This window comes from Williamsia herbipolensis (genome assembly GCF_000964005.1).
GTDB classification, from domain to species: domain Bacteria; phylum Actinomycetota; class Actinomycetes; order Mycobacteriales; family Mycobacteriaceae; genus Williamsia_A; species Williamsia_A herbipolensis.
The window spans coordinates 1-229556 of sequence record NZ_JXYP01000014.1 but is presented as its reverse complement, the minus strand read 5'-3'; the positions used below and the strand labels follow the sequence as shown (position 1 = coordinate 229556).

Below are 229556 nucleotides of genomic sequence, written 5' to 3'. Positions count from 1 at the left end.
GAAAACGGTTCCCGACATCCGTACAGTTTCGGCCTACGCCTATCGTCTGCCCGGTGACCGACCTCCGAATCCCCCGCGACGGTGCTGATCTCGCTGTCGACCGCCCGTCGGGGGCGCGACCGATCGCCGTCTACGCCCACGGCATGTCCTCCAGCCGCCGGTTCGACGACGAGAGCGGCATCTTCGACTGGACGCCCGTCGACGGCGACGACCGCGAGCTCGTGCGGTTCGACGCGCGCGGCCACGGCGAGTCGACCGGACGGCCGGTCCCGGCGGATTACATCTGGACCGCGCTCGCCGACGACCTGTTGGCCGTGATCGACGCGGTGTCGCCCGAGGAACCCGTCGACGCCATCGGCGCATCGATGGGCTCGGCGGCCATCCTCTGGGCCGTCCTGCGCGCTCCCCACCGCTTCCGACGACTCGTCCTGTCGCTCACTCCCACCGCCTGGGAGACACGCGCGGGCCACTCGAGCGGGTACCTGAGCACCGCGGCCCTCCTCGAGAACGAGGGTCTCGATGCCCTGTTCGCGATGGTGTCCGCCATGCCTCCGCCGCCGATCATCACCGCGGGCGGATGGTCGACCGAGCCGCGTCCTCCCGCCGTCGACGTCGGTCTGTTGCCCTCGGTGATGAGAGGCGCGGCGCAGTCCGACCTCCCCGACGTCGAGAGCGTCACGCAGATCACCCACCCCACGCTGCTGCTGCCCTGGGACACCGACGCCGGACACCCGGTCAGCACCGCACAACGGCTCGCCGAACTCCTCCCCGACGCGACGCTCGAGATCGCCACCGAACCCGACCACGTCCGACAGTGGGGAGCACGCGCCGCGCGGTTCCTCGGGGCCTGAGGTTCGTCGGGGTACTTTCGACCTCGATGCCAGCCCTGCGCCGATCGTCCCGAATCCTCGCCGCGTCGGTGTCGGCCGTCGCCGTGGTCGTCGCGTGCGCGACGTTCGGCGCCGCCGCGGTGTCGGCGGACCCCGTCGTCCCGACGCCGACGGCAGGGCCGCCGAGCACACCCGACACCGAGAGGTGCCCCTACCGCACATCCCCTGCGGCGGCCGTGGACACCTCGGAGGTACCGCCCTCGGGGCAGACGGCCCCGGCTCCGCTACCGGTGCCCGACCCGCCGGTCGGCGGCGAGAAGCTCGGCGCATGTGGCGTCGTCACCGCCGGCAACGCCGCGTCGATCCCCCGCGGCATCACCTCGGCCGGCTGGCTGGTCGCCGACGCGGGAACCGGCGCCGTCCTCGCCGCGAAGGACCCGCACGGCCGCTACCGTCCCGCCAGCACCATCAAGACGCTGCTGGCACTGGTCGCCCTCGACGAACTCGATCTCGACACCACCGTCACCGGTACCCGCGCCGACTACAGCATGGAGGGCGACTCGGCCGGGATCGGTCCCGACGGCCGCTACACCGTGCGACAACTGCTGCAGGGTCTGCTGATGGTGTCGGGCAACGACTGCGCCAACGCACTGGCCCGGGAACTCGGCGGCTACGAGGTCGCGGTCCGGAAGATGAACGAGATGGCCCACCGACTGGGCGCCGAGGACACCCGCGCGGCGTCACCCTCGGGCCTCGACGCCCCCGGGATGAGCACCTCCCCCTACGACCTGGCGCTGATCTTCCGCGCGGCCCTGAAGGACTCGACGTTCCGCGACCTCATCTCACACGTGAACGCGCCGTTCCCGGGCTACCCGCCGCTCGCCGACGTGCCGAACGACAAACCGCACCCAGGCTACATGATGCAGACCCAGAACCGACTGCTCCTCGACGACTACCCCGGCATCATCGGCGGGAAGACGGGGTACACCGACGACGCCCGCAAGACGTTCGTCGGCGCGGTCGAGCGGTCCGGACGCACGCTGATCGTGGTGCAGATGTATGGCCTCAACGAGGTCGACGACTCCTACTGGGACCAGGCGAAAGGGCTCCTCGAACTCGGATTCGGCATCCCGACGGGCGAGTCGGTGGGGCGGCTGGTCGACGAGACGACCTCCGACTCGTCGGCGTCGGACCCGTCGGCCGGCCGGGCGTCGTCGGGCGACGGCCACAGCGGTGCGGTCGCCTACCCCTCGTCCGAGGACGGCGCCTCCGGCTCGCCGTGGACCGACCGACTGCTGTTCGGCGGCATCGGGCTCGTCGTCATCCTCGGGCTGGTCTACGCGGCGTTGCGGGTCAACCGCCGATCACGCTGACGCGTTCAGCGTCGGTGACGGCGCGCGCGCAGTCGTGAGTACCCGAGTGCGGCCGCCGCGCCCGTGAGCGCGGTCGCCGCGAGGATGACCGCCGACGGCTCGGGCCGGATCGCGACCACGGGTGCGATCGTCACCGGATCGGGCACCGCAGCGGCCTGGTATTGCGCGTTCATCGGATCGGTCGCCGCCCATGCGGTCGCGAAAAGGATGATCCGCGTGGTGAAGAAGGCGAACACCATGATGCCGATGATGGGGCCGAAGGTGGCTCCGGCGGGACCGCTGGTGACGCCCTTCAGGTAGAAGGTCGCGATGAACTTGAAGATCTCGAAGACCACCGCGGTGAGCAGACCGGCCTTCGCGGCGTTGCGATACGGCAGCGGGATCCGCGGCAGCCGGGCGATGACCCAGGTGAACAGCAGCGTCGAGGCGACCAACGACACCACGATCGACAGCACGCGGACGACGATGAACACACCGGGCACGTGATCGAGCCCGACGAACTCGAGGATCGTCGTGGTCAGTCCGCTCCCCGCGATCGCCGACAGTCCGAACGACACCACCAGCGCGAGGAACAGCCCCAGCAGGGCACCCAGGTCACCGATCTTGGTCTTGACGAACGTCGACGCCGGGGGCTCGGCTCCCCACTGCACGGTCAGGGCGTTGCGCAGGTTGGCCATCCACCCCAGCCCGGAGTAGAGCGCGAGCACCAGACCGATCACGCCGATCGACGCACGGGAACTGATTGCCTGGTCCATGAGGTCCTGGAGCTGATTGCCCATGTCGCCCTGGACCGAGTCGGCGATCTTGTTCTTCGCGTCGTCGAGGAGGCCGGGGCTGGCGGCGAAGACGAATCCCGCTGCGGCGAAACCGATCATGAGGAGCGGGAACAGCGCCAGGATGCTGAAGTAGGTGGCACCGGCGGCGAAGAAGTCGCCCTTGGAATCCTGGTAGCGGCCGCCGGCCCGCACCAGGTGGTCGAGCCAGGGATACCGCGCCCGCAGCTGTTCGAGGCGCGACGGTCCCTTCTCGGTCGATGTCTCGTCGGTGTCGGCCATGGTCACTCCGCTCGTCGACTCCTCCTCATACGCGCGTCATCGCCGCGGCAGGAACCCCACCTTGTCATAGGCGCTCGCCAGCGTCTGCGCGGCGACCTCTCGGGCACGGTCGGCACCCCGGACGAGGATCGCGTCCAGTTCGGCGCGGTCGGACATCAGCTCGTCGACACGCCCACGCAGAGGTGCCACGAAGTCGGCCAGCACGGTGGCGGTGTCGACCTTGAGGTCGCCGTACCCCTTGCCCTCGTATCCCGACACCAGATCGTCGACAGGGGTGCCGGTCAGCGCGGACTGGATGCTCAACAGGTTGCTGACACCGGGCTTGTTCTCCCAGTCGAGTCGGATCTCGCGCTCGTTGTCGGTGACCGCCGAGCGGACCTTCTTCGCCGAACGCTTCGGGTCGTCGAGCAGGTTGATGAGGCCGGCGTCGGAGTCTGCCGACTTGCTCATCTTCGCCGTCGGGTTCTGCAGGTCGTAGATCTTCGCGGTCTCGGCCACGATGTGCGCCTCGGGCACCGTGAACGTCTCACCGAACCGGGAGTTGAAGCGCTGCGCCAGGTTTCGGGTGAGCTCGAGGTGTTGGCGCTGGTCCTCGCCGACGGGCACCCGGTCGACCTGGAACGCGAGGATGTCGGCGGCCATCAGGATGGGGTAGGTGAACAGGCCGACGCCCGCGGAATCGGCGCCCTGCTTGGCCGCCTTGTCCTTGAACTGCGTCATGCGGTTGGCCTCGCCGAAGCCGGTGATACACGACAGAACCCACGTCAGCTGCGCGATCTCGGGCACATGCGACTGGACATAGATCGTCGACCGGTCCGGATCGACGCCGACGGCCAGCATCTGCGCCACGCTGATCAGCGTGCGCTCGCGCAACGCCACGGGATCGTGGGGCGCGGTGATCGCGTGCATGTCCGGGATGAAGTAGTAGGCCTCGAAATCGTCCTGCAGCGCCACCCACTGCCGCACCGCACCCAGATAATTGCCCAGGTGGAAGGAGTCACTTGTCGGTTGGATACCGGAGAGGACGCGTGCGGTGTTGCTCATGAGGGGCATTGTTTCATCCGGCCTCAAGCGAATTCGACGGTGACCGGTGCGTGGTCGGACCACCGCCGGTCGTAGGCGTCGGCACGCTCGACGCGGGTGGCGCACGCCCGGCGCGCCATCACCGGATTGGCGAGGTGGTAGTCGATACGCCAGCCCGAGTCGTTGTCGAACGCCTTGCCGCGCCACGACCACCACGAATAGGGACCGGGCTCGTCTCCGACGAGCGCTCGCGTCACGTCGACCCAGGAGCGGTCGAGCAGCCCCCCGACCCACGCACGCTCCTCGGGGAGGAATCCCGGGCTGCGCTGATTGGTCTTCCACGCCTTGAGGTCCAGTTCGCTGTGCGCGATGTTCCAGTCGCCACCGACGACCACCCCGCGCCGTCGCCGGGACAACGTGTCGAGGTGGGCGCCGAACTCGTCGAGGAAGCGGAACTTCTCGTCCCGCTTGGGTCCGTCGGAGGCACCCTTGGGCAGGTAGACAGACCCCAGGGTCAGCGCGGGGACGTCACCGTCGGCGGCGACGTCGATCTCCAGGTAGCGGCCGGTGCCGTCGAACTCCTCGCTGCCGAAGCCGACGCGCACGGCATCGGGGGCGACGGTGCCGAGGACCCCGACGCCCGCATGGCCCTTCACCGACGATTCCGTCATCGACAGTGACCACCCCGCATCGAGGGCCGGTGCGAGCGCCTCGACGGCCTGATCACGGGACGCGCGGATCTCCTGCAGGAGCACGAACCGACGGCCCGTGGGCGCGCCCAGCCAGGGCAGGATCCCCGGGTTGTCGGGATTGCGCTCCTTCACCGCGGCGCGGATGCCGTTGACGTTGACCGAGGTGATGGTGAGGGACACGCGGCGAGTGTAGCGAGGGGTCCCGACATCAGTGGACGGCGGTGATCTCCTGCGCCGCAACCGCCTTCGTCTCGCCGAGGGCGCTCCCGCGATCGGCGTGGGTGTCGTGGGCCACCACCTCGTCGGAGCGACGGTGCGCCAGCAGCGTCACCCCGAGGACCACCAGCCCGGCCGCGGCGAGCGCCGCACCGAGCAGCGACGGGGCGCGGTAGCCGTACCCGGCGCTGATCACCAGGCCACCGAGCCACGCACCGGCGGCGTTGGCGATGTTGAGCGCCGAGTGGTTCAGTGCGGCCGCCAGTGTCTGTGCGTCGTCGGCCACATCCATCAGACGCGTCTGCAACGCCGGGACGAGCGCCGAGCCGGTCACCCCGACCGCGAACACCAACGGCAGCGCGGCCCACACGGTCCCCGCCACCACGGCGAACACCACCAGACTGACCAGGATGGCCACGAGTCCCGCCACCATGGTGCCGATCACCGATCGATCGGCGAGCGCACCGCCGACGATGTTGCCGACCACCATGCCGATGCCGAACAGCATCAGCGCGAACGGGACGAGACCGCCGGGCAGACCGGAGACGTCGGTCAGAGTGGTGTGGATGTAGGTGTAGAAGGCGAACATGCCACCGAATCCGACCACGCCGATGAGCAGCGTGAACCACACCTGCGGGCGCGCGAGGGCGCCGAGCTCGGTGACCGGGTTGCTCGCGGTCATGCCCGTCAGCGACGGGAGGTGCCGCAGCAGTGACGCGATGGTGGCGAGACCGATGACGACGACCACGCCGAACGCGGTGCGCCAGCCGAACGCCTCACCGAGCCACGTGGCGGCCGGGACACCGACGACGTTGGCGACGCTGAGTCCCAGCATCACCTGACCGACCGCCTTGGCGCGGCTGCCCGGCCCGGCGAGGTGCGCCGCCACCAGGGCCGCCACGCCGAAGTAGGCGCCGTGCGGGAGGCCCGCGACGAAGCGTGCGGCCATGAGGGTGCCGTAGGTCGGGGCGACGACGGTCGCGGCGTTGCCGACGGTGAACGCCACCATCAGGGTGATCAGCAGCGCACGTCGCGACATCCGCGCGGTGGCCGCGGCGATCAGGGGTGCCCCGACGACGACGCCGAGCGCGTAGGCGGAGATGACGTGGCCGGCGGTGGGCTCGGAGATCCGCAGCGAGTCGGCGATGCTCGGCAGGAGTCCCATCGACACGAACTCTGTCGTGCCGATACCGAAGCCACCCAGGGCCAGCGCGAGGATGGCGTTGCGGCGGGCGGTGGTGGACACGGGCATGCGGCAACCTCTCGCGACAGAACTCGGGAGGCGCACACCGGTGGGCGCCAGGGCATCGACGGCGATCGGTCGCCGCGCACAGAGAACCTCAACGTCATGAGGTCGAGAAAAGATTCCGCGCACACGGTACGCGAGGTCGATTCTTTCGAATCCGGCTGCGCGGGATCCTTTCGGGACGAAATCGGCGATGTTATATCCTTGACGCCAGGTCATGAGCATCAGCGCCAAGCCCCGGCTCGCTGATCGGCAACCCTCCAACCGCGGTGGGGTGCTCCGGGTGAAAGACCAGGTTGTGGGCGTTCGCCGAAGGCGACGCTCCGCAGCAAGCGCGGGTCCGATGGTCGGACCCACGGGGCACTGTCGCCCCACCGACCGAAAGAGAGCTGTTTCCGAAGATGTCTGAAGCAACCGTCGACGCCGTCGAGGTCGACCCCACCTCCCACTGGGCCTTCGAGACCAAGCAGGTCCATGCCGGGCAGACCGCCGACGCGGCGACCTCGGCCCGTGCACTGCCGATCTACCAGACCACCTCGTACACCTTCCGCGACACCCAGCACGCCGCCGACCTGTTCGGACTCGCCGAGCCCGGCAACATCTACACGCGCATCATGAACCCGACACAGGACACCGTCGAACAGCGTCTCGCCGCCCTCGAAGGTGGCGTCGCCGCGTTGCTGGTGTCGTCGGGTCAGGCCGCCGAGACCTACGCGATCCTCAACGCGGTCGAGACCGGCGGTCACGTGGTGTCGAGCCCCCGTCTCTACGGCGGCACGTACAACCTCTTCCACTACACCCTGCCGAAGCTGGGTATCGAGGTGTCGTTCGTCGAGCAGCCCGACGACATCGAGTCGTGGCGCGCGGCCATCCGCCCGAACACCCGCGCGTTCTACGGCGAGACCATCGCCAACCCGAACAACGAGATCCTCGACATCCCGGCCGTCTCGGCGCTCGCGCACGAGACCGGTGTGCCGCTGATCGTCGACAACACGGTGGCGACGCCGTACCTCATCCAGCCGCTGGCCCATGGTGCGGACATCGTGGTGCACTCGGCGACCAAGTACATCGGTGGCCACGGCACCGCGGTCGGCGGCGTGATCGTCGACGGCGGCACCTTCGACTGGCGGGTACAGCGCGACGGACAGGACCTCTTCCCCGGTTTCACCACCCCCGATGCGAGCTACCACGGTGCGGTGTTCGCCGATCTCGGCGCACCGGCGTTCGCACTCAAGGCGCGCGTGCAGTGGCTGCGTGACACCGGTGCGGCGATCGCTCCGTTCAACGCGTTCCTCATCGCGCAGGGCCTCGAGACCCTGAGCCTGCGCATCGAGCGCCACGTCGCCAACGCCCGCAAGGTGGCCGAGTTCCTCGAGGGTCACGCCCAGGTCGAGTCGGTCGCCTACGCGGGCCTGCCGTCGTCGCCGTGGTACGAGCGCGGACAGCAGCTCGCACCGCGTGGCCAGGGCGCGATCGTCGCCTTCGAGATCGTCGGCGGCGTCGACGCCGGCAAGCGTTTCGTCGACGCGCTCACCCTGCACAGCCACGTCGCCAACATCGGAGATGTGCGGTCGCTGGTGATCCACCCGGCCTCCACCACCCACTCGCAGCTGACGCCCGAGGAGCAGGTCTCCGCAGGCGTCACACCGGGATTGGTGCGTCTCGCGGTCGGCATCGAGGGGATCGACGACATCATCGCCGACCTCGAGACGGGATTCCGGGCGGCGAACTGATCGTGACCACCGAATCCCGAACGTCCACCGTCGCCGGTGGCGCCTCCACGCCGCCCGAATGGGAGAGTCTCCCCGACGGTGAGTTGACGTACGCGTCCGTGGGTTCGGTGGAACTCGACAACGGTGGCCGGATCGACGACGTGACCCTGGCGTTCCAGCGCTGGGGCACGTTGTCGCCGGCCCGCGACAACGTCGTGCTGACGCTCCATGCGCTCACCGGTGACTCACACGTCGTCGGCGCCCCGGGGCCCGGTCACCCGCTCCCCGGATGGTGGGAAGGGCTCATCGGACCCGGCTGCGCGGTCGACACCGACGAGTGGTGCGTGATCTCGGCGAACGTCCTGGGTGGCTGCGGAGGGTCGACGGGACCGGCGTCGCCGGGTCCCGACGGCCGGGCCTGGGGTTCCCGCTTCCCCCACATCACCGTGCTCGACCAGGTGCGCGCCGAGGTCGCCCTCATGGACGCGCTCGACATCGGCGCGGTCGCAGCGGTTCTCGGCGGTTCGATGGGTGGCGCCCGGTCACTCGAGTGGCTCATCGGCTACCCCGAGCGGGTCCGCAGCGGGCTCGTGCTGGCCGTGGGACCGCGGGCCACAGCCGATCAGATCGGCACCCAGACCACGCAGATCGCCGCCATCACCTCCGACCCGGATTGGCGGGGCGGCGACTACCACGGCACCGATGTGCGCCCCGTCGCCGGCCTGGGCATCGCCCGTCGCATCGCCCACCTGACCTATCGCTCGGAGATCGAACTCGACCAGCGGTTCGCCAATGATGCTCAGGGAGAAGAGGTCCCGCTCGCCGGCGGCCGCTACGCCGTGCAGAGCTACCTCGAACACCAGGCCGACAAGCTCGCCGGTCGCTTCGATCCCAGCAGCTATGTGGTCCTCAGCGAGGTGCTCAACCACCACGATGTCGGACGCAACCGCGGGGGCACCGAAGCCGCGCTGCGCAGCTGCGACGTCCCGGTGATCGTCGGCGGGATCTCGTCGGATCGGTTGTATCCCTTGCGAACCCAGGCCGAGCTGGCCGACCTCATGCCCGGCTGCGTCGGTGGACTGCACGTCATCCAGTCCGACAGCGGACACGACGGCTTCCTCACCGAGTTCGACGCGATCGCCGACCTGCTGAAGCGGACGATGGAACTCGCCCGCCGCTGACCCGTCGGACAGCGGGGTTCCCGGCGCGTCAGGGTGCGGGTGTCACCGTCGGCGTGACCGACGCCGGCGCCGGCGTCGACCGCGGTGCAGGTATCGCGACGAACGGGTACGGCGTGAGCGAGAGGGGATCCGACGGCACCACCGGCGACACCAGCGGTGGCGAGGTCTGCGGACCCGACCCCGACGATGGTCCGGGGGTCCCCGGCACATCCGGGGTCAGCGGCGGACTGGTGGGAGCGATGGTCGACGTCGGACCGGAGGTGTCCTCGGGGGTCGCCAGTTCGGTTGTCGCCCAGGGACGTTCCTCGCGTCGGTCCATCCCACCGTTCGGATAGCCCAGCGTCGGCGATGTCGTGGTGGTGGGCAGCTCGGCCGTCCCGGCCGGCGGTACGACGGTCGACCGCGGGGGCACCCGGTCGTTCGGCACCCCGACCCCGGCGGAGGTCGTCCGGACGACCGGCGTGGCGGTGTCGGGCCGGCCTCCGGTGGGCACGTCGGACGGCGCTGCCGTCGACGCGGTGATCTCGACGTCGCGCACCGGTGAGGACGATCCGTCGAGGGCGGCGGTGAAGGCGTAGACCGCGAGCATCGCGACCGCGAGGAAACATCCCACGATCGCCAGCGGTACCGCCGACCACCAGTCACGGTGTCCGCGGCCACCGATGAACGCCAGGCGCAGCGCCGAGGACCGGTTGGGGCGCGCGAGCAGCGCGGCCCCGACCGCGCCGAGGAGATCGGGCGTCGACGCGACGACGACCGCGCGCTCCGTCGCGCGCTCGAGAACCCGCCGCACCGCGGCGATGTTCGCGACACCACCGACCACCACCAGAGGCGTGCCCTCCGGGATCGACTGGGCACGAACGTAGTCCGTGACCTCGTCGGCGAGGAGCTCGGCCATCGGCTCGCTCACCGCCGAGACCATGTCCGCGGTGAGCTGTACCGATCGTCCCCGCACGAGAACGGTCGTCGCATCCTGTTCGGCGAGTTCTTCTTTCGCCGTACGGCAGGCGCCGATCAGCGCCCGGCGCGAGGCGCGTGTGGTCGAGGGCAGGGCGTCGCCGACCAGATCGGCGAGTGCTCCGTCGATGGCGTGTCCCGACATCACGGTCGAACGCGTTGTGGCGGTGAGCTTTCCCGTCGCCGGGTTCAGCCGCGAGATCGTCACACCGGTGTCGCCGCAGTCGAGCAGGATCGTCTCGTCGTGTGCGGCGATCTCGCCGGACTCGGCCAGCGCGTGGGCGACCGATTCGGCGTCGCCGAGGAGGTGGATCTGCCGTCGGGGACCCGAGCCGGGCGAGGAGAACCCCCCACGGCGACCCGAGTCACGGGAGGCGACGCCGATCGCGGCAACCGACAGACCCGCCGACGCGGCGCTGCCGAGCATCAGATCGATGCCCGCGTTCACCCTGCCCGCACGGTCGAGCCGGTCGGTGTCGTCGACCTCGATGACCCGCGAATCGACCACGAGGCGCTCGTGGTCATCGACGGTGACCAGGGCGAAGTGCGTCATGCCCCCGCCCGCCGACACCCCCAGAGTGGTGATCGGCGGCCGCGGATCGGTCGAAGAAGTGGCCGTCATCGCGACCCAGAATAGTCGGTGGGCCGATGCGAAAGCGACCGACTATTGATCGATACCGGTGCCCAGGGCGTCGATCGAGGCGGCCAACCAGATGATCGCGCCACCGGCGATCGCCATGGCCACCACATCCACGAAACGGCCCCTCACCTGCAGCAATCCCACGCGCGAACTCGGTAGCACCGCGCGCAGGAGGGCCGCCATCAGCGCTCCGCCGCCGAACACGAACGCTCCCCGTCGCCAGCGATCCAAGATGAGGAAGATCAGCGCCACGGCCACGAACGCCAGCACGATCACGAACGGGATCTGCACCAGGACCGAGCGTCGACGGCGCGCACGACGGACATCGTCGACCGAGCGGCCGGGGCCGCGGTTGCTCATCGCCGGCGACCGCTCACGACGTGCGTTGCCGCAGCAGGGCCTCGGCCCGCTCGACGACGTTGACGAGCAGGAACGCGCGGGTCAGCGGGCCCACACCGCCGGGATTCGGCGAGACGTGACCGGCGACGTCCCACACCTCGGGGGCGACGTCACCGACGAGACCGGCGTCGGTGCGACTCACCCCGACATCGAGCACGGCCGCACCGGGCTTGACCATGTCGGCGGTGATGAGGTGGGGTACTCCCGCCGCCGCGACGACGATGTCGGCGCGCGAGACCTCGGCGGCGAGATCGGTGGTACCGGTGTGGCACAGCGTGACCGTGGCGTTCTCGCTGCGGCGGGTGAGCAGCAGCCCGATCGGGCGACCGATCGTGACGCCGCGACCGACCACCACGACGCGCACGCCGGCGATGGGGATGTCGTAGCGGCGCAGCAGGTGCACGACACCGCGGGGGGTGCAGGGCAGCGCCGCGTCGGTGCCCAGCACGAGGCGGCCGAGGTTGATCGGATGCAGGCCGTCGGCGTCCTTGCCGGGATCGATGCGTTCGAGGGCGGCGTTGTCGTCGAGCTGCGGGGGCAGCGGCAACTGCACGATGTAGCCGGTGCAGGCCGGATCGGCGTTCAGCTCGTCGATGACGGCGTTGAGTTGTTCGGTGGTGGTGTCGGCGGGCAGATCGCGGCGCAGTGACGCGATGCCTACCTTCGCGCAGTCGGCGTGTTTGCCGCGGACATAGGCCTGCGATCCGGGGTCGTCACCCACGAGGACCGTGCCGAGGCCCGGGGTGACCCCGGCCTCACGAAGCGTCGCCACGCGTGCCGCGAGGTCGACGAAGATCTCGTCGCGGGTGGCCTTGCCGTCGAGTGCTGTCGCCGTCACGCCACCAGTGTCCCCGATCGGGGCCGTGGGCCTGCGTTCAGGCCAACCGCAATCCGTGGGCCAGCGCGTAGTCGACGGCGTGGTCGTGGTCGACGACGGTGGCGGTGACCCTCGCCGCGACCCAGAACGCCGGGTCGATCCGCGCCCCACGCAGGTCGGAGTCGGTGACCGTCGCACCGACGGCACGCGACCCGGTCAGGTCGACGCCCGCCAGAGTCGACGAGGTGACGGTCGTCGACGCCAGATTGGCCTCGCGCAGACGCGAGCCGGTCAGATCGACTCGGTGCAGGGTGAGACCGCCCAGCGACGTCAGGGACATGTCGCAGTCGGTCAGCGACACCCGACGCATCAGCGACTGCGTGATGGTCGACCCCAGGAGGCTGCAGTCGGTGAAGGTGGCGCCCGGCATCGGGCAACGGTCGAGGGTGCACGTACGGAACGCGGTCCGGCGGTGCTCGGAGTCGGCGAGACGACAGCCGACGAACGAGCACCGGGTGAACACGACCGCCTCGGTGGTCAGTTCGGAGAGGTCGCAGTCGAGGAAGGTGCAGTCGTCGAACGTGTCACCCGACCACGTCTGGCCCGACAGGTCCTCCTCGTCGAAGGTGTGGTCGTCGTAGGCGGTCATGGATGCCCATGATGCGCCGTCGCCGGGCCGGGGACGTGACCGCGGGTGCCGGCATGCGTTCGAGCAGGTGGGGCGACACCGGGGGCAGTGCGGGCTCGGTGGTCATGTGCTCGACCAGAAGCGGCGACACAGGCGGGAGGTCGCCGACGACCCGTGTCCGTCGTCGACCGATCCGGGTGATCGGGTAGCAGGCGAGCCCGACGATCGCGGCGCAGAGGTGGCCGATGTCGGTGAACGTGAAGTGTGTGCCGTGCACCAGAGGCCACACGATCGGGGTGAGACAGACGACGGCCAGGGCACCGCCGTAGAGCCAGCGCCATCGGCGCGCGATCCGGTAGACGAGGATCCCCGCCACACCGGCCAGCCCGTAGCTGACGCCGATGTCGATCACCGCGAGATCGCTCTGCGGTGCACGACCGCTGTCGATGGCCCACAGCAGGATGCCCTGGCTGATGTAGGTGGCTGTGACGTGGGCGATGACCACGACCGCCACCCAGCGCGCCGTCCCGAGCCAGCGTTCGACCGGTGCGTGGATGAGGGAGAACACGATCGCGTAGAGGAACCAACCGTTGCCGTCGATCCAGAAGGCGCTGCGGAACAGGCTCGGGAGCGGGTTGTGCAGCAGGTGGCGGAGGTTGGTGGAGCGGTTCTGGAGGATGTGCGTCAGCTGGTCGGGCGCGACGCGATGGGCGATCACGGTGGTGACGAACAGGACGACGAGCCAGAGATAGGTTCCCGGCGCCGACCGCACGTAGCGCCAGACGACCCCGGACGTGGTGCGCACCGTGTCCCGCATGTCCCACCCAGTTCGTTCCGTGACCACCGCCTGCGCCGGGTCTGCCCTGCCCCGTCGTGCTCGACAGGTGCTCAGGCACAGTAGACGCTTGTGTTCCGCATTTTGTTCCATGAACCTCGCATACCCCCCAATACCGGCAACGCCATCCGTCTGGCGGCCAACACGGGGTGTGAGCTGCATCTCGTGGAACCGCTCGGCTTCGATCTCGATGCGGCGAAGGTGAAGCGGGCGGGATTGGACTACCACGAGATGGCGTCGGTGACGGTGCACCGCGATCTCGACGCCGCCTGGGAGGCGCTCGCCCCCGAACGCGTCTACGCGTTCACCGCGCACGCCGAGAAGTTCCACACCGCGGTCGACTACCGGCCGGGTGACGTGCTGCTGTTCGGGCCCGAGCCGACCGGCCTGTCCGACGAGGTCCTCGCCGACCCGCACGTCACCGAACGACTGCGCATCCCGATGCTCGCCGGTCGTCGATCGCTCAACCTCGCCAACGCCGCGAGCATCGTGATGTACGAGGCCTGGCGTCAGAACGGCTTCGAGGGCGCGGTCTAGCGGATCGCGTTCGCGCGCTCTCTCACCGTTTGCACGCCTGCTCACTGGTCGCACGCCCCCGACGGCATGCGAACGACACGCAAGCGTGCGAGTCACCCCCGACACGCGAGATCGAGCCCATGACAGCGGGATCAGTCACTGCTCCAGTCCACCCGGGACGCCATCTCGAGAAGCTTCTGCCGCCGGGCGGGGCTCGTCGCCCCGACCCACGCGATCCGTCCGCGGACGTGGGCCTCGAAGTCCCCGACGTCGTCGCGATTCTGGGCCCGGGCCCCGGTCCGAATCGCGTTGTGCAACAACGCCCGCAGATCGTCGTATTCGGATCGGCACACGCGCGGACGATCGTTGATCACCAATCCGGTGAGGCGCTGCTGCTGGTGGGCGTACATGATGCGCGTCTTGTCGCCGTGGACGGTGAAACCCTCGTCGGCGACGATCTGCCGCACCACCCACACGACTGCCGACGGGTCGTCGATGGTTCCGCTCAGGGCCATGTCGTCGCCGTAGCGCGTGTAGACGAGTCCGTGTCGGTGGGCATAGCCGGTGATGCGGCGGTCGAGAGTGCGCATCACGAGGTTGGCCAGAGCGGGCGAGGTCGGCGCCCCCTGCGGCAGGTGGCGGGATCGCAGGATCGCCGCGTGCACGGGGTCCACGCCGACGAGGCGTTCCGCCGGTGTTGTCGTGGTGCACAGGTCGGCCAGCGCGCGGGCTACGGCGGGTGGGTATCCGACCGCGGCGAACACCGCACGGACGCGGGCGACGGTGATCGTCTCGAAGCACCGGCGGAGGTCGATGCGGATGACCACCGGCCGACCGGCGTGGGGGCTCGAGAACGTCGCCGGCGACGTCCCGGCGACGAATCCCTGTGCGGCAGGGTGAGGCGGCAGCCGGTCGAGGACACGGCGCAGGATGCGTCGCTGTGTCTCACGGAGTCGCGGTTTCGGGATCTCGAGGACGCGGGCACCTCGCCGTTTGGGGATGGGGGTCACGCGATAGTGCTGCAGCGGACCGGTTCTCGACCGCAACCAGGTTCCGCGGTCGGCCAGCCAGTCGAGCTCGGGCACGGTCATGTCGTAGGCCGCCGCGAGGGCGTAGTAGTCGGTGTAGCGCGGCAGACCGTCCCACAACTCGCGCAGCGCCGGGCGCTCACGCATGGGCGGCATCGCCAGTTCGACGATGCGCCCGGCGATCGCGTCACGCCGATCCGGAGGTTGGCGGGGAAACGCGACGAGGAGGTGACCTGCGACGGCGTCCGCCTGCGCGTCGTCGAGACCGCGGCGGTGTGCCGAGAGCGCGTCGGCGAGACCCTCTCGCGTCCATTCGGGATCGGCCGCATCGACGATGGCGGCGAGCATCTCGGCCGTCGAGCGCGGATACCGTCGCACGGCCTCGATCGTCACCGGATGCGTGGCGGGCGAGTCGACCGAATTCTCCTGTCCTCGGCGCCGCGATGCACGCGCAGCGTGCGGTCCGGCGTCGGACGCAGGGTCTCGCTGTGTGGTGTACCCAGGGGTTGCCCCTGAGACGGGTGTGTCACCCCGTTCTCGTCTCGCCCACCACGCATCCGATCATGTTGCCATGGCTCACTATCGCCAGTCGCGGGATCGGGTGCCGACCTTGAGGTCCATCTTCTCCAGGTGTTCGGCGACCACGGTGACCGCGCCCTCGGCGTTCTGCACCGTGCCGCGGATGACCAGCGCGGTGGCGTTCTGGGCGAGGCGGCGGTAGCGCTTCCACAAACCCACCGAACAGACGACGTTCACCATGCCGGTCTCGTCCTCGAGGTTGATGAAGGTGACGCCGGACGCGGTGGCCGGGCGTTGCCGATGGGTGACCGCCCCGGCGACGACGACCCGTGACCCGTCGGGCACGGCGAGCAGACCGTCGGCCGCGACGACACCCATCGCGGTCAGGCGGGGCCGCAGGAACTGGGTGGGATAGACGTTCGGCGTGACCCCGGTGGCCCACGCATCGGCGGCCGCGGTCTCCACATCGGTGAGACCGGGCAGTGTCGGCGCGGTCAGCGACGCCTCGAGCGCGAGCTGATCGGCTCGCTCGAACGCGGCCGCCCCGGCATCCCACAGCGCCTGCCGCCGACTGCCGCCGAAACAGTCGAACGCACCCGCGGTCGCCAGCGCCTCGAGTTGCCTCTCGCCGAGTTCGGCGCGACGGGCCAGGTCGGCGGGGGTGCGGTAGGGGCCGTCGGCGACACGGCGGTCGACGATGACCTGCGCCACCTCGTCGCCGATGTGACGCACCGATCCCAACCCCATCCGCACGTCGAGACCACTGTTCTCGAGATTCGCGTGGGCCAGTGAGATGTTGATGTCGGGGCCGTGGACGGCGACACCGTGCCTGCGCGCATCGGCCACCAGTGACTGCGGCGAGTAGAACCCCATCGGTTGCGCCCGCAGCAGCGCGGCGCAGAACGCCGCCGGATGGTGGTACTTGAACCACGAGGAGTAGAACACCAGCGCCGCGAAACTCTGCGAATGACTCTCGGGGAAGCCGAAGTTGGCGAACGCGGCCATCTTCTCGAACACTCGGTCGGCGATCTCGCCGGTGATCCCGTGGGTCTGTTCCATACCGGTGTAGAAGCGTTCCTTGAGCTTCTGCATCTTCTCCGGCGACCGCTTCGATCCCATCGCGCGTCGCAGCTGATCGGCCTCGGCGGCGTCGAATCCGGCGACGTCGACGGCGAGCTGCATCAGCTGCTCCTGGAACAGCGGGACCCCGAGGGTCCGTTCGAGCGCCGCCCGCATGGACGGGTGCTCGTATCCGGTCACCTCGAGTCCGTTGCGTCGCCGGATGTAGGGGTGGACGGACCCGCCCTGGATGGGGCCGGGACGGATGAGCGCCACCTCGACCACGAGGTCGTAGAACTCGCGGGGTTTCAGCCGGGGCAGGGTGGCCATCTGCGCGCGCGACTCCACCTGGAACACGCCGACCGAGTCGGCGGCACAGAGCATGTCGTAGACGGCCTTCTCCCCCAGGTCGATCCGCGCGAGATCGACGTGCAGCTCCTTGTGCTCGGCGACGAGATCGATCGCGTAGTGCAGCGCGGAGAGCATGCCGAGGCCGAGCAGGTCGAACTTGACCAGACCGATGGCCGCACAGTCATCTTTGTCCCACTGCAGCACGCTGCGGCCGGGCATCCGCGCCCACTCGGTGGGGCAGACGTCGGCGATGGGGCGGTCGCAGATCACCATGCCGCCGGAGTGGATGCCGAGATGTCGCGGCATCCCCGACACCTGACCGGCGAGATCGAGGACATCGGCGGGGATATCTGCTTCTGGGTTCTCGTCGCCTGGGTTCTCATCTTGGTCGACCGTGCGTCCCCATCGGCTGACCTGTTTGCTCCACGCGTCCTGCTGCCCGATCGAATACCCCAGTGCGCGAGCCATGTCCCGCACCGACGACCGCCCGCGGTAGGTGATGACGTTGGCGACCTGTGCGCTGTACTCGCGGCCGTACTTCGAGTAGACGTGCTGGATGGCCTCCTCGCGTCGATCGGATTCGATGTCGACGTCGATGTCGGGCGGACCGTCCCGCTCGGGCGATAGGAACCGTTCGAACAGCAGGCTGTTGCGCACCGGGTCGACGTTGGTGACACCGAGGGCGAAACACACCGCGGAGTTGGCGGCGCTGCCGCGACCCTGACAGAGGATGTCGGACCGTTTGCAGAAGTCGACGATGTCGTGCACCACCAGGAAGTACCCCGGGAAGTTCAGCGAATCGATCACCGCCAGTTCGTGTTCGATCTGTCGATAGGCCTTGGGGTGTGTCGCGGGTGTGCCGTAGCGGTCGGCGGCACCTCGCATGGTCAGCTCCCGCAGCCAGGTTTTCTCGGTGTGCCCGGCCGGCACGTCGAACGGCGGCAGTTCCGGTGCGATCAGACGGAGTTCGAAGGCACAGTCGATGCCGAACTGTGCGGAGTTGTCGATGGCCTCGGGGTGTGCGGCGAGCAGTGTCGCCATCTCGTCGCCGCTGCGCAGGTGCGCTCCCCCGAGCGGGCCGAGCCACCCGGCGATCTCGTCGAGACTCGACCGTGCGCGCACCGCGGCGAGTGCCATCGCCAGACGCCGCCGGTTCGGGGCGGCGAAGTGGGCTCCGGTGGTCGCCACCGCGTGCAGGCCGTGGGCGGCGGCGAGCGTGGCGAGCGCCGCGTTGCGTTCGTCGTCGGTGGGCAACCCGGCGGTGGACAGTTCGACGACGACGTTGTCGCGGCCGAACCGGTCGATCAGAGTCCGTAGCTCGGTCGCGGCGGCATCGGGACCACCGGTCGACAACGCCTGTCGCACCGCGCCTTTACGACACCCGGTGAGGATCAGCCAGGAATCATCGGCCGCCGCGGCGAGGGTGTCGAGATCGTGGCGCAGCAACCCCTTCTCACCCGCGGCCATGTGCGCGGCCGCCATCTGACGCGACAACCGGCGGTATCCGTCCTGCCCGCGCGCGAGAACCAACAGATGTGCGCCACCGGGATCGGCGACGCCGGTGCGCGCGGCGTCGTGCTGCAGCGACAGCTCCGCGCCGAAGACCGTCGGCATGCGCCACTCGCGGGCGGCCTCGGCGAATCGGACGACCCCGTAGAACCCGTCGTGATCGGTGACCGCGAGCGCCGACAGTCCGAGGCGGTGGGCCTCGGTGACCATCTCCTCGGGAGAACTCGCGCCGTCGAGGAAGCTGTAGGAGGTGTGGGCGTGCAACTCGGCGTACGGGGTGCTGGTGCGCCCGCGCTCGATGTCGTCGGCCCGGAACGGTTCGCGCTTGCGTGACCACGCGGGGCTGTCGCTGCCGTCGCCGGGGAACGTCTCACCCGGTCGACCGCCCTGGTTCGGGCGCCCGGACAGCACCCGCTCCATCTCCGCCCAGGTGGGCGGGCCCTCGTTCCAACCCACACCCGACTGTACCGAGAATCGAACACGTATTCGAGTCGAATGCGCGTGCCGGCCTCAGCGGTCGGCGAGGGCGGCGAGGTCGTCCCCGACCAGCCGCTGCGTGGTCCACTCGTCCATCGGGCGCGCACCGAGCGAGCGGTAGAACGCGATGCTCGGCGCGTTCCAGTCGAGGACCGTCCACTCCAGCCGCGCGTATCCGCGGTTCACACACACCGCGGCGAGCGACGCCAGCAGGGCCACGCCGTACCCGCGTCCCCGCTCGGATTCGTACACGAACAGGTCCTCGAGCCAGATGCCGTGACGCCCGGTCCACGTGGAGTAGGTGACGAACCAGATCGCGATCCCCACCACGGCGCCGTCGCGTTCGGCGACATGGGCGAACACCGCGGGGTCGTCGCCGAACAGTGCCGCGGTCAGCGCGGCGACGGAGTTGTCGACCGCGTCGGGCTCGCGCTCGTACTCCGCGAGCGCGGTGATCGCGGCCAGCAGGCCCGCCTCGTCACCGGGCTGCGCGGCGCGGATCACCGACCCGTCGGAGAGAACCCGCGGGTGCACCGGTTCCACGTCAGATGCGTGCGGCGACGCGACCGGCGGCGTTCACCGTGTCGCCGTTGACCGCGTAGAGCACGTGCAGACCGTTCGGCTGACCCAGGGGCGCGCCGTTGCAGATGGTGTCGCCGGCGATGCAGTAGCGGATCGTCTTGCCCCGGTAGAGCGGGCCGACCTCGATCGCAGGCGCCTGGGCGTCGCGGAGGAAACGGGCACTCGGCGGCGCGAACAGCACGACCGCGGCGACGTTGCGGGCCACCGACGCCGGCAGCGGAGTCGGCGCAGAGCCGCGGTACTGGGCGGGCAGCGTGACGCGAGGAGCGATCGCATAGCCCGCCACGACCGCGCCCTGGGAGTACCCGCCGAGGACGATGCGGGTCTGCGGGCAGGTGCGGGCGAGGAACGTGATGCGGTTCTGGGTGTCCTTCACGCCGTTGATCACCGTCTGCGCGAGGCCGATCCGGTCGCGGAAGTTCGCGCTCGCCGGGTAGTTCACCCCGCGCACCACGACCGACTTACCGGGCAACGCACCGCGAAGGGCCTGCCCGAACGACAGACCGGTCAGTCCGACCGGGGGCGCGGGCTCGGCGGTACCGCGGGCGAAGAGCACCTCGACGTTCGCGCACGACGGCGCGGCGGAGGCAGCGGTGACGGTGGTGGTCGCCGACAGGCCGACCGCGGCGATCACGCCGCACAGGATGGCCATGAAGGATCGTTTGAGCATGCGCACAGCGTAACCGCCGCGACCCGTCCCGGGTGATGCGCTTGCCCGAAGTCCGGTTCGTCGCTTGCACCGCCTCACACCTGGAGCAGCCGCACGATCGGGGTGAGGTATCCGTATGCCTCCGAGGACAGTCCGATGAGGGCCACGGTTCCCGGGACCTTGCCGTAGACGACGATCGCCACCGGACCGGTTCCCGTCCGCAGCAGGGCCGCCCGATCGAGCGTCGGGTACGAGGTCCAGGGCACCTTCCCCGGCAGCGTGCGGGAGAACGTCGAGACGCCCGACCGACCGTTGGCGAGGTTGACCCACCCCACGGTGAGCCGCGACGGCTGGTAGTCGAGCCAGCGCTGGATGACGGTGACGGTGCCGGCCCGGCGATCGATGACCGCGTCGAGCCCGACTCCGGGGAACCCACCCGAAGACAACGGAACGGTTGCGGTTGCCGCGGCGGGAGCCGCGAACCGGGCCAGCACCGCGACATCGACCGGGACGCCTGCGGCGATGAGTCGTGAGACGGGTTCCACCGGATCTGCGTGGGCTGAGCCGACCGCGGCGGCCGAGCCCAGGGCGGCGACCAGCAGAGCGGCGACCATCGTGCCGAGAACGCGGGGCAGACGCATGTCAGACCTCCGTGGTGGGCCGCGCCCTGTGCGCGGCCTGAAACCTTTACGGTACGCACACGTACCGAACACGAGAACAGGCGTACGGCAATCGTTACCGATCAGAAACAACTGGTCAGGTGTCCGCTCGGCGGCAGGATCGGGTCGTAGAGTCCTCGGTGATGCCGACCCGACCCCCTCTCGCCGACACCCCGTACGTCCGCGTCGACACCGGCGTGCTCGAGGCGAACATCGCGACCATGGCGACGCGGGTCGCCGCGCAGGGACTCGCGCTCCGGCCCCACGCCAAGACCCACAAGTGCGCCGACATCGCACGGCGCCAGATCGCCTCCGGCGCCGTCGGGTTGACCGTCGCGACGATCGGTGAGGCGCAGGCGTTCGCCGCTGCGGGCTTCGACGACCTCTTCATCGCCTATCCCCTGTGGCTCACCGCGTCGAAGGCCGAGCGGTTGCGGTCGGTGGCACACGACGCCTCGTTGCGGGTGGCGGTCGACTCGGTGGCCGGTGCGATCGCGATGGCGCAGGCACTCGGCGACGCCCGCGAATCGGTCGAGGTGCTCGTCGAGGTCGACAGTGGTCAGCATCGCACGGGTACCGCCCCGGCCGACGCCGGAATCGTTGCCGCACAGGCTGTTGCGCACGGTCTGAGGGTGGTGGGTGTGTTCACGTTCCCGGGCCACGGCTACTCCCCCGCCGGGCGCGAGTCCGCTGCGCATCAGGAGGCCCGGGCCATCTCCGACGCCGCCGATGCGTTGGCGTCGGTGGGGGTCGATCCGATCGTCCGCAGCGGCGGTTCCACGCCGACGGTCGAGTTCGCCCATCCCGATGTCCTGACGGAGGTCCGTCCGGGTGTGTACCCGTTCAACGACGCCCAGCAGGTGGCGTTGGGGCGCGCGGGACTCGACGACGTGTCGTTGTCGGTGGCCGCCACGGTCATCCGTCGTGAGCCGGGGCGCGCCGTTCTCGACTGCGGGAGCAAGATCCTGGGTTCCGAGAAGCCCGACTGGGTACCGGGTTTCGGACTGCTCCCCGACCTTCCCGACGCACGCATCGTCGCGCTGTCCGAGCACCACGCGACCGTGGTGAGCGAGGGTCGGCTCCCCGACGCCGGATCGGTGGTCCGGGTGGTGCCTAACCACGTGTGCATCACGGTCAATCTCGTCGACGACCTCGTCGCGGTGACCGATGCGGGCGAGGTCGGGCGATGGCCCCTCCTCGCTCGCGGAGCGAACTCGTGAGCTCCCCAGGATGCCGGAGCGAACTCGTGAGCTCCATCGCCTCTCGACGACGGACGGCCGTGTCGGTGGCCGTGGCTACGGTCCTGCTGTTCAGCGGGTGTGCCACCGATGCGGTGCCACCCGACACGGCACAACTGAGTAAGGCACCGAGCGTGACATTCGCACAGATCGGCATCGACACCGAGCGCGCGGCCACCGAGGCGTTGGTCGACGGGGTCCGGCGCGTCGGCGTCGCGATGGCGTCGGCATCGTCGTCGACGGGGTCGCCGAACACCGTCGTCTCCCCGTGGAGCGCGGTGACGGCGATCGGGATGGTGCGGGCCGGTGCCGACGACACCGCGGCCGCGGAGATCGACCGTGTGCTCGGCACGAGCCGTCCGGAGGCGATCGCGGCGCTGTTGGGTCAGCTCGGTGCGATCGGTGGCGATCCCGGCACGGTGGATGTGGACAACCCGCCCAGTCCCCCGGTGTATCAGCAGGGTGCGGGCGCGTTCATCGCGTACTCGCATCCGCCTCGTCGCGACTATCTCACTGCTCTCGCACGGTATTTCGACTCCGGTGTCTATCCACTGGACTTCGCGACACCGCAGGCACGGGAGGCGGTGAACGAGTGGGTGGCGGTCAACACCGGCGGGCAGATCACCCGTGCACCGGTGCCGATCGGCTCCGACACCGACCTCGCGCTGCTGACCACCGTCTATCTGGCGGCCGCCTGGGCGTCGCCGTTCAGTCCGGATGCGACGCGTGACGAGCCGTTCACCACGGCGACGGGTCGTACCGTGTCGGCGCCGCTGATGGGTGGGACCTTCTCGACCCGTCTGGCGAACGGGCCCGGGTGGACTGCCGCCGAACTCCCTTATGCCGGTGCCGGTCTGGCGATGCAGGTGATCATGCCGGCGTCCGGTGCCACGACGCGATCGGTGTTGTCCGACACCGTGTTGGCGTCGGTGTCGGGGGCCCTGCGCGCGGCGACACCGACACCGGGTGTGGAGGTGACGGTGCCGCGCTGGAAGACCGAGGCGTCGATCGATCTCGGCCCGGTGTTGCGCGCGCTCGGGATGGGGCGGATCTTCGCACCGGGGTCGCTCGACGGCATCGCACCCGGTGCGGTGGTCAGCGGCGCCGCGCAGGCCGGCGTCATCACCGTCGGCGAACGGGGCACCGTCGCCGCGGCGGCCACCGGCGTGCCGATCGTCACCGGTGTTCCGCAACCTCCGACGGTCACCTTCACCGCTGATCGGGCGTTCGTCTACCAGATCGTCGACACCGCAACGGGTCTGCCGGTGTTCCTCGGCACCATGAACGACCCGTCCGCCTCGTAGAAGTGCACACCGCGGCTCACTCGTAGACGCCTTCGACCGTCCATCCCTGCTGCTGGTATCGCAGCAGCAGGGCGCGCGAATCGTTCAGCAGCACCTGCGCTCTCGCGTGGGTGCCCACCTGTTCACCGGGGGCGGCCCACCAGCGTTCGTCGGCCGGCCACGGACCGGCCCACCAGAGCAGATCCCAGCTCCGCGATCCCCAGGTGACCGTGGTCGGTTCGGCGCTGAACATCCCGCGGCGGGTGACCTGCACGGGGTCGTCGTTGCAGTCGCGCACCGTCACCGGCGCGCTGAGCACCACCGCCGGCGCCGGTTCGGGGATCCGCCCCGGCCAGGGGGCGTCGGGGTCGGACGCCGGTGTCAGCTCGTCCCCCAGCGGGATGAGCGTGATCCGTTCGGCCACACCGCGTCCGCCGCTGCGCACCGGGACACGGACGGCCTCACCACCGAGGAGACCCTGCACGCGCACCAGTGCCCGACGGGCCCGATCGGCCACCTCGCCGTCGCCGCCGGGGATCCCCGCCCCACGGAAGCCGAACTGCAGGGCACCGGAGTCGACGAGTTCCACCGGCTCCAGCCGCAGACGGGAGATCGGTGAGTCCGGTCGGTTGCCGGAATCCTTCCCGCTGAGCCATCCGTCGAGCTGCCATCGGATGCGGTCGGCGGTGGCCTCCGGGGTCAACGGCTCGGCGCATCGCCAGGTGCGTGACGAGTGCTGTCCACCGGTGGTGGAGGCGTGGACGGTGAGTCGGGTGCAGGCCACCGACGCCGCCATCAGCGCACGGTGCAGTTCATCGGCCAGTCGGCGACCGACGAACGCCGCGGCGTCGACCCGGTCGATCGGCGGATCGCACTCGTGGTCGATGACGACGTCGGTGCTGGGCAGGCGACCCGACGCCGGCCGGCCGGCCTCGGCACGGGTGGCCCGGTGCGCGACGACGGCGTCGGCACCGAAGCGCGTCGCGACGTCGGTCACCGACAACGCCGCGAAGGCGCCCATCGTGCGCACACCCAACCGCCACAGCAGATCGATCAGGTGGTCCCGGTCGTCGCCGCACAGGCTGGGCTCGGCTCCGAGCTCGGCGATCGACAGCGGTGCGAGGAAATCGACGTCACCGCCGGCGGGCACGATCTGACCGTGCCGCGCGGCCACCACGGCGGTGAACAGCTCGTCGGCGATCCCGGTGAACGACTCCGTACCGCAGACGGATACGACGTCGATGAGTTTCTCCGCCGCCACCTCCTCGCCCCCGAAGTACCGTGCGGCGCCCGCGGCGGGGAGCAGCATGAGACCCGGTCGCAACACCTCCACGATGGGGATCACCTCGGCCACCGCAGCCACCAGCGGCTCGAAGAGTCGGCCGTCACGCCCGGGATCGGCGGTCATCACGTGCAGGGAGGGACAGCGTGCCTGCGATTCCCTCTTGCGCATCCCGCGGCGCACCCCGGCCGCCCGCGCGGTCGCCGAACAGGTGACCACGCGGTTGGCCGAGATCACCGCGACCGGTTCGTCCGGGGAGATGTCGGCGTCGGCCGCGGCGGCCACCGCGGGCCAGTCCGGACACCACAGCGCCAGGGTGCGTCGGGGCTTCCCCGCGGGTGCGGACGTCATCAGTTCGCCCCTGACATCAGTTCGCATGGGCGATCGTGAGTCCACCGGTGGCGGTGACCGGGGCGGCGACGGCACCGACCGCGCGCGGCGACCAACCGGACCCGATCGTCGGCGTGCACCACATCGATCCGGGTCTCGGTCACCCGTGTACCGCGACCACGCGCCTGCACCGACAACGACAACCCGGAGATCCGACCGTGCCCGGCCGCCCGGAACGGCAGGTGCCGATAATCGGCGACCTGGGCGCTGAGCGTCGCCTGCACACCCGACCACCGTCCGTCGGTCACCATCAGCGTCGACCCCTTGGCCCGCGCCCGGGCCATCACCGCCCGCGCCCGCGACGGCGGCACCGACACCCCGCCCAGACCGACCACCACCAGATCGAGCCCGTCGAGCAACACCGCGGCCACCTCCACGGGGTCGAACCGGACCGGGCTCCGCCCGGGATCAAAGACCCCCGGATCGCCCTGTCCGGACACCACCGCCACGTGCGCCAGGTCGCCACCCATCTCCTCCACCGCGTGCAGACTCAGGTGGGGCAGGCCGATCACCGCCACGTATCCGCCCGAGGCGGTGATCTCGGCGATGATCGAGACCAGCACCGACCGCGCGCCGTCGACCGCGACCACCGATCCCCGCGCGAGGCCCCCACCGGGCATGATCTGCGCGAGTGGGGCCGGGATCGGCAGCATCTCTTTGTCGACCTGCTCCGAGGCGGCGACCGTGACCGTTCTCTGGTTCTGCGGGACAACGGGTTTCGCCTTGGTCGACGAGACCGTGGCGAGCTTCTTGCGCAATTCCGCCAGCGTGTCCGCGACCCGCTTGTCGGCTTCCCTCACGTCTACAGACGTCATCGCACCATTCCTCAACACCTCGAGCCTCAACACCTCATGGGAGTCGCGGGGAAGGTGTGCGCAGGGAAGGTGCGAACACTCACGACCGTTCGAACAGGTTTTCGATTCCGATCGTAGGTGCGGGGTCCGACAACCGTCAATCGGCAGTGCGCCGATCGGGTACGACCTCTCAGACGGCCGCGCCGGACCGTTCCCGATGCGCGGCCAGCGCGCCGGCGATGTCGTCGGCCATGAGGCTCGCGTGCACGCCCATCGCGACGTTGACCCCAGCCGCGGCCGAGGCGATCACCGTCGCGCGGGCGTCGGCGACGTTGCCCGCGGCGAAGACGCCGGGAACGGTGGTCGCGCCCATCGGATTGACGTCGATCACCGTGGCCATCAGATGGTCGCCGAAGCGGACCTCCGACACCGCGAGACCGAGCGACTCCACCACCGCACCGAACACGCGACCCGTGGTCGCGACGACCGCAGCGTCGCAGCCGATCACCTCACCCGACGCCAGTCGCACCCCGACCAGCCGGTCGTCGACCACCACCACCTCCGCCACGGCCCCGTCGACGACGCCGATGCCGCGGGCCGTGAGCTGCTCGAGGGTCTCCGCGTCGAACTCGGGCGCGGTGTTGCGGGCGATCGTCACGTTCTCGCTCAACTGACGGAACATCTGCGCCTGATGCGCCGACGTCGACCCGGTCGCGATGATGACGATGGCCTGATCACGCACCTCCCACCCGTGACAGAACGGGCAGTGCAGGACGTCGCGCCCCCACCGCTCGCGCAGGCCCGGGATGTCGGGCAGATCGTCGGTGACGCCGGCGGCGATCACGATCCGCCGAGCGCGCACCGTGCGTCCGCCGTCGAGGACCACCGTGAAGTCCCCGATGCCGCCGTCGACGCGCACCGCGGTCCCGCTGACGACCACACCGCCGTAGTGCTCCACCTCGGCACGGCCGAGCGACCCCAACTCGGCGGGTGAGATCCCCTCGCGGGTGAGGACGTTGTGCGCCCCGGCGGCGGTGGCGTTGCGCGGCGACCCCGCGTCGATCACCACCACCGATCGACGTGACCGACTCGCGGTCACCCCCGTCGCCAAACCTGCCGCGCCGCCTCCGATCACGGCCACGTCCATCATCTCGTCCATCACGTTCTCCTCCGGTCATCGGTCGTGAGAACCACACTGCAACCCCACCGCAGATGCTGGCAAACATTCTTGCCGATATGGCAAAATGGGCCCATGGCCGACCCACTCACCGACACCGACTCCGTGCTCGCCGCCGTCGGACCGCGGCTGCGCACGCTCCGCACCCGCCGCGAGGCCACCCTCACCGAGGTCTCCGACGCGACCGGCATCTCGGTCAGCACCCTCTCGCGACTGGAATCCGGCCAGCGCAAGCCGACGCTCGAGCAACTGCTCCCCCTCGCTCGCGAGTACCGCGTCGCCCTCGACGATCTGGTGGGTGCACCCGAGACCGGGGATCCGCGGATCACGCTGCGGCCCATCGACCGACACGGCCGGACCTACCTCCCGCTGACCCGTCGCGCCGGCGGACTGCAGGCATACAAGGTGGTGATCCCGACCGCAAGCCCCGGCGACCGCGTGACCACCGGATCGCACGAGGGCTACGAGTGGCTCTATGTGCTCGACGGCCGTGTACGCCTCGTCCTCGGCGACCGCGACCTCGAACTCGCTCCCGGTGAGGCCGCCGAGTTCGACACCCACCTGCCGCACTGGATCGGTACCACCGATCGGGGCCCGGCCGAGGTGCTGATGCTGTTCGGCAAGCAGGGCGAGCGCGCGCACGTGCGCACCGATGACTGACTCCCCCGGCGATACGTACAGTCGTGGCGTGACCGAATCGGACATCACAGTCTCGAACCCACGGCTGCCCGACCTGATCCCCACCGAGATGTTCCCCGACGGTGTGGGACACGCCGACATGCGGCAGCTGCGAGATGACTTCGCGCGCTTCATGATGGAGTACAAGTTCGGCATCGACACCGTGCACACGAAGATCGCCATCCTGCGCGACGAGCTCACCCACCTGCACGACTACAACCCGATCGAGAACCTGTCGTCGCGACTGAAGTCACCCGACAGCATCCTTGACAAGATCGGTCGCAAGAAGTGCCCGCCGACCTTCGACGGCATCCGCGCGGCCATCACCGACATCGCCGGGGTCCGCGTCACCACCTCGTTCGTGTCCGATGTCTACCGCGTGCTCGACATGTTGACCCGCCAGGACGACGTGACGGTGATCGAGATCCGCGACTACATCGCCCGTCCCAAACCCAACGGCTACCGCAGCCTTCATGCGCTGCTGGCGATCCCGGTCAACATGAGCGACCGGGTGGTCACCGTGACCGTGGAACTCCAGATCCGCACCATTGCCATGGATTTCTGGGCCAGCCTCGAGCACAAGATCTATTACAAGTACGACACGGTGGTGCCCGCCGGTCTGCTCGACGAACTGGCCGAGGCGGCCGAGACCGCACACCGACTCGACGCCACGATGGAACACCTGCACGAGGAGATCCGCGGCTCCGACACCCGCTCCCCCGACGGGGACGTGGTGCCCACCGACGACGTGCTCCACCGCTGGGTGGCCGCGCGCAGCCGATTCGACAACACCCCGTAGACCGGCGCCTGTCACGTTCTCGGTCCGACCGGTGTCTGAAGGGGGTGACGACGCCGACAAGTGTCGCCACCGACCCGGCGAGAGGAAGACCATGACCGACCATCACGTGATCGTCATCGGGGCCGGCTATGCGGGATGCATGGCCGCCAACCGACTGCAGGCGACCGGTGCCGCGCGGGTGACCCTGATCGATCCGCATCCGCGGTTCGTCGAACGCATCCGGCTCCACCAGCTCGCCGCGGGCACCGGCGCCGCGACCCTCGACTTCGCGACCCTGCTGCATCCGGAGATCACCCGTGTCCAGGCCGCCGTCACGCGGATCGACGGACCCGCCCGCCGCGTCGTCCTCGATGGCAATGGCGATGGCGAACGATCACTGACCTACGACGCGATGATCTACGCCGTCGGCAGCGGGACCGGCTCGTCGTCGGTTCCCGGCGTCGCGGAGTTCGCGGACCGGTTGGGTGACGCCGACGAGGCGCAGCGGCTCGCCGACCGACTGGCCGGCGCACCCCGCGACGCCGCGATCGTGGTGGTCGGCGGCGGCCTGACCGGTGTGGAGGTGGCCGCCGAGATGGCACAGGTCCGACCGCACGGGTCGGTGACGCTGGTGGCCGGTGGCGGTCTGGTGCCCACGGCCGGGGCGAGCGGGGCACGATCGGTCGCGCGGCGCCTGCGACGTCTCGGGGTCGACGTCATCGACGGCACCACGGCGAGCGAGGTCTCCGACAGCAAGGTCACTCTCGCCGACGGTCGCACGCTGGCCGCCGACATCACCGTCTGGACAACGGGATTCGGTGTTCCCCCACTCGCCCGCGACAGCGGGTTGGCAACCGACGACTCCGGTCGACTGCGTGTCGACGACCACCTGGTGAGCGTGTCCGATCCGCGGATCGTCGGGGCCGGGGACGCCGTGGTGGTCGACGGCATCGACCTGCGGATGAGCTGCCAGGCGGCGTTGCCGCTGGGGGCGCAGGCCGCGGGCACGGTGACCGCGCTGCTCGACGGCACGCCACCCCGCCGCGTCGACCAGGGCTTCGCGGCGCAGTGCATCGGTCTGGGCCGCGACGGCGGCACCGTCGTGCTCACCGATCGATCCGACCGACCTCGGCGAGTGCACATCGGTGGGCGCGCCGGTGGGCTCGTGAAGGAACAGGTGTGCCGTATGACGGTGCGGTGGATCGCCGGCGAGGGCCGCAAGGGCGGCTCGTACTCCTGGACACGCGGACCCCGGCGGTGACCGGTCCGGTCCGGGATCACGCGCAGGTCTTCACCGCGCTGCGACCGCTGCTGTTCACGATCGCCTACGAGATCACCGGTTCGACCACCGACGCCGACGACGTCCTGCAGGAGAGTTACCTGCGGTGGGCCGACGTCGATCTCGACACGGTCGACGCCGACCGCTCGTATCTCGCGGCGATCGTCACGCGCCAGTCGTTGAACGCACTGCGTTCGGCATCCCGTCGACGCGAGGACTACGTCGGGCCGTGGCTTCCGGAGCCGCTGCGTCTCGACGACAGTGACCCCGAGGCCGATGTCGTGCTGAGCGAGTCGGTGTCGATGGCGATGATGGTCGTCCTCGAGACCCTCGGTCCCGACGAGCGGGCGGTGTTCGTGCTGCGGGAGGTCTTCGGGTTCTCCCACGCCGAGATCGCCGCCGCCGTGGGACGTTCGGTCGCCGCGGTCCGTCAGATGTCGCATCGTGCACGGTCGCACGTGCAGTCGCGCCGGCGACGGTTCGACGCCGACGGTGATGTCGCCGAGGTCACCACCGCCTTCCTCACCGCGGCGATGACCGGGGACGTCCAGGGGCTGATGGACATGTTGGCGCCCGATGCGGTGTTGATCTCCGACGGTGGCGGCAAGGTCAACGCGGCCCGTCGACCGATCCACGGCGCCGATGCCGTCAGCCGCTTCCTCGTCGGCATCGCCCGGCGGGGGATCCCGGAACCCGGTTTCGAACCCGCGCGCTACAACGGGTCACCCGCGGTGATCATCACCTCCGCCGGCGCCGTCGACTCGGTGTTCGTCCTCGAGAGCAGGGGTACGACCATCTCCGGGGTGTACGTCGTCCGCAACCCCGACAAACTCGCCGAGGTCACCGCCTCCCACGTGATCGCCCGCTGAGGACCGACGCCGCGGGTCGGTTGAGGTGTACATCCGCACGAGCACACAGTTCGTCCACTAACCTCGATTCCCGTGACCGCTCCACGTACACCCCGCGAGATCCGGGGCCCCGGCTCGCTCGTCGCCGGCCGGTACCGACTGCGGTCGAAGCTGGGTGGCGGCGGCATGGGTGCGGTGTGGCTGGCGCGTGATCAGCTGCTCGACCGCGAGGTGGCCGTCAAGCAGGTGGTGTCGACCGAGGGGCTCACCGAGGAGTCCGCGGACGACGTGCGTACCCGCGCCCTGCGGGAGGGACGGATGGCGGCGCGTCTGGCCCACCGCAACGCGATCGCCATGCACGACATCGCCGTCGACGGCGGCGAGCCCTGGCTGGTGATGGAGTACCTCCCCTCGCGCAGCGTCGCGCAGATCCTGCACACCACCGGCACGTTGTCGATGCGCCACGCGGCGCAGATCGGCGCCCAGGTCGCGTCGGCGATGGCGACCGCGCACCGCGAAGGCATCGTCCACCGCGACATCAAGCCCGGCAACATCCTGATCGCCAACACCGGCCGCGACGCCGGGACGGTGAAGATCTCCGACTTCGGCATCTCCCGCGCCAAGGACGAGGCGGCCGGACCCGACACCGGCGTGATCACCGGTACCCCGGCCTATTTCGCGCCCGAGGTGGCCCGCGGGGCGGAGCCCACCGAGGCCTCCGATGTGTACTCGCTGGGTGCGACAGTCTTCACCATGGTGGAGGGCGAACCGCCGTTCGGTGTCGACGAGGACTCCCTGAAACTGCTGCACCGCGTCGCGCGCGGAGAGATCAATCCGCCTGTGCGCGCCGGTGATCTGACGCCGGCACTGCTGGCGATGCTCGAGCCGAGCCCGGGCAACCGACCGACGATGGCCCGGGCTCGCGATCTGCTCGCCGCCGTGGCGGCCGGACCGGGCGGCAACCCGGCGGCGGTGCTCGCCTCTCCACTGCCGCGCACCGACAGCGCCATCCCGATCTGGGGTCTCGGAGGACGTTCGACGACACGGGGTTCACGAAGCGCGCCCCGCACCGAGACGGGACTGCCCGCGGCGCGCGTACACCCGACGACGTCGCATGCACCGTCATCGACGGGTCCGCGTCCGACCGGTCAGCCCACCGGTGCACCGATCCGTCCCCGCAGTGAGATCACCGGCGCGACCGTCTCCCCCGCACCACCGGCGGCCACACCTCCTCCGGTGACGCCACCGCCGCCGGTGGCACCCCCGACACCGGTCGCATCCCAGCCGCCGGTCGCACCCCGACCACCGGTGGCGCCCTCGCCGCCGACTCCCGAACCGGTCAGCCCGATCTCACCCGCCCTGATCGGCGTGGCCGTGGTGGTTCTCCTCGTGGTGTTGCTCGTCATCGTCGTCGTCGCCTTCTGATCGATGCGTCGCGTGACCCCGTCGCGCAGCTCGATCACCTCGTCGGCCATCGCCGCGAGGCGACGGTCGTGGGTGATGACGAGGGTGGCCCGCCCGGCCGCCTGTCGCCGGATCGGAGCGATGACCCTGTGCACCGACTCGGCGTCGAGGCCGGTCGTCGGCTCGTCGAGGACGAGGACCGGTGTGTCGCGGATGAGGGCGCGAGCCATGGCGATCCGCTGACGTTGACCACCGGACAACGACAAACCGCCGTCGGTCACCACCGTCTGATAGGCCTGCGGCATGGCTGAGATGAACCGGTGGGCGTCGGCCGCGCGCGCGGCGTCGGCGATCTGCTCGGGGGTCGCATCCGGTCGCCCGAAAGCGATGTTGTCGGCGATGGTGCCACTGCGGATCACGACCTGCTGCGGTAGCAGCGTGATGGCCTCGCGGACCGATTGCGCTGTGGCGCTAGTGATGTCGTTCCCGTCGACTCGGATCGTCCCGCGGTGGGGGCGTTCGAGGCGCGTGATCAGCGCCGCCAGAGTGGATTTCCCGGATCCGCTGGCCCCGACGAGCGCGACGATCGCTCCGGGACGCACCGACAGCGTCGCATCGGTGAGCAGCGGCCGATCGAAGCCGAAGGCGACGCCCGACAGCTCCAGGCGCGGACGGACGGTGGGCAGCGCATGGGCGGTGGGTTCGTCGACGGTCGACGCCGGCATGTCCAGGATCTCGGCGACGCGGTCGGCACTGACCACCGACGAGGCGATCGCGAGGCGGATCTCGGCGATCTCCTGGACCTTCGGATAGAGGTACCCGAGGTAACCGGTGAGAGCGACGAGACCACCGAGACTCAGTGCGCCCGCACGGATCTGCCAGGCACCGACGACGGCGACGGCCAACATCGTGAGCACCTGGCCGACGTTCATGACGGCACCGAAGCCCGCCTCCACGCGGGTCTGCGACATCCGGGCCGCCAGCCACGACCGACCGTGACGGGACAGGACGTGCTGCTCGCGGTCCTGCTGGTTGTACGCCACGGTCGTCTCGAGGCCGGCGAGGCTCTCGTGGACCGCGACACCGATGTCGGCGGTCGCGACCCGTTCGGCGCGCGTGGCCGCGGTCTGGGACCGACCGAACAGCGCCGACGACGCCGCCAGGACAACGATGGCCGCCACGGCGACGGTCGACACCTGCCAGCTCATGACGATCGCGACCACCAGCAGGCCCACGACATGGGCGAGCCCGATCGCGAGTTGCAACAGCCCCGACGCGGTCATGTGTTCGACGGCCTCGATGTCGCCGGTGTGGCGGGCGACGAGATCACCGATCCCGATGCGGCGATGCGTGCGGGGACTCAGCCGTTGCACGTGCGCATAGAGCTTCGTGCGCAGTGCCAGCACGAAGCGTTCCGATGTACCCACCGCGGTGAGCAGACCGAGGTAGCCGGCTGCGGCGGCGACAGCGGTGACGATCAACCAGATGACGGCCGACTCGACGAAGTCGGCGGTGGACTCCGCGCTCAGCGCGGAGTCGATCAGGTCGGAGAGGAAGAACACCGCGGCGATCTCGCACGCGGCGGCCACCGACAGGAGGAGTGCGGCCAGTCCGATCGTGGCGCGATCGGGACGCAACAGGGGCCCGAAGCGGCGTAGGGCGGCGGTGAAGGTCATGGGGTTCTCCGGTTGTCGAGGTGACGGCTGTGATCCGGGCGCACAACAGCTCTGGGGCCCGCGATGATCGCGGGCCCCAGAGAACGGTGTGACACCGGCGTGGCGAGGGACCGGGTCAGCGCCAGATCCAGGTCCACCGACGGGTGCGCGGATCCCACGTGCGCTGACGACGCTTCGGGGCGGTGCGGTTGGGGGTGGGGTTCTGCTGTGCGAATGCCATGTCGGACTCCTTCTCTCGTGTCGGCATCTCTTGCCGACACCCGTGAAGGTAGGAACCGAATCTGTGTGGTCACCGCGACGATTGCTGTGGGGTCGCTACGTGCCTGCCGTCACACCACGTCTGTTCCGTGTCAACGGATGTGGCGGTTCGCCGCCCATCGCGTCAGTGCGTTGCGGTTGGACTGCTGGGTCTTGCGCAACACGTTGGAGGCGTGGGTCTCCACCGTCTTGACCGAGATGAAGAGGTCCTCGGCGATCTCGCGATAGGTGTAGCCGCGGGCCAGCAGGCGCAGCACCTCGAGTTCCCGCGGGGTGAGGGAGTCCAGCTCGGGGTCGAGGTGCGGTTCGGGCATCGGTGAGCGTCCGGTGAACGAGTCGAGGACGAACCCGGCCAGGCGAGGGCTGAACACCGCGTCACCGTCGGCGACCCGGCGCACGGCGTCGGCGAGTTCGGTGCCGGCGATGGTCTTCGTGACGTACCCGCGGGCACCGGCGCGGATGGTGGCGATGACGTCCTCGGCGGCGTCGGACACGCTGAGCGCCAGGAACACCGGCGGTTGCGCGATACGCGAATCGGCGACACCGCGGACGACGGCGACGCCGCCCCCGTCGGGCATGTGGACGTCGAGGAGCACGACATCCGGTGTGGCCTCGACGATCCCGGCCACCGCGTCGGCCACCGTCCCCGCCTCCCCCACGATGCTGATGCCGCTCGCCGTCGCGAGTTCGGCGCGCACCCCGGAGCGGAACACGGCGTGGTCGTCGACCAGGAACACCCGGCACGTCGTGGTGACATCGGTCATCGGTTCTCCCCGCTCTCGGCGGGCACGGTGTGCACGCCGTCGGTCGCGTTCTCGGATGCGTGATGCTCACGCGGCATCGACAAGACGATCTCGGTGCCGCGGCCGATCGCGGTCTTCACGACCACCGAGCCCCCGTGGCGTTCGACGCGCCCGCGGATCGACTTCGCCAGACCCTGTCGGTCGTGGGGCACCGCGTCGGGATCGAAACCCCGCCCGCGGTCGCGCACGAAGGCCTCGACGCCGTCTGCGGTGACCTCGGCGAACACATCGACCTTGTGCTCACCGGAGTGCTTGGCCGCGTTGATCAATGCCTCGCGTATGGCTGCGACGAGCGCGGCCCACCGCTTGGTGTCGGGCACGTCGGACCGCGGCGATCCGTGCGGCCACGTGAGGTCGCCGACGGTCACCACGTCGACCTCGATGCCGTACGCGTCCTCGACGTCGCCGGCCATCAGCTTCACCGCCGCGGCGAGTGAACTGCCCGCCCGGTCGGTCTCGCCGAACAACCATCGCCGCAACTCGCGTTCCTGTCCGCGCGCGAGTCGGGTGACCTCCTCGGGGCGATGGGCCTGCTTCTGGATCAACGCGAGTGTCTGCAGCACCGAATCGTGGAGGTGGGTGGCGATCTCGTCGCGCTCGGCGGCGCGGATCCGCGCGGCGCGTTCGGCGTTCACGGTGCGCAGCATCCGCATCCACAGCGGGACGGTCAGCAGCACCACGCCGAGCAGGGTCGCGACCACGGCGAGCAGGGTGGTCCCGAGACCGCCGAACGATCGGTCGGTGGCGAGGACCGCGACGACGAGTCCACCGATCACCAGGACGCCTCCGCCGGCGACGCGGGTCCAGGTCATCACCCGGCTGCGGGTACCGCCGTGGCCGGTGTCGAACTCGCGCCACACGAGGCTCGCGCCGACCGCGACCACCACCAGCGGCACCAGGTACTCCGCCGGCGTCCCCGATGCCGCGAAGCCGACGACCACCACCGCGGCGAGACCGACGAGCGCCAGACCGTAGGCCTGGGCACGTTCGCCGCGCGGCGGTGGTCGCGTGTCGGTACCCGGTGGGCAGAAGAACCACAGCAGGCCGTACGCGCACACCCCGGCGCCGGCGAGGGCGCTGAGCACCACGAACACGATCCGCACGACCACCACGTCGACGCCGAGATGGTCGGCGACACCGCCGGCGACGCCACCGATGATCCGGCCGCCGTCGCGACGCAGGACACGGCCGGGCACCCCCGCGCGCACCGCGGCGTCGTGCGCGCGCCCCTCGTCCTGCCCGTTCACGCCTAGATGGTGACACGCACACCCCGCACCGCACATCAGGGACGACCCTGACCGGGCGCGCGGAATCGGCGCACCGATTCAGGGTGAACACCGATGGTGCGCGGCCCGTCGGCGCACCAGGATGGTCGGCATGGACACGGAGACACCGAACCGGAACCCGGGCACGCCGAATCCCGGCGCGATCAATTCCGAGACGCTGCACCGGATGTGGGACACGCGGCCCGTCCGCACCGGCGGCGACCGCACCGTCGCCGGTGTGTGCGGCGGTGTCGCACAGCGATACCGCATCGATCCGACGCTCGTGAAGGTCGCGTTCGTCGTCGCCACGTTGTTCGGCGGCAGCGGCATCGTGCTCTACATCGCCGCATGGGTCACCTTCCCTTCCGACGGCGTCTCCGACGGCGTGTCGCGACGCGATCAGCGCGACCGGTTCCGGGCCGCGCGTGGTCGTCGCGGGCGCCGGCGGCACGTTCACGGACACGACGGGCGGGGGCCGCACCTGTCGCCGCCGGTCGTGGTGCTGGTGATCCTCGTCGTCGCCGTCACCTCGTTCGGCCCGAACGTGGCCTGGGGATCGGGTGGCCTCCTCGGAGCAGCGCTGATGCTCCTCGCGTGGTGGCTGCTGTATCAACGGTGCCCCGATCCCGTGGCCGGCACCTCCGCCGACACCGTCGGCGCGGCCACCCTGGCGGCCACCGAGACCTTCACCCGCTGGACTCCCCGCGCCTGGACCGACCCGTCAGCTGCCGGCACCACGGCCTCCGGACCCGTCGACCTGACGAAGGAGCGCTCGGCAACCGCCGACACGGACTCCGACACCGGGCCGACGACCGAGATGCCGAGCACACCACCGGCGTGGGATCCCCTGGGTGTCGCCCCGTTCGCCTGGGATCTGCCCGAACCCTCCGATCCCGCCCCGACCTATCCGCCCGCCACACGGAGGCCACGCTCGGCTCTCACCCCGATCACCCTGGGTGTCGCCCTACTGGTCGCGGCCGCAGCGACGACCGCGGCATTCGCCGGCGTCTCCGCCCTCACACCGGTCCGCATCATGGCCTTGTCGCTGGCCGTCGTGTGTGTCGGTCTGCTCGTCGGGGTGGTGTCGCGGCGCGGTTCGGGCCTCGTCGGGCTCGCGGTGATCCTCGCGGTCGGCGTCGTCGGCGGGTCACTGCTGGCGGGTAGCGATCTGCTGCCCGGAGGCGGCGTGGGACAACGTGAATGGCGACCGCTGACCGAGGCCGACATCGCCGCGCAATACGACCACTCGGTGGGGCAGGCGACACTCGACCTACGATCGGTGACGCTCACCGCCGACCGGTCGGTGCGGGTACGCGGCGGCGTCGGCGAGATCCGGGTCATCGCTCCGAAGGGGATGAACCTCGACACCCGGTGCAGGGTGATCGTGGGTGACCAGACGTGCCCGAGCGGTGACGACGGTACCGCGGGTCCGGTTCTGCGCGTGGACATCTCGAACGTCCTCGGACAGGTGACGGTGGATCGTGGATGACGAACGGGGCCTGCGGCCCGCCCAGGCACTCGTCGGGGTCGCCGGTCTGGCGATCGCCCTCTGGGGACTCGCCGGATCACCGGAGGTCGCCGACACCGCTGTCCTGCGATGGGCCGCGGTCGGGGTGGCCGTGATCCTCGGGGTCGCGCTGATCGTCGCCGGTGGCGTCAGTCGCCGCAAACCCTGACCCCACCCCAGTTGGGCACGCAAATACCGCAGTTGGGCACGTAGATACCGCAGTTGGGCACCACACTGCACGGGGGCTGCACTACCCGCCCAACCGACGGCATTACGTGCCCAACCGACGGCATTACGTGCCCAACCGGCGTCGTTACGTGCCCAACTGGGGGGCTATTCCCACTCGATCGTGCCCGGGGGCTTGCTGGTGACGTCGAGGACCACGCGGTTGACCTCGGCGACCTCGTTGGTGATGCGGGTCGAGATGAGCTCGAGGGTCTCGTAGGGAACGCGGGTCCAGTCGGCGGTCATGGCGTCCTCGCTCGACACCGGCCGCAGGACGATCGGGTGTCCGTAGGTCCGCCCGTCACCCTGCACCCCGACACTGCGGACGTCGGCGAGCAGCACCACGGGGCACTGCCAGATGGTGTCGTCGAGTCCGGCCGCGGTGAGTTCCTCACGGGCGATCAGGTCGGCGGCGCGCAGGATGTCGAGCCGTTGCGCGGTGACCTCACCGACGATGCGGATCGCCAGGCCGGGACCCGGGAACGGTTGGCGCGCAACGATCTCCTCGGGCAGACCCAGCTCGCGACCGACCGCCCGCACCTCGTCCTTGAACAGCAGGCGCAGGGGTTCGACGAGGGCGAACTCGAGATCCTCGGGCAGTCCGCCGACGTTGTGGTGGCTCTTGATGTTCGCGGTGCCGCTGCCCCCGCCGGACTCGACGACGTCGGGATACAACGTCCCCTGCACCAGGAAATCGACACTCGAGTCGGCATCGCCGATCACGTCGGAGACCGCACCCTCGAACGACCGGATAAACTCGCGACCGATGATCTTGCGTTTGGTCTCGGGATCGCTGTGCCCGGCGAGCTCACGGAGGAAGGTCTCCTCGGCGTCGACGGTGATCAGGCGGGCCCCGGTCGCGGCGACGAAGTCCTTCTGGACCTGTTCGCGCTCGCCGGCACGCAGCAGACCGTGGTCGACGAAGACGCACGTGAGCCGATCCCCGATCGCCTTCTGCACCAGCGCCGCGGCGACCGCGGAGTCGACGCCGCCCGACAGACCGCACAGCGCGAGACCGGTCTCGCCGACCTGGGCGCGCACCTGCTCGACGAGGGCGTCGGCGATGTTGGCCGCCGTCCAGCTCGGTTCGAGCCCGGCGACCTCGTAGAGGAAGCGCGTGAGCACCTGCTGGCCGTGTGGGGTGTGCATGACCTCCGGGTGGTACTGCACTCCGGCCATCCGGCGTTCCAGGTTCTCGAACGCCGCGACCGGCGCACCCGGGGTCGACGCGGTGACGGTGAACCCGGCGGGGGGCTCCTGCACGGCGTCGTTGTGGCTCATCCACACCGGCTGGCTCTCGGGCAGACCGGAGTGCAGGACCGACTCCCCCGTCAGCGACAGGGTGGTGCGGCCGAACTCGCGGCCGCCGGTGTTGGCCACCACCCCGCCGAGCTCGTTGGCCATGGCCTGGTAGCCGTAGCAGATGCCGAACACGGGGATGTCGAGGTCGAGGACGGCGGGGTCGAGACCCGGTGCGTCCTCGGCGTAGACCGACGCCGGGCCGCCCGAGAGGACCAGCGCCACCGGGTTTTTGGCCTTGATCTCCTCGATGGAGGCCGAGTGGGCGATCACCTCGGAGTAGACACGCGCCTCGCGGACCCGCCGTGCGATGAGCTGCGCGTACTGCGCGCCGAAATCGACGACGAGGACGGGGCGGGGGGCGGCCGATTCGGCAGGCGACGAAGCGGCCGGGCTCGACTGTTCGGGTGCGGTCACGCCGCTCAGTCTAGGCGCTGACCCCGTCGCGGCTGACCTGCGCGGTGGGCAGCAGGGCGTCATCGGATCGCGGCGCCGTGCCACCCGAGGTGATCGCCACGATCGGCAGACGCAGGGCACCCGGTGCACTGTCGGGGACCACCGGCGCCTGCGGGGCGACGGCCTCGAGGCGACGGTACGGCTGAGCCTGCGACGGCCGCGTGTCGGCCTCGTTCTTGTTGGGCCAGAACGACATCGCACGTTCGGCCTGCGCGCTGATCGACAGCGACGGGTTCACGCCGAGGTTCGCGCTGATCGACGCACCGTCGGTGATGTGGAGCGTCGGGTAGTTCCACACCCGGTGGTACGGGTCGATCACGCCGTTCGACGGCGAGTCCGAGATGACGCACCCGCCGAGGTAGTGCGCGGTCATCGGCATGTTGAACACGTCGCCCCAGGTCCCGCCGGCCAGTCCCTCGAGCTTCGCCGCGACGCGCTGTGCCGCCTCGTTGCCCTTGGGGATCCACGTCGGGTTGGGTTCGCCGTGGCCCTGGCGGCTGTTGACGAACCGGAACGGCCCGAACCGCTGGACGAACGTCGACAGCGAGTTGTTCTTGTTCTGCATCACCAGCAGGATCACCGTGCGCTGCGACCAGTTGCGCACGTTGATGAGCTGCAGCAACGCGAACGGGTTTTTGCGTACCTCGTCGAGGAACTTGAGGAAGCGGTTCCGTCCGGGCTCACCGTCGGTGAGCATCGTCTGCAGCAGCCCCATCGCGTTGGAGCCCTTGCCGTATCGGCACGGCTCGATGTGGGTGTCCGACGCCGGGTGGATCGACGAGGTGATGGCGACGCCCTCGGAGAAGTCGTCGGTCGGGTCGACCTTGCTGCGCATGGCCCCCAGGATCGATTCGGAGTTGGTGCGGGTCAGCTGACCGAGGGCGTCGGACAGGGCGGGCAGCGACCCGTCGTCCTTGGCGAGGTGGAGCAGTTTCTGGGTGTTGTACGTGCCCGCGGCCACGATCACCTGGCCGGCGGTCAGCGTGCGCCGACGCGCGCCGAGACGGGTCCAGGTGCCGGTACGCTCGGTGTCGACCGACCACGAACCGTCGGCGTGCGGGTGCAACCCGGTGACGGTGGTGCGGTCGAGGATCTGCGCGCCGTTCCGCTCGGCGAGACCCAGGTAGTTCTTCAGCAGGGTGTTCTTGGCGCCCACCCGGCAGCCGGTCATGCACGACCCGCACTCGGTGCAGGCGGTGCGTTCCGGTCCGGCGCCCCCGAAGTAGGGGTCGGGCACCGTCTGCCCGGGCTTGCCCTCGCCACCGGTCTTCTCGCCGAAGAACACACCGACCGGGGTGGGGCCGAAGGTGTCGGCGACACCCATCTCCTCGGCGAGTTCCTTCATGACACGGTCGGAATTGGTGAAGGTGGGGTTGGTGACCACGCCGAGCATGCGACGCGCCTGGTCGTAGTGCGATTCGAGCTCGTCGTCCCAGTCGGTGATGTGTCCCCACTGCGGATCGGTGAAGAACGGCGTCGGGGGCTTGTAGAGGGTGTTGGCGTAGTTCAGCGAACCGCCGCCCACGCCGGCGCCCGCGAGCACCATCACGTCGCGCAGCATGTGGATCCGCTGGATCCCGAACAGCCCTAGCTTGGGCGCCCACACGAACTTGTTGAGACGCCAGCTGGTCTTGGCGAAATCCGGGTCCTCGAACCGACGGCCGGCCTCGATGACACCGACGCGATAGCCCTTCTCGACCAGCCGTAACGCGCTCACGCTGCCGCCGAAACCCGATCCGATGATCAGGACGTCGTAGTCGTGCGTACCGGGAGTGGGCATCGGGTCACCTCGCGACAGATCGTGTGATCGCGTCACCGGAGACGGACTGAACCGCTATGACGCAGACCTCATCGTACAACACCCATTGTCGGATTCGACGAACTGTCCACGTTCCCGCACAGCCCTCGTCACACCGGTCAGGAGTGCGCGGTGAGCCCGACCTTCTGGAACTCCTTCAGATCGGAGTAGCCCGCCTTCGCCATCGACCGGCGCAGACCTCCGACGACGTTGAGCTGCCCGAACGGCTCCGAGGACGGACCGTGCAGCACCACATCGAGGCCGGGACGGTCGTCGCCGAGGGCCACCTGCAGCAGGGCGCCGCGGGGAAGCGAGGGGTGAGCGGCCGCTGCGGTCCAGAACCAGCCCTGGCCCGGCGCCTGCGCGGCGGCGGCGAGCGGGGTACCCAGCATCGCGGCGTCGGCGCCACACGCGATCGCCTTGGCGAGGTGACCCGAGGTGTGGATGTCGCCGTCGGCGATCACGTGCACGTAGCGGCCACCGGTCTCGTCGAGGTACTCGCGGCGCGCGGCCGCGGCGTCGGCGATCGCCGTCGCCATCGGCACACCGATCCCCAGCACCTCACCGGTGGTGGTCGACCCCTCGGCCGAGCCGTATCCGACGATCACGCCCGCCGCGCCGGTCCGCATCAGGTGCAGCGCGGTGCGGTGGTCGTGGACGCCGCCGGCGACCACCGGGATGTCGAGCTCGCTGATGAAAGTCTTGAGGTTCAGCGGTTCACGGCCGTCGTGCGAGACGTGCTCGGCGGAGATGATCGTGCCGTGGATGACCAGCAGGTCGACCCCGGCGGCGACGAGTGTCGGCGTGATCTCCTGCGCGTGCTGCGGGCTGACGCGCACCGCGGTCGTCACCCCGGCCTCGCGGACGCGGGCGACGTTCTCCCCCAGCAGTCCCGTGTCGAGCGGGGCGGCGTGGAGTTCCTGCAGGCGTCGGATGGCCGCCGACGGATCGACCTCCTCGATCGCGATCGCGATCACCTCGGCGATCTTCGCCTCGACGTCGCGGTGTCGCGCCCACAGTCCCTCACCGTTGAGGACGCCGAGCGCCCCCTGTCGACCGAGTTCGATCGCCGACTCCGGTGAGACCAACGCGTCGGTCGGGTGGGTCAGGATCGGGGTGTCGAAGCGGTAGGCGTCGAGCTGCCACGCCGTTGACACCTCACTCGACGAGCGGGTCCGCCGCGACGGGACGATGTTGATGTCGTCGAGTTCGAAGGTCTGCCGGGCCGTTCTGCCCATGCCGATGTCCACCAGGTCACGCACCGGTGCACCTTTCCGTTGTGAGCCGCGCCCCCGCCGGTGCCGCCGAGAACCGGCGACACCCTGTGGTCAGGGCGATCAGCGCGAATAGTAGTTCGGTGCCTCGACCGTCATGGTGATGTCGTGCGGGTGGCTCTCCTTGAGCCCGGCCGCGGTGATCTGCACGAAGCGGGCCTCCTGCAGATGCTCGATGGTCGCCGAACCGGTGTAGCCCATCGCCGCGCGCAGCCCACCGCGGAGCTGGTGGATGACCTGGGTGAGCGGACCGCGGAACGGCACCCGACCCTCGATGCCCTCGGGGACCAGCTTCTCCTCGGCGAGCACGTCGTCCTGGAAGTAGCGGTCCTTGGAGAACGACTTCTTCTCGCCGCGGCCTTGCATCGCGCCGAGCGATCCCATGCCGCGGTAGCTCTTGAACTGCTTGCCGTTCACCAGGATCAGTTCACCGGGCGCCTCGGCGGTGCCCGCGAGGAGCGAGCCGAGCATCACCGTCGACGCACCGGCGGCCAGCGCCTTGGCGATGTCGCCGGAGAACTGCAGGCCGCCGTCGGCGATCACCGGGACCCCGGCGCGCTTGCACACCGCGACCGCCTCCATCACCGCGGTGATCTGCGGCGCCCCGACGCCGGCGACCACACGGGTGGTGCAGATGGATCCGGGCCCGACGCCGACCTTCACCGCGTCGGCGCCCGCGTCGACGAGTGCCTGGGCGGCCTCGCGCGTCGCGACGTTGCCGCCGACGATCTGCACACGGTCGCCGACCTCGGCCTTGAGCTTGGCCACCATCTCGAGGACGAGACGGTTGTGGGCGTGGGCGGTGTCGACGATGATCACGTCCGCGCCGGCGTCGGTGAGCGCCATCGCCCGGGCCCACTGCTGATCACCGGTGCCGATGGCGGCGCCGACGAGCAGGCGACCGTCGGAGTCCTTCGTGGCGTCGGGGTGCTGCTCGGTCTTCACGAAGTCCTTCACCGTGATCAGACCGGTGAGCTTGCCGTTGCCGTCGACGATGGGCAGCTTCTCGAGCTTGTTCCGCCGCAGCAGACCCAACGCGGCCTCGGCCGACACGCCCTCCTGGGCGGTGATCAGCGGCGCCTTGGTCATGACCTCCGAGACCGGGCGGTTCTGGTCGACCTCGAAGCGCATGTCGCGGTTGGTGATGATGCCCAGCAGGTTGTCGTCGGCGTCGGTGACCGGCAGCCCGGAGATACGGAACCGCGCACACATCGCGTCGACCTCGGCGAGGGTGTTCGTGGGGCTGCACGTGACCGGGTCGGTGACCATGCCGGCCTCGGACCGCTTGACGGTCTCGACCTGACCCGCCTGGTCGTCGATGGACAGGTTGCGGTGCAACACGCCCATGCCGCCGGCGCGCGCCATGGCGATCGCCATCCGCGACTCGGTGACGGTGTCCATGGCCGAGCTCACCAGCGGCACCTTGAGTCGGATCTCGCGGGTCACCTGCGAGGAGGTGTCGACCTCGCTGGGGATCACGTCCGACGCCGCCGGCAACAGCAGCACGTCGTCGAAGGTGAGACCCATCATCGCGACCTTGCCGGGGTCGTCGCCGCCGGTGCGCACGGCCGGTGTGCTGGGCGTGGTGTCGAGGGAGGCCTGGTGGTCGGTGGGTGGGGTCATCGTCAGATCAACCTCTCGATGGTGTCGTCGGATTCCGGGGTCAACCGTCCGCGCCGATCTCGACGGGCGTGGGTGGCGATCGCGCGACGTCCTCGGGATGGACGACGCTGCCGTGGGGTGCCGACGTGTCGTCCCATCGTATAAGCCCCGAGAAGACCGGGGTGACGAGGATCCGTCGGTGGCATTTGCGATCAGCGGGAGTACTGAGGTGGCGCCCGACGCGTGTCGCTGACTACGGTGGCCGTGTGCGCGACCACCTGCCGCCGGGGCTGCCCCCGGATCCCTTCGCCGATGATCCGAGCGACCCCTGCGCGGCCCTGGATTCGGTGGAACCGGCGCAGCCGCTCGACGCCGAGGAACGCCTCGCGGTCGAGGAGGATCTCGCCGATCTCGCGGTGTACGAGGCCCTCTTGGCCCGACGCGGTGTCCGGGGTCTCGTCGTCGTCTGCGACGACTGTCAGCTCGACCACTACCACGACTGGGACATGCTGCGCGCGAACCTGTTGCAGCTGTTGGTCGAGGGCACCGTCCGCCCGCACGAGCCCGCTGTCGACCCGGCGCCCGAGGCGTACGTGACGTGGGACTACTGCCGTGGTTACGCCGACGCGGTCATGCACACCGACGAGGACTGAGCTCGAGGTTTTCTCGTTCCCACCGTGCCGAACGCTGCTGGGACTAGCCTGCCGGCGTCGTGGTCGTCGTCGTGGTGTCCGACGGCGCCGCACTGGACGGGATCGGGGTCGTCGTGGTCGGCGCGGTCGACTTCGGGGGCATCGGACGCAGCAACAGCGTGCGCGGGTCCGGGACGTTCGACGGGATCTCGATCGAGGGAAGCGTGACGTCCGGCGGCAGCTGGATCGGCGGGATCCCGGAGATCGACGGCAGATTCGTGATGGACGTCAGCGGGTTGTTCGGGATCGGTCCGACCTGCTGGGCCAGACGCTGCGTCCAGTCCTGCATCCGCTGACGCGAGTCGTCGCCGGACATGCCGCCGACCTTTTTCTGCGCCTCCACCAACAGTTCCGCGGCGCGGCGCTTGTCGCCCGTCGACAGGGCCTGTTCGGCCTGTTCGAGGTTCGACTGCGCATCGGCCGAGGCCACGGTCGCGCTGGCCGCGGAACCGAACATCGCCTGCTTCACACCCCACAGCGGATCGCCGGGGTTGGAGTTCTGGGCCAGCACCGTGACCGCACCGAACGCCACCAGCGCGACCGAGGCCGCACCGGCGACGACCCGCAGGCGACGCATGGCCGTCCTGCGCGAGTCCATTCGGCCGCCACGGGCGATCTCCGCCTCGATCTCGTCGATCGTCGGCCCCGAGGGCATCGGGACGGCGTCGATCTCGTACCGCCAGCCCGCGAGGAGCGAGGCGAGCTGCTGATCGGACGCGTCGGTACCGAAGCCGCCGGGCATCTGGTTGCGGGCCAGCGCGTCGAGGAGGCGATCGTCGGCGCGGACGGCCTCCATGTCGACCGTCGCCGCGTCGACTCCGTCGGGTGCGTCTCCGCCGTGTGCGTTCACTGTTTCCCACCGACCAGAGCGGTCACGTCCGGACGGACCTCGACCGAAGGGCGACGTGCGATCGTCGTCGTTCATCGTCCCTCACCTGCTCTCGTCATCTCGTTCTTCAACTTGTTCAGGGCCCGGTGCTGTGCGACGCGCACCGCGCCGGGCGTGCTCCCGACCGCATCGGCGGTCTCCTCGGCCGACAGCCCCACCACCAGGCGCAACACGAGGATCTCGCGCTGCTTCTCCGGCAGCCTGCTCAGCAGGCGATCCATCCGCCTGCTCGCATCGGCGTTCAGAGCGGCCTGTTCGGGGCCGTCGTCGACGTCCATCGTCTCGGGGATGGTCTCGAACGGATCGGACTTGATCCGCGCGGCACCACGATGCGCGTCCGCCACCTTGTGTGCGGCGATGCCGTACACGAAGGCCATGAACGGCCGCCCCTGGTCGGTATACCTGGGCAGCGCGGTCATAACGGCCATACAGACCTCCTGCGCCACATCGTCGGCGGACAGCGTGTGCCGCTCGCCTGCCCCCACCCTCGCCCGGCAATACCGCACGACGAGGGGTCGAACACTCTCGAGTACATCGGAGAGAGCAGACCGACTACCCCGCCCTGCGGCGGCGACAGCGCGATCCAACTCGTCACCTGTGAGAATCATCGTCGAGTGAGGTCCCTGCGTTACATGCGTCGGAGTTCGGGTGGGCGGGGCGGTTCGGGGCGTCGGACCGGCGTGCGGCGGAGGAGAGTCGGCGGGGTGGGCCGTCGTGCGGCGCCAACTCGGTAGTCAGCTTAGCGAGCGGTCGCGGGTCACATCGGTGTCCTGGCATCCCACTGGACACCTCTGCACCTACCGAGCCGGCTGCAGGTGACCGCCGCGTGCGTTCACCGCCCGACGTGCCCGCGCCTCCTGCTCGTCCGCCCAGCGTGAAGTGGGCTGGTCCAGGTGCGGCGACAGACCCACGAGCAGCGCCGCCGCAGCCCATCGCAACGGGTCGAGCCCCAGACAATCGGCCCCCCGGACGCAGTCGGCGGCCAGATCGATCGCGCCGCCGATGTCGCCGCACGTCGCGCGCGTCGCCGCCTCGATGAGGTCGGTCTTGAGCACGTGCCGCACCGACGGGCACCCCTGCGCCGCGGCGATGGCGGTGTCCGCGCTGCGCCGGGCGCCCACGGGATCGCCGCGATACAGACACAGTTCGGTCCGCACCCAGGCTGCACGCAGCGCGAGTCGGCCGCCGTGCACCCATGTCCACAGATGCGCGTCGCCCTCGGACTCAGCCCGTCCGATCCCGTCGCGATCCGCCGACCCCGACACGGCGCGATCCAGGAGACGCTCCGCGACATCGAAGGCGGCGAGTCCGAGATGATCGGCGGCCAGCCCCACGAGGGCGTCCGCGGTCGCCGAGGTCGCCGTGGGTGACGGGGGCGCCGCCACCGCGAGCGCCAGGGCGTCCCCGTCGAGGCGACGCGCGTCGGCATGCCGGCCGCACTGGCGCAGATGCGACGCCTGCGTCGAGGCGACGAGGGACAGCAGCGCCGACGAGTGCGGCCCGGCGGCCGTCGCTGCGCGCGACCGCTGCAGTTCTGTTAGTGCGCGTGCGTAGTGACCGCTCGCGCCCAGAGCCACCGCGCGCAGCCATCTGTCGTGGCCGGTCACGCCGTCGTCGACCCCGGACGAGGCATCGACGACGGCGTCGGGACGGGCCCCGAAAGCGATGTCGATCACAGCTGTGGGCCTCCTTCAGGGCATCCGAGCCCCGATTTAGCGAAAAGTTAACCTGCTCGTGACCGACCGATTTCGGCCCGGGTGTCACCCCGAGGTCACCCGCGGATGTCCGCGACGTTAACCACTCGGACCCGATCGGACACCGACGGACATCCGGCCGCGTGTCGACACGATCGTCACGCACGGCGCGAAGTGCCCTGTGGCGTGGCGATTCACCTCTGTTCACGGCCCGCCGCGACGTCCGATGTGGCCTTCGATCAGACCGGGCACCGACGCAACATCTGCTTAACATCTGGTTCCCACCAAGGGTTTTGCTCAGCCGTGCGGGGTTGTTGACTGGTTTTCCGACCGTCGCCTACGTTGAGCGAGTCGGGCGGGGACAACGTCGTACTCGACTCCGGAGAACTGCTTCACCCAACCAGTTCACGCCGAAATCGGCACGTACAAGGAGCTCCACATTGCCTCAGCCAAACCACCTTCCCGGACCGAACGCCGACATCTGGGACTGGCAGATGAAGGGCCTGTGCCGCGGTGTCGACTCGTCGATGTTCTTCCATCCCGACGGTGAGCGCGGCCGGGCACGGGCACACCGCGAACGCCGCGCCAAGGAACTGTGCCACCAGTGCCCCGTGATCGCCCAGTGCCGCGAGCACGCGCTCGCCGTCGCCGAGCCCTACGGGATCTGGGGCGGCCTCTCCGAGAGCGAGCGCAGCATCCTCATGAAGCGCGGCGTCGGTCGCCGCATGGCGGGCTGATCGCGCCGCACACGATGTCCACGACGAAGGGCACCCGGGTTCTCCCGGGTGCCCTTCGTGTTCGCTCTGTCTCAGCCGATCATGTCGGACCGCTCAGTGGCTGTGTCCGTGACCGTGGCCGGCGTGCTCGTCGGAGCCGGCCTGCTTCTCGATGATGGCGCTCTCGGTGGTGAGCACCATGCGTGCCACCGATGCGGCGTTGACGATCGCCGACCGGGTCACCTTGACCGGGTCGACGATGCCCTCGGCCAGCAGATCGCCGTAGGTGAGGGTCGCGGCGTTGAAGCCGTGGCCCTTCTCGGCGGCGGCGACGGTGGCGGTGACCACCGAGCCGTCGACGCCGGCGTTGGTGGCGATCCAGTGCAGCGGGGCCCGCACGGCGGTACGGACCACCGAGACACCGAGGGCCTCGTCACCCGACAGGGTCGCCTGGAGATCGTCGAGGGCCGCCGAGGCCTGGACGATGGCCGAGCCACCGCCGGGGATGATGCCCTCCTCGACCGCGGCCTTGGCCGCGGCGACCGCATCCTCCACGCGGTGCTTGCGCTCCTTGAGCGCGGTCTCGGTGGCCGCACCGACGCGGATCACCGCGACGCCGCCGGAGAGCTTCGCCAGACGCTCGGAGAGCTTCTCGCGGTCCCAGTCCGAATCGCTCGCCTCGATCTCGCGTCGCAGCTGCGCCGACCGGTCGGCGATGGCCTGGCTGGTGCCCGCGCCGTCGACGATGGTCGTCGAGTCCTTGGTGACGACCACGCGGCGCACCGAGCCGAGCAGGTCCAGACCCGCCTCGGCCAGCGACAGCCCGATGTCGGAGCTGATCACGGTGCCGTCGGTGACGACCGCGAGATCCTCGAGAAAGGCCTTGCGACGGTCGCCGAAGAACGGCGCCTTGACCGCGACGGCGTGAATGGTCTTGCGGATCGAGTTCACGACCAGCGTCGACAGCGGCTCGCCCTCGATGTCCTCGGCGATGATCAGCAGCGGCTTGCCGGCCTCGGCGACCTTCTCCAGCAGCGGGAGGAAGTCGGGCAGCGAGGTGATCTTGTCGCGGAAGAGCAGCACGCGGGCGTCCTCCAGGACGGCCTCCTGGCTGTCGACGTCGGTGACGAAGTACGGCGAGAGGTAGCCCTTGTCGAACTGCACGCCCTCGGTGACCTCGAGGTCGGTGACCAGCCCCGAGCTCTCCTCGACGGTGACGACGCCGTCGACGCCGACCTCGGTCATGGCCTTGCCGACCATCTCGCCGATCTCGGGGTCACGCGAGGAGACCGTGGCGACCTGGCCGATGGCGGTGGCGCCCTCGACCGGGGTGGCCGCGGCGAGCAGTGCCTCGGAGATCGCGTCGGCGGCCTTCGAGATGCCCGAGCCGAGCTCGATGGGGTTGGCGCCGGCGGTGACGTTGCGCAGTCCGGCCTTGATGATGGCCTGTGCGAGCACGGTGGCCGTGGTGGTCCCGTCGCCGGCGACGTCGTTGGTCTTCGTGGCGACCGACTTCACCAGCTGCGCGCCGAGGTCCTCGAAGGGGTCGGAGAGGTCGATCTCGCGGGCGATGGTCACGCCGTCGTTGGTGACGGTGGGTCCACCGAAGGCCTTGGCGAGCACCACGTGGCGGCCGCGGGGCCCCAACGTGACCTTGACCGTGTCGGCGAGCTTGTCGACGCCGCGCTCGAGGGAGCGACGCGCCGCGTCACTGAATTCGATGTCTTTTGCCATGTGTGGCTGCACTCCTGAGAGGTGGTGGGTGGTGCGGGTGCTTCGGTGATGCGAGGTCGGGCGGGCGAACAGACGAGCCCGCCCCGGTCGCCCCCGTGAGGGAGCGCCCGGGGCGGGAACCGTCACCGATCCGTCACCGCAGGGCGGTGGCGGGTCGGTGGGTGATGACTACTTGGAGATGACCGCCAGCACGTCGCGTGCCGAGAGGATCAGGTACTCCTCGCCGGAGTACTTGATCTCGGTGCCGCCGTACTTGCTGTAGATGACGGTGTCGCCCTCCTTGACGTCGACCGGCACACGGTTGCCCTGCTCGGTCACGCGTCCCTCGCCCACGGCGATGACGGTGCCCTCCTGGGGCTTCTCCTTGGCCGTGTCGGGGATGACCAGACCGGAGGCGGTCGTCGTCTCGGCCTCGTTGGCCTGGACGAGGATCTTGTCCTCGAGGGGCTTGATGTTCACGCTCGCCACGATGTGAGCCCTCCACTTTCGGGGTACTGGGCCGGACTGGGACGTCCGTGCCCGTTTTCTGATGACAGATGATTACGGCGCCTTGCTCGGTTCCGTCGTCGCGGGAGCCGAAACCTCACTCGGTGCCACCTGGCACTCTATACATGCGAGTGCCAGCACTCAAGTACCCGGGAGTGCCAGCGGCGCGGCCGTGGCCCGCCGACGCCGCAGCGCGATGACGACCAGGCTCCCGAGGACCCCGAGCACCGACAACACCGAGATCAGGACGATCGCCGACGACATGCCCGCGGGGAGCCCCGAACCCTGCTCACCGCCGGCCTGCGCGCTGGTCACGATGGCCGTGACCACCGCGAGCATCACCGCACCGCCGACCTGGATGCTGGTGTTCACCAGCCCCGACGCCAGGCCCTGCTCGTCGTCGGACACGCCGGTGGTCGCCTGGGCGTTCACCGACGGGAAGCAGAGCGCGAAACCGATGCCCAGCAACACGATGGTGGGCAGCAGGAAGTCGACGTACCCCATGCCCGGCTGAGCACGCAGGAACAGCAGGTACCCACCGACGAACGCCGTGAGCCCGACCGCGATGAGGATCGGCGTGCCCACCCGGTCGAGCACCCGGTCCATCCGCAGGGCGCTGGCGACCACCAGCAGACCGGCGGGCAGGAATCCGAGCGCCATCGCGATCGGCGACCATCCCAACGTGTCCTGCAGGTACAAAGTGACGAGGAACTGGAAGGCCACGTAGCTGCCGAACATCACCGCCGCGGACACGTTCGCGTGCACCAGGGTCAACGACCGCAGGATGCCCAGTCGCAGGAGCGGGTTGCCGTGGCGCGCCTCGATCAGCACGAACGCGACGCCGAACGCCGCCGCGGCGACGAAGAGCCCGATCGTCGAGGGCGCGGCCCACCCCGCCTCCGGGGCGGCGACCACCGCGTAGACGAGGACGAGCAGCGCACCGGTGCTCGTGAGGGCTCCGCCGACATCGAGGTGCGACCAGGTGATCGCCGGGCGCCCGGTCCTCGGGATCACCTTCATGCCGGCGAGGAACAGCAGTGCGGCGACAGGTCCGGGGAACAGCAGCGTGGCCTGCCACGAGACCTCGGTGAGCAGACCACCGAACACGAGGCCGAGCGAGAACCCGCTGGCGCCGCACACGGTGTAGATGCTCAGCGCCCGGTTGCGGGCCGGGCCCTCGGCGAACGTCGTCGTGATGATCGACAGGCCCGCCGGGACGGTGAAGGCCGCGGCGACCCCCTTCACGAAACGCAGGGCAGTGATCGCCGCATCGACCTGGACGACCGCGCTGACGATCGACGCGACACCGAACACCGCGAGCGCCGCAAGGAAGACCTGCCGACGACCGAAGAGGTCACTCGCACGTCCTCCCAACAGCAGGAACCCGCCGTACCCGAGCACGTATCCGCTGACGATCCATTGCAGGTGCGATTGATCCATGCCGAGATCGGCGCCCATGGACGGCAGCGCCACGCCCACCATGGAGATGTCGAGACCGTCGAGGAATAGGGCGCCGGCCAGGACGACGAGCAGGATCCACGTCGCCGTCGCCCACCCTCGCGCCGATGTCACCTCGTGCGCGGCGCTCCCCTGCTGCACCGTCCCTGCCCGGGCTTCCCCCTCTGTTCGTGACCCGACGTCGGTCGGGTCGTCCGCTGGTGTGACCGGTGAATGAACTGTCATGCGGAGAACCATATGCAATTGCATTCAATGTGTCTACAAATAATTTGCCTGCAAATAATGCGATCACATCTGGTAACATCGGCCCATGTCCGACGCCGTGCACTCACCCACCTCGGGTGGCTCCTGTGACGAGGACGCCCTCGCGGCCGCGTGGCATCAGCTCACCGTCCGGTATCACCGGCTGCACTGCGAGATCGACCGGACCCTCGAGGCGAGTCACCAGATCAGCGGGAGCGAGTTCGAGGTCCTCGAGCTGCTCGCCGCGCAACCGGACTGTTCGCTGCGGATGAGTGAGCTCGCCGGCCAGGTGCACCTCAGTCAGAGCGCGTTGTCGCGACTGGTCGCGGGTCTGGAGAAGAACGGCCTCGCGCAGCGGACCATGTGCGAGAACGACCGTCGATCGGTGTTCACCGCGTTGACCACCGCCGGACGCGACCTCTACGAGCGCGCGCGCCCCGTACAGCGCGCGATCCTTCGTGCCGCCACGGTCGACGCCGACACCGGCTCGCTCTGCGGCGCGGACGATTTCGCGGCCGCCGCCGCCGCTGTGGACGACGGTTCGCGGGTCAGTACGCGCTGATCTGCACCGACATACCCGGATCGGTGGCCACCGTCAGCGGCGAGGCCTGTGCACCTCCGGCGATGACGTGGGCACCCAGCGTCGCGATCATCACCCCGTTGTCGGTACACAGGCGCGGACGCGGGACCCGCAGCGTCACACCGGCATCGGCGCATCGCTGCGCGGTCAACGACCGGATGCGGGAATTCGCGGTCGCGCCACCGCCGAGGACGAGCGTGTCGACGCCGGAGTCCTCACAGGCACGCATCGCCTTGAGGCTCAACACGTCGGCGACGGCCTCCTGGAACGACGCGGCCACATCGGCGAGCGGGATCGGATCGCCGGCCCGCTCGCACTTCTCGACGAATCGGGCGACCGCCGTCTTCAGTCCGCTGAACGAGAAGTCGTAGCGCGCGTCCCGCGGGCCGGTCATACCGCGCGGGAACCGGATCGCGGTGGGATCGCCCTGCTCGGCGGCGGCATCGAGCGCGGGGCCACCCGGGTATCCGAGCCCGAGCAGGCGGGCCACCTTGTCGAAGGCCTCGCCGGCCGCGTCGTCGACCGTGGTGCCCAACTCGACGATCGGCGCACCGAGATCGTCGACCTTCAGCAGGTGGGTGTGCCCACCCGACACCAGTAGCGCGACGCACTGCGGCATCGGACCGTGTTCGAGGGTGTCGACGGCCACATGCCCCCCGAGGTGGTTCACCGCGTAGAGGGGGATGTCCCACGCCGCCGCATAGGCTTTCGCCGCCGCGACCCCGACCAGCAGGGCACCCGCCAGACCCGGCCCGATCGTCACCGCGATCGCGTCGGGACGGTCGACGCCGGCGACGTCACGGGCGCGGGACATGGTCGGCACGATCGCCTCGAGATGGGCCCGCGAGGCGACCTCGGGCACCACGCCGCCGAAGCGCGCGTGTTCGGCGACGCTCGAGGCGACCTCGTCGGCGAGCAGGGTGGTCGTCGCGTCGTCGTTCCACCGCACGATGCCGACACCGGTCTCGTCGCACGAACTCTCGATCCCCATCACGATCACGAGTCACCGCCCCCCTGCCGCGACGACCCCTCGCCGCTGCTGCGCGGCGGTCGCCGCATCGTGTACGCATCGGCCCCACTGGGTTGGTAGTAGCGCTTGCGCAGCCCCATCTGTTCGAAGCCGTTGTGTCGGTACATGTCGATGGCGACGTCGTTGTCGGTGCGGACCTCGAGGAACACCTCGGCCCCATGGGAGTCGGCCACCTCGAGCATGGCCGCCATCAGCGCTGCGCCGTGTCCGGCGCCGCGGTGCGCGGGATCGACCGCGATGGTGTGGATCTCGCATTCGAACGTCCCGATCCGACCCAGCAGCGAGATCCCCGCGTACCCGATGAGCGTCTGCCCGTCGGCGTCACGGGCAGCGAAGTAACGGTTATGCGGGGAGGCGATCTCCGCGGTGAACGCCTCGACCGGCCACGGCGATTCGTCGGGGAAGATCATCGCCTCCAGCTCGGCGCAGCGCGCGGCATCGGCGGGGGCCAGTGGGCCGATCATCGGGCGCGATCCGCGGTGGCGACGGCGTCGGGGCGCCGCAGATACAGCGGGACAACGGGTTCGGGGGTGGCTCGCGACTCCACCGAGGAGCGCGCCGTCGCGACCAGACCCGCGGTGGTCGGGGACGTGGCCGCGTCGACGTGCTGCGCTCCGATGAGGCGGACGTGGTCGGGCGACCCGACCGTGACGTCCGGAGCCTGCTCGCCGCGCAACCACTCGATCAGGTCTGCGGGGGTGTCCACGGCGGGACCGGCCAGGCGGCCGTCGGGTCCGTAGAGCGCCCAGTAGACCTCACGACGACGGGCGTCGGTCACGACGAGGACCCGCCCTGCGCCGGTCGCGGCGGCGTCGGAGGCGATCGCGTCGAGCGAACACACCCCGTGCAGCGGCAACCCCAGCGCGTCGGCGAACGCCGCCGCCGTGGCCATCCCCACACGCAGCCCGGTGAACGGACCCGGCCCGCACCCCACCACGACGGCGTCGAGGACGGCGCGGGCCACGCCGGCCTCGGTGAGACAGTCGAGGATCAGGGTGGTGAGGATCTCCGCGTGGCCGCGCGGGGTGTCGACGGCACGCTCGGCGCGCACCACGATCCCGTCGCCCGGGGTCACCTCGGCGACCCCGGTGGTCACCGTGGGTGTCGAGGTGTCGATGGCCAGAACAAGCACGGTCGCCGAGCCTAGGTGAGGTCGGCCGACGCGCGCCAACCCCAGGTGACCGTGCGCTCGTCCGAGTCGGGATCGGATCCGTCGGGGTTGCGCTGCAGGCGTACGAGCAGATGCCGGTCGGTGAGTCGTTCGGCGACGCCGGCGCCCCATTCGACGACGACCACGGCGGTGTCGAGTTCGGTGTCGAGGTCGAGGGCGTCGAGGTCGGCGAGCACGTCCGACCCGGTGGTGCCGAGCCGGTAGGAGTCGACGTGCACCAGTCCGATCCCGCCGGGTGTGCCGGGCGGGTGCACACGGGCGATCACGAACGTCGGTGAGGTGATGCGTCCCTGCACGCGCAGTCCGGCGCCGATGCCCCGGGTCAGGGCGGTCTTGCCCGCACCCAGCGGCCCGTCGAGGATCACGAGGTCACCGGCGGAGAGCTCGGACGCCAGTCCCGCCCCGAAGGCCTCGGTGTCGTGAACCGTCGCCAGCGTCTGCGTCCGGTCGGTCGTCGTCACGGGGCCACGCTGCGTTGAACGAGTCTCTCGATCGCGTCGGTGACGACGGCGGGCCGTTCGAGGAGCACGAGGTGCCCGCAGTCGGGGACGCCGACGAGTTCGCTGCCGGGCAGCGCGGAGTGCAGGTCGACCGAGTTCGGCAGCGGGGTGAGTTTGTCCTCGTAACCACACGCCACCACCGTGGGCACCCGGGCCAGCACGGGCAGCGCGCCGGTCTCGTCGTGACTCTCGAGCGACCGGAGGAAGTTGACGACGGTGTCGATCGGGGTGCTCTGGATCATCGCCGAGACGAACGCACTCGTCGCCGGTGAGTGGAACGTCGAACCGAACGCCGCGGCGGTGAACATCGGCGACATGATCACCCGGGTCACCCCGCGTCCGGCCTGTACGGCGCGCGGCGCGGTGCGCACCGAGTACCGGAACGCGTCGATCAGCGGGTTCTGCAATCCCTGACCCAGGCCGGCCTCGGTGATACCCTTCGCGGCTGTCGCGATGAGCCCGACGCCGATGATCTTGTCGCCGAACAGTTCCGGACGACGCGTGGCGAGACCCATGATGGCCATGGCACCCATCGAGTGACCGACGAGGACGACGGGGCCGTCGGGGACCACGGCGCGGATGACCGTGGCGATGTCGGCGCCCAGCTGGGCGATGGTCGCGGTGTGCGCCGGTGCCGCACCGGACTTCCCGTGCCCGCGGTGGTCGAAGAACACCAGGCGCACACGGTCGCCCCACACCTCCTCGAGCCGCCGGCGCTGGAAGTGCCAGCTGGACAGTCGCATCGTGAACCCGTGGGAGAACACGACGGTCACCGGCGCATCGGGCGGTCCCACCTCGCGGACGGCGAGGGGTACCCCGTCGTCGGCGGTGACGATGCTGGCGCGGTCGGAGTAGATGGTGCGGAAGTTCTCCTCCGCGTTCGGGTCGGCACGGCCGGACGGGCGGCGCGTGAGGTTGCGGGCGACACCGCCGATGGTGACCGCGCCGAGCGCCGCGACGCCCGCGACACCGGCGAGGATCCCGAGTCGTTGTGGCCGTTGGTCTCCGCTCATCCTGGACTCCTCCCACGGTGGACGGTCATCGCGTCGAGCCGCTCTGCGGTCCGCCGCGATGGCGGCGGACCGTGCGCCCGCGGATGCCGCTGACGATCTCGTAGTCGATGGTGCCGATCGTGTCGGCCCACTCGGTGGCGGTCGGTCCGCCCTGCGTGCCGCGACCGAAGAGCTCGGCCCGATCGCCCTCGCGCACGGTGGTGTCCGCGCCGAGGTCGATCACCATCTGGTCCATGCACACCCGCCCGACGCCCGGGTAGACACGGTCACCGATGCGTACCCGCAATCGGTTCGACAGCAGGCGCGGGACACCGTCGGCGTATCCGGCCGGCACCAGCCCGAGCGTCGTGTCGTGCGGCGCGGTCCACGTGTGCGCGTACGACACACCCTGTCCTGCGGCAACCGCCTTCACCATCACCACCTCGGCCGTCAGCGTCATCGCGGGGATCAGCGGGAGGTCGTCGAAGCCGTGGGGCAGCGGGGAGAGCCCGTACACCGCGATACCGGGGCGGACGAGGTCGCGCGAGAGGTCCGGACGGGTCAGTGCGGCAGCGGAATTGGAGATGTGGACCGTCTGCGGTGTGACCCCGAGGCGGGCCATCTCGGCGACGCAGGCGTCGAGTCGCGCGGCCTGGGAGTCGTTGAGCGGGTGGTCGGGGGTGTCGCCGTGCGCGAGGTGGCACATCATGCCGCCGAGCACGATCGATCCCTCGGCCACGGCCGTCGCGACGGCGTCGCGCAGGTCGGGCCAGTCGGCCGGGCCGACCCCGTTGCGGGCGAGTCCGGTGTCGATCTTGATCGTCACCGTCGCCGTTCGTCCGAGCCCCCGTGCCGCGGCCACGACGGCGTCGAGGTGCGCGGTCGAGGAGACCGCGATGTCGATGTCGGCGGCGACGGCGGCCGCGAAATCGGTGGCCGAGGAGTGCAACCAGGCCAGAACGGGAGCGACGACACCGCCTGCGCGCAGGGCGAGGGCCTCGGCCACCGTGGCGACACCCAGTGCGCGGGCACCGGCGGCGAGCGCGGCGTGGCCGACCTCGACCGCGCCGTGACCGTAGCCGTCGGCCTTCACGACCGCCATCACGTCGGCGCCCGCGCGCGCACGCAGCACCCCCACGTTGTGGGCGATCGCGTCGAGGTCGACCACGGCTTCGAGGGCGGGCACCGAGAGCGCGGGCGCTGCGGTGATGTCGGCGGTCATCGCTGCCCGTCTCGGGCGCTGCGCAGGGCGCGAATGGCCGGGCGCACCGCAGCCAGCAGATCCGACGCCCCGATCGGCGCGCCCCGGCCGTCACCGTCGCCCTGTGCCGCCAGCGACGCCGCCCGGGCGTGGGCACGTGCGGCCGCCGCGGCGGCCGGTCGCGGGGCGAGGCCGGCCGCCAGCAACGCACCGGCAATGCCCGACAACACATCTCCCGCGCCCGCGGTCGCCGCCCAGGACGATCCGGCGTCGTTGACCAGTACCGGTCCCGCGCCGTCGGCGACGAGCGTCGCGCGGCCCTTGAGCAGCACGGTGGCGCCGAGCTCGACGGCGAGCTCGGTGACCGCGGCCACGCGATCGGCACCCACAGGGCGTCCGGCGAGTCGCGCGAACTCGCCCGCGTGCGGCGTCAGCAGCGTCGGCGCCGCGCGGTCGGCGACCCACGACCGGTGGTCGGAGACGACGGTGATGGCGTCGGCGTCGAGGAGGACGGGGAGATCGGTGTCGAGCACGGCAGCGACGAGATCGGCGGCGCGGCTGTCGGTCCCGGCCCCGGGACCGATGACCCACGCCTGGACCCGACCCACGTCGTCGAGATCGCCCGCCTCACGCACCATCGACGCGACGATCTCGGGATGACGCGACACCACCTGCGATGCGGCCGATCCCGCGTACCGGACCATTCCGGACGTGGCGGCGACGGCGGCTCCCGTGCACAGGACCGCAGCACCGGGAAAGCGATCAGACCCGGCGATGACCCCGGTCACGCCCTGGGTGTACTTGTCGTCGGCGGGGCCCGGGACCGGCCACAGGTCACCGATCTCGGCGTCGCCGAGGGCGACGAGATGCGCTGCGGGCGGATCGATACCGATGTCGATGCACTCGATGCGACCGCAGCGGTGCGCGGCCAGTGCGTGGGCTCGGCGACGGGTACCGAAGGTGACGGTCACCTCGGCGAGGACCGACGGATCGTGCACCTCTCCGGTGTCGGCGTCGACACCCGACGGGATGTCGACGGCGATGATCGGTGCGGTGACGTGCTCGAATGCCGCGGCCGCCGTCGGGCGTAGCGGACCCGATCCCCCGATACCCACGACTCCGTCCACGGCGAGGTCGTATGCCCCGGAGGCGACCGACACGACGCGACCACCCGCTCGCCGCAGCGCGGCCAGACCGCCGGGGTGCGCGCGGTCGGCTGCGGTGAGCACGGCGTCGACGACCACACCCCGGGCGCGCACGAGTGCACCGGCGTGGAGCGCATCGCCTCCGTTGTCACCGGCACCGACGATCAGCACCACCCGCGCCCCGTAGATCGCGCCCCGCCGGAGGCGGAGTTCGGCGAGGATCACGTGCGCGAGACCGGTTGCGGCGCGGCGCATCAGCACGCCCGAGGTCAACAGCTCACCCGTCGCCTGCTCGGCCGCCCGGATCTCGTCGGCGGTGTGATGGCCGATCACGCCGACTACTCGACCGTCACCGATTTGGCGAGGTTCCTCGGCTTGTCGACGTCGTAACCGCGCGCCTGCGCGACCGCCGCGGCGAACACCTGCAGTGGCACGGTGGAGACCAGCGGTTGCAGCAGGGTCGAGGTCACCGGGATCTCGATGAGGTGATCGGCGAACCCGGCCACGGCGACATCGCCCTCCTCGGCGATGACGATGGTGCGGGCGCCGCGCGCCTGGATCTCCCGGATGTTGCTGACCATCTTCGAGTGCAGCAGCGGTCGGCCACTCGGCGACGGCATCACGATGATCACCGGCAGGCCGTCCTCGATGAGCGCGATGGGGCCGTGCTTGAGCTCGCCCGCCGCGAAGCCCTCGGCGTGCATGTAGGCCAGTTCCTTGAGCTTGAGCGCGCCCTCGAGCGCCACCGGATAGCCGACGTGACGGCCCAGGAACAGCACGGTGCGCGCGTCGACGAGCGAACGGGCCAGGGCGCGAACGGGTTCGACGGTCTCGAGAACGCGCTCGACCGCGTGCGGCATCTGCTCGAGCTCACGGAACTCGCGCGCGACCTCGTCGGGGTATTTCGTACCCCGGGCCTGCGCGAGCGCCAGGCCGACGAGGTACGCCGCGGCGATCTGCGCGAGGAAACACTTGGTCGACGCGACACCGATCTCGGGTCCGGCGTGGGTGTAGAGCACCGCATCGGACTCCCGCGGGATCTGCGCACCGTTGGTGTTGCAGATCGCCAGCACGCGCGCCTTCTGTTCTTTGGCGTGCCGGACCGCCTCGAGGGTGTCGGCGGTCTCCCCCGATTGCGAGATGGCGACCACGAGGGTCGACCGGTCCAGCACGGGGTCGCGGTAGCGGAACTCGCTGGCCAACTCGACCTCGACCGGCAGCCGGGTCCAGTGCTCGATCGCGTACTTCGCCAACATGCCCGCGTGATAGGCGGTGCCACACGCGACGACGAAGATCTTGTCGATGTCGCGCAGGTCCTGATCGGTGATGCGTTGCTCGTCGAGGACGATGCGACCGTTCTCGAAGTGCCCCACGAGGGTGTCGGCGAGCGCCTGCGGCTGCTCGGCGATCTCCTTGAGCATGAAGAAATCGTGGCCACCCTTCTCGGCGGCGGCGAGATCCCAGTCGATGTGGAACGGCTTGCCCTCCTGCGGCGTGCCGTCGAAGTCGGTGATGGTGTAGCGCTCGGCGGTGATGACGACCACCTGGTCGTGTCCGAGCTCGACGGCGTCGCGCGTGTGCTCGATGAACGCGGCGACATCGGAGCCCACGAACATCTCGTTCACCCCGACGCCGACCACCAGCGGGGTCGACCGCCGGGCGGCGACGATGGTGCCCGGGTGATCGGAATGGGTGAACACCAGCGTGAACGCACCCTCGAGGCAACCGAGGACGGCGTACGCCGACGCGACGAAGTCACCCGCATTCGCACCGTTGGCGTACTCGAGGTCGAGCATGTGGACCGCGGTCTCGGTGTCGGTGTCGGAGCTGAACTCGACCCCGGCCGCCTCCACCTCGGCGCGCAGCGCAGCGTAGTTCTCGATGATCCCGTTGTGGACCACCGCGAACTTCCCGTCGCGGCTCACGTGGGGGTGGGCGTTGCGGTCGGTGGGACGCCCGTGGGTCGCCCACCGTGTGTGGCCCATCCCGCTGGTACCCGCGAACGCCTCGCGACCCACGGTCGCGAGCTGCTTGTCGAGGTTCTCGAGCCGACCAGCCTTCTTCTCGACGGCGGTGTGACCGGCTCCGTCGAGAATGGCGACGCCCGCGGAGTCGTACCCGCGGTACTCCATCCGGCGCAGGGCCTCCACGACGATCTCCAGGGCGTCCCGGTGACCCACGTATCCGACGATTCCGCACATTCGACACAGGTTACCGGGGGTCGGGCGGCACGTTCGGCACCCCGGGTGTCATAGGGTCGAGCCGTGACCTCGGTGAAGAAGTTGTTTGCGCAGCTGTCCCGTCGCGGACCGCACCGTGTGCTGCGGGGCGACATGGCCATCGTCGGACTCCCGGGCCTCGTCTACACCCCCGAATCGGGCAACGACCTGCCCGGGGTGGCGTTCGGCCACGGATGGCTCACCCACAGCAGGCAGTACCGCGACACCCTCGAGCACCTCGCCTCGTGGGGCATCGTCGTCGCCGTCCCCGACACCGAGCGGGGCCCGCTGGCGTCGGACCGCGCGCTCGCCGTCGATCTCGAGACCGCGCTGGCGATCATCTCGAGTGTCCGACTGGGCTCCGGCGCGATCACCGTGCATCCCGAACGGCTCGCGCTGGCCGGACACGGTCTGGGCGCCTCGGCGGCCGTTCTCGCCGCCGGGGACTCGCAGCGGGCGAAGGCGCTGGCCGCCCTGTTCCCCGCCCCGACCGGGCCGGCGGTACTGCCCGCCGCGCATCGCGCCCGGGTGCCGGCGCTGATCCTCGCGGCGCCGAAGGACCTCGACGGCATCACCTCCAACGCGCTGGCGCTGCGCAACGCTCTGCAGGGCGACCGGGTCGCGCTGCGCACGGTCCCGAAGTCGACCAACCGCGGACTCGCCGAGGGGTTCAGCGTGCGCAAGCGCCTGGGCGACGGCTCGGACCACTCGAAGACCCAGAAGGCCACGCGCGCCATGCTCACCGGATTCCTGCTCGCGCATCTCGGGGGCACGGCGGCACGCGGTAAGACCGCGATCGGCGACCCCACCTACTCCGACTTCGCCGACCCGTCGGTCGCCATCGGCAAGCTCGAGACCGTCGATCCCGCCGGTGTCGAGATCGACACCACCGATCCGATCACCCGCCTGCTGCGCAGCTGACCCGGCGGCTCCCGCCTCACCGGGCCCCGGTCATCGCGGTTCGGAGTCCAGGATCGGTCGTCGGCGCCGCACCTCCACGTTGTCATCACCCGGGTCGCGGTCGCGACCGTCGGAGTCGCGCTCGGTGCGATCGTCGTCCGGATCGTCATCAGAGGGCGTCGGGTCCCGCCACGCCTGCGCGGCCGTGATCGACGCGCGGTGGTGACGGTTGCGTGCACGTTCCAGCGTCTCGGTCGCCGTGCGCAGGATCTCCTCGATCTGATCGGCGGGTCTCACCGGTCACCGGCCAGCGCCAGACCGCCGTCGTCTCCGGGGTCGGGGCTCGCACGCGGTGGACGGCTCGTGTCGGCGGCGGGCTCCTCGACGCGATCGGGACGGACTCTCGGTTCGGCCGACGAACCGGGGCCGACGGTCGGCTCGGGACGTATCGGCGGATCGGGAGGCGTCGGTGCCTCCCGGCTCTCCTCGTCGACGAACGGCATTGCCGGCGCAGGCGTCGGCGGAGTCGGCGACACCGGAGAGGGTGACGGCGGGGCGGGTGGCGACACGGTCTCGGGCACGACCGGGCGCGGCGCCGATCTCGGTTGCGGGCCCTCGGGCGCGGTGTCGCGCGGGTGATCCGAGTCGCCGGCGTCGCGATCACGGCCCTGGTCGTGGTCGTGGCCGATGTCGAGGCCGAGGTCGAGGTTCAGCGACAGCGTCGGACCAGATCTCGTGGACGCGTCGGGCAGGAGGCCACCGCGGCCCTGATCCTGCGCGCCACCGAGTGCCTCGACGGCGAGGTTCAACACGGCGCCGAGTCCCCCGGCGGCCGCCATCCCCACCGCGGATGCCGACGCCACGGCGGCCTGGGCCAGGGCCGACGCCAGCGGTACCGGGTCGACTCCCCCGATCGTCGCCGAGTGCCCCACGCCGGCCGGCGCGACGTCGGGCTCGACGATGCGGGCCCCGTCACCGCGACCGCCGCCGGTTCGACCTGTCGGCGCGACCGCTCGCGACACCGCCCCGCCCGCGGGTGCCGCGAGCGCGATGTCGGTTCGCGTCCCGCCGGGAGGGGACGTCGGGCGGTGGGATCGGATGCCCTGCGCCACGACGGTGAGACCGTCCGGATACGGCGCGCGGGTCGCGAGTCCCTCGAACGACGCGGCGAGGACGGTGAGGATCTCACCGACGGCGGCGTCGGCGACCTCGACGGCGGCACCGAACAACGCTGTCTTGGCCGCGATGTCGGCCGCGATCGCATCGCGGTTCTCCTCGGCGTCGGCGACCGTGACCGACGTCATCGGACGACCCGCCACGAGGTCGGTCGCGAGGGCCGCGATCGAGAGGTACTTCGCGACCAGCACACGTGAGAGGGCCGCAGCCGTCGCCTCGACGGTGGTGGCGACGTCGCGGATCTGATCGAAAGCGTCGTCGGCCCGCACCACGTGTCGGTCGAGTGCCGCGCCCATGGCGTCGGAGGCCACGCCGGTCCACACCGCGGGGATCCGGTCACCGACGGCATCGACGCTCCGGGTGGCGTCGGTGGCGGCCGTGATGACCGATCGCAGGGCCGACGCGTCGTGGACGAGCGCGGACAGGTCGATCCCCTCGGTCACCTCGAACCGGGCGGCGAGGTCGGCGTCGGAGGGGATCGCCACCCCGATCGCGGTGGCGATGGGGCGCACGACCGCGAACCAGCGCAGCCCCGCCAGCGCGGCGGGACGCAGGGTGTCGACACGGTTGTCGATGGGCTGTGCGGTGGTCATCGCAGTCCCGATCCACCGATCCGGCCGGCCGATCCGGAGTCGGTGTCGGCGAGAACAGCTGCCGCCGTGCGCGATCCGTCGGCGAGCCGGTCGATCGACGAACGCATCGCCGCGATCTCTCGGTGCAGTGCGTGCATGCCCGCGACGTACGCCTCGGCGTGGCCGAGGTATGCGGCGCCGACCGATCGGGGGCCGAACACCGGCATGTCGACGGCGCGTGTGGCGGCGGCGAGCGACTCGCCGGCGCGATGCACCTCGTCAGCCAGTTCCCCGACGCCGCCGACGTCGATCCGCAACGACTCGTCCATGCGCGCCTACCCCCTGTCCCTGTGTCCGTCCCTGACCCGCCGATTCTCGGTTCGACGATGATAGGACGCCGACCGGGCCCGATGGGTTCCCCTGACAGGGCAGATCGCGGAGCAGGCGCCTCAGGCGATGTGCGCCGCGGACAGTGCGTCGAGGAGCGCGTGTGGGCGGTCGGGCACCGGGAGGGGTGCGACGAGGGCGAACGAGCAACCGATACCGCGTGCGCCGCCGTCGGCCTCCTCGCTGTCACCGATCATCAGCGTCCGGGAGGGATCGACGTCGAGGTGATCGGTCGCGAATCGGTAGATGCCCGCATCGGGCTTGGTGATCCCGACCTCGTGCGACAGCGCCCACACGTCGACGAGGTGGTCGATGCCGTGGCGGGCGAACACCGCCCGCAGGTCGAAGGCGATGTTGCTGACGATGCCGATGGCGATGCCGCGCTCGGCCAGCAGTGTCAGCGCCGACACCGTGTCGGGGTAGGCATCCCACGACTCGGCGGCGAGGACCCGCTCGTACAGGGATTCGGCGTGGCCGGGCACAGCGAGACCCGATGCGCGCAGCACCGCGAGATAGGACGCCCGGTGCAGAGCGGGATCGAGGTCGCGGCGCAGCCAGGCCGCGCGCATCTCGTCGTCGAGTTCCGCGGGTACACCGGTGGGGGCCGTCATCCGGCGGATCAACTCGGCCTGCAGGTGCCCGTCGATCGGGGCGCCATCCTCGTCGTGCAGCTCGGTGAACCACTCGGCCCGCTCGGTGAAGCGGAACAGGGTGCCCGAGAAATCGAAGAGGACCGCCGCGACGTTCCCGGTCGGAGACCGCCCGTCGTCTCCGGTCGGAGACCGCCCGTCGTCTCCGGTCGGAGACCGCCCGTCGTCTCCGGTCACTGCCCGACCGATCCGACGACGTCGGCGATCCGCCGGGCGATGCTGTCGGCTTCGTGCGCGGTGGTGGCCTCCACCATCACTCGTACGAGTTGCTCGGTTCCCGACGGGCGCAACAGAACTCGCCCGGAATCGCCGAGTTCGGCACCGGCGGTGACGACCGCCTCGCGCACCGATTCCGCACCGGCGACGGCGTCCTTGTCAGCGACGGGGACGTTGATGAGGATCTGCGGCAGCGTGGTGATGACCGACGCCAGGTCGGCCAGATCGCGTCCGGTCTGCGCCATGCGCGCCATCAGCATCAGCCCGGTCAGGATGCCGTCACCGGTGGTGGCGAACGACGGGAGCACCACGTGTCCGGATTGCTCCCCGCCGAGCGCGAACGCCCCGGAGCGGAGTTCTTCCAGCACGTACCGGTCGCCGACGGCGGTGGTGCGCAGGTCGATACCGGCCGACCGCATCGCGATGTGCAGCCCCAGGTTGCTCATGACGGTGGCGACGAGGGTGTTGTGGGTCAACGTGTTCGACTCTTTCATCGCCACCGCGAGCACCGCCAGGATGGCGTCGCCGTCGACGACATCACCGGCCGCGTCGACGGCGAGACAACGGTCGGCATCGCCGTCGTGGGCGAGCCCGATGTCGGCGCCGTGTTCGATGACCGCCTTGCGGATCACGTCGAGATGGGTCGAGCCGCACCCGTCGTTGATGTTGAGCCCGTCGGGCTCTGCGTTCAGGGAGATGACCGTGGCACCGGCCGCGCGGTAGGCGGTCGGGGCGGTGAGACTCGCCGCGCCGTGGGCACAGTCGACCACGACAGTGATGCCGTCGAGCGGTGCGGACACCACGGAGGCGAGGTGGTCGAGGTAGGGGCGCGCGGCGTCGGCGGCGTCGAGGACGCGACCGATTCCCGCACCCACCGGCCGTGCCGGGGCATCCGCGGGATCGGCGATCGCCGCCTCGATGCGTTCCTCGAGGTCGTCGGCGAGCTTGTGGCCGCCGGCGGCGAAGAGCTTGATCCCGTTGTCGGGCATGGGATTGTGCGAGGCCGAGATCATCACGCCGAAGGCGGCGCGGTGATGATCGGTGAGGAACGCGACGGCGGGCGTCGGCAGCACCCCGACGCGCAGAGCGTCGACGCCGGCGGCGGTGAGACCGGCGCACACGGCGGCCTCGAGCATCTCACCGGAGGCTCGGGGGTCGCGTCCGACGACCGCCACGGGCCGGACGCCGGGGTCGGCGGACGGTGCGGCGAGCACGTTCGCGGCCGCGCGGGCCACGCTCACGGCCAGCTCGGGTGTGAGATCGGCGTTGGCGAGACCACGTACGCCGTCGGTGCCGAAGAGTCGTCCCATTCCGGTGCCCCTGTTCGATCGGGAGAAAGGTGTCACAGAACGCACTCGAGCAGGTGTCCAGAGGATCCTGAACACCTGCTCGGTGCAGGCGGAGATCAGCGCACAGGCGCAGTGATCAACGCTTCGAGTACTGCGATGCCTTACGGGCCTTCTTGAGGCCGTACTTCTTGCGCTCGACCGCGCGCGGGTCGCGGGTGAGGAACCCGGCCTTCTTGAGCGCGGGACGATCGTCGGGGGCGACCTCGATGAGGGCGCGGGCGATCGCCAGACGCAGCGCGCCGGCCTGTCCCGACGGTCCGCCGCCGACGAGCTTGGCGTGGACGTCGAAGGACTCGGTGCGCTCGACGATGACCAGCGGGGCCTTGATCAGCTGCTGGTGCACCTTGTTCGGGAAGTACGCCTCGAGGGTGCGGCCGTTCAGCGTGAACTGACCCGAACCGGGGGCCATCCGCACGCGGACGACGGCCTCCTTGCGGCGACCGACGGTCTGGATCGGACGGTCGAGGTGGATCGGGGCCGGCGCCGGGGTGGCGTCGAGGGCCTCGGTGCCGGTGGCCTCGTCGACCACGTAGTCGTCACTGGCGACCTCGGCCGCGGCGACATCGACCGGGGTGTACTGACCCTCCACGGCGTCGCCGATGGTGTTCTCTGTCGACGGTGACACGTCGGACTGGGGCTCGGTCACTGGGACACCTGCTTGATCTCGAAGGGAGCGGGACGCTGTGCCGCATGGGGATGGTCGGGGCCGGCGTAGACCTTGAGCTTGCCGAACATCGCCCGGCCCAGCTTGGTCTTGGGGAGCATGCCGTTGACGGCCTTCTCGATCACGCGCTCGGGATGGGTCTCGAGCAGCTGTGCGGTGGTACGCGAGGTGAGACCACCCGGATGCCCGGAGTGCCGGTAGTTGAGCTTGCGCTCGGCCTTGTTGCTGGTGAGCACGATCTTCTCGGCGTTGATGATGACGACGAAGTCGCCGCCGTCCATGTGCGGGGCGTAGGTCGGCTTGTGCTTGCCGCGCAGCAGATGGGCGGTCTGCACGGCGAGCCGGCCGAGCACCACGTCGGTGGCGTCGATGACGTGCCACGCGTGCGTGATGTCACCGGCCTTCGGGGTGTAGGTGGACACAGGTGTTCCGTTCCGTTGGTGTGGAGCTGGTCGGATGCGACGGCGGGGTGATTCCCGGCGACCAGTGGGGACCCGGGGACCCGGTTCGCCCCGCATGACGGGGTGCCGCGCACCAGCAGTTCAGAGTACGGGGTCGCCCCGGGCCGGTCAAAACGCTCGGGTGGGCGCCTCACCTGGCCCGATGCTCCTCAGCGCAGCGGTGCGATCGTGACCGAGCCGACCGCGGCGGCGCAGGCGGCGTCGACGGACTCCCCGCGGGTGCCGGGCTGGCACCCGACGCTCACCTGCAGCGCCGAGGAGACCATCACGTACCACCGGATCGCCGCACCCGAGCCCGGTGTCTCCCGGTAGCTGATCACGTCGCGGTCGGCGTACCGGGTGACGGCCGAGAACTCCGACACCGTGTCGCCCCCGCTCTGCTGCAGCCGGTTGCGCAGGCTGGTCGCCACCGTGGTCGGGGTCGAATCGATCCGCACCGCGTTCTGCACGACGATGATCCGCCGGTCGTCGGTACGCGCGGCGAAGGTGGTGAAGGGGATGGCTCCGGTGTCGTCGGCGCTGTCGCTCGCGCGGCGCCAGTCGACGGGCACCACCATCGACACCCGACCCACATCGGCCCGAACTGACGTCGCCGGGGCCGCGGACGCGGAGGGAGGGTCGTCGTCGGACCCGCCGACGACGACGGTGCCCGCGACGGCGGCGGCGATCACGACAGCGACGGCGACCGCACCGACGACCAGGGTGCGACGGCTCGGCCGCCGGACGGCGGTGGTGTCGGGTGGTCGCGGGGGTGGGCTCGACGGGAGCACCTCTCCCCCGAAACGGTGGATCAGTGCCCGCTCGGCCGCGGCGACACGGCCGGTCGGGGTCGCGTCCTCGAACAGGCGGATCGTGGCGGCGAGGCGGTCACGGTTGTCACCGTCGACGAGGATCGCCTCGACCGTGTCGTCGACCAGTTCCCCCAGGACTGCGGGGTCGGCGGGATCGTCGAGGACGTCGGTCCGCGCCACCTGCCATCCGTCGTCGTCCCGGGCGACGCGATGCACGTCGAGGCGGCCGTCGTGACTCTCGGCGACCACGCAGACCCGCGCCGACGGTTCGAGGTGGGTCGCCGCCACCAGGACCGCGCGTGGGCCGGCGTGCACGGTGGTCGACGCTCCGGCGCGTGCGACGACGGTCCGCGCCGCGTCGATGACGATCCCCGCGCGACGACTACCCCACGTGGTGGGGTGGGCGATGGTGAGCGAGCGCGGCAGACGCGGCCCGAGGACGTCACCGATCGCCTGCGCCCAGCCATCGGCGATCTGACGCCGCGCGCCGTGGAGCTGGACGTGGTCGCTGTCGATCGACTCGATCAACGTGCCGACCCGCACACCAGGTCGGCCACCGACCTCGAGGCGCGCGTAGGCGACGTCGACGACCGTCGACCGCTCGACCGTGACGGTGTCGCGCTGCTCGGCGTCACCGGTTCGTTCGTGGGCGTCCCCCGACACCGGTGGTCCTCAGCCCGCGTTGCGGGCCGGTCGCAGTTCGCGCGGCAGGGCGAAGGTGAGCGTCTCGTTGGCGGTGGTCACGGTCTCGACCGACCCGAATCCGTGCTCGGCGAGCAGGTCGACGACACCGCGAACCAGGACCTCGGGCACCGAGGCGCCCGAGGTGACACCGACGGTCTGCGCGCGCTCGAACCAGCTGGTGTCGATGTCGCGGGCGTAGTCGACCAGGTACGAGGCCCGGGCGCCGGCCTGCAGCGCCACCTCGACCAGTCGCACCGAGTTCGAGGAGTTGGTCGACCCGACGACGATGAGGAGGTCGCAGTGCGGGGCCATCGCCTTCACCGCGACCTGACGGTTCTGGGTGGCGTAGCAGATGTCGTCGCTCGGCGGGTCCTGCAGCAGCGGGAACCGCTCGCGCAGCTTCGACACCGTCTCCATGGTCTCGTCGACCGACAGCGTCGTCTGCGACAGCCAGATCACCTTCGACTCGTCGCGGACGGTGACGCCGTCGACGCTCGCGGGTCCGTCGACGAGCTGGATGTGCTCGGGGGCCTCACCCGCGGTGCCCTCGACCTCCTCGTGGCCCTCGTGGCCGATGAGCAGGATGTCGAAGTCGTCGCGGGCGAAGCGCTTGGCCTCCTGGTGCACCTTGGTCACCAGGGGGCAGGTCGCGTCGATGGTGCGCAGGTTGCGCGACGCCGCCGTCTCGTGGACCGCGGGCGACACACCGTGGGCGGAGAACACGACGAGCTGGCCCTCGGGCACCTCGTCGGTCTCGTCGACGAAGACGACGCCCTTGCCGGTCAACGTCTCCACCACGTGGCGGTTGTGGACGATCTCCTTGCGGACGTAGACGGGCGCGCCGTGCTTCTCGAGGGCCTTCTCGACGGTCTCGATGGCGCGGTCCACGCCGGCGCAGTATCCGCGCGGCTCGGCCAACAGCACTCGCTTGGTGGGCTCGGCAGTGGTGGTCATGTCCCCCAGCCTACGGCCCCCATCCGATGGTGGGGATTCCGCCGGAACCGACACCGACGGTGTCGGCGACCACCCCGTCAGTGGTCACCGCCGCGCTGATGAGGCAGAGTTGAGCCATGTTTCGCCCACCGTTTGCGGCTCGAGTGGTCACCGGTCTGATAGTGACCGCGATCGAGGAGACGAAAAAGCTTCCGACCACCGCGGTCACCCTGCCCATGACCGCCGTGAGCTCCACGGTGCAGGCGGCGATGCGGTGGCAACAGAACATCGCCGAACTCGCCATCAAGGGCGACGAGGTGTTCGACACGCTCTTCCACCGCGCCGAGGAGAAGCCCGAGTGGGCCACCTTCGACGACGACGACGCGTTCATGGACCCGTCGCCGACACGCACCGACCGCTCCCCCGCTGCCGACCGCGACGGTGACCACGGCGACGGCGACTCGCCGGCGTCCGGCGACAACGGGACCGCTGAGTCCGACGGTGGCGCCACCGTCACCCCGATCTCGGCCGCACCCGGCGCCGCGGCGGCCACCCCCGCCGACATGCCCGAACACCAGGCCGAGACCGTCGAGCCCACCCCGCCCGTGAAGAAGGCCCCGGCGAAGAAGGCACCCGCCAAAAAGGCGGCGGCGAAGGCCCCGGCGAAGAAGGCCCCGGCCAGGGCGCCCGCGAAGAAGGCACCTGCGAAGGCAGCTGCCGCCAGCGCATCCGACGACGAGACGGGCGCGACGGGCAAGGGCCGTTTCGCGCTGTACAGCTCGGCACCGGAGACCGTCCTGCAGTCCGACGTCGAGTCGTCCCCCGCCGCCCCCGCGGCCGATGCCCCCGAGATCGTCGAGTTCCTCGACTACGACGCCCTCACCCTCGCCCAGCTGCGGGCGAAGATCCGTTCGGTCGATCTCGACGACCTGCGCGCGCTGGCCGACTACGAGCGCGGCCATCGCGGACGCGCCCCGTTCCAGACGATGCTCGACAACCGGATCACCGCCGCATCGGCGAAGTGATCGGCGTGGACACCGTCCCCGCCGACTCCCGAACCCGTTCCTCCACACGGTGACCGCGCCGGGCAAGTCCACACCGGAGGCGCCGTGGCCGGTGCGGACGCTCAACGCGAAGATCGGTGACTGGATCCACCGGCTCGGGCAGGTGTGGGTGGAGGGTCAGATCACCCAGATCAGCCGACGGCCGGGCACGAAGACGGCGTTCCTGCAGCTGCGGGACCCGTCGGCCGACATCTCGCTGACCATCACGTGCTCGCCGACGGTGATCGACCGCTGTGAGGTACCGCTGACCGAGGGTGCCCGCGTCATCATGGCCGGTCGACCCAGCTTCTACGCCGGGCGGGCGACGATCTCGTTGCGGGTCACCGAGATCCGGCCCGTCGGCATCGGGGAACTCCTCGCGCGCATCGAGCGTCTGCGCCGCCTCCTCGCCGCCGAGGGACTCTTCGACGACCGACTCAAACGACCACTGCCCTTCCTGCCGCACGGCGTCGGTGTGATCACCGGACGGGCCAGTGCGGCCGAGCGGGACGTGGTGAGCGTCGCGCAGGGCCGGTGGCCATCGGTGCGGATGATGGTGCGCAACACCCCCGTTCAGGGACCGACGGCGGTGCCGGCGATACTCAAGGCACTCGCCGATCTCGACGCGGATCCGTCGGTGTCGGTCATCGTGATCGCCCGTGGCGGTGGTTCGGTGGAGGATCTGTTGCCGTTCTCCGACGAGGCCCTGTGCCGCGCGGTGTCGCGGGCCCGCACGCCGATCGTCTCGGCGATCGGCCACGAGCCCGACCACCCGCTGTTGGACCTCGTCGCCGATCTGCGTGCCGCGACCCCGACCGACGCCGCCAAACGCGTGGTTCCCGATGTCGCCGCCGAACTGGCCCTGCTGGGTGAGCTGCGTGCGAGATGTGCCGGCGCGCTGCGGAACTGGGTGTCGCGCGAGCAGCACGGGCTCGCGGGCCTGCGTGCCCGGCCGGTACTCGCCGATCCCCTGCGCATGATCGACGAACGCGTGGCCGGCATCGAGCGCGCCCGCGGCGAGTTGCGCCGCGAGGTGGCGCGTTTCGTGGGCTACGAGGAGCAGCGCATCGAGAACCTGTCGTCGCGGGTGGCCACGCTGGGACCCGCACAGACCCTCGCCCGCGGTTACGCCGTGGTGCAACGCATCTCGGGCGACGAACCCCCACACGTGGTCGGTTCGGTCGACGACATGCCCATCGGGTCGCAGATCCGGGTCCGCGTGGCCGACGGCGCGATGCGCGCCGCGGTCATGCAGGCCGCCGAGAAACCCATCACCCGACGTGAGGACCGCTGATCATGGCCACCCGCAAGCCCGACGCCGCGACCGACGGAAGTACCGGGGGGTCGGACGCCGAGGAATCGATCGAGTCGCTGGGCTACGAACAGGCGCGCGACGAGTTGATCGGTGTGGTGCGGACCCTCGAGCAGGGCGGCCTCGATCTCGATGCGTCGCTGACGCTGTGGGAACGCGGCGAGGCGTTGGCGCGCCGATGTGAGGAACATCTCGAGGGTGCTCGCGAGCGGATCGAGACCGCGCTCGGTGACGTCGACGCGGACGACGCCGACGGCGATCTCGCCGATGACGACGACCTCGACGACTGAGCGCCCGCGCGCCGCGACCTATCCCGTCGGGACGGGCAGCGCGCTGCGCGGGATGACGGGGGCGGCCAGGACCGCCATGGCCATCGTGGTGAAGTCCCCGTCACCGCCCTTGCTGTAGAGCCCGATACGGACGTCGCCGAGGTTGGCGACCCAGATCGACCGGTCGTTGTCGGTGCGGTACTGCACCCACTGCTTCTCGCCGACCGTGATGGTCCCGCGGCCCAGGGACTCGCCCGGTGACAGATATCCGACCAGCGAGTCCTCGGGCGCGTTGGTCTGGCTGAGCTGCATGTACGCGCCGTCGGTGGTGAGGTATCCGGTGTTGCTCACCGAGGTGGCGTCGATGCCCGCGGTGCTGCCGGTGTTGGGCTTCCAGCCCCGCGGTGTCTCGGGCAGACGCACCGGGAACGGCAGCGACGCGGCGTTGGCGGTGAGCCCGGCCCGTACGTCGTAGGCGGGCGTCTTGTCGTCGCTCGCACCCCCGGTGAGACCCACCGAGCAGTTGCCCGAGACGACGGCGATGATGGCGCAGATCGCTATGAGCGGTATCAGCGACCAGATCATGTCCTTGTGATCGGTGAGGATCCGGGGTTTGGCAGCCACCAGACCAGTATCCACCCCGCTCGTGACAGGATTACCCCACCACACCAGACGACCCCAGGAGGCCGTAGATGTCCACCCCCACCCGTAACCCGCAGGCCCCGGACCGCAACCTGGCGATGGAGCTGGTGCGTGTGACCGAGGCCGCGGCGCTGGCCGCGGGCCGGTGGGTGGGTCGCGGAGACAAGAACGGTGGCGACAAGGCCGCTGTCGACGCGATGCGCGAACTGCTGTCGACGGTGTCGATGCGCGGCGTGGTGGTCATCGGTGAGGGCGAGAAGGACGAGGCGCCGATGCTCTACAACGGCGAGGAGGTCGGCAACGGCCAGGGGCCCGAGGTCGACGTCGCCGTCGACCCGATCGACGGCACCACCCTGATGGCCGAGGGCCGCCCCAATTCGATCGCCGTCATCGCGGTGTCCGAGCGCGGCACCATGTTCGACCCGTCGGCGGTGTTCTACATGGAGAAGATCGCCGTCGGTCCCGAGGCCGCCGGATCGATCGACATCACCAAGCCCGTCGAGTGGAACGTCCGCGCCGTCGCCGACGCCAAGGGCATCGAGGTCGGTGACGTGACCGTCGTCGTGCTCGACCGTCCGCGCCACGCCGATCTGATCGGTGAGATCCGCGCCGCCGGCGCGAAGGTGCGCCTCATCTCCGACGGCGACGTCGCCGGCGCCATCGCCGCGGCCGGCGAGTACAGCTCCGTCGACATGCTCATGGGCATCGGCGGTACGCCCGAGGGCATCATCACCGCGGTCTCGATGAAGTGCATGGGCGGAGAGATCCAGGCACGCCTGTGGCCGCGCGACGACGAGGAGAAGCAGAAGGCGATCGACGCCGGACACGATCTCGGACGGGTCCTCAAGACCGACGATCTCGTCAGCGGCGAGAACATGTTCTTCTGCGCCACCGGCGTCACCAACGGCGACATGCTGCGCGGGGTCACCTACCGCCGCAACGGCGCGACCACCCGGTCGCTGGTCATGCGGTCGAAGTCTGGCACCATCCGCCACATCGAGGGTGTGCACCAGTTGGCAAAGCTGCGCGAGTTCGCCTCGGTCGACCTCGGCCCCGGCGACTGACCGCCCCCGCGGCGACGAGGGCTGTCGCGGCGCGGTGCGCGGCGGCCCGTTAGGGTACCCAACATGAGCAACGACGCCACCGAATACCGCATCGAACACGACACGATGGGCGAGGTCCGCGTTCCTGCGGCCGCTTTGTGGCGGGCCCAGACCCAGCGCGCTGTCGAGAACTTCCCGATCTCGCACCGTCCGCTCGAGCGCACCCAGATCCGCGCGATGGGTCTGCTGAAGGCGGCCTGCGCACAGGTGAACAAAGATCTCGGGCTGCTCGATGCGGAGAAGGCCGATGCGATCATCGCCGCGGCGACCGAGATCGCCGACGGTGCACACGACGACCAGTTCCCGATCGACGTCTTCCAGACCGGTTCGGGCACCAGCTCCAACATGAACGCCAATGAGGTCATCGCGTCGATCGCGAAGTCGAACGGCGTCGAGGTCCACCCCAACGACCACGTCAACATGTCGCAGTCGTCGAACGACACCTTCCCCACCGCCACCCACGTCGCGGCCACCGAAGCCGCTGCCACCGACCTCATCCCGGCTCTCGCGCACCTTCACGAGGCGCTCGTCGGCAAGGCGACGCAGTGGCGCGAGGTCGTCAAGTCCGGTCGCACCCACCTGATGGATGCCGTGCCGGTCACCCTCGGCCAGGAGTTCGGCGGGTACGCCCGTCAGATCGAGGCCGGCATCGAGCGCGTCGAGGCATCGTTGGTGCGTGTCGGCGAGCTGCCCATCGGCGGCACCGCCGTCGGTACCGGGCTCAACGCACCCGCCCGTTTCGGCACGAAGGTCGTCGCAGATCTCGTGTCGCGCACCGGTGTCGAGCACCTCAGCCTCGCGAAGGACAACTTCGAGGCCCAGGCCGCACGCGACGGTCTCGTCGAGCTCTCCGGCGTCCTCAAGACCATCGCGGTGTCGCTCACCAAGATCGCCAACGACGTCCGCTGGATGGGGTCGGGTCCGCTGACCGGTCTCGGCGAGATCCGTCTGCCCGACCTGCAGCCCGGTAGCTCGATCATGCCCGGCAAGGTCAACCCCGTTCTGCCCGAGGCGGTCACGCAGGTCGCCGCGCAGGTCATCGGCAACGACGCCGCCGTCACCTGGGGTGGCGGCAACGGCGCCTTCGAGCTCAACGTGTACATCCCGATGATGGCGCGCAACGTCCTCGAGTCACTGAAGCTGTTGGCCAACGTGTCCCGCCTGTTCGCCGATCGCTGCATCAGTGGCCTCGAGGCGAACACCGATCACCTCAAGACCCTCGCCGAGAGCTCGCCATCGATCGTGACGCCGCTCAACTCGGCCATCGGCTACGAGGAGGCGGCTGCCGTCGCCAAGCAGGCCCTCAAGGAGGGCAAGACGATCCGCCAGACGGTGATCGATCGCGGACTGATCGGCGACACGCTCTCCGAAGCCGAACTCGACGCCCGCCTCGACGTGCTGAAGATGGCCAACCTCGACCACGAGCGGTAACAACACCCGGCGCGACCAAAACAGCCTCCCGCGACCATCAGGATGGTCGCGGGAGGCTGTTTTGGTCGCGGGTGACTACTTCTTGAGCAGGAAGTACGTCGGCTTGAGCTTGTAGTCCTGGGTCAGCAGGGCGCCGAACCGGGTCTCGCGATCGCCGAGAGTGCGGGGATCACTCGAGAAGTCACGGATGCTGTAGATGATCGCCGGCCCTGCGTAGGGCAGGCGCGCGATGAAGGCGAGGAGATCGCGGATCTGATCGCGCTGCTGCTCGGGTGTGTTGCCACCTCGGCCCGGACCGTTGCTGGGGGCGCCGATCTCGGTGAACCAGATCTTCTTGTTCGCGTCACCGTTGGCGACCATGAGTGCGCGCACCCGGGCGACGTCGGAGATGGCGTTGTCGGGGGCGTTCGCGATCCCGTTCGGGAACACGTACGGGTGCAGGGCGGCGGCATCGAAGAACGGGCGCGCGCCCGCCTTGTACATGTCGGCGATGAACTGCGGCGGTGAGTCGGTACCGGAGATGCGGCTCAGACCCGCGGCGATCACCGTCGACTGCGGCTGGATCCGCTTGATCACCGGGTAGCTCACGCGCAGCAGTTCGGTGTAGCGCTGCGGCTTGTTCGGCACCAGACCGAAGAAGGCCGGCAGGTTCGGTTCGTTCCAGATCTCCCACGTGTTCGAGCTGCCGCGGTAGCGCTGCACGGCCTTGCCGACGAAGTCGGAGAAATCGGTGGCACGCGCCGGCGGTGCGGTGCGCAGGATCCCGCCGCCCTGGAAGAACGGGGTGAAGGCGATGAGACCGATGATCCGCAGTCCGCGCGAACGGGCCGCGTTCACGACGCGGTCGGTGCCCGACCAGTCGTAGACGCCGGGGCTCTTCTCGATGGTGCTGCGGTCGATCAGCACCCGGAACCAACTCGCGTTGGTCTGCGCGACGGTGTTCATCTCACGATCGATGTCCTGCTGGGACAACGTGGTGATCAGGGCACCCTCGGTGAAGCCGTACCCGGCCGCGGGGACCAGCGGAGCGGCCGAGGCCGTCGGTACCGAGAAGAGCGCCAGAGCGATTGCGGAGACCACACCGACGATGAAGACTCGCAAAGAAGAGCGTTGCATGCGGTCATTCTTGCATTGGGTACGTGGATTCCGCGCATCGAGAACCTGTCGTCCGACCGTATGACCGGCCTTGTCCTCTTTGCGGTGTCGTCTACGCCGTCTGCGCTGCACCGACGACGCCGATGTCGATCACCGGGTCGCGTGCGGGATCGAGCCATTTGAGGACCGAGATCATCGTCGCCCTGTCGATCGCGACACATCCCTGCGTGGGGTTGCCGTCGGTGACGTGCAGGAAGATGCCCGAGGCGTATCCGGGACGGCGCTGCGGGTTGTGGGCGATGTTGACCGCGTAGTCGTAGACCGGGCCGCTGGTGTAGAGGTTCTCGCTGTCGCCGCCGGGGCTCGCGACCTGTCGAACGTGGGTGTTGTAGGTGGGTGACGAGGGAAACTCGTCCCACCAGTCCTGGGTGTCGGCCTGGAAGTACGGCATCTTCGTGCCCGGGTTCGCCTGGCGGCCGAAGGCCTGGTCGAAGGCGAAGGTGCCCTCGGGGGTACGCGGTACGTCGTCCTTGGGGACGCCGATGCCCATCGAGCCCACGAACGCCTTCACCGGCCCGATGACCGGCCGCCACACGCCGTCGACCTTGTCGTAGGCGGTCAGGGTCCCGGTGGTGTCCGATCGCTTGGCCACCGAGACGGTGACCATCTGCGTGGTCGAGGGGAAATCAACCGGGCCCGCGACCACGGGGTCGGCGGAGGCGGACGCCGATCCCAGGGCGCCGCCGGCGACCACGAGAACCGACAGGGACAGCGCGGTGAGGGCGGACCTCATGCGCAACATTGACCACATACGTAACTCAGACACCAGAGAAGTATGCGAGCACGCCGACCGGTAATCGATATCCGCGCGGTCACAACACAGCAGATATACGGTCACCGATCGGCGTGTGAGCTGGCTTACTCGCGAGCCGCGCTGCCGGCGCTCAGGCTCCCGGCGCTCAGGCTCCCGGCGCGAACTCCTCGAGCATCTCGGTGACGAGCGCCGCGATCGGCGACCGCTCCGAGCGGGTGAGGGTGATGTGGGCGAAGAGCGGGTGCCCCTTGAGCTTCTCGATCACCGCGGCGACACCGTCGTGACGGCCGACCCGGAGATTGTCTCGCTGGGCGACGTCGTGGGTCAACACCACCCGCGAGCCGGATCCCAAGCGCGACAACACCGTCAGCAGGACGTTACGTTCCAGCGACTGCGCCTCGTCGACGATCACGAACGAGTCGTGCAGCGACCTACCGCGGATGTGGGTCAGCGGCAGCACCTCGAGCATCCCGCGGCTGAGGACCTCCTCGATGACCTCGGTCGAGGCCAGTCCCTCGAGGGTGTCGAACACCGCCTGCGCCCATGGGCCCATCTTGTCGGCCTCGCTGCCCGGGAGGTATCCGAGCTGCTGGCCGCCGACGGCGTAGAGCGGGCGGAAGACGACCACCTTGCGGTGGGTTCGTCGTTCGAGAACCGCCTCGAGTCCCGCGCACAGCGCCAGCGCCGACTTGCCGGTACCCGCCTTGCCGCCGAGAGACACGATGCCCACGCTCTCGTCGAGCAAGAGGTCGAGCGCGACGCGCTGTTCGGCCGAACGCCCGCGCAACCCGAACGCCTCGCGCTCGCCGCGCACGAGCTGGACCTGCTTGTCGGCGTTCACCCGACCCAGTGCACTCGAGGAGCCCCCGAGGAGCCGAACGCCGGTGTGGCACGGCATCTCTCGCGCGGCGTCGATGTCGGTCACGCCCTCGGCGAACAACCTGTCGATGTCACCGGAGTCGACCTCCACCTCAGCCATCCCCGACCAGCCCGACACCACCACGTCCTGCGCGTGGTACTCGTCGGCGGCGAGGCCGACGGCACCGGCCTTCACACGCAACGGGGTGTCCTTCGAGACCAACACGACATCCTTGCCCTCGGCGCGGAGGTTCAACGCGCAGGCGAGGATTCGCGAATCGTTGGTGTCGGTGCGGAAGCCCGCGGGCAGCACGGCCGGATCGGTGTGGTTGAGCTCGACCTGGACGGTGCCGTCCTCGTCACCGATCGGGACCGGCATATCGAGCCGACCGTGCTCCAGACGGAGATCGTCGAGCATCCGCAACGCCTCGCGCGCAAACCATCCCAGCTCGTGGTGATGCCGTTTGCCCTCCAGCTCGCTGATCACCACCAGGGGAAGGACGACGCGATGCTCGGCGAATCGCGTCACCGCCCAGGGGTCGGACAGCAGCACAGAGGTGTCAAGGACATAGGTGCGTGTGGTCACGAAGGGCTCCTCGGCCGACGCGGCTCCCGCGCAGGCAGTTTCGACAGGACCGGGCCGGTACAGGGACCGGGGCCGGTCCCCTCGCGGTGTGTGACCAAACCACGAATAGAACCTCCCGGACGAACCACTTCCCCGCGGTCCGTCACTGCTGAACGTACGCCCGGCGCGGTCGACTTTCGCGTCAGGCGAGAACGCGTGTTCGTGAACAACGCGTAACGCGCCGCGGACCGCCGTTCGGCCGGCGTTCACACCGCGCGGTGCGCGGGGAGTCGATCTTCACGAACCGGTCATCGACGCGTCGTGCGCAGGTCGCGAGCGGTCCAGCACAGACTGGTCGGGTTGTACGCATGAGCAACCGTCTCTCCGCATCGTCGCGCGACGCCACGAACATCACCGTCGGCCCCGACAAGACCCTGCACGCAGGGGTCTCCCGGCGTCGCTTCCTCACCTGGACCGGTGTCGCCGGCGCGCTGGCCTTCACCCCAGGGCTCGTCGCCGACGCCGCACCCATCGGTCCGTCCCCCTCACGGGGCGACCACCTCTTCACCCTGGGGGTGGCGTCGGGTGATCCGCTTCCCGACAGCGTGGTGCTGTGGACACGACTGGCCGCAGATCCCCTGGCCCGCGGCGGCGGTATGGGACAGCGACCCGTGCTCGTAGAGTGGGAACTCGCCGGCGACGAGGCGATGCGGTCGGTGCTGCGCCGGGGCGTAGCGCTGGCGACCGCGGCCGACGGTCACAGCGTGCACGTCGACGTACGCGGACTCGCCCCCGCGCGCGACTACTTCTACCGCTTCCGCGCCGACGGCCACGTCTCCGACGTCGGTCGCACACGCACCGCCCCGGCGCCCGGATCACCGCTCGCGGCATTGACGTTCGCGTGGGCGTCGTGCCAGTCGTGGGGTGACGGATACTTCAACGCGTTCGCCGACATGGCCGCAGCGGCACCCGATGTCGTCTTCCATCTCGGCGACTACGTGTACGAGAAGGGCATCGTCGGCAGCGGACGCCGCACCTCGGTGGCCCTGCCCGAATCATGTGCCCGAGAGATGATGGCGCTCGACGACTACCGCGACCGCTACGCGCTGTACGAGCTCGATCCCCAACTGCAGCAGGCACATCGGGCCAGTCCGTTCATCACCGTCTTCGACGACCACGAGGTGGAGAACAACTGGGCGGGCCCGATCTCGGAGGACAACGCACCGATCCCCGAGTTCCTCCTCCGCCGCGCCGGCGCGATGAAGGCCTGGTGGGAGAACACCCCGGTACGTGCCGCCCAACGCCCCCGCGGTGCCGACGTGCAGGCCTACCGACGCTTCGACTTCGGTGATCTCGCGCGGTTCTCTGTCCTCGACACCCGCCAATACCGCAGCGACCAGGTCAACGGCGACAACGATTCCCCGCAGGACGCACAGACCGCCGACCCGCGCCGCACCATCACCGGTGCGCGGCAGGAGAAGTGGATCCTCGACGGCCTGGGCAACAGCGGGCGCCGGTGGAACGTGCTCGCCCACCAGACGACCATCGCCGACCTCGCGCGACAGGTCGACGGTCGCCGTGTGGTGAGCATGGACGGCTGGAGCGGCTACGAGGCGTCGCGGGCACGCATCCTCGACGGCGCGCGGCAGCGGGGTGTCCGCAACCTGGTGTCCATCGTCGGCGACATCCACCGCAACGTGGTCTCCGACCTGCGGTCGACCTACACCCGCGAATCCCCCACGGTGGGAATCGAACTCGCGGGGACATCGATCGCTTCGGGCAAGGACGGCGCCGACAGCGACGCGTCGGACAAGCTGCTCAAGGCCGCCTCACCCCACGTACAGTTCGGCAACGCCCAGCGCGGCTACGTGCTCAACCGCGTCACGCGGACGCAGTGGGAGGCGGAGTTCCGGGTCGCCGATTCGATCGCCGACCCGCGGACCACGCTGCACCGTCGGGCGACGGTCACCATCCCCGACGGTCGTTCACGCGCCGACGTGACGGCCTGACCGGAGCGCGACGCCCGCGGGCGTCAGCTGTCCGCGCGGGTGAGCAGCTTCTGACGGGCCGCCTCGGCGGAGTCGGAGAGTCCGTCGAGCGAACGCAGACCGAGCTGCTCGACCAGGGTCTTCGCGACGCCGACCAGAACCGACTCGTCGCCGTAGTCGGCGATGAGGGCCTGCTCGGCCTCGAAGCCGGAGATGTCGGCGCCGATCGGGACGGCGTTGTCGAGAGCGGTGGCCACCGCGATGACGGTGGCGTCGGGCTGGGCGTTGAGCGTCGCGTTGAGGAACGCGGCGAACGTCGACGCCTGGATCTCGTCGTCCTTGGCCACGTTGCGCAGGATCCCGGCGAGACTCTCGGTCTCGACCTTCTCGGCCAGACGGTTCGCGAACGCGACGCTCTGGTTCTCGTGGACGGCCATCGTGGCGAGGACGTACGCCGGCGACATGGTGCGCGACTCGGGGTTCTGCTGGTAGCCGTGCGTGACGTGCGACAGTCGCAGCGCCTCGACCCGCTCGGGATCGACCTGGCGTGTCACCACGAGGTGGTCACGCAGCGCGATGGAGTGGCGGTTGTCCTCGGCGGTCCAACGCCCGACCAGCGCACGCCATTCGGAGAAGGGCGGGAAGTGGATCCCCAGGACGCGGTGGAACGACGGCAGGTTCTCCTTGGTCATCAGCAGAGCCAGCACCGCCGCGCGGACCTCGTCGGACATCGTCGACTCGCCGGGCTCCCAGTCGTCGCCCCCGAGGAACGAGAAGTTGCGGCCCTCGTCCCACGGCACGAGGTCGTGCGGGTTCCACGTGATCGAGTTGTTCTCGTGTTCCTCGGCGATCTCAGGCAGCGCCTTCTCGAGGACCATGATCAGTTCGTCGTCGGCGATTGAAGTCACGCTGGTCAGGATAGTGACTGCCCGTGCGGGAGGGAAACGAACCCCGTCCTCTAGACGCGCGCAGGGGTGCTGAGCATCCCCCAGTCCTCGAGTCCGTCGTAGAGCGGGAAGTCCAGCGCCAGCTGCGACACGCGGCTGCGCAGCGCGGTGACGTCGGCGTCGGTGCCCGCGGCGAGCGCGGTGCCGATGATGTCGGCGACCTCGGTGAACTGCTCGGTGCCGAACCCGCGGGTGGCCAGGGCCGGGGTGCCGATCCGCAGTCCGGAGGTCACCATCGGCGGGCGGGGATCGAACGGCACGGCGTTGCGGTTGACGGTGATCCCGACCTGGTGCAACAAGTCCTCGGCCTGCTGGCCGTCGAGTTCGCTGTTGCGCAGATCGGCCAGCACGAGGTGGACGTCGGTGCCACCGGTGAGCACCGACACCCCCGCGCCGGCGACGTCGGCACCGGTGAGTCGGTCGGCGAGGATGCGCGCGCCCTCCAGGGTGCGGCGCTGACGCTCGGCGAACTCCTCGGTCGCGGCGATCTTGAACGTGACCGCCTTGGCCGCCACGGCGTGCATGAGCGGCCCGCCCTGCTGGCCGGGGAACACCGCGGAGTTGAGCTTCTTGGCCCACTCCTTCTTGGCGAGGATCAGACCCGAGCGGGGGCCACCCAGGGTCTTGTGGACGGTGGTCGACACCACGTCGGCGTAGGGCACGGGCGACGGGTGCACACCGGCGGCGACGAGTCCGGCGAAGTGCGCCATGTCGACCCAGAGCAGTGCGCCGACCTCTTCGGCGATCGAGCGGAACGCCTCGAAGTCGAGGGTCCGCGGGTAGGCCGACCATCCTGCGACGATGACCTTCGGCTTGTTCTCCACCGCGATCGACCGGACCTCGTCCATGTCGATGCGGAAGTCCTCCTTGCTCACGCCGTAGGTCGAGATGTCGTAGAGCTTGCCCGAGAAGTTCAGGCGCATCCCGTGGGTGAGGTGGCCGCCGTGGGCGAGGTCGAGACCGAGGAGCTTCTCGCCGGGCTCCATCAGCGCCATGAGCACCGCGGCGTTGGCCGAGGCACCCGAATGGGGCTGCACGTTGGCGAACTCGGCGCCGAACAGCGACTTCGCGCGGTCGCGAGCGATGTCCTCGACGACGTCGACGTATTCGCAGCCGCCGTAGTAGCGACGGCCCGGATATCCCTCGGCGTACTTGTTGGTCAGGACACTGCCTTGGGCCTGCAGCACCGCACGCGGCACGAAGTTCTCCGACGCGATCATCTCGAGCGTGTCGCGTTGACGGCTGAGCTCGCCGTTCATCGCCGCGGCGACGTCGGGGTCGAGTTCGGCCAGGGACGCGGAGGTCACATCGTGGGCGGTCATGCGCCCAGTCTATTGCGCCAATTCGGTCCGCAGGGCCGCCGGGGTCAGCGGCTCGTCGAGCAACCGACCGAAGCGGGCCGACCGTGCGGCCACCGACGTCGCACCCGGTCCGTACTCGAGCCATTGCGCCAGCAGTCGATAGCCCTCGACGTAGGTGCTGATGTAGGCCCGCCACAGCGGCGAGGACAGGAAGCGCAGCATCTGTCGCGCCCGGGCCGGCGACGCGAGCAGCCAGGTCTGCAGGTACTGCGCGACGGTGTCGCTGTCGCGACCGCGGTCGTGCAGCAGCAGCACCGCGTCTTGTCGGACCCCGAGCAGGCCACCGGTGGCCGTTGCGATGCGCTGGGCCCGCTCGCCGTCGAACCGCAGACCGAGATCGGCGTAGATCTCCTGCGCCCACAGCCCCCAGTCCGGACCGATCGTCGCGGTCAGCGCGTGGTCGGCGAGGCCCTCGGCCATCAGGCACTGCGGGGTGTTGACCAGGAAGATCGTCTGCTCGCGCTGCCCCGACCCGACGAGCAGTTGCTCCTTGCGGCAGTGCTCGGTGTGGTGGCCCGGATAGGCCTCGTGGGCGATGAGGTGCGGCAGCGACGCCATGTGCTGGGTGAGATCGGAGTTGATCGCGACCTTCGAGCGGTAGTCACCGAGGTAGTAGTTGAAGCCCGACCACGGCTTGTCGCCCACCACCTCGAACTCGACGACCTCGGAGTCGGGCAGTGGGTGATCGGCCCGGACCCGTTCGCGCAGAGCCGAACTGAACGCCGACACACACTCGTCGAGTCGGTCGGCGGGGATCTCGTCGGCGGAGCGGTGCGCGGCGTAGCGCTCGGCGAGATCGCCGCGTCCGGCCAGCACCTCGTCGAGCGCACTGTGGGATGCCCGGTAGGTGTCGGGGTCGCCCATCGCGATGTCGACGTCGAAATAGTGCGACACCTCCTCGACGAACCCGATCTCCTCGCCGGCGAACCGTCGGGCCGAACACTCCATCGCGCGCAGGTGCGAGGCGACGAAGTCGCGCCGGGCGGCGGGCAGATCCGACGCCTCCACATCGGCGCGCATCCCGCGCACCCGACGGGCGAGTTCCGCGGGGTCGGGGGCAGCGTCGCGCTGCGACTGCGCACGCAGCTGCGGATCACCGGTGTAGGCGTCGACGAAGCCCTCCTCGAGCCGGTCGAACGCCAGGCCCGCACGCAGGTAGTCGGTGATCAGCGACTCGGAATCGGTGGCGTCATCCATGCGGGCGACGCTACCGGGCCACCCCGGGGTGTCGGTTCGTCGTCACGTTCGCGACACTTGTCCCCATGCCGCGCGCACTCGGGATCGAGCGACTCCCCTCCAGGCCTCCTCGCCAGGCGACATCGCCGACCACACGGCGATCGGGGATGCGGGTCCGGCGGTCAGGGGTGGCGTGTCCCGCGTGACCGAACCCAGCCCGTACATCGAGCTGGACCGCGCCCAGTGGCGGCAGCTGCGTCAGTCGGTGCCGTTGGCGATGAACGAGGAGGAACTCCGCGGTCACCGGGGTCTCGGCGAGCAGATCGATCTCTCCGAGGTCGCCGACGTCTATCTGCCCCTGTCGCGACTGATCCACCTGCAGGTGGCCGCGCGGCAACGCCTGTTCGCCGCCACGTCGACGTTCCTCGGCGAGAGCCAGCCCGAACGCCAGGTGCCGTTCGTGATCGGGGTCGCCGGCAGTGTGGCCGTGGGCAAGTCGACCACCGCGCGCGTGCTGCAGGCGCTGCTGTCGCGCTGGGACGCCCACCCGCGCGTCGATCTCGTCACCACCGACGGCTTCCTCTACCCCACCAAGGAGCTCGAGCGCCGGGGCATCATGCACCGCAAGGGATTTCCGGAATCCTACGATCGACGCGCCCTGCTGCGATTCGTCACCGAGGTCAAATCCGGTGCCGCCGACGCCGCCGCACCGGTGTACTCCCATCTCACCTACGACATCGTGCGCGGCGAGCGACATCACGTACGCCAACCCGACATCCTCATCCTCGAGGGCCTCAACGTCCTGCAGACCGGGCAGCGGCTCATGGTGTCGGACCTGTTCGACTTCTCGGTCTACGTCGACGCCCGCATCGAGGACATCGAGGACTGGTACGTGCACCGTTTCCTCGCGATGCGGTCGACCGCCTTCGCCGACCCGAACTCGCACTTCCACGCGTACTCGTCGCTCTCCGACGCCGCGGCCACGCAGGCCGCGCACGACCTCTGGCACGGCATCAACCTGCCGAACCTGGTGCAGAACATCCTCCCGTCGCGACCGCGCGCGACGCTGGTGCTGCGCAAGGACGCCGACCACTCGATCAACAGGGTCCGGCTGAGAAAGATCTAGATCGCACGCGTGCAGGGTGTGGTTCAGCGCCCGAAGCGACGGCTGCGTGCAGCGTAATCGCGCAGTGCGCGAAGGAAATCCACACGGCGGAACTCGGGCCAGTAGGCATCGGTGAACCAGATCTCCGAATACGCGCTCTGCCACAGGAGAAATCCCGAGAGTCGCTGTTCCCCGGAGGTCCGGATCACCAGATCGGGGTCGGCCTGTCCCTTGGTGTAGAGGTGGGCGTCGATCGCCTCGACGCTGACCGCCGCCACCAGATCGTCCACATCGGCACCCTCGGCGACCCGATCGGCCAGAAGCGAGCGCACCGCGTCGACGATTTCCTGCCGACCGCCGTACCCGACGGCCACGTTGACGTGCATGCCGGTGCGGTCGATCGTGCGTTCCTGAGCGGTCTTCAACCGACGGGCCACCTGTTCGGGCAATTGGTCGAGGGTGCCCACGATCCGCACCCGCCATTGCTCGTCGGGGGTCGCGATCTCCTCGACGATGTCGGGGACGATCTCCATCAGCGCCTCGAGCTCGTCGGAGGCGCGCTGGAGGTTCTCGGTGGAGAGCAGGTAGATGGTGACGGTCTCGATGGAGAGTTCCGAGCACCAGCGCAGCATCTCGGCGATCTTCTGGGCACCGACCCGGTGGCCGTGACTGACGTCCTCGAACCCCGCCTCGCGAGCCCACCGCCGGTTCCCGTCACAGATGATCGCGATGTGCCGGGGCAGTCGCTCGGCGTCCATGAGCTGGACGAGGCGGCTCTCGTAGATCCGGTACATCGGTCCGCGGACACCGGTCGGGATCAGTCTCACGACATCAGGCTCTCGGCGGCGGAGTCATCACGGATCGCCTTCACGGAACGGAAGAATACTCGCCCTCCCTGCGTGTCACCGGAACCATCGAGCCAGGAACCTACGCTACCGTAGGTTTCACGCCGTACGATCACTCCGACGGAAGGCGGCACCCATGGTGACCGAGCAGTTCTCGACGGATCGACCTCCGGCAGGGCGATCCCCCGGGCACATCCCAGTGAGTACGCGCGCCCACGACGTCGCCGAGTTGTCGGTGCTCGCCGACCTCAGGCCCCGGATGCGCGGCTGGATCCACCTCTACTCGGGGTTCGTCGCCATCGTCACCGGCGCGACGCTCGTCTCGGTCTCGTGGGCGCTGGTCGGCCCGGTCGCCGCCGCGGCGTGCGGCCTCTACGCTCTCACCGTGTGCGGCGTGTTCGGGGTCAGCGCCACCTACCACCGGGTGAACTGGTCGACCGCACGTGCCCGCGTCTGGATGAAACGCGCCGACCACTCGATGATCTTCATCTTCATCGCCGGCAGCTACACCCCGTTCTGCGTGCTGGGTCTCACCGCGCCGGCGAAGTGGATCGTCCTGGCCGTCGTGTGGTCGGGTGCCGCCGCCGGGGTCACCCTGAAGATGGTGTGGCCCCGCGCACCTCGCTGGGTCGGGGTGCCGCTGTACCTGCTGCTGGGGTGGACCATCGTCGCCGTGCTCCCCCAGCTGCTCGACCGCACCGGGGTCGCGGTGGTCGTTCTCCTCGCGGTCGGTGGGTTCTTCTACAGCGTCGGTGCCGTCCTGTACGCGATCCAGTGGCCCGACCCGTGGCCGTCCACTTTCGGCCACCACGAGTTCTTCCACGCGGCCACCGTCATCGCTGCGCTCGTGCACTACATCGCCGTGTGGCTCGTGGTGTTCACCGTCGGTTGAGCCGGGGCGTCGTCAGGCCCGCCGTTCGTCGGCACCTGCGGGATAGCGGCTCGTGACGGCGATCCGGTTCCACGCGTTGATCATGATGACGGTGGCGAGCAGCTGTCCCATCGCGCGGGTGTCGAAGTGTTCGGCGGCGCGCGCGTAGACGTCGTCGGGTACCCCGCGGTCGCCGAGGCGGGTGACGGCCTCGGTGAACTCGAGCACCGCCTGTTCCCTTACCGTGAAGAAGTTCGGCGCCTCACGCCACACGGCGACCATGTGCAGCTTGCTGTCGGACATGCCCAGGGCGGTCGCGTCGGAGACGTGCATGTGCAGGCAGTAGGCACAGCCGTTCAACTGCGAGGCCCGGATCTTGATCAGTTCGCCGAGTTCGGCGTCGACGCCGTCCGCTGCCGCGGCCTGCAGGGCGACGAGCGCGTCGTAGACCCTGGGATTGGTCGCCGGGATGGCCACTCGCCGGCTGGGCGCAGGGTGCGTTTCTGTGGTCATACGAGCCACGCTAGGGACCGATTGACACGCAGTAGAGTCCAATCCGATGACGAATTCGTGGGCCGATCTGGCCGGACGGCTGGGTGCCGACCTGATTCTCGACGTCGAGTCCGCACCCGGTTCGCGGGGGCGACGGACCGCTCTGGCGGCCGCACTGCGCGCGGCGATCACCGACGGACGTCTCGTCCCGGGCAGCACGCTGCCGCCCTACCGCTCACTCGCCGCTGACCTGCAGATGGCCCGCGGAACCGTCGCCGGCGTCTACCAGGAGCTGATCGCGGAGGGGTGGTTGGTCGCGCGGGTCGGATCGGCCACCCGCGTCGCCGATCTGACACACGTCGCGACCACCCCGTACTCCCGCCCCGATCAGCCGGCGGTCCCCGCGTACGACTTCCGACTCGGCCAGCCCCAGCCGGCACTGTTCCCCCGCGCCGACTGGATCCGCAGCACCCGCCGAGCTGTGGAGGCGGCGCCTCACTCCGCGTTCGGGGTGGGCGATCCGCAGGGCCATCTCGCGACGCGAAAGGCGTTGGCGGCATACCTCGGCCGCGTGCGGGGCGTGCGTACCGACGAACACCACATCGTGCTCACCACATCGGTCTCACAGTCGTTGGAACTGCTCTCGCGCACTGTGTTCGGTGACACCGTCGCCGTCGAGAGCTATGGCCTGCCGTTCCACCGCGAGGTCATCGAACGCGGCGGCACCCGGGTCACACCGATCGCGATCGACGCCGGCGGTCTCGACGTCTCCCGACTCGCGGAATCGGCGGCGACGGCCGTGGTCGTCACCCCGAGTCACCAGTACCCCACCGGTCACGCACTCGACCCCCGCCGGCGGGCCCACCTCGTGGATTGGGCACGTACGCGTGGCGGCCTCATCGTCGAGGACGACTACGACGGGGAGCTGCGCTACGACCGCGACCCGGTCGGCGCGATCCAGGGGCTGGCTCCCGAGGACGTGATCTACCTCGGTTCGGCCGGCAAGTCGCTGTCGCCGGCCGTGCGCATCGGGTGGATCGTGGTGCCCGACCGGATACTGGCGGACGTGGTGCGCGCCAAGGGGCTTCGCGAGGCGACGGCCAGCATCGTCGATCAGATGGTCTTCGCCGACATGATCGAATCGGGTGCCTACGACCGCCACGTGCGGCGCAGCCGATCGCACTACCGGGTGCGGCGAGACGCCATCACCGCCACCATGCAGGCCCGCGGGGTGGAGGTGTCGGGGATGTCGGCCGGGTTGCACGCCGTGCTCACCGTGTCGCCGACGGTCGAGGCGAGGGCTCTGGAGCTCGCGGCACAGCGCCGGTTCGTCGTCGCGGGACTCGACGGGTTCCGACATCCGGACGCCACCCCACTGCCGTCCGGGGGGATCGTGGTCGGCTTCGCCACACCCCCCGAACACAGGTTTCAGGCCGACATCGCCGCGCTCGCGGACCTTCTCGCGACCGCTGCCGACAGCGACTCGATCACGTCGACGGTGGTGTCGAAGTCCATGCACTTGTCGGTCACCGACTGCCCGTAGACGAGCGGCTCGCCCGGTGTCCGGTGATCGAGCGACTGGGCACCGGCGACGAGGAAGCTCTCGAGCATGATCCCCGAGACCTCCTGTGTGCCGCGGCCGATCATCGCGGCGACCTCGGTGCCCACCTCGGCCTGACGACGGTGATCCTTGCCTGAGTTGGCGTGCGAGCAGTCGATCATCACGCGCGGCGGGTTGCCGGCCGCCGAGAGGACGTCCGCGGCGGCCCGCACCGAGTCGATGTCGAAGTTGGTCCCGGATCGGCCGCCGCGCAGGATGACGTGACAGTCGGCGTTGCCCGCGGTCTCGACCACCGCCGCTCGACCCTGGTCGTCGACGCCGAAGAAGACGTGTTGCGCCGCAGCGGCGTTCACACCGTCGACTGCGGCCTGTACGTCGCCGTCGGTGCCGTTCTTGAACCCGATCGGCATCGACAGACCCGAGGCGAGTTGCCGGTGCACCTGCGATTCGGTGGTGCGGGCACCGATGGCGCCCCACGACACCGCATCGGCGATGTACTGCGGGCTGGTGGGCTCGAGGAACTCGCATCCGACCGGCAGGCCGAGGTCGATGACGTCGAGCAGCAGGGCCCGCGCGGTCCGGAGCCCGCGTTCGATGTCGAAGCTGCCGTCCATGGCGGGGTCGTTGATGAGGCCCTTCCATCCGACCGTGGTGCGCGGCTTCTCGAAGTACACCCGCATCACGATCTTCAGACGCGAGGCGTGGGTGTCGGCCACCACGGCCAGCCGCCGCGCGTAGTCGAGCGCGGCCACCGGGTCATGGACCGAGCACGGTCCCACCACCACGAGCAGGCGGTCGTCGGTGCCGGCGAGGATGTCGGCGATCTCGGCCCGATCGGCGGCGACCCGTCGCGCACGACGGTCGGTCAACGGGAGTTCGGCCAGCAACGTGTGCGGCGAGGGGATCGGCCGGAAGGCGCGGATACGTCGATCCGACGTCGATTCCGCGGCCATGTCGGTCAGGTCGGTGGTCATGGGGTGTGCCTTTCGTGGACTACGGCACACGTTGCGATCCGCCCCGGCGCCGACAAACAAAAAGCAGCGACCGTGACGGTCACTGCTCGGGGCTCCGGGGTGGGGGTTCGCTGGCTACGTCGCTCGACGCGCTCCATCGACGGCTCCACCCGGAGCCTCGATAAAACGCCAGTAATAGGCGCAGCCGGTGGTGATCACATTTGCGAATGTACACGAGCCCTTCGTCACCACGACAAATCGGGCTTGTTGTGTTTTCTCACAGACCTGTTCGGAAGGGTGCGTTACCTGAAGTTCGTGAGCCTAACGTCCCTTTTCGAGTGATCGACGTCACGATCACCCGTTCGACACCCTTACCTGGAGGACACACCCATGAGGTTCAACACCACCGTCCGCTCGCGCGCTCTCGCCACCGTCGCCGCGACGGTTGCCGTCGTCGGCGCGACGATCGGGGCCGGAGTGGCCGGTGCCGCGACGATCTCCCCGGCGAACACCGCGTTCACCGCACCCGGAACGATCTCGGTCACCTCGGACGCGTCGTTCGGCGTGCCGGTCAACTGCAACATCACCCTCACCGGCTCGGTGAACGCCGACGGCAGTGCCGCATCGATCACCGGCGCGAAGGTCAGCGGCAGCAACTTCCTCTGCGGCGTGCCCGTGATCAAGGGCCTGCCGTGGACCCTCACGCCCACCAGCGCCACCACCGGCCAGGTCTCCGGCGTCGCGTTCTCGGTGCTGAGCAGCAACTGCGGCCCGGCGACCCTCGCGGGATCGTTCGACAACCTGACCAACACCCTGACCTCGACCAACCAGTCGCTGCCGGGCAACTGCACGATCAACAACCTGACCGTCAAGCCGAACCCGGCCTTCACCCTGTCCTGATCGATCGGGTCCGACCCATCCGGCCCCGTGCGTTGTCGCTACTAGTTGTCGCGACCTCGTGCGGGGCCGGTGTCGTTCCCCACGCTGCCGGGATCGGTTCCGTCGTCGGCGGCCTGATCGGGCTCGGGCTCGTCGCGGGAGAAACTCGTGGGCAGCTTGCGCAGTCGTTTGTTCATCGACCGGATGAGGAACACGGTTCCCACCAGCAGCAACAGGACGAGCAGAAGGCCCAGCGGCGACGCCTTGCCGAACTCCGGACCGTCGGCGTCGCGTGCGAGCACGTCGGTGACGTGCGCGCCGGCAAGGACCAGGGTGCTGTTCACGACTGCTCCGCGGCGGCGTCGAGGCCGGCGAACAGGTCGGTCTCGGGGATGGCCGTCTTCACCCGCGTCTTCGCGAGCTCGTACTCCTCGGTGGGCCACAGCCGCTGCTGCCACTCCATCGGCACGGCGAAGAAGACCCCGTTCGGGTCGATCTGTGTCGCGTGCGCCCGCAACGCCTCGTCGCGCGCGGTGAAGAAGTCACCGCAGGTGATCTGTGTGGTGACGCGCCCCATCAGGTCACCGCGACTGGGGTCCCAGTTCGCGAGCCATTCCTTGTACGGGTTGTCCTGCCCGTGCTTGTCGAACTCGTCGGAGAAACGGATCATCCGGTCGCGGATGAAGCCGTGTGTGTAGTAGATCTTCGGGACCGTCCAGGGGTCTCCCGCGTCGGGGAACCGCTCAGGGTCACCAGCCGCCTCGTAGGCGGCCATCGAGACCTCGTGGCAACGGATGTGATCGGGATGCGGGTACCCGCCGCGCTCGTCGTAGGTGATCATCACGTGCGGACGGAAGTCGCGGACGACCCGGACCAGCGCCTCGGTCGACTCCTCGAGGGGGACGAGCGCGAAACAGCCCTCCGGGAGCGGTGGCAGCGGATCGCCCTCGGGCAGACCGGAATCGACGTAACCCAACCACGTCTGTTCGACACCCAGCGCCGCGGCGGCCTTGGCCATCTCCTCCTTGCGGACCTCGGGCATGCGCTCCTTGATCCCCGGCAGGTCCATCGCCGGGTTGAGGATGTCGCCACGTTCGCCGCCGGTCAGGGTCACCACCAGGACGTCGTGGCCCTCCGAGGAGTACTTGGCCATGGTCGCCGCACCCTTGCTCGACTCGTCGTCGGGGTGCGCGTGCACCGCCATCAACCGAAGGCCACTCACTGCACTCGTCCTCACTTCTTTCGACACCGCTCGTCATCGCTCGCCGCTCATCGGCCCGGTCGGGCTCCGTCACCGCTCGCTGCAGCAATTCTCCCACCGGGAGGTCCCGACGGGCCGCGCGCCCCTGATCGCACCACTGCTGCCGAACCGGAGCGCCCTCGCACTCATGGTAGGTATGGACCATGACCACCGGCCTCACACCGCCCCCCGGCCGGTACCCCACCGAGCGTCCGGTGAGCACCCGGCGCCGCTGGCTGATCATCCTGTCGATCGTCGTGGTCGCCGCGGGCCTCACCGTCGCCTTCGTCGGCTACAAGAAGTTCGCCGACCCGCCGGTCTCGGGCGAGGCGACCGGTTACGACATCGTCGACGCCACCACCATCGACGTCCAGTTCACCGTCACCCGCAGCGACCCGCGCGAGCCGGTCGCCTGCGTGGTGCGCGCCCGTGCGCGCGACGGCTCCGAGGTCGGACGCCGCGAGGTCCTCGTCGCCCCGGGCGATGCGCAGCAGACCGGCGTCGTGTCGCGGGTCCGGACCTCCGCCGCACCCGCCATCGGCGAGGTGTTCGGGTGCTCGCAGACCGTGCCGGCCTATCTGCGGCCGCCCACCGACTGATCTGCTTCATACGATCGGACCACATCCGATAACAGGTTGGTATCAGTCGTTTTTCTCCGCTAACGAAGTGCAGCGGTACTGCGAGATACCGGACAACACGTCCCGGTAGAGAGCAGAGACCCCGCCATGAGAATTGCCCTCCCCTCGTTTCCCCGTTCCGTCGCCCTTCTGAGCCTCAGCGCGTGCGCGGTCGGCGTCCTCGCCGGCTGCGGCACAGACGATGTGTCGTTCCCCACGCGCGACCGCACGGCAACCGCCACGGCCACCGCAGATCCATCCTCCGATGTCGCTCCGGTGACGACACCCCTCCCCTCGACCACCACGGTGACCGCGGTCGTTCCCGCGTCCGGCGGGGGTGGGGGCACCGGAGGGTCGGATTCCGACGGCACGGGCAACTCCGGTTGCGCACCGAACATCGGAACCGCCGCCGCGGCCGTACGAGACGCCCCGCGCATCCCGCAGCCCGGCGGCAACGGTTCGTGGCACGCGTACAACGCCGGCGGTGCGTGGTGCCGAGGACTGAGCCGGATCGAACTCGATCGGGCAGGCGCACTCGCACCGGTCCGTGAGCACCAGATATTGATCTATCACGACGGCCACTTCCAGGGCACCGGGATCAGGTGCGAAGCGCGCTGGGGGCAATACGTTCTCGCGACCTCACCGGACGCCATCACCGTCCAGTACACCTACATAGACCTGACCAATCCGGCGCAACAGCACTCTCAGGGCGGTGTCGGCAAGGTCGATGTCACGTTCCGCTGGAACGGTTCTCACGTCGTGATGGACGGCACGCTGCCGTACGCCTTCACCGAGGGGAAGTGCTGACATGACCGCGACTCGACGCTCGACTGTGGCGATGTACGGCGGGCGCCGGCTCACCTGTGCCCTCGTCCTGGCCCTCGCCACCGGCGGCGTGCTCACCGGCTGTGGCGACACCCCCGGTACCGCGTCACCCTCTACCGTGACAGTCACCGCGACGTCGTCCCCATCCGCGCCAACTGCGTCGTCCTCCGCCGCGGCGGAAACGGACGTCTCTGGCGGTGACTCCGCAAGCGGCGGAGAGGATTCCGGTGGCTCCGGCTCGGGCGCGCAGCAGGCGACAGCGTCATGCGACCCCGATTCGGGCGTGCCGTCGACCGTGTCGGCCGACATGCGACGTATCGCTCCGCCGATCACGTCCCCGACGTGGCGCGTATCCCAGGTGGGTGGCAACCCGTGCGTCGGCCTGAGCTGGGTCGAGGTGTTCGCGTCTGCGGCGGTGATCCAACCACCACGGCAACTCCTGATCTACCACGACGGCCGGTTTCTCGGAACCGGTATCCGTTGTCAGACCAGGTATCCCGAGTACGTGTCGCTGCCCGCGAACAACGGCATCCGCGTGACCTACCGTTCTCCCGACCCCTCCGACCCCCTCCAGTCGACGACCCAGAACCCGGTGGGCGTCGCGAACGTCGAGTTCCGCTGGAACGGATCTCGCATCGTGATGGAGGGGACCTTGCCGTACGAGATCACCCGAGGCCGATGCTGACCACCTCGTCACACCCGCCCCCACAACCCGAGACCACCCGACCCGAAAGACGATCATGACCATCGTGACACGCACCGCGACAGCCGTTCTCGGACTCTGCGCAGTTGCCTCCCTCGCCGCCTGCGGTTCCGACGACGCGACCACCGCGACCCCCGCGACCGTGACGGTCACCGCATCGTCGCCGAGCACGACCACGTCGGTGGACGCACCCGAGACCGACGTCGCCGACACGGCGCAGGGTGGCTCGGGCTCCGACGGCGGCAGCGGGGGCGACGTCGCCGCGCCCGCGCCCACCTCTGACCGGGCGCCGCTGCGCCGATGCGGCACGACCAACCCTGCTCCCGCAGAGCTCGACAGGGCCATCGCGTCGGTCCCCACCGACGGGCCCGGATATCGCTGGGTGACGGGCGCCGCGAATTTCGACAGCTGCAACGACATCTCCTACATGGAGCTCGACACCCAGGGAGCCACCGTGTCCTCGCCGCAGCAACTGCTGATCTTCAACCGCGACATGCGGTTCATCGGGACGGGGATCAAGTGCAACGTCGGCTACCAGGAGGTGATCGGCGCGAGCCGCGACCGGATCACCGTGCGATACCGGTACCTCACCGGCGACGAGCCGCTCGCCGCACCGCAGGGATCGACGCAGGTGACGTTCCGATGGAACGGGTCGCGTGTGGTGATGGACGGAACACTTCCGTTCGCGGTGACCCAGGGAAAGTGCTGATCCGTCGCCACGAGCGGCATACTTGGCCACCATGACCACCGCCAAGTCTGGGCGGCCGGTTTCGCAGACTGATCCCGATCAGCGGGCCTCACGCCCGGCGACACCGGCCTTCGCCTCGCTCACCAGTCCCTACTTCCCTATCCTCGTCGCCCTGTTCGTCGGGGTGATGATCATCAGCAACATCACCGGCACCAAGGGTGTGCTGCTGTTCCCGTCGCTGAGTTTCGATCTGGGCCCCCTCTCGGTGCACGGACTCGTCACCGACGGCGCCTTCTACCTCTTCCCCCTCGCCTACGTCCTCGGCGACGTGATCAGCGAGGTCTACGGCTTTCGCGCCATGCGCAGGGTCATCTACAGCGGGTTCGGCGTCCTCCTGCTCGCCTCGGGATGCTTCTGGCTGACGATTCACCTACCCGCCGCCGACTTCTACGACGGCCAGCAGGCCTTCGAGACCGTCGCCGGCGTGGTCCCGCAGTTCCTGCTCGCGGGCCTCTCGGGGTACCTCGTCGGCGAGTTCCTGAACTCCTACGTGATGGTCAAGATGAAGGAGCGCAGCGGCGAACGCCGCCTGTGGGCACGTCTCATCAGCTCCACGATCGTCGGGGAGTTCTTCGACACCCTCGTGTTCTGCTCCATCGCGGCGTCGGCACTGGGCATCTCCACCTGGCAGGACTTCGTCAACTACACCGTGATCGGCTTCGTGTGGAAGACGCTCGTCGAGATCGTCGTCATGCCGATCACCTACGCCGTCGTAGGTCGACTGAAGAAGGCGGAACCGAGCTATCAGGAGGCGCTCACACGCATCGACGCCGCGGCCTGAGCTGCGTCGGTGTGGGCTCTCACCGGGGCAGACCTGGTAACATCGAACGACACACGGCCCCAGGGTGGGGCCGTGTTGCTGCATTTTGCAGGTGCCTGCAGGAGTTGGGTACACCGCGCGGCCCGAATCGCGGGCGGAGAAGATTCGACAGGAGTGACGTCCATGACCGACACACAGGTGACCTGGCTGACCCAGGAGTCCCATGATCGGCTCAAGAACGAACTCGATGGCCTGATCGCCAATCGACCCGTCATCGCCGCGGAGATCAACGAGCGACGCGAAGAGGGCGATCTCAAGGAGAACGGCGGCTACCACGCCGCCCGCGAGGAGCAGGGCCAGCAGGAAGCCCGCATCCGCCAGCTCCAGGAGCTCCTGAACAACGCCAAGGTCGGTGAGACGCCCACCAAGTCGGGTGTCGCCCTCCCGGGTTCGGTCGTCAAGGTCTACTACGACGGCGACGAGTCCGACACCGAGACCTTCCTCATCGCCACCCGCGAAGAGGGCGCCGGCGACTCGTCGCTCGAGGTGTACTCGCCGGTGTCGCCTCTCGGAGGCGCGCTCATCGACGCCGAGGTCGGCGAGACCCGCGAGTACTCGGTGCCCAGTGGCGCCGTGGTGAAGGTGACGCTCGTCAGCGCGGAGCCGTACCACTCCTGATCACGATCGACCTGACAGCCCGCGTCCGCCTGGACGCGGGCTGTCGTCGTGGAGGGCCCGCTCCCCTGACCCCGGACCGGCGACTGCCGCCGGGCTCCCAGCGCACGGGCAGCGTCCGCACAGGCTCGTGGGGTGTCGTGGGTTGCGCACCGACAACCCCCACGAGAGGAACGCACACATGGCATCCGCACGAATCACATCCCCCGGCCCACTCGACGTCATCGTCGTCGCCGTGGCCGATCGCGCCGGCGCCGATCTGGCACGCGACCTGATCAAGGCCGGCCACCATGTCGCCGTCGCCGGCCCGCGGATCACCCGACTCGTCGATCTGGTCGCCGGGACCTCGGCGCCGGCGATGGTCGTTGATCTCGACGACCCCACGATGGTCGGCGACATGCTCACCCGCGTCGGACGTCGCCTGGGTCCGGTAACACTCGTCGCCGATCCGGGTGGCGCCATCACCGTCGGCCCGTGGCGCACCGACGACGTCGTGGCCGGCGGCAGGGAGTCCGCTGCGGCGGCGTGAGACCACATCGTTGCCGACTCCTCATCACGGCAACAGAGTTTCCTCACACTCGCCCGGTGTGCTGGGGACATGACCACAACAGTGCTTCTCCTCGTCCCCACCGACGCGACACCCGACCACCTGGCCGTCGATCTGGCTCAGCTGATGCTGCGCCGCGGATGCCGCGTGGTGGTGATCGGGACCGACGTCGGGGTGTTGCTCGACGCAGTGCGCGGATATGGTTCCGCCCGCGCCGCGGCCGTGGTCGGCGACCACGGTGACGCCGCGGCCCGCGACGCTCTCATGGTCACGGCACGCTCGTGCTTCGGCCCCCTCGACCTCGTCATCGACCCGATGCGTGCAACTCTCGACGACACCGCGGAGCACACCGTCGCCCTCGCGGCCTGATCAGTCGAAGAACCCCGCCGAGCGCAGCGCCTCGCGCACCATCGCCTGGTGTTCCGGTCCGCGGGTCTCGAGACTGACCGTCACCTGGACCTCGCCGAGACGCAGTTCGCCCGCGACGCGGGAATGGATGACGTCGACCACGCTCGCCCCGGAATCGCGCAGGGTCTCCAGCAGCATCGCGAGGCCGCCCGGCCGGTCGGGCACCGTCACCGCGACGGTGAGGTACCGGCCCGCCGCCTGCAAACCGTGGGTGGTGAGGTGCGACAGCAACAACGGGTCGACGTTGCCTCCGGAGAGCACCGCGCACACCGGCCCGGGTAGCGCCAGCGCACCGGGCTCCATCAGGGCGGCCACCGCCACCGCGCCGCCGGGCTCGACCAACAACTTCGCGCGCTCGAGCATCAGCAGGACCGCGCGGCTGATGAGATCCTCACCGACGGTCACGATCTCGTCGACGAGCTCGTCGACATGGGCGAACGTGACCGCGCCCGGCATCGCCACTGCGATGCCGTCGGCCATCGTGTTCATCTCGGCCACCCGGGTCGGCGTACCCGCGGCGATCGAGCCGGGCCAGGCCGCGGCCGCCGCCGCCTGCACGCCCACGACACGCGTCTGCGGACGTACTGATTTGATGGCCGCAGCCACCCCGGCGAGCAGCCCACCTCCACCCAGCGGCACCACCACGGTGCCGACGTCGGGCATCTGCTCGGCGATCTCCACCCCGACCGTCGCCTGGCCGGCGACGATGTCGGCGTGATCGAACGGGTGGATCAGCACGGCGCCGGTCTCTTCGGAGAACGCCTGTGCGGCAACGAGACTCTCGTCGATGATCTCGCCCTCGAGCACCACCTCCGCGCCGTAGGCACGGGTCGCGGTCACCTTCGGCAACGATGCGCCCGTGGGCATGTACACCCGCGAGGTGATGCCCAGCGTCGTGGCCGACCACACCACACCTTGAGCGTGGTTGCCCGCACTCGCCGCGACGACTCCTCGCGCACGTTCGGCGTCGGTGAGTCCGGCGATGCGCCGATAGGCCCCTCGGGGCTTGAACGACCCTGTGCGCTGCAGGTTCTCGCACTTCAGCCACACGTCCGCACCGCACATGTCCGACAGTGCGCGGGACGCCACCATCGGCGTCCGGCGCATCACCGGCGCCAACATCGCCACCACCTCGTCGATCTGCGCAGAGGTGATCACCATGGATCCGACGGTAGACCCCGTATCGGTCGCGCGCCTCGCTCAGCTCAGCGCGTTCTCCACGTCGCCGAGGAGGTCGGCGATGTCCTCGATGCCCACCGACAGGCGGACGAGGTTGGCGGGGACCTCGAGCAGGGAGCCCTCGGTGGAGGCGTGCGTCATGGCCGCCGGGTGCTCGATCAACGACTCGATGCCGCCCAGCGACTCGGCGAGTGTGAACACCTCGGTGCGGGCACAGAACTCCTGCGCCGCCGGGGCTCCGCCCGCGACGAGCACCGAGATCATGCCGCCGAAGCGCTTCATCTGCCGCGCCGCGACGGCGTGGTTCGGATGCGACTCGAGGCCCGGGTAGAGCACCTTCTCGATCTTGGGATGCGATTGCAGGTACTCGACGATCTTCTCGGCGTTGTCGCTGTGCCGGTCCATACGCACCGCGAGGGTCTTGATGCCGCGCATCGTCAGATAGGCGTCGAACGGTCCGGGGACCGCGCCGGCACCGTTCTGCAGGAACGCCAGATCGGTGTCGAGCTGCTCGTCGTCGGTGACCAGTGCGCCACCGACGACGTCGGAATGCCCGCCGAGGTACTTGGTCGTCGAGTGCAGCACCACGTCGGCCCCGAGCGTCAACGGCTGCTGCAGATACGGCGAGGCGAAGGTGTTGTCGACGACGAGCTTGGCGCCGGCGGAGTGGGCGACACCCGAGAGTGCCTCGATGTCACCGATGTTGAGCAGAGGGTTGGTGGGCGTCTCGACCCACACGAGCTTGGTCGCCGGGGTGATGGCCGCACGCACCGCGTCGATGTCGGAGACCGGGGCGACCGAGTAGCTGATCCCCCACTGGGTGAACACCTTGTCGATCAGTCGGAACGTGCCGCCGTAGGCATCGTGCGGGATCACCAGGTGATCACCGGGGCGCAGCGTGGCGCGCAGCAGCGCGTCGGTCGCCGCCATACCGGAGGCGAATCCCCGTCCGTACGAACCGCTCTCGATCGCCGCGAGGTTGCCTTCGAGGGCCTGTCGGGTGGGATTGCCGGTACGCGCGTACTCGAAGCCCCCGCGCATCCCGCCGACGCCGTCCTGGGCGAAGGTGGAGCTGGCGTAGATCGGGGGGTTGACCGCGCCGGTCAGCGGGTCGGGTTCGTACCCGGCGTGGATCGCCTTGGTACCGAAGCCCTGCCACCGACTCGCGTCGACACGACTGCGCTGTTCACTCATGACGATGCTCCGATCCGGGGTGAGGAGCTGACGAAGGCCAGCAGGTCGTGACGGGTGATGACGCCGATCGGCTTGCCGTCCTCGACGACCATCAGCGCGTCGGATTCGCTCAGGGCCTTGGTGGCCGCCGACACCGGCTCGCCGGCGCCGATCAGCGGGAACGGCTCACCCATGTGGGCCGAGACCGGGTCTGCGAGGCTCGCGCGGCCCTCGAACACCGCGGAGAGCAGTTCACGTTCGGTGACCGCACCGGCGACCTCGCCCGCCATGATGGGCGGCTCGGCACCGACGACGGGCATCTGCGACACCTCGAACTCGCGCAGGATCTCGATGGCGTCGCGCAGGGTCTCCGAGGGGTGGGTGTGCACGAAGTCGGGCAGGGCGCCGGACTTGCCGCGCAGCACGTCGCCGACCGACGGGTCGCCCTTGTCCTTGCCGTCGAGCGGGGTGCGCAGGAATCCGTAGCTGCTCATCCACCGGTCGTTGAAGATCTTCGCCATGTAGCCGCGGCCGCCGTCGGGCAGCAGGACGACGACGATCGCGTCGGGGCCCTCACGCTCGGCCACCTTGAGGGCCGCGACCATCGCCATGCCGCAGGAACCACCGACCAGCAGGCCCTCCTCGCGGGCCAGACGTCGGGTCATGTCGAACGAGTCGGCGTCGGAGACGGCGATGATCTCGTCGGGGATCGACGGGTCGTAGGCACTGGGCCAGAAATCCTCGCCGACACCCTCGACGAGGTAGGGGCGACCGGTGCCACCGGAGTAGACCGAACCCTCCGGGTCGGCGCCGATGATCTTCACGCGACCGTCGGACACCTCCTTGAGGTAGCGGCCGGTACCGGTGATGGTGCCGCCGGTGCCGACACCCGCGACGAAGTGGGTGATCTTGCCCTCGGTGTCGGCCCAGATCTCGGGACCGGTGGTCTCGTAGTGGCTCTGCGGGCCGGCGGGGTTGGCGTACTGGTTCGGCTTCCACGCGCCGTCGATCTCGCGGACCAGCCGGTCGGAGACGCTGTAATAGCTGCCCGGATCCTCCGGGGCGACCGCGGTCGGGCACACGACGACCTCGGCGCCGTAGGCCTTGAGCACGTTGCGCTTGTCCTCGCCGACCTTGTCGGGGCACACGAACACGCAGTGGTACCCGCGCTGCTGGGCGACGAGGGCCAGGCCGACGCCGGTGTTGCCCGACGTGGGCTCGACGATCGTGCCGCCGGGCTTGAGCTCCCCGGACGCCTCGGCGGCGTCGACCATCTTGACCGCGATGCGGTCCTTGGAGGATCCACCGGGGTTGAGGTACTCGACCTTGGCCGCCACCAGCCCCGATCCGGGGCTGACGACCGAGTTCACCTTGACCAGCGGGGTGCCGCCGACCAGGTCGACGACGTGATTGGCGATGCGCATGCGTCCATCGTTCCAGACCCGCGCGCGAGGTGTCGCAGGCGATGCCCTCGACCCGGCGAGCCCTCGGCCTTCGCGCCGGTTCGACCGGTCCGAGCCGATACGCTGAACCCGTGCCTGCAACCCGGCGGCGAGTGGTCCGCGATGTCACCGCGACGGTGGCGGCGACGGCGGGCAGTGCCGGCGCCGGGTGGGCGGTGTACTCGTTCCTCACCGGTCAGGCGCGCACCGCACGCGAGGTGATCCCCCACCGCACCGACAACGCCCCCAACGGTGACGGCCTCTATCTCCCCGACGGATCCGGTCCCGAACGCATCACCCCGCGCAGCGAGTTCGACCTGCACCTGATGGTGTTCGGCGACTCGACCGCCGCGGGTCTCGGTGCCGACGTCGCCGACGAGACACCGGGGGTGGCGCTGACCCGGATGCTGTGTCGCGAGAGCGGGCTCTCCGTGCGGTTGAGCACGAAGGCGATCGTGGGTGCCACCTCGCGCGGGTTGTCCGGACAGGTCGACGCGATGCTCATCGCCGGCGCCCCACCCGACGTCGCGGTGATCCTCGTCGGCGCCAACGACATCACCGCCCGCAACCGCCCCGGCCCCGCGGCGCGGCGGCTCGGGTCGGCGGTCCGGAGGCTCCGGGAGGTCGACGCGCACGTCATCGTGGGCACGTGCCCCGACCTCGGGGCGGTCACCGCGATCCCCCAGCCACTGCGATCGGTGCTGCGGCAGTGGGGTTTCCGGCTCGCCGCCGCCCAGGAGCACGAGGTGCGCGCCGCCGGCGGACGCCCGGTCCCCCTGGCCGATCTGTTGGCCAAGGAGTTCCTCGCCGCCCCCGAGCGGATGTTCTCCGCCGACAACTACCACCCGTCGGCGGCGGGGTATCTGCTCGCCGCGCAGACGATGCTCCCCGAGGTGCTCGCCGCGATCGGCGAGTGGGGCGCAGGACCTCTGCCGGACCCGCCCGAGGTCTCGGAGTTCGCCGAGAACAATCGGCTGGTGGTGCGTGTGCGCCGGCGCCTCGGATGGCCGGTCAGACTGCGCCGCAGGCGGGCCGAGGTCGCGTTGGCCGAGCGCTAGGTCGGTCGCGTGACGGTGATGGCGTAACGTCCGATTGGCCCACGCATCACCCACGAACTCCTGAGGAGCCTCGTCATGCCCGAAGCCGTCATCGTCTCCACTGCGCGCTCGCCCATCGGCCGAGCCGGCAAGGGCTCGTTGAAGGATCTCCGCCCCGATGAACTGGCCCGCCAGATGGTGCAGGTCGCACTCGACAAGGTGCCCGCACTCGACCGTGCCGACATCGAGGACATCCACCTCGGCATCGGCCAGCCGGGCGGACAGGGCGGCTTCAACATCGCCCGTGTCGTCGCCGTGGAGCTCGGCCTCGATCACGTCCCCGGCGTGACGGTCAACCGCTACTGCTCGTCGTCGCTGCAGACCACCCGTATGGCGCTGCACGCCATCAAGGCCGGCGAGGGCGACGTCTTCATCTCCGGCGGCGTGGAGAGCGTCTCCAGTTTCGCCGTGGGCAGCGCCGACGGCTGGCCCGACAGCAAGAACCCGCTGTTCGACGAGGCCATGGCCCGCACCGACAAGACCGCACAGGGCGGCGCCCCCGCATGGACCGATCCGCGCGGCTCGGGCCTCATCCCCGACGTCTACATCCCGATGGGCCAGACCGCCGAGAACGTCGCCTCCATGACCGGCATCTCGCGTGAGGACCAGGACCGCTGGGGTGTGCTCAGCCAGAACCGCGCTGAGGAGGCCATCAAGTCGGGCTTCTTCGAGCGCGAGATCGATCCGGTGACCCTGCCCGACGGCACCGTGGTCTCCACCGACGACGGTCCGCGCGCCGGCACCACCTACGAGAAGGTGTCGCAGCTCAAGCCGGTGTTCCGTCCCGACGGCACCATCACCGCCGGCAACGCGTGTCCGCTCAACGACGGCGCCGCGGCGCTGGTCATCATGAGCGACACCAAGGCCAAGGAACTCGGCCTCACCCCGCTGGCGCGCGTGGTCGCGACCGCGGCGACCGGCCTGTCGCCGGAGATCATGGGTCTCGGTCCGATCGAGGCGATCCGCAAGGTGCTCAAGAACACCGGGATGACGATCTCCGACATCGACCTCGTCGAGATCAACGAGGCGTTCGCCGTCCAGGTGCTCGGTTCGGCCGCCGAGCTCGGCATCGACCACGACAAGCTGAACGTGTCCGGCGGTGCGATCGCCCTCGGTCACCCGTTCGGCATGACCGGTGCGCGGATCACCACCACGCTGCTCAACAACCTCACCACCCACGACAAGACCTTCGGCATCGAGTCGATGTGTGTCGGTGGCGGTCAGGGTATGGCGATGGTGCTCGAGCGCCTCAGCTGAGCGCACCTCTCCCGCAACGCAGAGAACCCCGCACCCCCTTCGAGGAGGTGCGGGGTTCTCTGCGTCATCGGGTGACTAGTCGGAGTTGAAGTAGCTGAGCAGTCGCAGGATCTCGACGTACAGCCACACCAGGGTGACGGTGAGGCCGAGGGCGATGCCCCAGGCCGCCTTCTCCGGTGCGCCGGCGCGGATGAGGCGGTCGGCGGAGTCGAAGTCGACGAGGAAGCTGAACGCCGCCAGGCCGATGCAGACCAGCGAGAAGATGATGGCCAGCGGGCCACCGTCGTACAGGCCCAGGCCCGAGCCGCCGTTGAAGAAGCCGACGACCAGGTTGCCGAGGATGAGGACGATGACGCCCATCATCGCGGCGAACAGCATGCGGGTGAAGCGAGGGGTGACGCGGATGGCGCCCGTCTTGTAGACGACGAGCATGCCCGCGAAGACACCGAACGTGCCGAGGACGGCCTGCCCGATGAGCACTCCGGCGGAGATGCCGCTGACCGCGTAGTTGGCGAACACGAACGAGATCGCGCCGACGAACAGGCCCTCGAGCACCGCGTAGGAGAGCACGATGGCCGGGTTGTCCTGCTTGCGACCGAACGTCGCGACCAGGACGAGCGCGAGTCCGCCGAGCGCGCCGATCAGCAGCAGCGGCATCGCCAGGCCCTCGTTCTGGTGCACGAGGAAGTAGGAGATGATCGCCGACACGATCAGGACGCCGAGGGTGCTGGCGGTCTTGGTGACGACGTCGTCGATGGTCAGTGAGCGGGAGCCGACCGGCTGCCCGGGGCGGGCGTAGGGATCGACCTGCTGGGGCTGTCCGGTCTGGCCGAACACGGCTCCTTGGCCGGCACCGGCCATCCCGGTTCCGAACCCGGCATAGCCACCCGCCTTCTGGTTGTCGCGGAGGACACCCCGCATCACCGGATTGCTACTTTCTCGCACCGTCTGGTCCCTTCGATTCGTCTGTGATCTCCTCGCCCGTGACCGACTGGTCGAGCGATTACCCGTTCAACGACCGAGGTCGTCGGTGAGTTCCGGTTCGACTTTACTTCCTCTTGACCTTTGTCGCAGAAAGCCGTGTCGACGACACCCGCGTCCGCGCGCCCCGGGCGACAGGCGGGCGGGCCGGGGACCTGGTGATGCCCCCGCGACGCGGTGCCGAGTCGTCGGTCTCCCCCGGCGGGCGCGGCGGGGCGGGGAGGCCGGGTTCGGCGAGTCCGAAGCGGTCGTGCAGTCGACGCAGAGGCGCCGGTGCCCACCAGTTCGCCCGCCCCGCGAGCTTCATGATGGCCGGCAGCAGCAGCATGCGGACGAGTGTCGCGTCGACGAGGACGGCGATCATCAACCCGAGCCCGAACATGCGCATGAACGACACCTGCGACGCGACGATGCCCGCGAACACGATCGCCATCAACACCGCCGCCGCGGTGACGACCCGGCCGGTGCGGGCCAGTCCGTAGGCGACCGCGGTCTCGCTGTCGACCCGGGTGGCGCGGCCTGTGCGCAGCCACTCCTCGCGTATCCGCGACAGCAGGAACACCTCGTAGTCCATCGAGAGTCCGAAGGCGATGCAGAACATCACGACCGGCATCGTCGCCGCGAGGGTCCCGGTGACCGTCGTCCCGAGCCCACCGAGGTGACCGTCCTGGAAGATCCACACCATCGCGCCGAAGGTCGCGCTCAGCGAGAGCACGTTGAGCACCAGCGCTTTGAGCGGCAGCAGGATCGAGCCGGTCAGCATGAACAGCAGCAGCACGGTGGTGATCGCGATGACCCCGAGCACCAGGGGCAGGCGGTCGGTGATCGCGGCGACATTGTCGACGTTCTGTTGTGCGAGCCCGGTGAACAACACGGGGGTGTCGGCGGGGCGCGGCACCGCGCGCAACGCATCGATTTGTCGTGTCCCGGCCGAGGAGAACGGATCGAGCGCGGTCGAGATGGTGACGAACTGCCCGGCCGAGCCGCTCGCCCCCGGGTCGCCGCTGCCCTCCTTGCGGTTGTCGACGTAGGAGGCGGCGGCCGTCGTCACCGACTCGACATCGGCGACCTGTGACAGTTGCGCGGCGTAGGTCTCGATCGCCGTGTTCGCCGCGGCATCGGTTCCCACCCGCGGCAGCACGGCGGTGACCGTCGAGGACGCGTTGGTCTGGAACGCCGTCCGCAGCTGCTGCCCCACCTGATAGGTCGACGCCGACGACGGCAGCACACGTTCGTCCGGGAAGCCGAGCTTGATGCCGAGGAAGGGGGCGCCGAGGAGCAGGAGGAACGCGGTGATCACGACTCCGATCACGAGCGGACGCCCGAACACGACGCGGGTGGTGCGGTAGAAGATCGAGGTCTCGGGCAAACCCGGTGTCGGCGGCGGTCTGCGGAACAGGCGACGTAGGGGGCGGCGGACGTCACCGTCGTCGACGCGGTCACCGAGCACGGTGAGGATGGCCGGGGTGAGGACGAGGGCGGCGATCGCGGCGAGCGGGATCACCCCGAGACCGGCGTAGGCGAACGACCGCAGGAAGTACATCGGGAAGATCGCCATCGCCGAGAGCGCCAGGGCGACGGTGACCGCGGAGAAGATCACCGTGCGACCGGCGGTCATCATGGTGCGCAGCAGGGCCCGTGGGCGGTCGAACCCGTTGCCGATCTCCTCCCGATATCGGGTGATGATCAGCAGGGTGTAGTCGATCGCCAGCGCGAGACCCAACGCCGTGGCCATGTTGAGCGCGAACACCGAGACGTCGGTGAACGAGGTCAGCACACGGAGGATCGCGGCGGTGCCGATGATGGACACGATGCCGATCGCGATCGGGATGGCCGCGGCGACGAGCCCACCGAACACGAAGACGAGCAGCGCGAAGCTGATGGGGATGGCGATCGCCTCGGCGATGGCGAGATCACGGGAGGTCTGGTCGTTCACCTGGCGGTAGGCCAACGCCTCGCCGCCCACGGTCACGGTGATGCCCGAGGTGTCGCGGAAACGGTCGGCGATCTCCTGGGCGTGGCGGGCGCCGTCACGTTCACCGCCCAGCACCGAGAACACGATCAGGCCGGTGCGGCCGTCGGTGCTGCGCAGAGATGCACCGAAGTCGGGGTTCTGCCACAGCGACACGATCGGTTGCTGCACAAAGGAATCGGTGGACAGCGATTTCGTGATGTCACCGGCGAGGTTGGTGGCGGTGGCGTCCGAGCCGATGTCACCGTCGGCCGGCATCCGCAGGGCGATGACCACCTGGAGTCCGCCGCGACCGAACGCCGACTCGAGCATCTGGTCGGCCCGCGCCGACTCCGACGACGGGTCGCTGTAACCGCCCGCCGACAGGTGGGATGCGACGCCGATGCCCAGCACGCCGCACACGGCGACGAACACGACGGCGATCGCCAGGACGACACGGGGTGCGGCGGTCACCCGACGGGTCGAACGGGCGAGCACGCTGATGGCCTCCGGCTACGAGATCGACGCTGTGATCAATCGGTGGGGATTCGTCAACGTAGCAGCCGAGGCTGAGAACGCCGCGGGGCGCGAGTCAGCGACGACCGACGCCGTCGCGGGTGAGGTGATAGCCGCGTTCGAAGGCCAGCATCCGGTCGCGCTCGACGTCGTAATAGCAGCGCCGCAGTAATGAGTCCCGCAGTTCCGGGGCGACGATACGGCTGAGGCGGAACAGCCGCGGCATCAGCGGCGCCGGGATGTCGGCGATGAGCCGGTCGAGCGCTGCGCCGTACATCGGCGCCATCCGCAGGTAGTCGGGTCGGAACTCCTTGTAGTGACGCGAGTCCCGGTAGTGGACGTCGTAGACCTCGGCCAGCGCGCGGTGCATGTCCTCGTTCATGTGGGCCTGTGCTGCACTCACCACGCCGCCGGCCATGTGCCGGAATCGGCGACCGTCACCGATCTCGTCGCACGCACCCCACGCCGCCCGCCAGCGCGGTGGCACCGGGCCGTCGGTGCGATAGCTGTGCAGAACCGAGACATGCCGGCGATGGATCGCCGCCAGCAGGCGCAGCACCCACTCGGGCTCGGCGAAGACCTCGGCATCGACCAGGCGGAGCAGTTCCTCGGTGGTCAGCTCGACCATCCGGGCGAACCAGTACTTGGGGTCACCCTCGGCGGCGAGTTCGGCGGCGAGGTGCGTCTGGTGTTCGAGTTGCCGCCCCGCCTCGGGGCGCAGCAGCATCGCCGTCGAACGGCGCGGACGGCGTCGCGACGTGGGCCGACTGCGATCGGATGCCGCCGGCAACAGCTTCGACTGGGCCGACAACCCTGCGAGGGAGCGTTCGAGTCCTCTCCGCACGCCCGGTTCCGCGAGGGCACCCAGCTTGGAGACGAAGTCGACGTCGACGGTGTAGCGGACCGCGCACCCGTCGTCCTTGGGGTCGATGTCGATGCGGCAGCGGTAATTACGCAGAACAGCCGGGCTCTTGTAGACGACGTAGTCGAATCGATGCGGCTCGTCGGCCACGGTGACCACCTCGTGCACCGTGTTCCACACCGGGGTGCCGAGGTTGACCTCGCGCATCGCGCCGGGCCGGTCCATCCGGTCGTCCCCACCCGGATCCTCGACGGTGGTCAGCACCGGCGACCAGGTGTTCTTCTGCGTCGGGTCGGTCAGCAGCTTCCACGCCTGCTCAGCAGAGCAGTCGAGATCGGTGGCCATGTCGATGCGCGTCATGAGGTGTCAGCGTTTCCAACTGTTCGTCTGTACGAGGGGTGGGGAGAATGGTGTCGCTCTCGACGATCGAAGTCAAGATGTGTCGGAACCCCGCGGCCGACCGCTCACGAACTCGCCAACCCTGACACAGGCCCCCGGGGCTCGTCGAGCGTTTCCCTGCGCTCGGTGTAGGTCACAAGCAACTGTCCGACCTGTCGCGATTCCCGCTGCGAGTCGATGAGATGCTGTGTGTCAGAAAACAGGTGGTTACCCACAGCAACGGCCCCCATAGCCCAATTGGCAGAGGCAGCGGACTTAAAATCCGCCCAGTGTCGGTTCGAGTCCGACTGGGGGCACTTCTCCACACAGCGCACTCACGGTGCGCTGCGACTGCGATGATCACCCGATGCAGATGAAGCTCGAGCTCGTGATCGTCCCGGTGTCCGATGTGGACCGGGCCAAGGCGTTCTACGTCGACACCCTGGGCTTCACCCTCGACGTCGACGTGACGCCGTTCGACGGCGCACGGGTGGTGCAGGTGACGCCGCCTGGGTCGGCGTGCTCGCTGGGCTTCGGATCGGGTCTGGGGGCCTACGACGAGATGGCGCCCGGATCGGTGAAGGCGCTGCACCTCGTAGTGGCCGACATCGACGCCGCGCGAGCCGAACTCGCCGACAGGGGCCTCGAGATCGGGGAGGTGAACGACGTCGGCGGCGGCGTGCGGTACGCCGGGTTCGCCGATCCCGACGGCAACTCGCTCACGTTGCAGGAGATGGCCTGGCGCACCGGCGACGCCTTCTGACGGGGCACGACCTTGCGCTATGGTGAATAGCATAATAGCGTGGCGCCATGACCACCTCCGCGCTGTCGTTGTCGAGTCCGCTCACCCTGCCGTGCGGACAGGTGTTGCCGAACCGCATCATGAAATCGGCACTGAGCGAGGGCCTAGGCACCGACGACCACTCCCCCGACGTCCGGCTCGAACGCCTCTACGCCCGGTGGGGTTCGGGCGGCTACGGCCTGCTCGTGACCGGCAACGTCATGGTCGACCGCCGCTTCCTCGGCGAGCCGGGCAACGTCGTGATCGAGGATTCCCGCGACGCCGATGCGCTCACGCGATGGGCCAAGACCGCGAAGGACGGTGGATCGCCGATCTGGATGCAGCTGAATCATCCGGGACGCCAGGGCAATCCGATCACCACCGACGGCCGGACGGTCGCGCCGTCGGCGGTGGGTGTCACCATCCCGGGCATCCCCGCGCCGCGGGAGCTCACCGATGCCGAGATCCACGACATCATCGAGCGCTTCGCCACCGCCGCGACCGTCGCCGAGGAATGCGGGTTCGACGGCGTCCAGATCCACGCCGCCCACGGTTATCTCGTGTCGCAGTTCCTCTCCCCGCTGTCGAACCTGCGCACCGATGCGTGGGGTGGCGACATCGACCACCGGGCGCGCTTCCTACTCGAGGTGGTCCGCGCGGTCCGTGCGGCGGTGGCTCCCGGTTTCGCGGTCGCGGTGAAGCTCAACTCCGCGGATTTCCAGCGCGGTGGTTTCACCGAGGACGAGTCCCGTGCGGTGGTCGAGATGCTCTCCCGCGAATCGATCGACCTCATCGAGATCAGCGGCGGGAGCTACGAATCCCCCGCGATGATGGGCAAGCCGAGCACCGCCTCGGCGAGCACACGCGCCCGCGAGGCCTATTTTCTCGACTACGCCGCGACGGTTCGCGCGGCCGCACCCTCCACTCCGATTGCCGTCACCGGCGGATTCCGCAGCGAGACAGCCATGTCGGAGGCCATCGGTTCCGGAGACTGCGATGTCGTCGGCCTCGGCCGACCGACCGCGGTGGTTCCCGAGTCCGCGCACCGTGTCATCTCGGGGCGGACCCCTGTGCTCGATTCCGCCGACCTCTCCCTCCGGCTGCCCAGCCGACTCCGGACCTCGCCGAGCGTGAAGTCGATCGAGGGTGCACTCGACCTCCAATGGCACACCGACCAGCTGCACGCCATGGGCGCAGACCGCGAGCCGGATCCGCAACGGCCACTGCGCAAGACAGCGGTCACCACCGTCAAGCGCAACGGTATCGACGCCTTTCGCAGCAAGCGGGCCGTCACGGCCGGGGCGGCACAGCAGTCCGCGGTGCGCAAGTTCCGCCGAGAACGCCTGATCGGACGCTACTTAGCGAACCCGGCTGTCCTGGCGCTGCGGAAGCTGGGCGTCCGCACCCATCTCGCCACCGAACTCGAGACCACCGGCCGTACCACCGGACTCGCTCGTAGGGTGCCGGTCGCCGCCTCCTTCGACGACACCGGTGCGTGGTTGATCAGCCAACACGGGCGACGGTCGGGATGGGGCCGCAACATCGAGTCCGACCCCGAGGTGCGCATCATGCAGGGATCCACCTGGCGGACGGGTCAGGCGACATTCCGACCCGACGACGACGTCGTCGCGCGTTCGCGGACCTTCTCGCGCAATCCGGTTCTCGCGTCGCTGAACGCTGCCGGATTCCGCGCGCTGCAGAGTGATCCGATCTCGGTGCGCATCACCTTCACCAACTGACGCGCCGCGGGGATCACCGGTCCTGCGACGGCTCCGAATGCGGGTACTCGCGCAGGTACTTGGTCCGGCGTACGCGGGCGATGTGCTCCTGAAGGGTGCGATCGCCGCGGGCGCGGGCACTTGCGCGCAGCGAGTAGATCGCGACGCCGTACAGCACCACCCACAGAGCAAGCGAGATCGGCGCGAGCACCGCGTGCTGCGTCGCGATGCCGGCGATCCCGAGAGCAAGGCCCGCCGATCCCAGCATGAAGGCGATCCAGACCACCGCGCCCCACCGGGAGGCCTTCGTCAGGCGGGCACGGCGGCCGCGGGCGTCATCGGATCCAGAACCAGCGGTTCTCGTTGCTCGGGAAGCCATGGTTCCTCCTCGGGTGTCGAAGTGCGTGACCGGCGAACCACACGGCCGCCAGTACTGAACATAGCGTCCAACTTCACGCCCGACGCCGCTATTCCACCGCCGTGGCGCGATCCGATGACGTCGCTCACTCGAATCCGTGGATCACCGCAGCCATGTCGTCCTTGCCGTGACCGGCCTCCGATGCGGCCGCGAAACGCGCCCCGATCGCCCGCATGACCTCAGAGTTCATCTCGTTGCCGTCCATCGCGTCAGCGATGAGGCCGGCGTCCTTCTGCGCCCCGTCGAGCCCGAAGGAGGCCTCGAGCTCGCCCGTGATCATCGCCTCACCTTTGAGTTGTGCGTAGCCACAGTCGAGGGGCCCGCCCTTGATGGATCCGAGGAACTGACGCGGATCGAGATCGAGGTGCTGGGCGAGACCGACCGCCTGCGCGGTCGCCGTCGTCACCGACAACACCCACGAGTTGGCGACCAGTTTGAGCCGATGACCGTCCCCGGGTTCGGTGCCCACCCACACGGTCTTCGCGCCGATGGCGTCGAACACGGGTTTCACCGTGTCGCGGATGTCCTCCGGTCCGCCGGCGAGCACGGTCAGAGCCCCGGTCTCCGCGGGCTTACGAGTGCCCAGCACCGGAGCATCCACGTACGTCACATCGTGTTCCTCGGCGAGTGCGGCGAGGCGACGCGTGCCGTCGAGCCCGACGGTCGACGTCTGCACCCACGGGACGCCGTCGCCGAACGACGGGAGAACCTGCTCGGCGACCTCGGCGACCGAGTCCGCGTCGAAGAGCATCGTGACCACGATGTCCGCGTCGCGCACAGCCGATTCGGGGTCGTCGGCGACACGCGCCCCGACGTCGGCCAGCGGCGCGGCCTTCTCCGGGCTGCGGTTCCACACCACCACGTCGAGTCCGTGCCGGAGCATGCTGCGGGCCATCCCCGCCCCCATCAAGCCTGTGCCGAGCAATGCAACCGTGGTCATGCGCGTCCCCTCATCGTGTGTCGAGCTGGCGTGTGTCGTCCTGTGATGAGTCGACGGTGCGGTGACATCTGCACGCGCCGATCCATGACAGCTGTCACTGGTTCGTCGTCTCCATGGGAGCAACGGTGGTGTCCATGAGAAAAGTCCTCCGTTCGGTGCTCCACAGCCCCGCAGTGGGCCTGTACTTCCTGGCCCCGTTGATCGCCGAGTTCTTTCTCGGCGACTTCCCCATCGTCATGCTCCCACTGCTGATCCCTTTGAGCCTCTGGTACGGCGGAGGCGCTCTGCTGATCCGCGAGATCGTCCGTCGCCGCGGGCTCGGTTGGCGGTCCGTCCTCCTGCTGGGTCTGGCGTTCGCGATCATCGAGGAGGGACTGCTCACGATGTCGCTGTTCAACCCCGACTACGCCGATCAACGCCTGCTCGACCGCGGCCACATCGCGATGCTGGGGATCGGGGTGCCGTGGACGATCTTCGTGCTCGCACTCCACGTCGGGTGGAGTGTCGCGACACCGATCGCGCTCATGGAGACCGCCCAACCGGGTCGACGCACCGAACCGTGGTTGAGCGGGCGAGCCCTGCGTGCCGTCGTCGCGATCACCGTGGTCGGGGCGGTCGTCGTGTTCGGCACCAACTACCCGGCCTACGGGCACTTCATCGCCTCGGCCCCGCAGTTGATCGTCTCCGCTGCGATCGCTGCGCTCCTCGTCGCGATCGCCCTACTGGCGCACGGCTCGACCCGCGTCGACATCGGGCAGGCGCCGCGGGCAGGCGTCGTGGTCGCCACGACGATGCTGTGCGCGGGCGCCTTCCAGCTCGGCATGCATGCGCCGACCGCGGCGGCGATCGTCATCATGATCGGCGCCATCGCCGCGCTGCTCACCGCGGTCGCCGCCTGGTCACGCCGCACGGGCTGGGGTGCCACCCAGGTGTTCGCGGTCGCGGCCGGAATGCTGCTCACGTACTCCTGGCGCGCGTTCACCGCCGGGTACGGTTCGGGGACAGCCGATCTCGTGGTATCGCTGGTGAGCTACACCGTCTACGCCCTCGCCGCGGTGGCGATCCTCGCCACCTGCCTCCGCCGGATGACCGCCGCGCCGGTCGGCGCTCAGCTCTCGGCGTGATCTGCCGTCGAGCCGTCGGCGGCGGTGTCGGCCGCGGACTTGTCATCGACGGGCTTGTCGTCGACGGGCTTGTCGTCGACGGGCAGGGGCCGCGCCACCGCCCACACGGCGAACAGGGCGGCCACCGCGACCATGATGAGTCCCACCCAGAGGTTCGCCCGGGTGCCGGCCTCGAGATCGACGGTGTTGGCGTCGCCGGGTTGATGCGACTGCACCCCGAGGACGTCGGGGATGATCCCGGCGACGACCAGCACGATGCCGTAGATGCCGATCAACAACGCGATGATCATGCGGATGTCGAACAGCCGGGCGAGGATTCGCATCTTCCGGCTGGTGCTCGGATGGGGTTGCGTGGTGATCATGATGTGCTCCTGCGTGATGTCGAGAGGCCGGACGAGGTCAGTGGAAGGCGATGTTGAGGGCGACCACCATCACCAGGGCGATGCCCGCGAGCGGGACCGGTCGCTTGAACCACGCGTCACCGGCATCGGCCGGGTCGGTGAAGTGTGATGCCGGGGTCTCGGAGTACACCAGCCCCACGAGTTCCTTCACCGGCTTCGCCGCGGTCATCGAGCTCACCACGACGCTCACGATGATGTCGACGACGAACGCCGCCGATGCGGCCACGAACGGCATGCCCTGGCCCGGCAGGTTGATCACCCCGGTCTCGGACAGCACGAAGACGAACACCGCCGACAGCGTTCCGGCCACCAGGCCCATCCATCCCGCGGTGGGGGTCATGCGCTTCCAGAACATGCCGAGCAGGAACGTCGCGAACAACGGGGCGTTGAAGAACCCGAACAACGTCTGCAGGTAATCCATGAGATTCGAATAGCCCGACGCGATGAGCGCGGTGAAGATGGCCAGCACCGTCGCACCGACCGTCGCCAGGCGACCCACGGTGATGTAGTAGTTGTCGGGCTTGTTCTTCACGATGTACTGCTGCCAGATGTCGTAGCTGAACACGGTGTTGAACGCCGAGATGTTCGCCGCCATACCGGCCATGAACGAGGCCAGCAGTCCGGCCACCGCCACACCGAGCAGCCCATTCGGCAAGATGTCACGGATCATCAACAGCATCGCGTCGTTGTAGGTCACGTCGGCGGCGTTGGGCCCGCTCTTGAGCGAGATCATGTCGCCGATCACCGCGGCGCAGATCATGCCGGGGATCACCACCACGAACGGGATGAACATCTTCGGGATGGCGCCGATGATGGGTGCGCGTCGCGACGCCGACATCGAGTTCGACGCCATCGCCCGCTGCACCTCGACGAAGTTGGTCGTCCAGTAGCCGAACGACAGCACGAAACCGAGCCCGAACACGATGCCGATGACCGACCACACGGGACTGTCGAAGCCGCTCAACGCATTACCGGGCCACGAAGACATCTGCTCGCCGATGCTCGCCGTCACCTTGCCGTCGGTGGTGGTGTCGACGATCTTCTCCTTGAGACCGTTCCACCCGCCGACCTTGATGAGCCCGAACACGGTGAGCGGCACGAGCGCGGCGAGGATGACGAAGAACTGCAGCACCTCGTTGTAGATCGCCGCCGAGAGTCCGCCGAGTGCGGTGTAGGTCAACACGATCGCCGCGGCGACGATCAGCGACACCCACTGACTCCACCCGAGGATGACGTTGACGATGGTGGCGAGCAGGTACAGGTTGACGCCGGCGATGAGGACCTGGGCGACGGCGAAGCTGATCGCGTTCACGAGGTGCGCACCGGTGCCGAAACGCCGTCGCATGAACTCGGGGACGCTGCGCACCTTCGAGCCGTAGTAGAAGGGCATCATCACGACGCCGAGGAACAGCATCGCGGGGATGGCGCCGATCCAGTAGTAGTGCATGGTCGCCAGACCGATCTGCGCGCCGTTGGCCGACATGCCCATGATCTCGACCGCGCCGAGATTGGCCGAGACGAAGGCGATTCCGGTGACCCACGCGGGGAGCCGTCGCCCGGAGAGGAAGAAGTCCAGACTCGAGGAGATCTGGCTGCGCGCCATGTACCCGATCCCGAGGACGAACACGAAATACAGCGCGATCAGCACGTAGTCCACTGCTCCGGCGTTGAGCCGGAGCACGGAGTCCGAGGCGACGTTCATTCGACAGCTCCTTCGATGCACGAACAACCGGCTACGTGAGCCAGGTCACTTCGCCCAACAACCTCACACATTTACAAACAAATAGCAACACGCGCGATGTTTGATACTGTTCGGGTCTGATCGCCGACCGAGGGAGACCGGATGCTCGCAGCGCAGCGACGTCGACGGATCCTCGACGTGCTCGAGCGTGAGGGCACCGTACGGGTGAGCGTGCTGGCCGACGAGTTCGGCGTGTCGGAGATGACCGTGCGTCGCGACCTCGATGCCCTGGAGAGCGGAGCCGCGCTGCACAAGGTGCACGGTGGCGCCGTCGCCCGCACCAACCGCGGCGAGGAACCGTGGTCGGAAACCAAAGCCGCACAACAGCGCAGCGAGAAGCAGTCGATCGCCGCGGCGACGATGGACGTGATCGACGACGGCATGACGCTCGCGATCAGCGCCGGCACCACGACCCTCGAGGTGGCCCGCCGACTCCACGAGCGGTCCTCGATCACCGTGGTCACCAACTCGATCTCGGTGTTCCAGGAACTGACCGATCCGCACACCCGGCCCGGCCACGGCCCCGAGGTGTACCTCACCGGCGGGTCGCGTACCCCGTCGAACGCGTTGGTGGGCCCGATCGCCGAGGCGGCGCTCGCGGCGTTCCGCGTCGACCTCAGCATCCTCGGCGTGCACGGTCTCGACCGCGACGCCGGACTCACCACGCCGAACATGGCCGAAGCGCAGACGAACCGACGACTCATCGACATCGGACACCGCCTCGTGGTGGTCGCCGACCACACCAAGTACCAGGAGGTGGGCGCGCACGTGATCGCCACACTCGATCGTGTCGACACCCTCGTCGTCGACGACGGGCTGACCGCGGCCGCACGCGCCGATCTCACCGACGTGATCGACGACGTCCGCGTGGCGCAGACGCGGGGCGACGCATGAGCGACATCGCGATCCGCCCCGCCGACACCGTCGCCCACCTCGCCGACGGCCGTGACCTGTTGTTCTTCAGCCTCCCCGGACGCGACCCCCGTCCCGTCACCGATCTGCGACCGCTCCCGGCACGTGACGGCCTGCAGTCGGAGATCCGCCTCGATCGGGCCACCGGCCACTGGGTGGCGATCGCCGCCCTGCGCCAGGACCGCACCTACAAGCCACCCGCCGATCAGTGCCCGCTGTGCCCCTCGCCCTCCGGGAACGACAGCGAGGTGCCCGCCCACGACTACGACGTCGCGGTGTTCGAGAACCGTTTCCCCAGTCTGTCCGGCGCACAGCTCGATTCGACCTTCGTGCTCCCCGCCGAGACGACGGAGACGCCCGTGTCCGCGGTGGGGCATGGCCGCTGCGAGGTCATCTGCTTCTCCAGCGATCACCAGGCGTCGTTCGCGTCGCTGGATCACGCGCACGCCCGGCTGGTGGTCGACGCCTGGAGGAGTCGGACCGCGGCCCTGTCGGCGTCACCCGGGGTCGCCGAGGTGTTCTGTTTCGAGAACCGCGGTGAGGACATCGGCGTCACGCTGACCCACCCGCACGGCCAGATCTACGCCTACCCGTACCTGACGCCACGCACGCGGTCGATGCTCGATCAGGCGTCCCGCCATCGAGCGGCCCACGACCGCAACCTGTTCGACGACATCCTCGCCACGGAGATCTCCGACGGCGCGCGTATCGTCTCGCGCTCCGAGCACATGACCGCATTCGTGCCGTTCGCCGCCCGCTGGCCGGTGGAGGTGCACATCTACCCGCACCGCCGCGTCCGCGACCTGACCGAACTCGACGACGCCGAGCTCGATGCCCTCACCGACACCTACCTGCAGATCCTGCGCACCTTCGATGCCCTCTACCCGACACCGCTGCCCTACATTGCCGCGGTGCACCAGTATTCGTCGGATCCCGAGCAGGCCGAGGGCTACCTGCACATCGAGTTGATGTCGGTGCGGCGATCGGCGACCAAACTGAAGTTCCTCGCCGGGTCGGAGTCGGCGATGGACGCCTTCATCACCGACGTGACGCCCGAATCGGTCGCCCGCCGTCTCCGCGACACCATCGCCGAGGCCGGCGCGTGACCGTCGTCGCGTCGGCGCCCGGACGGGTGAACCTTCTCGGTGAACATACCGACTACAACCAGGGTCTCGCGCTCCCCATCGCCCTGACCGCACGCACCGAGGTCCGCTTCGCATCCGAGGACTCCGGGTGCCTCGTGGTCGACGCAGAGGGTTACGGGCAGCTGACGATCCCCGTCGGTACCACCCCCGGAGAGGTCGACGGATGGGCGGCCTACGTCGCCGGTGTCGCGTGGTCCCTGGGCGTCGAGGGGCGACCGGTGACGGGTGGGCGGCTGCACATCACGAGCGACGTCCCCGTCGGCGCCGGACTCAGTTCATCGGCGGCACTGCAGTGTTCGCTCATCGGCGCTTTCACCGCGGCCACCGGGGTGCCCGACCGACTCACCTGGGCGCGTATCGCCCAGCGCGCGGAGAACGACTTCGTGGGCGCCCCGACCGGTTTGCTCGACCAGCTGGCGTCGCTGCACGGTGTCGCCGACCGGGCCCTGCTGATCGACTTCGACTCACTCACGGTCGACCCGGTCCCGTTCGACCCCACCACCGCCGGCGTGACCCTCGTCGTGATCGATTCCCACATCACCCACGGCCATGCCGGCGGCGAGTACGCCGCCCGTCGTGCCTCGTGTGAACGGGCCGCCGCCGACCTCGGACTGCCGAATCTGCGCGCGGTGGCCTCGGGACATCCCGACGTCGTGCTGTCCGCGGTGCACGACGACGTCGACCGACGACGGGCGCGCCACGTGCTCACCGAGAACACCCGCGTCCTGCGCGCATGCGAGGCGCTGCGAGACGGTGACCTCGCGGCGGTCGGCGCGATGATGGACGCCTCCCACACCTCCATGCGCGACGACTTCGAGATCACCACGCCCGGAATCGATCTGATCGCGGAGACCGCACGCTCGGCCGGCGCGCTCGGCGCTCGGATGACCGGCGGGGGTTTCGGTGGATGCGTGATCACCCTCGTCGAGACGGCACGCGTCGACACCCTCGTCGCGTCGGTGGTCGCGGCCGCGGAGCGCGCGGGTGGGCCCACACCGACCGCGTTCACCGCGCGCGCCGGGCGGGGCGCCTCGGTCGATCAGTTGCGCTGATCGCCGCGGCCCGCGGCTCCGACGATGGACGCGAGGTGCTCGGGGCAATCGCGCATCAGGTTGTGGCCGCCCGGCAACGCATGTGTGGTCCACGCCGGATCGCTGGCCAGTCGGCGATGGGTCGGTGCGAACGGAGTTCCCTCCCATCCGGCCGCGAACACGTAGACCCGCTCGCCGATCGCCGAGAGATCCGCACGCAGGGTGATGCGCTGCATCAGCGAGGCCAGCGGATGGGCCGACGTCCGGGCATCGAAGAACGGCAGCGCCGGCACACCGAAACCCGAGGCGTCCACCTCGGAATACCACTGTCGCTGTTCGTCGTTGGTGAGCATCCAGCACGATTCGCCGTCGCGGGGCACGAACGCGTCGAGGTACACCGCGGCCGCCACCCGTTCGGGAGCCCGCAGTCGGTCGACGACTCCGGTGATCACCATGCCGCCGTAGCTGTGTCCGACCAGCACGAGCGGTTCGTCGGCAGCGTCGACGGCGAGCGCCGCGACCACGTCGTCGATGTGGGTCTGCAGGTTCACGCCGCGGTCGGCGAGGTGGGCTCGCTCGGACACCCCGGTCAGGGTGTAGGCGAGGACGCGGTGTCCGGTGGCGCGCAGTGTCGCGGCGAGCTCGTCGAAGCACCACGCGCCGTGGCAGGCTCCGGGTATCAGGACGTAGGTGGGTTGCTGGGTCATGGTCTCTCCCTTCCACCCTCCACGCTCGCCGCCCCAGATCCATAAGTCCAATACATCTTTGCTCTGCAAACCATAAGATCCCGCTATGGAACTGCGCCAGCTCCAATACCTCGTCGCCGTCGCGGAGGAATCGAACTTCACCCGCGCTGCGGACCGCTGCCATGTCGCCCAGCCGGCCGTCAGTGCCCAGATCGCGCGCTTGGAACGCGAGCTCGGCCGCCCTCTCTTCGACCGCAGTCGGCGCGTCGTCCGACTCACCGACGCCGGGCAGGCGGCGCTGCCGCATGCGCGTGCCGCCCTCGCGGCCGTTGCCGACGTCGCCGCGGCCGTCGACGAGGTCGGTGCCGTGATCCGTGGAACCCTGCGCATCGGGACCGTCGCCTCGCACGACGTCGATCTCGCGTCACTCCTGGCGGACTTCCACGATGAGCACCCCGCCGTCGAGATCTCCCTGAGCACCGACGATTCCGATGCCCTGATCGCCGGCCTGCGGGACGGACGGATCGACCTGGCGATCGCGTCGATCGCCGTCGATGACACACCCTCGTCCCTCGCGGTCGAGACCATCACCGATCAGGCGATCGTCGCAGCGGTGTCCATCGGCCACCCCCTCGCGGCGCACGAGTCGGTGGGACTCGATGAGCTCGTGGGGCTCCCGTTGATTGCCCTGCCGCGCGGAACAGGTCTGCGTCGACAGTTCGACAGTGCGTGCGCAGCCGCCGGGGTGTCGGTACGCATCGCCTTCGAGGCCGGGACCCCACCGGCGCTGACCGATCTCGCCGCCCGCGAGCTGGGTGTCGCGATCGTGCCGGAGTCCCTGGCCCGCGCTCGGCAGGACGTGGTGTGCGTCGAGCTCCGCCCACAAATCCGGGCCCGCCTCGTGTGGGCGTGGCGGGGCGACGGACGCGTCGACCCCGCCACCGGGGCCTTCCTGCAAAGCGCTCGCCGGCCCGACACGCGTCGGGGACACTGACCGGGTGACCCGACAACGATGGGCGCTGCGTGCGCTCGGTGCCGCCGCCGTCCTCACGACCCTGTCCGCCGTCGCGGCCTGCGGCAGCGACTCCCCCGCGTCCACCTCGTCATCCGACGGTCCGCCGGCGGTCAGTGTGAGCGGCACCGGCGAGGTGGAGGGTGCTCCCGACACCCTCACCGCGCAGATCGGCGTGGAGACACAGGCCGGCGACGTGACCGCCGCGATCGAGGCCTCGAACGCCGCGATCACCACCGTGACGAACGCCGTGGTGTCGGCGGGCGTCAACCGCGCCGACGTGCAGACCCAACAGGTGTCGATCACGCCGCAGTACTCCGGCGCCCTCCCGGGTGGGACCAACGCCATATCGGGCTACCAGGCCACGAACACGCTGCGCGTGACGGTGCGTGACCTGTCGAAGGCATCGACCGTTCTCGGCGACGCCGTCTCGGCCGGCGGCAACGCGGCCCGACTCTCCGGGGTGTCGTTCCGGGTCGACGACATCTCCAAGCTGCTCTCCGACGCACGGTCTCGCGCCTTCGCCGACGCGAAGAAGCGGGCGGAGGAGTACGCCAAGCTGTCGGGCAGCGACCTCGGCAAGGTGCTCTCGATCAGTGAGAACGTCAGCGGACAGGAGCAGTCGTCGACCGCCGATTCGGCCCGCAGCGCACAGAGTCTCGCCGTCCCCATCGAGCCCGGTCAGCAGACGGTGAGTGTCTCGGTGAACGTGAAGTGGGCCCTGAGCTGAGCCCGCGGGGTGCGACCGGCGTCAGAGCCGGTCGAGGATGAGGTCGGTCTTGAGGATGTCGCCGTGGTAGAGCCATCCCTTGCCGTCGGCGATCGAGATCGCCTGCGACCGTAGGTTCGACGCCTCCGACCGAGTGTCGACGGTGAACGAGAACTCGATCACGGTCTGCGTCCCCGATCCCGACGCCGCGGGCACCGTCAGCACCTCGATACTCGGTGCCGTGCCCTGCCACGATCCGCTGTAGACCTTCGTGGTCACCGGGCCGTGGGCCGCGGACTCCGAGAGCCGGTCGGTCCCCCAGTTCTTCGACGTCCAGTCGTCGAGTTTGCCCGGGATGTTCGACACCAGCAGCCCACGCGCGGTCGATTCGCCGGGCAGCGTGGTGCCGGAGTATGTCGACGCACTTGACGATTTGTCGTTGCTGAAACTGAGCTCCTGCTGCGCGTAGCCCCAGTCGACCTGCGCGTCGTAGTTGGTGTCGGACGAGTCGAACCCGGCCGAATTGGCCGTGTTGAGTGCGGCGTCCACGTTCCCGTTCGTGACGTCGAAACGCTTCTTGTAGTTCAACTCCAGGTCCTTGCCGCTCTTGTGGCGCAGCCGCACACTCCATCCCTGGCCCTTCAGCGCACGCGAGCCGGTGTCGAAGTACTCGTACGACCGCGTCGAGGCCGTGGCCGACAGACCGAACGCCGATCGCACCGCGGACGTCGGGACACCCGAACCGTCGATCGCGGAGGCGAGGAAGTCCAGCTTCACCTCGTAGTCGGGGACGGCATTCGCGTCGGCGTGGGCAGTCGCGGTGGCGGCGCCGAACGAGACGGCCAGGGACGCGGAGACGATCAGTACGCGCAGGCGGTGTCGGGTCATGGCCGGGACCGTAAGCCGCGCTCATGAACGGCCGGTGGTCTCGACGCTCGCCGGCCGTTCACCGCCTCGTCACCCGACCGTCGCCCTGTCTTGGTAGGCCTTCGCGATGCACACGGACCGAAAGACACTGTTCCGCAGCACCATGACGGTCGTCGCCATCACCGGGATCGTCGCGGCCGGTGCGTGTTCCTCGGACTCGACGGACACGTCCGCGAACGGGCTGACCGCCACGACAGGACAGCCGACCACCTTCACCGCGGCCCAAGTGCTCGCGGCCACAGGCGGCGCGACGCCCGTGCGCTTCGCGCAGCCGGTCCACGGGACCATCCGGCCCGCGGCGAACGGTGGCATCACCTACATGCCGGCGGCCGGGTACTCGGGCACCGACACCATCTCCGCCACCACGTCCGACGCGGTGTCGCTGTACCCCTCCGACATCGCGCCGCTGACCACGATCGGTGGGGTGCCGATCGGCGGGAGCGCCTTCGGTTCGGCGTTGACCGCCGTCCCCGGCAGCACGACCGAGTTCTACGGTCTCACCGACCGTGGCCCGAACGTCGACGGGCGCACCGACAGCGAGAAGGTGTTGCCGCTGCCCGAGTTTCATCCCGCCATCGGTCGCTTCCGTCTCGTCGCCGGTCGCGCAGAACTGGTCTCGACGATCACCCTCGAGGGCACCGACGGTCAGCCCCTCAACGGCCTGGTCGATCCCCAGGCCACCACCGGCGAGACCCTCGTCGATCTCACGGGTGCGGCGCTGCCGACGTCCGATCACGGCCTCGACACCGAGGGCCTCGTGGCGCTACCCGACGGAACGTTCTGGATCTCCGACGAGTACGGGCCCTTCATCGTGCACGTCGATGCCACCGGGCGGGAACTCGATCGCCTGTCCCCTTCGACGGATCCCTCCCCCGCGAGCTCTCACTGCGCACGCCGAATCAGGGCATGGAGGGCCTGACCGTCACACCGGACGGCACCACCCTCGTCGGCATCATGCAATCGGCGCTGAGGACGCCGGGACTGTCCGGATCGGCGAAATCGGTTCCGGTGACACGCATCGTCACCGTCGACCTCCGCTCGCGCGCGGTGTCGGAGTACCTCTACCCCCTGGCGAATCCGCAGAAGACGAAGGTCGCGGTCTCGGAGATCACCGCCCTCAGCGCGACGCGCTTCATCGTCGACGAACGCGACGGCAAGCTCGAACCCGGGGCCGACAAGAAGCTCTGGCTCGCCGACATCTCCGGCGCGACCGATGTCGGGCCCCGCTCGCGTGTGGCGGGAAGTCGCTACGCCCCTGACGCCGGCGGACTGCTGGTGGGCAACCGTCCCATCGAGACCGCGGTCGGTGTCACGACCGACACCGACGCCGTCGCGCGCCTGCGATCGATGGGAATCGTCACGGCGGGCAAGACACTCGACGTCGACCTCCGCGGACTCGTCACCGGACTCGACCCCTCGGGCGGCTTCTTCGGCCACGACAAGATCGAGGGCGTGACGGCCCTCGACGGAGGCAAGCGTCTGGCGATCTCGAACGACAGTGACTTCGGGCTCGCCGGACTCGCCTCCACCACACCACCGTTCACCCTCGAACCGAAGACCCTGGCGAACGGGCTCCAGGATTCCGGCGAGATCCTCGTCATCGACACCACGAAACTGCCCGCCACGACACGTGACACCGACATCTCGGTCACCGTGCGGTGACCCCCGCGGCCAGGGCCGCGAAGTCTCTACGATGGCGAGATGCGACGCATCGTGATCGCCGTGGCGATCATCGCCGTCGCGCTTCTCGTGGGCGGGTCGGTCACATCGACCTCGACCGACCTCTCCCCCAATCGACGAGTCGCCGCGGTGTTCGTCGGTGACACCGACCGACACACCTGCACGGCCGAGTCGATCCACTCCACCACCGGCGACCTGATGCTGACGGCCGCCCACTGCGTCTCGGCGATCACCGCACCACTGCACGTGGTGCCCGGTTATGCCGCGGGCCGAGAACCGTTCGGGTCATGGTCGGTCACCGCCATCTATCTCGACCCGGCCTGGATCTCGGGCCAGGACGACAACCACGACTTCGCGGTACTGCGCGTCGCCCCGCCACCCGGGAAACATCGCCGATCCCTCGAGGCCGCCACCGGTCGCGGCTTCTCGTTCCTGCCGTTTCGCGCGGGTGTCGGGGTACGGGTGATCGGGTACGGCGCGGGCAGCGGCGACTCACCGGTCGGATGCCGCGGATCGACCCGCATCGCGCGCGGGGCCCCGACCATCACCTGTCGCGGGCTCGTCGACGGGACGAGCGGCTCGCCGTGGCTGGTGAAACGGTCCGTCATCGGGATTGTCGGCGGCTTCCACCAGGGCGGATGCGTCAGCTTCATCTCGCACTCGCCGATACTCTCCGACGGTCTGCCCGCGCTCATCGCCCGCGCGGAACGCAAGGGACCCGGCGACACGCCGCCCTCGACGGTCCCCGACGACTGCTGACGCACCGATCGGCACGGTCGGTGCGCAGTTTCGGCACACTCGCGGGTAGGTATCGGCACGCTCGGCGGCGTCATCCGGGACCTCCGCCGAGCGTGCCGAAGATCCCCGCCGTGTGCGCCGAGACTCAGTACAGGTAGACGACCGCGTCATCGCCACCGGTGCAGGTCACGGTGGGCCCCTCTGCCGCGCACATCATCCGGGTGGTCTCACCGGTCTCCGGACTCGTGGCCGAGATGGGCCGCGGCAGCTGCCCGGGCCGGCCGCTGCGCGCGTAGGCGATCCGCACCTCCTCGGCGAAACCACAACTCGTCGCCGAGTTCCCCACCGACGACGCCCGGTAGAGGCCGGTGCGGGCGTAGCGGATGGGACAGGGTGTCGACCCGTTCGGTGCACCCGACGCCGTGGTGACCGGTGCGCGGGACGGCGACGAGCTCGACCGCGACGACGAGGACGAGGGCGGGGCCGACGGGACGGATGACAGCGTCTCCGACGACCCGTCCGATGTCGTCGCGGTGGTCGTCACAGACGCCGCGGGAGCACCCGTGGGGAAGGTCCCGGCGGTGCTCGACCGTCCGAGCACCACGTAGCCGATGACCGCCGCGAGACCGATCACGAAGGCCAGGGCGAGGATCCCGACGAGAACGAGCGCACCGCGAGAGGGATTGGGGCGCCGGGGTGGCTCGGGCACGTCGGTCATGGTTGCTGATCCTAAGGTGATCGGCCCGCGAAACGCGGCCGTCAGGTCCCGTCGGTGCGCCAGGAACGCATGCCGAGGATGACCATGATCAGCTTGCGGCGGGTGCGTTCGAACAGTTCGTGATCGCCGGTCGGATCACGCCGGTTCGCGTCGAGCAGTTCCGCGACCGCCTGCAGTATCACCGTGACGATCAGATCGGCCGCGAGTTCGAGATCCTCCGCGCCCCAGCGGGCCATCTCGGGAATGCGGGAGAGATCGATCGCGAGCTCTTTGACGAACAAGCGCAGCTCGGTGTCGATCGCACGTCGGATCTCGGCGACCCCGCCGTGCTGCTCACGCACGAGGAAGCGGAACTGGGCCTCGTTGTCGCGAACCTGCCGGACGACGATCGCCAGCGAACTCTGCGCGGTGGGGACGGCGTCGCGGGCAGCGAGGTCGCGACGACCCTCCCGCAGCATGGTCCGCAGCACGCGCATCGAGTCCTCGACGAGCGTCACACCGAGGTCCTCCATGGAGGCGAAGTGCCGATAGAAGGCGGTGGGCACGATGCCCGCGGCCTTCGCGACCTCGCGCAGGCTGAGACTCGAGAAGCTGCGATCGACGACGAGGGCGAGGGTCTCGTCGAGGAGCGCCGACCGCGTTCTGCTCTTCCGCGCCGACCGGCTCTCGGCGGCGTCGACCGCGGCCGGACGACTCGCCGACCGAGACGCGCCGGACGTCCGCGAGCTCCGAGACGCCCGCGTCGTCAGGTCATCTACAGGGCGCGGCACCAGGCAAGTCTAGGCAGAACCGCTGCGTCCACACGTCCGACATGGCCCCCGGGAGTGAACTGCGTCACATGCGCGAAGGGTGTGTGACGGCCCCGACCGACCTCCGCCCTTGACCACTGCCCACCATCGAGTGGCACACTATCGGTGTACAAGTGTTCACCGAAATTGCTCGGCCCGCCGCTGTACCCCACACTCTCCCATCCTGATGGAGGCACCGATGTTCGAACGCTTCCCCGCCTTGTTCGGCTCCGTGATCGAAGCCGCGCTCGCCCCCCACCCCGTCGACCGATATCTCGAACTCGTCGACCCCATGATCACGTGGAGCGATCTGCGCGCCAAGGTCGTCGAGGTCCGCCGTCCCACCCCGCGCGCCGTCACCCTGGTGCTGGCCCCCACACGCCAGTGGACCGGCTTCCGCGCAGGTCAGTACATCCAGCTGAGCACCGTCATCAACGGCGTGCGCCACACCCGATGCTTCTCGCCGGCCAACGCCGAGAGCGGTCGCGACGGCCGGGTCGAGCTCACGATCACCGCCCACGACGACGGATTCGTCTCCAAACACCTGCGCGATCACGCGAAGGTCGGCGACGTCGTCGGCCTCACCCCTGCCACCGGAGACTTCGTGCTCCCCGAGCAGCGCCCCCGCAACGCGGTGTTCATCAGCGGCGGAAGTGGGGTGACACCTGTTCTCTCGATGTTGCGCACGCTCGTCGCCGAGCGTCACACCGGCCGGATGACCTTCATCCACTACGCCGCCTCGCCCGACGACGTCGCCTACGCCGACGAGCTCGTCGATCTCGACCGGCTCCACGACGCCGTCACCGTGCACACCATCCACACCCGCCACGCGGTCGACGGCGCCCGCCACAGCGGTCACCTCACCGACGAGCACCTGACCGATCTGGTGCCCGGCCTCGCCGACGTCGAGGTGTTCGTCTGCGGCCCTGCGGGACTCATGGACGCGGCGCGGGAGTTCTTCGACGTCCGCGGCCTGGGCGATCGGGTCCACAGCGAGGCGTTCACCGCGCCGGCATCCTTCGCACCCGATCCCGACGAGCCGGTGAGCGGCACGCTGCGCTTCGCATCGTCGAAGACCGAATCCGACAACGACGGCCGCACCATTCTCGAACAGGCCGAGGCCGCCGGGTTGACCCCGGAGTTCGGTTGCCGCATGGGGATCTGCTTCTCGTGCACCGCACCGAAGAAGTCGGGATGCACGCGCAACGTGCTCACCGGCGAGATGGACACCGAATCCGACAAGCACATCCAACTCTGTATCTCCGCGCCGGTCGGCGACGTCGAGATCGACATCTGAGAAAGGACACACCATGACGATCATGCAGCTGCCCACCACCATCGAGAACGACACCACCGACACCGATGCGGCCGACCCCAACCAGCTCGTCCTGAGCTACGAGGAGGTCGAGGAGCTCGGTCGCGAACTGGACGAACTGCGTGCGCGCATCGTCGCCGACCTCGGCGAGCGCGACCGCGAGTACATCTACAAGATCATCAAGGCGCAGCGCGGGTTCGAGGTCGCCGGCCGCGGCCTGGCCTACCTCGGGTGGTTCCCGCCGGCCTGGATCGCAGGCGTCGCCGCGCTGAGCGTGTCGAAGATCCTCGACAACATGGAGATCGGCCACAACGTCATGCACGGCCAGTACGACTGGATGCGTGAACCGTCGCTGAACTCGCGGGAGTTCGAGTGGGACACCGTGTGCCCGTCGGACCAGTGGCGTCACAGCCACAACTACATGCACCACACCTTCACCAACATCCTCGGCGAGGACCGCGACATCGGCTACGGCATCCTGCGCATGGACCGTGACCAGAAGTGGAACCCCTACTACCTGGGCAACCTCGCCTACGCGACCGCGCTGATGGTGGGCTTCGAGTGGGGCGTCATGCTCCACGACCTCGAGGTCGAGAACATCGTGGCCGGCAAGCGCAAGTGGACCGACGTCAAGGGGCTCGTGAAGGGCATGTGGCGCAAGGCCGGCAAGCAGGTCCTCAAGGACTACGTCGTCTACCCGGCGCTCACCGGGCCGCTGTTCCCGCTGACCCTGGCGGGCAACGTGAGCGCCAACCTGATCCGCAACCTGTGGACCTTCTCCATCATCTTCTGCGGGCACTTCCCGTCGGGGGTGCAGACCTTCACACCGGAGGAATGCGAGAACGAGACGAAGGGCCAGTGGTACCTGCGTCAGATGCTCGGCTCGGCCAACATCACCGGTAGCCCGCTCTTCCACATCATGAGCGGCAACCTCTCGCACCAGATCGAGCACCACCTGTTCCCCGACATCCCGGCCAACCGGTACCCGGAGATGGCGCCCGAGGTGCAGGCGATCTGCGAGAAGTACGGATTGCCCTACAACACAGGCACTTTCAGTCATCAGATCGGGTCGACGTGGAAGAAGATCGCGAAGCTGTCGCTGCCCAATTCGATGGTCTCCGACGACGTCGAGTTCAGTGTTAAGGTCGACCGGCAGAAGCAGGACGTGGCCTGAGCGGTCGCGGCGCGGCGACGACGTGAGGAGGCGGTGACGATGGTCGGACGGTTCGAACGCAACAAGGATCTGCTGCAGACCGCCGTCGAGTCCACCGCCACCCACGTCGGCCGCATCGCCACCATCATCACCGGCGCCGTCGTCGAGATCACCCGAGAGATCGGGGATCTCGTCGCCGACGGCGTCGAGATGCGTGAGGCGGCGAAGAAGGCCGAGATCGATGAGGGCGACCTGCCCGAGATCGACTCGCCCATCAACCCCGAGGACCATCCCGGCCGCGACTTCTGGGCCAAGCGCGAGAAGAACTGACCGGGCAATTGTCCGACCCGCTCGCTACTCTCTGCGGGTGCACACACATCTGATCGGTTGCGCGCGATGACCCGCCTCCGCGGCCTGGCCACCGCGGTCCTCACCTTCGCGATGTTCATGGATCTGATGGACGTCACCATCGTCAACGTCGCGTTGCCCGCGATCCGCGACGATCTCGACGCGAGTCCCTCACAGCTCGAGTGGCTCATCGGCGGATACGTGCTGGCGTTCGCCGGGGTTCTGATCACCGCCGGCCGCCTCGGCGATCGCTACGGTCGGCAACGGGTCTTCATCGTCGGCATCGTCGGCTTCACCCTGGCGTCCCTCACCGCGTCGCTGGCCCAGAACGGCGAGACACTTGTCGGGTCCCGTGTCGGGCAGGGCCTGTTCGCCGGCCTGATGGTCCCGCAGGTGCTCGCCAGCGTGCAGGCGCTCTACAAACCGCGCGAGCGCGCGCCGATCTTCGCGATCATCGGCGTCATCACGGCATTGGCCGCGGTCATCGGCCCCGTCCTCGGCGGGTGGCTGGTCACCAGCAACCCGTTCGGGGGCGGATGGCGTGCCATCTTCTTCATCAACGTTCCCGTCGGCGTCATCATCGCCATCGCTGCGGTCGCCTTCGTCCCGAACACCAAGGCAGAGCGTCCATCTCCGCTCGATCCGCTGGGCGTACTCCTCGCGGTGGGCGGCATCCTGCTGCTCGTCTACCCGTTGGTCGAGGGACGTCAGCTCGGCTGGCCGGTGTGGTCGTTCGTGCTGATGGCGCTGTCGCCGGTGGTGCTGTTGCTCTTCGTGCTGAACGAACGCCGCCACGACGCCGACGGCGCGATGATGCCGCTGAGACTGTTCACCGATCGCGGGTTCACCGGCGGCATCGCGATCCAGTTCCTGTTCCAGGGATCGATCACCTCGTTCTTCCTCATCCTCGCCCTCTACGTGCAGACCGGCCTCGGGTTCTCCGCGATCGCCTCGGGTGCACTCACCCTGCCGTTCAGTCTCGGGGCGATGCTCGCGGCCGGGGTCGCGGCCGCACTCGTCTCGCGTCTCGGCCGGATCCTCCCCGCGGTCGGCGGGGTGCTGATCACGATCGGCACCGCGTGGACCATCCAGGTCCTCCGGAGCGAGGGCACCTCGTACTCGGCGTGGGACTCGGTGATCCCGATGGCGATTGCCGGCATCGGGCTCACGGTCATGTTGGTGCCGCTGCTCGACATCGCGCTGGCGACGGTCGACACCCGTGACTCCGGCGCGGCGTCGGGTGTCCTCGGCACGTTCCAACAGGTGGGCGGCGCTCTCGGCGTCGCGGTCACCGGCGTCATCTTCTTCGACGCCGCGGGCCGCTACAGCCAGCCCGAGCTCCTGCACGCGCTGAGCCTCGCCGCGTGGGTACCGATCATCGGCTACGCCCTGGCCGCGGCATCGGCGGCACTGCTGCCCCGCCTCGACGTCGTGAAAGAGCACCTGGCGTCACTGGACAGCGAGGACGCCGAGCCGGCGATCGCGTGAGACATACCCCCACATCTATTCCCACCGTCGGACATCGGCCCAGCGTGGCGCCAACGATTGCCCGGGGTGGACGGCCGCATTAGTGTCGGCCACGTGTCGAATCAGACTGTCCCCACCGAGCCCGCCGCACGGCGACGGCCGGCCGCGTTGACCTTCCCCAACCCGGTCAACGAGTACGCCGCGCGTTCCACGGCGGCACTGGTCGTGGTGCTCGCGATCGTGACGATCGTCGTCGACAACCCGATCCTCTACGCCGTGCTCGCGGCGGGATTTCTGCTCCGCGTCATCTCCGGCCCCACCCTGTCCCCCTTCGGACAGCTGTCGGTCCGCGTGATCGTGCCCCGGCTGGGCCTCACCAAGATGGTCCCCGGCCCGCCCAAGCGTTTCGCCCAGGCGATCGGCCTCACCATCACCGGCGTCGCTCTCATCCTCAGTCTGCTCGGCTTCGGCCTCGCCGCCCAGATCACGGTCGGGCTCGTGGTGATCGCCGCACTGCTCGAGTCGGCTGCCGGGATCTGCCTCGGCTGCATCATCTTCGGCTTCCTCCAGCGCCGCGGCGTCATCCCCGAGAGCGTGTGCGAGGCCTGCAACAACATCTCGCTGCGCTCACCGGCCTGACGCGCGCCTCTACGAGATCGAGAGCGCGATCCCGTCGAGGATGTCGTGCTCACTCACCACGAGTTCGGTGATCCCCGCCCGCTCGGCGAGCACCCGCGCGAGTTCGAGCGTCACCAGCGAGCCCCCGCCGATCACGTCGACACGGCCCGGGTGCATCGGACCCAGCGCGGCGCGGTCCTCGCGGGTCATCGACACCAGTCGCTCGCACACCTGGGTCAGATCGCCCAGCGCGATCCGCGATCGGTGGATGCGTTCGGCGTCGTAGGTGGGGAGATCGAGAGCGAGTGCCGCCAGCGTCGTCATCGTGCCGGCCACGCCCACCCAGGTGCGCGCCTGATCGACCGGCACCACGGCGAAGGCACGGGCGAGTTCGGTCGCCGCGATATCGCGCGCCCGGGAGACCTCATCGGCGGTCGGCGGATCGGAGTGCAGCACCCGTTCGGTGAGCCGCACGCACCCGACGTTCGTCGAGAACGCTGCCGACACCCCGGAGCCCGCGTCGCCGAGGACCACCTCGGTCGATCCGCCACCGAGGTCGGTCACCACGAACGGGCCGAGCGCCGGGTCGAACTCGCCGACGGCGCCGGCGAACGACAACCGCGCCTCCTCGTCACCGGTGATCACCTCGGCGACCGCACCGTCCGACACACGGCCGAGCAGCTCACGGGTCATGGCGAAGAACTCGTCACGGTTGCCCGCGTCGCGGGTCGCCGACGTGGCGACCATCCGCACCGCCGTGACACCGTTGGCCTCCATCACCGTCACGTAGTCGGCCAACGCCGTGCGCGTGCGGGCCAGGGCGCCGGTCGTGAACTCGCCGGTCGCATCGACACCTTCACCGAGCCGCACCACGCGCATCTCGCGGTGCACGTCGAGCAGGCCGCCGTCGTCGTCGCGGCGGGAGATGAGCAGTCGGATCGAGTTGGTGCCGCAGTCGACGGCGGCGACGGTGCTCACGACGAGCCCTCCACATCGAGATCGGGGAAGTCGGCGGCACGGGGCCAGTCGGCGGGCAACGCCGTTCCGCGCAAGGATGATTCGGCCGCCAGCGCCACCGCCTCGTCGCCGAACGGGTTCGCCCCCGGGCCCTTCGCCAGCGAATGCGCGATGAGCACATGCAGACATTTCACGCGGTCGGGCATACCGCCGCCGGTGAAATCCGTACCCAACGATTCGATCTCGTCACGCTCGGCGAGATACGACAGGTGGGCGTCGCGGTACCGTGCCGCGAGCTCGGTGTCGGTCAGCAGCCGCTGCGACATCGACCGCATCACCCCTGCCGACTCCAGTCGGCTCGCCTCGGCGGTCAGCCGCGGGTCGGTCAGGTAGAACAAAGTCGGGAACGGCGTGCCGTCGGGCAGCCGCGGCGCGGTCTTCACCACCGCGGGGGCACCGTCGGGCGTGCGGTAGCTGATCTCCAGCACACCGCGCGGCTCGCGCCCGAGTTGCGCGGCGACCGCGGCGAGATCCTCCTGCGAGGGCTGCCGGTGGGCCTGATCGGTCACTCCCGGTCTGTCCTCACCGGTCGACCGGCGTGGACACCGAGTCCAGGAGGTTGGTGTACCAGGCGTTGCCGGCGCGACGTTCGGCCCGCTTCTCCTCGTCGGACTTCGCGGGCGGTGTCGGGAACTGCATGACGACGGCCTTGTCACCGGGCATCACGAACTGGAGACGATCGCGGGCCTGGGCCTGGATGTACGCGGGATCGTTCTGCTCGTCGACCTTCGACTGCAGCTCCGAGACCTCGGTGCGCAGCGAGGTGTTCGCTCCCGCGAGCTGATCCGATTCCGACTGCTGCGAGAAGTACGTTCGCAACGGCACCGCGAGCGTCAACGCGACGACGCTCACCACCATCGCGAGCAGCACCGCACGTTTCGGGCTCATGCCCCGCACCAGACGCCGACGCGGACGATCGTCGACGACGGCCGTCGAGCCGACGTCCCGACCGGCCTCGTCTCGGGGCGAGCGGTCGATGTTGTCGTCGACCGAGGCCGCCGTGTCGAGAGGATCCGGCGTCACCGGGGTCTCGGCACGACGTGACTCGGTGCGTGCCCGGTCCATGCGCGAGCCGCTCACACGACGACCGTCGGCGCGACGTGCCGGGGTCGGGCGCGCAGAACCGCGCCCCCGCCCCCGTCGATCGTTGCGCCCGGTCATCGGTCGTAGCCCGTCACGGTCCGAGTCCTCCTGCTCAGCCCTCGAACGAGAAGCGCGGGAACGCCAGATCGCCTGCGTAGCGGGCGGCGTCGCCCAGGCCCTCCTCGATACGGAGAAGCTGGTTGTACTTCGCGACGCGCTCGCTGCGCGCCGGGGCACCGGTCTTGATCTGGCCACAGCTGCACGCGACGGCGAGGTCGGCGATGGTGGTGTCCTCGGTCTCGCCGGAACGGTGGCTCATCATCGTCTTGTAGCCGTTGTTGTGCGCGAGCGCGACGGCGTCGAGGGTCTCGGTGAGGGTGCCGATCTGGTTCACCTTGACGAGCAACGCGTTGGCGGCACCCTTGTTGATGCCGTCCTCGAGGCGCTCGGGGTTGGTGACGAAGAGGTCGTCACCGACGAGCTGCACCTTGTCGCCGATCGACTCCGTCAGCGACACCCAACCGTCCCAGTCGTTCTCGTCGAGCGGGTCCTCGATCGAGACGAGCGGGTACGACGCCACGAGCTCGGCGTAGAACGCCGACATCTCGGCCGCGGTCTTGGTCTCCTTCTCGAACGCGTAACCGGTTCCTGCGGTGTAGAACTCGGTCGCGGCGACGTCGAGCGCGAGCGCGATGTCGCGACCGGGGGTCAGCCCGGTCTTGCCGATGGCCTCGAGGATGAGGTCGAGCGCGGCCTTGGTGCCCGCGAGGTCGGGGGCGAAGCCGCCCTCGTCGCCGAGACCGGTCGAGAGGCCCTTGTCCTTGAGCACCGACTTCAGCGCGTGGTAGACCTCCGCGCCCCAGCGCAGCGCCTCCTTGAAGGTCGGCGCGCCGACGGGGGCGATCATGAACTCCTGCACGTCGACGCCGCTGTCGGCGTGGGCGCCACCGTTGATGATGTTCATCATCGGCACGGGGAGGATGTGTGCGTTGGGTCCACCGACGTAACGGAACAGCGGCAGCCCGGCCGACTCCGCAGCGCCCTTGGCGACCGCGAGCGACACACCGAGCAGGGCGTTGGCGCCGAGTCGCGACTTGTCGGCGGTGCCGTCGAGATCGAGCAGCGCCTGGTCGACGACGCGCTGGTCGTCGGCCTCGATGCCGATGACCGCGGGGGCGATCTCGCCGAGGACGGACTCGACGGCCTTGGTCACGCCCTTGCCGCCGTAGCGGTCGCCGCCGTCGCGCAGCTCGACGGCCTCGTGCTCACCGGTGGAGGCGCCTGAGGGCACCGCAGCGCGGGTGAAGGTCCCGTCGTCGAGGACCACCTCGACCTCGACGGTCGGATTTCCCCGGGAGTCGAGTATCTCTCGCGCTCCCACCTGATCGATCGTGGCCACGTGGCGCCCCTTCGTCGTCGCTCGACGGCGTCGGTGAGACCGGGTGTCGGTCACCGAACGCCATGTTCGGGTCAAAGACTAATGCCAAGCACCCCGTCGACCGGCGTCTGACTCGCCCGCGCCGACGACCGACTCGGCCAGGGACGGCCGCACCGATGGCTAGAAGGCGACGTCGACCGAGTAGGCGTTGGCGTGATCGCGGACGTCGAGCACGTATTTCATCGAGTTGTTGTAGACCATGACCGCCTTCTCCCACCCCTGCGGCGTGGTCAGGTCCCCACCGGAGACACACAGGTACCGCGCAGCCGACAACGCCGCGTCGTCGATGTTGTCGGGGCTCGCGACCCCGTCGCCGTTGGCGTCGACGCCGTAGCGCTTCCACGTCTCGGGGATGAACTGGAACGGCCCCATCGCGCGGTCGAGGGTGCTGTCGCCGTCGAGGGTGCCGCCGTCGGTGTCGGCGATCTTCGCGTTGCCCGACGTGCCGTCGAGCAGCACACCTCGGATCGGTGGGCGCACGTCGCCGTTGGGCGCGACCGTCGAGCCCCGGTAGGTCCCGTGCTTGCTCTCCACGCCGGCCACCCCGGCCAGGGTGGTCCAGGCCAGACCGCATTCGGGGTGCTGCTGTCGCTGGATCTCCGCGGCGTTGCCGTAGGCCTCCATCGAGGTCAGCGGGATGCCGGTCGAGGCGGCGATGGGTCGCGCCCAGGCCTCGAGACGGTCGGCCGTCCGACCGGGGGCGTTGATGTCGAGATACGGGACCGCAGCGCCCGGACCGGGCGGGACGCCGTCGGGGATCGGCGCCGACTGGCGTCCGGGGAGATCGATACACGCGCTCGCCATCACCGCCACCACCGGCGCCAACACCAGCGGTGCCAGCGTGCGTGAGCGACGGCGCGCGCCGACCGTCCACGGTGATCGCACTGGCCTGCGCACGGTCGACCCCTTTCTGTTCATCGGTCCAGCGTCTCAACTGCTCGGCGACATTTATCGTTCCCACGCCGCACGGGGTACTCTCCCGAAGTTAGCCTTACCGAACGTTGCACAGCCTTAGCTGAGCCCGGCCAGTTCGCCCGAACCCCGAAGGATCACGCCACATGAACTCCCCCTCCGTGGTGACCCAGTTGTTCGGTAGTGGACTCATCGGCGTGCGCGAGGGCCTCGAGACCGGGATCGTCGTGATGATCCTGGTCGCGTTCCTCGTCAAATCCGACCGTCGTGACGCGCTGCGGTGGGTGTGGACCGGCGTGGCGGCCGCGGTCGCCATGGTGTTCGCGGTGTTCGCGGGCATCCATTACGGCACCTCCACCATCTCCGGGCTGGCCGCCGAGGCGGTCGCCGGCGTCGCCTCGCTGGTCGCGGTCGTCATCGTCACGCTGATGGTTCTGTGGATGCGCGGGGCCGCCGCGCACATCTCGGGCGATCTGAAGGCCGGGATGGGCCGCGCACTCGAACTCGGCGCACCCGCCGTCCTCGCCCTGGCGTTCCTCGCCGTCGGTCGTGAGGGCATCGAGACGGCGCTGCTCATGGTCGGCTACGCCGAGAACACCTCCGGCAGCAGCTGGCCGTTGGTCGGGCTGCTCATCGGCGTCCTCATCGCGGTGGGCATCACCATCGGCCTCTACTTCGGCACCGTGAAGATCAACCTGCAGAAGTTCTTCACCTACACCGGCGCGTTCCTCATCGTCGTCGCGGCCGGGATCCTGGCCTACGGGATCCACGCCGTGCAGACCGTCGGCTGGCTCCCCGGACTGTCCGATCGCGCGTTCGACATCTCCTCGGTGTACGACCAGTCGTCGTGGTACGGAACGCTTCTCGGTGGCATCTTCAACTTCACTCCGGAGCCCACGGTGCTCCAGGTCGTCGCGTGGGTCGCCTACCTCGCCGTCGTGATGACCCTGTTCTTCCGCCCGCGTCGCAGCACCGGCCAGTCCACGGCCGCCGCACCTGCCGCACGCGTCGAGACCCCGGCCGCCCAGTGAGCCGGATGCTGAAAGGGAACCCGGTGACATCCAGGCTCATCACGACCACTGCCGCGTGCGCGGCGCTCGCTGCGCCACTGCTCCTCGCCGCGTGCACCGAGAAGGCGACGTCGTCGGAGAAGACGATCGCCGTCACCTCCACCGACAGCTCGTGCGACCTGTCGACGTCGGAGGCGCAGACCGGCAACGTCGACTTCACCGTCAACAACAACGGCGACAAGGTCACCGAGTTCTACGTCTACGGCAACAACAACCGTGTGCTCGGCGAGGTCGAGAACATCGGTCCCGGCCTCACCGGCAAGCTCACCGTCGAGATCGTCGACCCCGCCACCTACCAGGTCGCCTGCAAGCCGGGCATGGTCGGCGACGGGATCCGCAAGGACCTCACCGTCTCCGGCGAGAAGAAGGAGAAGTCGCAGGCGCCGGCCAGTGTCGAGACCGCCAAGCAGACCTACCTCACCTACGTCCGCGGCCAGCTCAACGGGCTGCAGGCACAGACGAAGTCGTTCACCGACGCGATCATCGCCGGCGACCTCGACGCCGCACGGGCGCAGTTCGGACTCACCCGCACCTTCTACGAACGCATCGAGCCCGTGGCCGAGTCGTTCCCCGACCTCGACCCCGCCATCGACATGCGGTGGGACGACACCGCCGACGGCAGTGAGCCGTTCACCGGCTTCCACCGCCTCGAGCGTTTCCTGTGGCCGCCGCAGCAGTCCGACGTCGGCGAGCAGGGCAGCGATGTCGCCGCCGCCGACCTGGCCAACAGCCGCACCGCCGACACCAAGGACGCGATCGACAAGGTCGCCGCCCAGCTGAACACCGACGTGGGCCGTCTCGTGACCGAGGTCGCCAAGCCCGACTTCACCTTCGAGACACAGTCGTTCGTGAAGGGCCCGCAGGCCCTTGTCGACGAGATCGCGGCGACCAAGGTCGGCGGCGAGGAGGATCGCTACTCCCACACCGACCTGTTCGACTTCGCCGCCAACATCGACGGCTCGGAGACGCTCATCGCCGATCTGCAGCCGGTCATCTCGGCGAAGAACCCGGCGCTGATGGACAAGATCACCGCGCAGTTCCAGACCATCCGCAACGACATCAACTCGTTCCGCTCCGGCGACGGGTACGTCTCCTACGACACCGTCCCCGCCGAGAAGCGGAAGTCGTTGTCGGATCAGATCGATGCCCTGTCGCAGTCGCTGAGCCAGGTTCCGGGGCTGGTGCTGGGTCAGTGACCGAACCCACCGCTCCCACTCCCGGACCACCGACGTCGTCTCGGCGGTTCTCCCGTCGCACGCTGTTCGGTGCGACGGGCGCGGGGGTGGTGGTCGCGGCCGCCGCGGGTGTCACCGGCGCCCGTCTCGCCGAGGGCGACTCGTCGTCATCGGATGTCGTGGCGTTCCGCGGGACCCGGCAGGCCGGCATCATCACCGAGGCGCAGGACCGACTCCACTTCGCCTCGTTCGACGTGATCACCGACTCGCGCGACGAGCTGATCGACATGCTCAAGCGCTGGACCTCCGCGGCCGAGCGCATGACCAAGGGCCAGGAGACCGTCGACGGCGGGGCCGTCGACCACGGTGAGTACAACCCTCCCGCCGACACCGGCGAGGCACTCGGGCTCGAGGCCTCGGCGCTGACGTTGACCGTCGGTTTCGGTCCCGGCCTGTTCGGACCCAGCGCGTCAGACCCGTCACGCGGCGATCGCTTCGGCATCGGAGACCGCAAACCCGCTGCGCTGAAGGATCTCCCGGGATTCGCCAAGGATGCGATCGAGCCGTCGCGCAGCCACGGCGACATCTGCGTGCAGGCGTGTGCCAACGACCCGCAGGTGGCGGTGCACGCCATCCGCAACCTCGCTCGACTCGGTTTCGGTGTGGTGAGCGTGCGGTGGTCCCAGCTCGGCTTCGGCCGCACCTCGACGACCACCGCCAACCAGCAGACACCGCGGAACATGTTCGGGTTCAAGGACGGCACCGCGAACATCCGCGCCGAGCAGACCGACGTCCTCGACCGGTGGGTGTGGGTCGACCCGGCCGACAACCCGGCCTCGGCGCAGTGGATGACCGGCGGCAGCTACCTCGTCGCGCGCCGCATCCGCATGGACATCGAGCCCTGGGACCGCGCGAACCTCTCCGAGCAGGAGGCCATCGTCGGACGCACCAAGGGCGTCGGCGCCCCGCTGGGCATGACCCGCGAGGACGACACCCCGAACTTCGCGGTCGCCACCTCCGACGGACCGACCATCGCCCGCGACGCGCACGTCCGACTCGCCCACCCGGACAACCTGAACGGCATCCAGATCCTGCGGCGCGGTTACAACTTCACCGACGGCTCCGACGGTTTCGGCCACCTCGACGCCGGCCTGTTCTTCATCGCCTACTGCCGCGACCCGGGCGCCCAGTTCGTGCCCATGCAGCGCCAACTCGCCTCCAAGGACGCGATGATGGAGTACCTGTCGCACAACGGCAGCGCACTGTTCGCCTGCCCGCCCGGGTTGAAGCCCGGCGAGTGGTGGGGACAGCACCTCTTCACCTGATCGGTACCGTGGACTCGTGGACATCGACCGCTGGCGCAGCCGACTCCCGGTCCGTCGATCGTCCGACGCCGAGATCATCGGCTGGACGATCTCGAAGGATCCCTACGCAGACGTCGTCGACGCGGTGAACCCCGTCGGACAGGTCGTCGCCACCGCGATCGACATCGCCGACGCCGCCGAGGTGTTGGCGGCGCGAGGGCTCGCGTCGTTGACCGCACCGTGTTGGGCGCGGGCGCCGATCCCGATCACCCGCGACACCGACTTCACCCGGCCGCAACCGGAGTGGCGGTGGCGGCGGGTGGCGATGACCCAGCTCGACGACAACGCCGTGTGGATCCGCGCCGCCTATCCGCACCACGCCGAACGGTTCACCGAGGTGCCGCTGCGGCTCCCCGCCGACGACATCCTCCTGCTCGACCCGCCGACGACCGACGAGTAGCCCTCAGTCGATCGACACGAACCCGCGACGCCAGTCCTCGGGATCGGGCGCGGTGACCCCGGCGGTCCGGAGAGCCTTCTCCGCGGTGCGTACCCGATCCATGAAGGCGACGATGCGGCTGCGCTGACGGTCCTCGAGACTGGCCTCCGGGTCGCCGGCGAGATGGGTCGCGAAGTGGATCGTCAACAGCGACTCCGGGATCAGGTCACGCGGGAAAGCCGCCGCGTCAAGACGCTCGATCACCTTCTGCGTCAACGCCAACGCCGGTTGCGACACCGCCACGCCGTCCAGCACGGAGTCGCGGGCCTTCTCGGCGGCCTTGCTCTCCTCCCATTGACGCAGTTGCGTCTCGAGATCGGTCTCCCCCGCCAACACACCGGCCGTGCGCGAGGAGATCTTCGCGGTGAACGCACGTGCGACGTCGTCGATGTCGAACGGTTCGGTCGGATCGTCGGAGGCGATCCGCGCGTGGAACAGCACCTGCAACAGGATGTCGGCGAGTTCCTCGAGAAGGTCGGCGCGGCTGCCGCCCTCGATGGCGTCGAGCAGTTCGTAGGTCTCCTCGAGCAGATAGCGACGCAGCGAGTCGTGGGTCTGCGCCGCCTCCCAGGGGCCGGTGCGGCGCAGACGATCCATCAGCTCGACGGCCTCGAGCAGTGCCTCACCGCTGCGCGGACGGGGCTCGGTCACGACACCGCGTGGTCGTCGGTGATCGTTGGACCGCGCATGTCGCGCGAGCCCGGATCGGATCCGTGGATCACCAGCAACACGTCGGCGACGACCTGGATGAGTTCGACGTCGCGCACCCGGGCGCTGCCGACCCCTGCGGTGCGCGGAACCGGAAGGGTGAGAACAGATGTCGTCGCCCGATACGACGATCCGGGGTAGATGCGCTTGATCCGGATCTGCTGGCTGTCGAGCAGGGACACCTGCGCGATCTTGACCTGCGTACCGGCCATCCCGATCTCGGTGACGCCGAGTTCGCGCGCCAGCAGACGCAGTTTGGCCACCGACACCAGGCGCGACACCTCCGCGGGCAGCGGACCATAGCGGTCGAGGAGTTCGTCGACGATCGAGGTGATGTCCGACTCGTCGAGTGCTGCCGCCAGTTTGCGGTAGGCCTCGAGGCGCAGACGGTCGGAGTCGACGTAGTCGGCCGGGATGTGGGCGTCGACCGGCAGGTCGATGCGGACCTCGCGGTTCTCCTCCGACATGATCGGCTTGCCGTCGGCCGCAGCGCGATAGGCCTCCACGGCCTCGCCGACCAGCCGGACGTAGAGGTCGAAACCCACCCCGGCGACGTGTCCGGACTGCTCGGCCCCCAATACGTTTCCCGCACCGCGGAGCTCCAGGTCCTTGAGCGCGACGGCCATACCGGCACCGAGTTCGTTGTTCTGCGCGATGGTGGCCAGCCGGTCGTAGGCCGTCTCGGTGAGCGGCTTCTCGGGGCTGTAGAGGAGGTAGGCGTACCCGCGTTCGCGACTGCGACCCACGCGGCCGCGCAACTGGTGGAGCTGCGAGAGACCCAGCGCCTCGGCGCGGTCGACGATGAGTGTGTTCGCGTTGGAGATGTCGAGACCGGTCTCGATGATCGTCGTGCAGACGAGGACGTCGAACTCGCGGTTCCAGAAGCCGGCGACGGTGCGTTCGAGCTGCTCCTCGCCCATCTGGCCGTGCGCGACCACGACCCTCGCCTCGGGCACCATATCCTGGATGTTCTTGGCGGCCTTGTCGATCGAGCTCACCCGGTTGTGCACGAAGAACACCTGGCCGTCGCGCAGCAGTTCACGTCGGATCGCCGCGGCGACCTGCTTGGGTTGATAGGCGCCGACGTAGGTGAGCACCGGGTGGCGTTCCTCGGGTGGCGTGAGGATGGTCGACATCTCGCGGATGCCCGCCATCGACATCTCCAGGGTGCGTGGGATCGGTGTCGCCGACATCGTCAGCACGTCGACGTGGGTCCGCAGCGCCTTGATGTGTTCCTTGTGTTCGACGCCGAAACGCTGCTCCTCGTCGACGATCACGAGTCCGAGGTCCTTCCACCGGACCGCGGTCTGCAGCAGTCGGTGGGTGCCGACCACGATGTCGACGCCGCCCTCGGCCATCGAGTCGATGATCTCGCGCGACTCCTTGGCGTCGGTGAAACGCGACAGCCCGCGGATGGTCACCGGGAACCCCGCCATGCGTTCGGTGAAGGTCTGCAGATGCTGTTGCGCCAGAATGGTCGTCGGCACCAGCACGGCGACCTGTTTGCCGTCCTGCACCGCCTTGAACGCGGCGCGCACCGCGATCTCGGTCTTGCCGTAGCCCACGTCGCCGACGATGACGCGGTCCATCGGGACCGCCTTCTCCATGTCGGACTTGACCTCGCCGATCACCGTCATCTGATCGACGGTCTCGGTGAAACCGAAGGCGTCCTCCATCTCGGTCTGCCACGGGGTGTCGGGGGCGAAGGCGTGCCCCGGTGCGGCGTGGCGCGCGGCGTAGAGCGCGACGAGCTCACCGGCGATCTCGCGAACGGCCTTGCGCGCCTTGCGCTTGGTGTTCTGCCAGTCCGATCCGCCGAGCTTCGACAGCGACGGCTGCTCGCCGCCGACGTAGCGGGAGAGCTGGTCGAGGGAGTCCATCGGCACGAACAGGCGGTCACCGGGGTGGCCACGCTTGCTGGGTGCGTACTCGATCACCAGGTACTCACGGCGCGCACCGGCGACGGTGCGTTCGATCATCTCGACGAACTTGCCGATGCCGTGTTGATCGTGGACGACCATGTCGCCGGCGGTCAGCGCCAGCGGGTCGACCTGGTTGCGGCGCTTGGCCGGCAGTCGCTTGCCCTCGCGGGCTCCGGCGACCCTCGACCCGGTGAGGTCGGCCTCGGAGACGATCACCAGGCCCGCATCGGGACAGATCAGCCCGTGCCGCAACGTCCCACAGAGGATGGAGACGATGCCGGGTTCCGGTGTCGACCCGATGTCGCCGATCGTCGCGGGGACCTCCGCCTCACCGAGGCGTTCGAGGTAGCGCTGGGCGGTTCCCCGTCCGGCGACGACGATCGTCGCACGGCCACCGGTGGTGACGTGCGCGCGCAACGAGGCGAACGTCGTCGCGAGCTCGGTCTCCGACCCGCGGGGCGCGGGCCCCGGGGCGAGATCGAGGCGCACGGTCGTCTCGTCGTCGATGTCGGGTGCGGTCTCGAGCGGACTCATCGTCCACCACGGTCGACCCGCGGCGACGGTGGTCTCCTGGACCTCCGCGAGGGGCCGATAGCTGCTGGCCTGCAGGTCGATCCCGCCGAGACCGTTGCCGTCCCCGGCGTTCGAGTCGAGCGGTGCGTCACCCCCCATCGACGCCGCCGTCCACGACGCCTCGAGGAACTCCGCTCCGGTCTTCGCGAGGTCGGCGGCGCGGGTGCGCACCTTCTCGGGGTCGAGAACGAGGACGTGTGTGCCCTCGGGCATCACCTCGGTGAGCAACTGCATCTGTCCACCCACGAGGACCGGGATGAGCGCCTCCATGCCCTCGGCCGGCATGCCCTCGGACAGTTTCGTGAGCATCTCGGTGAGCGATCGATCGGCGCCCTCGGTGTCGATCAGCTCGGCGGCACGGGCCCGCACGGCGTCGGTCAGGATCAGTTCACGACACGGGTGCACGTGCACCACCGAGGCGTCGACCTCGGGCTGGCTGCGTTGGTCGGCGACGGAGAACGCGCGCTGCTCGGTGATCTCATCACCCCAGAACTCCACGCGCACCGGGAGATCGGAGGTCGTGGGGAACACGTCGAGGATGCCGCCGCGGACCGCGAACTCGCCGCGCTTGCCGACCATGTCGACGCGTTCGTAGGCCAGCTCCACCAGCCTCGCGAGAAGGGCGTCGAAATCGAACTCCGCGCCCTCACGCAGGGTGATGGGGTCGGTGTCGCCCACGCCCGGCGCCATGGGCTGCACCAGCGACCGCACCGTGGTGACGACCACCGTCAGCGGCGGGCCGTAGGCGGCGTCCTCGGGGTGGGCCAGGCGATGCAGCACCTGGAGTCTCGCACCGACGGTGTCGGCGCTGGGCGAGAGTCGTTCGTGCGGCAGCGTCTCCCACGACGGGAACTGCGCGACCGCGTCGCCGATCATCTGGCGTAGTTCGGCCGTCAGGTCGTCCGCCTCGCGGCCGTTGGCCGACACCACCAACAGCGGACCCGAGGGCACCGCGGGATCGTCGCCCGGCTGGGCCGCCGCGGCGAGGACGAAAGGCCGCGCCGAGTCGGGACCGGTGATGTCGAGTGCGCGACGCCCGCGCAGCGCGCGGATGCCGGCGATCGCCGCATCGCCACACGCGACGGCGGCGAGTCCGGCGAGCGGATCGACGGGGGCCGGATCGGCGGGGCGCGCATCGACGGACGAAAGAGGAGATGCCACCACACGATGGTATTCGTCGGGGTTCCGCAGTCGGGCCTCGGCGGGTGAGGATGGTGACGTGCATCCCCCTCACCACGATCACGCAACGAACGATCACACAGCGGACGATCACACCGTGACGACCGTCGAGCAACTGCGGTCCATCGTGGGTCACCCGAACGAACGGGTCGCCACCAAGGTCCGCGACCGACTCACCGACGTGCACCGCGAGTGGATCGCGCAGTCGCCGTTCGTGGTCGTGTCGACCACCGGTGAGGGCGGCGCCGTCGACGTCTCGCCCAAGGGCGACCCCCCGGGGTTCGTGCGCGTCCTCGATGACACCACCATCGCCATCCCCGAGCGGCCGGGCAACAAGCGGGTCGACGGCTACCTCAACGTCCTGACCGATCCACACGTCGGGACACTCTTCGTGGTCCCCGGTCGCGGCGACACGTTGCGCGTCAACGGCACCGCCCGCATCGTCTCCGACGCCGACTACTTCGACGACATGGTCGTCTCCGGGAACCGCCCGATCCTGGCGTTGGAGATCAGCGTCGAGGAGACGTTCTTCCACTGCGCGAAGGCGTTCATGCGGTCGAAGCTGTGGGACACCGACACCTGGCATCCCGACGACCTGCCGAGCGTCGCCGAGATCAGCCACGCGGTGATGCTGAGCCCGGGGCTCGCCGAACTCGAGCGGCACTACGCCGAGGAGAACTACCGGCGCATGCTCTACTGACGCCCCGGGTCGCCACGGCGTGTGCAGTGGCGGACGACGGTCGTCGTATCGTGACGCCATGACCTGGACCGCAGCGCGACTCCCCCGTCTCGACGGCGTCACGGTGGTCGTCACCGGGGCGACCCGCGGGCTGGGCGTCGCGACCGCCCGCGGAGCGGCCGCCGCCGGCGCCACCGTGATCGTCGCCGGGCGCGACCACGACGCCGCCGATGCCGTCGCCCGTTCGCTCGGCGGATCGAGCAGAGCGGCCACCCTCGACCTGACAGATCGCGCGTCGATCGAGCGGTTCGCCGACTCGGTCGGCGAGATCGACATCCTGGTCCACAACGCCGGTGTGCTGCCCACCTCGCGGGTCGAGACCGCCGACGGTTTCGAGTCCGCGCTCGCGACGAACGTCCTCGGGCCGTTCGTCCTCACCAACCTGCTCGCCGACCGGATCCGCGGGCGGATCGTGGCCGTCAACTCCACCGTCCACTCCGCCGGCCGCATCGACTTCACCGATCTGCACTTCGAGCGTCGCGCGTTCTCGGGCGCCCGCGCCTACGCGCAGTCGAAGCTGGCCCAGGCCCTGTGGATGTTGGCGCTCGACCGCCGCCTTCGCGCCGCGCGGTCGGAGGTGACGACCGCGATGGCCCATCCGGGCTGGGCGGCGACCGAGATGACCGGGGTGACCCGTGTCGCCGCCGTCGATGCGTTGGTGACGTGGCTGGGCAACACGATCGCGAACACCGCCGTCGCCGGAGCGGCCTGCAGCCTCTACGCCGCGGCGATGCCGATCCCGTCGGGGAGTTTCGTCGGCCCCGACGGGTTCCTCGGGATGCGCGGTGCGCCCACGCTCGTCGGACGATCCACGCAGGCCGCTGATCCCGTTCTCGCCGAACGCTTCTGGGAGACCGCCGCCGCCCTGACCGGATCGGAGCTGTCGGCATGACCGCCACCGTGCGTACCGCCACCTCGGCCGACTGCCCCCAGATCGCCGAGATCTACCGCCACTACGTCGAGAACTCGGTGATCACCTTCGATTACGAGTCCCCCTCGGTCGACGACTGGGAAGAACGCCTCGCCGCGATCACCGCGCGAGGTCGGCCGTTCGTCGTCGCGGTGGAGCCCGACGACACCGGTGCCGACACGGTGCTCGGTTACGCCTATCTCGGCGAGTTCCGCACCAAACACGCCTACGACTGGACCACCGAGGACTCGATCTACCTCCGCCCCGACGTTACGGGCCGCCGCCTGGGCTCCACGTTGCTCGAGGCGTTGCTCACCGGCCTCGACCCGTCGTCGGTGCGTCGCGTGGTCGCGGTGATCTCGATCATCTCCTCCGACGTCTCGATCCGCCTGCACCAGCGGTTCGGCTTCGTGCAGACCGGTGTGCTGCAGAGCATCGGGTACAAGAACGGTCGGTGGATCGACTGCGCAGTGCTGCAGTACACGGTCCCGGGAACAGAATCGGACTCTGGTCCGTTTTCTCCGTCATGAGTATCGCGAGTCCCGTCCGCACCCCCGCACTGTTCATCAGTCACGGGGCGCCACCGCTGCTCGACGACGAGCGCTGGGTCGGCGAGCTGGCCGCCCTGGCCACGGCGCTGCCCCGGCCCACGGCCATCCTGGTGGTGTCCGCGCACTGGGAGTCGGCTCCGCTCACCATCGGGTCCACCGACCCCCGCACGCCGCTCACCTACGATTTCTGGGGATTCGAGCAGCGCTTCTACGACATCACCTACGCCCCGCCCGGCGCGACCGACCTCGCGCAGCGCGTGACGGCACTGATGCCCGACCCGATGGTCGTCCATCACGATGCGCAGCGGCGACTCGATCACGGGGCCTTCGTACCCCTGACGGTGATGTACCCCGACGCCGACATCCCGGTGGTACAGATCTCCCTGCCGACCCTCGACCCGACCGCCCTCATAGGACTGGGTCGTCGACTGCGCGAACTGCGCGACGAGGGCGTGCTGATACTCGGGTCCGGTTTCACCACCCACGGGCTCCCGTTCCTCACCGACCCGCGGCCCGACGCCGTCGCGCCGGGATGGTCGCAGGAGTTCGACGCGTGGACCGCGGAACGCTTCGCTGCCGGCGATGTCGATGGGCTGATCGACTTCCGCAACCGTGCGCCGGGAATGCCGTACGCGCACCCCACGATCGAGCACTTCGCGCCGCTGTTCGTGACCCTCGGGGCGAGCGACGACCCCGGCCAGATCCCCGATCAGGTGATCGACGGATTCTGGATGGGGTTGTCCAAACGCAGTGTGTCGCTGGCCTGATCAGCCCTCGGCGTCGTTCTCCGGGTTCTCGCGCGCGGTGCCGTCCGACGTGATCGGTTCGTGAGCGCTGTCGGCGAGTTCCGGTGAGATCTCGAGGTTGGTGAGCCCGTTCCAGCAGAGGTTCACCAGGTGTGCCGCCACGACCTCCTTCGCGGGTTCGCGGACATCGAGCCACCACTGGGCGGTCACCGAGACCATCCCGACGAGAGCCTGGGCGTAGAGCGGGGCGAGCCCCGCGTCGAACCCGCGGCGCTCGAAATCGCCGGCCAGGATGTGTTCCACCTGGCTGATGGCGTCGTTGAGCAGGCTCGAGTACTTCGCGTCGGCGCCACCGCCATGGCTGCCGTGCACCAGGATCCGGAAGCCGTCGGTGCGGTCCTCCATGTAGGTCAGCAGGGCGAGGGCGACACTCTCCACACGCTGTCGCGAGCGATTGGTGGTGAGCGACAGCGTCACCATCTCGAGCAGCGTCTCCATCTCGCGATCGACGATGACCGCGTACAGACCCTCCTTGCCTCCGAAGTGTTCGTAGACAACGGGTTTCGACACCGCGGCTCGCTGTGCGATCTCCTCGACCGACGTTCCCTCGAAGCCACGTTCGGCGAACAGGCCGCGCGCGACCTCGATGAGTTGAAGGCGTCGTTGCGGGCCGGTCATCCGCGTCCGCGGCGCCGCCCGGACGTCCTTCTCGGTGTCGGCCGGTCTGTCGACTGCCATGTCATCACCCCACCCGTGTAGGCGCCGACAGTGCGGATCGACGCTGATCGCTTGCCCCGATCTTCCCATCTCCGATCCCACGCAGGGCCGATCGCACTACTTTCGACCCATGATGGATCTCGTCGAGATCTCCGACCGCATGGAGATCACCGCACTGATCACCGACTACTCGACCGCCGTCGACACCCGCGACTTCGACCGGCTGCGCGAGTTGTTCACCCCCGAGGCGGTGATCGACTACTCCCCGGTCGGCGGCGCGGTGGGAACCACCGAACAGGTGGTGCCGTGGCTGCGTGAGAACCTCGCCCTGTTCTCCGACTACCAACACCTCAACGGCAACCACTCGATCACCCTCGACGGCGACACCGCCTCGGCGACCACGATGTGCTTCAACCCGATGGTCGTCGCCGGAGGCGAGAAGCAGCAGATGCTGCTCGTCGGGGTCTGGTACCACGACACCTTCGCCCGCATCGACGACACATGGCGCTTCACCGGGCGACGCGAACAGAAGAGCTTCATGCACGCCGTCTGACTGTTCGGCATACAAACGAACGAGATTTGGTACTGTTCCGTTCCACGAGTGCGAGAACTCGCCCACCGAAGATCGGAGCCACCCGTGAAGAACGTCCTCGCCACCCTGGTCGGCTGCATGGCCGCCGCGACCACCGCCATCACCATCGGAACGGGCGCGGCAAGCGCGGCCACCCCACCGACCGCTGACATCGCACTCGCATTGCTCACCCCGACGCCCGGGTCCGGATGCACCCTGGGGGTGACCAATCTCGGCCCCGACACCGTCCGGGTCTCCATCGCGCCGTCGGACTTCTTCGAGAAGGTTTACTTCCGAGACCTCGGCCCCGTGGTCGCCGGTACCAGCGTCAAGGTGGAGTATTCCACCACCTGCACCGCGCTGGAGTCCGACAAAGTCCTCTACCTCGTCGCCGGCCCCATAGCCGAGAACGGCGTGACACCGTTCGATCCGAACCTCTCGAACAACGTCGTCGCGATCCCCTACGTGGAGTCCACACCGGCACCTGCGCCCACATTCGGCAGCAACTGAACAGATTCCGACGACCGCGACCACGCTCCGCGGAACGCAGTGGCCCTGTCGCATGTCCCGACTGGCCGGTACGGTCAGCCGTTCACGACCCGAGGGGCAACGATGACCGCAGTGGATCAGTGGGACTGGGAGTGGGCCATCTCGACCGGCGGGGTGTTGTCGCCCGCTGCGCGACGGTCATTGGCGGTCGCGCTCATCGCCGAACTACCTCGGACGGTGGCCGGCTACGCGAGGGTCGCCATGGGTCGGCGGGGTAACGGTCGCGTCGACTTCAACGGGCTGAGACTGCCGTCCTCACGCCTGGCGGTCGCTGCGGAGGAGGAGGCCAGGACGAGCCTCACACCCCATGTAGTGGAGCATTCCTATCGCACCTACTTCTTCGCGCGCGCACTCTGCGAACTACGTGGCATCGCCTTCGACGACGAACTCGCATTCGTGGCGAGCCTGCTCCACGACCTGCACCTCGAACGCCCGACGCCGGGCCGGTGCTTCGCTGTCACGGGCGCCGAGCGCGCAGTCGCTTTCACCCGCGCCAACGGCGCCGACCCGACGCGCGCCCACGCCATAGGAGCGGCGATCGCCGGCCACCTGACGGTCGGCATCGCCGACGATCTCGGCGGTGTCGGGTTCGTGTCGGCCGGCGCCGCGGTGGACGTCATCGGTGATCGACTGGCCGATCTGGACCCAACCTGGGTGGCCGAGCTTCTCGAGCGGCATCCGCGTCTCGGCTTCACACAGCACATGATCACCGCTCTGGAGAACGAGGCGGCTGCGGTGCCCGGCGGACGGACTCGATGGCTCCTCAGAACCGCCGCCTTCCGTCAGCTCATTCGCATGGCCGCGTTCGACGTAGTGCTCCCCCACCAGGACTCGAACCTGGAATGCCTGAACCGAGTTATGAGCGGTGCTACACAATATCACGGGGTTGTCAACAGTGGACCATATTTGCAGCTCAACGGCTTTCTAGCGATGCAGTCGTGATACGTCGTTCTACCGGATAACACGGAGTTGGGCACCAAGTGTGCGATATGTGTGCGATGAGACCCCGCAGAGAGAACAGCGCCTCACGCCACGCGCCACCCCTCGCCCGGCACGAGGTCCACAACGCGCACGCCGCCCCGTGGTGGGCCCACTGGACTATCCGTGGGAGCGATCGGGCCAAGCGTGACGTACTCACCGCTCGGGGTGGATAGGTCTGCAGCGAGAGCACCGGGGGCGAGGCGTAGGACGGTCATCTCGTCATCACCAACCATTGCGGCATAGATGAGCGCCACCAGGGGGTCGGTGGTCCACGAGGACAGATCGCAGAACGTGGGGCTGTCCCAGGATGCAACGCCGCGATACAGGTAAGTGGACGTTGCTGGCTGCGCCAGTGCCTCGGCGACGAGGATGCCTCCAATGCCGTCGGCGGTGGTTGGGTCGAGTAGGGCTGCGCGGGCCTCGTTGCGCCATTCGTCGATAAACAGCGAGTGAATGCCGCCATGAGTCCACTGAGATACGGCGAACTCTAATTGAGGATTGTTCGTCCTCTCGATAAGCGACGCTTTCTCGGGCCATTGTTGAGCGGACCTCGGCGCAGACATTTTTATGTCGCTTGCGGCGGCGCTGATCAGTCGCACCATGGCATCTGTGGGTTCGTCGGAGAGCAGCGCATCGCGTAATTGGGCCGTTTCTTGCATGTTTTGGGACTCGTTTCGGTGGGTTTCGTGGTGTTTATGCCGATATTTGCTCGGTCTTCAGCGGGCGAAATAGGGTTCTACCTGCAGTTTGACCGGCGACATGGAGACGTTCAGCTAAGCCGCACTGTCAGCAACAGAGCGATGCGGCGGCCAAAGATCATGGGGGACAGGGGGTCTCGACCCGGGGCGCCACAGGCCACAGCCGGGCCGGCCTCGAGGAGAGGCGTGATGGTTCCGCGCACTGAACCGGGGCACGCAATAATTGCTGTCTCGCAGCTGCAGCCCGACAATTGAGGCATGCAATATGTCGTCCGGGTATTGCGCTATCAATTCGGCGCGTGTATTCCTTGCTTCATGACGACATCCGATTTCACATTCTGCAGCTCGCCACAACGCGCGATGATTACCGCCTCGATTGTCGACGGAGACCCCGGCACACACTTTCTCTGCCTTGAGGCAGGGGACGACATCATCGAACTCTCTCTCGACCAAGTGCCTGCATTGCTCGACATGATCACCGCGACCGTTGCGGGGGTGAACCGATGATCGGCGCAGTTGTCCTCGAATGGTTCTTCCAGGCCTCACGCAAGCCGAACCACCGACGCGCCGAGGCGCAGCTCGATCAGCGCGGGTTCGAGGCTGCAGCTGACGCGACGACCGCCAAGCTGGCCGAGGTCGAGGCTCGGTTGCTCGATGAGGATGCCAAGGTCGGCGCCGACTACGATCCCGATCTCGTCTACATGCTGCTCGCCGAGCGTCGGATCCTCGAGGACCGACGCTCGTCGGAACACTTCGGCGCGCTGGTCGCATGGAGCGACTCGGTTCAGTACGCCTGACGACCCACGGACAACAGAAGCCCCACACCTTGAGGTGCGGGGCTTTCTGTCTTGCATGCTCACCAGCGTGGCCGTCGATGCACCATCGTGCGCTCGGCCTCGTCGTCACCAAGCCCCACGTCTCCCGCCCACCTGAAGTGGTACTCACGATGCGATCGACGGGCCTGCATCAGCGCTGCCCACCAGTCGGGGTCCGAATGGTCAGGCTCGATCCCGTGAGAGTCGTGCCAGTAGTCGGGGGCGAAGTGCTCGACCGTCGGGCCGTCGGAGAGTGGCCAGGGTGGCCCGCCGTCGTCACCGCGTGGCGCTCGAGGTTGGGTCTTGAGCCTCAACCCGGCACGACCGACAGGCCCGGGGAATACTGCCCTGGGCGTGTGTGTACACGTCTCACAGCCCGCTTGCCCGCCGTGACCTCGCCAGTGGTGGCATCGGTCTCGATCTCGGGAACCCGTAGCGCGCCGATCAACTTCGCGACAGTGGCCGAAGTAAGCCTGGCCTCGACCATGAGTGGGTGCGTGACGGTCGCGCCGAAACGGTCCTCGACGGTCAGCGATCCATCCTGCAGCGCTTCATGCAACGCATCGAGCCTGGTGATGCCGCGGCACACTTCCACGAGGGTGACGACCTCGCCGGCGGTCAGATCGAACTGGCCTTCCAACTCGCCAGCGAACTGGCGAGCACGCGTCGACCATGATCTTCGCTCGGCCTGGGTGATCTTCATTCGATTGCCTCTCAATGTCTTTCGGATATAACTCAGCCCTGCCTCATGTCGATTGCGGCAACCAGAGACAGGGCTGAGTGGGATGCCAAACGGGCACACGCCAGGAAGCAAGAACCTAGCGGCGACCGAACAGCGGGGCGATGTGCTGCGACGAGATCACGACATCTCGTCGCCTAGCGTGCACATCGCCAAGATCAGGTGAGGGTGATTCTCACGATGGCCGTCGGAGCTGGATATGCCACCCCAACGCGGAGCGTGGCACGGATCGCGGCGCGGTCGCTGGAGAAAAACACGCTCTGGTCCACGTCGATCTGGACATCCGAGGTGCGCACGCCGATCAGCACCTTGCTGGCATCGGTGACGTAGGCAGTGTTCGCGGGCAGCGCGTCGGTGAGGATTACGGGCAGACCGGCCACGCGCAGCTGTGCCGCTTCGGTCGGCGAGGCCTGCAGCAACGTGACGTTGCTGCCCGCAGATGTCTTGAGCGTTGCCAGTGCCTTGAACACGTCGGGGCTGACGACGGCGGCTGTGGCGGTATGTCCGTGTGCTGCGAGGTCGGCGATGGCCTCAATCCACACATCCAGGTTGCTGAGGTTGCTAGTGGCGGTGAGCACGTCGGCGACCGATCCGATGGCCTTGAATCCCAGTGGCCCGGTGGTCGCTGCCCAGAACTGGGCGTCAATCCGGCGTGCAAGCGAGCGGGTCATGCTCTCACCGATCAGGGTCTTGATGTCCCCGGCGGCGTCTGCAAGCAACTCGTTGGTGACCGGCACGAGCTGGGCCACCTTCTTGGGGACGATGACCGCCTCGGTGAACGTCGGCTCCGAGATCGCGATCTCGCTGCCTTCGCTCACGAACGCCGACGACCCGTCCTCGATAATCGGCACTCGCAGGTCAGGCGTGGCAAACTCCATGACGGTGGCGGCCTGCGATGCGGTGGCCTTCTCGAAGGTGGGTGCCACGATCAGGTCCGAGATCTCGGACGGGGCCAATGGCTTGCTGTTGTTGGTGGTCAGACTCATGTGAATACCTTTGTGTGAGTGGAGAACTCACGGCACCAGTACTGGCGCGGACGTGGTGGCCCGATACTGGGCGAGAACGTGGCGGGTGAGGTGGGGCCTTACTGCCCCGGCATCCCATCGCCTAGTACCAATTGTCCCGGGTTTGTCATGGCCTGACAAGGCGATTCACCCGAAGACTTGATCCCAGCCGACCGGCGAGGGCCGGTCTGAGTATCCCCGGCCCTGACCTGCGTTCTGATAAGTCCCAGCACGTGATGCGGGCCTCGGCGCGACATATGCCAGGCCCGGGCGCAGCTCGACGAGTGCCGATGCGGCCTCGGTGACCTTCTCGGGATCGACCGCGCCCGTGTCGGGGTCGCAGAGGTCAGCAAGCGTGGTGTCGGAGAAGTCAAACAAGTCGCCGGGGACCGCGAGGACTACTGCGAGTTGGCGCTCGACCTCGGCCAGCTGCAGCCCCTTGAGGCGTGCTGCGAGAGTGTCACGTTCGGCCTCGGCCGCCTGGGCTCGGCGGCGTAGCTTTCGCTCGTCTGTGTGGTCGTTGGCCGCCGGGTCGATCTCAGGGGTCTCGGTGTTGGCCGGATCGGTATTCGGCTGCGCCTGCTCGGCGAGAGGGGCGGGAACGGGGTTCGTGCTGTCGAGTTCGCTCATTGTTCGGTGTCCTCGGTCGGGGCGGTGGGAAGGGTGCGCGGGTCGCGGAGTACTTCGCGACCGGCACTGTAAGTGCTGCAGCGAATGGGACCAGACCATCGGTTTGTCACGACCACGGCCCGGTTGTCGTCGGCAGCGAGAGCGCCGACGTGGCGCAGCAGTTCGACCTCAAGGTCGGTTGCTGCCCTTCGGAACCGGGCGTTAGCGAGATCGGCTTCGAGGGTGCTGTCGTGGGCGTCCTGGTGCTCACCGAGGTGTGTGTACGCGATGATCCCGCGGATGTCCCCGACCGCGAGACGTTCCCCGAGGCTGTTCGTATCGAGGTTCATTCGGCACCCTCTAGCGCTTTCAATCGGCTTTCCAGATCGAGCATGCCAGCGTGGTGGGTGGTCATCATGTCGAGCAGATCCTTAACGATTACGGACTGCTCTCGCATATAGGCTGCTAAAACCTCAATTGTGGTGTGATCGTCCATCAGAATGTCCAATTCCTCGTCGGTGGTAGTCATGAAAAGTGTTGCGAGCGCGGTCCTCTCCAGAGCTTTTGCAGCCTCCAGATCGACCCCTTTGATGACCGGGATGTTGTACCGATCCTCGAAAGCCTGCTGCCACGATGATGTCTCGGGGAGCATCAGCCCCAGGACGTGGAAGCTCGATGCGCGTCGGGGGCGGATGCCTCCCCAGTCGCCGTTTTTCGGATCGAACATGACGCCGCCGCCCGCGACACCGAAAGCGACCGCGACCAGTTCCCGATCCACGGTCTTGTTCAAAAACCCGCCATTGAGTGCTTGGAAGAATGTTTCCGCGCCAGGACAGTAGTGGATACCGCAGGTGCAGAACGGTGACGGTACGGGATGCCCACCGGTACACGTCGCGGTGACAGCGGGTTTCGGGTTGCTGAAGATGGGGTCTGACATGTTGAGATCGACCAGTTCGTCCTGGTTGGCCCACGGTGTCATCAGCTGCCCATATGTGTCGGAGATCAGCCAGAAACGCCAGCCAAAGCGTTCCGGGTCCGTAGCCGCTGTCACCGTGCCTCGATCATCGTGAGTCGCCGATCGTGTGCCAGTAGCGCGCCGTGGTAGGACTGGCAGCACTGAGCCAGATAATCGATGAGCTTCTGTTGGTCGGCGATGATCGTCTGTAGGTCGAACAGCGCTTGTGCCGTGCGTATTTCGTTGTCTGAGATCATTTGATTACCCGATCCTCAAGCAGGCCGGTGTCGTCGATGGCGATGGCCGCGACGGCCATAAGTGCGGCGTGTCGGTCGGTGAGTGCGTCGAGTTCGTGCCGCACCAGGGTCATGGCGTCGCGTTGCTCCACGAGCAGGCCGGCCAGGATGCGAAGCGAGTCGCGGGCGTGCTCGACACGGCGCTCCAGGTCTCGGCGCTCGTTGCGGTGTCGAGTGCGGTTGGTGGGTGTGGTCATCGTGTCCTTGTCATGGTGGTGGCGCATCCGAGGTGATGGCCGATGTCGATGTCTTCCGGAAAGGTCATGGGGCCATCGCAGATCTCGCACGTCGCAGGTGAGCGTGGCTGTGGCGGTCGAGAGAGTCGGGCGAGGACTGCGGCACCTCGAGCGGCCTGGGCGGTCAGGTGGTGGCCGTTGAGTCGAGCCAGTGCGTAGGCCCGCACGGATCTGGGTTGGGGATGTCTAGGTGCACTCGATGTGAGAACCGTTGGCGATGTCGTCGGGGAAAGTCATCGGGCAGTCACAGCGTGCGCAACGTTTCGTGTCCGAAGCGTCCGAAGTGTCCTTTTCGCTGTTCAGCGGTAGTTTTAAAGCTCCATCAGTACTGTCCGTAAGTGCGCGAGTGTCCGAAGTTTTGAACCGTTCGGACACTTCGGACGCTTCGGACACGGGTCGGTAAAGACCTCTGGATTGCTTGTCAATTAATCCGTCGTCATACATCCGCCGTAGGTAGCGCCCGGCGTCGTCGATGTTGATATCGAGCCACGCGGCCAGTTCGGGTGGGCGGGTGGTCGGTCGGCTGTTCACGTACTCAAGTGCACGGATCGTTCGATCCGACTTGCCCGACCGCTCTCGACGGATAACAGCATCCTCGGTTGCTTGCGTAAGGCTAGAACTCGTTAGGCTCCACGCCCCACCGTCGGTGACAAGTGCCACCTCGGTCTCTGCGACATCGCGGCCCGTGATGGCGAGTACAGCGTCCTGGGACTGCCGCTTGCGGGAGAGCACCAGGACGAAGTCCGCAGACCCGGCGATGCCGTGGGTTCCGCTGACGGCATCGACGAAGTCCTCTGACTCGGCCTTGCGCGTGTGGTGGACGGCCAGCAACGTCGAGCCGGGATGGGCGTCGATCACTCGCTTGAGCGCCGATCCGATCGCGTAATCGGCCTGATAGCTATCGGCATTCGCCTTCTTGGCAGGTTTAACCTTGCCGAGGGTGTCGAGGATGACCAGCGGCTTGCGGTCTGCATTGCGTTCACAAAATGCGGTGATGACCTCGGTAACGTCCTGCAGCTTGAGGTCGGTCACCGAGACCATCTCAGCGGGGATAGGCGCACCCTGCAGAAGCGTGCGATATCTCGACTGCAGTCGACGACGCCCATCCTCGAGCGCCATGTAGAGCACTGGCCGTTGTTCGACCGGGATGTGTCCCAGTGCAACGCCACCCGTGGCGCAGGCAAGCCCGATACCGGCGACAAGCCATGACTTGCCCGCCTTCGGTGGTGCGACGATAAGGCCGAAACCTTCGGGGACCACGCCTCGCACTGCCCACTCGAGGTCGGGGAACTCCATCGCGTCGAGGTCGTCGCCGGCGATAAGGTCGATCACGTCCAAAACGGACGGTGTCACAGGCGCGGAGTCGACCTCGAATCCGTTCTCGTCGTACTCGGTGCCGTAAGCGAACGGTGGAGTAAGAGCAATTGTCATGATGCCGAGCCCTTAACCCTTATGGCCCAGAGATTGTCGCGGCGGAACTCGTGCCAGTCGGAGAGTCGGCGCGCAACCTGTGCCCACGGGGTCGGGTCGAATGGCCTGCTGTCGGTGTCGCTGGCGTAGTCGGGCTCGTACCGATCAATTCGGGGGTATTCCGGAGGGAGTGCGTCAGCACACTGACCGGGGTCGAACGCGGGCCGCTGGCCAGTCTCGAATGCCTCGCGTATCGCAGCGACCTCGAGCAAAGTCGGTGGTATCATTTGAGCTAAGTCCTTTTCGATGCCCCCGCACCTGGCCCGGTAAGCCGAGCGGGGGCATTGTTCTATCCATGGTGTGGACATTTACGTATTGCGGCGGGCGAGATACCGTGCGGCGGAACCAAGTTCGATAAGCCAGATACCGCCGACCTGGTGCGCGTCGAGTTGCTTCGTGGCTATCAGGGACAGGATCTCGTCACGAGGTTCAGCGGCAATGCGCGAGAATTGCGGGACGGTGAGGTGACCGCTCACGACATCGGCGGCGCGTAGCAGTCCGGTACCTGCGGGTGGCGCTCGAGGCCGATGGCCTCCCTGAAGTCAGCGAGGCTGTATCGAAGCTCGCCTCCAGGTGTGTCGAAGGTGCGAACATCATTGTCTCGCAAAATGGTTCGGAGGGTTCGCTCACTGATGTCGAACGCTGCTCGGAGATGGCGCCGAGCACAGAAGATGTCGAGGATGACAGGGTCGAGCATGGGGGTACCGCCTAACGGTCTCGGGGGGGGTGCGAAGAGGCTCCGACTCGACCGGTGGACGAGTGGGCGTCAGCGACTCGGTCTACCTTCATTCTCCGCTGGCCTGAAGCCCCCGCACAAGGGGATTCGAATTACCGGCCACCGACGCGAGGGTGTCCGTCTACCCATGCCTGAATCTGGTTCTCATCAAACCTAATTGCCTGGCCGATGCGCACGTGCGGAATCTCGTTGCGACGCACGAGGGCATAGCCGACCGTGCGCGAGATCCCGAGGAAGCCAAGCAACCAGGACATGTCGCGCAATGCGCCGGGGCTAGTGACGGCGGAGGTGGAGGTGGACATGACGATCTCCTGAGGGAGCCGCAGGGTGGCAGGGGATGCTGCCGGGGGTTCCAGGCAGGAACCTTCTGTAGTCGCCGATCCGGCTCGCATTCACCGGAGTCGATCAGGTCCCACCAAGTGTCACACGGGGTCGGCGCCGAATCGGGGTATCCACTCGCGCCAATCTCGGCGCGGTAGGCGAGCCTGGAACTACATATTGTGCGATACGATCGGCCCATGGCCTCCATCACCAGACGTCCGATCCCTCTTGCAGTTAACCCGCGGACCGGAAAGCCTCTCAAAACGCAGAAGTTCCGGTACGACGTGCGATATCGCACCTCCGATGGCAAGCACCACAGCCGCACGTTCGAACTTGAGGGTGAGGCAAAGGCGTTCAAGTCTGAGCAGGAGTCCAAGTCGCACCGGGGCGAGTTCATCGCCCCCGACAAGCAAAGGATGACGCTCGGTGAGTTGATGGCAAAGACTGTCGAACGGACCGATGTGCCGAACACGCGAGCACTGAAGCAGGCGGCGGCCAACAACCTCGGACCGCTGGCCGACATGCCGGTCGGCACCATCACCCCGGTACATGTGCGTGACTGGCTCGCATTGCTGTTGAACGGTCGCCCCTGGGCCGACGGCAAGCCTTTGAAGCCAAGATCGGCAGCGCTTCACCTGCGATCGGTCAAAACGGTGCTGAATCAGGCGGTGACGGATGAGATCCTCTACCGCTCCCCCGCTCGGGACGTAAAACCACCCAAGGGGGCGGGCGGCGACCCGGTCTCCTCCGACGAACTTGTCTCACAGTCGGACCTCAGCGCGATCATCGAACACGCTCCCGCCGTCGTTGGGCGCATGATCAGACTGCAGGCGTACACGGGACTGCGACCGGGGGAATTGTGCGGCCTGAGACGGCGCAGTGTCGATCTCGACGCTCGCGTCCTGATGGTGCGCCACCAGTCGGGACGGACTGCAGCAAAGGAATGGCACCCCCTCAAGACCCCGGCATCTAAGCGAGACATCGAACTCTCCGACCGGGCCATCGAGATTATCCGTGATCAGCTTTTAGTTCGGCCCGACGATGGCCCCGACGAGCCGCTGTTCCTGTCGCGGCTCGGAGGAATGTTCACCTCGAACACCTATGGCGGCGCGTTCGCGACGGCGCGTGACTTGGCCAAGGTTCGTACCAAGGTCACGCCCCACCATTGTCGCCATCTGTACGCCTCGGCGCTGATCTCGCAGGGGGCGGATGTACCGACGGTGCAAGCCCTACTCGGACACGCGAGTGCGAACGAGACCCTGTCCACGTACACGCACCTGTGGCCGTCGGTGACAAGCCGTGCTGTTGCCAAACTCGACGGTGCCCTGAGCCTCTGATCGCACGCCACGACCCGATCGGGTGAGATTGTGCGATAGATGTGCGATATCCGATCCCTGCGGCGATTGGACTTGAGCGCTAAAGCGCTGTTAAGGACTGGTTTTGCTCCCCCACCAGGACTCGAACCTGGAATGCCTGAACCAAAATCAGAAGTGTTGCCGATTACACCATGGGGGATCGACGACGATCCGTCGCGGCAATTGTGCCATGCGGCCTCGAGTCAGCGGGCGCGCCATTCGATCGCCTCGGCGAGCTGCATGGGGTGGGCGATGTGAAAGCCCTGGACGAGATCGGCGCCCTGGTCGATGGCCATCTGCCGCATCGCCTCGTCCTCGACACCCTCGACCACCGCGCGCGCATCGAGTGCGTGCGCCAGGGCGATCGCGGCGCGCAGGATGTTGACCCCTCGTTCGGACTCCACGGCCCGCCAGAGGAGCGACCGGTCGATCTTGATGATCCCGGGTTCGATGCGATCGAGGAGTTCGAGGTTGGAGTAGCCGGTACCGAAATCGTCGATGCTGATCGTGGCACCGAGTCGGCGCAATACCGCGAGGGTGTCGATCGCACGACTCTCCGGTTCGAGGAGGACCGACTCGGTGACCTCGACGACGACGAGATCGAGCCCTCCCGGCGGGTTCCAGGAGAGCAGCCAGTCGGTGATGTCGCGCTCGTCGAGCTCGCTCGCCGAGAGGTTCACCGCGACGGGGACACGGTTCTGGCCGAGCCGCGCATGGAACTCGCCGGTGTCGTGGGCGAGGCGCTCGAGCACGATCCTCCCCAGGGCCCGCATCTGCCCGGTCTCGACCGCGTGGCCGATGAACTCCGACGCGCTGACCACCGATCCGTCGCGTCGCCAGCGCAGCAGCGCCTCCATCATGGCCACCTCGCCGCTGTCGGCGTCGACGACCGGCTGGTAGAACAGCTCGAACTCGTTGCGGCTGATCGCCGCTCCCAGTCGCTGGCGCATCGCCGCCCGCGCATCGGCGGCCTCGTTCATCTCCGGAGCGAAATAGGCGTGCCGGTCGCGACCGCGACTCTTGGCCACGTACATCGCGGTGTCGGCGTTGTGCATCAGCTGATCGCCGTCGAAGGCGTCCTGGGGGTAGATCGCGACACCGACCGACGCCGACACATACGCCAGGGAGTCCTGCAGCGCGATCGGTTCACGGATCGCGGCGAGGACGCGCAACGCCAGGGTGTCGAGTGTGTCGAGGTCGCGCATTCGCGTGACCAGCAGGGCGAACTCGTCTCCACCGAGACGTCCGACGATGTCGTACCGGCGCGCCGTCTGCTGCAGGCGTGTGGCGACGGTTGCGAGGACGGCGTCGCCCGCACGGTGACCGAAACGGTCGTTGACCTCCTTGAACCCGTCCAGGTCGATCCAGAGCAGTGCGACGCCGTGGAGCCCGGCCTTCATCAGCTCGTCGATCTTCGCGAGCAGGTAGTTCCGTGTCAGCAGACCGGTCTGGAGGTCGTAATGCTCGCGCGTCGCCAGTGCCAAGGAGATCTCTCGCATACGCGACACGTCTCGGACGAGCGCCACCGCACCGGGTACGCCCTGACCGCCGTGACGGCCGTCGATGTCCCCGACAATGTCGACCGGTTGCACCTCGACGGTCACCTGACGGGCCGCACCGGCGGAGGTCATGATGCGCCGCGACGCGGACTCACCGTCCGCGTCGGCCTCCCGCGCCGAACCACCTTCGTCGTGCTCCATCAGCACGGTCAGCGGCGTACCGATCAGGGAGGCCGGCGAGTACCCGGTCAGCTCGGCCACACCTCGGTTGGCCAACAACACCCGGTCGTCGGCGTCGAGGATCAGGATGCCGTGTCGGCGGTGTTCAAGATGGCGTCGAGGACGGCCGTGCGTTGCTCGGCGAGGCGCGCGATCTCGTGCGCCTCGGTCACATCGATGGCGCTGCCGATGACCATTCCGTCGTCACCGTCCACCTGGGCGGCGCCGGCCACCTCGTCGAGCCAGCGCACACTCCCGTCCGGACGGACGATCCGGAACGTGACCTGCCAGCGACGGTCGGCCGATGCCATCGCCGCGCGGACGCGGACGACGTCGTCCGCATGGACCGACCCGAGAAGCAGCTCGGGGTCGGCGAGAACCGCCGCTCGGTCGAGACCGTAGATCTCCTCGACCCGCGACGTGATCATCACCAGCTCGTTCGCCGCATTGCGCTGCCACACCACCTCGCGGACGGATTCGGCCACCTGTCGGAGATTGTGGATCGCGGCCTCACGCGCCCGCCGGGCGTCGGCGACATCGCCGACGTCGAGGACGACGACGATCGCGCCCAGCACCTCGTCGTCGAAACCCACATAGGGCTGGATCTGGATCAGCAGATCGCGGTCGTCGCTCGACAACTCGCGCATGCGCGACTCGCGGGATCGGATGGTCGCGTCGAGGTCACCGGCGAGATCAGGTACCGGGAGGGTTGTCGGAACCGCGGGCAGCGGCCTCCCGATGTCCTCGACGATCAGCGAGAAGAGCCGTACCGCCAGCGGGGTGTAGCGCGTGACCTTCAGCTCGCGGTCGACGATCACCAGGCCGCTGGTCAACGACGACGCGATGTTGCGCAGGTCTCCGTTGAGTCGCGCCATCTCCTCGCCTCGCATCTGCAGCTCGGAGTTGAGGGTCGACAGCTCCTCGTTGGTGGCCTCCAACTCCTCGTTCGACGCCTGGGCCTCCTCCGAGGTCGCCTGCAATTCCTCGGCCGAGGCCTGCAGCTCCTCGTTGAGCGCCTGCAGCTCCTCGTTCGACGAGCTCAGGTCCTCGATCGTCGACTGCAGCGCGTCCTGCGTAGCGTGGAGGTCTTCGTCGATGACGAGGTCGTCGCGCCCGGGTGGTGTCGGAATCCCGTCGACGGCGTCGGGCAGCGGCCGGAAGGACACCACCGCACCGGTACCTGCTGCCGGGAGCGTGCGACGGTGATCTCCACGCGGCGGGCTGCGGGTTCGACGACGGTGCGCGTCACCCGGTCGGGCTCGGAGTGGCGCAGCTGACTGAGCATCGTCCGCACGGCGGGCCGATAACGCTCACGGATCAGATCGACCACGTGGCCGGTGTGTCGACCCACCGACACCGCGCACCAGGACGACACGTCTCCGATGACCTCGATCACGGTCTCGGCGTCGTCGAGGACGAGGGACGGCGAGGCCACCGTGGCGAGCAGCTGACGCAATGCGTCGGCCGTCGGCTCACGGCCGGCGGCCTGTGCGAAGACGGGTTGGACGTACAGCGGCGGGATGTACCGACCGACCGGCAGGTGGTGCTGACGACTGGACATGCCTCGGCGGTAGAGCCGGTGCACCGGATCGACGACAGCGAACAGGCCGTCGACCCGTGGGATCCGCTCGGACTGGCCGAGCACCAACATCCCACCGGGGACCATCGCGAACTGGCAGAGCTGCAGGACCCGTTCCTGGAGGTGGCTCTGGAAATAAATCATGGTGTTACGCAGAGAGATGACGTCGATCCTCGGGAACGGCGGGTCATAGGCCACGTTGTGGCGCGCGATCACCAGGGTCTCCCGGAGCTCGGGGACCACCTCCCAGTCCGCGTCGACCCGGCGCATCCACCGGGTGCGCAGATGTTCGGGAACCGCGGCGACGGCCGCGTCGGGATAGCGGCCACGACGGGCCACCGCCAGCGCACGTTCGTCGAGGTCGGTGGCGAACACGCGCAGACGCAACGGAGGAGCATCCGGCCGTTCCCGGAGTGCGTCGGCGGCGAGCATCGCGATGGTGAACGCCTCCTCACCGCTCGCGCAGCCGGGGACCCAGATACGGAGCTCGTCGCTCGCGGCGAGGCGCGTGGCGAGGGCTCGCAGGTGTACGTCGAGAGCGGTCCACACCTCGGAGTCCCGGAAGAAGGCGGTCACGCTCACGAGGACGTTCCGGCTCAGTGCGATCGCCTCGGCGGAGTCCTCGGCGACCCGTCGGAGGTAGGCGTCGACGGGCAGGTCGACGAGCCGACGGCGTCGGTGGATCTGTCGGATCAGCGTCGACTGCTTGTATCCGGAGAAGTCGACCCCCGTCGCATCCCGTACGACCGCGATGATGTGCTCGAGCACGCCGTCATCGAGGTCTGGGGCCGAATCACTGTTCGCTGCCGTCACATTCGACGAGTCGACCACGCGCGCGATGCCCGCCAACATCTGATCGACGGGGAGAACGAGATCCACCGAGCCGGTGGCCAGCCCGGCGTCGGGCATGCCGGGAAAAGCTGCGGTCGCCGGCTCCTGGATCACCACCATTCCACCGGCGCTCTGCACCGATTCGACGCCGGAGGAACCGTCGTCGCCGGTACCCGACAACACGATCGCCACCGCGTCGGACCCCATCGACATGGCCACCGAGGTGAACAGGCGATCGATGCTGGGCCACGGACGACGGTCGCCGTCGGGGGCGACGACCCTCAGCACCCCTCCGTACAGACCGAGGTCGCACCCGGGCGGCGCCACGAACACCGTGTCCGCCGTGATGGGGGAACCGTCGGTGGCCGTCACCACCGTCAGGGCGGTGGCGTCGTCGAGGAGTTCGGCGAGGTGGCTCTCACCGGTCGGTGCGAGATGCTGGGCGACGACGAAACACTGGTTCCGACCACGGTCCGCGGTCGCGAACAACCGCGACAGGGCGTCGAGCCCGCCGGCCGAGCTGCCGACGGCGATCACCCGAGGAGGCGTGGTGGACACAGCATCGCTCGTCTCGTCCACGTCGCGAGCCTCCCCGGTGTCCGGCTCGGCAGACCCTCGCCGAGCCTATGTCACCGAACGCCTCGGGGCAGGCATTCGCCCGAGCAGACGTACGACACGATCCGCCGGGTCGACAGAACCCTCAGTCGCGGGGCCCGCCCGCGACGTAGATGACCTGGCCGGAGACGAATCCGGCGCCCTCGCTGGCGAAGAACGAGGCGGTGTGGGCGATGTCCTCCGGGACGCCGCCGCGCTTGACCGGGATGGCGTCGGCGTTGGCCTTGACGAAGTCCTCCCACTCCATGCCGACACGCTCGGCGGTCGCCTTGGTCATGTCGGTCTGGATGAAGCCGGGGGCGATGGCGTTGGCGGTGACGCCGAACTTGCCGAGCTCGATCGCGAGGGTCTTGGTGAAGCCCTGCATGCCCGCCTTGGCGGCGGAGTAATTGGCCTGACCACGGTTGCCGAGCGCCGACGTGCTCGACAGGTTGACCACCCGGCCCCACCCGGCGTCGACCATGTGCTTCTGGACCGCGCGGGTCATGAGGAAGGCGCCGCGCAGGTGTACGCCGAGCACCGCGTCCCAGTCGTCGACCGACATCTTGAAGAGCAGGTTGTCGCGGAGGATGCCCGCGTTGTTGACCAGCACGGTCGGTGCGCCGAGCTCCGCGGCGACCTTGTCGACGGCCGCGGTGACCGAGGCCTCGTCGGAGACGTCGGCGCCGACCGCGATGGCCGAACCGCCCGCGTCGGTGATCGCCGAGACGGTGTCGGCGCACGATTCCTCGGTGAGGTCGAGCACCGCGACGGCCAGGCCGTCCTGGGCGAGTCGCGTGGCGATCGCGGCTCCGATCCCCCGTCCCGCGCCTGTGACTATTGCTGTCCGACGATCGCTCACCGTTACCTCTTCCCCGGGTCGCCCCGACGCGGAGCCGACGCCGTCCGATTCTCCGGCGGTCGCGGACTCCTGTGGCCTTCGTCAGTTCTACCAGTGCGTAGGATCGCACCCGTTCCATCATCGGCGAGCCAGTGACACAGGAGTTCCATGACCGCCCTGACCACCGATCTCGGATCCTCGGATCAGACGGTTCCGACGGCTGTCCTCATCCTCGCCGCAGGCGCGGGCACCCGGATGAAGTCGTCGGTGCCCAAGGTGCTGCACCGCATCTGCGGTCGCACCCTTCTCGCCCATTCGATTTACGCCGCCTCCGGGCTCGACCCCGATCACCTCGTCGCCGTCGTCGGCCACGAGCGCGAACGGGTCACCGAGGCGTGTGCCGAGGTGTCCGAGACGATCGGTCGGCCGATCTCGACCGCGGTCCAGGAGACCCAGGACGGCACCGGCGGGGCGGTGCGCGCCGGCCTGACCGGACTGCCCGACGAGTTCGACGGCATCGTCGTCGTCACCGCCGCCGACGTACCGCTGCTCACCGGCGAAGCGCTGCGCGAACTGCGTGACCACCATGTCGCGACGGGCTCGCACGTGACGCTGATGACCTCGACCGCTCCCGATCCGACGGGCTACGGCCGCGTGCTGCGGACTCAGGACGGGGAGGTCACCGAGATCGTCGAGCAGGCCGACGCGACGCCGCAGCAGAAGCTGATCACCGAGGTGAACTCCGGTGTCTACGCGTTCGACTCGACCACGTTGCGTGCGGCCCTCGGCCGGCTGGGAACCCAGAACGCGCAGAACGAGGTGTATCTGACCGACGTCGTCGCGGTCGCGCGGAGCATGGGGAAGACGGTGCACGCCAACCACATCGACGACGCCGCTCTCGTCGCCGGTTGCAACGACCGGCTGCAGCTCAGTGTGCTCGGCGCGGAGCTGAACCGTCGGATCCTCGTCGATCTCATGCTCGGCGGTGTGACCGTGGTCGACCCCGGCACCACCTGGGTCGACATCGACGTCCGCGTGAAGGCCGACGCAGCGCTGCTGCCCGGCACCCAACTGCACGGTCGCACCGTGGTCGGCGAACACGCCGTGGTGGGACCCGACACCACCCTCACCGACGTCGAGATCGGCGACGGCGCCTCGGTGGTCCGTACGCACGGCAGCGAATCGGTGATCGGCGCCGGCGCCCAGGTCGGCCCGTTCGCCTTCCTGCGGCCCGGGACGCACCTCGGCGCCGACGGCAAGATCGGCACCTTCGTCGAGACGAAGAACGCCACGATCGGCGAGGGATCGAAGGTGCCGCACCTGACCTACGTCGGCGACGCCACCATCGGCGAACACAGCAACATCGGCGCCTCGAGCGTCTTCGTGAACTACGACGGCGTCTCCAAGAGCAGGACGACCGTCGGTTCGTACTGCCGCACCGGTTCGGACAACATGTTCGTGGCGCCGGTGACCGTGGGTGACGGCGCCTACACCGGTGCCGGTACCGTGCTCAGGCAAGATGTCCCCCCGGGTGCACTGGCGATCTCGGGTGGGCGTCAACGCAACATCGAGGGGTGGGTCGCCGACAGACGCCCCGACACCCCGTCCGCGCACGCAGCCCGCCGTGCGTCGGAGGCCGCCGACACCACCGGCGACCAGGCCGATCCGGCGAAATCGACAGAGATGGACGAGCAGTGAACTGGACAACGGACAATCAGAAGAACCTCATGCTGTTCTCCGGTCGCGCCCACCCGGAGCTCGCCGAGGCCGTCGCCAAGGAGCTCGGCGTCGAGGTCACCCCGCAGACCGCGCGTGACTTCGCCAACGGCGAGATCTTCGTCCGGTTCGAGGACTCGGTGCGCGGCTCCGACGCCTTCGTGCTGCAGAGCCACCCCGCTCCGTTGAACACGTGGCTGATGGAACAGCTGATCATGATCGACGCCCTCAAGCGCGGATCGGCCAAGCGCATCACCGCGATCCTGCCGTTCTACCCCTACGCCCGCCAGGACAAGAAGCACCGCGGACGCGAGCCGATCTCGGCCCGCCTCGTCGCCGACCTGCTCAAGACCGCCGGCGCCGACCGCATCATCACCGTCGACCTGCACACCGATCAGATCCAGGGCTTCTTCGACGGCCCCGTCGACCACATGCACGCCCAGGGTCAGCTCGCGGAGTACGTGCGGACCAAGTACGGCACCGACAACGTGACGGTGGTGTCGCCGGACTCCGGTCGTGTGCGCGTCGCCGAGAAGTGGGCCGATTCGTTCAACGGCGCACCGCTGGCGTTCATCCACAAGACGCGAGATCCGCTGGTGCCCAACCAGGTCAAGTCGAACCGTGTGGTCGGTGACGTCGAGGGGCGTCTGTGCGTCCTGATCGACGACATGATCGACACCGGTGGCACCATCGCCGGCGCGGTGCGCGTGCTCAAGGACGCCGGCGCGGGTGACGTCATCATCGCCACCACCCACGGCGTGTTCTCGCACCCGGCTGCCGAGCGCCTCGCGTCGTGTGGTGCACGTGAGGTCATCGCCACCGACACGCTGCCGATCACCCCGGACAAGCAGTTCGAGACCCTCACCGTGCTGTCCATCGCACCGCTGCTGGCCCAGACGATCCAGCAGGTGTTCGAGAACGGTTCGGTGACAAGCCTGTTCGACGGTCACGCCTGATCGCCGTGGCGCCCACCACCGGCCCGGACACCGACGGGGCCACGATCTTCCACAACCCGAAGTGCTCGACCTCGCGCAAGGCCCTCGACCGGCTGCGGGAGTCGGGTGTGGAACCGACGATCGTGAAGTACCTCGACACGCCGCCGACGCGGGCCGAGCTGGTCACGCTCATCGCCGACGCCGGCATCGAGGTGAGCGCCGCGGTCCGTCGGCGTGAACCGTTGTTCGCCGAACTCGGTCTCGCCGACGCATCCGACGACGAATTGCTCGACGCGATGGTCGCGCACCCACGTCTCATCGAACGACCCTTCGTGGTGACCGCCCGCGGAACCCGCCTCGCCCGCCCTCTCGATCGGCTCGACGAGATCCTCTGAGCGCGAGCCTGTTCGGAGCCGATACGCCGGGCCGGCCGTCAGTGCGACGGCAGGTGCGGACGCATCGACGGCACCACTGCCCCGCACATGCCGCGGAGCACGGCCGTCGTGAGATGCCACCGATCGAAGTCGTCGTGCCAGGCGACGATCTTGCCCGCGCGGATCTCGGCTCGTCCTCGGACGGACAGCTGGACGCGGACCCGACCCAGCACGACGTGATCGGTACGTACCGTCCGCACCACGTCGATCTCGCCCCCGTCCGCGTCGTTCCCGCCGGGCTCGAGGTCGATCGAGGCGATGGCGACGTCGAAGCCGCGTGACGTCCCGACCATCCGGGTGAGCATGCGCGTGACCTCGGACCGCCCCCGTCGCGACCACAGGACGCCGCACCGGTAGTCGACATCGGGTGCCAGGAGGTGCTCGGCGATCTCGGCGTCGCCGACGGCCAACGACTCGAGGAATCGGACGGCGACGTCCTCTGCCGACCACAGGAGGCAGTGGTGCGCGGAGACGCTCACGGTGCGGCCTCCTCGGGACGGTCGGGTGTTCGGGTGCGGTACGGAGGACCCATACTCCGCGTGACGCACGACACCGACGCCAACTCGACATGACGGGACGGCGAACAATGCCTGAGACGAACCCGTGAATGCGCGGCCGATCCCAGCTCACGGATGTGACACGGCGTTCGGCGCTGCGCTATCGTTGCCGTCGTTGACCGGCGAGGGTGAGTGCGCAAGCGCCCACCGTTATCGGCGAGGACCAACGTGCGTTCACCTGATGTGGATGTCGATGCCCGCCGCCGAGTGCCGCGACCGACCCGAAAACCAGCATTCAGGAGACACTCATGGCCACCCAGGCGAACCCGTTGACCGTCACCACGCGCACCGAGCGCGGCAAGGGCGCGGCCCGTCGCGCGCGCCGCGCCGGCAACGTTCCCGCCGTGCTCTACGGCCGTGGCACCGACCCGCAGCACCTCGCGCTCCCCTCGCTCGAGTTCGCGGCCATCCTGCGTAACAACGGCACCAACGCCGTCATCGAGCTCGACATCGAGGGCACCAAGCAGCTCGCGCTGACCAAGCAGGTCGACGTGCACCCCGTGCGCAACTACATCGAGCACGCCGATCTCCTCGTGATCAAGCGCGGCGAGAAGGTCACCGTCGAGGTCACCGTCGTCGTCGAGGGCGACCCGCAGCCCGGCACCCTGGTCACCCAGGACGCGAACACCGTCGAGATCGAGGCCGACGTCATGTCGATCCCCGAGCAGATCGTCGTCTCGGTGGAGGAGGCCGCGATCGGCTACACCGTCACCGGCGCCGACCTCGAACTGCCCGAGGGCGTCACCCTCATCTCCGATCCCGAGGTGCTCGTCGTCGCCGTCAACGAGGCTCCGACCGAGGAGGACCTCGAGGCCGAGCTCGACCAGGACCTGCTGCCCGACGCCGAGGGCGAGTCCGAGGGCGACGAGGCCTCCGCCGAGGGCGAGGGCGACGAGTCCGCGTCCGAGGGCGACTCCTCCGACGACTGAGTGCGTCTCGTCGTCGGTCCCGGCAACCCGGGACCTCGCTACGCCGCCACGCGCCACAACATCGGTGCGATGGTGGTCGACGCGATGGTCGCCGGGGCCGGCGAACGTTTCAAGCTCCACAAGCGATCCGGCGCCGACATCGCCACGGTGTCGGTGGCCGGATCGTCTGTTCTCGTCGCGCGACCACGCGTGTTCATGAACGAGACCGGCCGCCAGGTCGGTCCGCTGGCGTCCTTCTTCTCTGTCGACCCGACCGAGGTCATCGTCGCCCACGACGAGCTCGACATCGACTTCGGTCTGGTGCGCCTCAAGCGCGGCGGCGGCGAGGGCGGCCACAATGGACTTCGGTCCATCTCGTCGGCGTTGGGGACCCGCGACTATCTGCGGGTGCGCCTGGGCATCGGTCGTCCGCCCGGACGGCAGGACCCGGCCGATTTCGTGCTCAAACCGTTCGCGAGCGCACAGCGCACCGAGGTCGACCTCATGATCGGCAACGGTGTCGACGCGATCGAACTGCTCATCACCTCGACGCTCGAGGATGCGCAGAACACCGTGCACGCTTGGTGAGTCACACCTGATCGACGGTTCCCGTGTCCGCGACAACGACGTCGGCGCGAAGCCCGCACGACCCGTTCCCGCATCGACGACGATGACGGCCCGCGACACATCACCGAGGAGATCACCGTGACCGCCATCAAGGCCAACAAGGGCCGCGAGAACGTCGCCATGCTGGGGATCGGAGCCTACCGCCCGACCCGACTGGTGAGCAACGCCGAGGTCTGCGAGACCCTCGATTCGACCGACGAGTGGATCTTCGAGCGCAGCGGCATCCGCAACCGCCGCTACATCAGCGGTGACGAATCGGCACGATCGATGGCGGTGGCCGCAGGCGAGCGCGCGATCATCAACTCCGGGATCCCCCGGGAGAAGATCGGCGCGGTCCTCCTCTCGACCCTGAGCTGGAAGACCAAGATCCCGCAGGGCGCACCGTCGGTCGCCTTCGACCTGGGCATCAACGGTGTCGCGGCCGTCGACCTCGCGCCGGGGTGCAGTGGATTCGGCTACGGACTGGGCATCGCATCGGACATGGTGCGGTCCGGTTCGAGCGAGTACGTGCTCCTGATCTGTGTCGAGACACTGTCGGTGGTCCTCGATCCCACCGACCGCAACACGGCCTTCATCTTCGGCGACGGCGCGGGCGCGGTGATCGTCGGACCGAGTGAGGAGAACGGCATCTCCCCCACCGTGTGGGGCAGCGACGGCGAGAACGCCGAGGCAATCGGCCAGAGCTACGACATCATCGAGTACATGGATCGCGCGCAGGAGCACCAGGCGCTCGACCCCGACACCGACCCGGTCAACCGCATGGTGGTCACCATGCAGGGCCCGCGCGTCTTCCGCTGGGCCGCCATCACCCTGCCGAAGGCGTTGGCCACCACCCTCGCCGACTCGGGGGTGTCGGTCGACGACATCGAGGTCTTCGTCCCCCACCAGGCCAACGCCCGCATCAACGAACTGATGAAGAAGAACCTCGGCTTCGGCGACCACGTCGCGATGGCCAACGACATCGAGAACACCGGCAACACCTCGGCCGCCTCGATCCCGCTGGCGATGGAGGAGATGCTCGCGACCGGCAAGGCCAAGGGCGGCCAGACCGCGCTTCTCCTCGGCTTCGGTTCGGGCCTCACCTACGCCGGCCAGGTCGTCACCCTCCCCCCGAACCCGACGATCACCAGCCTCTGACGCCAGCGGTAGCAGTTCGTATCGCTCACCGACACGCACTGCTACCGCTCTTCGCCTCCGCCCGGAGTGACATGCGTTTCCGTCGATCTCGACGGCAACCATCTCGGCGGTGAACGCCGCATCGACGACGTACCCGCACTTCGGGTGGTTGGCCGTCCATCCCGTGATACGCGCCGATCGCAACAGCCGATGCAGGAGTCGCTCGGCCACCGATCGCGCACCCGACTCGGCGCCCAGCAGGTGGCGTGTGGTGGCTCCCGCCCCGCGGCGACCCGGGTATCGCGCGTGCGCGTCGCGCAGTTGACGGAGTGACACCCTGCCGCGCAGCAGCGCGGAATCGAGGATCTGGCTGCCCGACGATGCCGCCGCCTCGATCACCGTCAGTGGCAGCGCTGTCACGCGCAGGTGGCGGCGTTCGACGACGTCGCACGACTCGAGATCGCTTTGCACGACCTCGATTCCCACGACCGGCGTCCCGTGCCGCCCCCGAGGGACCGTGACCGTGGCCGACCGGGGATCGGCATCGATCAGTCCGTGCCACCACGCCGCCGATGTCGAGGACAGCACCGCCCGCGGTCCGAGCGACAGACAAGCGATCCGCATCCTCGCCTGCGTCGACATCGCACGATCGGCGGCGAAGTAGACGCCGCGGCCGACGCGTTCCCATTCACCGGTCACGACGCGCCGCTGGACCGCAGACCGGTCGAGCCCGACGGCGGCGGCCTGGGTCAGCGTCACCACCCTGTCGTGAGCGGACAGCAACGCACGGAGATCTGGCGACATGTAATGTACGACGCCGAAGCCCTCCCGTCGGTTCCGCTCGTTCGATCGGTAGCGGTGTGTGTCGCGCGGCGACACTTACTGCTACGGATTCGCGATTTTCGCCTGACCAGCGGCGTCGCGTAACCTGGCCCCGGTGAGTGCCAGTCCCGACACCGTTGCCCGAGAGGTCGCGCGTCGGCGTACCTTCGCCATCATCTCCCACCCCGACGCGGGTAAGTCCACGATGACCGAGGCGCTCGCGTTGCACGCCCGGATGATCAGCGAGGCGGGTGCCATCCACGGCAAGGCCGGCCGCAAGTCGACGGTCTCGGACTGGATGGAGATGGAGAAGGCGCGCGGGATCTCGGTCAGTTCCACTGCGCTGCAGTTCAATTACACGATCTCCGATCCCGACACCGGCGACACCGAGGTCGCGGTCATCAACCTCGTCGACACACCCGGCCACGCCGACTTCTCCGAGGACACCTACCGGGTGCTCACCGCCGTCGACGCCGCGGTCATGCTCATCGACGCCGCGAAAGGCCTGGAACCGCAGACGCTCAAGCTCTTCCAGGTGTGTCGCCACCGCGGGGTGCCGGTGATCACGGTCGTGAACAAGTGGGATCGGCCCGGTCGCACACCGCTCGAACTCATCGACGAGATCAGCGAGCGCATCGGCCTCACCCCGACACCGCTGTACTTCCCGGTCGGGATCGCCGGCGACTTCCGCGGGGTCCTCGACCGACGCACCGGCGAGTACATCCGCTTCACCCGCACCGCCGGTGGTGCGACCATCGCCCCCGAGGAACTGCTCAGCCCCGATGCCGCCGCCGCGCGCGAGGGCGACGAGTGGACCGCCGCGGTCGAGGAGAGCGACCTGCTGTCGGAGATGGGCCAGGACCACGACGAGGAACTGTTCCTCGCCGGGGAGACCTCACCCATGATCTTCGCCTCCGCCGCACTGAATTTCGGTGTCCGACAGCTTCTCGAGGCGCTCGTCGAGCTCGCCCCGCCGCCCGCGGGTCGCGAGGGCATCGACCACCACGATCGCGAGGTCACCGACCCGTTCAGCGCGGTGGTGTTCAAGGTGCAGGCCGGCATGGACTCCTCGCATCGAGATCGTCTGGCGTACATGCGGATCGTGTCGGGTGAATTCGAGCGCGGCATGGTCGTCACGCACGCCCAGACGGGAAAACCGTTCGCCACCAAGTACGCCCAGGCCGTCTTCGGTCGCGACCGGTCCACCGTCGACACCGCCTATCCGGGCGACGTCGTCGGACTGGTCAACGCGATGGCGCTCGCGCCCGGCGACACCCTCTACACCGACGAGGCGGTCGAGTTCCCGCCCATCCCGTCGTTCGCGCCCGAGCACTTCGCGGTGCTGCGCGCCGAGAGCGCAGGCAAGTACAAGCAGTTCCGCAAGGCGATGGATCAGCTCGACTCCGAGGGCGTGGTGCAGGTCCTGCGCAACGAGATCCGCGGCGACGCCTCCCCCGTTCTCGCCGCGGTCGGGCCGATGCAGTTCGAGGTCGTCACCGCGCGCATGAAGAGCGAGTTCGGGGTCGAGACCTCCATCCAGAACCTCCCCTACTCCCTGGCGCGCCGCACCGACGCCGACAGCGCAGCCGACCTCGGCCGTCAGCGCGGGGTCGAGGTGTTCACCCGGAGCGACGGTGTGATGCTCGCCCTCGTCAGCGACAAGTGGCGTCTGCAGTACATCGAGAAAGAGCATCCGACACTGACGTTGGAACCCCTTGTCGCCACGGCGGACTGATCCGACGACACGAACACTCGCACTGGTCGCGGTCGCCGGGATCCTCGGTGGCATCGTCGCCTGCGGGACGCAGACCTCGGGGATCACCGCCGGCGACCGCCCGGGTTCGACGACCGCCTCGTCGACGGCACGGGTGGACGCCCGTGTCGACGACTCCGACTGCGACGCAGCCCCGCCGACCGGTGCGGTGACCCGCGCACCGGGTGGCCTGGTGTTCTCCCGCGGTGAGGCACGCGCACGCGTACAACGCATTCCCGCACCGATCGCCCCCGAGCGACGTCCCGGCGAATCCGACCCCGACGACGTCAGCAGCGCAGATGGCTGTTTCTCGTTCCCGCGCTGGGGAAATCGCGACGTCGTGGTGCCACTCGACAGCGCACTGTTCGTGTTCGCCGACAGCAGCGCCGACGGTGTGATCGTCGAGGTGTCCCTGGCCGACCTCGTCTCCCGCACCGACCTGACCGGTCAGGTCACGGTCGTGTCCGATGGAGACGTGTTCGCCTCGGCGACGTGCCCGGTGCAGATGTCGAGCGTGAACGAGGCGCGTACCGCAGGACGTTTCCGATGCCCGTCGGCGGAGTCGGTGCAGACCAACCCGTTCGCGCCCGACGACTCCATCGACTCCGCGGATCGTCTTCCGGAGTCGCCGACCCCGGTGATCCCGGGTCCGTCCGCGCCGTCACCGCCGACGACCACGACGCCAGCGCCTGCCGCGGTGCTGTCGGGGTGGTTCGTCCTCGACCGATAGGTCGCCCCCGTCAGTCGCCCGTCAGTCGCCGACGATACGTGCGATCTCACCGACGTCGACGGCATCGACCTCGGCGGGACTGAAGTGGGGGTCGCGGTCCTTGTCGACGAGCACCGCGCGCACACCCTCGGCGAAATCGGGGGTGGCGCAGATCCTCTCGGCCGCGCGCAGCTCCCGCTCGAAGCACTCGTCGAGCAGCGACGAGGCCCCGAGCTCGATGAGCCGGGCGGTCACCAGGAGGCTGGTCGGCGACCCTGCCGCCATCAGGCTCACCATCTCCGCGGCCCAGTCGTCGCCCACGGCGCCACGCAGGCCGCCGAGGATCCCGGGAACCGAGCTGTCGCCGAAGTACTCGGCGATCTTGGTGAGCGGTAGATCGGTGTCGTGGGCGGCGTCGACATCGACACCGAGCCCCAGCGCTTCGACCAGCGGCGCACCCGACCGGATCGAGTCGGCGACCGCACCGAGACGCTCACGGGGCACGTAATGCGTTGCCAGGCCCAGGGTCACGGCGTCGGAACCGGTGACGCGGGCGCCGGTGAGGCCCAGCCACATCCCGACTCCGGCGGGCAGACGTGGCAGGAAGTAGGTGGCGCCGATGTCGGGGAAGAAGCCGATCGCGGTCTCCGGCATGGCCATCAGGGCCTTCTCGGTGACGACGCGGATCTCGCCGTGCACGCTGATCCCGAGGCCGCCGCCCATCGCCGCACCGTCGATGAGCGTGATGTAGGGCTTGGGGTACTCGGCGATGAGCTGGTCGAGTTCGTACTCGGATCCGAAGTACTTCGTGATCGCCGCCGCGTCGCCGGAGAGTGCGTTGTCGCGGATGGCGCGGATGTCACCTCCGGCGCAGAAGGCCCGCTCGCTGCCCGAGGTCACCAGCACGGTCTCGACGGTGTCGTCGTCGGCCCACCGTCGCAGGACGTCGGTCATGTCGTCGATCATGGTCTGATCGAGCGCATTCAGGGCCTTGGGCCGATCGAGGACGATCTCGCCGACCCCGTTCGCGACCGAGCTACGAATGTAGGACATGCACGTACCGTACTAGCCCCACTGTTCGGCGAGTTCCATCCACTCGGTTTCGGCGGCTTCCTTCTCCGCCACCACCGAGGTGAGCTCGGAGTCGAGTTCGCGGAGGCGGCCGGCGTCGGTCGCCGCGGCAGCGAGCAGTCCGTGCAGCTCGGTCTCGCGGGCGTCGAACTTGGCGATCTGACGTTCGAGCCGCTTCATCGCCTTCTGTGCGTCGCGCTCGGCTCCGGCGTCCCGAACCGGTGCCGCGGCAGGCGAATCCGATCGCCCCGCCACCGACGAGACCGGGGTGGCACCGTCGCCCTGGCGCGCGCGGCGCTGCAGGTACGACTCGATGCCGCCGGGAAGGTTGGTGAGCCCGCCATCGCCGAAGAGCGCCCAGGTGCTGTCGCAGATCCGCTCGATGAGGTAGCGATCGTGACTGATGACGACCATTGTCCCGGCCCAGCCGTCGAGGATGTCCTCGAGCTGCTGCAGGGTGTCGATGTCGAGATCGTTGGTGGGCTCGTCGAGCAGCAGGACGTTGGGCTGCGCCATCAGCACACGGGTCAGCTGCAGCCGACGACGTTCGCCACCGGAGAGGTCGCCGACCGGGGTGCGCTGTCGGGCCGGGGAGAAGCCGAGGCGCTCGGCGAGCTGGCCGGCCGAGATCTCCTTCTCCTGCTTGGTGCCCGCGCCGATGGTGATGCGCCCGGCCACGTCCTCGACCGCCTCGAGCACGCGCATGTCGGTGGGGAGATCGTCGAGTTCCTGTCGCAGCCAGCCGATGGACACCGTGGTGCCCTCTTTGCGACGGCCCGGGTCGACCGGTACCTCACCGGCCAACGCGCGCAGCAGTGTGGTCTTCCCGGAGCCGTTGATGCCGACCAGACCGATGCGCTCACCGGGCTGCAGTCGCCAGGTGAGGTTCTCGACCAGCACCCGGTCATCGGGTGTGCGCAGGGTGGCGTCCTCGAGTTCGATGACGACGCGGCCGAGCCGCCGCTTGGCGAACGTCGACAGGGCCACGCTGTCGCGCACGGGAGGGACGTCGGCGATCAACTTCTCGGCGGCCTCGATGCGGTACTTCGGCTTCGAGGTCCGTGCCGGCGGCCCGCGGCGCAGCCACGCGAGTTCTTTGCGGGCGAGGTTGCGGCGACGTTCCTCGGCGGCGTCGGCGAGGCGTCCCCGCTCGGCGCGCGCGTAGATCCAGTCGTTGTATCCGCCTTCGTATTCCGTCACCGATCCGTGTGCGACCTCCCAGGTGCGCGTGGCGACGGTGTCGAGGAACCACCGGTCGTGGGTGACGACGACGAGCGCGCTGCGGCGGTTCACGACGTGGTCGGCGAGCCACTGCACACCCTCGACGTCGAGATGGTTGGTGGGCTCGTCGAGGATCAGCAGGTCGAGGTCCTGCACCAGTGCCGCCGCGAGCGCGACACGGCGACGCTGCCCGCCCGACAGCTCCTCGACGCTGCGGTCGAGTCCCCCGTCGAGGCGGTCGATACCGATACCCGCCAGCACCGCGCGCACACGTGCGTCCGACGCCCACTCGTGTTCGGCGACGTCGAGCGGCCCGAGGACCACGTCACCGACGGTCGACCCGGGTGGCAGCACGCCGCGCTGGGTGACCGTCGCCATGCGGACGCCGCCGGCGATCGACACGCGACCCGAGTCGGGCTCGGTGATGCCGGCCAGGATCTCGAGCATCGTGGTCTTGCCGCCGCCGTTGAGGCCGACGACGCCGATCCGTTGACCTTCCTGCACACCGAGACTCACCGAGTCGAGCAGCGGGGTGATCCCGAAGCTCTTGCTGATCTTCTCCGCGTTGACCAGGTTGCTCACCGGTCGTCTCCGATCGTCTCGTCGGGCACCACACGTGCGCCCGGGACCGGACCGCTCGCGATCCGGACCGAACGGCAGACGCCGGCACCGGCCAGTTCGGCGGCGATGTCGACCGCGTGGTCGGCGTCGTCGCACAGGAATGCACATGTCGGCCCCGACCCGGACACGATGCCGGCCAGGGCGCCGGCCTCGGTGCCCGCGCGCAGGGTGCGGCGCAGCGTGGGCATCAGCGACAGGGCCGCCGGTTGCAGGTCGTTGCACAGGGCGGGCGCCAGTCGGCGCGCGTCGCCCGCGGCGAGGGCCTGCAGGAGTTCGTCGGGCGGGCCGGCGCGATGTTCCCCGGTCGCCGATCCCGCGCGCAGGTGGTCGAGTTCGCGGTAGACCTCCGGCGTCGACAGTCCGCCGCCGGCGACCGCGATCACCCAGTGGAACGATCCGCGCGAGAGCACGCCGACGAGCTGTTCGCCGCGGCCGGTCCCGAGGGCGGTGCCACCGCGCAACGAGAAGGGGACGTCGCTGCCGATACCGGCGGCCACCGACGACAGGTCGTCGCGGTCGATGTCGCTGCGCCACAACCTGGTCAGGCCCACCAGCACCGCGGCGGCGTCGGCGCTGCCACCGGCCATGCCCCCTGCGACCGGGATGCCCTTGGTGATCTCGACGGCGACCTCACCGCGGTGGCCGGTCATGGCGGCCAGTGCGTCGATCGCGGTCCAGGCCAGGTTCGTGTGATCGGTGGGGACGGCGTTCGCGTTGTCGCCGATCACCGTTATGGATCGGCGATCGGCGGGCGCGACGGTGACCTCGTCGCTCAGCGACACGGCCTGGAAGACGGTCTCGAGCTGGTGGTAGCCGTCGTCGCGGAGATCACCGACACCGAGGTGGAGGTTGATCTTGGCGGGTACCCGCACACGAACGGGCCGGGGGACGACAGACAGCACGACTGTTCAGCCTAGTCGTTCGGCGGCGGGTCGCCTGCCACGGCGGCCAGGCGCACGTAGTCGGCGACGTCGAGCCGTTCGCCGCGCAGCGTCGGGTCGATATCGGCGGCGCGCAGGCGTCGCTCGGCCTCGGTGGGCGACCCGGCCCAGCCGGCCAGCGCGGCGCGCAGTGTCTTGCGTCGTTGGGCGAAGGCCGCGTCGATGACGGCGAACACCCGACGGCGGGTGACGGCGTCGGTGGGCCACGGCATCTCGCGTCGATCGACGCGCACCAGCCCCGACTCGACCTTCGGTTCGGGCCAGAACACACCCGCACCGACGGTGCCCGCGCGGCGGACATCACCGAAGAACCGGGCCTTCACGCTGGGGACGCCGTAGATGCGTCCCCCGGGTGTGGCGGCCAGCCGCTCGGCGACCTCGAGTTGCACCATCACCAGGGCGGTCCGGATCTGCGGGAGTTCGGCGAGCAGGTGCAGCAGCACCGGGACCGCCACGTTGTACGGCAGATTCGCGACCAGCGCGGTGGGCGGCACCGGGAGGTCGTCGGCCGAGACGGTCAGGGCGTCGGCACCGACGACGGTCAAGCGGTCGGCCTGCGCGGGCGCGTGGTCGGCGATCGTGCGGGGCAGCGCGCCGGCGAGCACCGGATCGATCTCGACCGCGGTCACACCTCCGGCCACGGCCAACAGCGCCAGCGTCAGTGAACCCAGTCCGGGGTCGACCTCGAGGACCTCGTCGTCCGGACCCACGTCGGCGCCGGCCACGATGCGTCGCACCGTGTTGGCGTCATGGACGAAGTTCTGCCCGAGGGTCTTGGTGGGACGGATCCCGAATTCGGCGGCGAGTGCGCGGATCTGGACCGGTCCGAGCAGCCGGGGAGGGTTCTGGGAGTCGCTCAGCGCAGGCCCAATTTTGCCGAGCACGACGGCCAGGCGCCCCACCCCTGGGCGGCGAGGGTCTTCTCGGCGACGGCGATCTGCTCCTCGCGGGTGGCGAGGTCGGCGCGCGGCGCGTACTCCTGGCCGCCCCAGCGGTCCCAGGTGTTCTGGTCGAACTGCACGCCGCCGTAGAAACCGTTGCCGGTGTTGATGGCCCAGTTGCCGGTCGACTCGCACTGCACCAGCTGATCCCACACCGAGCCGTTCGGGACGAACGGGGCGCCGGGCTTGGTGCCGACGTTGACCTGCGCGGCGACCGGCTGCTCGAGCTCCTGCGAGCCGAGCTTGACCCGCTTGGTCTCCTTGCCGTTCACGGTGGTGACCGAGTACGTCACCTGCTGGGTGCCGGGCTTGCCGGGGACCTTCACCTCACGCTTGTCCTTGACGAGCTCGGGGTCGGGGGTCTCCTTGTCCGGCGCGGTCAGCGGCTCGGTGGCCTCGACCTGCTCGGTCCGGATGCGGGTGACGGCGATGTTCATGTTCGCGGTGACCGCGGTGTCGGCGGCAGGGACGACGGTGTCGTCGCCGGCCAGCGGCGCACCCATGTCGGCGAGCAGCTCGCCCACGGTCTTCGCGGCGACCTCGGGGGTCGACTTCTTCGTCGCGTCGACGAGGGTGACCTTCTTGGGCAGCGTCACCGACAGGGCCGCTCCGTCGACCGGCAGCGTCTCGGTCCGCGGGGCCTGCACGTCGATCGTCGGCGACGCGAGGTTCTCCTGCGCGAGCGCCTGCTCGACGGTGACCGCATTGGTCTTGACCTCGCGCTTGGCGCCGTCGACGTCGATCACGAGGGTCTTGAGGCGGTGGAACGTGATGGTCTGGCCGTCGGCGACGCCGGCCGACGGCTTCGGGCTGACGAGGTCACCGTTGGCGGGCTCGTACCCCTGATCGGCGAGGACGTCCTCCACCGACGAACGCATGGTGGCGACGGTGACGATCTTGCCGTCGACGTCGATCTTCACGGTCTTGTGCATGACCACACCCATCACGCCACCCGCGAGAAGGGTGAGGAGCAGGGCGGCGACGGCGACGCGCACCTTTGTGGAGTTCGAATCGTTGATCTTGGCTAAAAAAGACACACGTCAGTTTCTTGTCGGGGACGTCGGGTATCCGGCGAGACTCGGCAGGATCACAGAAGGATAACGGCGACCTACTGGTCTGGCAAAGCCAACCGGTAGACCCGGCGGCTGTTGTCGTAGAGGTGCGCCGCGAGTTCGGTCGCGTCGGTGCCGCGGATGTCGGCGAGTGCGCGCACGGTGTACGGCAGGACGTACGACTGGTTCGGCGCCCCGCGGAAGGGATGCGGGGTGAGGAACGGTGCGTCGGTCTCGACGAGCACGAGCTCGTCGGGGACCACGCGGGCGGCGGCCTGCAACGACGCCGCGTTGGCGAAGCTGACGGTGCCCGAGAAGCTCAGGACGTACCCGCGTTCGACGCACTCGCGCGCGATGGCCTCGTCGCCGGAGAAGCAGTGCATGATCACCGTCTCGGGGGCGCCCTCGTCGGCGAGGACGTCGAGCAGGTCGCGGTCGGCCTCGCGGTTGTGGATCATCAGCGGTTTGCCGACCTCCTTGGCGAGGTCGATGTGCCATCGGAACGACTCGTGCTGAACGGATTTCGGCGCACAGTCGTCGGACTTGTCGAGCCAGTGGTAGTCGAGCCCCGTCTCCCCCACCGCGACGACCCGCGGATGCACGGCCATCGCGCGCAGCTCCGCGGCCGTCTCGTCGTTCAGGTCGCCGGCGTGGGTCGGGTGCAGCGCGGTCGCGGCCCAGGCACGGTCGTCCCATTCCGCGGCAGCGATGGCCCACCGGGCGTCGACCATGTCGTCGGCCACCGTCACGACACCGCGCACCCCGACGGCCTCGGCGCGGTCGAGGATCGCCGCGACCGTTGCGGCATCGCGCCCACCGCACGCAGCGAGGTGGGTGTGGGCGTCGATCAGCGGGCTCAACGGCTCGGGATCGGGCGGGGCCTCGCGACGCTTCGACCGGCTCACAGGTCGACCGTCCCGGTGATGGTGGACACAGTGGCCCCACCGACCCAGATGTCGGTGCCGTCGTCGTCGACGAACACCCGCCCGGCGCGACCCATCGCGGTCCCCTGCGCCGCGACGTAGCGGGCCGGGATCTCCTCGGTGGCGCGCAGCCAGGTGGCGAAACCGGCGTTGAGGCTGCCGGTCACCGGATCCTCGGGAACGCCGTCGCCGGGGGCGAAGGCGCGCACCTCGTAGTCGGCATCGTGACCCGCGCCGCGATAGGCCCCGATGAGTCCGACCTCGTGGTCACCGAGGGCGGCGTGATCGGGCCGCACCTCGAGGACACGTTCGCCCGAGGTCAGCATCAGGCCGATCCACCCGGGCCCGTTGTCGACCCAGTTCGACGCCACCACATCGGAGGGATGGAGTCCGAGCGCCGCGCGGATCTCGGCGAGCACGTCGGCGTCCACGGGTCCCGATCGACGCAGCGGGGGCGCGGCGAACGCGAGCCGGTCGCCGTCGCGGCGGATCGCGATCAGTCCGGCGCCGCACTCCTGCACGATCACGTCCGCGCGCGGGCGGCCCCCGGACTCCAGCCAGGCATGTGCCGATCCCAGCGTCGGATGACCCGCGAACGGCAGTTCGCCGCCGGGGGTGAAGATCCGCAGCCGGTAGTCCGCGGCCACGTCGGTCGGTGGCAGCACGAACGTCGTCTCCGAGAGGTTGGTCCAGCGCGCGAACGCGGCCATCTGGTCGTCGTCGAGGCCCCGCGCGTCGAGCACCACGGCGACGGGATTCCCGGAGATCGGACCCGATGCGAAGACGTCGACCTGAGCGAAGGAACGGGAGGTCACCATGGCTGCGAGCCTACGTTCCGCCGCCGAACGGACCGACCCGACCACCCGCGGTGTCCGCGCCTGTAACGCATCGCCACCCACACCGATAGTGAGAACAAGCACGCGATGGTACGTAGGCGTACCTGGTCGTCGCGCGCCGCGGGGTCGACCGATCCCGACCGAATGCGAGAACCGAGGAGAACACGATGAAGACCACGACGAAGCAGCGCTGGGCAGCAGTTCTGACCGCGGCGGGGATCGCGGGGATGACCGCGGTCGGCCAGGGAGCGGGCGCCGCATCCGCGGACACGGTCATCGACGGCATCAATGTCGGCGGTCGGATCGAGCAGGCGTACTTCGAGAGGGGGGGCGTCGAGAAATGGGGCGGACCGCGCAGCACCGAACTCCGCGCACGCAACAACGGGCGGTTCCAGGTGTTCGCCAAGAACACCGCGTTCTACTGGAACGCCGGCGTCGATTACGGGCGCGCCCACCAGATCAGCGGTGCCATCCGCGGCAAGTGGGCGTCGCTGAACTGGGAGAACGGCGCATTGGGCTACCCGGTCACCAACGAATTCGGGCAGGGATCCGCGCGGGTCAGCATCTTCCAGGGCGGCACCATCTATTGGTCGCAGAACACCGGTGCCCACCAGATCTGGGGCGGGATCCTGTCGAAGTGGCGGGCGCAGGGCGGCGTCAACTCCGCCGTCGGCCTCCCTGTCAGCGACGAGATCCGCCTGGGCAACAACACCTTCCTGCAGCGGTTCGCCAACGGGGTCATCTACTTCCCCTGATCACGCCGAGCCGATCGTCATCACGCACCCGCGTAGCGTCGGCTCACGATGACATCTGGTGACGCCCGTGACCCCGACGCCGCGACGGGGTCGGTGACGATCGATCGACTCGTCGACCCCTCCGATCCCGACCTCGTCGCACTGCTGACCGCGTGCGTCGCCGACCTCAACGAGCGCTACCCCGACTACTCCCCCGACCCGGTCGTCGCCGGCGCGGAGTACTTCGTCGCCCGACTCGACGGCCGGGGTGTCGGCTGCGTCGGGCTCCGCGACATCGGCGGCGGCCGCGGCGAGATCAAGCGGATGTTCGTGCACGTCGACGGTCGGCGCCGCGGGATCGCGGCCCGGCTGGTCACCGCCCTCGAGGAGCGCGCGGGCGAGCGCGGTATGACGAGCGTGGTGCTCGAGACCGGCATCCGACAGCCGGAGGCCATCGCGCTGTACATCGCCGTCGGCTACACCCCGATCGACGCGTTCGGCGAGTACGCGAGCAGTCCACTGAGTCGCTGTTTCGGCAAGGCCGTGCCGAGCACACGGCACTGACCATCGCGTGTCGCCCGGTGGTCACCGCCGGTTCGCGTCGGGTTGGCCGGAGGCCGTTAGCGTCGGCGCCCATGTTCTCCCCTCGCCTCCGCGCCGCGCGACGCCGCGCGACCCTCCTCGCGGCGGTGCTCGTCACGGTGACCATCGCGTCGTCGACGGCGGGCCTCGCCGACGCCCGGCCCGGTGACCACGGACAACCCCGCCGCGCCGTCGACCTGCAGGCCCATCGCGGTGGCATCGGGCTGACGACCGAGTCCACGCTCGAGGCGTTCGACACCGCGATGCGACTCGGCGTGACCACACTCGAACTCGACACCCAGGTCACCCGCGATCTCCGGGTGGTGATCTCCCACGATCGCCAGATCTCGGGCGACAAGTGCCGCGACACCGCGCCCGCGACCCCCGGCGACCCGCAGTTCCCGTACGTCGGCCGTTACATCCGCGACCTCACCCTCGCTCAGATCCGCACTCTCGACTGCGGTTACCGACAGCTGCCGCAGTTCCCGAACCAGCGACGTGTCCCCGGCGCGAAACTCCTCGAACTGCACCAGCTGTTCGACCTCATCCACGAGCGTCGGGCGTTCGGCGTGCGGATGAACATCGAGACGAAGGTCGAGGCCGGTTCACCCGAGCAGACCCAACCGCGCGAACTGTTCGTCGGTCGCGTCCACGACGAGATCGCCCGGTCGGGCCTCGCCCGCCAGATCAGCATCGAGAGTTTCGACTGGGGCGCACTGCGGGTCATGCACCGACTCGACCCCCGACTGCCCCTGATCGCCCTGACCAACAAGGACTTCCTCCAGGTCGGCCAACCGGGACGCTCACCGTGGCTCGGCGGTCTCGACGCCGACGACTTCGGCGGCGACCTGGTGCGCACCGCCCGCGCGATCGCGGGCGTCACCGCCATCTCGCCGGTGCAGGGCACCCCGCAGGACGGCGCCATCGGCGACGCCGGCTTCGTGCCCTACCCCGACGCCCGGATGGTCGCCGACGCCCATCGCGTCGGCCTGGCGGTGATCCCCTGGACCGTCGACGACCCGGCGACGATGGCCCACTTCATCGACCTCGGTGTCGACGGCCTCATCACCGACTACCCCGACCGCCTGCGCGCGGTGCTGGCGTCGAAGGGGTTGCCGCTCCCGCGACCGGTTCGGTGAGCCGCTAGCGTCGGTCGGATGAGTCGGAACGACACCCGCACCGGAACCGCTCGCGTCGGCGACCTCGACATCTACTACGAGGACGCCGGCGACCTCGACGCCCCGCCGGTGCTGCTGATCATGGGCCTGTCCGCGCAACTCACCATGTGGCCGTCGGGGTTCTGCGAGCTGCTCGCCGCCGAGGGCCTGCGGGTCATCCGTTTCGACAACCGCGACATCGGTCTGTCGACCCACCTCGACGGCGTCCGCGTCGGCGGTTCGATGATCGCGCGGATGGTGAAGACCGAGTTGGGCATCGGGAGCTCGGTGCCCTACACCGTCCCGGACATGGCCGCCGACGCCATCGGGGTCCTCGACCATCTCGGCATCGAGCGCGCCCATGTGGTCGGGGCGTCGATGGGCGGCATGATCGCGCAGGTCGTCGGCGGCAAGTATCCCGAGCGCGTTCTCTCCCTCGCGATCCTGTTCTCCAGCACGCTGCAGGCCCTGCTCCCACCACCCGATCCCCGCAAGCTCCTCGCGCTGATCTCGGGTCCGGGCAAAGGCGCCACCCGCGAGCAGTACATCGCCGGATCGGCGAAGGCGATGCAGACCATCGGCAGCCCCGCCTACCCGCTGAGCGACGCCGAGGCCCTGGCGATGGCCACCGAGTACCACGACCGGTCGCACAACCCGGCCGGGGTGATGCGGCAGATGACCGCGGTGATGGGCAGCGGCAGCCTGCGCCGCTACGCCCGGAAGGTCACCGCGCCGACCGTGGTCATCCACGGCAAGGCCGACGGCCTGATGCGGCCCTCGGGCGGCAAGGCCATCGCGCACGCGGTGACGGGGTCGAAGCTGGTGCTCATCGACGGCATGGGCCACGATCTGCCCGAGCCGCTGTGGCCTCAGATCACCTCGGAGCTGTTCGCCAACTTCCGCCGCGCCTGAGCCCGCACGGGTGGACCGATAAGCTCTCCCCACCATGGCATCGGCAGCGAAGACACCGTTCTACATCACCACCGCGATCGCCTACCCGAACGGCGTACCGCACATCGGGCACGCCTACGAGTACATCTCGGCCGACGCGATCGCCCGGTTCAAGCGGCTCGACGGGTTCGACGTCTACTTCCTCACCGGCACCGACGAGCACGGGCAGAAGATGCAGCAGACCGCGGCGGCGCAGGGCATCGAGACCCGGGCCCTCGCCGACCGCAACGCCGCCGCATTCCGCGATCTGCAGCGTGCACTCGGCAGCAGCTTCGACCGGTTCATCCGCACCACCGACGACGACCACACGACGGCGTCGCAGGCGATCTGGCAGCGGATGGCCGACAACGGCGACATCTATCTCGACACGTTCAGCGGCTGGTACTCGGTGCGCGACGAGGCCTACTACGCCGACGACGAACTCACCGTGGCGCCCGACGGCAGCCGCACGGCCACCGCGACCGGGACACCGGTGGAGTGGACCGAGGAATCGAGCTACTTCTTCCGGCTGTCGGCATACGGGGACAAGCTCCTCGAGCTCTACGAGTCGCACCCGGAGTTCATCGGACCGGCGACGCGGCGCAACGAGGTCGCGAGCTTCGTGCGCGGTGGCCTGCGCGACCTGTCGATCTCGCGCACCACGTTCGACTGGGGCGTGCCGGTGCCCGGCGATCCCGATCACGTGATGTACGTGTGGGTCGATGCCCTCACCAACTACCTGACCGGCGTGGGCTTCCCGGACACCGACCCCGATGCGTTCGCCCGGTTCTGGCCCGCCGATCTGCACATCATCGGCAAGGACATCGTCCGGTTCCACTGCGTGTACTGGCCGGCGTTCCTGATGAGCGCGGGCATCGAACTGCCCAAACGTGTGTTCGCACACGGGTTCCTGTTCAACAAGGGCGAGAAGATGTCCAAGTCGGTGGGCAACGTCGTCGATCCGTACACCCTCGTCGAGCAGTACGGCCTCGACCCGCTGCGGTACTTCCTGCTGCGCGAGGTGTCCTACGGGCAGGACGGGTCCTACAGCCACGAGGCGATCGTCGCCCGCATCAACGCCGACCTGTCCAACGAGCTGGGCAACCTGGCGCAGCGGTCGCTGTCGATGATCGGCAAGAACTACGACCACACCGTGCCGACGCCCGGTGCCCTCACCGACGACGACGCCGCGCTGCTCGCCCGAGCCGACGGCCTGCTCGAGAAGGTGCGCGCCGAGTTCGATGACCAGGCACTGCATCTCGCGCTCGAAGCCCTGTGGGAGGTGCTCGCCGAGACCAACCGCTACATCTCGGCGCAGGAGCCATGGAAGCTGGTGAAGGTCGATCTCGACCGCGCCGGAACCGTGCTGTGGGTGTGCGCCGAGGTGGTGCGCATCGTCGCGCTGCTCGCCCAGCCGGTCATGCCCGACGCCACCGGGAAGATCCTCGATCTCCTCGCCGTCGACGCCGAGTCGCGCACCTTCGCCTCGATCGCCGACCGCCTCGCCGCGGGTGTCACGTTGCCCGCGCCGTCGCCGGTGTTCCCCCGGTACGACACCAAGAGCTGACGTGACCCACGCGGCCGAGGACCTCGGTCCCGGGCCCGCTCCGGTCGACGTGCTCGGTCGACTCGACGACGCGACGCGGCTCGCGGGTCGGCCCGGGCCCGCCGCGGTGATCGGCGACTGGCTGGGCCACGCCGCGGTGATCGCACCCTCGATCCGTCTCGACGCGGGGGTCGCGCCGCCGGATCGACCGCACGGATGGTGGTTCGGCCACGTGTCGTTCCCCGACCGCGTCGCCGAGGCCGCCCTGCCCGCGGCCGTCGGAGGCGTGACCGACGGGGTGCTCGTGCACGATGACGACCGGTGGGCCTATCGGACGATCACCGGAACACCCTGCCCCGACTGGATTCGCGCGTGTCTCACCCCGAATCCCGCCGCCGATCCACCCCGGCCGTGGACGGCCTCGTGGACCGCTCCCCCACGCGAGCCGCACGACGAGGCCATCGGCGCCTGCCTGGCCGCGATCAGGGCCGGCGAGGTCTACCAGGCGTGTGTCTGCACGCGCTATCGCGGCGACCTGCGCGGTGCGGCGATCGATGTGGCGCGCACGGGCATCGCGGCGCTGGCTCCGCGCAAGGCGGCGTTCCTCTCCGGCGGGTGGGGCTCGGTGGTGTCGTTCTCCCCGGAGACCTTCCTGCGGCGCACGGGTGAGGACGTCGTGTCGAGTCCCATCAAGGGCACCGTCCCCGCCTCGACCGATCCGGCCGCGCTGCTCACCTCGGTCAAGGACGTCGCCGAGAACATCATGATCGTCGACCTCGTCCGCAACGACCTCGGACGCGTGGCCGTCGCGGGATCGGTGACGGTGCCGGAACTGTTGGTGACCAGGCCGGCACCGGGGGTCTGGCATCTCGTGTCCAGCGTCGCCGCGCGGGTGACCTCCGCGGTGGGCACGACGCAACTGCTCGACGCGACGTTCCCGCCGGGGTCGGTGACCGGGGCACCCAAGGTGCGCGCGCGAGAGTTGCTGCGACGGTGGGAAACAGACGCCCGCGGCGTCTACTGCGGCGCGATCGGCGTCGTCGCACCCGACGGCGATCTCGATCTCAACGTCGCCATCCGCACCGTCGAGATCGCCCCGGACAACTCGATGCAGCTCGGCGTCGGCGGCGGCATCACCATCGACTCCGACCCCGACCGGGAGTGGCAGGAATGCCTCGACAAGGCCGCGAGCATCGTGGGCCTGCGCCACGTCGGCGGCTGACCGCCGCCGGTCACCGCCGGGCCAACGCCGCCTGATACAGCTCGCGTTTGCCGGCACCACCGCGCGCGGCGATCTCGGCGCACGCGTCCTTGAGTCGCGCGCCGTCGGCGACGAGTGCCTCCACCGCGTCGACGAGGGTCTCCAGATCGGCCACCACCGGTTGAGCGCCCTCGATCACGACGGTGATCTCCCCGCGCACGCCGTCGTGCGCCCACCGGGCGAGTTCGGCCATCGGGCCGCGCCGGACCTCCTCGTAGGTCTTGGTCAGCTCCCGACACACCGCGGCGCGACGGGTCGGGCCCAGCACCTCGACGGCGTCGTCGAGGCAGTCGGCGAGCCGATGGGGGGACTCGAAGAAGACGACCGTGCGCGGCTGGTCGACCAGTTCGGCCAGCCACGACTTACGCGCACCGGACTTGCGGGGCGCGAACCCGTCGAAGCAGAACCGTTCGACCGGCAGCGCCGACAGCGCGAGCGCGGTCGTCACCGCCGACGGACCCGGAAGGCACGTGATGGGCAGGTCGGCCTGCGCGCACGCCAGCACCAACCGGTACCCGGGATCGCTCACCGACGGCATGCCCGCGTCGGTGACCAGCAGCACGGTGAGGCCGTTGTCGATGTCGGCGAGCAGTCCCGGCGTGCGCTGGGCCTCCACCTGGTCGTAGTAGCTGACGATGCGTCCGGTGATCTCGACCCCGAGAGCGGCGGCCAGCGACCGCGTCCGACGGGTGTCCTCGGCGGCGACCACGTCGGCGGAGTGCAGCGCGTCGCGCAGCCGCTGGGAGGCGTCGCCGGGCTGACCCATCGGAGTCGCCGCCAGGATCAACACACCGCGCCCGTTTCGAGACGTCTGTCCGGTATCGGACCGTTCGTGCGCTGCGTCATCCGTCGTCGTCATCACCGCACAGCCTACGATCGAGCACGTGACCCTCGCGCCTCCGATCACCGACGCGGTCGACCGCTACGACGGCCCGACCGACGACGGTGGCGCGGCGGAGGACCTCGGCCGTCGCCCCGGGCCGTCGATCCCCGCTCCGGTGTTCGGCGCCGACGACCGCAAGCGGGGATGGATCGTCGCCGCGGTGCTGACCGGGATCGCCGCGATCACCCGGTTCTGGGGGCTGGCCAGCCCCACCGACAACGGCACCCCGGTGTTCGACGAGAAGCACTACGTGCCCCAGGCCTGGCAGGTGCTCACCGGCGGGAACTGGATCGAGGACAACCCCGCCTACGGGCTCGTGGTGCATCCGCCGGTCGGCAAGTGGTTCATCGCCGCCGGCGAGGGTCTCTTCGGTTACACCCCGCTGGGCTGGCGGTTCATGTCCGCGGTCGTCGGCATCGTCATGGTCCTCATCGTCTACCGACTCACCCGCCGCGTCACGCGCTCCACGCTGATCGGCGCCATCGCGGGCGTGTTCATGATCGTCGACGGCGTGACGTTCGTGTCGTCGCGCGTCGGGATGCTCGACATCTTCCAGATCTTCTTCGTGCTCGGTGCGATGGCGGCGTTGGTCGCCGACCGTGATCAGATGCGCGCCCGGCTGCATCGGGTGTCGGTCGAGGGCCGCATGGCCGACTCACCGTTCGGGCCCCGGTTGGGTTTCCGCTGGTGGCGTTTCGGCGCCGCGGTGCTGCTCGGGCTCGGATGCGCCACCAAGTGGTCGGGCATCTACTTCGTGTTGTTCTTCCTGCTGCTGTCGGTCGGGTTCGACGTCGCCAACCGCAAGGCCTATCACGTACAGCGTCCCTGGCTCGGCACACTGCGTCGTGACCTGATCCCGGCCGGGTTCAGTCTCGGCGCGGTGCCGATCATGGTCTACCTCGGCAGCTTCGCGCCGTGGTTCGCCGGTGAGACGTCGGTCTACCGCTACGAGGTCGGCAACGCCGTCGGCTACGACGGCCCGTTCTCGTGGGTGCCCGGCGCCTTCCGGTCGCTCTGGTACTACGAGGCCGGGATCCTGAAGTTCCACGAGGGCCTGACCAACTCCGCGGGCAACCACCACCCGTGGGAGTCGAAGCCGTGGACGTGGCCGATGAGCCTGCGCCCCATGCTCTACGCCGTGCAGAACGGCCCCGACCGGTGCGGCGGCGGCGAATGCATCCGCGTGCAGATGCTGATCGGCACGCCCGCCATGTGGTGGCTGGCGTTCCCGATGCTGCTGTGGGGTCTGTGGCGGTGGATCCTGCGCCGCGACTGGCGGTACGCGGTGGTCATCGTCGGCTACGGCGCGGCGTGGCTCCCCTGGTTCGCCAACCTCGACCGTCAGATGTACTTCTTCTACGCCACCGCGATGGCGCCGTTCCTGATCATGGGGTTGGCGCTGTGCGTCGGTGACCTGCTGGGCGCCGACGGGCGATGGGCGACGTTCGGCCGGGAACGCCGCATGCTCGGTGCGATCGTCGCGTCGATCTACATCGGTCTGGTGATCATGAACTTCGTGTGGATGTGGCCGATCCTCACCGGAGCGCCACTGTCCCTGCACATGTGGAACATGCAGATGTGGCTGCCCAGCTGGCGGTGATCTCGCCGGAGATCAGTTCGGCAGGCGTCCGCGGAGGGTGTCGGTGGTGGCGAAGTCGCCGCCCACGAAGTTGCGGTCGAGGCTCGTCTGCACGTCGAAGTAGCGCAGCGGCAGGTTCTTCAACCGGTTGTCGGTGACGCGGAACTCCACACGGTTGCCGATGATCCGGGTCGGGACCTGGACGATCTGGTCCTGATCGGTGCCGACCGGGTTGACGATCAGCGGGACGGGAACCGGGGTGCCCGGGCGAACCGGGAAGCCCTTGAGCAGCGGACGACCGATTGCCGAGATCGCCGCCACGGCTTGTCCGGTGCCGCCGGTGACGTTGCGCGGACCGTAGAGCAGCACCGAATAGTTCGGACCGTAACCCCGTCCGACACCTGCCTTGGTGCGCACGACGATGGTGATGTCGAGGCGCCCCACGGCGCGGTCGTAGTCGACCGTGGTCGAGGTGATGTCGACGCTGCCGACGACCGCCTCGATAGGGGACCGCACCGTCACCGACGCCGCCGACGCCGGTCCGGCGGCGGTCACCACGCCGGTCACCGCGGCCAAGCCGGCGAGCGCGACGGCGGACAGACGAGCGGCGGAACGACGAGCAGTGCGATGCATACAGACCCCTGAGGCGATTCCGAACGGACGTGTCCGGAGAAGTATTGCAGTTCGCACGCCCCCGCCGAACGACATCACGCGGACCCGTCCGGCGGCCGCTCAGCCGCCGAGTCGGCCGGACACCCTGTCGACGCCGAGCGGGCTGGTGACCGTCCCGTTGCCCGCGCTGGTCGCGGTGACATCGAACGCGGTGAGAGGCAGGTTCGCGAGGCGGTCGTCGGTGGCGGTGACGACGACCGACGCACCGTTGTAGGAGATCCGGGCGGGGACGACGGTGTCCTGCCCCGACCCGGTGCGGTCCACCGCGAGCGAACCGCGCGCCGGCACGCCGACCACGCCGGCACCGATCGACGCGCCCCGTCCGATGACCGGGCCACGCAGGGTGATGCTGTAGGCGGGACCGCCGAGCGCCGCCGGGGTGGGCACGCCCCGGAGGAACACGGTGGCCGACACCCGCCCCAACGCCGGTCGGTAGTCGACGGTGGCGGCGAGGATGTCGACATACGGCGCGTTGAGCAGCGACGGCGGCGACAGCACGGTGTTCGGGGGCAGCAACGCCGCCGAGCCGGTGGTGGGCGCGGCGGCGCCGGGCGCGACACCGACCACGACCCCCGCCGTGGCGGCGAGGGTCGCGATCGCGGCGGTCAGGCCGCGGCGGCTGATCAGGGCGGTACGGCCGATGCGTGGCATCACGTGGTCTCCAACTGTCGCGAATGTCCGGTACCGAAAAGTACCACACATCGTTCGCGCGGAGAACGACCGCGTCTCCTCCGTCAGACGGGGTGCGCCGCCAACCACTGCTTGGCGATGTCGGCGGGCTTGGTGCCGTCGGCGGCCTGTCCGTTCAAGGTGATCAGATCGGCGGTGGTCAGCTTCGCCGACACCGCGTTCAACGTGGTCGTCACGGTGTCGGTCTGCTTCGACTTCTTGATGACGGGCAACACGTTCTGCGCCGAGAAGAGCGACTTGTCGTCGGTGAGGGCGACCAGCTTGTTCTTGGCGATACCCGGGTCGGTGGTGAAGAGGTTGGCCGCCTGCACCTGTCCGCTGGTGAGCGCGTTCATCGTCAGCGTGCCGCCGGCGTCGAGCGGTACGAAGCTCTTGAAGGTGACGCCGTAGACGTCCTTCAGGCCGACCACACCCTGCACGCGGGTCTTGAACTCCGGAGCGGCGCCCAACGCCAGTTCTCCTGCGACCGGCGCCAGATCGGAGACCTTCGCGAGCTTGTACTTCGAGGCGGTGTCCTGGGTGACGCAGATCGCGTCCTTGTCCTCGGCGGGCGAGGGGGTCAGGCCCACGATGCCCTCGGGCAGCTTCTGGGTGAGCTCGGCGTCCACCGCCTGCGGGGTCGACGCCGTCGACTTCTCGTCCAGGTACTTCAGCAGCGCGCCGGTGTACTCGGGCACGAGGTCGATCGACGAGTCCTTCAGCGCCGTGAAGTACACCTCGCGGCTGCCGATGTTGAACTGGGTCTTCACCGCGACACCCTTGGATTGCAGGGCCTGGGCGTAGATCTCACCGACGAGCTGGCTCTCGGTGAAATCGGCGGAGCCGATGATGATCTGGGAACCCGACGAACCCGACTGGTCGGTGCTGCTGTTGAGCGGGTCGCCACCACAGGCCGAGACGGTCATGACGGTCGCGGCGGCGATGGCGGCCGCGACCAGGGTGGTCTTCTTCATGGGTTCTCCTCGATGTGGTGACGCTGGGGTGGACGACTGTGGGGTGGGTGCGCGGGGCGAGGGTTCACGTGCCCGGCGCCGCCACCGGGATCGCCGGCGAGGGGCGTGAACGGGTCGCCGAGGCCTCGGAACGTCGCAGACCGGGCGAGATCGTGAATCGACCGAGCAGGGCGAACAACACCTCGAACGCTATCGCGAGAACCGCGACGAGGAGGGCGCCTGCGGTCATCTTCGTGAAATCGGCCTCGGCGCGCCCGTCGAGGATGAACCGACCGAGGCCCTGCAGCCCGACGTAGGCCGCGACGGTGGCGGTCGAGACGATCTGGAGTGTCGCGCTGCGGATCCCGGACAGCATCAGCGGCAGCGCGCACGGCAACTGGACGCGCATCAGGATCTGGGCGCGGGTGTAGCCCATCGCCCGCGCGGCGCCCACCGCTCCCGAGTCGGCGTTCTGGATGCCGGCGTAGGTGCCGGCGAGAATCGGTGGCACCCCGAGCAACACGAGCACGGCGGTCGTCGGGATCAGGTAGACCGCCTGCCCGCTGACACTCGAGGAGATGAGCAGGAACAGCAGCACCAGTGCACCGAGGGTCGGGAGCGCGCGCAGGGCGTTGGCCGAACCCACCACGAGTCCTCCGCCCCGACCGGTGTAGCCGACGAACATCCCCAGCGGCACGGCGATCACGAGCGAGATGCCCAGTGCGAGCAGGGTGTAGACGAGGTGGTGGCCGATCTGGGCCGGCACACCGTCGGGTCCGGTCCAGTGAGAGCTGTCGGCGAACCAGCCCGGCACGTTCACGAGGTCACGACCCGTTCACGCCACGGCGTGGCGATGCGGTTCGCGATCTGGATCGCCACGTCGAAGATCACCGCGAGGACCACACACATCACCACGCCCGACACCAGCGGGCCGTAGAGCTGCAGCTGGAGACCCTGGGTGAACAACGACCCGAGCTGCGAGATGCCGAGCAGCGCGGCAAGGGTCACGATCGACACGTTCGACACCACCGCGACCCGGAGTCCGGCGCTGATCACGGGCACCGCGACCGGCAGCTCCACCAGGAACAGGATCTGCCACGTCCGGTACCCCATGGCGCGCGCGGCGAGGACGGTCTCCACGGGCACCGACGCCAGTCCGTCGGCGACGACGCGCACGAGCAACGCCACGGTGTAGATCGTCAGCGCCAGAACGACATTGATGGGATCGAGGATCTTTGTACCGATGACCGGCGGTAGGAAGATGAACAGCGCCAGCGACGGGATCGTGTAGAACAGGCCCGCGACACCGACGATCGGGGTGTAGCTCCGGCGCGAGCGATACGCCCACCAGCCCAGCGGTAGTGCGATGAGCAGACCGATGGCGGTGGGTATCAGCGTCAGCCAGATGTGGCTGACCGTCAGCGACCACACGAGCCCGTAGTTGTCGCCGACCCAGTCGAGGATCTTGCTCACGCCGCACCCTCGCTCGCCCGCGCCCGGCGGATCGCCGCCAGCACATCGGTGTCGGTCACCGAACCGACGAGAACACCGTCGTCGTCGACGATCACGCAGCGGCCCGCCGGACTCGACAGCGCCGAGTTGAGCAGTTCGCGCAGCGGACTGTCGGCGCGCGCGACCGTGCCGGCGAGGTTGATGTCGTCCGACTCCACCGCGCGGGTCCCGACCGCCGAGGCGTCGACCCACCCGACCGGCCGGCCCTCGGCACCGACGGCCAGGGCCCAACGGCCGTCGATCTCACCGACGGGTTCGCCGAGGGTGACCGTCGGCTCGGTCTGCGGGATGAGCTCGTCGTCACCGAACCGGAAGCCGAGTGAGCGGTATCCCCGTGTGCTGCCGACGAAGTCGGCGACGAACGCATCGGCCGGCGCCTCGAGGAGCTCGGCCGGTGTGGCGACCTGGGCCAGCCGGCCGCCCTGACGGAGCACCGCGACACGGTCGCCGAGTTTGAGCGCCTCGTCGATGTCGTGGGTGACCAGGATGATCGTCTTCGAGATGTCGGCCTGCAGGCGCAGGAACTCGTCCTGCAGCTGCGCCCGCACGATGGGGTCGACGGCACTGAAGGGCTCGTCCATCAGCAGGAACGGCGGGTCGGTCGCGAGCGCTCGCGCAACACCGACCCGCTGTTGCTGTCCGCCGGAGAGCTGCCACGGATACCGCTTGGCGAACGTCGCGTCGAGCCCGACGCGCTCGAGCAGGTCCATCGCCGCGGCACGGGTCTGCTTCTTGCCGTCGCCGAGCAGGCGCGGCAGCGCGGCGACGTTGTCGACCACGGTGCGGTGCGGGAACAGCCCGGCGTTCTGGATGACGTACCCGATGCGGCGGCGCAGCGTGACGGCGTCGATCGACGCGGTGTCGGTGCCGTCGAGGGTGATGCGACCCTCGGTCGGGTCGATCAGTCGGTTGACCATCCGCATCGTCGTGGTCTTGCCACATCCCGACGGCCCGACCAGGACCGTGATCTCACCGTTCGGGGCGGTCAGATCGAGACCGTCGACCGCGACCGTCCCGTCGGGATACGTCTTCGAGACCCGCTCGAACTCGATCATGGTCGTCCTTCGTCACTGTCGGTCTCCGGCTCCCAGAAGATGGGAACCTACCGACCGTATAACGTCAGACCTTCTCCTCGCGCACAAGCGAGGTGTCCACGGGCAGATCGTCCGACGGCAACACGTCGTTGGTGTCGTCGGTCGCGGCGATCGTGTTGGCGTGGACGCGCAGCTTGTCCTCGAGTCCGTCGCTGCGGTGCTTCTCGGCCAGGATCAGCGGATCGCGGCGCAGGTCCTTGTAGAGCGACACGCACATCACGATCATCACGATCACGAACGGCAGCGCCGCGATGATGGCCATCGTCTTGATGCCCTGCAGCGCGTCGTCGCCGCTCACCCAGAGCAGCAGTGCGGCAACGGCGCCGGTGAGCACACCCCAGAACACGGTGACGCCCTTGGAGGGTTCGGCGCGTCCGCGTTCGGACAGCGTCGCCATCACCAGCGACGCCGAGTCTGCGCCGGAGACGAAGAAGATCGCGACGAGGACCATGACGAGGACCGAGGCGATACCCGCCCACGGGAGGTTGCCGAGCATGTCGAACAGCTGCGACTCCTCGTTCGGGCTGTCCGCCAGTCCCTTTCCGTTCATCTGCTGACTGATGGCCGTGCCACCGAAGATCGCGAACCACACCAGCGACACCGTCGACGGCACCACCATGACGCCCACCACGAACTGGCGGATGGTGCGACCCCGGCTGATCTTGGCCAGGAACATGCCCACGAACGGCGTCCAGGACACCCACCAGGCCCAGTAGAAGATCGTCCAGTCCGACAGCCACTGTTGTCCGGCGGCGTCGGTGTTGGCGCTGGTGCGCGCGGCGTCAGCGGTGATCTCACGGGCGTAGCTGCCCAGCGAGGTGGGGATGACGTTGAGGATGAACACGGTCGGACCGACGACGAAGATGAACAGCGCCAGCACGATCGCGAGCACCATGTTGATGTTCGACAGCCATTGGATGCCCTTGGCGACACCGGAGACCGCGGAGGCCACGAACGCCGCGGTCAGGACCGCGATGATGCCGACCAGCAACAGCTTTCCGCTCTCGCCCGCCCAGTTGAGCTCCTCGAAGCCCGAACCGATCTGTGCCGCACCCAGGCCCAGCGAGGCGACGGTGCCGAACAGGGTCGCGAAGATCGCGAGGATGTCGATGACCTTGCCGCCCCACCCGTTCGCGCGGTGGCCGAGCAGGGGCGCGAACACCGCGCTCATGAGCTGGCCGCGGCCGCATCGGTACGTGCTGTAGGCGATCGCGAGTCCGACGACGGCGTACATCGCCCAGGGGTGGAAGCCCCAGTGGAACATGGTGGTGGCCATGGCGACACCCACGTTCTGCCCCTCGGTCCCGGGGGGCGCGGTGCTGAAGTGGGTGAGCGGCTCGTAGGCGCCGTAGAACATCAGGCCGATGCCCATGCCGGCGCTGAACATCATCGCGATCCAACTGACGGTGCGGAACTCGGGCTTCTCACCGTCGCGGCCGAGGGGGATCTTCCCGTACTTGCTGGCCGCCAGGAAGATCGCGAACAGCACGAACCCGGTGGCCGAGAGGATGAACATCCAGCCGAGGTTGTCGGTGATCCAGTCGAGGATGGTGCGGGTGACGTCCTTGAGGCTCGTCTTGTCCACGATGCCCCACACCAGGAACGCCACGACCAGCGCCGCGGTCACCCCGAAGACCACGAAGTCGACCCTCATCCGTCCGCCGTCACCGGCGTGGGGATCGGGCGCCACCTGCGTCGATGCGGGGTGGGTCGCCGTCGGTGAGACGTCGCCGTGGGCGTCGGGAGAGTGCATACCGGTCGAAACAGCCATAACTCACTGTCGCAGCACGGCGGCAGTTCGGACAAACGAACCGCGGAAATGGACACCCACCCGTAACACCGGGGGTGCCGTGGTCACGTTCGGGTATGCGCGGACGGCCCGATCAGTCGGTGTCCAGAGCTGTGCGCAGCATCGATGCGATCGCCGCGTCGTCGACGCCGAGCGCACGCAGGGCCGCGACGTGGGAGACGGTGAGACGTTGGGCACGCTGCGTCGCGGAGTCCGACCGCGCCCGGATGAAGGATCCGTTGCGCCCTCGTGTCTCGATGACCCCCGCCGACTCGAGCTCGCGGTAGGCCCGCGCGACGGTGTTCGGCGCGATCGAGAGCTGATCGGCCAGGGCGCGCACCGTGGGGAGGCGGGTGCCCACCAGCAGGTCCCCCGAGCCGACGAGTTCGATGATCCGCATCCGCACCTGCTCGTAGGGTGCAACCGCCGACCCCGGATCGATCGTGATCTTCATCGGGCCGTTTCCCTTGCGGTCACAACGGATCCCGGGCGACCGGACACGACATGCACCGCGGACCGCCACGCCCCGAACCGAGTTCGCTGCCGCTGATGGTGAGCACCTCGATCCCGGAATCGCGCAGGCGCCGGTTGGTCTCGACGTTGCGGTCGTAGGCGACGACGACACCCGGTGAGACCGCGAGGGTGTTGTTGCCGTCGTCCCACTGTTCGCGTTCGGCGGTCACCGCGTCGAGTCCGGTGTCGATCACGCGCAGCTTCTCGATGGCCATGGCCTCGGCCGCGGCGGTGACGAAGGGCGCGGGCCCGGTGACGCTGGGGTGCTCGCCGCGTCCGCCGGTGCGCCGGATGGTGAAGGCCGACAACGTGTCCTGGATGGCGGGGTACATCACGACGGCGTCGACGTCGACCATGGTGCAGACGGTGTCGAGGTGCATCGACGCCCGCCGCTGCTCGATCGGCACCGCGAGCACCGTGTGCGCGAGTTCGTCGTCGAAGAGGCTGCGCGCCAACGCCTCCGCCCCGGCCGGGGTGGTGCGCTCCCCCACCCCGACGGCCACGACACCGGGCGCGAGCAGCAGCACGTCGCCACCCTCGACCGGCGCGCTGTGCGATTCGTAGGCGCGACGGGCTCCCCGGAAACGGGGATGGTGGGCGTAGATGAGGTCGGTCAGCGAGGTCTCGCGGCTGCGGGCGGGCAACGCGAGACTGGTGATGGCGAACCGCGCGCCGATCCAGAACGAACTGTCCCTGGTGAACAGCAGATTCGGCAGCGGGTCGATGGCGAACTCGACGCCGTGGTGCATCCGCCGCACCAGCGACGACCGCGCCGCCGCCGGGCTCTCCGGGAGTTCGTCGAAGGTCATCCCGGCGGTCAACACCGACGCGAGGTCACGCGGGGCCAGTGTCCGCAGGTGTCCGGTGAGTTCCTGGGCCAGGTGGTGTCCGAGCCTGCGCGCGCTGACCGCGGCGGCGATCCCCTGCATGCGGGCGGCGCCGCTGCGCTCGATCGTCTCGACCAGGAGGTCGCCGAGAAGCAACACCTCGACCCCGCGTTCGCGCAGCACCTCGGCGAACCCGTCGTGCTCCTCCTGGGCCCGGTCGACCCACGGCAGTCCGTCGAACAGCAGTTGGTCGCTGTTGCGCGGGGTGAGGCGGCGCAGTTCGTCACCGGGGCGGTGCAGCATCACCGTCCGGAGTCTGCCCACCTCCGAATCGGAACCCAGCGCATGTCCCCGGGGATCCGCGTTCTCCATGGGATCACGGTAGTGCTCGTTCAGGGCGAGTGCGCCTCGGACGCGGCGATACCCACACGAACGGGCGCGGTCTCCCGCGCGAAGGCCCACAGCGCCAGGGCCACCAGCGGGACCGCACCGGTGAGCGCGAACGCGGGCCCGTAGCCACCGGCGTGGTCGACCATCAGGCCGGCGAGGATCGGTCCGCTGACGGCACCGACGTCGGAGATCATCTGGAACGCCGCCAGCGCGGTGCCGCCCTGTCCGCGTGCGGCGAGCAGGTCGGCGAGTGCCGCCTGGTGGGTGGGGGCGAACAGACCCGAGCCGGTGCCCGCGACGAAGCTCAGCACGCCGGCGACCCACAGTGATCCGCTGAAACCGAGGACGAGCGTCGCCCCCGACATCAACGCCAGACCCGGCAGCATGATCGGTTTGCGGCCGTAGCGGTCGGAGAGCCGCCCCGCCAGCAGGATCGACGCGACGTTGCCCGCGGCGTAGATCGCGAGCACCACACCCGACCACGCACTCGACTCGTCGAGCCCGTAGACGATGTACAGCGGGACCAGCGCGACACGCACACCCTGGCTGGCGAATCCCTGGGTGAAGCTCGAGGCGAGGATGGCCCGATAGGTCCTGTCGCGCAGTGCCTCCCGCAGACCCATCGGATCGATGACCGGTCCGCTGCCGGCGACCGGTCGGCCCCCCACGTCGCGCAGCGCGGTCGCCACCACGGCCGACGCGATCAGCAACGCGATCGCGTAGACCACGAACGGCAGGCGCAGCCCGTAGCTCACGAGCCCGGCACCGATCAGCGGACCGGTGATGTTGCCCAGCAGGAAACCGCCGCTGAAGAAGCCCGAGACGCGACCGCGGATGTCGGGCGGTGAGAGACGGATGAGCAGGGCGAGCGCCGAGACGCTGAACATCGTCGACCCGATGCCGCCGAGCCCGCGGAACACGAGCAGCTGCCAATAGGTCTGGGCGAAGGCGCACGCGAGGGTCGACGCGGCGACGATGAGCAGGCCCGTGAGATAGATGCGGCGCTCGCCCAGCCACGACACCAGCTTGCCGCTGGCCGGCGCGAACAGCAGTCGCATCATCGCGAAGGCCGACACGATCACCGTCGCCGCGGCCACCGACACGTCGAAGCTGCGCGCGAAGGTGGGCAGGGCGGGCGCGATCAGCCCGTAGCCCAGTGCGATGACCACGTTCGCCGCGAGCAGGACCCAGATGCCGCGGGGGATCTGCTTCACCGGTGTCGCTCTGGACGGGGACTCGGGTGTGCGGCCATACCCCGATCGTCGACGATGGGCGCCCCTGCACCAAAATCGCCGGACGTCTCTACGATCTCTGGATGCGTATCTCGTGCACCACTCCCCGCCTCCCGGCGCCTCGGCTCGTCCTCTCGGCCGCGGTTCTCGCGCTCACCGTCACGGCCGCCGCCTGTGCCCCCGCATCCGATTCCGCGGATGCCTCGGCGCCTGCGTCGTCGTCGACGTCGCTGGCCGACTGCCGTCCGGGCTCGCTGGCGTTGACCACACCCGGCGTCCTGACCGTCGCCACCGACGACCCGGCGTACTCGCCGTGGTTCGTCGACAACACGCCCACCAACGGTGAGGGCTTCGAGTCGGCGGTCGCCTATGCCGTCGCCGACAAGCTGGGGTTCGCCAAGAACCAGGTGACCTGGACGAAGGCCGGGTTCAACCAGGTCATCCAGCCCGGGAAGAAGAACTTCGACTTCGACATCAACCAGTTCTCGATCTCCGCCCAGCGGGCGAAGGCCGTCGACTTCTCGAGTCCGTACTACTCGGCCTCACAGGCCATCATCACGTTGCAGGGTTCGAAGTACGCGGGCGCGACATCGCTGGCCGACCTCAAGGGCGCGAAGCTCGGTGCGCAGATCGCGACCACCTCGCTCACCGCGATCGACCAGATCGCCCCCACCACCGCACCGCTGGTGTACGACGACACGTCGAAGGCCGGGCAGGCGTTGCAGAACCGACAGGTCGACGCCATCGTCGCCGATCTCCCCACCGCGTACTACCTCACCTCCGCCGAGCTCACCGGCGCGAAGATCGTCGGGGAGTTCCAGCCGACCAAGGGCGAACAGGAGCGCTTCGGGCTGCTCCTGTCGAAGGGCAGTGCGCTCACACCCTGTGTCTCGGCCGCGGTCGACGCTCTGACCTCGGACGGCACGCTGACCCGCCTGCAGGACCGCTGGCTCACCCAGGCGACCAGCGTCCCCGAACTCCGTTGACCGAGGCCCCTGCCCGCAGCGCGAGACAACGCGAACGCGAGCGATACCGACGGCGACGCAACCGGATCCGCGCGACCGTCGCGGCGGTGTCGACGATCGTCGTGCTCGGTGCCCTGGTCGGGGTGGTGCTGGCCTCGCCGGGCTGGGATCGCGTGCGGGCGACGTTCTTCGACTACGACGACGCCGTCGGTTCCCTCGGCGACGTCGCGTCGGCGTTTGTGCTCAACATCCGACTGTTCCTCACCGTCGAGGTCGCGGTGCTCGTGCTCGGTCTGCTGATCGCGGTGATCCGGGTGATCCCGGCGCCCGCGCTCGCCCCGGTGAAGGTGATCGCCGTCGTCTACACCGACGTCTTCCGCGGTACGCCCACCCTCCTCATCGTGCTGCTCGTCGGGTTCGGCGTGCCCGCGCTGGAACTCACCGGTCTGCCGACGAGCCTGTTCTGGCTCGGCGTGATCGCCCTGACGCTGAGCTACGGCGCCTACGTGGCCGAGGTGATCCGCGCCGGGATCCTCTCGGTCCACCCGTCGCAGTGGGCCAGTGGTCGCGCGATCGGTCTGTCGTACGCGAAGACCCTGCGCCATGTGGTGTTGCCGCAGGCGTTGCGGCGGGTGGCCCCGCCCCTGCTCAACGACTTCGTGTCGCTGCAGAAGGACACCGCACTGCTGTCGACGATCGGGCTCGTCGAGTCGTTGCGCGCCGCCCAGGTGATCTCGGGCCGCGACTTCGTGTTCACCCCGTACGTGGTCGCGGCGTGCTTCTTCATCGTCGCGACCATCCCGCTCGCCCGACTGACCGACCATCTGACGGTGCGGTCGCTGCGCCGCGAGAACGGCATCTGATGCTGCGGGCGAGTGCGATCCGCAAGTCGTTCGGCGGTCACGAGGTGCTGCGCGGTGTCGATCTCGACGTCGCCGAGGGTGAGGTCGTGTGCCTCATCGGTGCGTCGGGGTCGGGCAAGTCGACGCTGCTGCGGTGTCTGAACCTGCTCGAGGAGGTCGACGACGGCGACATCTTCCTCGACGACCGCGAGATCACCGATCCCCGTGTCGACGCCGACGAGGTGCGCCGATCGATCGGCATCGTCTTCCAGGCCTACAACCTCTTCCCGCACCTGTCGGTGCTGGCCAACATCACCCTGGGGCCGGTCCGGGCGCTCGGTGTGCCCCGCGCGGAGGCCCGCAGCGAGGCGCTCACCCTGCTCGACCGTGTCGGACTGGCCGAGAAGGCCGACGCCTACCCCGATGCGTTGTCGGGTGGGCAGCAGCAGCGCGTCGCGCTCGCCCGCGCCATCGCGATGCGCCCGCGGGTGCTGCTGCTCGACGAGATCACTTCCGCGCTCGATCCGATGCTCGTCGGCGAGGTGCTCGACGTGATCCGCGGCCTGCGCGCCGACGGGATGACGATCGTGATGGCCACCCACGAGATGACGTTCGCCCGCGAGGTGTCCGACCGGGTCGTGTTCCTCGCCGACGGCGCGATCGAGGAGTCCGGTCCGCCCGAGCAGATCTTCACCGCGCCGAGCAGCCCGCGCACCGCTGAGTTCCTGGCCCGTCACCTGCGCTGACGTTCGAGCGCCAGGATGTGGTGGGCGCGGTCGTCGATCGGGTTGTCGGGGGTGAGTGCCCCGCTCGCGACGATGCGGAAGCCGGCCTTCTCGAGTGCGCGCCACGAGCGGCGGTTGGCGGCGACGACCGGGACGACGATCCGTTCGGCGTCGGGGTGTCGGGCGAAGGTGTCGGCGCATCCGGCGACGATCACCCCGGGCCCGATGCCACGACCGAGCAGTTCGGGGACCCCGATCAGGTAGTCGATCGTGTAGGTCGTGGCGGCGACCGGTCCGATGACCGGCGCGAGTTCGTCGACGTAGTCGCCGAAATCGATGATCCGGCAGCGCTGCAGGAGTCCGATGGGTTCGCCGTCGGCCTCGACGACGAGATCCTCGGCGGGCGTCTCACCGTCGATCACCGGTCCGAACTGCTTCTCGAGCGACGCGGGGTCGTACGCCTGGTTCCACCACCGCTCGACATCCGGTGTGGCGAGCCATCGACCGACACGCGGGTAGTCCGCCCGGGTCACCGGACGGAAGGTGAACGTCGACTGCGACGAGACCCGCGTCGGCGTCACCAGCGGCGGGTCTGCAGATCGTCGAGTGCGCGTTCGGTGAGAGTGCGGCCGAGGTCGATCATCTCGCCGGCGCGGTGGAAGTCGAGGCTGCGAATGGCGGTGCGGGGCACCTCGATCAGCAGGTCCGGGGGGAACGCCGCGAGCTGATAGCGCGCCAGCGCCTCCTGCATGATGTCGAGCGATCGGTCCATGACGGTGAACCGGCTGAGTTTGCGGACGGCGGAGTCGTCGGACGGGCTGGTGATCACACGCGACTCGGTCTCGGGATGGCGACGCGCCGACGAGTCGGCCTCGGCGTCGATGGTGTCCGCGTCGACGGTGTCGGCGTCGTTGGCGCCGGGGTCACCGGCGAACCGGTCGACGATGGAGCGCACGAAGTCGCGGTCGAGGATCGGCGACGCGGCCTGGCGGATCGCCTCGATCGCACCGGGCACCGTCGGCGTGTGGGTGTCGCCGACCTCGGCGTCGATGCCGCCGGTGTCCGCGCCGAGATCGACGCCGATGATCAGGTCGGCGCCGGCCGCGGCGAGCGGCGCGATCGGCACGGGGTCGAGGATGCCGCCGTCGACCAGCACACGACCGTTGTGGACGTACGGGGTGATGACACCCGGGATCGCGATCGAGGCGCGGATCGCGGTGTCGACCGGCCCCTTCTGGAACCACTTCGGGCGCCCGGACGTGAGGTCGGTGGCGACTGCGGTGAACGGGATCGGCAGGTCCTCGATGTGGACCTCCCCGAGGATCTCGCGCACCTTGTCGAGGATCTTCGCGGCGTGGATGACGCCCGGCGCCGACAGCGACACATCCATCAGGCGCATCACGTCGAGCTGGTTGAGGCCCTGCACCCACGACGTGTACTGGTCGAGACGCCCGGCCGCGTGCAGCCCGGCGATCAGCGCACCCATCGACGAACCGGCGATCGCCACGATCTCGTAGTCGTGCTCGGCGAGGACCTGCAACACCCCGATGTGGGCATAGCCCCTGGCACCGCCACTCCCCAATGCAACAGCGACGGTTGTTCTGCTCACGACGCCAGACTACGAGTCGTCGGCGGTCAGGGAACTGCCGGGCACGCCACACCGACCTCCCAGACTCCCGCGTCATCGTGGGTGCCATGACCAGCCATGCCGCCACCCCGGCCGCGCCACCCCGCACGGCCGTCGCGCCGACGACGCCACCCGCACCTCGAGGTGACCGCTCCCGACTCGTCCGCGCGGCCGTGCTCGTGGTCATCGCCGTCGCGGCGCTGGGCCTGCGACTGGCCTTCCTCGACCACCGCAGTCTCGACTTCACCGCGTTCCTCGACCGCTGGTACACCCATATCGCCGACAACGGCGGCTTCGCGGCGTTCTCCGAGTCGTTCGCCGATTACAACTACCCGTACCTGTACCTGATCGCGATCCTCACCTACCTGCACATTCCGGCGCTGGTCGGCATCAAGGGCATCTCGATCGCGTTCGACTTCGTGCTCGCCTACTTCGCCTATCGCATCGTCGGGCTGCGGTATCCCACGTTCTGGCCGCGGGCCCTGGTGTTCGGACTGATCCTGTTCCTGCCGACCGTGGTCGCCAACAGCTCCTACTGGGGCCAGGCCGACGGCATCTACTCCGCCTTCGCCGTCGGCGGGGTCTACTTCCTCCTGCGTCGTCGGCCGTGGCTCGCGTGCGTGTTCATCGGTCTCGCACTGTCGTTCAAGTTGCAGGCGATCTTCCTGATCCCGGTGGTCGCGTTCCTCGTGCTGCGGCGCCGGATACCGTGGCGGTCGCTGCTCGCGATCCCCGCGGTGATGCTGCTGCTCGACATCCCTCCGCTGCTGGTCGGCGCACCGATCGGTGAGGTGCTGGGCGTGTACGTGAACCAGACCGGTTCGTACAAGCAGCTGACGCTGGGTGCGCCGAACCTGTATCAGTGGATCTCGTTGGGCGGCACCGTCACCTGGATTGCCTACGCGGGTGTCGGTGTGGTCTGCGTACTCACCGCCGCGGCGTTGCTCTACGCGCTGCGCCACAAGCCGGAGCTCGACGACACCGCCATCCTCCTCGCGGTCGCGACCAGTGCCGTGGTGGTGCCGTTCTTCCTCCCCGCCATGCACGAGCGGTACTTCTACATGGCCGAGGTGCTCACCGTCATCGTGGCGTTCTACCTGCCCATGCGCTACTGGATCATCCCGATCCTCGTCCAGATCGCCTCGTTCGGAGGCTATTACGACTCCCTCACCGGCGACCAGGCCGGTGGCGGGTTCGGAGGGCGGCCCGGTGGCGGCCCCGGCGGAGGCGGCCCACGCCCGGACGCGGGCATGGGCGGTGGCCGCCCGTCTGGCGGAGCGGGCGGCAGAGCGCGTGGCGGAATGGGTGGGAATCGCAGCGGCGGTGACGGTTACACCTCGGGCCAGGGCGACACGTCGCTGCAGACCTACGCCGGGGTGATGGCCATGGCCGTGCTCGCCCTCGTCGCGACCACCGTCACCCACATCCGTCGTCTGGGGAGGTGATCGCGACGATTGGGCACTTCGTCTCCACGGCCTGTGGATCAACGTGATGTTCACTCCGATCATTGTCGGCACCGTCCAGTAGCGTGGTGATCGGGGGCGTCGCCCAAGCCGTTATTCCATTGCCTTCCAGCATTATTCGTCGCTTATCCTCTTACACACGGGTTCGAACGTGCGTACGGTAGAAGGATGACCGGGGATCATTCATCGAGTTCGCCGACCGACTGGTCGACGAACTCGGCACACAGAGAACAGTTGTCGCCGACGTCGACGCCGAGATCGTCGCCGCCATCCGTGGTGCCGTCGCTCTTCGAGCGGTGGTCGACGGGGTGTTGGCGCGGTTGACGTCGCAGGCCGAGCGTGTCGGGGTCGCGACACACTGCGGGATGTCGTTGCGAGAACTGTTGGTCGCCAACGGTGTCGCGCCGGCCGTGGCGTCACGATTGATGCGCCTCGGACGGGCCGCGGAGGTCCTACCGGTGCTCGCTCGACACTCCCGCGACGGTGGCCTGTCGGCCGAACACCTCGATGCTGTCGCTCGCGGGATCGACCATGTCGCACGACGCACCGGGGAACCGGTCGAGTCCGATCTGATCATCGGCCTCGAACAACGGCTGGTATCACAGGCCCTGTCGGGAGCGACACCGGCCGAGATCACCGACGCCGCCCGCGCCGCGGCGATCACTCACACGCCCGCAGAACCCCCAGCGATACCGATCGCCGAAGACTCCGCGCTCAACGAACTGGGCTACCACCAAGGAGACGGCGGTCGGCTCCACGGCACATTCGACCTCGACGTCGCCACCGGCGAACGCCTCATCACCGCCCTCGACAAGGCATCGAGACCCCGGCCCCATACCGGCGGAGACCCTGACGAGCGACCAACTGCCCGTCGACGGGCCGACGGGTTCGGACAATTACTGGAGCTGGCCACCCGTGGGCTCACACCAGATGCGTTGTCGGGAGCGCCGGCCACGGAAATCGTGGTCACCGTCCCCCTCGACAGCACCGAACCGGCCCGCTTGACCTGGCTCGGACCCATCAGCGACCTCACCGCCAAACTCCTGCGATGCGACGCGAGACTTCTCGGCGTCGGCGTCGACCTCAACGGCGCACCCATCAGCGTCGCGGCAGAACAACGCACGTTCACCGGTCGCGCACGCAAAATTGTCCTCACCCGCGACTGGTGCTGCGTGAAGTGTGGGGCTCCTGCTGCGTGGTGCGACGTCCACCACATCACCCACTACGCCGACGGCGGGAAGACCGTCGTCGACAACGGATGCCTCCTGTGCCGCCGCTGCCACGTCGCCGTCCACACCGCCGGATGGGACATCGTGATCCCGGCTGGCCCCGACGGTGCGTCCGACTTATCGTGGCGCCATGGACTGGACGTCGTACGGGGCTTTCCTCGCTCTCGCCGCGCTGCTCACGTTGCTGCCCGGGCCCGACACCGCCGTCGCGATCATCGGGCCCACCACCGACACCTTTCTGCGATCTGGCGCGCGAGCTGTCGATGGTGATGGTGGTGCCCATCTACGAACGGGAACAGGGCGGCTTCCTCTACAACACGGCGGTCGTGATCGACGCCGACGGGACGTTGCTCGGGAAGTACCGCAAGCACCACATCCCGCAGCTTCCAGGGTTCTGGGAGAAGTTCTACTTCCGCCCCGGCAACCTCGGCTGGCCCGTGTTCGACACCGCCGTCGGCAAGGTGGGCGTCTACATCTGTTACGACAGGCACTTTCCAGAGGGGTGGCGCGCCCTGGGACTGGCCGGTGCCCAGATCGTCTACAACCCGTCCGCGACGAGCAGAGGCCTCTCGAGTTACCTGTGGAAACTCGAACAGCCCGCGTCGGCGGTGGCCAACGAGTACTTCGTGGCGGCGATCAACCGGGTCGGCGTCGAGTCCGATTACGGCGACAACGACTTCTACGGCACTAGCTATTTCGTCGATCCCGAGGGGAAGTTCGTCGGTGAGGTCGGGTCCGACACCGAGCCCGAACTGATCGTCCGCGACCTCGACCTGAGCCTCATCGAGACCGTCCGCAACCGGTGGGCGTTCTATCGTGACCGGCGCCCCGACGCCTACGGTCCGCTCACCGCCCCCTGACACCGCCACGATCGAAGGGACGACCACCATGTCGACCACGTTCATCCACGGCGGGACCGTGGTGTCGTCCACCGGCGTCCAGGATCTCGACGTCCTCGTCGACGGTGAGACGATCGTGGCGCTGCTGGCACCGGGATCCACCGCTCTCGGTGCCGATCTCGCCGCCACCGCCGACACCGCCATCGATGCGACCGGCCGTTACGTGATCCCCGGTGGCGTCGACGCCCACACCCACATGGAGATGCCGTTCGGTGGCACACAGGCCAGCGACACCTTCGAGACCGGCACCCGGGCCGCGGCGTGGGGCGGCACCACCACCGTCATCGATTTCGCCATCCAGAACCCGGGGATGCGCCTGCAGGACACCCTCGCGACCTGGCACGAGAAGGCGGCGGGCAACTGTGCGATCGACTACGGCTTCCACCAGATCATGGGTGGTGTCGACGCCGAATCACTGCGCGCCATGGGTGAACTCGTCTCCGAGGGCGTGACGAGTTTCAAGCTCTTCATGGCGTATCCGGGTGTCTTCTACTCCACCGACGGTCAGATCCTGCGGGCGATGCAGTCCGCGGCCGAACTCGGCGCGGTGATGATGATGCACGCCGAGAACGGCATCGCCATCGACGTCCTGGTGGAGCAGGCCCTCGCGCGCGGCGACACCTCCCCCTACTTCCACGGCACCTCGCGGGCCTGGCAGATGGAGGAGGAGGCCACCCACCGCGCGATCATGTTGGCCCACCTCACCGGCGCACCGCTGTACGTGGTGCACGTCTCGGCGAAGCAGGCTCTCGAGCAGATCGCGACGGCTCGGGGCAACGGGCAGAACGTGTTCGCCGAGACGTGCCCGCAGTATCTGTACCTGTCGCTCGAGGAACAGCTGGGCGCACCGGGTTTCGACGGCGCGAAGTGGGTGTGCTCGACGCCGCTGCGGCCCCGCGCCGAAGGACACCAGGACGAGCTGTGGCGCTACATCCGCACCGGCGACGTCACCGCGGTCGCCACCGACCACTGCCCGTTCTGCATGAAGGACCAGAAGGACATGGGCGTCGGGGATTTCTCGAAGATCCCCAACGGGATCGGCTCGGTCGAGCACCGTATCGACCTCATGTTCCAGGGGGTGCAGGACGGCAGGATCTCGCTCGAACGGTGGGTCGACATCTGCGCGACGACACCCGCGCGCATGTTCGGCATGTACCCGCGCAAGGGCATCATCTCCCCTGGCGCCGACGCCGACATCGTCATCTACGACCCGAACGGCCACACCAGCATCGGCGTGCAGAAGACCCACCACATGAGCATGGACTATTCCGCCTACGAGGGTTTCGAGATCGACGGCCACGTCGACACCGTGATCTCGCGGGGGCGCATCGTGATCGACGACGGCGCCTACCGCGGCACCGCAGGCCACGGCGCGTTCGTCAGACGCGGCCTGTCGCAGAACCTCATGTGACGAGATAGGAGCCCCATGGATCTCGGTGTCGTGCTGCAGTGCAATCCACCCGCGTCGCAGGTGATCGACCTCGCGGTGCGGGCCGAACAACTGGGGTTCAGCCACGTCTGGACGTTCGACTCCCACCTGTTGTGGCAGGAGCCGTACGTCATCCATTCGGCGATCCTCGCCGCCACCGATCGGGTCGTCGTCGGACCGATGGTGACCAATCCCGCGACGCGTGAACCCACGGTCACCGCCTCCACGTTCGCCACACTCAACGAGATGTACGGCAACCGCACCATCTGCGGCATCGGGCGCGGGGACTCCGCGGTCCGCACCCTCGACGGACGGCCCAGCACGCTGGCCACCCTGCGGGAGTCGATCCGCGTGATCGGTGCGCTGGGCAACTCCGGCGAGGTCGCCGTCGACGGCACCACGCTACGACTGCCGTGGAGTCACGGTTCCTCCCTCGAGGTGTGGGTCGCGGCCTACGGTCCGAAGGCGCTCGCGCTCACCGGGGAGGTCGCCGACGGCTACATCCTGCAGCTCGGCGACCCCGACATCGCCGTGTGGATGATCGGGCAGGTGCGGGCCGCCGCCGAACGCGCCGGACGAGACCCCGCCGCGATCCGGTTCTGCGTCGCGGCACCGGCGTACGTCACCGACGACGACTCCCCCGACGCGATGGCCCACGCGCGCGATCAGTGCCGCTGGTTCGGCGGGATGGTGGGCAACCACGTCGCCGACATCGTCACCCGGTACGGCGCGACCTCAGAGGTCCCGGAGGCGCTCACCTCCTACATCGCCGGCCGCACCGGTTACGACTACAGCGAGCACGGCCGCGCCGGGAACACCCACACCACCTTCGTGCCTGACGACATCGTCGACCGTTTCTGCGTCATCGGTCCGCCGGACACCCATGTGGCCCGCCTCTCCGAGCTGCACGAACTCGGCGTCGACCAGTTCGCCGTCTACCTGCAACACGACGCCAACTCCGCGACGCTCGAGGCCTACGGCGCGCATGTCATGCCTGCGCTGTCGCGAGGCACAATGAGGCCATGACCGACACCTCCGTCCCCACCCCCGACCCCGCCGCGGGCGCACAGGTCCGCGCCGACGATCGCGCCCACGTATTCCACTCGTGGTCGGCGCAGGCGCAGATCGATCCGCTGCCGATCGCCGGTGCGCAGGGCTCCTGGTTCTGGGACTACGACGGCAACCGCTACCTCGATCTCGGCTCGCAGCTCGTCAACGCCAACGCCGGCCACGGCCACCCCGCGATCGTCGACGCCATCTGCGAACAGGCCCGCATCCTGCCGACCATCGCCCCGTCGTTCGCGAACGACAAGCGCGGCGAACTGGCCCGCCTGATCGCCGAGCGCGCACCGGGCGACCTGAACAAGGTGTTCTTCACCAACGCCGGCGCCGAGGCGAACGAGCACGCGATCCGCATGGCGCGGGTGGCCACCGGCCGATCGACGGTGCTGGCGATGTACCGCAGCTACCACGGTGCCTCGGGCACCACCATCGGTCTCACCGGCGACCCCCGCCGCTGGCGCGCCGAGCCCACGGGCAACGACGTCGCCCGGTTCTTCGGCCCGTATCCGTTCCAGTCGCCGTGGAACACCGATTCGATCGAGGCCGAAGGCGTTGCGGCACTGAACCATCTGCGCCAGGTGGTCGAACTGCAGGGTCCGGCGACGATCGCCGCGATCATCATCGAGACCGTCATCGGCACCAACGGCGTCATCGTCCCGCCGCCGGGGTACCTCGCCGGTGTCCGCGCCCTGTGCGACGAGTACGGCATCGTCTACATCGCCGACGAGGTCATGGTCGGGTTCGGCCGTCTCGGAGAGTGGTTCGGCGTCAACGCGTTCGACGTCACGCCCGACCTCATCACCTTCGCCAAGGGCGTCAACTCCGGCTACGTCCCGCTCGGCGGCGTCGTCATCGGGTCGCGCATCGCCGACCACTTCGCCGACACGCCCTATCCCGGCGGCCTCACCTACAGCGGCCATCCGTTGGCCTGCGCGGCGGGTGTGGCGTCGATCAGGGCGTTCGAGGCCGACGGCGTCATCGACCGTGTCCGCACCACCGGTGAGGACCTCATCCGTCCCACCCTGGAGAAGATCGCCGACAACCACCCGTCGGTCGGGGAGATCCGCGGCATGGGGTTCTTCTGGGCGATCGAACTCGTCCGCGACCCGGCGACCCGCGAGGGTCTCGTGCCGTTCAACGCCTCCGGTGCGGCCGCGGCCCCGATGACCGAACTCGTCGGTGCGTTCAAGGAGCGCGGGGTGTGGCCGTTCACCCACTTCAACCGCATCCACCTCGCGCCGCCGCTGGTCACCTCCGACGACGACCTCACCCACGCGATGGGAGTTCTCGACGAGGTCCTCGACCTCGCCGACCGTCACGTGGTCTGAGCGCCGATGAGTTCGGCGGGCGAGGCGAGTCGGTATCTCCGGACACCGCCGATTCGACCGACAGGAGCACCATCATGGCCGCCATCACCCCGTCACTGTGGTTCGACGACGACCTCGAGGCCGCCCTCGAGTTCTATCGAGGCATCTTCGACGACATGACCGTCCACCACGTCGGCAAGGCCGGCGACGCCGTCACCACAGCCAGTTTCGAGATCAACGGCCAGCGGTTCCTCGCCATGAACGCCGGCCCGATGTTCCCGTTCACCGAGGCGGTGTCGTTCACCATCGACTGCGCCGACCAGGCCGAGGCCGACCGCTACTACGACGCGTTGCTCGACGGCGGAGAACAGTCGCAGTGCGGGTGGCTCAAGGATCGCTTCGGACTCAGCTGGCAGATCGTGCCCGCCCGCCTCCCCGAACTGCTCGCCGACCCGGATCCGGCGCGGGCGCGCGCGGCGATGGGCGCGATGATGTCGATGACCCGCATCGTCGTCGCCGACCTCGAGGCGGCCGTCGCCGCCGTGTGAGGTGGGCGGGTGTTTAGTCTGGGAAAGTGACCGACCTGCAGACCCCCTCCGTCAGCGTCGCCGCCCGCCTCGACCGCCTGCCGATCGTGCGCGCCCACTGGGTTGCGACCGGCGTCATCGGCCTCGGACTGTTCTTCGACCTCTACGAGAACTTCCTCGCCGCGACGATCTCCTCGGTGCTCAAGACCGAGCTCGACCTCAGCCGCAACGAACTGAACCTGCTCCTCGGATCGGCCTTCCTCGGGCAGTTCCTCGGCGCCGCGGTGATGGGTCGATACGCCGACCGCGTCGGGCGACGCCGCGCGTTCATGATCAATCTCGCGGTGTACTCGCTGTTCTCCCTGCTCGGCGCGTTCAGCCCGAACGCGACGTTCCTGGTGATCACGCGGTTCATCGCCGGCGTCGGCATCGGCGCCGAGTTCGCACTCGCCGACTCGTACCTGTCCGACCTGCTGCCGAAGAACGTGCGCGGCAAGTTCATCTCGTGGGCGTACACGATCGCGTTCTTCGGCGTGCCGACCGTCGGCCTGCTCGCGCGCTGGCTCGTCCCCATCGACCCGTTCGGGATCGACGGGTGGCGCTGGCTGTTCGTCCTGGGCGCGTTGGGGTCGTTCGCGGTCTGGCTGGTCCGCCGCGGACTGCCCGAGTCGCCGCGCTGGCTCGAGACGCAGGGCAGGCACGCGGAGGCCGACGAGATCTGCCGACGTTTCGAACAGCAGGCCATCGACGCCGGTCACACCCTGGCCGACCCCGACCCGCACCTGCAGGTCACCCCGATGCGCAAGGTCTCACCTGCCGCGCTGTTCCGTCCGCCCCTCGGGCGGCGCACCACGATGCTGTGGATCCTGTCGATCCTCGAGGTGTTCGGCTACTACGGGTTCGGCACCCTGGCCCCGATCGTGCTGCTCGACAAGGGCTTCGACCTGGTGACCTCGCTGGGATTCGTGGCCGCGACGTATCTCGGTTACCCCTTGGGGTCGATCCTCGCCATCCCGATCGTCGAACGCGTCGAACGGAAATGGCTGGTGATCGGCTCGGCGGGTCTGATGGCGGCGTTCGGCATCTGGTTCGGTGTGGCGGGCGCGGCGTGGGCGATCGTGGTGTCGGGGGTGCTCTACACGATGGCCAGCAACCTGTTCTCGAACGCCTACCATGTGTATCTGGCCGATTCGTACCCCACAGCCATCCGGGGCACCGCGGCCGGAGCCGCGTACTCGCTGTCGAAACTGACCACCGGTGTGCTGCCGTTCATCCTGCTGCCGTTCCTCGACGCGAACGGATCGGGACCCGTGTTCACCCTGGTGGCCGCGGCGATGGTGGCGCTGATGATCAACGTCGCCGTTCTCGGGCACCGCAGTACCGGACTGTCCGCCGACGCGACGATCGCAACCCCCAACCCTGGAGGCACCTCCCCGTGAACACCACCACCATCCGCTCGGCCGGTCTCTACGTGCTGGCCGTGATGGTGGTCGCGCTCGCGTTCATCGGTGTCGCCGCGCTGCTCTACGACCAGGTGCCGACGGTGATGATCGTCGTCTTCCCGCTGATCATCCTGGCGGGCGCCGTCGGCGCCCTGCGTCGCACGTACACGTGTTACAAAACCGGCGGCATGTGGCAGGTGTGGCAGGGCGCGAGCTGGCTGTTGCTGGCGTTCTTCATGATCGCGCTCACCGGCACCGGCAGCGCCCTCCTCGAGCGCTGATGTCCGCTCGTCACAGCAACGACTCGAGGATGCGGGCCGCCTCGACGTGCCGCGTCGGGTCGGCGCTGCCGTAGTTCAACCGGATGTAGGGTCCGGCGACCGCGGCCGGGAACCACTCGGCTCCGGGCGAGATCGACACCCCCGCAGCGAGACTGCGCGCGGCGAAGACCTCCGCGTCGACGTCCTCGGGCAGTCGCAGCCACAGATTCAATCCACCGCGCGGGATGTGGGTGATCTCCAGGCCGGGTGCATGGTCACCGATCGCGGCGACGAGTCGGTCGCGGCGCTCGGCGAGGTCGCGCCGCAGCCGGGTGCAGTGGGTGCGCCACGCCGGTCGGGTCACCACGTCGAGGGCGGCGCGCTGCAGGATCGGTGACACGTACAGGTCGCTGACGGCGAGGGCGTTGGAGATGCGCTGGCGCGCCGGCCCCCGAGCGATCACCGCCGCGACCCGCAGCGCCAGCGACGCCGACTTGGTCAGCGACCGGATGTAGACGACGTGACCGTCGGTGTCGTCGGCCGCCACCGGCGCGACCGGGGCGTCGATGGCGAAATCGTGGGCCCAGTCGTCCTCGACGAGGAACCCGCGACGGTCGGCGACGACGTCGAGGACCGCACGACGTTCGTCGGGGGTCCACAGGGCGCCGGTCGGGTTCGCGAAGTTGGGCTGCGCGTAGAACAGTCGTGCACCCGACGCCCGCATCGCCTCGTCGAGGTCGTCGGCCGACGGCGCCCGCGTGGTCCGCGCGACCGGCACGATCACCAGACCGGCCTGTCGTGCCGCGGCGATGGCACCCCAGTAGGTGGGTGACTCCATCACGATGGACTCCCCCGGTCCGGCGAGCGCGCGGAACACCGCCGACAACGCGCTCTGACCGCCCGAGGTGATGACGGCGTCGGATTCGCGCCACGGCTGGCCCCGGCCGGATCCGGACGCCCCGTCGGCCGACAGCTCCCGCACGAACCACGCGCGCAGTTCGGCGACCCCGGTCACCGGTGGACGGTCGAACGCCTCGTCCGACCGCGCCGCGCGTGTCAGTGCCGATCGCACGTCGCGCATCGGCATGAGGTCGATCGCCGGGTATCCCCCGTGCATGGCGATCGTGTCGGGGTCGATGCCCCGCAATGTCGACCCGATGGGTGAGGGACCGCTGCGTTCGGGGCCGAGCGCCGTGGTCTGCCAGTCGACCTCGAGAGCGCGCCGTGCCGTCGGAGGCCGGGTGACGAAAGTGCCTGCCCCCGGACGCGTCTCGACCGATCCCTCGGCGACGAGGTGACCGATGGCCTTCTGCACGGTGACCGGTCCGGCTCCGAACCTGCGGGCCAGCACCCGGGTCGACGGCAAGCGGCCGCCCGGCCCGGATTCGGCGACCACGTCACGCAGGTGACGCACGATCCGCTCACTGCTATCGTTGCCCATGAGTACAGAGAATAGCGCTATCGACACCTCGAGCGGTCCGCTATCGCGGCTGGGGTCGTCGGGCATCGCCTTCGGCGTCCTCGGCGTGCTGGCGTTCTCCTTCACCGTCCCGTTCACACGCATCGCCGTCGAGGGGCTGCACCCTCTGTTCGTCGGTACCGCCCGAGCCGTCGTCGCCGGCGTCCTGGCCGCCATCGCCCTGCTCGTCACGCGCAGCCGTGCTCCTCGTGGCACCCAGTGGGCACGACTGGCCGTGATCGCCCTCGGCATCGTCGCCGGCTTCCCCGTCCTGACGTCGCTGGCGCTGCAGACGACCACCGCGGGCCACAGCGCGGTCATCATCGGTCTGCTCCCTGCGGTGACCGCGTCGGTGGTGGTGATCCGCACCGGCGAACGGCCCGGGCGACGGTTCTGGACCTTCAGCGCGGTCGGTGCGGTCGCGGTCGTCGGGTATTCCCTCGCCGCCCACGGCGCACTGTCCGCGCCCACGATCGGCGATCTGTACCTGCTGGGTGCGGTGGTCCTCGCCGCGATCGGCTACGCCGAGGGCGGCCTGATGGCTCGCGAGATCGGTGCCTGGCAGACCATCAGCTGGGCGCTGGTCGCCGCGTTACCGGTGATGACGACCGCGACGGCGATCGAATGGATCGTGGACCCTCCCCGCGCCACCTCGGGTCAGTGGGCGGCCTTCGCCTATCTCGGTGTCGTGAGCATGTTCCTGGGGTTCTTCGCCTGGTACCGCGGGCTGGCGTTGGGACCGATGACCGCGGTCAGCCAGGTGCAGTTGGTCCAGCCGGTCCTGAGCCTGGTGTGGTCAGCGGCGCTGCTCGGCGAGCCGGTCACAGCGGCGATGATCGTCGGTGGCGCCGTGATCATCGGGTGTGCGCGCGGCGCCGTCCGTAGTCGTTCGCGGACTACTGGATCGGTGAATCCGGTGGCGCCACACCGAACTGCGGCGATTCCTCGATCGCACCCACTCCCCGTATCGCGGTGAGTGCGTGGCGGGCATCGGGGGCCATCGTCCCGGAGATGATGCCGATGGCCGCGTGCACCTGCGTCACCTGAACACCGCTCGCACGCACCGCGGCGACCACCTCGTCGATGGAGGCGAGGTGGTCGTCGTCGACGGTGATGGTGACCTCGGTCATGGCCCAGAGTCTACGGAGCCTGTCTGTGTACACGGGGTCATTCAGGGGGCCAGGACCATTCCCGCGCCCACATCCGACGCGGCGGCGTCGAGCCGCAGCGTCTGCTGGGTGAGCGTCGACCACAGGTCGCGACCGCGGCGCCCGGTGCTCTGCGCCCACAACGCGGCGAGGCCCGCGACATGCGGCGTCGCCATGCTGGTGCCGCTGATGGTGTTGTAGCGCTTGGGGTCCACCGCCACCGGCCACGACGAGTAGACGTCGACACCGGGTGCGGCCACGTCGACGCCACCACCGTCGACGGCACTGCTCCGCGCGGAGAACGGGGCGACGGCGAGCGCGGTGTCGATCGCGGCGATCGCCATGATCGACGGACTGTTGGCGGGGACGCCGACGAATCCGGGATCGGTCGGGCGGTTCGCGTTGTTGCCCGCAGCGGCCACGATCAGGGTTCCCGCGGCCAGGGCGCGACGACCCACCGTCTCGTAGGCCTGCGACACCTGGTCCACGTCGGCGCCCAGCGACATCGACACCACGTGGACCCCGTTGGCCAGTGCCTAGTTCAGGCCGGCCAGGATGCCCGCGTCGGGGCCGCCGCCGTCGTTCGAGAGCACCTTTCCGACGAAGATCTCCGCCTCGAACGCGATGCCGTAGCGACGGCCGGTCGTCGGGCGCTGCGGTCCGCACGACGTCCCCACGCAGTGGGTGCCGTGCCCGTGCCCGTCCTGCGGCTGCTCACCGGACACGAACGACTGCGCGGTGATCGCCCGGCCGGCGAGGTCGGGGTGGGTGAGGTCGACACCGGTGTCGAGCACGGCGACCTTGATCCCGGCACCGGTCGCCGCCGAGGCGGGCACCCGCGTCGCCTGGAGTCCCCAGGTGAACTCGTCGGTGTCGGCGAACGGGCCGGCGGGTGAGGCTGCGGCGACACCCGCGCCCGTGAGGCGATCGGTGAGGTCACTGACGCCGTCGCGGTAGCCCCGCAGGTAATCGGGGGAAGCGGTCCGGATCCGTTGCACCCGTTCGGGTTCGATGAACCGGATCGATCCCTGCGGCGAGCACTGCGCATCCAGTGCGGCGAGTTGATCGGCGTCGGCGTCGACGATCGCGACGCCGAGTTCGGCGAAGATCGTCGCCTGCGCCGACCGGCTCTGGTCGACGTCGAGCACCTGACCCTCGTAGTCCCGCGTCGAGGCGACCTTGGAGAAGCCGGCCACCGAACGCAGAGTGGTTGCGTAGGTGTCACTTCCGTCGCCGGGAGCGAAGACGACGATCCGGCGTCCGGTGTCGCCTGCGCCGGCGGTACCCGTGTTCTCGATCATCGATTCCCCTTCTCGATCCATCGCTGTCGATCGTCGTCGGTGACCCGCGTTCCACGAGTCATCAACTGATGCACATACCCTAATAGGGCGCTCCGACAACGCTGCTGCGTCGCCGCATCGAGTAGATTGTCGGCAGTCGCGGGATCGTTCCGCGACCGGTGACCCCCCAGCAAAGGATGCGCGACGATGCCCCTGCACGGCCTTCTCGCAAAAGCGGCGACCACGGTGGTGACCGGCGCGGTCGGTGCGGCCGCCTACGACCTGGCCCGCAAGGCGTACGCGAAGTCCTCGCCCCGCGACACCGCGGTGGTCCTCACCTCGTGGGGCCTGCGCGGCACCCGCAAGGCCGAGGCCGCCGCCGAGAACGCACGGCTCGCGGTCGCCGACGTCGTGGCCGAGGCGAAGGGCCGGATCGGCGAGGAGGTCACCCCACCCGGGGCGGCCGACACCGGCCACGATCACCAGCACTGAGCCGGTCACCGCTGTGACATCCCCGGTCGTCCTGTCCGACGCCGCCGGTCGGTTGCGTGTCCGCGTCGACTGGCTGCGCGGCACCACCACCGGCGCGGTGGCCATCGAGGAGTCGGTACTGCGGCTCGCCGGCGTCCGCGCCGTGCACGCCTATCCGCGATCGGCGTCGGTGGTGGTCTGGTACCGCACCGGTCAGGTCACCGTCCCCGAGGTCCTCACCGCGGTCGCCGCGGCCCACGACACCCCCACCGATCTGCTCCCGGCACGCGCCCCGTACTCGGCGGAGGTCGCCGGCGGCGACATCCTGCGCATGAGCATCGGCGGAGTCGCGTTGGTGCTGCTGGGTTTCCGGCGCTACGGGCTGCGTCGCCCGCAGCTGCTCGGCCCCACCAGTCGCCTCGCCGCCACCGGCGTCACCATCGTGACCGGTTACCCGTTCCTGCGCGGCGCGCTGCGCTCGCTGCGGGTCGGTCGGGCCGCGGGCACCGACGCCCTCGTGTCGGCGGCGACGGTGGCCAGTCTGCTGTTGCGCGAGAACGTCGTCGCGCTCACGGTCCTGTGCTGCTCAACATCGGCGAGTTCCTGCAGGACCTCACACTGCGGCGCACCCGTCGCGCCATCTCCGACCTCCTGCGCGGCAACCAGGACACGGCCTGGGTCCGTGGTGCCGACGGCACCGAGGTCCAGGTCGGCATCGAGACGCTTCAGGTCGGCGACGAGGTCGTCGTGCACGACCACGTCGCGGTCCCCATCGACGGGGTGGTCGTCGACGGCGACGCCCTCGTCGACCAGTCGGCGATCACCGGAGAGAGCCTGCCGGTCGCGGTGGCGGTGGGTCACCAGATCTTCGCGGGCTCGGTGGTCGTCACCGGTCGACTGGTGCTGCGTGCGCAGGCCGTCGGCGACAACACGACGATCGGGCGCATCATCTCCCGCGTCGAGGAGGCCCAGCACGACCGCGCGCAGATCCAGACCGTCGGCGAGAACTTCTCGCGCCGTTTCGTGCCCGCGTCGTTCGCGTTGTCGGCGTTGACCTTTGCCGTCACCCTCGACGTGCGCCGCGCCATGACGATGCTCCTCATCGCCTGCCCGTGTGCGGTCGGACTGGCCACCCCCACCGCGATCAGCGCGGCCATCGGCAACGGGGCCCGGCGCGGCATCCTGATCAAGGGCGGGTCCCATCTCGAGCAGGCCGGCCGGTTCGACGCCGTCGTGTTCGACACGACCGGCACGCTCACCCAGGGGCGCCCGGTCGTCACCAACGTCGTCTCCTTCCACGATGCGTGGCAGCCCGAGCAGGTCCTCGCCTACGCGGCCAGCTCGGAGATCCATTCCCGACATCCGTTGGCCGAGGCCGTGATCCGCTCCACCGAGGAACGTGCCATCGCCATCCCGCCGCATGAGGAGTGCGAGGTGCTCGTCGGGCTGGGCATGCGGACACGCGCCGACGGACGCACCCTGCTGCTGGGCAGTCCGTCGTTCCTGTCGGGCGAGGGTGTCGCGGTGACCGACGACGCCGACCGCTGGGTCGACGATCTGCGCCACCGCGCCGAGACCCCGTTGCTGCTCGCCGTCGACGGTGAGCTCGTCGGGTTGATCAGTCTGCGTGACGAGGTCCGCGCCGAGGCCGCGCAGGTGATCAGCGATCTCCGCGCGGTCGGGGTGACCCGCATCGTCATGCTCACCGGCGACCACCCGGTGACCGCCGCCGCGGTCGCCGCCGAACTGGGCATCGACGAGTGGCGCGCGGAGGTGCTGCCCGACGACAAGCTCGAGGCGGTGCGCGCGCTGCAGGAGTCGGGCCACGTGGTGGCGGTCGTGGGCGACGGCATCAACGACGCGCCGGCGCTCGCCGCGGCCGACATCGGGATCGCGATGGGCCTCGGGGGCACCGATGTCGCGGTCGAGGCCGCCGACATCGCGCTGGCGGGCGACGATCTGCGGCGTCTGGTCGATGTACGCGAACTCGGTGGCCGAACCGTCGATCTCATCGGCCAGAACTACGGGATGTCGATCGCGGTGAACGCCGTGGGCCTGCTCGTCGGTGCCGGCGGAGCGTTGTCACCGGTGTTGGCGGCGATCCTGCACAACGCGTCGTCGGTGGCCGTGGTGACCAACAGTTCGCGCCTCATCCGACACCGCCTCGACCCGGCGACCGTCTGACCCGGCACCTCAGGTGACGGCGGCGCGCAGCCGCTCGAGGAACGGCCGTTGTGAGGCAAGGATCTTGGTGTCCGCGGTCGGCAGGTCGAACCACTCGACGCGATCGATCTCGGGGAAGCTCTGCAGCGTTCCCGACCGCGGTGGCCACTCGATCTCGAAGGTGTTGCTGACCGCGACGGTCACGTCGATGTCTCCGGCGACGGCCCATGCGGTGACGATCTTGCCGCTCGACTGACGCACCTCACCCAGGTCGACCGCAGGGCCATCGGGCACCGCGATGCCGACCTCCTCGACGAACTCGCGTCGGGCCGCGTCGAGGGGATCCTCGTCGGTGTACTCGCCCTTCGGGATCGACCACGACCCGTCGTCCTTCCGGGCGTAGAACGGACCGCCGGGATGGCCCAGCAGGACCTCGATCCCGTCGCCGGTGCCGCGATGGATCAGGAGCCCGGCGCTACGCCGGGGCATGCAGGTCGCTCACGGTGGCCGGCGGTGGCGCGGCGGGCGACGGACCGACATCGCGCAGGGAGATCATCGAACCGATCAGCACCGCCGCCACCGGGGAGACGACGCCCCACGACCCCACCGCGGTGAGGACGATCACAGTCAGCATCGCATCATCCTGAACTGCCGCGGTCCGTGGACCTAATCAGACGTCGGCGCGCCCCGTTCAGAGTTCGCCGCGCACCGGATAGGAGTCGATGGTGCCCGCCGCACCCACCGACACCGATGCCGCGCCGACGGCATCGGCGACCGCGATGTTCATCGGCTCCCCCGTCGCCAGGCGCCCGGCGAGTACGCCGACGAACAGGTCGCCCGCCCCGGTGCTGTCGACCACCCGCACCGTCGGCGCGGGACTGTGGCCGCTGCCGTCGTCGGTGACCCAGACGGCGCCGGATGCGCCGAGGGTCGCGACGACGCTGAGCGCACCCTGCTCGCGCAGTGCGGTGGCTGCGGCGGTCGCCGACGCGATGTCGCCGACCGCCTGGCCGGTGAGTTCGGCGAGTTCGTGCTCGTTGACGATCACCGGGTCGCATCGCCGGAGCGTCGGCGCCGACACGGGCCCGGCGGGTGCGGCGTTGAGGACGAACCGACCTCGCGTGTGGGCGGCCGTATCGTCGACCACGGTGGGCGGGATCTCGAGCTGACACACCACGACGGCTGCGGCGCCGACGCGGGCCGCTTCTGAGTCGTCGAGACGGTCCCAGGCCCGATTGGCGCCGCCGACCACCACGATCGTGTTCTCACCGTCGGCGACCGTGATGTGGGCCGCGCCGCTCTCGTGGCCGTCGACCGCGACGAGCATCGCGACGTCGACGCCGTGATCGTGCAGGCCGCGGCGGAGGAAGTCACCGTGCGCGTCGGCTCCGACCCGTCCGATGAACGCGACCTCGTCGGCGACGATGCAGGCCGCGACGGCCTGGTTGGCGCCCTTGCCGCCGACATTGCGTCGCGACGCCGTCGCCAGAACGGTCTCCCCCGGCCGCGGGATCCGCTCGACCTCGGCCACCTCGTCGACGTTGATCGAGCCGACCACGACGACCGTCCCGGTTCCCTGTGCTGCACCCGCCATGCGAGCGATCATGCCCGTTCACCACCGCCGCGCCGCGCAGTAGTCTCGATCGAGGATCGCAGGTACGCACAGACCGACAGGGGTGCAGCGTGGACGTCGACGTCATCGTGGTGGGAGCAGGCCTCGCGGGTCTCGTCGCTGCCCACGAACTCACCAGTGTCGGGCATCGTGTCGCGCTGCTCGACCAGGAGAACGCCGAGAACCTCGGTGGTCAGGCTTGGTGGTCGTTCGGAGGGCTGTTCTTCGTCGACAGTCCCGAGCAGCGCCGGCTGCGGGTGAAGGACTCGTTCGATCTCGCCTGGCAGGACTGGCGCAACAGCGCCCGGTTCGACCGGCTCGACGACGAGGACTCCTGGGCCGTGCAGTGGGCCCGCGCCTACGTCGAGTTCGCCGCCGGAGAGAAGCGTCCGTGGCTCGACGGCCACGGCGTGAAGTTCCTGCCGACCGTCGGGTGGGCGGAGCGCGGCGGTCTGCGCGCCGATGCCCACGGCAACTCCGTGCCGCGTTTCCACGTCGCGTGGGGCACCGGTACCGGTGTGGTCGAGCCGTTCATCGCCCACGCGCACCGCGCCGCCGCGGCGGGCACCCTCACCTTTCACCACCGCCATCGCGTCGACGCGATCATCCGCGAGGGCGGCGCGGTGGTGGGTGTCAGCGGAACCGTCCTCGCACCCGACCGTGCCGTGCGTGGTGCACCCACCTCGCGGGAGGTGATCGGTGATTTCGAGCTGCGGGCCCAGGCGGTGGTCGTGACGACTGGCGGTATCGGCGGCAACCACGACCTGGTGCGCGAGTTCTGGCCGGAGCGTCTCGGCACCGCACCCTCGACGATGATCACCGGTGTCCCGGAGTACGTCGACGGCCGGATGCTCGGAATCGCCGAACAGGCCGGCGCGCGCCTGGTGAACCGGGATCGTATGTGGCACTACACCGAGGGCGTGCAGAACTGGAACCCCATCTGGGCGTCCCACGGCATCCGGATCCTGCCGGTTCCGTCGTCGATGTGGTTCGACGCGCTGGGTCGACGACTCCCCAACCCATGCCTTCCTGGCTTCGACACCCTCGCCACCCTCAAGCACCTGCGAACCACACCCGACATCGCCGAGCACGACCATTCGTGGTTCATCCTCAACCAGCGGATCATCGCGAAGGAGTTCGCGCTGTCGGGGTCTGAGCAGAACCCCGACATCACCAGCAAGAGCAAGCTCGCCATGGCCCGCGAGCGCCTGAGCTCGTCGGCACCGGGACCGGTCGACGCGTTCATGCGCCGCGGCGCCGACTTCGTGGTCGCCGACACCCTCGAGGAGCTCGTCGCGGGGATGAACAAGCTCACCGACACCGAGCTGCTCGACTCGCTGGCGATCCGCGAACAGATCGAGGCCCGCGATTCCCAGCTCGACAACGCCTACAGCAAGGACAGCCAGATCATGGCCATCCGCAATTCGCGGGCGTTCATCGGTGAGCGGCTCGGCCGGACCGCCGCGCCCGGCAAGATCCTCGACCCCGAGGACGGCCCGCTGATCGGTGTGAAGCTGCACGTCATCACCCGGAAGTCGTTGGGCGGCATCCAGACCGACCTCGATTCCCGTGTCCTCGATTCCGAGGGTGTCGCGATCGACGGCCTGTACGCGGCCGGTGAGGCCGCCGGATTCGGCGGCGGCGGGGTGCACGGGTACAACTCGCTGGAGGGCACGTTCCTCGGTGGCTGCCTGTTCTCGGGGCGCACCGCCGGACGCGCCGCCGCATCAGCACTGGGAGGCAACTGACCGTGGCCGAGACATTGCGCGATCACGGCGATCCGGGTGACGCACCCTCGGTGCCCGCACCGTTGACACCGGTCACGAACGACGCGCGGCCGAGTGCCGCCGAGGAGGCTCGCACCATCGCCGCCTCCACGTCGACGGCGACGCTGGCGAGCATCACCGCCGACGGTGAGCCCTGGGCCTCGTACGTGACCTATGGATTGCTCGACGGTCAACCGGTGCTGTGTGTCTCGCACATGGCCGAGCACGGTCGCAATCTCTCCGGCGATGCGCGCGCCAGTCTCGCGATCGTCGCCCCCACCACCGATCCCGATCCGCTCGCGAGCGGACGGATCACGCTCGCCGGTCGGGTCGAGCGCCCGACGGGCGACGAGTACACCGCGGCGCGCGAGGCGCATCTCGCGGCGGTGGCGGCGGCGAAGTACTACATCGACTACAGCGACTTCACCCTGTGGGTGCTGCGGGTGGAGCGCGTGCGCTGGGTGGGCGGCTACGGCCGGATGGATTCGGCCTCGGCTGCAGATTACCTGGCGGCGCGGCCCGATGCGGTGTCGCCGAAGGCGGCCGGCGCGATCGATCACCTCAACGACGACCATGCCGACTCGCTCACCGCGATGGCCCAGGCACTCGGCGGCTTCCCGGACGCGACCGGCGCGTCGTGCACCGCGGCGGATCGCTACGGCTTGGATCTCAAGGTGTCGACACCCCGCGGGATCGCCTACACCCGTGTCGGATACGCGACGCCGATCGATTCCATCGACGATCTCCGTGCCGCCACCGTCGAACTGGCCAAGCGGGCGCGCAGCTAGGCAGCGTCCAGCAACGCGCGGAGCTGTCGTTCGACGAGACTGACGGGCTGATCGTGGTGGCCCGGCGGTGCCGGCGCGCGCGAGACATGGCTGTGCCCGGTGGGTGTGGTGAGAGTGGCTGTATGTCTGCCGGTGTCGACGTCGGTGACGACTGTCCAGCCTGGGTTCTGTTTCGCACGGTTGTGGCTCGCGCACATGCCGAGGCCGTTGCGAGCATTGGTCTGTCCGCCTCGTGAGTACGGGTCAGCGTGGTCGTATTCGGCGATCGGAGCGTCGCAGTACGGGATGCGACACGATTCGTCACGTAGGTCGAGGAACTGTTTGAGCCCGCTTGGAAACAGACGTGCGGTGGAGTCCATCGCGACCAATGAACCGCTCGTCGGGGCCTGGTAGAGGCGACGCAACGTGGTGGCGGCGTCGGCGTCGAGGGACTCGGCGATGAGACCGCGAGCGGTGTCGGCGGGGATCGGTCCGTACCCGGTGACATGGGCGGCCGCACTGCCGTTCCCGGCCAAGACCTCGTCGGACATCACGACGTTCACCGCCACCGGCAGAGCGTCGACCGTCGCGGCACCGGTGATCTGCTCGACGAGAGCATCGGCCATCACCTGCGCGTGCGTGCGGTCGTCGACGCCAACGGTGGCATCGGCATGCTTCTTCAACGCCGCGTACACCGAGCTCCCCGACACCAACGGCAGCAACGCCGACAGCCGCACCATCCCGTCGGGCGCGGGTCGGGTCGACACCCGACGATCTTTCGCCGCCTGGGCGTGCCGGTCGACCACCGCCTGTGGATCGAGTTCGTAGGCGAGCCGCTTGACCTCGGCGTCCAACGCCCGGTCGCCGACGCCTTCCAGCACCGACACGTCAGCACACAGGCGGCGGTCGACCTCGGCGCGATCATGTGGCGTGAGGTGCGCGGTCTCCCGGACGAGGATCGTCGCGCGCCACTCGGTGAGCGCACCGGACGCCAACGCCGCACGGGTGTAGGGCATCTCGCGCATCAACGCACGCGCGAACCCGAGGTGCCGACCACCAGCAGAGCCGGACGCTTTGCGTGCGAGTGCGACCTCGGCGGCCAACCCACGACCCTGGCGGGCCTTCGGTACCCGGCGGCGGTCTCCGATTTGAGACGCAGTTCCTCGAGGCGCATGGTCTGCTTTGCCTGCGCTGCAGCACATGCCGCCTTCGCCGACTCGAGAAGTGCGATCTGGTCGACCGCCGACGCTTCGGTGTCCGCGGGTGGGAGGTCGCCGAGGGACGACAAGACCGCCTGCAGCGCAACCACTCCTGCGTCCTGCGTGGTGTCCATGATCCCCCCGAATCATCCATCGAATACATGTTCGAGCATACCTGCGTCCACGGACCCATGCCACGACGAGTCTTCGCGGCTAGCATGAGCCACCATGCAGATCCCGGGTGTGGTCGCGATCGTGAACAAACATGTGACGAATCGCGTGCAGGGTCTGTGGGCGTGGTTGATCCCGCCGTGGGCGGTTGTCCTGCACACCGGTCGGACATCCGGGCGTGCGTACCGGACGCCCGTCGTCGGTTTCCACACACCCGAGGGATTCGCGATACCCGTTCTCTACGGCCCACGCACCCAGTGGGTCAAGAACCTGATCGCCGCGAACGGCGGCGAGATCAGACGGGCCGGCAGACGCCATGAGCTCGTCGACCCGAGAGTGGTTCCTGCAGAGGAGATCACCGCGAGCGGGGTCGCCGGCAGATACACCCGTGCCGGCACCTGGACACTCGTCGCGACCATCGGCCCACGCATCTAGCCCCTGTCGAAAACGGCTCGCGCAGTCTGCGATCGGCCACCTACCCTCGGATCCATGCACATCGCGATGATCGGCACGACAGCCCCCAGTCACATCTACCCGTCGCTGGCCGCGATCGCCGAACTGGTACGACGCGGACATCGGATCACCTACGCGGTGGGCCGATCGGCCGCGTCGATCGTCGAGCCGTACGGCGTCGAGATCGTGTCGTGGGAGTCGGTTCTGCCGCAGGGCCAGGATGCGTGGCCCGACGATCCGGCGGCGGCGATGCACGTGTTCCTCGACGAGACCATCGCGGCGTTCCCTGTGCTGATCGGTTTCTATGACGACGATCGACCTGATCTGCTTCTCTACGACATCGGCGGTATGGCCGCACCTGTGCTCGGTGAGCGTTACGGCGTACCCGCGGTGCAGCTGTCACCCGCGTATGTGGCGTGGGACGGGTACGCCGAGGATCTCGCCGACGCCATCGGTCCGCTGCGCAGTTCGGCGACCGGCGTGCGATACCACGACGTGTATGCGGAGTGGTTGCGCAGCAACGGTATCGACACCGACCCGTGGGACTGGATCACCTATCCCGAGCACTGCCTGTCGCTCATCCCGAGGGTGATGCAGCCGCACGCCGATCGCGTCGGCGACCATGTGCAGTTCGTCGGACCGTGTCTCGACCCTGTGCGCCTGGCCGATCGCAGCTGGACCCCACCCGACGGGAAGATCCTCTACGTGTCGTTCGGCACCGGCTTCAACGAACAACCCGACTTCTACCGTCTGTGCATCGACACGTTCGCCGGCACCGACTGGCTGGTGGTCATGTCCATCGGCCACCGCGTCGACCCCACAGACCTCGGTGAACTCCCGCCGAACGTGCAGGTGCATCAGCACGTCCCGCAGCTCGCGGTCCTCGAGGCCGCATCGGTGTTCATCACCCACGCCGGGATGGGCGGCTGCACCGAATCGCTGTGGTTCGGGGTGCCCACCGTGGCGATCCCTGCGGCCGTCGATCAGTTCGGCAACGCCGACATGCTCGTCGAACTCGGAGTGGGAGTGCAGCTGTCGCAGGCCGAGGTGACCGCCCAGACGCTCGCCGACGCCGTCGCCGCCGCCGAGCGTCTGTCCGTCCGAGCCGGCGAGGTCAGCGCCGAGGTCCGCGCCCACGGCGGTGTCGCGGCCGCCGCCGACGCGATCGAGCAGTTCCCGGCCTAGAAACTCACCGTCGGCGGCGCCTGCTGGCTGTCCCCCGCGCGGCCAGGTGTCAGAAACTCACCGTCGGCGGCGCCTGCTGGCCTTCGGGCGCCTTGTAGAACTCGCGGGTCGAGACCTTGGCGAAGCCGGCGAAGAACATCCACGGGATGGTCTGGACGAGAGTGTTCAGCGTGGTGACCGCGTCGTTGTAGAACTGGCGGGCAAAGGAGATCTGGTTCTCGGTCTCGGCCAACTGGCCCTGCAGATCGAGGAATCCCTGATTGGCCTTGAGATCGGGGTAGGCCTCGGCCACGGCCATCACATCGACGAGCGCCTTGTTCAGCTGCGCATCGGCGGTGGCCTTCTCGGGCACCGCGTCACCCTGCGCCGCGGCCGCGACCCGCGAACGCGCCTCGGTGACCGCCTCGAACACGCCCTTCTCATGGGCCGCATAACCCTTCACGGTGTTCACGAGGTTCGGGATGAGGTCGGCCCGTCGCGTCAGCTGGACGTCGATGCCACCGAGCGCCTCCTGGGCGCCGATGTCGGCCTTCTTCAGTTTGTTGAATCCGATGACACCGAACGCCACGGCGGCGACGATGAGCACCACGATCACGATGAGAGCGATGAGCACGAGGACCTTCCTTTTCTCGAAAGATGTTGCTGGTTACCAGGACCCGCCGCCGCCACGGCATCTTCCGCTTCTTCGACGTGGTCGACCCGAACAACCCCGACGCACGATTGGTCCCGAAGGACATCGGGGTGACCCGCGACGGACGCCCCGACGGCCTCGACGTGAGCACCGAGAGCGGCGGACGGTACGTGGTGGCGAAGATCGGCGACGCCGACGAGACCATCACCGGCTCACACGTCTACGTCATCACCTACACCGTGCCCGGTGCGCTGTCGGCGCCGCTGAGCGGGCGGGACGGCGCTCAGTTCTACTGGAACCTGATCCCCGGTGGCTGGCAGATGCCGATCGAGCGCAGCGCGCTGACGGTGAATCTGCCTGCCGCACCGCAGGACACCCGCTGCGCCGTCGGCGCGGCGTCCGACACCGGGTGCACGGCGACCACGACCGGGAACTCGCTGATGGTCGTGACCGGTGCCCTCGAGCCGCATACGCCGGTCACCGTGCAGTCCTCGCTCGACGTACCCGCACCGGGGCGGGTGAGCGTGCCCTGGTCGGTGACCCTCGATCCCGTCCTCGGCCGCTCGGTCTGGTTGGTCGTCGTGATCGGCGTGCTCGCGGTGGTGGCCGGCATCGCGGCGTGGCTCATCGTGCGCACCACCCACGAGAGTTCGCCGGCCTTCCCGCTGATGTACGGCCCTCCCGAGGGCATCGGACCCGCGCAGGGCGCCTACCTGTTGACCGAGACGGTCACCGACGACCACTTCGCGGCGACCATGTTGCAACTCGGCGAGGCGGGGGTCGCGACGCTGGAGAAAGACGGCACCACCTGGCGGATCAGCGGCAAGGACGGGAACTGGGACGCACTCGACACCGTCACCCGGCAGGCCGCGTCGACCCTGGGCATCTCGCCGGGGCAGTCCTTTGTCGCCGATCCCGACGACGCCGAGGGCGGCAAGTCACTACGAGAGTCGCGACGGGCTTTCGACGGTTCGGTGTCGGGGTGGGCCCGTACCGCGGGGCTCATGGAACGCGCCGGCCTCGGCGGAGCCGGGCGCGTGTTGCTGGTCGTCGGGGTGATCGCCGCCGCGGTGTTCTACTTCATCAACCCGTTCGACCGGTCGATGTTCGGTCTGCCTTTCGCGGTCTTCGCCGTCGTCGCGGTGCCGGTTCTGGCGCCCGGCGCGATGACGTTCCGCACCAAGCGCGGTCGTGACGTGTGGTCGCAGCTGGGCGGATTCCGCAGGGTGCTGGGCACCCCCTCGAGCGAGGCGCGATTCGATTTCAGCGGGCGCCACGAGCTCTACACCAAGTACATCCCCTGGGCTGTCGCATTCGACGTCGCCGACGAGTGGGCCGAGAAGTATCGCGTCGCGAACCGACAAGAGCCGCCGACGCCCGGATATCTCAACACCGGTCACGGACTCGGCGTCGGATACGGACTGGGCTCGATGAGCTCCTTCTCGTCGGATTTCACCTCGTCGGTCGCTTCTTCGATCTCCTCCTACGAGGCCACCCAGCAGTCGTCGAGCAGCAGTGGCGGTGGCGGGTTCTCCGGTGGTGGGGGAGGCGGCGGTGGCGGCGGCGGGGCCTGGTAACCAGCAAAATCTTTTGGGAAAAGGAAGGTCCTCGTGCTCATCGCTCTCCTCGTGATCGTGGTGGTCATCGTCGCCGCCCGGGGGTTCGGTGTCATCGGATTTAACAAACTG

220 protein-coding genes, 2 tRNA genes, 8 pseudogenes and 1 riboswitch are annotated in these 229556 nt (G+C 69.0%); of the genes and pseudogenes, 105 read left to right on the top strand and 125 right to left on the bottom strand.

Features of this window, described 5'->3' with window-relative positions; genetic code table 11:
* Positions 1–53 precede the first annotated feature (53 nt).
* The gene (locus TU34_RS06980) at positions 54–851 is read left to right on the top strand and encodes an alpha/beta fold hydrolase (protein WP_150116433.1); all 798 of its coding nucleotides are present in this window, start codon (positions 54–56) and stop codon (positions 849–851) included.
* Positions 852–877: 26 nt separating this feature from the next.
* Entirely contained in the window at positions 878–2203 is a 1326-nt protein-coding gene (locus TU34_RS06975) for a D-alanyl-D-alanine carboxypeptidase family protein (protein ID WP_045822104.1), read from the top strand.
* Positions 2204–2208: 5 nt separating this feature from the next.
* On the opposite strand, the gene yhjD is transcribed toward TU34_RS06975, so the two are convergent.
* Genes yhjD through TU34_RS06955 form a run of 4 tightly spaced genes read right to left on the bottom strand, consistent with a single transcriptional unit; the run spans position 2209 to position 6441 of the window.
* Positions 2209–3258, bottom strand: coding sequence for an inner membrane protein YhjD (gene yhjD, locus TU34_RS06970; protein ID WP_045822268.1), 1050 nt, complete (start codon positions 3256–3258; stop codon positions 2209–2211).
* Positions 3259–3294: 36 nt separating this feature from the next.
* Positions 3295–4302: a tryptophan--tRNA ligase gene (gene trpS / locus TU34_RS06965; protein WP_238981199.1), complete on the bottom strand. Its 1008-nt coding sequence runs from the start codon at positions 4300–4302 to the stop codon at positions 3295–3297.
* 23 nt (positions 4303–4325) lie between these two features.
* Positions 4326–5153, bottom strand: coding sequence for an exodeoxyribonuclease III (locus tag TU34_RS06960; RefSeq protein ID WP_045822102.1), 828 nt, complete (start codon positions 5151–5153; stop codon positions 4326–4328).
* A gap of 28 nt (positions 5154–5181) precedes the next feature.
* Complete coding sequence (locus TU34_RS06955; protein WP_160298513.1) at positions 5182–6441, bottom strand: MFS transporter; 1260 nt, start codon at positions 6439–6441, stop codon at positions 5182–5184.
* Positions 6442–6648: 207 nt separating this feature from the next.
* Positions 6649–6776: riboswitch (SAM riboswitch) on the top strand.
* Between the two features lie 60 nt (positions 6777–6836).
* Here TU34_RS06955 and TU34_RS06950 point away from each other — a divergent pair.
* Both TU34_RS06950 and metX read left to right on the top strand, forming a co-directional pair.
* Positions 6837–8168, top strand: coding sequence for a bifunctional o-acetylhomoserine/o-acetylserine sulfhydrylase (locus TU34_RS06950; RefSeq protein WP_045822101.1), 1332 nt, complete (start codon positions 6837–6839; stop codon positions 8166–8168).
* The gene (gene metX / locus TU34_RS06945; RefSeq protein WP_045822266.1) at positions 8165–9328 is read left to right on the top strand and encodes a homoserine O-acetyltransferase MetX; all 1164 of its coding nucleotides are present in this window, start codon (positions 8165–8167) and stop codon (positions 9326–9328) included. Before TU34_RS06950 ends, metX begins: the two co-directional genes overlap by 4 nt.
* Before the next feature lie 28 nt (positions 9329–9356).
* Here the strand turns inward: metX and TU34_RS06940 are convergent, their stop codons facing one another.
* The 5 genes from TU34_RS06940 to TU34_RS06920 are packed head-to-tail and all read right to left on the bottom strand — an operon-like array spanning position 9357 to position 13586.
* Positions 9357–10907: a hypothetical protein gene (locus TU34_RS06940; protein ID WP_150116430.1), complete on the bottom strand. Its 1551-nt coding sequence runs from the start codon at positions 10905–10907 to the stop codon at positions 9357–9359.
* 42 nt (positions 10908–10949) lie between these two features.
* Complete coding sequence (locus TU34_RS06935; RefSeq protein WP_045822100.1) at positions 10950–11285, bottom strand: DUF3017 domain-containing protein; 336 nt, start codon at positions 11283–11285, stop codon at positions 10950–10952.
* A 13-nt stretch (positions 11286–11298) separates the two neighbouring features.
* Complete coding sequence (locus TU34_RS06930; protein WP_203225419.1) at positions 11299–12162, bottom strand: bifunctional methylenetetrahydrofolate dehydrogenase/methenyltetrahydrofolate cyclohydrolase; 864 nt, start codon at positions 12160–12162, stop codon at positions 11299–11301.
* Between the two features lie 37 nt (positions 12163–12199).
* Complete coding sequence (locus tag TU34_RS06925; RefSeq protein WP_045822099.1) at positions 12200–12790, bottom strand: pentapeptide repeat-containing protein; 591 nt, start codon at positions 12788–12790, stop codon at positions 12200–12202.
* Positions 12726–13586, bottom strand: coding sequence for a rhomboid-like protein (locus TU34_RS06920; protein ID WP_065973530.1), 861 nt, complete (start codon positions 13584–13586; stop codon positions 12726–12728). Before TU34_RS06920 ends, TU34_RS06925 begins: the two co-directional genes overlap by 65 nt.
* A 90-nt stretch (positions 13587–13676) precedes the next feature.
* Here TU34_RS06920 and TU34_RS06915 point away from each other — a divergent pair, with 90 nt between their 5' ends.
* Positions 13677–14141 carry a tRNA (cytidine(34)-2'-O)-methyltransferase gene (locus TU34_RS06915; protein ID WP_045822098.1) on the top strand — a complete coding sequence of 155 codons (465 nt, stop codon included), beginning with the start codon at positions 13677–13679 and terminating at the stop codon, positions 14139–14141.
* Between the two features lie 131 nt (positions 14142–14272).
* Here TU34_RS06915 and TU34_RS06910 read toward each other — a convergent pair whose 3' ends face one another.
* The 5 genes from TU34_RS06910 to TU34_RS06890 all read right to left on the bottom strand — a co-directional run bounded on the left by TU34_RS06910 (position 14273) and on the right by TU34_RS06890 (position 20935).
* Positions 14273–15526, bottom strand: a complete 1254-nt coding sequence (locus tag TU34_RS06910) for a reverse transcriptase family protein (protein WP_238981198.1) — start codon at positions 15524–15526, stop codon at positions 14273–14275.
* Positions 15527–15727: 201 nt separating this feature from the next.
* The gene (locus TU34_RS06905) at positions 15728–19042 is read right to left on the bottom strand and encodes an error-prone DNA polymerase (protein ID WP_045822097.1); all 3315 of its coding nucleotides are present in this window, start codon (positions 19040–19042) and stop codon (positions 15728–15730) included.
* Positions 19043–19096: 54 nt separating this feature from the next.
* Complete coding sequence (locus tag TU34_RS06900) at positions 19097–19567, bottom strand: GNAT family N-acetyltransferase (RefSeq protein ID WP_045822261.1); 471 nt, start codon at positions 19565–19567, stop codon at positions 19097–19099.
* Between the two features lie 40 nt (positions 19568–19607).
* Positions 19608–20315 (bottom strand): cutinase family protein, encoded by a 708-nt coding sequence (locus TU34_RS06895; RefSeq protein WP_045822260.1) that lies wholly within the window; start codon positions 20313–20315, stop codon positions 19608–19610.
* 74 nt (positions 20316–20389) lie between these two features.
* The gene (locus TU34_RS06890; protein ID WP_052688790.1) at positions 20390–20935 is read right to left on the bottom strand and encodes a hypothetical protein; all 546 of its coding nucleotides are present in this window, start codon (positions 20933–20935) and stop codon (positions 20390–20392) included.
* Positions 20936–21096: 161 nt separating this feature from the next.
* On the opposite strand from TU34_RS06890, the gene TU34_RS06885 reads away from it, so the two are divergent.
* Complete coding sequence (locus tag TU34_RS06885) at positions 21097–22173, top strand: alanine racemase (RefSeq protein ID WP_045822096.1); 1077 nt, start codon at positions 21097–21099, stop codon at positions 22171–22173.
* A gap of 152 nt (positions 22174–22325) precedes the next feature.
* Positions 22326–23495: a serpin family protein gene (locus TU34_RS06880; RefSeq protein ID WP_160298512.1), complete on the top strand. Its 1170-nt coding sequence runs from the start codon at positions 22326–22328 to the stop codon at positions 23493–23495.
* A 16-nt stretch (positions 23496–23511) separates the two neighbouring features.
* Here TU34_RS06880 and TU34_RS06875 read toward each other — a convergent pair whose 3' ends face one another.
* The 3 genes from TU34_RS06875 to TU34_RS06865 form a co-directional block, all read right to left on the bottom strand.
* On the bottom strand, positions 23512–25107 hold the full coding sequence (locus TU34_RS06875) for a DNA polymerase Y family protein (protein WP_045822095.1): 1596 nt from the start codon (positions 25105–25107) through the stop codon (positions 23512–23514).
* Complete coding sequence (locus TU34_RS06870; RefSeq protein WP_150116429.1) at positions 25107–25961, bottom strand: hypothetical protein; 855 nt, start codon at positions 25959–25961, stop codon at positions 25107–25109. Before TU34_RS06870 ends, TU34_RS06875 begins: the two co-directional genes overlap by 1 nt.
* Before the next feature lie 169 nt (positions 25962–26130).
* The gene (locus TU34_RS06865; protein ID WP_045822094.1) at positions 26131–27099 is read right to left on the bottom strand and encodes an NAD(P)/FAD-dependent oxidoreductase; all 969 of its coding nucleotides are present in this window, start codon (positions 27097–27099) and stop codon (positions 26131–26133) included.
* Between the two features lie 93 nt (positions 27100–27192).
* On the opposite strand from TU34_RS06865, the gene TU34_RS06860 reads away from it, so the two are divergent.
* The 5 genes from TU34_RS06860 to TU34_RS22955 all read left to right on the top strand — a co-directional run bounded on the left by TU34_RS06860 (position 27193) and on the right by TU34_RS22955 (position 32125).
* Positions 27193–27777, top strand: coding sequence for a helix-turn-helix domain-containing protein (locus TU34_RS06860; RefSeq protein ID WP_045822093.1), 585 nt, complete (start codon positions 27193–27195; stop codon positions 27775–27777).
* A gap of 88 nt (positions 27778–27865) precedes the next feature.
* Positions 27866–28594 (top strand): GTP pyrophosphokinase, encoded by a 729-nt coding sequence (locus tag TU34_RS06855; protein WP_082079999.1) that lies wholly within the window; start codon positions 27866–27868, stop codon positions 28592–28594.
* A gap of 91 nt (positions 28595–28685) precedes the next feature.
* Entirely contained in the window at positions 28686–29834 is a 1149-nt protein-coding gene (locus TU34_RS06850) for an NAD(P)/FAD-dependent oxidoreductase (RefSeq protein ID WP_045822092.1), read from the top strand.
* Positions 29831–30721 (top strand): RNA polymerase sigma-70 factor, encoded by an 891-nt coding sequence (locus tag TU34_RS06845; protein WP_045822091.1) that lies wholly within the window; start codon positions 29831–29833, stop codon positions 30719–30721. Before TU34_RS06850 ends, TU34_RS06845 begins: the two co-directional genes overlap by 4 nt.
* Before the next feature lie 165 nt (positions 30722–30886).
* On the top strand, positions 30887–32125 hold the full coding sequence (locus TU34_RS22955) for a serine/threonine-protein kinase (protein ID WP_238981213.1): 1239 nt from the start codon (positions 30887–30889) through the stop codon (positions 32123–32125).
* Positions 32126–32289: 164 nt separating this feature from the next.
* Here the strand turns inward: TU34_RS22955 and TU34_RS06830 are convergent.
* From TU34_RS06830 to TU34_RS06820, 3 genes and pseudogenes are all read right to left on the bottom strand, one after another.
* Positions 32290–33780: pseudogene (locus TU34_RS06830) on the bottom strand (ABC transporter ATP-binding protein); the annotation flags it as partial.
* Between the two features lie 350 nt (positions 33781–34130).
* Entirely contained in the window at positions 34131–34802 is a 672-nt protein-coding gene (locus tag TU34_RS06825; RefSeq protein WP_045822088.1) for a response regulator, read from the bottom strand.
* Positions 34799–36088 (bottom strand): ATP-binding protein, encoded by a 1290-nt coding sequence (locus TU34_RS06820; RefSeq protein ID WP_238981197.1) that lies wholly within the window; start codon positions 36086–36088, stop codon positions 34799–34801. Before TU34_RS06820 ends, TU34_RS06825 begins: the two co-directional genes overlap by 4 nt.
* 130 nt (positions 36089–36218) lie before the next feature.
* On the opposite strand from TU34_RS06820, the gene TU34_RS06815 reads away from it, so the two are divergent.
* Complete coding sequence (locus TU34_RS06815) at positions 36219–37595, top strand: PspC domain-containing protein (RefSeq protein ID WP_082079996.1); 1377 nt, start codon at positions 36219–36221, stop codon at positions 37593–37595.
* On the top strand, positions 37588–37782 hold the full coding sequence (locus TU34_RS06810) for a hypothetical protein (RefSeq protein WP_238981196.1): 195 nt from the start codon (positions 37588–37590) through the stop codon (positions 37780–37782). Before TU34_RS06815 ends, TU34_RS06810 begins: the two co-directional genes overlap by 8 nt.
* Positions 37783–37946: 164 nt before the next feature.
* Here the strand turns inward: TU34_RS06810 and guaA are convergent, their stop codons facing one another.
* From guaA to guaB, 4 genes are all read right to left on the bottom strand, one after another.
* On the bottom strand, positions 37947–39554 hold the full coding sequence (gene guaA / locus TU34_RS06805; RefSeq protein WP_045822086.1) for a glutamine-hydrolyzing GMP synthase: 1608 nt from the start codon (positions 39552–39554) through the stop codon (positions 37947–37949).
* A gap of 10 nt (positions 39555–39564) precedes the next feature.
* Positions 39565–41373, bottom strand: a complete 1809-nt coding sequence (locus tag TU34_RS06800) for a GMC family oxidoreductase (RefSeq protein ID WP_045822252.1) — start codon at positions 41371–41373, stop codon at positions 39565–39567.
* A gap of 137 nt (positions 41374–41510) precedes the next feature.
* The gene (locus TU34_RS06795) at positions 41511–42653 is read right to left on the bottom strand and encodes a GuaB3 family IMP dehydrogenase-related protein (protein WP_045822085.1); all 1143 of its coding nucleotides are present in this window, start codon (positions 42651–42653) and stop codon (positions 41511–41513) included.
* A 75-nt stretch (positions 42654–42728) separates the two neighbouring features.
* On the bottom strand, positions 42729–44288 hold the full coding sequence (gene guaB, locus TU34_RS06790; protein WP_045822084.1) for an IMP dehydrogenase: 1560 nt from the start codon (positions 44286–44288) through the stop codon (positions 42729–42731).
* 245 nt (positions 44289–44533) lie between these two features.
* Between guaB and TU34_RS06785 the strand changes: the two genes are divergently transcribed.
* Complete coding sequence (locus TU34_RS06785) at positions 44534–44920, top strand: DUF5319 domain-containing protein (protein WP_045822083.1); 387 nt, start codon at positions 44534–44536, stop codon at positions 44918–44920.
* 43 nt (positions 44921–44963) lie between these two features.
* Here the strand turns inward: TU34_RS06785 and TU34_RS06780 are convergent, their stop codons facing one another.
* The 3 genes from TU34_RS06780 to TU34_RS06770 all read right to left on the bottom strand — a co-directional run bounded on the left by TU34_RS06780 (position 44964) and on the right by TU34_RS06770 (position 47524).
* Positions 44964–45809 carry an anti-sigma-D factor RsdA gene (locus TU34_RS06780; protein WP_160298511.1) on the bottom strand — a complete coding sequence of 282 codons (846 nt, stop codon included), beginning with the start codon at positions 45807–45809 and terminating at the stop codon, positions 44964–44966.
* A gap of 71 nt (positions 45810–45880) precedes the next feature.
* Positions 45881–46456, bottom strand: a complete 576-nt coding sequence (locus tag TU34_RS06775) for a sigma-70 family RNA polymerase sigma factor (RefSeq protein WP_045822082.1) — start codon at positions 46454–46456, stop codon at positions 45881–45883.
* A 189-nt stretch (positions 46457–46645) separates the two neighbouring features.
* Positions 46646–47524: a hypothetical protein gene (locus TU34_RS06770; protein WP_052688785.1), complete on the bottom strand. Its 879-nt coding sequence runs from the start codon at positions 47522–47524 to the stop codon at positions 46646–46648.
* 458 nt (positions 47525–47982) lie between these two features.
* On the opposite strand from TU34_RS06770, the gene TU34_RS06765 reads away from it, so the two are divergent.
* Positions 47983–48279: a WhiB family transcriptional regulator gene (locus tag TU34_RS06765; protein WP_045822081.1), complete on the top strand. Its 297-nt coding sequence runs from the start codon at positions 47983–47985 to the stop codon at positions 48277–48279.
* 93 nt (positions 48280–48372) lie between these two features.
* Here TU34_RS06765 and groL read toward each other — a convergent pair whose 3' ends face one another.
* The 3 genes from groL to TU34_RS06750 form a co-directional block, all read right to left on the bottom strand.
* Positions 48373–49992, bottom strand: coding sequence for a chaperonin GroEL (groL, locus tag TU34_RS06760; protein ID WP_045822249.1), 1620 nt, complete (start codon positions 49990–49992; stop codon positions 48373–48375).
* A gap of 168 nt (positions 49993–50160) precedes the next feature.
* Complete coding sequence (groES, locus tag TU34_RS06755; RefSeq protein WP_045822080.1) at positions 50161–50460, bottom strand: co-chaperone GroES; 300 nt, start codon at positions 50458–50460, stop codon at positions 50161–50163.
* A gap of 159 nt (positions 50461–50619) precedes the next feature.
* Positions 50620–52161 (bottom strand): MFS transporter, encoded by a 1542-nt coding sequence (locus TU34_RS06750; RefSeq protein WP_238981195.1) that lies wholly within the window; start codon positions 52159–52161, stop codon positions 50620–50622.
* Positions 52162–52246: 85 nt separating this feature from the next.
* On the opposite strand from TU34_RS06750, the gene TU34_RS06745 reads away from it, so the two are divergent.
* A complete protein-coding gene (locus TU34_RS06745) occupies positions 52247–52741 on the top strand; it encodes a MarR family winged helix-turn-helix transcriptional regulator (protein ID WP_045822078.1) in 495 nt (164 codons plus the stop codon).
* On the opposite strand, the gene tsaD is transcribed toward TU34_RS06745, so the two are convergent.
* The 8 genes from tsaD to glmS are packed head-to-tail and all read right to left on the bottom strand — an operon-like array spanning position 52728 to position 60999.
* Complete coding sequence (tsaD, locus tag TU34_RS06740; protein ID WP_045822077.1) at positions 52728–53759, bottom strand: tRNA (adenosine(37)-N6)-threonylcarbamoyltransferase complex transferase subunit TsaD; 1032 nt, start codon at positions 53757–53759, stop codon at positions 52728–52730. The genes TU34_RS06745 and tsaD overlap by 14 nt on opposite strands.
* On the bottom strand, positions 53756–54253 hold the full coding sequence (gene rimI, locus TU34_RS06735; RefSeq protein WP_045822076.1) for a ribosomal protein S18-alanine N-acetyltransferase: 498 nt from the start codon (positions 54251–54253) through the stop codon (positions 53756–53758). Before rimI ends, tsaD begins: the two co-directional genes overlap by 4 nt.
* Positions 54250–54921, bottom strand: coding sequence for a tRNA (adenosine(37)-N6)-threonylcarbamoyltransferase complex dimerization subunit type 1 TsaB (tsaB, locus tag TU34_RS06730; RefSeq protein WP_045822075.1), 672 nt, complete (start codon positions 54919–54921; stop codon positions 54250–54252). The genes rimI and tsaB overlap by 4 nt, the downstream gene beginning before the upstream one ends.
* 11 nt (positions 54922–54932) lie before the next feature.
* A complete protein-coding gene (tsaE, locus tag TU34_RS06725) occupies positions 54933–55421 on the bottom strand; it encodes a tRNA (adenosine(37)-N6)-threonylcarbamoyltransferase complex ATPase subunit type 1 TsaE (RefSeq protein ID WP_045822074.1) in 489 nt (162 codons plus the stop codon).
* The gene (locus TU34_RS06720) at positions 55418–56473 is read right to left on the bottom strand and encodes an alpha/beta fold hydrolase (RefSeq protein WP_045822073.1); all 1056 of its coding nucleotides are present in this window, start codon (positions 56471–56473) and stop codon (positions 55418–55420) included. Before TU34_RS06720 ends, tsaE begins: the two co-directional genes overlap by 4 nt.
* A gap of 25 nt (positions 56474–56498) precedes the next feature.
* A complete protein-coding gene (alr, locus tag TU34_RS06715; protein WP_045822072.1) occupies positions 56499–57674 on the bottom strand; it encodes an alanine racemase in 1176 nt (391 codons plus the stop codon).
* The gene (locus tag TU34_RS06710) at positions 57671–59131 is read right to left on the bottom strand and encodes an NAD(P)H-hydrate dehydratase (RefSeq protein WP_045822071.1); all 1461 of its coding nucleotides are present in this window, start codon (positions 59129–59131) and stop codon (positions 57671–57673) included. Before TU34_RS06710 ends, alr begins: the two co-directional genes overlap by 4 nt.
* Before the next feature lie 5 nt (positions 59132–59136).
* Positions 59137–60999 carry a glutamine--fructose-6-phosphate transaminase (isomerizing) gene (gene glmS, locus TU34_RS06705; protein WP_045822070.1) on the bottom strand — a complete coding sequence of 621 codons (1863 nt, stop codon included), beginning with the start codon at positions 60997–60999 and terminating at the stop codon, positions 59137–59139.
* Between the two features lie 63 nt (positions 61000–61062).
* Here glmS and TU34_RS06700 point away from each other — a divergent pair, with 63 nt between their 5' ends.
* On the top strand, positions 61063–61938 hold the full coding sequence (locus TU34_RS06700; RefSeq protein WP_052688784.1) for a dienelactone hydrolase family protein: 876 nt from the start codon (positions 61063–61065) through the stop codon (positions 61936–61938).
* A gap of 30 nt (positions 61939–61968) precedes the next feature.
* Here TU34_RS06700 and TU34_RS06695 read toward each other — a convergent pair whose 3' ends face one another.
* The 9 genes from TU34_RS06695 to TU34_RS06655 form a co-directional block, all read right to left on the bottom strand.
* Positions 61969–62214 (bottom strand): hypothetical protein, encoded by a 246-nt coding sequence (locus tag TU34_RS06695; protein WP_045822069.1) that lies wholly within the window; start codon positions 62212–62214, stop codon positions 61969–61971.
* A complete protein-coding gene (locus TU34_RS06690) occupies positions 62211–63686 on the bottom strand; it encodes a hypothetical protein (RefSeq protein WP_045822068.1) in 1476 nt (491 codons plus the stop codon). The genes TU34_RS06695 and TU34_RS06690 overlap by 4 nt, the downstream gene beginning before the upstream one ends.
* Positions 63683–63994, bottom strand: coding sequence for a type VII secretion target (locus TU34_RS06685; protein ID WP_045822067.1), 312 nt, complete (start codon positions 63992–63994; stop codon positions 63683–63685). The genes TU34_RS06690 and TU34_RS06685 overlap by 4 nt, the downstream gene beginning before the upstream one ends.
* A gap of 120 nt (positions 63995–64114) precedes the next feature.
* Positions 64115–64879 (bottom strand): HAD family hydrolase, encoded by a 765-nt coding sequence (locus TU34_RS06680; RefSeq protein ID WP_082079949.1) that lies wholly within the window; start codon positions 64877–64879, stop codon positions 64115–64117.
* A complete protein-coding gene (gene glmM / locus TU34_RS06675; protein ID WP_045822066.1) occupies positions 64876–66228 on the bottom strand; it encodes a phosphoglucosamine mutase in 1353 nt (450 codons plus the stop codon). Before glmM ends, TU34_RS06680 begins: the two co-directional genes overlap by 4 nt.
* Before the next feature lie 115 nt (positions 66229–66343).
* A complete protein-coding gene (gene rpsI, locus TU34_RS06670) occupies positions 66344–66913 on the bottom strand; it encodes a 30S ribosomal protein S9 (RefSeq protein ID WP_420835163.1) in 570 nt (189 codons plus the stop codon).
* The gene (gene rplM, locus TU34_RS06665; RefSeq protein WP_045822065.1) at positions 66910–67353 is read right to left on the bottom strand and encodes a 50S ribosomal protein L13; all 444 of its coding nucleotides are present in this window, start codon (positions 67351–67353) and stop codon (positions 66910–66912) included. The genes rpsI and rplM overlap by 4 nt, the downstream gene beginning before the upstream one ends.
* A 188-nt stretch (positions 67354–67541) precedes the next feature.
* Positions 67542–68846: a type VII secretion-associated protein gene (locus TU34_RS06660; RefSeq protein WP_052688783.1), complete on the bottom strand. Its 1305-nt coding sequence runs from the start codon at positions 68844–68846 to the stop codon at positions 67542–67544.
* A gap of 9 nt (positions 68847–68855) precedes the next feature.
* Positions 68856–69821, bottom strand: coding sequence for a 4-hydroxy-3-methylbut-2-enyl diphosphate reductase (locus TU34_RS06655; RefSeq protein WP_045822064.1), 966 nt, complete (start codon positions 69819–69821; stop codon positions 68856–68858).
* 161 nt (positions 69822–69982) lie between these two features.
* Between TU34_RS06655 and TU34_RS06650 the strand changes: the two genes are divergently transcribed.
* The 3 genes from TU34_RS06650 to TU34_RS06640 are packed head-to-tail and all read left to right on the top strand — an operon-like array spanning position 69983 to position 72445.
* A complete protein-coding gene (locus tag TU34_RS06650) occupies positions 69983–70825 on the top strand; it encodes a lipid droplet-associated protein (RefSeq protein ID WP_338062987.1) in 843 nt (280 codons plus the stop codon).
* A gap of 49 nt (positions 70826–70874) precedes the next feature.
* On the top strand, positions 70875–72137 hold the full coding sequence (xseA, locus tag TU34_RS06645; RefSeq protein WP_045822062.1) for an exodeoxyribonuclease VII large subunit: 1263 nt from the start codon (positions 70875–70877) through the stop codon (positions 72135–72137).
* Between the two features lie 2 nt (positions 72138–72139).
* Positions 72140–72445 carry an exodeoxyribonuclease VII small subunit gene (locus tag TU34_RS06640; protein ID WP_045822061.1) on the top strand — a complete coding sequence of 102 codons (306 nt, stop codon included), beginning with the start codon at positions 72140–72142 and terminating at the stop codon, positions 72443–72445.
* A gap of 18 nt (positions 72446–72463) precedes the next feature.
* Here the strand turns inward: TU34_RS06640 and TU34_RS06635 are convergent, their stop codons facing one another.
* A complete protein-coding gene (locus TU34_RS06635) occupies positions 72464–73048 on the bottom strand; it encodes a DUF4245 domain-containing protein (RefSeq protein WP_045822060.1) in 585 nt (194 codons plus the stop codon).
* 68 nt (positions 73049–73116) lie between these two features.
* Here TU34_RS06635 and glpX point away from each other — a divergent pair, with 68 nt between their 5' ends.
* On the top strand, positions 73117–74130 hold the full coding sequence (glpX, locus tag TU34_RS06630) for a class II fructose-bisphosphatase (protein WP_045822059.1): 1014 nt from the start codon (positions 73117–73119) through the stop codon (positions 74128–74130).
* A 63-nt stretch (positions 74131–74193) separates the two neighbouring features.
* Positions 74194–75600, top strand: coding sequence for a class II fumarate hydratase (locus tag TU34_RS06625; protein WP_045822058.1), 1407 nt, complete (start codon positions 74194–74196; stop codon positions 75598–75600).
* Between the two features lie 75 nt (positions 75601–75675).
* On the opposite strand, the gene TU34_RS06620 is transcribed toward TU34_RS06625, so the two are convergent.
* From TU34_RS06620 to TU34_RS06610, 3 genes are all read right to left on the bottom strand, one after another.
* Positions 75676–76716 carry a glycoside hydrolase 5 family protein gene (locus TU34_RS06620; protein WP_065973524.1) on the bottom strand — a complete coding sequence of 347 codons (1041 nt, stop codon included), beginning with the start codon at positions 76714–76716 and terminating at the stop codon, positions 75676–75678.
* Positions 76717–76807: 91 nt separating this feature from the next.
* The gene (locus tag TU34_RS06615; protein WP_328857502.1) at positions 76808–77488 is read right to left on the bottom strand and encodes a L,D-transpeptidase family protein; all 681 of its coding nucleotides are present in this window, start codon (positions 77486–77488) and stop codon (positions 76808–76810) included.
* A gap of 166 nt (positions 77489–77654) precedes the next feature.
* Positions 77655–78953 (bottom strand): PhoH family protein, encoded by a 1299-nt coding sequence (locus TU34_RS06610; protein ID WP_045822057.1) that lies wholly within the window; start codon positions 78951–78953, stop codon positions 77655–77657.
* A 347-nt stretch (positions 78954–79300) separates the two neighbouring features.
* On the opposite strand from TU34_RS06610, the gene TU34_RS06605 reads away from it, so the two are divergent.
* Positions 79301–80941, top strand: a complete 1641-nt coding sequence (locus TU34_RS06605; protein ID WP_045822056.1) for an alkaline phosphatase D family protein — start codon at positions 79301–79303, stop codon at positions 80939–80941.
* 23 nt (positions 80942–80964) lie between these two features.
* Here TU34_RS06605 and TU34_RS06600 read toward each other — a convergent pair whose 3' ends face one another.
* Genes TU34_RS06600 through TU34_RS06590 form a run of 3 tightly spaced genes read right to left on the bottom strand, consistent with a single transcriptional unit; the run spans position 80965 to position 84425 of the window.
* On the bottom strand, positions 80965–81828 hold the full coding sequence (locus tag TU34_RS06600; protein WP_045822055.1) for an acyl-ACP desaturase: 864 nt from the start codon (positions 81826–81828) through the stop codon (positions 80965–80967).
* Positions 81829–81878: 50 nt separating this feature from the next.
* Complete coding sequence (gene glyA / locus TU34_RS06595) at positions 81879–83189, bottom strand: serine hydroxymethyltransferase (protein WP_045822054.1); 1311 nt, start codon at positions 83187–83189, stop codon at positions 81879–81881.
* Positions 83190–83198: 9 nt separating this feature from the next.
* Positions 83199–84425: a hypothetical protein gene (locus tag TU34_RS06590; RefSeq protein ID WP_045822053.1), complete on the bottom strand. Its 1227-nt coding sequence runs from the start codon at positions 84423–84425 to the stop codon at positions 83199–83201.
* A 172-nt stretch (positions 84426–84597) separates the two neighbouring features.
* Between TU34_RS06590 and coaA the strand changes: the two genes are divergently transcribed.
* Positions 84598–85530, top strand: a complete 933-nt coding sequence (gene coaA / locus TU34_RS06585; RefSeq protein WP_045822052.1) for a type I pantothenate kinase — start codon at positions 84598–84600, stop codon at positions 85528–85530.
* 23 nt (positions 85531–85553) lie between these two features.
* Here coaA and TU34_RS06580 read toward each other — a convergent pair whose 3' ends face one another.
* Positions 85554–86336, bottom strand: coding sequence for an isoprenyl transferase (locus tag TU34_RS06580; RefSeq protein WP_045822051.1), 783 nt, complete (start codon positions 86334–86336; stop codon positions 85554–85556).
* Between the two features lie 154 nt (positions 86337–86490).
* Here TU34_RS06580 and trhA point away from each other — a divergent pair, with 154 nt between their 5' ends.
* Entirely contained in the window at positions 86491–87246 is a 756-nt protein-coding gene (gene trhA, locus TU34_RS06575) for a PAQR family membrane homeostasis protein TrhA (RefSeq protein WP_082079947.1), read from the top strand.
* 12 nt (positions 87247–87258) lie between these two features.
* Here the strand turns inward: trhA and TU34_RS06570 are convergent, their stop codons facing one another.
* The gene (locus TU34_RS06570; protein WP_045822050.1) at positions 87259–87738 is read right to left on the bottom strand and encodes a carboxymuconolactone decarboxylase family protein; all 480 of its coding nucleotides are present in this window, start codon (positions 87736–87738) and stop codon (positions 87259–87261) included.
* 46 nt (positions 87739–87784) lie between these two features.
* Between TU34_RS06570 and pdxR the strand changes: the two genes are divergently transcribed.
* Complete coding sequence (gene pdxR / locus TU34_RS22950; protein WP_150116428.1) at positions 87785–89260, top strand: MocR-like pyridoxine biosynthesis transcription factor PdxR; 1476 nt, start codon at positions 87785–87787, stop codon at positions 89258–89260.
* Here pdxR and TU34_RS06560 read toward each other — a convergent pair.
* On the bottom strand, positions 89146–90252 hold the full coding sequence (locus TU34_RS06560) for a 3-deoxy-7-phosphoheptulonate synthase (RefSeq protein WP_045822049.1): 1107 nt from the start codon (positions 90250–90252) through the stop codon (positions 89146–89148). The two genes, pdxR and TU34_RS06560, sit on opposite strands and share 115 nt — an antisense overlap.
* Before the next feature lie 369 nt (positions 90253–90621).
* Between TU34_RS06560 and praA the strand changes: the two genes are divergently transcribed.
* The gene (gene praA / locus TU34_RS06555; RefSeq protein WP_045822048.1) at positions 90622–91131 is read left to right on the top strand and encodes an alkane oxidation protein activator PraA; all 510 of its coding nucleotides are present in this window, start codon (positions 90622–90624) and stop codon (positions 91129–91131) included.
* Between the two features lie 41 nt (positions 91132–91172).
* Here the strand turns inward: praA and TU34_RS06550 are convergent, their stop codons facing one another.
* Both TU34_RS06550 and mca read right to left on the bottom strand, forming a co-directional pair.
* Complete coding sequence (locus TU34_RS06550; protein WP_045822047.1) at positions 91173–91454, bottom strand: hypothetical protein; 282 nt, start codon at positions 91452–91454, stop codon at positions 91173–91175.
* Complete coding sequence (mca, locus tag TU34_RS06545; protein ID WP_045822046.1) at positions 91451–92314, bottom strand: mycothiol conjugate amidase Mca; 864 nt, start codon at positions 92312–92314, stop codon at positions 91451–91453. The genes TU34_RS06550 and mca overlap by 4 nt, the downstream gene beginning before the upstream one ends.
* 200 nt (positions 92315–92514) lie before the next feature.
* Between mca and TU34_RS06540 the strand changes: the two genes are divergently transcribed.
* The 8 genes from TU34_RS06540 to TU34_RS06505 all read left to right on the top strand — a co-directional run bounded on the left by TU34_RS06540 (position 92515) and on the right by TU34_RS06505 (position 97594).
* The gene (locus tag TU34_RS06540; protein WP_045822045.1) at positions 92515–92949 is read left to right on the top strand and encodes a DUF4307 domain-containing protein; all 435 of its coding nucleotides are present in this window, start codon (positions 92515–92517) and stop codon (positions 92947–92949) included.
* A gap of 294 nt (positions 92950–93243) precedes the next feature.
* Positions 93244–93774 (top strand): LppP/LprE family lipoprotein, encoded by a 531-nt coding sequence (locus tag TU34_RS06535; protein ID WP_160298510.1) that lies wholly within the window; start codon positions 93244–93246, stop codon positions 93772–93774.
* 31 nt (positions 93775–93805) lie between these two features.
* The gene (locus tag TU34_RS22945; RefSeq protein WP_238981211.1) at positions 93806–94477 is read left to right on the top strand and encodes an LppP/LprE family lipoprotein; all 672 of its coding nucleotides are present in this window, start codon (positions 93806–93808) and stop codon (positions 94475–94477) included.
* A 55-nt stretch (positions 94478–94532) separates the two neighbouring features.
* Positions 94533–95204 (top strand): LppP/LprE family lipoprotein, encoded by a 672-nt coding sequence (locus tag TU34_RS06525; protein ID WP_045822042.1) that lies wholly within the window; start codon positions 94533–94535, stop codon positions 95202–95204.
* 31 nt (positions 95205–95235) lie between these two features.
* Positions 95236–96024, top strand: a complete 789-nt coding sequence (locus TU34_RS06520; RefSeq protein WP_045822041.1) for a queuosine precursor transporter — start codon at positions 95236–95238, stop codon at positions 96022–96024.
* 162 nt (positions 96025–96186) lie between these two features.
* Complete coding sequence (gene greA / locus TU34_RS06515) at positions 96187–96681, top strand: transcription elongation factor GreA (protein ID WP_045822040.1); 495 nt, start codon at positions 96187–96189, stop codon at positions 96679–96681.
* A gap of 178 nt (positions 96682–96859) precedes the next feature.
* Complete coding sequence (locus TU34_RS06510; RefSeq protein ID WP_045822039.1) at positions 96860–97207, top strand: hypothetical protein; 348 nt, start codon at positions 96860–96862, stop codon at positions 97205–97207.
* 69 nt (positions 97208–97276) lie between these two features.
* The gene (locus TU34_RS06505) at positions 97277–97594 is read left to right on the top strand and encodes a Rossmann-fold NAD(P)-binding domain-containing protein (RefSeq protein ID WP_150116426.1); all 318 of its coding nucleotides are present in this window, start codon (positions 97277–97279) and stop codon (positions 97592–97594) included.
* Here the strand turns inward: TU34_RS06505 and ilvA are convergent, their stop codons facing one another.
* Genes ilvA through TU34_RS06490 form a run of 3 tightly spaced genes read right to left on the bottom strand, consistent with a single transcriptional unit; the run spans position 97595 to position 101409 of the window.
* Positions 97595–98794, bottom strand: a complete 1200-nt coding sequence (ilvA, locus tag TU34_RS06500; RefSeq protein WP_045822037.1) for a threonine ammonia-lyase — start codon at positions 98792–98794, stop codon at positions 97595–97597.
* A gap of 39 nt (positions 98795–98833) precedes the next feature.
* The gene (locus TU34_RS06495) at positions 98834–100006 is read right to left on the bottom strand and encodes a cystathionine gamma-synthase (protein ID WP_045822036.1); all 1173 of its coding nucleotides are present in this window, start codon (positions 100004–100006) and stop codon (positions 98834–98836) included.
* Positions 100003–101409, bottom strand: coding sequence for a cystathionine beta-synthase (locus TU34_RS06490; protein ID WP_045822035.1), 1407 nt, complete (start codon positions 101407–101409; stop codon positions 100003–100005). The genes TU34_RS06495 and TU34_RS06490 overlap by 4 nt, the downstream gene beginning before the upstream one ends.
* Before the next feature lie 110 nt (positions 101410–101519).
* Between TU34_RS06490 and TU34_RS06485 the strand changes: the two genes are divergently transcribed.
* Positions 101520–102485, top strand: a complete 966-nt coding sequence (locus TU34_RS06485) for an SGNH/GDSL hydrolase family protein (protein WP_238981194.1) — start codon at positions 101520–101522, stop codon at positions 102483–102485.
* A 75-nt stretch (positions 102486–102560) separates the two neighbouring features.
* The gene (locus TU34_RS06480) at positions 102561–103781 is read left to right on the top strand and encodes an acetyl-CoA C-acetyltransferase (protein ID WP_045822033.1); all 1221 of its coding nucleotides are present in this window, start codon (positions 102561–102563) and stop codon (positions 103779–103781) included.
* Positions 103782–103856: 75 nt separating this feature from the next.
* Here TU34_RS06480 and TU34_RS06475 read toward each other — a convergent pair whose 3' ends face one another.
* From TU34_RS06475 to TU34_RS06465, 3 genes are all read right to left on the bottom strand, one after another.
* The gene (locus TU34_RS06475; protein ID WP_045822032.1) at positions 103857–104726 is read right to left on the bottom strand and encodes a Bax inhibitor-1/YccA family protein; all 870 of its coding nucleotides are present in this window, start codon (positions 104724–104726) and stop codon (positions 103857–103859) included.
* A 103-nt stretch (positions 104727–104829) separates the two neighbouring features.
* Positions 104830–107211 carry an MMPL family transporter gene (locus TU34_RS06470; RefSeq protein ID WP_065973520.1) on the bottom strand — a complete coding sequence of 794 codons (2382 nt, stop codon included), beginning with the start codon at positions 107209–107211 and terminating at the stop codon, positions 104830–104832.
* Between the two features lie 94 nt (positions 107212–107305).
* On the bottom strand, positions 107306–108451 hold the full coding sequence (locus TU34_RS06465; protein WP_045822031.1) for an SRPBCC family protein: 1146 nt from the start codon (positions 108449–108451) through the stop codon (positions 107306–107308).
* A gap of 261 nt (positions 108452–108712) precedes the next feature.
* Between TU34_RS06465 and TU34_RS06460 the strand changes: the two genes are divergently transcribed.
* The 3 genes from TU34_RS06460 (at position 108713) to TU34_RS06450 (ending at position 110989) form a co-directional block, all read left to right on the top strand.
* Positions 108713–108786, top strand: a tRNA-Leu gene (locus TU34_RS06460).
* 50 nt (positions 108787–108836) lie between these two features.
* Entirely contained in the window at positions 108837–109232 is a 396-nt protein-coding gene (locus TU34_RS06455) for a VOC family protein (protein ID WP_045822030.1), read from the top strand.
* A 47-nt stretch (positions 109233–109279) separates the two neighbouring features.
* Positions 109280–110989, top strand: coding sequence for a nitroreductase/quinone reductase family protein (locus TU34_RS06450; RefSeq protein WP_045822029.1), 1710 nt, complete (start codon positions 109280–109282; stop codon positions 110987–110989).
* A gap of 13 nt (positions 110990–111002) precedes the next feature.
* Here TU34_RS06450 and TU34_RS06445 read toward each other — a convergent pair whose 3' ends face one another.
* Together TU34_RS06445 and TU34_RS06440 are read right to left on the bottom strand one after the other, a co-directional pair.
* Positions 111003–111347 carry a hypothetical protein gene (locus tag TU34_RS06445; protein ID WP_150116425.1) on the bottom strand — a complete coding sequence of 115 codons (345 nt, stop codon included), beginning with the start codon at positions 111345–111347 and terminating at the stop codon, positions 111003–111005.
* A gap of 124 nt (positions 111348–111471) precedes the next feature.
* Entirely contained in the window at positions 111472–112449 is a 978-nt protein-coding gene (locus TU34_RS06440) for an NAD(P)-dependent oxidoreductase (RefSeq protein ID WP_275041735.1), read from the bottom strand.
* 11 nt (positions 112450–112460) lie between these two features.
* On the opposite strand from TU34_RS06440, the gene TU34_RS06435 reads away from it, so the two are divergent.
* Positions 112461–113450, top strand: coding sequence for a hypothetical protein (locus TU34_RS06435; RefSeq protein WP_150116424.1), 990 nt, complete (start codon positions 112461–112463; stop codon positions 113448–113450).
* On the opposite strand, the gene TU34_RS06430 is transcribed toward TU34_RS06435, so the two are convergent.
* A complete protein-coding gene (locus TU34_RS06430; protein WP_150116423.1) occupies positions 113435–113812 on the bottom strand; it encodes a hypothetical protein in 378 nt (125 codons plus the stop codon). The genes TU34_RS06435 and TU34_RS06430 overlap by 16 nt on opposite strands.
* Before the next feature lie 37 nt (positions 113813–113849).
* Positions 113850–115553: a sodium:solute symporter family protein gene (locus tag TU34_RS06425; RefSeq protein WP_045822025.1), complete on the bottom strand. Its 1704-nt coding sequence runs from the start codon at positions 115551–115553 to the stop codon at positions 113850–113852.
* A gap of 141 nt (positions 115554–115694) precedes the next feature.
* On the opposite strand from TU34_RS06425, the gene TU34_RS06420 reads away from it, so the two are divergent.
* From TU34_RS06420 to galK, 3 genes are read left to right on the top strand one after another with little or no spacing between them, the layout of a single operon-like run.
* Positions 115695–116486 (top strand): DeoR/GlpR family DNA-binding transcription regulator, encoded by a 792-nt coding sequence (locus tag TU34_RS06420; protein WP_045822024.1) that lies wholly within the window; start codon positions 115695–115697, stop codon positions 116484–116486.
* The gene (gene galT / locus TU34_RS06415) at positions 116483–117610 is read left to right on the top strand and encodes a galactose-1-phosphate uridylyltransferase (RefSeq protein ID WP_045822023.1); all 1128 of its coding nucleotides are present in this window, start codon (positions 116483–116485) and stop codon (positions 117608–117610) included. The genes TU34_RS06420 and galT overlap by 4 nt, the downstream gene beginning before the upstream one ends.
* Positions 117607–118701 (top strand): galactokinase, encoded by a 1095-nt coding sequence (gene galK / locus TU34_RS06410; RefSeq protein WP_045822022.1) that lies wholly within the window; start codon positions 117607–117609, stop codon positions 118699–118701. Before galT ends, galK begins: the two co-directional genes overlap by 4 nt.
* Here the strand turns inward: galK and TU34_RS06405 are convergent.
* A complete protein-coding gene (locus tag TU34_RS06405; RefSeq protein ID WP_045822021.1) occupies positions 118689–119387 on the bottom strand; it encodes an alpha/beta fold hydrolase in 699 nt (232 codons plus the stop codon). The genes galK and TU34_RS06405 overlap by 13 nt on opposite strands.
* An 85-nt stretch (positions 119388–119472) precedes the next feature.
* Here TU34_RS06405 and TU34_RS06400 point away from each other — a divergent pair, with 85 nt between their 5' ends.
* Positions 119473–120360, top strand: coding sequence for a LysR family transcriptional regulator (locus tag TU34_RS06400; RefSeq protein WP_045822020.1), 888 nt, complete (start codon positions 119473–119475; stop codon positions 120358–120360).
* 4 nt (positions 120361–120364) lie between these two features.
* Complete coding sequence (locus TU34_RS06395) at positions 120365–121108, top strand: SIMPL domain-containing protein (protein ID WP_045822019.1); 744 nt, start codon at positions 120365–120367, stop codon at positions 121106–121108.
* Positions 121109–121129: 21 nt separating this feature from the next.
* Here the strand turns inward: TU34_RS06395 and TU34_RS06390 are convergent, their stop codons facing one another.
* On the bottom strand, positions 121130–121975 hold the full coding sequence (locus TU34_RS06390) for a hypothetical protein (RefSeq protein ID WP_045822018.1): 846 nt from the start codon (positions 121973–121975) through the stop codon (positions 121130–121132).
* 106 nt (positions 121976–122081) lie between these two features.
* On the opposite strand from TU34_RS06390, the gene TU34_RS24555 reads away from it, so the two are divergent.
* The 3 genes from TU34_RS24555 to TU34_RS06380 are packed head-to-tail and all read left to right on the top strand — an operon-like array spanning position 122082 to position 124453.
* Positions 122082–122933: an esterase-like activity of phytase family protein gene (locus tag TU34_RS24555; protein ID WP_338062986.1), complete on the top strand. Its 852-nt coding sequence runs from the start codon at positions 122082–122084 to the stop codon at positions 122931–122933.
* Entirely contained in the window at positions 122921–123676 is a 756-nt protein-coding gene (locus tag TU34_RS24550) for an esterase-like activity of phytase family protein (protein ID WP_338062985.1), read from the top strand. The genes TU34_RS24555 and TU34_RS24550 overlap by 13 nt, the downstream gene beginning before the upstream one ends.
* A gap of 39 nt (positions 123677–123715) precedes the next feature.
* Positions 123716–124453, top strand: coding sequence for a trypsin-like serine peptidase (locus TU34_RS06380; protein WP_045822017.1), 738 nt, complete (start codon positions 123716–123718; stop codon positions 124451–124453).
* Between the two features lie 124 nt (positions 124454–124577).
* On the opposite strand, the gene TU34_RS06375 is transcribed toward TU34_RS06380, so the two are convergent.
* Both TU34_RS06375 and TU34_RS06370 read right to left on the bottom strand, forming a co-directional pair.
* The gene (locus tag TU34_RS06375) at positions 124578–125150 is read right to left on the bottom strand and encodes a hypothetical protein (protein ID WP_052688781.1); all 573 of its coding nucleotides are present in this window, start codon (positions 125148–125150) and stop codon (positions 124578–124580) included.
* A 41-nt stretch (positions 125151–125191) separates the two neighbouring features.
* Complete coding sequence (locus TU34_RS06370; RefSeq protein WP_238981192.1) at positions 125192–125920, bottom strand: TetR family transcriptional regulator; 729 nt, start codon at positions 125918–125920, stop codon at positions 125192–125194.
* A gap of 217 nt (positions 125921–126137) precedes the next feature.
* Here TU34_RS06370 and TU34_RS06365 point away from each other — a divergent pair, with 217 nt between their 5' ends.
* From TU34_RS06365 to TU34_RS06345, 5 genes are all read left to right on the top strand, one after another.
* Positions 126138–127235 carry a ferredoxin reductase gene (locus tag TU34_RS06365; RefSeq protein ID WP_082079986.1) on the top strand — a complete coding sequence of 366 codons (1098 nt, stop codon included), beginning with the start codon at positions 126138–126140 and terminating at the stop codon, positions 127233–127235.
* A 22-nt stretch (positions 127236–127257) separates the two neighbouring features.
* Positions 127258–128427, top strand: coding sequence for a fatty acid desaturase family protein (locus TU34_RS06360; RefSeq protein ID WP_150116444.1), 1170 nt, complete (start codon positions 127258–127260; stop codon positions 128425–128427).
* A 39-nt stretch (positions 128428–128466) separates the two neighbouring features.
* On the top strand, positions 128467–128736 hold the full coding sequence (locus TU34_RS06355; RefSeq protein WP_045822236.1) for a hypothetical protein: 270 nt from the start codon (positions 128467–128469) through the stop codon (positions 128734–128736).
* 66 nt (positions 128737–128802) lie between these two features.
* Positions 128803–130242, top strand: a complete 1440-nt coding sequence (locus TU34_RS06350) for a DHA2 family efflux MFS transporter permease subunit (protein WP_045822014.1) — start codon at positions 128803–128805, stop codon at positions 130240–130242.
* A gap of 93 nt (positions 130243–130335) precedes the next feature.
* Positions 130336–130860, top strand: a complete 525-nt coding sequence (locus tag TU34_RS06345) for a DUF4395 domain-containing protein (RefSeq protein ID WP_045822013.1) — start codon at positions 130336–130338, stop codon at positions 130858–130860.
* Between the two features lie 9 nt (positions 130861–130869).
* On the opposite strand, the gene TU34_RS06340 is transcribed toward TU34_RS06345, so the two are convergent.
* From TU34_RS06340 to TU34_RS06320, 5 genes are all read right to left on the bottom strand, one after another.
* Positions 130870–131817: a Ppx/GppA phosphatase family protein gene (locus tag TU34_RS06340; protein WP_045822012.1), complete on the bottom strand. Its 948-nt coding sequence runs from the start codon at positions 131815–131817 to the stop codon at positions 130870–130872.
* Positions 131814–132365, bottom strand: coding sequence for a DUF501 domain-containing protein (locus TU34_RS06335; RefSeq protein WP_045822011.1), 552 nt, complete (start codon positions 132363–132365; stop codon positions 131814–131816). The genes TU34_RS06340 and TU34_RS06335 overlap by 4 nt, the downstream gene beginning before the upstream one ends.
* 13 nt (positions 132366–132378) lie before the next feature.
* Positions 132379–132936, bottom strand: a complete 558-nt coding sequence (locus tag TU34_RS22660) for an FtsB family cell division protein (protein ID WP_238981191.1) — start codon at positions 132934–132936, stop codon at positions 132379–132381.
* A 115-nt stretch (positions 132937–133051) separates the two neighbouring features.
* On the bottom strand, positions 133052–134338 hold the full coding sequence (eno, locus tag TU34_RS06325; RefSeq protein WP_045822009.1) for a phosphopyruvate hydratase: 1287 nt from the start codon (positions 134336–134338) through the stop codon (positions 133052–133054).
* A 159-nt stretch (positions 134339–134497) separates the two neighbouring features.
* Positions 134498–135181 (bottom strand): lytic transglycosylase domain-containing protein, encoded by a 684-nt coding sequence (locus TU34_RS06320; protein ID WP_238981210.1) that lies wholly within the window; start codon positions 135179–135181, stop codon positions 134498–134500.
* A gap of 254 nt (positions 135182–135435) precedes the next feature.
* On the opposite strand from TU34_RS06320, the gene efeU reads away from it, so the two are divergent.
* The 4 genes from efeU to TU34_RS06300 are packed head-to-tail and all read left to right on the top strand — an operon-like array spanning position 135436 to position 139298.
* Entirely contained in the window at positions 135436–136320 is an 885-nt protein-coding gene (gene efeU, locus TU34_RS06315) for an iron uptake transporter permease EfeU (protein ID WP_045822007.1), read from the top strand.
* A gap of 5 nt (positions 136321–136325) precedes the next feature.
* Positions 136326–137555, top strand: coding sequence for an iron uptake system protein EfeO (efeO, locus tag TU34_RS06310; RefSeq protein ID WP_045822006.1), 1230 nt, complete (start codon positions 136326–136328; stop codon positions 137553–137555).
* A complete protein-coding gene (gene efeB / locus TU34_RS06305) occupies positions 137552–138859 on the top strand; it encodes an iron uptake transporter deferrochelatase/peroxidase subunit (RefSeq protein WP_045822005.1) in 1308 nt (435 codons plus the stop codon). Before efeO ends, efeB begins: the two co-directional genes overlap by 4 nt.
* Positions 138860–138875: 16 nt before the next feature.
* Positions 138876–139298 (top strand): hypothetical protein, encoded by a 423-nt coding sequence (locus TU34_RS06300; RefSeq protein WP_045822004.1) that lies wholly within the window; start codon positions 138876–138878, stop codon positions 139296–139298.
* 3 nt (positions 139299–139301) lie between these two features.
* Here the strand turns inward: TU34_RS06300 and TU34_RS06295 are convergent.
* Together TU34_RS06295 and mfd are read right to left on the bottom strand one after the other, a co-directional pair.
* Positions 139302–139973, bottom strand: a pseudogene (locus TU34_RS06295) (nucleoside triphosphate pyrophosphohydrolase); the annotation flags it as partial.
* 11 nt (positions 139974–139984) lie between these two features.
* Complete coding sequence (gene mfd, locus TU34_RS06290; RefSeq protein WP_045822234.1) at positions 139985–143701, bottom strand: transcription-repair coupling factor; 3717 nt, start codon at positions 143699–143701, stop codon at positions 139985–139987.
* A gap of 115 nt (positions 143702–143816) precedes the next feature.
* Here mfd and TU34_RS06285 point away from each other — a divergent pair, with 115 nt between their 5' ends.
* The 4 genes from TU34_RS06285 to TU34_RS06270 are packed head-to-tail and all read left to right on the top strand — an operon-like array spanning position 143817 to position 146686.
* Positions 143817–144419, top strand: coding sequence for a pyridoxamine 5'-phosphate oxidase family protein (locus TU34_RS06285; RefSeq protein WP_045822003.1), 603 nt, complete (start codon positions 143817–143819; stop codon positions 144417–144419).
* A gap of 58 nt (positions 144420–144477) precedes the next feature.
* Entirely contained in the window at positions 144478–145350 is an 873-nt protein-coding gene (locus tag TU34_RS06280) for an SDR family NAD(P)-dependent oxidoreductase (RefSeq protein ID WP_045822002.1), read from the top strand.
* Positions 145347–145898 (top strand): GNAT family N-acetyltransferase, encoded by a 552-nt coding sequence (locus TU34_RS06275; protein WP_045822001.1) that lies wholly within the window; start codon positions 145347–145349, stop codon positions 145896–145898. Before TU34_RS06280 ends, TU34_RS06275 begins: the two co-directional genes overlap by 4 nt.
* Positions 145895–146686, top strand: a complete 792-nt coding sequence (locus tag TU34_RS06270) for a dioxygenase family protein (protein ID WP_045822000.1) — start codon at positions 145895–145897, stop codon at positions 146684–146686. The genes TU34_RS06275 and TU34_RS06270 overlap by 4 nt, the downstream gene beginning before the upstream one ends.
* Here TU34_RS06270 and TU34_RS06265 read toward each other — a convergent pair whose 3' ends face one another.
* Complete coding sequence (locus TU34_RS06265) at positions 146687–147403, bottom strand: TetR/AcrR family transcriptional regulator (protein ID WP_045821999.1); 717 nt, start codon at positions 147401–147403, stop codon at positions 146687–146689.
* A 109-nt stretch (positions 147404–147512) separates the two neighbouring features.
* On the opposite strand from TU34_RS06265, the gene TU34_RS06260 reads away from it, so the two are divergent.
* The 3 genes and pseudogenes from TU34_RS06260 to TU34_RS06250 all read left to right on the top strand — a co-directional run.
* Positions 147513–147935, top strand: coding sequence for a nuclear transport factor 2 family protein (locus tag TU34_RS06260; RefSeq protein ID WP_045821998.1), 423 nt, complete (start codon positions 147513–147515; stop codon positions 147933–147935).
* A gap of 84 nt (positions 147936–148019) precedes the next feature.
* Positions 148020–148463, top strand: coding sequence for a hypothetical protein (locus TU34_RS06255; protein ID WP_045821997.1), 444 nt, complete (start codon positions 148020–148022; stop codon positions 148461–148463).
* Positions 148464–148565: 102 nt separating this feature from the next.
* A pseudogene (locus TU34_RS06250) lies at positions 148566–149309 on the top strand (HD domain-containing protein); the annotation flags it as partial.
* 218 nt (positions 149310–149527) lie between these two features.
* Here the strand turns inward: TU34_RS06250 and TU34_RS06245 are convergent.
* A complete protein-coding gene (locus TU34_RS06245) occupies positions 149528–150142 on the bottom strand; it encodes a hypothetical protein (protein WP_045821996.1) in 615 nt (204 codons plus the stop codon).
* A 297-nt stretch (positions 150143–150439) separates the two neighbouring features.
* Here TU34_RS06245 and TU34_RS23505 point away from each other — a divergent pair, with 297 nt between their 5' ends.
* Both TU34_RS23505 and TU34_RS06240 read left to right on the top strand, forming a co-directional pair.
* Positions 150440–150688, top strand: coding sequence for a hypothetical protein (locus tag TU34_RS23505; RefSeq protein ID WP_150116422.1), 249 nt, complete (start codon positions 150440–150442; stop codon positions 150686–150688).
* Complete coding sequence (locus TU34_RS06240) at positions 150685–150978, top strand: hypothetical protein (protein WP_045821995.1); 294 nt, start codon at positions 150685–150687, stop codon at positions 150976–150978. Before TU34_RS23505 ends, TU34_RS06240 begins: the two co-directional genes overlap by 4 nt.
* Before the next feature lie 328 nt (positions 150979–151306).
* Here TU34_RS06240 and TU34_RS23500 read toward each other — a convergent pair whose 3' ends face one another.
* From TU34_RS23500 to TU34_RS23495, 8 genes are all read right to left on the bottom strand, one after another.
* Positions 151307–151699, bottom strand: coding sequence for a hypothetical protein (locus TU34_RS23500; protein ID WP_150116421.1), 393 nt, complete (start codon positions 151697–151699; stop codon positions 151307–151309).
* Positions 151700–151893: 194 nt separating this feature from the next.
* Positions 151894–152721, bottom strand: coding sequence for a phage major capsid protein (locus TU34_RS06230; protein ID WP_045821993.1), 828 nt, complete (start codon positions 152719–152721; stop codon positions 151894–151896).
* Between the two features lie 165 nt (positions 152722–152886).
* Positions 152887–153369 (bottom strand): hypothetical protein, encoded by a 483-nt coding sequence (locus TU34_RS06225; protein ID WP_045821992.1) that lies wholly within the window; start codon positions 153367–153369, stop codon positions 152887–152889.
* A gap of 325 nt (positions 153370–153694) precedes the next feature.
* Positions 153695–154399, bottom strand: coding sequence for a hypothetical protein (locus TU34_RS06215; RefSeq protein WP_045821990.1), 705 nt, complete (start codon positions 154397–154399; stop codon positions 153695–153697).
* Positions 154396–154560: a hypothetical protein gene (locus tag TU34_RS23890; protein ID WP_160298509.1), complete on the bottom strand. Its 165-nt coding sequence runs from the start codon at positions 154558–154560 to the stop codon at positions 154396–154398. The genes TU34_RS06215 and TU34_RS23890 overlap by 4 nt, the downstream gene beginning before the upstream one ends.
* Positions 154557–154796: a hypothetical protein gene (locus TU34_RS06210; protein ID WP_150116420.1), complete on the bottom strand. Its 240-nt coding sequence runs from the start codon at positions 154794–154796 to the stop codon at positions 154557–154559. Before TU34_RS06210 ends, TU34_RS23890 begins: the two co-directional genes overlap by 4 nt.
* A 225-nt stretch (positions 154797–155021) precedes the next feature.
* Positions 155022–156266 (bottom strand): AAA family ATPase, encoded by a 1245-nt coding sequence (locus TU34_RS06205; protein WP_052688780.1) that lies wholly within the window; start codon positions 156264–156266, stop codon positions 155022–155024.
* A gap of 867 nt (positions 156267–157133) precedes the next feature.
* Positions 157134–157343 (bottom strand): helix-turn-helix domain-containing protein, encoded by a 210-nt coding sequence (locus tag TU34_RS23495; RefSeq protein WP_045821986.1) that lies wholly within the window; start codon positions 157341–157343, stop codon positions 157134–157136.
* A gap of 216 nt (positions 157344–157559) precedes the next feature.
* On the opposite strand from TU34_RS23495, the gene TU34_RS06185 reads away from it, so the two are divergent.
* On the top strand, positions 157560–158699 hold the full coding sequence (locus TU34_RS06185) for a tyrosine-type recombinase/integrase (RefSeq protein WP_082079937.1): 1140 nt from the start codon (positions 157560–157562) through the stop codon (positions 158697–158699).
* A 106-nt stretch (positions 158700–158805) separates the two neighbouring features.
* Here TU34_RS06185 and TU34_RS06180 read toward each other — a convergent pair.
* The 5 genes from TU34_RS06180 to TU34_RS06170 form a co-directional block, all read right to left on the bottom strand.
* Positions 158806–158877, bottom strand: a tRNA-Gln gene (locus TU34_RS06180).
* Between the two features lie 43 nt (positions 158878–158920).
* Positions 158921–160498 carry a putative bifunctional diguanylate cyclase/phosphodiesterase gene (locus TU34_RS22285; RefSeq protein ID WP_052688779.1) on the bottom strand — a complete coding sequence of 526 codons (1578 nt, stop codon included), beginning with the start codon at positions 160496–160498 and terminating at the stop codon, positions 158921–158923.
* Positions 160499–160518: 20 nt separating this feature from the next.
* Positions 160519–161310: a PAS domain-containing protein gene (locus TU34_RS24270; RefSeq protein ID WP_238981209.1), complete on the bottom strand. Its 792-nt coding sequence runs from the start codon at positions 161308–161310 to the stop codon at positions 160519–160521.
* Between the two features lie 164 nt (positions 161311–161474).
* Entirely contained in the window at positions 161475–163424 is a 1950-nt protein-coding gene (locus TU34_RS22280; RefSeq protein ID WP_082079932.1) for a chemotaxis protein CheB, read from the bottom strand.
* Positions 163425–163545: 121 nt separating this feature from the next.
* A complete protein-coding gene (locus TU34_RS06170; RefSeq protein WP_045821984.1) occupies positions 163546–164301 on the bottom strand; it encodes an SDR family oxidoreductase in 756 nt (251 codons plus the stop codon).
* Positions 164302–164448: 147 nt separating this feature from the next.
* On the opposite strand from TU34_RS06170, the gene glmU reads away from it, so the two are divergent.
* From glmU to arsC, 3 genes are read left to right on the top strand one after another with little or no spacing between them, the layout of a single operon-like run.
* Entirely contained in the window at positions 164449–165978 is a 1530-nt protein-coding gene (gene glmU, locus TU34_RS06165; RefSeq protein ID WP_045821983.1) for a bifunctional UDP-N-acetylglucosamine diphosphorylase/glucosamine-1-phosphate N-acetyltransferase GlmU, read from the top strand.
* Complete coding sequence (locus TU34_RS06160; protein WP_045821982.1) at positions 165975–166952, top strand: ribose-phosphate diphosphokinase; 978 nt, start codon at positions 165975–165977, stop codon at positions 166950–166952. The genes glmU and TU34_RS06160 overlap by 4 nt, the downstream gene beginning before the upstream one ends.
* Positions 166953–166957: 5 nt before the next feature.
* A complete protein-coding gene (gene arsC / locus TU34_RS06155) occupies positions 166958–167326 on the top strand; it encodes an arsenate reductase (glutaredoxin) (protein ID WP_045821981.1) in 369 nt (122 codons plus the stop codon).
* Between the two features lie 38 nt (positions 167327–167364).
* On the opposite strand, the gene TU34_RS22275 is transcribed toward arsC, so the two are convergent.
* Positions 167365–167844 carry a limonene-1,2-epoxide hydrolase family protein gene (locus TU34_RS22275; RefSeq protein WP_052688777.1) on the bottom strand — a complete coding sequence of 160 codons (480 nt, stop codon included), beginning with the start codon at positions 167842–167844 and terminating at the stop codon, positions 167365–167367.
* 326 nt (positions 167845–168170) lie between these two features.
* Here TU34_RS22275 and TU34_RS06145 point away from each other — a divergent pair, with 326 nt between their 5' ends.
* The 4 genes from TU34_RS06145 (at position 168171) to TU34_RS24265 (ending at position 171237) form a co-directional block, all read left to right on the top strand.
* Entirely contained in the window at positions 168171–168851 is a 681-nt protein-coding gene (locus tag TU34_RS06145; RefSeq protein WP_045821980.1) for a 50S ribosomal protein L25/general stress protein Ctc, read from the top strand.
* Entirely contained in the window at positions 168852–169418 is a 567-nt protein-coding gene (gene pth, locus TU34_RS06140; protein ID WP_045821979.1) for an aminoacyl-tRNA hydrolase, read from the top strand.
* A gap of 159 nt (positions 169419–169577) precedes the next feature.
* Entirely contained in the window at positions 169578–170594 is a 1017-nt protein-coding gene (locus TU34_RS06135; RefSeq protein WP_045822230.1) for a beta-ketoacyl-ACP synthase 3, read from the top strand.
* 502 nt (positions 170595–171096) lie between these two features.
* Positions 171097–171237 (top strand): hypothetical protein, encoded by a 141-nt coding sequence (locus TU34_RS24265; RefSeq protein ID WP_238981190.1) that lies wholly within the window; start codon positions 171097–171099, stop codon positions 171235–171237.
* A 56-nt stretch (positions 171238–171293) separates the two neighbouring features.
* On the opposite strand, the pseudogene TU34_RS24260 reads toward TU34_RS24265, so the two are convergent.
* Positions 171294–171377 (bottom strand): annotated as a pseudogene (locus tag TU34_RS24260) (hypothetical protein); the annotation flags it as partial.
* Between the two features lie 133 nt (positions 171378–171510).
* Here TU34_RS24260 and TU34_RS06125 point away from each other — a divergent pair.
* Both TU34_RS06125 and TU34_RS06120 read left to right on the top strand, forming a co-directional pair.
* A complete protein-coding gene (locus tag TU34_RS06125) occupies positions 171511–173130 on the top strand; it encodes a peptide chain release factor 3 (RefSeq protein ID WP_045821977.1) in 1620 nt (539 codons plus the stop codon).
* On the top strand, positions 173111–173878 hold the full coding sequence (locus TU34_RS06120) for a hypothetical protein (RefSeq protein ID WP_045821976.1): 768 nt from the start codon (positions 173111–173113) through the stop codon (positions 173876–173878). Before TU34_RS06125 ends, TU34_RS06120 begins: the two co-directional genes overlap by 20 nt.
* A 21-nt stretch (positions 173879–173899) precedes the next feature.
* Here TU34_RS06120 and TU34_RS06115 read toward each other — a convergent pair whose 3' ends face one another.
* The 7 genes from TU34_RS06115 to TU34_RS06085 form a co-directional block, all read right to left on the bottom strand.
* Positions 173900–174910: an enoyl-CoA hydratase/isomerase family protein gene (locus TU34_RS06115; RefSeq protein WP_045821975.1), complete on the bottom strand. Its 1011-nt coding sequence runs from the start codon at positions 174908–174910 to the stop codon at positions 173900–173902.
* Positions 174911–174922: 12 nt separating this feature from the next.
* A complete protein-coding gene (locus tag TU34_RS06110; protein WP_045821974.1) occupies positions 174923–176731 on the bottom strand; it encodes an ABC-F family ATP-binding cassette domain-containing protein in 1809 nt (602 codons plus the stop codon).
* Positions 176728–177672, bottom strand: a complete 945-nt coding sequence (locus TU34_RS06105; RefSeq protein ID WP_045821973.1) for a 4-(cytidine 5'-diphospho)-2-C-methyl-D-erythritol kinase — start codon at positions 177670–177672, stop codon at positions 176728–176730. The genes TU34_RS06110 and TU34_RS06105 overlap by 4 nt, the downstream gene beginning before the upstream one ends.
* A gap of 11 nt (positions 177673–177683) precedes the next feature.
* A complete protein-coding gene (gene rsmA / locus TU34_RS06100; RefSeq protein ID WP_045822229.1) occupies positions 177684–178604 on the bottom strand; it encodes a 16S rRNA (adenine(1518)-N(6)/adenine(1519)-N(6))-dimethyltransferase RsmA in 921 nt (306 codons plus the stop codon).
* On the bottom strand, positions 178568–179689 hold the full coding sequence (locus TU34_RS06095) for a resuscitation-promoting factor (RefSeq protein WP_238981189.1): 1122 nt from the start codon (positions 179687–179689) through the stop codon (positions 178568–178570). The genes rsmA and TU34_RS06095 overlap by 37 nt, the downstream gene beginning before the upstream one ends.
* 71 nt (positions 179690–179760) lie before the next feature.
* Positions 179761–180657 carry a TatD family hydrolase gene (locus TU34_RS06090; protein ID WP_045821972.1) on the bottom strand — a complete coding sequence of 299 codons (897 nt, stop codon included), beginning with the start codon at positions 180655–180657 and terminating at the stop codon, positions 179761–179763.
* The gene (locus tag TU34_RS06085) at positions 180606–181445 is read right to left on the bottom strand and encodes a PhzF family phenazine biosynthesis protein (protein ID WP_045821971.1); all 840 of its coding nucleotides are present in this window, start codon (positions 181443–181445) and stop codon (positions 180606–180608) included. The genes TU34_RS06090 and TU34_RS06085 overlap by 52 nt, the downstream gene beginning before the upstream one ends.
* A gap of 185 nt (positions 181446–181630) precedes the next feature.
* Between TU34_RS06085 and TU34_RS06080 the strand changes: the two genes are divergently transcribed.
* The 6 genes from TU34_RS06080 (at position 181631) to TU34_RS06055 (ending at position 187634) form a co-directional block, all read left to right on the top strand.
* Positions 181631–182218, top strand: a complete 588-nt coding sequence (locus tag TU34_RS06080) for an LGFP repeat-containing protein (protein WP_045821970.1) — start codon at positions 181631–181633, stop codon at positions 182216–182218.
* A 48-nt stretch (positions 182219–182266) separates the two neighbouring features.
* On the top strand, positions 182267–182761 hold the full coding sequence (locus TU34_RS06075; protein ID WP_045821969.1) for a GNAT family N-acetyltransferase: 495 nt from the start codon (positions 182267–182269) through the stop codon (positions 182759–182761).
* 71 nt (positions 182762–182832) lie between these two features.
* A complete protein-coding gene (locus TU34_RS06070) occupies positions 182833–183918 on the top strand; it encodes a glycerophosphodiester phosphodiesterase family protein (RefSeq protein ID WP_052688776.1) in 1086 nt (361 codons plus the stop codon).
* Positions 183919–183936: 18 nt separating this feature from the next.
* On the top strand, positions 183937–184848 hold the full coding sequence (locus TU34_RS06065; RefSeq protein WP_045821968.1) for an alpha/beta fold hydrolase: 912 nt from the start codon (positions 183937–183939) through the stop codon (positions 184846–184848).
* A 34-nt stretch (positions 184849–184882) separates the two neighbouring features.
* Positions 184883–186433: a methionine--tRNA ligase gene (metG, locus tag TU34_RS06060; protein ID WP_045821967.1), complete on the top strand. Its 1551-nt coding sequence runs from the start codon at positions 184883–184885 to the stop codon at positions 186431–186433.
* 1 nt (position 186434) lies between these two features.
* A complete protein-coding gene (locus TU34_RS06055; protein ID WP_082079929.1) occupies positions 186435–187634 on the top strand; it encodes an aminodeoxychorismate synthase component I in 1200 nt (399 codons plus the stop codon).
* A 10-nt stretch (positions 187635–187644) separates the two neighbouring features.
* Here the strand turns inward: TU34_RS06055 and rsmI are convergent, their stop codons facing one another.
* A complete protein-coding gene (rsmI, locus tag TU34_RS06050; RefSeq protein WP_045821966.1) occupies positions 187645–188532 on the bottom strand; it encodes a 16S rRNA (cytidine(1402)-2'-O)-methyltransferase in 888 nt (295 codons plus the stop codon).
* A 43-nt stretch (positions 188533–188575) separates the two neighbouring features.
* Here rsmI and TU34_RS06045 point away from each other — a divergent pair, with 43 nt between their 5' ends.
* Positions 188576–190156, top strand: a complete 1581-nt coding sequence (locus TU34_RS06045) for a dolichyl-phosphate-mannose--protein mannosyltransferase (RefSeq protein WP_045822225.1) — start codon at positions 188576–188578, stop codon at positions 190154–190156.
* Positions 190157–190168: 12 nt separating this feature from the next.
* Here the strand turns inward: TU34_RS06045 and TU34_RS06040 are convergent, their stop codons facing one another.
* The 10 genes from TU34_RS06040 to TU34_RS05995 all read right to left on the bottom strand — a co-directional run bounded on the left by TU34_RS06040 (position 190169) and on the right by TU34_RS05995 (position 199768).
* Complete coding sequence (locus TU34_RS06040) at positions 190169–190768, bottom strand: hypothetical protein (protein WP_045821965.1); 600 nt, start codon at positions 190766–190768, stop codon at positions 190169–190171.
* Positions 190769–190867: 99 nt separating this feature from the next.
* The gene (locus TU34_RS06035; RefSeq protein WP_150116419.1) at positions 190868–191461 is read right to left on the bottom strand and encodes a hypothetical protein; all 594 of its coding nucleotides are present in this window, start codon (positions 191459–191461) and stop codon (positions 190868–190870) included.
* A gap of 80 nt (positions 191462–191541) precedes the next feature.
* Positions 191542–192450: an ABC transporter substrate-binding protein gene (locus tag TU34_RS06030; protein ID WP_045821963.1), complete on the bottom strand. Its 909-nt coding sequence runs from the start codon at positions 192448–192450 to the stop codon at positions 191542–191544.
* A gap of 64 nt (positions 192451–192514) precedes the next feature.
* Complete coding sequence (locus tag TU34_RS06025; RefSeq protein WP_045822224.1) at positions 192515–193243, bottom strand: ABC transporter permease; 729 nt, start codon at positions 193241–193243, stop codon at positions 192515–192517.
* Between the two features lie 2 nt (positions 193244–193245).
* Positions 193246–193902, bottom strand: coding sequence for an ABC transporter permease (locus TU34_RS06020; protein WP_238981186.1), 657 nt, complete (start codon positions 193900–193902; stop codon positions 193246–193248).
* Positions 193899–194996: an ATP-binding cassette domain-containing protein gene (locus TU34_RS06015; RefSeq protein ID WP_045821962.1), complete on the bottom strand. Its 1098-nt coding sequence runs from the start codon at positions 194994–194996 to the stop codon at positions 193899–193901. Before TU34_RS06015 ends, TU34_RS06020 begins: the two co-directional genes overlap by 4 nt.
* Positions 194997–195060: 64 nt before the next feature.
* Positions 195061–196689, bottom strand: a complete 1629-nt coding sequence (locus TU34_RS06010) for a BCCT family transporter (protein ID WP_045822222.1) — start codon at positions 196687–196689, stop codon at positions 195061–195063.
* 229 nt (positions 196690–196918) lie between these two features.
* Positions 196919–197278 (bottom strand): GntR family transcriptional regulator, encoded by a 360-nt coding sequence (locus TU34_RS06005; protein WP_045821961.1) that lies wholly within the window; start codon positions 197276–197278, stop codon positions 196919–196921.
* A 19-nt stretch (positions 197279–197297) separates the two neighbouring features.
* The gene (gene arcA / locus TU34_RS06000) at positions 197298–198536 is read right to left on the bottom strand and encodes an arginine deiminase (protein WP_045821960.1); all 1239 of its coding nucleotides are present in this window, start codon (positions 198534–198536) and stop codon (positions 197298–197300) included.
* 20 nt (positions 198537–198556) lie between these two features.
* Positions 198557–199768, bottom strand: coding sequence for an MFS transporter (locus TU34_RS05995; protein WP_045821959.1), 1212 nt, complete (start codon positions 199766–199768; stop codon positions 198557–198559).
* Between the two features lie 101 nt (positions 199769–199869).
* Between TU34_RS05995 and TU34_RS05990 the strand changes: the two genes are divergently transcribed.
* From TU34_RS05990 to TU34_RS05980, 3 genes are read left to right on the top strand one after another with little or no spacing between them, the layout of a single operon-like run.
* Positions 199870–200772, top strand: a complete 903-nt coding sequence (locus TU34_RS05990) for an ABC transporter substrate-binding protein (RefSeq protein WP_045822221.1) — start codon at positions 199870–199872, stop codon at positions 200770–200772.
* On the top strand, positions 200769–201614 hold the full coding sequence (locus tag TU34_RS05985) for an amino acid ABC transporter permease (RefSeq protein ID WP_045821958.1): 846 nt from the start codon (positions 200769–200771) through the stop codon (positions 201612–201614). The genes TU34_RS05990 and TU34_RS05985 overlap by 4 nt, the downstream gene beginning before the upstream one ends.
* Positions 201614–202339, top strand: coding sequence for an amino acid ABC transporter ATP-binding protein (locus tag TU34_RS05980; RefSeq protein ID WP_045821957.1), 726 nt, complete (start codon positions 201614–201616; stop codon positions 202337–202339). The genes TU34_RS05985 and TU34_RS05980 overlap by 1 nt, the downstream gene beginning before the upstream one ends.
* On the opposite strand, the gene TU34_RS05975 is transcribed toward TU34_RS05980, so the two are convergent.
* Both TU34_RS05975 and TU34_RS05970 read right to left on the bottom strand, forming a co-directional pair.
* On the bottom strand, positions 202327–202899 hold the full coding sequence (locus TU34_RS05975; RefSeq protein ID WP_045821956.1) for a GNAT family N-acetyltransferase: 573 nt from the start codon (positions 202897–202899) through the stop codon (positions 202327–202329). The genes TU34_RS05980 and TU34_RS05975 overlap by 13 nt on opposite strands.
* The gene (locus TU34_RS05970) at positions 202896–203927 is read right to left on the bottom strand and encodes a patatin-like phospholipase family protein (protein ID WP_045821955.1); all 1032 of its coding nucleotides are present in this window, start codon (positions 203925–203927) and stop codon (positions 202896–202898) included. The genes TU34_RS05975 and TU34_RS05970 overlap by 4 nt, the downstream gene beginning before the upstream one ends.
* A gap of 86 nt (positions 203928–204013) precedes the next feature.
* Here TU34_RS05970 and TU34_RS05965 point away from each other — a divergent pair, with 86 nt between their 5' ends.
* The 9 genes and pseudogenes from TU34_RS05965 to TU34_RS05925 all read left to right on the top strand — a co-directional run bounded on the left by TU34_RS05965 (position 204014) and on the right by TU34_RS05925 (position 213584).
* On the top strand, positions 204014–205390 hold the full coding sequence (locus tag TU34_RS05965) for a glycosyltransferase 87 family protein (protein ID WP_082079926.1): 1377 nt from the start codon (positions 204014–204016) through the stop codon (positions 205388–205390).
* Between the two features lie 314 nt (positions 205391–205704).
* The gene (locus tag TU34_RS22930; protein WP_082079924.1) at positions 205705–206907 is read left to right on the top strand and encodes a DUF222 domain-containing protein; all 1203 of its coding nucleotides are present in this window, start codon (positions 205705–205707) and stop codon (positions 206905–206907) included.
* Positions 206856–207497 (top strand): annotated as a pseudogene (locus TU34_RS05955) (nitrilase-related carbon-nitrogen hydrolase); the annotation flags it as partial. The gene TU34_RS22930 and the pseudogene TU34_RS05955, both read left to right, overlap by 52 nt.
* 28 nt (positions 207498–207525) lie before the next feature.
* Positions 207526–208947: a dihydropyrimidinase gene (gene hydA, locus TU34_RS05950; RefSeq protein WP_045822217.1), complete on the top strand. Its 1422-nt coding sequence runs from the start codon at positions 207526–207528 to the stop codon at positions 208945–208947.
* 15 nt (positions 208948–208962) lie between these two features.
* The gene (locus TU34_RS05945; protein WP_045821954.1) at positions 208963–209991 is read left to right on the top strand and encodes a TIGR03842 family LLM class F420-dependent oxidoreductase; all 1029 of its coding nucleotides are present in this window, start codon (positions 208963–208965) and stop codon (positions 209989–209991) included.
* A complete protein-coding gene (locus TU34_RS05940) occupies positions 209988–211355 on the top strand; it encodes an aspartate aminotransferase family protein (protein WP_045821953.1) in 1368 nt (455 codons plus the stop codon). The genes TU34_RS05945 and TU34_RS05940 overlap by 4 nt, the downstream gene beginning before the upstream one ends.
* A gap of 74 nt (positions 211356–211429) precedes the next feature.
* A complete protein-coding gene (locus TU34_RS05935) occupies positions 211430–211882 on the top strand; it encodes a VOC family protein (RefSeq protein WP_045821952.1) in 453 nt (150 codons plus the stop codon).
* A gap of 26 nt (positions 211883–211908) precedes the next feature.
* Positions 211909–213300 (top strand): MFS transporter, encoded by a 1392-nt coding sequence (locus TU34_RS05930; RefSeq protein ID WP_150116417.1) that lies wholly within the window; start codon positions 211909–211911, stop codon positions 213298–213300.
* On the top strand, positions 213297–213584 hold the full coding sequence (locus TU34_RS05925; protein ID WP_045821951.1) for a hypothetical protein: 288 nt from the start codon (positions 213297–213299) through the stop codon (positions 213582–213584). Before TU34_RS05930 ends, TU34_RS05925 begins: the two co-directional genes overlap by 4 nt.
* Positions 213585–213594: 10 nt before the next feature.
* On the opposite strand, the gene TU34_RS05920 is transcribed toward TU34_RS05925, so the two are convergent.
* Positions 213595–215004, bottom strand: a complete 1410-nt coding sequence (locus tag TU34_RS05920) for an aminotransferase-like domain-containing protein (RefSeq protein WP_045821950.1) — start codon at positions 215002–215004, stop codon at positions 213595–213597.
* On the opposite strand from TU34_RS05920, the gene TU34_RS05915 reads away from it, so the two are divergent.
* Positions 215003–215998, top strand: coding sequence for a DMT family transporter (locus TU34_RS05915; protein ID WP_045821949.1), 996 nt, complete (start codon positions 215003–215005; stop codon positions 215996–215998). The genes TU34_RS05920 and TU34_RS05915 overlap by 2 nt on opposite strands.
* Here the strand turns inward: TU34_RS05915 and TU34_RS22925 are convergent.
* Positions 215919–216152 (bottom strand): hypothetical protein, encoded by a 234-nt coding sequence (locus TU34_RS22925; protein WP_045821948.1) that lies wholly within the window; start codon positions 216150–216152, stop codon positions 215919–215921. The two genes, TU34_RS05915 and TU34_RS22925, sit on opposite strands and share 80 nt — an antisense overlap.
* Before the next feature lie 41 nt (positions 216153–216193).
* Positions 216194–217471, bottom strand: a pseudogene (locus tag TU34_RS05905) (S8 family serine peptidase).
* Positions 217472–217657: 186 nt separating this feature from the next.
* Between TU34_RS05905 and TU34_RS05900 the strand changes: the two are divergent.
* Both TU34_RS05900 and TU34_RS05895 read left to right on the top strand, forming a co-directional pair.
* Positions 217658–217942, top strand: a complete 285-nt coding sequence (locus tag TU34_RS05900) for a DUF1490 family protein (protein WP_045821947.1) — start codon at positions 217658–217660, stop codon at positions 217940–217942.
* A gap of 13 nt (positions 217943–217955) precedes the next feature.
* Positions 217956–220105, top strand: a pseudogene (locus TU34_RS05895) (heavy metal translocating P-type ATPase).
* A 9-nt stretch (positions 220106–220114) separates the two neighbouring features.
* On the opposite strand, the gene TU34_RS05890 reads toward TU34_RS05895, so the two are convergent.
* The 3 genes from TU34_RS05890 to TU34_RS05885 are packed head-to-tail and all read right to left on the bottom strand — an operon-like array spanning position 220115 to position 221678.
* Positions 220115–220573: an NUDIX hydrolase gene (locus TU34_RS05890; RefSeq protein WP_045821946.1), complete on the bottom strand. Its 459-nt coding sequence runs from the start codon at positions 220571–220573 to the stop codon at positions 220115–220117.
* Positions 220560–220718, bottom strand: a complete 159-nt coding sequence (locus tag TU34_RS23885) for a hypothetical protein (protein WP_156378142.1) — start codon at positions 220716–220718, stop codon at positions 220560–220562. The genes TU34_RS05890 and TU34_RS23885 overlap by 14 nt, the downstream gene beginning before the upstream one ends.
* A 57-nt stretch (positions 220719–220775) precedes the next feature.
* Positions 220776–221678: a ribokinase gene (locus TU34_RS05885; RefSeq protein ID WP_045822215.1), complete on the bottom strand. Its 903-nt coding sequence runs from the start codon at positions 221676–221678 to the stop codon at positions 220776–220778.
* An 89-nt stretch (positions 221679–221767) separates the two neighbouring features.
* Between TU34_RS05885 and TU34_RS05880 the strand changes: the two genes are divergently transcribed.
* On the top strand, positions 221768–223444 hold the full coding sequence (locus TU34_RS05880; protein WP_045821945.1) for an FAD-binding dehydrogenase: 1677 nt from the start codon (positions 221768–221770) through the stop codon (positions 223442–223444).
* A gap of 2 nt (positions 223445–223446) precedes the next feature.
* Positions 223447–224250: a HugZ family pyridoxamine 5'-phosphate oxidase gene (locus tag TU34_RS05875; protein WP_420835162.1), complete on the top strand. Its 804-nt coding sequence runs from the start codon at positions 223447–223449 to the stop codon at positions 224248–224250.
* Here the strand turns inward: TU34_RS05875 and TU34_RS05870 are convergent.
* Positions 224247–225562: pseudogene (locus TU34_RS05870) on the bottom strand (HNH endonuclease). The gene TU34_RS05875 and the pseudogene TU34_RS05870 sit on opposite strands and share 4 nt — an antisense overlap.
* Positions 225563–225656: 94 nt before the next feature.
* Between TU34_RS05870 and TU34_RS05865 the strand changes: the two are divergent.
* A complete protein-coding gene (locus TU34_RS05865) occupies positions 225657–226034 on the top strand; it encodes a nitroreductase family deazaflavin-dependent oxidoreductase (RefSeq protein ID WP_045821944.1) in 378 nt (125 codons plus the stop codon).
* A 54-nt stretch (positions 226035–226088) separates the two neighbouring features.
* Positions 226089–227237, top strand: a complete 1149-nt coding sequence (locus TU34_RS05860) for a macrolide family glycosyltransferase (RefSeq protein ID WP_045821943.1) — start codon at positions 226089–226091, stop codon at positions 227235–227237.
* A gap of 49 nt (positions 227238–227286) precedes the next feature.
* On the opposite strand, the gene TU34_RS05855 is transcribed toward TU34_RS05860, so the two are convergent.
* Positions 227287–227850 (bottom strand): LemA family protein, encoded by a 564-nt coding sequence (locus tag TU34_RS05855; RefSeq protein ID WP_045821942.1) that lies wholly within the window; start codon positions 227848–227850, stop codon positions 227287–227289.
* Positions 227851–227873: 23 nt separating this feature from the next.
* On the opposite strand from TU34_RS05855, the gene TU34_RS05850 reads away from it, so the two are divergent.
* Positions 227874–229445, top strand: a complete 1572-nt coding sequence (locus TU34_RS05850) for a DUF2207 domain-containing protein (protein ID WP_052688773.1) — start codon at positions 227874–227876, stop codon at positions 229443–229445.
* The last annotated feature ends 111 nt before the right edge of the window (positions 229446–229556 follow it).

What these genes read in the sequence shown, in the direction of transcription:
- TU34_RS06975 (WP_045822104.1), top strand. Translation starts at nt 878, where the DNA reads ATGCCAGCCCTGCGCCGATCGTCCCGAATCCTCGCCGCGTCGGTGTCG.
- yhjD (WP_045822268.1), bottom strand. Translation starts at nt 3,258, where the DNA reads ATGGCCGACACCGACGAGACATCGACCGAGAAGGGACCGTCGCGCCTC.
- trpS (WP_238981199.1), bottom strand. Translation starts at nt 4,302, where the DNA reads ATGAGCAACACCGCACGCGTCCTCTCCGGTATCCAACCGACAAGTGAC.
- TU34_RS06955 (WP_160298513.1), bottom strand. Translation starts at nt 6,441, where the DNA reads ATGCCCGTGTCCACCACCGCCCGCCGCAACGCCATCCTCGCGCTGGCC.
- TU34_RS06950 (WP_045822101.1), top strand. Translation starts at nt 6,837, where the DNA reads ATGTCTGAAGCAACCGTCGACGCCGTCGAGGTCGACCCCACCTCCCAC.
- TU34_RS06940 (WP_150116430.1), bottom strand. Translation starts at nt 10,907, where the DNA reads ATGACGGCCACTTCTTCGACCGATCCGCGGCCGCCGATCACCACTCTG.
- TU34_RS06935 (WP_045822100.1), bottom strand. Translation starts at nt 11,285, where the DNA reads ATGAGCAACCGCGGCCCCGGCCGCTCGGTCGACGATGTCCGTCGTGCG.
- TU34_RS06925 (WP_045822099.1), bottom strand. Translation starts at nt 12,790, where the DNA reads ATGACCGCCTACGACGACCACACCTTCGACGAGGAGGACCTGTCGGGC.
- TU34_RS06920 (WP_065973530.1), bottom strand. Translation starts at nt 13,586, where the DNA reads ATGCGGGACACGGTGCGCACCACGTCCGGGGTCGTCTGGCGCTACGTG.
- TU34_RS06895 (WP_045822260.1), bottom strand. Translation starts at nt 20,315, where the DNA reads ATGCTCAAACGATCCTTCATGGCCATCCTGTGCGGCGTGATCGCCGCG.
- TU34_RS06890 (WP_052688790.1), bottom strand. Translation starts at nt 20,935, where the DNA reads ATGCGTCTGCCCCGCGTTCTCGGCACGATGGTCGCCGCTCTGCTGGTC.
- TU34_RS06885 (WP_045822096.1), top strand. Translation starts at nt 21,097, where the DNA reads ATGCCGACCCGACCCCCTCTCGCCGACACCCCGTACGTCCGCGTCGAC.
- TU34_RS06875 (WP_045822095.1), bottom strand. Translation starts at nt 25,107, where the DNA reads ATGACGTCCGCACCCGCGGGGAAGCCCCGACGCACCCTGGCGCTGTGG.
- TU34_RS06870 (WP_150116429.1), bottom strand. Translation starts at nt 25,961, where the DNA reads ATGACGTCTGTAGACGTGAGGGAAGCCGACAAGCGGGTCGCGGACACG.
- TU34_RS06865 (WP_045822094.1), bottom strand. Translation starts at nt 27,099, where the DNA reads ATGGACGAGATGATGGACGTGGCCGTGATCGGAGGCGGCGCGGCAGGT.
- TU34_RS06860 (WP_045822093.1), top strand. Translation starts at nt 27,193, where the DNA reads ATGGCCGACCCACTCACCGACACCGACTCCGTGCTCGCCGCCGTCGGA.
- TU34_RS06855 (WP_082079999.1), top strand. Translation starts at nt 27,866, where the DNA reads ATGTTCCCCGACGGTGTGGGACACGCCGACATGCGGCAGCTGCGAGAT.
- TU34_RS06850 (WP_045822092.1), top strand. Translation starts at nt 28,686, where the DNA reads ATGACCGACCATCACGTGATCGTCATCGGGGCCGGCTATGCGGGATGC.
- TU34_RS22955 (WP_238981213.1), top strand. Translation starts at nt 30,887, where the DNA reads ATGGGTGCGGTGTGGCTGGCGCGTGATCAGCTGCTCGACCGCGAGGTG.
- TU34_RS06825 (WP_045822088.1), bottom strand. Translation starts at nt 34,802, where the DNA reads ATGACCGATGTCACCACGACGTGCCGGGTGTTCCTGGTCGACGACCAC.
- TU34_RS06815 (WP_082079996.1), top strand. Translation starts at nt 36,219, where the DNA reads ATGGACACGGAGACACCGAACCGGAACCCGGGCACGCCGAATCCCGGC.
- TU34_RS06800 (WP_045822252.1), bottom strand. Translation starts at nt 41,373, where the DNA reads ATGCCCACTCCCGGTACGCACGACTACGACGTCCTGATCATCGGATCG.
- guaB (WP_045822084.1), bottom strand. Translation starts at nt 44,288, where the DNA reads ATGACCCCACCCACCGACCACCAGGCCTCCCTCGACACCACGCCCAGC.
- TU34_RS06775 (WP_045822082.1), bottom strand. Translation starts at nt 46,456, where the DNA reads ATGATTCTCACAGGTGACGAGTTGGATCGCGCTGTCGCCGCCGCAGGG.
- groL (WP_045822249.1), bottom strand. Translation starts at nt 49,992, where the DNA reads ATGGCAAAAGACATCGAATTCAGTGACGCGGCGCGTCGCTCCCTCGAG.
- TU34_RS06750 (WP_238981195.1), bottom strand. Translation starts at nt 52,161, where the DNA reads ATGACAGTTCATTCACCGGTCACACCAGCGGACGACCCGACCGACGTC.
- TU34_RS06745 (WP_045822078.1), top strand. Translation starts at nt 52,247, where the DNA reads ATGTCCGACGCCGTGCACTCACCCACCTCGGGTGGCTCCTGTGACGAG.
- rimI (WP_045822076.1), bottom strand. Translation starts at nt 54,253, where the DNA reads ATGATCGGCCCACTGGCCCCCGCCGATGCCGCGCGCTGCGCCGAGCTG.
- TU34_RS06720 (WP_045822073.1), bottom strand. Translation starts at nt 56,473, where the DNA reads ATGAGCGGAGACCAACGGCCACAACGACTCGGGATCCTCGCCGGTGTC.
- alr (WP_045822072.1), bottom strand. Translation starts at nt 57,674, where the DNA reads ATGACCGCCGACATCACCGCAGCGCCCGCGCTCTCGGTGCCCGCCCTC.
- glmS (WP_045822070.1), bottom strand. Translation starts at nt 60,999, where the DNA reads ATGTGCGGAATCGTCGGATACGTGGGTCACCGGGACGCCCTGGAGATC.
- TU34_RS06690 (WP_045822068.1), bottom strand. Translation starts at nt 63,686, where the DNA reads ATGACCACCGCACAGCCCATCGACAACCGTGTCGACACCCTGCGTCCC.
- TU34_RS06685 (WP_045822067.1), bottom strand. Translation starts at nt 63,994, where the DNA reads ATGGACGAGTCGTTGCGGATCGACGTCGGCGGCGTCGGGGAACTGGCT.
- glmM (WP_045822066.1), bottom strand. Translation starts at nt 66,228, where the DNA reads ATGGGACGACTCTTCGGCACCGACGGCGTACGTGGTCTCGCCAACGCC.
- TU34_RS06655 (WP_045822064.1), bottom strand. Translation starts at nt 69,821, where the DNA reads ATGACCACCACTGCCGAGCCCACCAAGCGAGTGCTGTTGGCCGAGCCG.
- TU34_RS06640 (WP_045822061.1), top strand. Translation starts at nt 72,140, where the DNA reads ATGGCCACCCGCAAGCCCGACGCCGCGACCGACGGAAGTACCGGGGGG.
- glpX (WP_045822059.1), top strand. Translation starts at nt 73,117, where the DNA reads ATGTCCACCCCCACCCGTAACCCGCAGGCCCCGGACCGCAACCTGGCG.
- TU34_RS06625 (WP_045822058.1), top strand. Translation starts at nt 74,194, where the DNA reads ATGAGCAACGACGCCACCGAATACCGCATCGAACACGACACGATGGGC.
- TU34_RS06620 (WP_065973524.1), bottom strand. Translation starts at nt 76,716, where the DNA reads ATGCAACGCTCTTCTTTGCGAGTCTTCATCGTCGGTGTGGTCTCCGCA.
- TU34_RS06615 (WP_328857502.1), bottom strand. Translation starts at nt 77,488, where the DNA reads ATGAGGTCCGCCCTCACCGCGCTGTCCCTGTCGGTTCTCGTGGTCGCC.
- TU34_RS06605 (WP_045822056.1), top strand. Translation starts at nt 79,301, where the DNA reads ATGAGCAACCGTCTCTCCGCATCGTCGCGCGACGCCACGAACATCACC.
- glyA (WP_045822054.1), bottom strand. Translation starts at nt 83,189, where the DNA reads ATGACCGCCCACGATGTGACCTCCGCGTCCCTGGCCGAACTCGACCCC.
- TU34_RS06590 (WP_045822053.1), bottom strand. Translation starts at nt 84,425, where the DNA reads ATGGATGACGCCACCGATTCCGAGTCGCTGATCACCGACTACCTGCGT.
- trhA (WP_082079947.1), top strand. Translation starts at nt 86,491, where the DNA reads ATGGTGACCGAGCAGTTCTCGACGGATCGACCTCCGGCAGGGCGATCC.
- TU34_RS06570 (WP_045822050.1), bottom strand. Translation starts at nt 87,738, where the DNA reads ATGACCACAGAAACGCACCCTGCGCCCAGCCGGCGAGTGGCCATCCCG.
- pdxR (WP_150116428.1), top strand. Translation starts at nt 87,785, where the DNA reads ATGACGAATTCGTGGGCCGATCTGGCCGGACGGCTGGGTGCCGACCTG.
- TU34_RS06560 (WP_045822049.1), bottom strand. Translation starts at nt 90,252, where the DNA reads ATGACCACCGACCTGACCGACATGGCCGCGGAATCGACGTCGGATCGA.
- praA (WP_045822048.1), top strand. Translation starts at nt 90,622, where the DNA reads ATGAGGTTCAACACCACCGTCCGCTCGCGCGCTCTCGCCACCGTCGCC.
- mca (WP_045822046.1), bottom strand. Translation starts at nt 92,314, where the DNA reads ATGGCGGTGCACGCGCACCCCGACGACGAGTCGAGCAAGGGTGCGGCG.
- TU34_RS06540 (WP_045822045.1), top strand. Translation starts at nt 92,515, where the DNA reads ATGACCACCGGCCTCACACCGCCCCCCGGCCGGTACCCCACCGAGCGT.
- TU34_RS22945 (WP_238981211.1), top strand. Translation starts at nt 93,806, where the DNA reads ATGTACGGCGGGCGCCGGCTCACCTGTGCCCTCGTCCTGGCCCTCGCC.
- TU34_RS06525 (WP_045822042.1), top strand. Translation starts at nt 94,533, where the DNA reads ATGACCATCGTGACACGCACCGCGACAGCCGTTCTCGGACTCTGCGCA.
- TU34_RS06520 (WP_045822041.1), top strand. Translation starts at nt 95,236, where the DNA reads ATGACCACCGCCAAGTCTGGGCGGCCGGTTTCGCAGACTGATCCCGAT.
- greA (WP_045822040.1), top strand. Translation starts at nt 96,187, where the DNA reads ATGACCGACACACAGGTGACCTGGCTGACCCAGGAGTCCCATGATCGG.
- TU34_RS06510 (WP_045822039.1), top strand. Translation starts at nt 96,860, where the DNA reads ATGGCATCCGCACGAATCACATCCCCCGGCCCACTCGACGTCATCGTC.
- TU34_RS06505 (WP_150116426.1), top strand. Translation starts at nt 97,277, where the DNA reads ATGACCACAACAGTGCTTCTCCTCGTCCCCACCGACGCGACACCCGAC.
- ilvA (WP_045822037.1), bottom strand. Translation starts at nt 98,794, where the DNA reads ATGGTGATCACCTCTGCGCAGATCGACGAGGTGGTGGCGATGTTGGCG.
- TU34_RS06495 (WP_045822036.1), bottom strand. Translation starts at nt 100,006, where the DNA reads ATGAGTGAACAGCGCAGTCGTGTCGACGCGAGTCGGTGGCAGGGCTTC.
- TU34_RS06490 (WP_045822035.1), bottom strand. Translation starts at nt 101,409, where the DNA reads ATGCGCATCGCCAATCACGTCGTCGACCTGGTCGGCGGCACCCCGCTG.
- TU34_RS06480 (WP_045822033.1), top strand. Translation starts at nt 102,561, where the DNA reads ATGCCCGAAGCCGTCATCGTCTCCACTGCGCGCTCGCCCATCGGCCGA.
- TU34_RS06465 (WP_045822031.1), bottom strand. Translation starts at nt 108,451, where the DNA reads ATGACGCGCATCGACATGGCCACCGATCTCGACTGCTCTGCTGAGCAG.
- TU34_RS06455 (WP_045822030.1), top strand. Translation starts at nt 108,837, where the DNA reads ATGCAGATGAAGCTCGAGCTCGTGATCGTCCCGGTGTCCGATGTGGAC.
- TU34_RS06450 (WP_045822029.1), top strand. Translation starts at nt 109,280, where the DNA reads ATGACCACCTCCGCGCTGTCGTTGTCGAGTCCGCTCACCCTGCCGTGC.
- TU34_RS06445 (WP_150116425.1), bottom strand. Translation starts at nt 111,347, where the DNA reads ATGGCTTCCCGAGCAACGAGAACCGCTGGTTCTGGATCCGATGACGCC.
- TU34_RS06435 (WP_150116424.1), top strand. Translation starts at nt 112,461, where the DNA reads ATGAGAAAAGTCCTCCGTTCGGTGCTCCACAGCCCCGCAGTGGGCCTG.
- TU34_RS06430 (WP_150116423.1), bottom strand. Translation starts at nt 113,812, where the DNA reads ATGATCACCACGCAACCCCATCCGAGCACCAGCCGGAAGATGCGAATC.
- TU34_RS06425 (WP_045822025.1), bottom strand. Translation starts at nt 115,553, where the DNA reads ATGAACGTCGCCTCGGACTCCGTGCTCCGGCTCAACGCCGGAGCAGTG.
- TU34_RS06420 (WP_045822024.1), top strand. Translation starts at nt 115,695, where the DNA reads ATGCTCGCAGCGCAGCGACGTCGACGGATCCTCGACGTGCTCGAGCGT.
- galT (WP_045822023.1), top strand. Translation starts at nt 116,483, where the DNA reads ATGAGCGACATCGCGATCCGCCCCGCCGACACCGTCGCCCACCTCGCC.
- TU34_RS06405 (WP_045822021.1), bottom strand. Translation starts at nt 119,387, where the DNA reads ATGACCCAGCAACCCACCTACGTCCTGATACCCGGAGCCTGCCACGGC.
- TU34_RS06400 (WP_045822020.1), top strand. Translation starts at nt 119,473, where the DNA reads ATGGAACTGCGCCAGCTCCAATACCTCGTCGCCGTCGCGGAGGAATCG.
- TU34_RS06390 (WP_045822018.1), bottom strand. Translation starts at nt 121,975, where the DNA reads ATGACCCGACACCGCCTGCGCGTACTGATCGTCTCCGCGTCCCTGGCC.
- TU34_RS24555 (WP_338062986.1), top strand. Translation starts at nt 122,082, where the DNA reads ATGCACACGGACCGAAAGACACTGTTCCGCAGCACCATGACGGTCGTC.
- TU34_RS24550 (WP_338062985.1), top strand. Translation starts at nt 122,921, where the DNA reads ATGGAGGGCCTGACCGTCACACCGGACGGCACCACCCTCGTCGGCATC.
- TU34_RS06380 (WP_045822017.1), top strand. Translation starts at nt 123,716, where the DNA reads ATGCGACGCATCGTGATCGCCGTGGCGATCATCGCCGTCGCGCTTCTC.
- TU34_RS06375 (WP_052688781.1), bottom strand. Translation starts at nt 125,150, where the DNA reads ATGACCGACGTGCCCGAGCCACCCCGGCGCCCCAATCCCTCTCGCGGT.
- TU34_RS06365 (WP_082079986.1), top strand. Translation starts at nt 126,138, where the DNA reads ATGTTCGAACGCTTCCCCGCCTTGTTCGGCTCCGTGATCGAAGCCGCG.
- TU34_RS06360 (WP_150116444.1), top strand. Translation starts at nt 127,258, where the DNA reads ATGCAGCTGCCCACCACCATCGAGAACGACACCACCGACACCGATGCG.
- TU34_RS06355 (WP_045822236.1), top strand. Translation starts at nt 128,467, where the DNA reads ATGGTCGGACGGTTCGAACGCAACAAGGATCTGCTGCAGACCGCCGTC.
- TU34_RS06350 (WP_045822014.1), top strand. Translation starts at nt 128,803, where the DNA reads ATGACCCGCCTCCGCGGCCTGGCCACCGCGGTCCTCACCTTCGCGATG.
- TU34_RS06320 (WP_238981210.1), bottom strand. Translation starts at nt 135,181, where the DNA reads ATGGCGAGCGCGTGTATCGATCTCCCCGGACGCCAGTCGGCGCCGATC.
- efeU (WP_045822007.1), top strand. Translation starts at nt 135,436, where the DNA reads ATGAACTCCCCCTCCGTGGTGACCCAGTTGTTCGGTAGTGGACTCATC.
- efeO (WP_045822006.1), top strand. Translation starts at nt 136,326, where the DNA reads ATGCTGAAAGGGAACCCGGTGACATCCAGGCTCATCACGACCACTGCC.
- TU34_RS06280 (WP_045822002.1), top strand. Translation starts at nt 144,478, where the DNA reads ATGACCTGGACCGCAGCGCGACTCCCCCGTCTCGACGGCGTCACGGTG.
- TU34_RS06275 (WP_045822001.1), top strand. Translation starts at nt 145,347, where the DNA reads ATGACCGCCACCGTGCGTACCGCCACCTCGGCCGACTGCCCCCAGATC.
- TU34_RS06270 (WP_045822000.1), top strand. Translation starts at nt 145,895, where the DNA reads ATGAGTATCGCGAGTCCCGTCCGCACCCCCGCACTGTTCATCAGTCAC.
- TU34_RS06265 (WP_045821999.1), bottom strand. Translation starts at nt 147,403, where the DNA reads ATGGCAGTCGACAGACCGGCCGACACCGAGAAGGACGTCCGGGCGGCG.
- TU34_RS06260 (WP_045821998.1), top strand. Translation starts at nt 147,513, where the DNA reads ATGATGGATCTCGTCGAGATCTCCGACCGCATGGAGATCACCGCACTG.
- TU34_RS06245 (WP_045821996.1), bottom strand. Translation starts at nt 150,142, where the DNA reads ATGCAAGAAACGGCCCAATTACGCGATGCGCTGCTCTCCGACGAACCC.
- TU34_RS23505 (WP_150116422.1), top strand. Translation starts at nt 150,440, where the DNA reads ATGCAATATGTCGTCCGGGTATTGCGCTATCAATTCGGCGCGTGTATT.
- TU34_RS06240 (WP_045821995.1), top strand. Translation starts at nt 150,685, where the DNA reads ATGATCGGCGCAGTTGTCCTCGAATGGTTCTTCCAGGCCTCACGCAAG.
- TU34_RS23500 (WP_150116421.1), bottom strand. Translation starts at nt 151,699, where the DNA reads ATGAAGATCACCCAGGCCGAGCGAAGATCATGGTCGACGCGTGCTCGC.
- TU34_RS06230 (WP_045821993.1), bottom strand. Translation starts at nt 152,721, where the DNA reads ATGAGTCTGACCACCAACAACAGCAAGCCATTGGCCCCGTCCGAGATC.
- TU34_RS06225 (WP_045821992.1), bottom strand. Translation starts at nt 153,369, where the DNA reads ATGAGCGAACTCGACAGCACGAACCCCGTTCCCGCCCCTCTCGCCGAG.
- TU34_RS23890 (WP_160298509.1), bottom strand. Translation starts at nt 154,560, where the DNA reads ATGATCTCAGACAACGAAATACGCACGGCACAAGCGCTGTTCGACCTA.
- TU34_RS06210 (WP_150116420.1), bottom strand. Translation starts at nt 154,796, where the DNA reads ATGACCACACCCACCAACCGCACTCGACACCGCAACGAGCGCCGAGAC.
- TU34_RS06205 (WP_052688780.1), bottom strand. Translation starts at nt 156,266, where the DNA reads ATGACAATTGCTCTTACTCCACCGTTCGCTTACGGCACCGAGTACGAC.
- TU34_RS23495 (WP_045821986.1), bottom strand. Translation starts at nt 157,343, where the DNA reads ATGTCCACCTCCACCTCCGCCGTCACTAGCCCCGGCGCATTGCGCGAC.
- TU34_RS06185 (WP_082079937.1), top strand. Translation starts at nt 157,560, where the DNA reads ATGGCCTCCATCACCAGACGTCCGATCCCTCTTGCAGTTAACCCGCGG.
- TU34_RS24270 (WP_238981209.1), bottom strand. Translation starts at nt 161,310, where the DNA reads ATGGCGCGACTCAACGGAGACCTGCGCAACATCGCGTCGTCGTTGACC.
- glmU (WP_045821983.1), top strand. Translation starts at nt 164,449, where the DNA reads ATGACCGCCCTGACCACCGATCTCGGATCCTCGGATCAGACGGTTCCG.
- TU34_RS06145 (WP_045821980.1), top strand. Translation starts at nt 168,171, where the DNA reads ATGGCCACCCAGGCGAACCCGTTGACCGTCACCACGCGCACCGAGCGC.
- TU34_RS06135 (WP_045822230.1), top strand. Translation starts at nt 169,578, where the DNA reads ATGCTGGGGATCGGAGCCTACCGCCCGACCCGACTGGTGAGCAACGCC.
- TU34_RS06115 (WP_045821975.1), bottom strand. Translation starts at nt 174,910, where the DNA reads ATGTCCTACATTCGTAGCTCGGTCGCGAACGGGGTCGGCGAGATCGTC.
- TU34_RS06085 (WP_045821971.1), bottom strand. Translation starts at nt 181,445, where the DNA reads ATGGTGACCTCCCGTTCCTTCGCTCAGGTCGACGTCTTCGCATCGGGT.
- TU34_RS06080 (WP_045821970.1), top strand. Translation starts at nt 181,631, where the DNA reads ATGAAGACCACGACGAAGCAGCGCTGGGCAGCAGTTCTGACCGCGGCG.
- TU34_RS06075 (WP_045821969.1), top strand. Translation starts at nt 182,267, where the DNA reads ATGACATCTGGTGACGCCCGTGACCCCGACGCCGCGACGGGGTCGGTG.
- TU34_RS06070 (WP_052688776.1), top strand. Translation starts at nt 182,833, where the DNA reads ATGTTCTCCCCTCGCCTCCGCGCCGCGCGACGCCGCGCGACCCTCCTC.
- TU34_RS06065 (WP_045821968.1), top strand. Translation starts at nt 183,937, where the DNA reads ATGAGTCGGAACGACACCCGCACCGGAACCGCTCGCGTCGGCGACCTC.
- metG (WP_045821967.1), top strand. Translation starts at nt 184,883, where the DNA reads ATGGCATCGGCAGCGAAGACACCGTTCTACATCACCACCGCGATCGCC.
- rsmI (WP_045821966.1), bottom strand. Translation starts at nt 188,532, where the DNA reads ATGACGACGACGGATGACGCAGCGCACGAACGGTCCGATACCGGACAG.
- TU34_RS06040 (WP_045821965.1), bottom strand. Translation starts at nt 190,768, where the DNA reads ATGCATCGCACTGCTCGTCGTTCCGCCGCTCGTCTGTCCGCCGTCGCG.
- TU34_RS06030 (WP_045821963.1), bottom strand. Translation starts at nt 192,450, where the DNA reads ATGAAGAAGACCACCCTGGTCGCGGCCGCCATCGCCGCCGCGACCGTC.
- TU34_RS06015 (WP_045821962.1), bottom strand. Translation starts at nt 194,996, where the DNA reads ATGATCGAGTTCGAGCGGGTCTCGAAGACGTATCCCGACGGGACGGTC.
- TU34_RS06010 (WP_045822222.1), bottom strand. Translation starts at nt 196,689, where the DNA reads ATGAGGGTCGACTTCGTGGTCTTCGGGGTGACCGCGGCGCTGGTCGTG.
- TU34_RS06005 (WP_045821961.1), bottom strand. Translation starts at nt 197,278, where the DNA reads ATGAAGATCACGATCGATCCGGGGTCGGCGGTTGCACCCTACGAGCAG.
- arcA (WP_045821960.1), bottom strand. Translation starts at nt 198,536, where the DNA reads ATGGAGAACGCGGATCCCCGGGGACATGCGCTGGGTTCCGATTCGGAG.
- TU34_RS05990 (WP_045822221.1), top strand. Translation starts at nt 199,870, where the DNA reads ATGCGTATCTCGTGCACCACTCCCCGCCTCCCGGCGCCTCGGCTCGTC.
- TU34_RS05980 (WP_045821957.1), top strand. Translation starts at nt 201,614, where the DNA reads ATGCTGCGGGCGAGTGCGATCCGCAAGTCGTTCGGCGGTCACGAGGTG.
- TU34_RS05965 (WP_082079926.1), top strand. Translation starts at nt 204,014, where the DNA reads ATGACCAGCCATGCCGCCACCCCGGCCGCGCCACCCCGCACGGCCGTC.
- hydA (WP_045822217.1), top strand. Translation starts at nt 207,526, where the DNA reads ATGTCGACCACGTTCATCCACGGCGGGACCGTGGTGTCGTCCACCGGC.
- TU34_RS05945 (WP_045821954.1), top strand. Translation starts at nt 208,963, where the DNA reads ATGGATCTCGGTGTCGTGCTGCAGTGCAATCCACCCGCGTCGCAGGTG.
- TU34_RS05940 (WP_045821953.1), top strand. Translation starts at nt 209,988, where the DNA reads ATGACCGACACCTCCGTCCCCACCCCCGACCCCGCCGCGGGCGCACAG.
- TU34_RS05935 (WP_045821952.1), top strand. Translation starts at nt 211,430, where the DNA reads ATGGCCGCCATCACCCCGTCACTGTGGTTCGACGACGACCTCGAGGCC.
- TU34_RS05915 (WP_045821949.1), top strand. Translation starts at nt 215,003, where the DNA reads ATGAGTACAGAGAATAGCGCTATCGACACCTCGAGCGGTCCGCTATCG.
- TU34_RS05920 (WP_045821950.1), bottom strand. Translation starts at nt 215,004, where the DNA reads ATGGGCAACGATAGCAGTGAGCGGATCGTGCGTCACCTGCGTGACGTG.
- TU34_RS22925 (WP_045821948.1), bottom strand. Translation starts at nt 216,152, where the DNA reads ATGACCGAGGTCACCATCACCGTCGACGACGACCACCTCGCCTCCATC.
- TU34_RS05900 (WP_045821947.1), top strand. Translation starts at nt 217,658, where the DNA reads ATGCCCCTGCACGGCCTTCTCGCAAAAGCGGCGACCACGGTGGTGACC.
- TU34_RS05890 (WP_045821946.1), bottom strand. Translation starts at nt 220,573, where the DNA reads ATGCCCCGGCGTAGCGCCGGGCTCCTGATCCATCGCGGCACCGGCGAC.
- TU34_RS23885 (WP_156378142.1), bottom strand. Translation starts at nt 220,718, where the DNA reads ATGCTGACTGTGATCGTCCTCACCGCGGTGGGGTCGTGGGGCGTCGTC.
- TU34_RS05885 (WP_045822215.1), bottom strand. Translation starts at nt 221,678, where the DNA reads ATGGCGGGTGCAGCACAGGGAACCGGGACGGTCGTCGTGGTCGGCTCG.
- TU34_RS05865 (WP_045821944.1), top strand. Translation starts at nt 225,657, where the DNA reads ATGCAGATCCCGGGTGTGGTCGCGATCGTGAACAAACATGTGACGAAT.
- TU34_RS05860 (WP_045821943.1), top strand. Translation starts at nt 226,089, where the DNA reads ATGCACATCGCGATGATCGGCACGACAGCCCCCAGTCACATCTACCCG.
- TU34_RS05850 (WP_052688773.1), top strand. Translation starts at nt 227,874, where the DNA reads ATGTTGCTGGTTACCAGGACCCGCCGCCGCCACGGCATCTTCCGCTTC.